We start from the raw sequence: 187,880 nt of genomic DNA, 5'->3' as shown, positions 1-187,880 counted from the left end.
TTCCATTCTCGGCACCGTTTCCATTCAGGCTGGCATTTCGAGCATTGGTTGCGGCGGCGAAGGCTGCGGCTGCCGCGTTGGCATTCGGTCCGCCAGCGTGCTCGTCTGAAGTCCCCTCAGAAGCGGTGTTCGCCACAGAGTTTCCGAGCCCCTGATTGCCATTCGACCGGTCTTGCGCGGCTTCGACGCCAGCTTCGACAGGCTCAAGCAGGTTTTCCGAGGCTTCTGCGTAATCGATTGGAGGTACATTCAAGCCTTCAACACCGTTGGATGCGTCCTTCGGACCACGCACGGTGATTTCGTCAGGCGCACTGCGAACGATGGACGCCGTTTCGCCGGGGTGTACGTCTACAGAGTTACCTGCGCCTTGCGAGCGCACTTCTACCAAGCCATTTGACACGTGTACCCTACCGGCTTCCGGGCTGGCTGAAACCGTGAAGACCGTACCCTTCACCACAGCTGCGATGAGCGCAGTGTCAACGCGAAAGTGTTTCGACTTGCGGCGATCGACCTCATATGCGGCCGAACCTGCATCCTGACGGATACGGGTCATTGCGTCGGAGTTTTCCGACAGGACCAGCCGGCTCTCGGAGGCGATATTGATGCGCTGGTCATCTCGTACGAGTGTGGCCGTGCCTGTCTTGCCGGTCGTGACCAATGTTCCGGTGGGAAGCTCCATGCCCGGCCGTGCCTTGGCGATAGCCGTTCCAGGCACCATGACGCGAACGACACCATGACTTTCCGCGAGTTGCCAGGAGTCTGAATCCGCAGACGCGAACTGAAAACTTGCCGCTAGGCACGCGCTGAGAATACTGGCAATCAGAAATCGAAACATCTTATATAAACCCCATATATATCAGGGTATTATTAGACATCACGGCTCTAAATGCCGAGTTAATATGAAACGCAGGTATTTAAGATGGCATTCACAAATTCCGAATAGGAACGAGTCTCATACTCTAATAAATGGAATACGGTCTTGCGAGCTGCGCGCACGGAAAATCTTCGCCTTCGCCTGCTCGCGGCTGCGTCGATGATAACGGTGTCATCTGCAATGGCCAGTCCAGCACACGCATTGTCGAGCTTGCTGCGGGGGCGTCTCGAAAGTCCTGAAAAAGTTGCGCCATCATGTCAGCTTGGCGACGAAGGATGCTTCACTCTTCTGGGTGTATCGGTCGTCGGTGCAGTAACGATTTCGCCTGAGCAACTGTCATTTTCTTACGACAAGCAGTTGGCCAAGCCGACTCAAATGTCAGATCTGGTGATCATCGCGGATCGTATTACTCAGGCCTACCGGGACGAAGGCTACTTCCTGTCGCAAGCGGTGGTTGACCGGCAGGCGCTCGAGTCGGGCATCGCCACGATCACGGTCATTGAAGGTCACATCTCACAGGTTGAGTTCGATGGCACACGTACTGACCTGGCGTCGCCCATCATGAAGGGCTTCACCGACGCACCGATTGCGCATCTCCCAGACCTTGACCGTCGACTGGCCCGGATCAAGGCGATCCGAGGCATGTCTGTCACCTCGCGTATCCGGCCCGACCCGGAGGATCCTTCCCGCCACGAATTGGTGCTGACGACAGATTTCGATCCGGTGGAAGGCTATGCAGGGCTGAGCAATCGGGGGTCTGAACGCGTTGGCCCATTGCAGGCATATGGAGGAGTGGCGTTCAACTCCGTCCTCGCAGATCGCGACCAGTTCCGGCTGAACGTGTTCACAACGCCCGTTGACCCGGGCGAGTATGCCAGGGTGAGCGCCAATTATCGCTACTCGTTCCAGCCGGGCGACAGCCTGCTTTTTGGGGCCGCAACTGCTTTGTCGCAGGACGGGCACAATCCGAACAGTCCCGAAATTGGCGGAGAGTCCCTGTCACTCTGGATGAAGTATGAGCGTCCCCTCATTCAGCGGCGGACGCACCGTTTGTATGCGAGCGTGCAATTCGACGCGGCACATTTGGAGAATGACTGGACGTCAGGGGGCGGGTATCGAGACGAATTGCGAGTTACACGTGTGGCGCTTCGCGGTCTCCAGACGGATGATGGATCAAAAACCTACTTTTTCGTCGAACTCTCATCCGGGTTGGACATTCTCGGCGCGTCTGGCGAGTCCGTTGAGTTCCGATCCCGCTACGATGCAGATGCGAGTTTTACCAAGCTCTACGCAAAGACATCCTACTATCACGACATTGGGAAGTATTTTGGCATCTACGCTTTGCTGTCGGGGCAGGTTTCCGATGGGCCATTGTTGTCCGCAGAGGAATTCTCTGTGGGCGGACCGGTAATGGGACGCGGGTACGGCTATGGTGAAATATCCGGTGATGAGGGCATCGCTGGCCTGTTGGAATTGCGCGCAGGCTTTTCGCCTGAGAGCGATCTGATCTCGTTTGCGCAAGGCTATGTTTCATACGACGCTGCGATGGTCTGGAATGACACGCCGACCGGGGTCCGACAGAAGGACATGGAGTCAGCTGCGCTGGGATTGCGGATCAACATTCTTGACCGACTGTCGGCAGGAATCGAACTTGCCAAGCCTCTCACCCGTACGCCGTATGATGAAAACAACCGCGACTGGCAGCAGTTCTTCCAGATGTCGGTGACCTATTAGGCCAGCTGCCGGTCAACCCAGCACATAGTCGGCCTCAGCCACATAGCGGCTGGGTCCATCGCCCAAATGGCTCGAGTACAGATGGAAGCCCTCGGCCCAGAACACAGTGCTGCGATAGGCATGATGGCGTTCGACCCATGCCGCGGCTTCGTCGAGCAGAGTACCGTGCAGGTAGGCGAGGGTAACGTGCGGCGTGAACGGACGCCGGTCCGGCGCAAGGCCCAGGCGACGGGCGGCCCGTTCGCATTGCGCGGACAGCGCACGCAAGGCATCGCTCTCGCGCACTCGTGCCCAGACGGCGGAAGGTTCCCGCCGGCCGAACCATCCCATGCCTTCCAATGACACCTCGAACGGCGCACAGGATATCTCGGCAAGCAATTCGTCGAGGTCGCGAGCGTCGGCGTGTGAGACGTCTCCAAAGAAACGTAATGTAATATGAAAATTCCGGGGCGGTCGCCAATGGGCACCGGACAGGCCAGTTTGCGTCTGGATCAGCCCCGGATGAATTTCTTCCGGAACAGGGAGGGCGGCAAACAAGCGATACATGGACCGGTTGAACAGGTTTCCGAAGCAAAAGAAAACCCGGTACAGCGACCGGGTTTTCAGAAACTTTTGCTTTTCGCCCAGTTCAGCTGGCGAGCGCGTCCAGCTTACCGAAGTGTTCTGCCAGCAAATAGTAGAACGTCACACGTGACTTTGAGCCACCTTCGGCGCTCATCTGGTCGCAAACTGCCTTGATGGCTGCGTCCAGCTCGCCTTGAGTGTGCGGCAGACCCAGCTTGCCGCGGCACCACTTCTCGCGAATGCGATCAAGTTCAACAGAATCGCTGCAGGCGACAATGGAACTGTCCCGATTGCGCAAGGCAATCCCCAGTCGTCCCACGATCTTTTCTGCTGCGGCCTGATTGTAGCCTTTCGCATATTTCTTGATGTTTTCGGCATATTCAGATGCGTCTGCCATTTTTGTCCCCTTCATTCTTGGCGTCCCCACTGTTGGAATTACGCCAGAACACGAAAATTAACCTTGGGTAATTTCAAGTCAATCCATAAGACCTGTCTGATTGCAGCAGGAAAGGGCCTGATCCTTCTCCCAAATGAGCTTTCAGGACAACACATCGCGCCGGAGGTCAGGATTCATGGCAGGTTCTGCCAATTCGACCTAGGCTCAGATGCCTGATCGCCTGCGGGCATTGCGAACGGTGGCGGTCGCATTTACCGCCGGTTTAACTTGCTAAACTTAACTGTCAGCACCATATTCGAGATCAGTTTGGCGGGTGATAAATCCCCGCCTTTCAACCAGAAAGGGTATTGCACCTATGAATGACTTCAATCGTGCCTATTCGCCGGGGCCCTCTGGCCAGACGATGGACATGTCGGTCAATGAAGGTCTGCGCAGCTTCATGCTGGGCGTCTACAACAAGATGGCGCTTGGCCTGCTGCTGACCGCAGCATTGGCTTATGCCTTTGGCGCGCTGGTGCCGGAAAGCGTCACACTGACCCTCCTGACCGGACCAATCGGTCTGGTCATCATGTTTGCTCCATTGGCGATCCTGCTTCTGTCAGGCTTCGTCATGAAGAACCCGTCGCCCACAGCGGCGAACCTTGTTTATTGGTCCGTCGTCTCCCTGATCGGTGTCGGCATGGGCGCCATCGTGTATGTCTATGCCCGCCAGCCGGACGGCATGCTGATCGTGTCGAAGGCCTTCCTGACAACGGCCATCGCGTTCGGTGGCCTGTCGCTCTACGGGTATACCACAAAGCGCGACATGTCCGGTTGGGGCGTTTTCCTGATCATGGGCGTCGTTGGCATCATCGTCGCGTCAATCCTGAACATGCTGATCTTCCAGTCGAGCATGATGCACATGGTGATCTCGGTGGTCGGCCTTCTGGTGTTTGCTGGCCTGACCGCATATGACACCCAGCGCCTGAAGAACATGTATTTCCAGATTGCCGGCAATGCCCGGGCCATGGCGGTTGCCACAACCTTTGGTGCGCTCAGCCTTTACCTGGACTTCGTGAACATGTTCCAGTTCCTGCTGGCCATCATGTCGGGTCGCGACTAGCGTCGCTGGTTTGATAAGAGTAGACAAAGCCCCGCTCGCAAGGCGGGGCTTTTTTGTGTGCGGTAGGCGGGGGATGTCATCATGGCCATAGGTCCGACAATCGAGACCGAACGATTACTCCTGCGTCCGCCTCGCGCAGAAGACATCCCCGCGTGGAACGCCTTTCATGCCGATGAAGACGTGATGCGCCATCTCGGCGGCGTTCAGGGGCCGGAGCTGACTTGGCGATCAATATGCACGATGACCGGTGCGTGGACGATTGAGGGCTTCTCCATGTTTTCTGTGATCGAGAAATCTACTGGAGAATGGGTGGGTCGGCTCGGCCCTTGGAGACCAAACGGCTGGCCGGGTACGGAGATCGGCTGGGGACTCGTGCGGTCGTCCTGGGGCAGGGGATACGCGACCGAAGGCGCGACGGCGGCGATGGACTATGCGGTGGATATTCTGGGCTGGAGTGAGGTGATCCATACGATCCTGCCAGAGAACGCAGCCTCTGTTCGCGTAGCCGAGCGTCTGGGTAGCCGCTTCATGAGAAAACGGGAAACGCCGCCGCCGTTTGAGGGCATGATGTGGGATGTCTACGGCCAGACGGCCGATGAATGGCGGGCCCGCCGCAACTGATAACGACCGATCAAGCCTGTGTGAGGTGTGCCGTTTACGCCTCGCCACTGATCCTGCATGCGGGTAAGGCTGGTGCACAGACTTCAGAGGAGACGCCCCATGATCCGTACGCTTACTCTTGCCTCCGTGCTTGCCATGCTGCCAGCGGCGGCGAACGCTCAGGATGCGGCCGATACAATCACAGCCTCCCCGGATACGGCCACCGAGATGCAAACACCTCAGATTGGTCTGGCGCTTGGTCAATCTGCGCCTTCGGTCAATCTGGTGAGACACACTGGAGATGCGACGAGCCTGTCTGAACTCATGGGAGAGAAGGGGATTGCGGTCGCCTTCGTGCGTTCAGCGGACTGGTGCCCTTACTGCCAAAAACAGCTTAAGCAGATTGATGATATCTCGGCCAACCTCAACGACTTGGGCTGGCCCCTTGTCGCAATTTCGTATGACGATCCCGAGATTCTGTCGAAGTTTGTCCGCAAGAACAGTCTTGGATTTGAACTCCTGTCCGATCCCGGTTCGGAAGCTATTTCGGCGTTTAATTTGCTGAATGAAGAGATGAAGCCTGGCTCGCGCTATTTCGGCATTCCCCACCCTGCAATCATGTTTATCGGCACGGATGAGACGGTCCGGGCAGTATTGCGCGAGGAAGGTTACAAGGACCGCCCATCGCTCGACCTTATCCTGCAGATTGCTGAACAACTTTAGGCAACGGGGCTATTCACTCTGCTCGAAGGACATGTAGTCTTGCGCTGCATAGATCATTGAGAGGCACAGCGGATGAGACAGATCAGGCATATTGCGGGAATATTGGCTGGCATGGCCATATTGGTCGGTGCGCCGTCCTTCGCGCAGGATGCCGATCTGTCGCCGGAAATCGCGGCAACGACGGATCAACTGATCGCGGATGCTCTGCTGGATGAGGTTGGCCTGCAATTTGTCGAAGACCTGACGACAGAAGTCGGGGCCCGCCTTGGCGGCTCGCCGGATGAGGCGCGGGCGCGTGTTTGGGCGATGAACGCGCTCAAGGAGCTGAATTTTGACCGCACGCGCGTTGAGGATTTCACGATCCCGTATTGGGCGCGGACCCGTGAATCGGCCCGCGTGATTGGCGCGAATGCGCAAGATCTCGTGATCACGGCGCTCGGCGGCAGTCGTGCGACGCCTGAAGGTGGACTGGAGGCTGATATCGTCCGGTTTGAAACCCTTTCCGACCTAAAGGCGGCTGATGCTGGCAGCCTTGCCGGAAAAATCGCGTTCATTGATGAGCGCATGTACAAGACCCAAGATGGTTCGGGCTACGGGCTTGCCGTACGCAAGCGCGGCGGGTGTGCCAATGCAGCCGCAGAGAAGGGGGCGGTTGCCTGCCTGATCCGCTCTGTCGGTACACAGCCCCACCGCATGCCACACACAGGCGGCATGTTTCGGGAAGGGGCGCTCGGCGCGCTCCCCGCAGCGGCCTTGTCGGGCCCTGATGCAGATCAGCTCACACGATTGCTAGACAGGGGCCCGGTCCGCGTGAATCTCGACATCGGCGTTGAGTATGCCGATGCCGCGCCGTCCGGAAATGTGATCGCTGAAATCGAGGGATCTGATCTGGAAGACGAAATCATCCTGATCGGATGCCATCTCGACAGTTGGGATCTTGGTACCGGCGCACTGGATGATGGAGCGGGCTGCGGAATCGTCGTGGGGGCTGCCAAGCTGATTGCGGACTTGCCGGGAAAACCTCGCAGAACGATCCGTGTCGTTCTCTACGGCTCTGAGGAGGTCGGCTTGTTTGGGGCGAATGCTTACGCCCGGCAACATGGGGATGATCTCGACAAGCATATGCTTGCGGCTGAGAGCGATTTTGGCGCCGGCCGCATCTGGCGTTTTCAGACCAATTTTGGTGAGGCTGCAATACCCTATGCAGATGTCATGAAACGGGTATTGACCCCTCTGGGTGTCTCAGAAGGCGACAATGCAGCCGGCGGTGGGCCTGACATCGGCGTCCTCCGCAGGGCAGGAGTGCCTGTCGTAACGCCCGCGCAGGATGGCCGGGACTATTTTGACTACCATCACACCCCAGACGATACATTCGACAAGATTGATCCGGAGGCATTCCGTCAGAATGTTGCGGTGTACGCGGCGTTCACATACATTGCGGCCCAGACAGGATGGGATTTCCGGAAGTCGGAGCCGACATCGATGGGTTCGGACTGACGTCCTCGTATGTCGGCGGCTGAAAAAGTGGGGCCAGCCCTCGCGGCCGCGCTCGAGGGGCTGAAACTGGCCCACCGGGAACTGGATCATGTGGATCAGGATCCCGAACGTTGGCGCTGGGTTGCAGTTGGTCTCGTCACGGCGATTAATTGCGCGATCATTGCTGCCCTCTCCGGATATGAGACCGCTTTGGAGGAAGATACAGCTGATCTGAAAATGCCTGGAAGAGTTGCACCTTTGAAATTGTTGCTGCGACGCGCGCGGTCAGATCGATATCTCTTGCCTCCGGAGCAGCTTCCTGCAACGTCGGGGCAGGTCGACGCCGTCCTTCGGCTTGCTGAATACCGGAACGAGGTCGTGCACGGCGTTCTTGCCGGGCGGCCGAGCACGATTATTCGAGACGGGCAGATCGTCGTGGAGATGGTCACGCATCTGGTTTGCCTTGCTCCGGCCTTTGATCGGTCAAATCATGCCGTCTATTGCGCACTGATTTCCGATCAGGTTTCTGCGATCAGAGAGCGACTTGCCGTGCTTGGTTAATATTGAAGTCATGACCGACTGCAATAAGGGAGAGATGAGCGCATTCTGGCGACCCCTGACAGTATCGATTGCGGCGTTTGTCTTGACGGCGGCAGCGCCGGATACGTTTTCCCGGGAAGAGTTGCAGGCACTCGAAGCTGAGCGGCAGGCCGCCGAGCAAAAGCTTGAAGCGCTGCAGGCCGCCGGCGAAAATACGCTGAGCGATTTAAAGAATATCGACAGCCAGTTGATTTCGGCGGCTATGGAGTCCCAGCGCCGTGAAGAACAGGCTTCGAACGCCGAGAAATCCCTGATCGATCTTGGTGCGCGTCGAGTATCGGCGCAGATGAGCCTGCTCGAGAACCGCCAGGCTCTGGAAGACCTGCTTGCAGCGCTTGCCGCATCCAATCGCCGGAAGCCGCCTGCCTTGATCGTGTCCCCGAGCAAAGCGAACACGGCTGTGCGCCGGGCCATCCTGATGAGCGAGACAACTCCGCGCCTTGCGACGGAATCGGAAGAATTGTCGCGGGAAATCGATACGCTGAACGAGCTTGAGCGCCGTATCCGCGGCGAAAAAGCCAAACTCGACGCTGCCGAAGCGACACTAGCTTTGAAACAGGTCGAGATTGAGCGGCTCGCCGCTGCCAAGCGTGGGAATTTCGAGGATTTGTCCGGCGATATCGCGTTGTTGAAGGCACACGCGGCAGAGATTGGTGCCAGGGAAGAAGATTTGAGATCATTGCTGGCATCGCTCGAGGCTCAGGCGCCGTCTGCGCCCGGCGCCAAACCGGACCTCAGACCGCGCCTTGTGTCCAATTCGCCTTCGTCGAAACCATCAGCCACGTCCGCTGTTGCGCGTACACCAGCTTCGCGACCACTGGGGCGTGCTGTCATCGGGGCGCTGAAGCCCCCCGTTGCAGGTTCGCTTGCGCGGGCCTTTGGCGAAAAGTTGCCCACTGGTGGCAAGTCGGAATGGGTCGCCTTTGCCACGCGGGCAAATGCCCAAGTGGTCGCACCGGTTGACGGTACGGTTGAGTATGCGCGGCCATTTCGAACGTATGGATCAATGTTAATTTTGCGGACGAGTGACGGTTACCATGTTATTCTTACAGGCATGAGCCGGATCTATGTCACTGAAGGCCAAGGCGTTTCTGTGGGCGAGCCTGTTGGACGCATGCCTGATCGAGCCGAGCCGGTTCCCGAGCTGAATATGGAATTAAGGCTTGGCGACAAGGTTATGAATCCGGCAGACTGGCTGTCAGGCCGGAGCTAAGGTCAAAAGGATTATGGAGGACTGGAATATGCGTTCACTACTGACAGGGGCTGCCCTTGGTGTCGTTCTGGGTGGCGCGGCTGTCGGATTTTCCGCCTTCGCCTCTCCTGAGGACCGGGCTGAAGATCCGCGCATGGTCACCTACCAGCAGTTGGACCTGTTCGCAGAAATCCTCGCCCGCGCCCGCCAGGATTATGTAACGGAAGTCGACGAAAAGGCCGCCATGAAAGCCGCCATCAACGGCATGCTTACCTCACTCGACCCGCATTCCAGCTATCTCGATCCGGATGATTTTCGTTCGATGCAGGTTCAGACCAGCGGAGAATATGGTGGTCTCGGGATTGAAGTCACAATGGAAGATGGTTTCGTCAAAGTCATCTCTCCGATGGATGATACACCTGCGAGCCGTGCAGGTATCCAGCCGGGTGACCTGATCACATCCATCAATGGGAAGCCGATCATCGGCCAGACACTGAACGAAGCCGTCAAGGAAATGCGCGGCGAAAAGGGCACCGATATCGATGTCACGATCCTGCGCGAAGGCGAGGATCCCTTTGACGTCACTTTGACCCGGGAAGTAATTCAGCAGAAATCCGTTACCTGGAAAATGCAGGAAAGCGATATTGGATATATCCGTATTTCAACCTTCAACGAGCGCACGACTCTGCTGCTTGAAGAGGCAGTCGAAGGCATCGCCAAAGAAACCGGCTCGCGTCCACGCGGCTTGATTGTGGACTTGCGCAACAATGGCGGCGGTTTGCTGGATCAGGCTGTTTCGGTCTCCGACATGTTTCTTTCTGGCGGTGAGGTTGTGTCGACGCAGGGCCGACGCATTTCCGACATGGAGCGCTATAACGCCCGTTCCGGGGAAGTCTTTAAGGGCGTCCCGATGATCGTGCTGATCAATGGCGGCTCAGCCTCGGCTTCCGAGATTGTCGCTGGCGCTTTGCAGGATCGGCATCGGGCCACCGTTTTGGGTACGACCAGCTTTGGCAAGGGGTCGGTGCAAACCGTCATTCCACTTGGCGCAGATCGCGGCGCAGTCCGCCTGACGACGGCGCGCTATTACACGCCAGCGGGTCGCTCCATTCAGGCGCTCGGCATCGACCCGGACATCGAGATCACCCAGGCACGCCTGTCTGAAGAAGAGCTTGCCCAGATCAAGCGCTGGTCCGAGGCCGACCTGCCGCACGCGTTGGCCAATGAAGACGGTGAAGCGCGCAAAGATGTTTCCTTACCTGATGAGCAGCCGCCTGAAGATTGGGATGGTGAGGATTTTCAGCTCAAGAGAGCGATTGAAATGCTCAAGGAAGGCACTGTCACGGCCAGTGCAATGAGGCGCGCAGGTTAACCGGATGTTTGCAACCTGTTAACCAGTTGGATGCAATTCTGATTGTTCAGAATTCTTTTAAACTGGTTTGACGAGGTCCATCGATGGCTAGCCGCAGGGATGCCGACCCATCTCCTTTGCGCACGGGTCTGACCCATGCTGCTATGAGCCTGCTTGTATTTGGTGGAGTGGGTGCCAGTCTTGGTGCCGCGATCCATTATTCCGGCAATCCCGCAGATTCCGGACCGAGCGAAGTGCTGGCCTTGTTTGAGACCAGCCAAGGGTCTACCGCCGCACTCAAATCCCGGCTGAAGGCGGAGACGCCCCAGGATCTGGGCGCGCGTGTTGTTTTGGCAAAAGATGATGCGGTTTCTGATCAGCCAAGCCTGGGCGTGGAATATGCTGAGGCTTCTGCGCCCCGTCCGTCGGAAGTCCCGACCGGGCAGGGGGATGAAGAGTCCTCAGTTGAGGGCATTCGGATCAATGGAAAGCTGGTGCGTCCCGGCGAGTCCTATGGCGAGGTCACGCGTGTAGCGTCGCTCGATACAGCGCCTGTTCCGGGCCTGACGGAGCGGATCAACGGACTGTCCCTGCCGCGCATTTCTGCTGACGGCCAGGCACCGTCCGATGTGTATGCTCGCCCCTTCGCCAATCCCGGAAACCAGCCGATCGTGGCGGTCGTCATTGGCGGACTTGGCATCAATGCGACCCATACCAAGGCAGCAATCGAAGAGTTGCCGCCTGAAGTGACCCTGTCCTTCGCGCCAGACGCGGGCAATCTACAGTACTGGGTCAACAAGGCGCGCGAAAAAGGACACGAAGTCCTGATCGAAGTGCCAATGGAATCCTTCGAGTATGGTCGCATGAAGATGCATCCGCAAACCCTGTTGGCCGGCGACACCGGTGAACGCAATTTGCCGCGTCTCGAAAAGCTGCTCAGCCGGGCAAGCGGATATTTTGGGATCATCAATTATCAGGGTGCCAAATTCGCCGAAGATCCCGGCGCTGTCGGCCCCGTCCTTCAAGCCCTGCATGATCGCGGCATCGCCCTCGTCGAGGATGGCAGCTTCCAGACGGGCGCCTTCGACCGCGCCGCCGGACGCACACAAATGAAATTTGCACGCGCCGCAGCCACAATTGACGCAAAGCTGACCGCAGATGACATCCGGACCGAGTTGCTGGGCCTCGAAACGCTCGCGAAGGAAAACGGCGCGTCCATGGGAACTGGATATGCCTTCCCGCTGACAATCGAGATCGCCAAGGACTGGACGAAGGACATGCAGAAACGTGGGGTCGTTCTGGCACCGGCGTCTGCCCTGATTTCGGTGTCTGCAAAAACTTCCCAACCGAAGCGCGTCCAGACTGGAAGCTTGTCTCAGGCTCCGGTAAACCCGGAAGGGTGACGATACACGCGCCCGATCCCGACCTCTACAGACCCAATGTCGGTCTCGCCCTGTTTTCAAAAGCAGGCTATGTTTTTATTGGGCGGCGCATCAATGGCCGGGGAGCGTTCCAATGGCAGATGCCGCAGGGTGGCATCGACAAGGGCGAGACGCCCTTGGTCGGCGCACTCCGCGAACTCGAAGAAGAAGTCGGCGTACCGGAAAAACTGGTGGATGTTCTCGAGGAGACGTCGGACTGGTTGTTCTACGATTTCCCACCTGATTTGAAGAAGCGTTTGCCCGGGCCTTATATTGGTCAGCGGCAGAAATGGTTCGCTTTCCGGTTCAAGGGGGCCGATAGCGATGTTCGCCTCGACCGGCATACGCCGGAATTCGATGCTTGGCGTTGGGCGCGGCTCGAGGAAGTTCCTTCGCTCGTCGTGCCGTTCAAGCGCATGGTGTATTCTGAAGTTTCCCAGCGGTTCACCAGTTGGGCCGAACCGGTCCCCGGCCACAAGGAAGTTCAGGGTTGAAACCCTCCAAGCAATAGAGGCGTAAACCGATGACAAAATCCTTGCTGATGATCCATGGGATCGGGTGTGGCGGTGAGGTCTGGGATCGGATGCGCGTGGGGTTCGAGGCGGCAGGCTGGAACTGCGACGCTCCAACACTGTTTCCGGACCAGCGGGTGCCTGACTCTCCTCCAGCTTCGCTGTCTGATCTCGGCCTGGATGACTATGTGAAATCCATGGCGGATACGGTTCGCCGGATTGAGAGTGAAACTGGCAGCCCGCCTGCCCTGATTGGCCATTCGATGGGGGGCTTGATTGCCCAATGCCTGGTCGAGCAGGGGCTCGTGAGTCAGGCGGTCTTCCTGACGCCGGCTCAGCCCAAGGATTGCAGCGCGGTGACCCTGTCGGTCGCCTATACATTTCTCAACATCCTTATCAGCCGGAATCGTTCGAAAGCTTACAAAGTTTGGGAGTCAGGATTTCGTTATGGCGTGCTCAACAAGGTGCCGTTGCGTCGTCATGCAGAGATCTACGCTGATGCGCTGTACGACTCCGGGAAGGTTTACGGCGACATCGCAGATGGAATCGAGATCGACGAGACCTTGTTTACAATTCCAACACTGACGATCGCTGCTGGTGCAGACCGTGCGACGCCTGCCAAGGCCGTCCGCAAGGTGGGGCAAAAATACGCAAAAAGCCCAGTAGCGGGTGACTTTCTGGAATATCCGAACAATGCCCATTGGATCGTGGATGAGCCGGGCACTGACAAGGTGGTTTCGGACATTGTTGCCTGGCTTGCAAAGACGAAACCTGCTGCTTGAGGCGGTCATGAAAAGAGACACCCGCCGATTGGCGAATGCCTCTAAACCCGTTCAGTCCTTCCAGCCGATCAGTCGGCAGCTGTGATCGTTGCCGTGCCGGATTGGCCCGCAGTATTGGTAAAGCCAGTCGAGAAGCCGACGTCTTCGCCCAGTTCGTCGAAGGTTGCACAAATATCACCTTCGGGTGTCTGACCACAGATTGTCTTGGATTCTTCATCCATCGTGTACGGAATGGGATCGCCTCCATCCATGGAGGCCGTGCCGTTTTCATAGAATACAACAAGCGCGGTTGTGCCATCGCTGCTTGCGAATTCGACCGTGGTGGATTGTGCCATCGCAGGCAGGGCGAACAGCGTAATTGCCGCACTCGCCGCTAAAAAGAGTTTCATGGAAGTCTCCTCCGTCTTTCGGGATTGTTCTTTTGCACTCTACCTCGGTTTCGAGGCTATCAATGCTGGGGACGGAGTCCATAAAAAAACCCCGGCATTGAGGGCCGGGGTTGATCAATTCTGAGAGAAAGTCGGCTCAACCCTTGCCGGCCATACGCAGGAAGCGATTGCGCAAATCGGCATCCGATTTGAACACGCCAGTAAACTGCGTGGTGATCGTGCTGACATCCTTGTGGTGGACGCCCCGTGTCGACATGCATTCATGTACGGCATCGATCAGGACCGCCGTGCCCATCGGGGCAAGGCTGTCGGTAATCGCGTCACAGATTTGCGCGGTCATGGTTTCCTGCGTTTGCAGGCGCTTCGAGAAGATCTCTACGACGCGTGCCAGCTTGGAAATACCAACAACGGCTGCCGACGGCATGTAGGCGACATAGGCCTTGCCAAGGAAGGGCGCCATGTGGTGCTCGCAATGGCTCTCCACGTCGATGTTGCGCAGCATGACGATGTCATCATAGCCCTGCACGTCCTCAAAGGTACGCGACAGGTATTTGACGGGATCTTCCTCATAGCCGGAAAACCATTCCTTGTAGGCGTTGACGACGCGCTTTGGCGTGTCGAGCAGGCCTTCGCGACGCGGATCGTCGCCAGCCCACGCGATGAGCGTGCGCACGGCTTCTTCGGCCTCTTGAACGGTAGGGCGCTTGATGGGCTCTGCGCGTGCCTTGTCTTTATTGGGAGTGATGGCGTCCATGGCCATGATTGAAGTTTCCTTCGACTGAGGGACGAGGGTCGAGCCGAGGCTTGGTCTGGGAAAGCGTAAAAATGCTCCCCTGCCCGGACTTAACGCCCGCCCGGAGTTGATACCCTCAGGGCGATATGAGGAACATAAGGGTGCGATGGCCTTGTTTCCAGCCCTTTCTACGCTGACGTCGCGCGACTGGATGACTCCATTCTTGGCTTTTCTGCGCGCCGATGATATCGCCGTCGACATGGAACGTGTTCGATTTTGTTGTCGTCCTGCCTGCCGGTGTTGCTGTTAACGCATCAACACGCCATTAGGGCTGGCCAGCTACCCGTAGCGCCAGCGATACGTCCAGACTTCCGAAATCGAGCCCAAAAACCATGACAATCCGCATCTACGACACCGCCGCGCGCAAAAAGCGCGTTTTCCATCCGCAGGATCCGGCGCGCGTGACGATGTATGTCTGCGGCCCGACTGTCTACAATTACGCCCATATCGGCAATGCGCGTCCGCCCATTGTGTTCGATGTGCTGCGGCGCCTGCTGATGAGGGTGTATGGTGAGGATGCGGTGATCTACGCGCGCAACATCACCGACATTGAAGACAAGATCATCAAGGCCAGCGTCGAGACCGGCGAACCGATTGAGACGATTACGAAGAAATTCGCCCAAATCTACAATGCCGACACGGCTGCACTGAACGTGCTCGCGCCCGGCATTGAGCCTTGGGCGACCGATCATGTCGGCGAAATGATCGAGATGATCGAGAAGCTCGTCCGCAAGCGCTATGCCTATGTCGGCAAGGAAGGCGTCTGGTTTTCGGTCAATTCCATGCCGGATTATGGAAAGCTGTCTGGTCGCAAGCTCGAAGACAATGAAGCCGGCGCACGCGTTGCTGTCGACGAAGACAAACGCGACCCCGCCGACTTCGCGCTCTGGAAATTCGCCAAGGAAGGTGAACCAGAAGATGCGATCTGGGACAGCCCGTGGGGCAGGGGACGTCCCGGCTGGCATATCGAATGCTCGGCCATGGCCGCAAAGCATCTCGGCAAGACGATCGACATTCATGGTGGCGGGATTGATCTTCAGTTTCCGCATCATGAAAACGAAATTGCCCAGTCCGAATGCGCGCATGGCGAGATCATGGCGAACTATTGGATGCACAATGGCTTCCTGGATATGGGCGGCGAGAAGATGTCGAAATCGCTCGGCAATGTCGTTCTGGTGCACGAGCTATTGAAGCAATGGCACGGTGAAGTGCTGCGCTTTGCCATGCTGAGCGGGCATTACCGCGCGCCGCTCGACTGGACGGAAGACTTGCTGAAACAGGCCAAGACAACGCTCGACCGGATTTATGGCGCGTTGCGCCGTGTGTGGGACGCTGAAGGCGGTGAAGTCGATGACCGGGGCGTCTTCGACGCACTTTGTGATGATCTGAACACACCCGAAGCGCTCGCTTCGCTCTCGCGCATTGCCGGCGAAGCGAACATGGCGGCGGACAAGGGAGATACGGATGCTATGGCGACGGCCCGCGCAAATTTGCTCGATGCCGGCGAAATGCTTGGGCTTTTGACCCTGACTCCCAAAGCCTGGGAACAGGGCGGGGATGATGATGGCAATGACCGTATCAATGGACTTGTTCAGGCGCGTATCGATGCGCGCGCAGCCAAGGACTGGGCTGAAGCTGACCGAATTCGTGATCAACTTGCTGCCGAAGGTATTGAGATCATGGATGGGGCCGGTGGCTCGACTTGGCGACGTATTTGATTTTTCAGGCCGACTGCAATTGCCCCGATGACGGAAGCTTTAATTGACCTTAACAGGCCGCTCCTGTGTGTTCGGGCCACGGCCTGAGCGCCCCGTTTTCAATGCACGACACGCCTTTGCCGCCTGCCTCGCGTTCGCGCCTGAGTCAGGCGGCATTTTTTGTCACCGTGCCTCAGCCTTGCGCCGTGCGCCTGCGAAGGCCATGTTTCAGGCGATGAGCGAACTGTACCATAATCGTGTTCTCGAACTCGCAGCAGACATCCAGCATGTGGGTGATCTGACAGATCCTGACGGGTCTGTCCTGAAGGTATCGCGTGTGTGCGGTTCGACCGTGAAGGTTGATCTGAAATTGGACGAAGCGGGCGCACGCATCATGGCCATCGCAGTGGATCCAAAGGCTTGCGCTCTCGGGCAGGCGGCTACCTCGATCCTTACAGAACACGCTATCGGTGCAACGATCGAAGAGGTGATCGCGGCGCGAGACGCTTTGAAAGACATGCTGAAAGACAATGGACCTCCGCCGGAAGGCCGCTTCTGGGAGCTGCGCCATCTGGAACCCGTGGCCGATTATCCCCCTCGCCATACGTCCACGCTGCTGGCTTTTGAGGCGGCGGTTGCTGCCATCGAGGAGGCATTGGCAAGCCGCGGTCTCGCCCGCCAGACGGCAGGCTGAGATGGCCGGTTTGCGGCGTCGATCAGCGAATGGTCTGCTTTGGGTCTACAAGCATGGCCCAAGCCAGGTGTTCTACGCGTTCGGTGCGCGCTGCCAGCATACGCCAACCTGCAGTGAGTATGGCGCTGAATGTGTTGCGCGGTTTGGATGGTGGCCGGGCATATGGATGGCGCTGGCGCGTTTCATCCGGTGCCGACCGGGCGGCAGTCTCGGCAAGGACCCGGTGCCGGAAACCCTGCCTGATGTGCCGGTCTGGCAGCCTTGGCGGTATGGCGAATGGTCGGCGCGCAAGGCCATGGAACGAATTGAAAACCGCTCGTCGTCATGCCATATGAAACCCGATGAGTGATATTCGTTGCCTTCTTGGCCCTGTTGGCCTGACCACACGAACTCGCCGGGGTGCCTGACGCGCCCCTTGGCTGCGCCTTTGTGCGCGCCCGCTTCATGTACCCATAAACAGCCCAAAAGAAGCCCGCATAGGGTCCGAAAACCCCGCCACTGCGCGAGAAATGCGTATGGGGTGGGAAATCTGGTGAAGTCGCGTTAAGCAGACGCCGGATAAAGGGCCCGACCGGAACCGAATTTGCCGCGCTGTACAGAGCGCAAGAATGCACGAAAAGATTAGACCATGATCAAAGTATCCCTGCCAGACGGCTCCGTCCGCGAATATGAAGAGGGCGCGTCGCCCTTTGACGTCGCCAAATCGATTTCCAATTCCCTCGCCAAGAAGGCGCTCGCCGCCCGGGTTGACGGCGAGCTGAGAGATTTGATGCGCCCGCTCGACGGTGACGCAAAGGTCGAACTTGTTACGGCGAATGATGCCGAAGGCCTCGAACTGATCCGCCATGATGCGGCCCACGTGCTGGCGCAGGCAGTGCAGGAACTCTATCCCGACGCGCAGGTCACGATTGGCCCAGTCATCGATGATGGCTTCTATTACGACTTTGCCCGAGAAGAGCCGTTCTCGACGGAAGATTTCGAGAAGATCGAAAAGAAAATGCGCGAGATTGTCGACGCGGACTATCCGATTGTCCGCGAGGTCTGGGACAAGGACCAGGCCATCGAGACGTTCAAGAAGATCGGCGAAGACTACAAGGCGCGGATCATCGACGACATCATCCCTCCGGGCGAAGCGATCACGGTTTACAAGCAAGGCGACTGGTTCGACCTTTGCCGCGGCCCGCACCTGCCCAGCACGGGCAAGTTGCCGAAGGCCTTCAAGCTGATGAAGCTGGCGGGCGCCTATTGGCGTGGCGACTCCAAGAACGAAATGCTTCAGCGCATGTACGGCACGGCTTGGGCCAATGAGAAAGACCTCAAGGCGCATCTGCTGCGCCTCGAAGAGGCCGAAAAGCGTGACCATCGCAAACTCGCGACGCAGCTCGACCTGTTCCATCTCGACGGCCTGGCGGCGGCCGGGTCCATCTTCTGGCACCCGAAAGGCTACCAGATCTGGTTGCAGATCGAATCCTATATGCGCCGGCGTCTCGATGCGGCCGGCTATGAAGAGATCAAGACGCCGCAATTGATGGATTCGGTTCAGTGGGAGAAATCCGGTCACTGGGGCAAGTATCGCGAGAACATGTTCATCGTGCCGGACTTCATTCCTGAAGGTGATGAAGGCGTGGACATTTCGGTGCCTGACGATGCCAAACTTATGGCGTTGAAACCCATGAACTGTCCGGCGCATGTCGAAGTCTTCAAACAGGGCCAGAAATCCTATCGCGACCTGCCGCTGCGCTTGGCGGAATTCGGGTGTTGCCACCGCAACGAGCCGCATGGCGCGCTGCATGGCATCATGCGGGTCCGTCAATTCACGCAGGACGATGCGCACATCTTCTGCCGTGAAGACCAGATCGTCGAAGAGTCTATCCGCTTCTGTCGCCTGCTCGAAAAGGTGTACCGGGATTTCGGCTTTGAGAATATCGCCGTGAAACTCTCCACACGTCCGGATGTCCGGGCCGGGGATGACGCAACCTGGGAACGGGCCGAGAAAGGCCTGCAGGACGCCGTTGATGCAGCGGGCCTGCCCTGTGAGATCATGCCCGGGGAAGGGGCCTTCTACGGACCCAAGCTTGAATTCCAACTCACGGACGCGATCGGCCGGGTTTGGCAATGTGGTACGTTGCAGCTGGACTATGTTCTGCCAGAGCGTCTCGGCGCTGAATATACGGCGTCGGACGGTTCAAAGCAGCGCCCGGTCATGTTGCACCGCGCCATCCTGGGCTCGATGGAGCGCTTTATCGGTATCTTGATCGAGGAGTTTTCCGGCGCTTTCCCTATGTGGCTGTCACCGGTGCAAGTTGTCGTTGCGGCGATCACAGACGCAGCGAACGAGTACGCTGAGGAAGCAGCGGCTGCTCTGCGCAAGGCCGGACTGCGCGTCGAGACCGATCTTCGCAATGAGAAGATTAACTACAAGGTTCGCGAGCATTCGGTTCAGAAAGTGCCAATCATTGCGGTGGTTGGTGGTCGTGAGGCTGAGGACCGTACACTGGCGTTGCGTCGGCTTGGCAGCAATGGTCAGCAAATGATCTCGCTGGAGGATGCCTGCCGCGATCTCGCCCAAGAAGCCCTCGCACCAGACCTGAAGTCCGACTAGTCCGGATCAACAGGTGACAGGTACTGCGGAACACGAAAAGATGCGCGGCATGAGCTACGCACCTTTTCTCGCCGCGGCCTTCCTGTTGTGGCCTTTGACCTCCATGGCAGGGACGCAAGGTAACGTCCTGTTGCTCGCGCTGGCTGCGATTCCTGCATTATTTGTTGCACGGCCCGGTATCCGTCCCGCCCACTACCTGCTGGCGGGCATGGCCTTTCTGGTCTGGGCCGTTGCGAGTGAGTCCTGGTCTCCGGTCTCGCGGGGAATCATCAATGGGACATTGATGGGCGGCGACTTTGCCATTCGGTCCGCCGGGCTGCGCATCATATTGACGCTTTTCTTCACCACGCTCTTGATAGCCGGTGCATTGCGAACTGCGCCCGGGCGCGCACAGATCTCGTCCCGCCTGATATTGGGAAGCCTCTCCATACATGGTCTGCTGATCCTGCTCAGCCCGGTCTTCGAGACTTCAGTGATGCCCGTCTTCTACGGGGATGATCCGCTCAATCATTCTTCGGGCTTTCAGAACCTTGATCGGGGTGCGAACGCTTTTGCGCTCGTACTGCCTATACTTGTAGCATATGTCGGGGCCCGGCCAGGCTTGGCATGGAAGGGGCTCGCACTGATGATTGCGCTGGCCAGCCTTGTCAGCTTCGGCGTTCTCGGATCATCAGCCGCCATGTTTGGCGCGGCTTTGATGCTCGTCGCTTTCGTTATTGTTCGGGTCTTCCCAAAGTATGGCCTGAGCGGCCTATTCACGGCTGTCGCTGCCTATATTGCGCTAGCGCCGATCTTGATGAGTGGGCTGCTCTACATGCTGGAGCGAAGTGGTGTGAACTTGCCGGGGTCTTTCCAGTCTCGCGCCTGGTCGTGGGAAGTCGTGATCGGGAAGATTCAGGAGGCACCGCTGATGGGGCATGGTATCGAAGCATCAAAATCCTGGCAGGACACGTATGCAGCCTATCCGGAATGGATGGCGCAGTTGCCGGATTTCTGGGCGCGATATCCGGTCGTTCCGGGGCATCCGCACAATATGGCCTTGCAGATATGGGCTGAGACGGGCGCAGTTGGTGCATTTGTTGCGGCACTCGCCGTTCTGCTGATCGGATGGCGACTGCCAATTGGGCACAATTTACGCGCGGATATTCGCTACGCGATTGGCGGCATGCTGGCGGCGGCGTTCTGCCTGTTCAGTTTTTCCTATAGTGTCTGGAATGAAGCTTTCTGGTCTACCTTGGCGCTCGCTGTCGTTGCGCTGATTGTTCTGTCTCGCCGTGTGAGAGGATCGCTTGGATGACTCTCCCGACAATTACGGCGATCGTTGTGACCTATCATACCGGCCCTCGCTTGCATGAATGTCTCTATGCCCTGAAGTCCGATCCGGACATTTCTGAAATTATCATTGTCGACAACGGAAATCGGCCAGAGGAACAGTCCTGGATCGATGAGTTCGAGGCAAATTCAGATAAAGTCCACATCGTCCGTGATGGCACGAATCCCGGTTTTGGGGCCGGGGTGAACAAGGGTGCGGCGGGGGCGCTCGGCAAGCTGCTTCTCGTCATTAATCCGGATGCGGTTCTGCGCCGCGGTTCGCTTGCAAGACTGGTGGCGGCAATGGACAAGCGCGCGGAACCCGTCCTGGTCGGCGGCAAAATTTTTGATATCCACGGACGTGAGGAGCGAGGCGCGCGGCGCAACACGCTGACGCTCTTGCGAGCGATGGGGTTCGGTAAGTGGACGCTGGAAAATGACCCGCCGCCCCGCAACTCCATCGAAGTCGGTGCAGTGTCAGGTGCCTTTTTCATGATGGATCGTCAGGCGTTTCGCAAGATGGGAGGGTTCGACGAGGGCTATTTTCTGCACGTCGAAGATGTCGACCTTTGTCGCCGGGTCCTGAAGTCTGGCGGTAGCGTAATCTATCAACCTCATGCGGGCGCGTTGCATTATGGGTCGACGTCGGACGTTCCCTCTGAGGCTGTGGTCGAGCACAAGGCGCGCAGCCTTGTGAAGTATTTCAGGAAATTTGCGAACGGCCCGCTGGAACGTCTGATGGTGACGTTGATTTCACCAGTCATGGTGCGCGCCTTGAAGGCCCGTCGCTAGACGGTTGGACGCCAATCATCGGGGGCCATTTCAAACCCGCTAAATTCGAAGCCCGGGGCAACAATACAACTGACCAGTGTCCATGCGCCCAGCGTTTCCGCTGTCTGCCAGTGCTGCGATGAGACGACAAGTTGCGGGCGATGCCCAGACCGCAGATCAGGACCGAGCGTCACCGCACTTGCCCCTTGGCCGTCGGGTGGCGATAGCGTGAGGGAAAGAGGGCCGCCCGCATGCCATAGCCAGAATTCGTCAGCATCTACCCTATGCCATGCCGAGACTTCGTCAGCTTGCAGCAGATAGTAGATCATCGTGGAATTGGCGCGGTTGTCGTCCGATGTCGGCGCGCGATACGTTTCCCGGAAGTGTCCTCCCTCTGGGTGAGGGGTCAGATCCAACATGCGGATGATCTCTCGGGCGCCGAGATCTCCGGAAATACCCCGCATCAGAAGCGGTCCTTGCGTCCACGTATTTCGGCGAAGGTTTCGACGGTGTTGCCGGGATGACCCATCGCCGCCTGGAGTACAGGATCGTCGGCACGCAAGAATGGGTTCGTGGCAAGTTCTTTGTCCAACCGCGTTGGAACAGTTGGAAGGCCCTCTGCACGACGCTCGTCAATCCAGAGCGCGTAATCCGTCAGTGCTTTATTCTGCGGGTCGACCGTGACGGCAAACCTTGCGTTGGCCTGTGTATATTCATGCGCGCAGTAGAGCTGGGTTTCTGGCGGCAGAGCTTTCAGCTTGGACAGGCTGTTCCACATCATCTCCATCGTGCCTTCAAAAACACGGCCGCAACCAAGTGCAAAGACAGCGTCTCCGACAAATGCGACGTCTTGATCTGAGAAATGATAGGCGATGTGGCCTAGCGTATGCCCGGGCACATCCATCACGCGCGCGTTCGTACGCCCAAATTCGACGATATCGCCTTCGGATAGTTTCACATCAATGCCGGGAATTTTTTCCGCTTCACCGGCTGGTCCGTAAATGGTGCATCCCGTGACTTCCTTGATCCGCAAGTTCCCGCCCGCATGGTCGGGGTGCCAGTGCGTGTTCAGGATGTGCGTAACCGTCCAGCCTTTACGATCGGCCTCGGCAAGGTATTTTTCGGCATCCGGCGTATCGATTGCCGCAGTCTTTCCTGAGACAGGTTCATGAACCAGATAGCCGTAATTATCGTTCAGGCAGGGAAATTTGTGTATGTCGAGGGTGATTTTCGTCATTAGCGTCTCCTGCAGACCAGACTAGCACAGGCCACTTCATGCGTCAGGATGCCGTCACCTTGCAACGTTTCTATGCCTCGCCTTTGGGGCAGGCAGCGACGCGCATCCTGTCTGGCAAGCTGACGGATCTCTGGGGAGATGCGCGCGGCCTCTCTCTGCTGGGTCTGGGATACGCCATTCCGGTGCTCGAGGCCTTTGGTGCTGCGCCGGGGCGCAGCGTGGCAGGTATCCCGCTCGATCATGGACCCGTCTCATGGGACCCGTTCCGTCGCGGCAATGCGGCGGTCGCCATAGGCGATGTTCGACTGCCCTTTCCGGACGGCATGTTTGATCGTGTTATCGTGCTGCATGGGATCGAGGAATCGGGCAATCCGCGAGCCTATTTGCGGGAAATCTGGCGGATAACGGCTCCAGAGGGTCGTATTGTATTGGCGGCGTCCAACCGGTCCGGCTTGTGGTCGCGCGCGACCAAGACGCCGTTTGGCCAAGGCCGCCCCTGGACACGCGCGCAGCTCATGAATCTGCTCTCGATCGGGCTGTTTCAGGTTACAGCGTCCAGTAGTGCGCTTTACATGCCGCCAATGGCGACACCTTTGGTGAGTTCGGCGGCCGAAGGCTGGGAAGTGATGGGCCGAATGCTCGCGCCGGGGCTCGGTGGCGTGGTGTTGGTGGAGGCAGTGAAACGCCTTTATGCTTCTCCTGGAGGCGGCGCTACAGCACCAGTGACCGAAAAAGTGCGTCTGGCGCGGCCTGCGACAAGCAATGGTCGCGAAAGCCATTGACGCCGCTACGCGCGCCTCGGTAGTTTAGAAACTCCTAATTCGCATTACAGATCAAAGGATTGCGTGCCATGAAACTCGTAACAGCCATCTTCAAGCCGAGCCGATTGGATGCGGTGATTGACGCGCTGTCCGAAGCTGGCGCGACAGGACTGACCGTATCGGAAGTGCGCGGCTATGGTCGCCAGCTTGGCAAAACCGAAGTTTATCGCGGCGCGGAATACGAAGTGCGCCTCCTGCCCAAGGTCAAAGTGGAAGTCGCCTGCCCTGATGCCTCGGCCGAGCGCTACGCCGAGGCCATAACGCAGGCCGCCAATACGGGCACAATCGGTGACGGCAAGATCTTCATCTACGATCTCGACAGCATTATCCGGATTCGCACCGGTGAGCGCGACGAACAGGCTGTGTCCGGCTAGTTCTGGTCTTCCGACTTGAAGCTTGCCTGTTCAGCGCCATGGTGGAGCTGAAGGTTCAGCAACACGCCTTTTGCAACCGGTAACAACCACAAGCACAGTCCAATCACGGCCGCACATAGCGCGATGAAGGCAATGACCATCGGCACCAGGGGCAGCGGACTCATCGGCAACAGGAACAGAAACGGCGCCAGCAATAGCAGCACACCGAAACCTACGAAAAAGGCCGGGCCGTCTGCTGTATCGGCCGCCGTCATGTCCCGCCCGCAAACGGGGCAGGATTCGTTGAGCTTCAGGTAGGAGCTGTACAATTTGCCTTCGCCGCACTGGCCGCATCGCTGACGGATACCGGAAATGATGGGGTAGGGGTGGCTCATGATTCTGGACCTCTTTGAGCCGGATGCTTGGTCAGACCTTTACCGGCACTTTCCATACCTATGTAAGGACCGCTTGGTTGGTGTCATCTGCGGTAGATGGTTGCAGGGGCATGAAGGCCTTGACGTTGGTCGCCGTATTCCGCACCAGAACGGGCGAAATCTGACTGCAGGAACACCATGACCAAACCCGTCTTCGACAAGATTGCCATCATTGGCGCCGGCCTCATCGGCGCGTCCATCGCGAGGGCGGCTGTGGAGTACGGCGCGGCTGGGACTGTGAGCCTTTATGATTCCAGCGAAGATGTGCGCCAGCGCGCCGCTGGAATTGCGTTGGGGGATGTCGCGGACAATCTTGCCACTGCTGTGGCAGAGGCAGATTGCGTGTTCCTCTGTGTCCCCGTTGGTGCCTTGCAGGCCGTTGCTGCGGACGCTGTGCCGCTGATGAAGGCAGGAGCCGTCCTGACCGATGTGGGCTCAGTGAAAGGCCAAGCCACCGAAGCGCTTGCGGCCGCCGCCGATGGCCGCGTGCACATTATCCCGGGCCACCCCATTGCCGGTACGGAGCAATCCGGTCCGGAGGCGGGCTTTCCGACCCTGTTCCAGAATGCCTGGCACATTCTGACACCCCTGGCAGACGGGGACGACAGTTACGGCGCTGCTTTATCGATGCTGGAGGCGTTCTGGACGCAACTTGGCGCAACGGTTGAAACGATGGACGCAGCGCGACACGACCGGGTCCTCGCGATCACCTCGCACCTGCCACACCTGATTGCGTTCAATATTGTTGCAACCGCGTTCGACATGGAGACCGTCGAGCAGGGCGAAGTCGTGAAGTATTCTGCTGGTGGTTTCAGGGATTTCACCCGTATCGCCGCCTCCGACCCTGTCATGTGGCGCGATGTTTTCCTGAACAACAAGGACGCCGTACTTGAGTGCCTTGGCCGGTTTTCCGAGGATCTTGCCGCGCTGCAACGCGCCATCCGTTGGGGCGACGGAGAAACGCTTTTCAACGAGTTCAATCGCGCCCGTTCAATCCGCAAGGCCATCATTGATGCGGGCCAGGATTCTGGGGCAGTTAACTTCGGGCGGAACCTGCCCAAGGGAGATGAGGATGAAGGCGCTTGAACTGACCGAGGAGCGTCGCGCGACGTTGCGTGGCCATTTGCAAACTCTGTTTGCAACCGAATTTGACGAGCGCCTCAGCGATTTTCGGGCAGATGACATCGTCGACCTGATGCTGAAGACGCTCGGCCCGGCCGTTTACAATCAGGCTGTCGCAGATGTCCGCGCTCACCTGCAGGGCAAGCTGGAGGACCTCGACGGTGAAGTCTGGGTCGAGGAAGCTGGCTGACATGATGCTCACGCGCTTGTGTGTCGTGCGGGACTGAACCTTTCGGTATGGTCCGCGTATGAACCGCATGACCCACACGATTTCCCGACGCTCGCTGCTACTGTCCGGCGCCGCTTCACTGGGCCTTGCCGCCTGTTCCATCAATTCGACATCGGAAGCAGCAGACGCTGAAAACGCCGATAATGAGGAGCAATATGCTGATTCCGAATGGCGCCAGCTCACCGATGATGACTGGCGTGCGCGCCTGAGCGCGGTCGCCTACGGCGTTATGCGGGAAGAGGGTACCGAGCGTCCCTTTACATCGGACCTGAACAAGGAGGCCCGCACAGGTACCTATCATTGCGCCGGGTGTGACCTCGCCCTGTTTTCATCGGACACCAAATTCGATTCCGGCACGGGCTGGCCGAGCTTCTATGATGTCTTGCCGGGCGCCATGGGAACCAAACCTGATCGCAAGCTGATTTATGTGCGCACGGAATACCACTGCGCCCAATGCCTGGGCCATCAGGGGCATGTATTCGAGGATGGGCCGGAACCCACCGGCTTGCGGTATTGCAACAATGGCGTTGCGCTGACCTTCAAGCCGGCCTGATTCCGGATCACTCGATGATTTCCATGCCCTCGGGGATTACGAATGGCGTGGTAGCGACGCCGACATTTCCGGCTTCAACTACCTCACCAGGACCGCCTTCCCGACGCTCATAAGCCTGAGCCAGCGAGAGATATGGCGGGACGTGAACCCAGCCCGCACCACCATCATTTTGTGTGATTTCGAAATGAAGGTGAAACGTTGTGGGCGTGCCGCCGAAATCATTCGAGACATACCCAATATGCTGGCCGGCCTCGACTGGGTCCCCCGCCTTTACCTGCAGCTTGTCCATGTTCATGTGCATGTATTTGAAGATACGTCCGCCTGCGCGCAGATTCACGCTGTAAGTGCCAACGTGTGAGATGACACCATCAGACACAGCGACAACCTTGTGCAGGGTGCGGTCACTGGCAGCTGTCCTGCGCAGTGTATTGCATTCCTGTGGTGTGCCGACCCGAATGTCCTGCCCCTGGTGGACCTTGGGTTGGGGGCAGTAAGGAGAGGTCCGATTGGCGCTGCGTACTTCGCAGAAATTGTCCCGCCATGGATAGGCGTAGTTGCGGGAATCGCACTGGTCGCCCCCCGCGACACCCCCGCCAAAGCTGAACACTTGGGACTGTAGGTAAGTTGGTGCATCCGCGATAGGAAATACAAGATCAGGTGCGTATGCAATCTGCTCCGGTGCACCTTGGCCTGAGCCAGGCAGAAGCGCTCCGGCTTCAAAATAGCTGAAGGTTGGTTCGACCGGCTCAACAGGGTCGGGCAGGCTGGCAGCGTCGTTGCCATCATCATCACTGATATCTTCAGCCGGAATGTCCGTGTCATCAAGCGTGTCGCCCGGTGTTTCGGTATCCGTGTCCGTATCGGTGTTAGCATCCGTTTCAGGGTTGGTGTCCTGGTCCGAAGCGTCATCATCTTCAGGAGTTGTCGCGGGATCAGTATCTGGTGTGTCGACGTCGGGAATGTCGTCGGTGGGGGTGTCGACATCAATCGGATCGGTAGCGGGGTTGTCGGCGTCTACTGGATCAGGTCCGTCCCCGAGATCATCCGTATCAGGCGAGTTGGCTGTATCTTCCGCATCATCCGCAGGGTCCGTTGGCGTGTCCTCACCGTCTGCCCCATAGGGATTGTCGACCGGCGCAGACGGCGGCGGAGGTCCGGGCGCTCCGGGCGGTACAGCAGGCCCCGCATCCGGCGTTGTCGGACTTGGTCCGCCATCTCCCGGAAATCTGACAAAGTCGCAGGCGGACAGCATGAGGGCTGCGCTCGCCAGCAGCAGCAATCGTGTTGGTTTCATCAACGCGTCCCCGCAATTACTAGCTTGTTGGTCACATCGAGAGCTTCTTGCTCCGTGATGCAGTCGGCTTCACCTCCCTTGATGGATTTGCATTCAAATTCCACGAGGTAGTCTGCGCCGTAACGAGAGAACGAGACTTGTGCTCCACTCATCGTTGGCGTGTAGGTCAGGACGGGCGTATCGTCTTGGGCATTGGTGGTATCAACTCCAATGACTTCATTCGTGCCATTGACGACAATGTCATAGTCTATGCCGGGATAGGCAGCGAAATAGCCGTCCGACATGGGTTGAAAGCGGATGCCACTCTCGGCGCCCTGTGGCACGACGATGCCGGTTGGAAGCAAGACCGGTACGGGCGGCGCGGTGCCGCCGGATTCCACCTGGAAACTCGTCTCGCGCTGCTCGCTGGGTGTGGCAGCAAGATCTGCTCGTGCAGCGTCCCAGTCGATTGTTGCAGTGCTGGCGACCATCACCGGACCGTCAGGTTGATCTGGAACGAGCGTAGCTTCTTCTGCAGGAGCAATTTCCGGCTCTTGGGTTTCAACCGGTGCTGGTTCGTCGCGGTCTCTCGCAATCAAGAAGTCGCATGCGGTAAGCGAGAGCGCGCACCCACCGACAATCAGGATGGTACGGATAGATGTCATTTGCGTTTGTCCTCTCCGGGATGAGCTACGAAGTCAGGGTCTGCATAGGCGACGCCATCAATTGACAATATCTGTTGGCGGATTTCTTCAATTCGCCCGCGTGTCGCCTCGACACCGGCGGGCAGTTGGTACACCAGATTGATTTCGCCGGAATAGCTGGCGCCCACGAGACGGAAATCCTTCAGGATGGGGATGTCTTCTACGAGATCCGAATATGCCGCATCAGCGGTCTCGCGATCGCGTTTGAAATTGCGCGCAATCGTATCAACTTCAGACCGCCCCTTGAGGCGGACGATAAAGGTGACTTCCGCACCGCTCGAACTGGACGAGCTGCTGCCACTGACGGCAGCAGGCTTGACCTGTTCTACACCCACGGTGCCGATTGGCGGACGTGGGTCGGTCGCCGCCTGTGTGGCGGGGCTGTCCTGTTCAGGCCGTGATTGGGAGCTATTGCGGTCATCACTCCCCACGATAACCAACCCCACCGCGCTGGCCAGCAGGGTGACCCCTGCAAGGCCAAGCGGCCCGCCGAGATGGACGGGAGAAGGGCGCCGTTTTGGCATCAGTCTCCGCCACCGCCGGTCGGCCGTTCCGGCACCATGGCGAGGTCGAGCAAGCCTTGACCGCATGGACGTGTGCACATGTCGGGGCTTCCCTCAATCGGAGTGGTGCCCGGGTAGAGTGCACATGAGCCAGAGCATTGCATCGCAGATCGCGGGCTGGATGCAGCGAGCAGGGTGGCTTTCAGCTCTTCCGGCGTGGCGTCAGGATCGCGTGCCTTGAGGAGGGCAAGTGCTGCTGAGACATGCGGCGCTGCCATCGATGTGCCCTGTTCGAAAGCGTAGAAGCAGTCTTCGACGGCTTCACCCGTGACCGGGTCATAGCAATTCGTTGCAGCCTTGGTGGACAGGACGCCATCTGGACGACCGTCCCCATTGTCGTCCCGTGTCAGGTCTCCACCAGGGGCGAGGAGATCTACTTCCGGTCCGAAATTGGAATAGGGGGCTATATGTCCCCGGGCATCGCCGGCGGCGACTGTGATCACATTCGCGCAGCCACCCGGCGCATAATACTGCGTCGCAACGCGGGCATTGCCGGCTGCCGAGACGACCAGCACACCACGCTCAGTGACCGAATCAATCGCATCCTGCAGCGATGCAGGACAGTATTCGAACAGCCCGATGGAGAGGTTGATTACGTCAGCCGGATTGTCGTTCCAGATCTCGTTGCCTTCCGCATCCTCGGCCGGGATCAGGCCGCCTGCCCACCGGATGGCATCATTGATGTCGGAGAGACGTCCACCACATTTGCCGAGCGCGCGCACTGGAACGATTTTGACGTTCCACGCCCCGCCCGCGACCCCTGAGGCATTGTTGGTCGCGGCTGCGCCAATCGTTCCCGCCACATGTGTGCCGTGAAATGTGTCTTCTGCAAATGGGACCGACGGATCACAGAGATCGCCCGGATCGTTCGGATCGCCGTCACGGCCGTCGCCATCATTTCCCATACGTGGATCGGAGACCATATCCCAACCCGGTGCGATGTTGGGGGAATCCTTGATGTCGGGGTGTTCCAGTTGCAGGCCGGTGTCTACAACAGCCACGACAACATCTGCTGATCCATCTGTGCCCTGACGGGTCCAGAATTTCTGGAAGCTTGAGCCCCCTACGGACTCGCCTTCGCCTGTACCATTGTTCTGGAAATGCCATTGAAGTTCCCAAAGCGGGTCATTCGGGGTGATGGTTGTGTCGGTGATGACGTCCGGGGTCACATCGGTTCCGGTGGCCGGTGTGTCGGGGCGTGGTTTACGAGCGAACTGGTTTTCGAAAATATAGTCTTTCTCGACATATTCGAACTGACCAGACGCTTTCAGGTCTTTCACGATACATTCTGTCGCGAGCACCGGGCTCGACTGAACGGTGACCATATCAGGATTGTCTGGGCATTCGAGTTTCGCATCGACGGCGAGGAAATTCTGCATCGTGTTGCGAGGGGATCCGGCTGGCGTGAACCGAGTGGGGCTGCCACCATCCTCGCCGATTTGTATGACCATCTGCCCCTCGCGAGACAGGGCCACTTCGCCGCCCATTCCATACTTCGACAATGTGTCCAGCATTACGGAATTGGCATCGCGTTGCGCTGTAATGGCATCACGACTGATAACAGAACGACGCGCAAGCTTGCGCGCTGCGACTTTTTCCTGAACCGGTGCAGATTCCAGGGAACGGGGATTGAGGGACCGGGTGCGCGCCGTTGGCGATGGTTCTTTCGCGGCGGTCTGTTCCAGTTGCCTGGATGCCTTGTCAATTTCCTGCAGAGTTTTTTCTCGTGCTTTTGGGTCGAGCTTCACCTTGGGCATGACGCGTGCAGGCTGAACCGACAGGCTGCGTGACGGGGCAGGCGCAGAAGTGATCGGTGCGGTGGCATCGGACTCTGCAGCAGGGGCGCTTTCAGCCTCGACCGGATCGTCGGAAAATTCGTCAAAGGCTTCCGGATCTTCCAGGAAGACTTCATCGTCTTCCACGACCGCCATGGCTTCAGCAGGGGGGATGTCTCGTGGCTTGGCAATGATCGATCCGACCGCAAACATCGGGCTCGCGCTTGCCGTTTCGAAATTCATGTCATTGCGCAGCGTACCGGCAATGGCTCGGTCCATGACGTCAGCTGCTTCCAGCGGTTTCGGAGCGTCCGGTTCAACAATGGTCCGACCGCTCAACTGGTCCATAGTCGCCTCGGCGAGATCACGAGCGCGTTCGAGCCTTGTGTCTTGCTGGTCGCATGAGGACAGCACGAGCAGGCTGGCCAAAGCAGTTCCGAGCGCGAGGCGGCCCGGCGTCGATATCAGTTTCCGCAGCATGTGAGATATCCCCGTGTGTTTCCCAAGATACTCCCAGCTCCTTAGATTAACCCTTTAGCAAGATTATGACGAGGGTGGGGCATTGTCCAATGCAAACGCTTTTCAACCTGACACTTGTTGACGTGAAATCGGAAGCCCGGCTGTCCTTACGGCACCATTTTCTTGTTGCTGGACATTTTCAGAAGACCGGCCGATGACATGAGAATGAGCGAGGGACAGACGATTCCACCAGACGTGTCCAGACCGGACCGGCGCAACGCTTTCTTCCTGTTGTTCTTCTCATTGATGGCGATCGGGGCTGGCAATACGATGTTGATTGCCGCCGTATTGCCGCCACTGACGCGAGAGATTGGTCTTCCGGACTGGATGGCCGGGGCTATCTTTGGATTGTCGGCGCTGTGCTGGTCGTTGATGTCGCCGTTTTGGGGTGGTCGGTCCAACCGCTGGGGAAGGCGGCCTGTCGCCACCTTGGGACTTGCGGGATATGGCATCTCCATGCTCCTGCTGTTCCTGACCGGCTGGCTTACCATGACTGGCGTACTGACCGGCACGTTCATGATGTTTGCCTGCCTTGCCATGTCGCGTTCGATTTTTGGGTTGCTGGGCTCTGGCACGAACCCGGCTGCGCAAGCCTATGTTGCTGATCGCACCAGTCAGGCCGAGCGACAGTCCGAAATCGCGTTCATCACATCGGGTTTCAGCGTTGGCACGGTGATTGGCCCCGCTTTTGCCGCGGCGCTGGTGGCAACGCTTGGCCTGCTGAGCCCCTTGCTACTGACGGCGGTTATTGCCTTTACCATGTCGGCCTTGATTTGGTTCCGCCTCCCGGAAGAGCGCGAGCCGGTAACGGATGCGACCCAGTTTGAAGAAATTCCCGGTGCGCGGGGTCTTTGGCGATCCGGGCCGGTATTGCCCTTCCTTGTGTTCGCCGTGTGCCTGTCGCTGACGACCGGTGTATTGACGCAGGTTTTTGTCTTTTCAGTAATGGACAAACTGGGCGTTTCCGGAAAGGAAGCGGCGCAATTTACCGGGCCGGCCTTTACCGTTGGCGCACTCGCCGTACTGCTGGCCCAGCTTGTGTTGATCCCTCGCCTCAAGCTCAAGAACAAGACACTCATGTGGGGAGGCTGCCTGCCTTTGCTGGCTGGGGCGTTGCTGATGGTCTTCGCAAATGACTATGCAAACTTGATCCTGGCGCAGTTCTGCATTGGCCTCGGGCAGGGGCTCGCGCGGCCGGGATTTTCAAGCGGGGCATCACTGGCCGTCTCACCTCAGCTTCAAGGCAACGTCGCAGGTCTTGTAATCTCGGCGAATGGAATGGGTTTCATCATCACGCCCTTCTTCGGCTTGTTCATCTATGAGTATGTGAACCCGCATCTTCCGTTCATATTCTGCGCGGGCTTGCTGAGTTTCATGATCCTGTATGCCCGGTTCGGGTTGAAGGATGGCGTCGGCGAACCGGATGAGGAAGCCGACGCAGTTTGATCAATTTGTACCGGACGGGCTGGATGCGACACCAACATTCGCTTCGCCAGTGACCAATGCCAGGGCCTGCTTTGTCGGGTAGCCGTCCGCAACGAGGCCCCTGGATTTTTGGAATCCTTGCAACGCGCCCTTGGTCTTGCGACCGGGAATGCCGTCCACGCCGCCAGCGTCAAAACCCTGGGCGTTGAGCGCTGCCTGAAGGATCTTGATCTCGCTAACGGTGAGAGGTGTCAGATGTGTTGGCCAAGACGCGATGGGCCCATTCTGGCCTCCCATCGCATCGCCGGACAGGCCCACGGCGAACGCGTAGGAATCGGCATTGTTGTAGGTCTTGAACGCCTTGAAATTGTTGAACAGCAAGTATTTCGGGCCTTCCGCACCGGCTGGCAGCCAGAGTTCAGCATAATTGGCTCCGCCTGTTTCGAAAGTGCCGCCGCGTGCAGGTACCAGGCCTTCAGTTGCCCATGTTTCGATCCGGCGTTCATTGCCATCTGCCAGTCCGAAATCGAACCCGGTGCGGGCCAGCACTTCAATTCCCCAAGGCTGATTCAGTGTGTAGCCGGAATTTGCCAGATAATTGGCGGTCGAGGCGAGGGCATCAGCCTCACTCTCCCAGACATCCTTCTTGCCGTCGCCGTCAAAATCTTCGGCAAAGGCGATGAAGGTCGATGGCATGAATTGGGTATGGCCCATCGCGCCGGCCCACCCGGCGATCAGGTCGTCGCGCTCTGCATCGCCTTGTTCGAGAATTTTGATCAGGGAGAGCAGTTCACGCTCAGCGAGGCTCTTGCGTCGACCTTCCACAGCCATGTTGGCCAGGACGTTTGGCGCGTCGAAATTGCCTTTCACGGCACCAAAGCTCGTTTCCATGCCCCAGATCGCGACGATGGCTTCGCGGTCTACGCCATAGGCGGCTTCAAGAGAGTCGAAAAGTGCCGGGTTTTCAGCAAGGCGCGAAGCACCTGTGCTTATGCGGCTATTGCTCATCGGCACGCGCAGATAATCCCAGATCGGCTTGGCGAATTCGGCTTGGTCTTCGATCCCTGTCTTAGCGGGTTGGAAAGACGATCCCAGCCAGAGTTCTAGCGGAGATATGCCGGTAAGGACAGATTTGACGACCTCGCGATCATGACCAGCGGCGAGTGCTTTTTCAGAGAAAGCTACGCGCCAAATGTCCATTCCGGCATGGCCGGAGGAGGCGTAGGTGATCGCGCCTGTCTCGGGAGCGGGTACTGGCGCGGCGATCGGTGGAGGCGCAGCCTGGCCCGGACTATGGGCACAGGAGGCAACCAGCGCGGTCATCGCCGCAGCCGCGATGATATGTGAGCGCCGCAGCGCAATCTGTGCCATTCTTCCAGCTCCTGAAACCGCACGTTCATGACAGCGTGCAACCTTGACTCTTCTTACCGGATTCATTACCCGCTCCGCTTTCCAATTCCTTATGATCCACAGGCTAGGCCCATGAAAGTCCGCTCGTCTCTCAAATCGCTCAAGTCGCGCCACCGCGACTGTAAGATCGTGCGCCGCAAGGGCCGCGTTTACGTCATCAATAAAACTGACCCCCGCTTCAAAGCAAAGCAGGGCTGACGTGAACATGAACAGGCAATAAGGCGGCACTATGGCTGCTGAAATTGCCCTGTTCGACCTTGGGCATGTGGTCCTCGACTGGGACCCTGCACGACTTTACGCGAAGATCATCGATACGCCGCAGGAACGTCAAATGTTCCTGGCGGATATCTGTAACATGGCGTGGCATACACGGCATGATGCTGGTGCAAGCTTTGCCGAGAATGCCGTTGATCTGATCCGGCAATATCCTCAGTACGAAACTGAAATCCTCGCCTGGGGTCGGCGATGGATGGAAATGTTCGATGGCTATGTGGAAGGTACCGCCGAACTGATCCGGCGCCTGGATGCCCGCCAGGTGCCGCTCTATGCCCTGACGAACATGCCAGCCGATCCTTGGGAAGAAATGCTCCAGGAGTTCGAGATCCTGCGACGGTTCCGCGATGTGATCGTGTCTGGCCGGATCGGCCTGATCAAGCCCGGCGCCGAAATCTATCATGTTGCCCTGGAGGTCATGGACCATCCGGAGCCAGCAAACGTGCTGTTTATTGACAACAGCCTGCCCAATGTTGAAGCGGCTGACACGCTTGGCTTCCGGACACATCATTTCAAGCATGCAGAGGGCCTAGAGTCCGCTTTGTTGTGTGAAGGCCTGCTGTGACAGCAAGTTGTGGTTGCCCCGCCCGGCGCGCGGCATAATATCGGACTGATGATAAGAGCGCTCCTTCTGGCCGTCCTGTTCCTCGTGGGCGCGGCGCATGCGGAACCATCCGATGAGATGTTCGAGAAGCTGCGGACTGCGCCCAGTGACAGCGAAGCCAATGATGTGGCCATGGATATCTGGGCCTCCTGGATGGAATCCGGCTCACCGACGGTGGATGTCATTATGGAGCGGGGCGTCGATGCGCAGACTGCGGGAGATTTCGAGACGGCGCGCGCCTTCTTTGATCGGGCCATCCTGATCAAGCCAGACTATCCCGAGGCGTGGAACCGGCGAGCTGCCCTGTTCCTGATGGATGAAAATTACACCGAGGCATTGCGCGACCTGAACGAGACCTTGCAACTCGAGCCGCGCCATTTCGGCGCGTGGTCCGGGTTGGGCATGATGTTCGAAAGCATGGGATCTCCCAAGCATGCGCTCGAAGCCTATCGCGAGGCCATTGAAATCTATCCGCGCATGCAGCAGGCACTGGCTGCAGAAAAGCGGTTGTCCAAGCTTGCTGAGGGCCAGGGTCTTTGAGGGGCGTGATTACGGCAACAGCCCTCGGCATATGCGTGCTCGGTACGGGGGCTTGCGTGACCAGTGCAGCCTACAAGAACAAGGTCGAAGCCACCCACCCACCAATTGGCCGGTCCGTATCGGTAGGAACTGAGACTGTGCATGTCATTCAGCGTGGAGAGGCAGGCCCACCTGTCCTGATGATTCATGGTGCCAGTGCCAATGCTCGTGAGTTCACATGGACGCTCGCGCCTCGGCTGGAGGGCGCTTACCGCGTTCTGATGGCAGATCGGCCCGGGCACGGTTATTCCAGCCGCCCGGAAGACGCTCAGGATCTTGGCGTGCAAGCGACACAAATGGCGGGCGTGTTGGACCAACTCGCACCGGACGAAAAAGCCATTTTGGTCGGCCATTCCTTTGGTGGAGCCGTTGCCCTGCGCGTGGCGCTGGACCGGCCTGATCTTGTAAAAGGGCTCGTCCTGCTCGCGCCGGTGACCCATGATTGGGGCGGAGGCGGTCAGGCATGGTACAACTCGTTCGCTGCTCCGCCAGTCGTTGGTCCTGTGTTCAGCCAGCTCTTGCCATTGGTTGGCCCTGGCCAACTTGGCAAAGGGATTGACGGCGTCTTCGAGCCGGCACCTGTGCCGGACAATTATTCTGAAAATTCCGCCATCGGACTTCTGTTTCGCCCGCCAAACTTCCGGGCCAATGCCCGTGATGTGAAGGCGCTGGAAGATCAGCTGGCCGCGCAGTCCAGACGCTATGGTGAACTGGAAGTGCCAATCACGGTGTTCTCTGGCAGCGGCGATACCGTGATTTCCCCAAAACTTCATGTGGGTGAATTGAAGAAACAGGTGCCAGTGGATCTCGTGATCCTGCCGCATGAGGGGCACATGCCACACCATGGCGAAGGTGCAGCTGTTGCTGATGCCATTCGCCGTCTGGCCAGCGAGTGAAACTCCCGCTAAGACGCGCCTTCTTTTCCGATCCCGATTACCAAGGAGCCTCTCATGGACGACGAAGCCTCGATCACCCATCTCACCGAAGCGACCCGCGAGAAACTCCGCCAGACCGTCGCCAAGATCGAGCGTCTGGAAGAGGAGAAGAAGGAAGTTGCCGAGCAGATCAAGGAAATCTACGCTGAGGCGAAGGCTTTCGGTTTTGATACCAAGGCACTGCGTCAGGTGATCAAGCTGCGCAAGGTCGACCGGGCCGAGCGCGAAGAGCAGGAAATGGTGCTCGACACCTACCTGCTGGCACTTGGCGAAGCCTGACCTGGTTTGCCTCCGGCACAATAATCACCATATTCTCTGCCAATGGGCCGAGATGTCGATGAACGCAAGAAACGTGCAGCGCTCCGTAAACTACGGAAGGCGGCGGCATTGGCTGAGCAGGGGCTTGGTCCGCCCTTGTCTGACTGGGAAAAACAATTCCTCGAAGAGGTCGAGGAGCGCATCGAGACCTATGGGTCTGCGTTTGCAGATCCTTTGAAAGGGAGCGACGGCGAAGCCCTTTCCAGCCTGCAGCAGATGAAGTTGAAGGAAATTGACAAGAAAGCTCGTGGAAAGGCCAAGACTGGCTTCGGCGCAAAGAAGAAGCCCGGTGGCTTCAACAAGCGGCCGACGCCGCGAGTGCGCCAGTTGGATGATGATCTGACGGAAGATCCGGCCCCTCGACATTCTGAGCCGTCCACCCGGAGCTTGCCGAAATTGGTCCGTGCGTCGGAGTTGACGCCTGTGGAGTCCACCTCTCCTGTCCCGGGATCTCCCGAAGATGAACCGCCGAAGAAACGTCCCGCCTTCCGGGTCATTGAAGGTGGAAAGCAGACCGAGTAAACCCGAACACGAGTTTGATGCGTATAGTTTCCATATTCCCCGAATTGGAAGGACGACCCGCATGAAGACCGTTGTAATCACAGGTGCATCGACCGGTATTGGCGAAGCGACCGCGCTCTACCTCGCAAAGCATGGGTGGCGCGTCTATGCCGGGGTCAGAAAGCAGTCCGATGCCGATGCGCTATCCGCGAGCTCCGAAGGGGATATTCGCCCGCTTATTCTGGATGTGACGAGGCAGGAGCATTTGGAGACCGCTGTGCGGACTGTGTCCGAAACCCTGAAGGGCGAGACGCTCACGGGTTTGGTCAACAATGCGGGTATCGCAAATATGGGGCCGCTCGCGATTCAACCGCTTGATGATTTCAAGGCCCATTTCGAGGTCAATGTGTTCGGCCTGTTGCGCGCATCTCAAGCCTTCGCGCCACTGCTTGGGATGGACAAGACTCGCACCGGTGCTCCCGGTCGGATTGTCAACATCACCAGCGTGGGTGGTCGCATTTCGGCACCTTTCCTCGGGGCCTACACAGCCACAAAGCACGCCGTCGAAGCGATGACAGACACGTTGCGCCGGGAACTGGTGATCTTCGGCATTGATGCCATTGCCGTGGGGCCGGGATCGGTGAAAACGCCGATATGGGATAAGGCAGAGGAAGCCAATTCAGATGGCCCCTATGCTGGAAGTGCCTGGTCTGAGGCATTGAAGCAGTTTGAGCAGGTGATGCTGAAGGGGGGGCGCGACGGCTTGCCACCCGAACATATTGCAAAGGTCATTGAAATTGCGTTGGAGGACGCCACTCCCAGGGCGCGTTATTCCCCTGTGCCGAACAAGCTGACGAATTGGTACATTCCGACGCTGCTGCCCAAGCGTGTTCTGGATGGGGTCTTCCGCAAGCGATTCGGCATGACGAAGCCCGGCAAGTAAATTTTCCTGCGGGCATTGACGAACCGCGGGGAAGGCGCGCGCATTCTCCTGAAAACAGAACGGGAGGAATAACCACATGGCCAATCTTGACGGCAAAGTCGCCATCATCACGGGCGGCGCCAGCGGCATAGGGCTTGCGGGCGTCGAGACATTCGTCGCAGCGGGCGCGAAAGTCGTTGCTGGAGACATTCAGGACGAGAAGGGCATGGCACTTCAGACGCGCTTTGGCGACGACAAGGTCCTGTTTGTCCATTGCGACGTGACGGACATGGCCGAACTGGAAGGTATCATGGGCAAGGCCGTCGACCATTTCGGACGGTTGGACATTCTCTGGAATAATGCGGGGCATGGTGGCACGCCGGATTCGGTGGAGGAACTGGATCTTGATGCCTATGACCAAACCATGTCTCTCCTTCTGAAACAGGTCTTTGCCGGAACCAAGTTTGCTGTTCCACACATGAAGGAAAATGGCGGCGCTATTATCAACACGTCTTCAATCAGCGCCGTATGCGCCGGATATGCGCCAATCACCTACTCTGTTGCCAAGAAGGGGGTGGCACATTTCTCCAAATTGGCGGCTGCAGAGCTCTCCAAGTATGGCATTCGCGTGAATGCGGTCCTGCCGGGCTTTATCGCGACCTCGATCTTCGGCGCGTCGCTCGGCTTGCCGCGCGAGCAGGCAGACCAGATGGCGGCCATGCTGGTCGAAGCAGGTGGCAGCATGCAGCCAGCTGGCCGGGTTGGCAAAGGTGAAGACATTGCCGAAATGGCAGCCTTTCTAGCCTCGGATGCCGCAAGCTTCATTACGGGCGGCGAGTTCCTCGTGGATGGCGGCATGACGGTCGGTCCACGTCATTCTTGGGACGAGACCGCCGGCGGTCCACTCCTGGATGCGCTTGGCATCACGCCGGAACAAGCCGAACAGATGCGGGAACAGATGAACAGCTAGGTCGTTGGTGAGGCGCTACGGGTCTTCCGTCAGCGCCTCAAGGCCTGGGATCAGCTTCACTTTTTGGAGCAAGGCAGGGAGTGTTTTTGCACGAGCGACCGGACGACCTCGCTCGTCGGCTATAACAAAGCCGGTTTTTGACTTAGTGAGCGGGAACCGGCGCCAATGTGCGCGGGTCCTGAATATCCAGACTTGGTCAGGTTCGCTTCCTGAAGCGGCCCAGCCGGTCCACATGTGACCGGCCGGCAGTTCCCGCCACAGGCGATCAATCTCGTCAATTTCGGAAGGCGTAAAGCAGCCCATGGATTCTCGCCCCGATCAGACTCAGCAGACAGACCTAGAGGTGGGGCCCGCACCGCGCAATATTGAAGGCGCGCTCTGGATGCTGGCCTCCGGGGCCACCTTCACCGTGTTCCTCACGCTTTCCAAGGTCCAGTCTGCAACCTTCGATCCAGGCTTCCTTGCCTTCTGGCGCTCTGGCGTTGCGTTGATCGTCGTCATTCCGGTTATCCTGCAACAGGGCTGGAGTGTGATGAAAATTCACCAGCCGGGTCTTATCTTGCTGCGCAGCCTGTTCGGGACGCTTGGCTTTGCCCTCGGCTTCTATGCCGTGTCGGACGCGGTTGGCCTGCCGCTCTCCGAATTCAATGCGATCAGTTTTTCCCGGGCCATGTTCGTCACCTTTCTCGCGGCCTTCATCCTGAAGGAACGGGTCGGTGTGCATCGTTGGGGCGCCACAATCGCCGGATGTGTCGGGGTCATGATCATGATGCAGCCCCAACTCGGTATTAGTCTGGGCATGGTCCTCGCCGTATCGGCGGCGTTCTGCCTGGCTGGGGCGATCACACTCGTGAAATCTCTGACGCGCCTGCACAGGCCGGTGACCCTGTTAATCTGGGCAAACCTTCTGTCGTCGATCCTGTTATTGCCGCTCGCCATCCTGACGTGGCCGGACGTGGCGCCCTCTGTCATCGACTGGTCCTGGATCGGCCTGATGGGCGTATGCGGTGTGACCGGCCAGTACTTCTACATTCGCGGCATGAGCGTTGGCGATGCATCTTTCCTGTCGCCGATCGACTATATGCGTCTGCCGATGGCAGCACTGGTCGATTGGGGTCTGTTCCACATGCTGCCGGGTTTCTGGACCTGGGTGGGCACTGCAATCATCATTGGAGCCACCCTGTACATCACAATCCGGGAACAGCGCCTGCGCCGGCTGTCCGCGCCGCCGCTCTAGGTCAGGCGGCTTCGGGTGAATGAACGGCGCCGCGGAACGTCGCGCCTGCCGCGATGAAGCTGAACAGCGCCATGATGGCAGAGACCACGCCGTTCCAGCCCGCCATGGAAAGGCCGAGAATGTAGAAAGGCGCATCCGTGCAGGACGGCACATGCATCGGCTTGCTGAAATCCTGAATCGCCATTGGATCGATCACCCCTTCACCGGAACAACCATCTGGTGGCGGCAGCAGGCCCCACTCGACACCGGAATGGTAGAAGGCAACCACGACACCGACGACAAAGACCAGTCCGATCATCATGTTGAGTGCGACCAGGAACCGGCGTTTCGGGATCCATCGCCAGAGCACAAGGCCCGTCAGCGTCATCGCGATCAGCGCCCAATAGACTTCCCGCTGCCGCAGGCAGAGTGGGCAGGGAGGCAGGCCGCCAAAAGTCTCAAACGCGTGGGCGGCTGCCAACATGAAGGCGGACACCGCCACGGCCACCGCGGGCCACTTCCAGTCTTTCAGAACAGATCGCATAAAATCCATGCTTCAGCTAAAACCGGACTGCGTCATGACCACAATGCGGCGCAAGGTCACTTTGCCGTTATTTATCATCCAAACAGGCTGACCGCACCGAGCATCACGGCGCCTATCAGACCGCTGACCCAGGCTGTTCCTATGATCAGGCCGCCAATCACCATCAAGCCGTCTTTCTGCATGAGACCAAAAGACGCTATGGCCACGGCAAAGCCCGGCACCGTGTTGGTCATCGGCAACGGCACGAGGATTGACGCGCAGAATATGCATAGAAACAGGCCAATGACGGGTTCCGACCGCTTGCCGGTAATTACGGTCAGGCGCGGGCGTACAATGTGCTCGATCCAGCCGAGCCATTTGCGGCCGCCAGACGCCATCTGGGTAAGGCCCTTGCGATCAATGTGGCGATTGGCGAGCTTGTCCGGCATCCAGGGCTGCTCGCGGCCCATCGCCATTTGGGCCGCTAGGGCCATCATGGGCAAGGATACGACCTGCGGCACCCCATAAAGAAACGGAATGCAACAAGGAAGGGCAAGCAGGAACAGGCCAGCGCCAAATGCACTTTCATCCAGCTGATCAAAGATTTCCCGCAGCGAGAACCCGTTCTCGGGCGCACCTGCGGCAAGCGCTTCGATGGTCTGTAACAGGGTTTTTTCGGTCGGAATCTCGGTGGAAGACATGCCTAAGCTGTTAGATGTCTTTGATCGCTACGTCGAGTAGATTGACAGGAGGCCCAGCTATGCGGCAGGAGAAGCGCTCCCTGCAAAGGGCCTCTGTGGCGGAACTGGTAGACGCGACGGATTCAAAATCCGTTTCTGGTGACAGAGTGCCGGTTCGAGTCCGGCCAGAGGTACCAATTGCATAGGACGCGCGCTTATCCTTTTATGGGTAACTGGTCTGGCTTGCGAACATCACATTTTGACAGCGATCCTAAAATTTCTCTGTGAACGAAATTCGCTTGGTTCCAACGCAAGATGACGGGTGCTCACTCGACTGAGGGCGGTCCATCGCAAACCGTAGTAAATTCTACAGCATGCGGTCCTGATCCGGTGTTCGGCGCTTTGCTGAAACGATCGGATTCTGGGGCAATCAAAACATGAGCAACCTCGTCCCGCGCGAATGCCGATCTCTCGCCAGACCGCCTGATTAACCTGACGATCATCTGTTTTTGCAATCAATTGCAGACGCTGGATTAAACCTGAATCCAGCGTGGAGGACATGCGATCATGAAACTTGGAACGCTATTCTTGCGGCTCACGCTGGAGCGCCGCGCGTGCGCCGCGACGTGCGAGCAAGCCGGCCTGAGAGTCGTGATACTTTCATGATCGAACTGGTGCTTCTCGACCAAGCGATTCCTGCCATGCCGTCGCCTGTTCAGACGGACCTTCGCAGCCTGTATGCGCAGGGCGTGGAAGCGAGGTTCGCCGGACGTTTCGAAGAGGCTCTTGGAGTGTTCGAAGCGTTGCTTGCCACAAATCCTGAAGACGTAGACTCCCGTTTGAACGCGGCACTCTGCCTGATCGCACTGGAACGCCTTGATGAGGCCGAAAGCGAACTCGAACACGTCATTGATCAAGCTCCCGACTATGTGGATGCCTATACCGCGCTGGCGCGCGTGCGCAGAATGAAGGGAGACGCACAAGGTTCCCATGAGTTTATCGACGCTGCAGAAACCTTGTCGTCCGATCATGCCGACTACGCTGCCATGCGCGAACAGGCATCCCGGCAGGATCGCAATCGTATTACGACGAATTTGACAGCAAGCCGCAGCAGTTTGACGAAGGACTTGCCGGACTGGACCAGCCTGTCCCCGGCAGTGGCAGTCCGAGTATCAGATACGCTTACACTCAGTGCCTCCGCGCTATACGCCGAGCGCTTCGACCGCTCGAACACGAATGTGCACATCGGCGCCGCAAAGCGTACGGGGTTCGGGCATGTCCGAATGGAAATCGGGGGAGGGACCAACACGACCTTCCTGCCCAACACCACAGTTCTCGTTGGCGCAGGTGTTGCCACGCACTATCCGGGCCTGGAACTCCTGTCGGACATCAGAACTTCAGAATACCAGAGCGGCCGGGTGACGTCCTTTCTTCCGGGCGCCCAGTACACTTTCGCTGGCGAGGCTGCGGAGATTGAAGTGCGGTACATCAACGTGCGAGACGAGAACGACCAGCATCGCTCAGGCTATCGTATGCGCTCGACTTTCAGGCCGGCAGGACCTTGGGCGGTGCATCTCTATTACGCCGACGCACCGGAAAGTTCTGATGGCGCAACAGTGGAAGTGCAGTCCTATGCGGCGGGACTGGAAATGCGCTTCGGTCGAACCACCGCGCTACGCCTGACGGCCGGCAAGGAACTTCGCACTGCCTACGATCGCACAGATATCTCCCTTTCGCTTGCGCGGAGTTTTTGAGGGTGAGTTATCTCATCCTGATATGGCAGATTGCATGCGTATTGGTGCTTGCGTCCCTACTGTGGATGATCACGCTGATACTTCTTCGGATTATCCGTACGCACAGGCAGTCACTCTACACAAAGCAACGCCAACAGATTCTGGAGGCAATGGCGCAAATCCTGTGGGATGAAAAGGGTGAGGCCGCGATTCCCGACGAGACTCTCTGGAAATCCCCCATGGTGCCGGAAGTCTTTCTTGAATTCGTTGCGCTGGTTCGAGGCGAAGAGCGCGACCGTCTCATCGCGCGGATGGTCCGGTACCGGGTGGACGATGAATTCCGCCGCCTCTTGCGACATCGGTTCAGATTTGTCCGGCACGCTGCCGTTGAGGCACTGGCCTATTTTCCCGGCCTGCCAACGGCCAAAGCTGTGGACTCGCTGGTGGAGCGGTCAGCAAACCGTGACCTTCGCATCGCTGGAATACGAACGCTGGTTGCCGTTGGTGCCTATCCAACAGTGCCGGATGTCATGCGTGAATTCTCGAAACTGAACGGTAGCACGCGTAGCCTGCAATCGGTTCTGTCGAAACTGGCGCTGCACCGTTCAAGGGACATCCTGGAATACCTCGGACGGCCCGGAGTTCCGGACCTCGAACGCGCGGCCTTGTTGTCCGCCCTGGGCGGCAGTGCGGATTACTCAGTCCTTAATATTCTCGAAGCGGCGCTCTCCAGCGATGTGCCCCTGATCCGTGTCGCGGCACTCGACGGACTTGCAAGTCTGGAACACCCGGACGCTGCTCCGGCCATTGCCAGTTGCCTGAAGGATACCGACTGGAGTGTGCGCGCTGGCGCGGTGAAGGCACTTTGTGAGATATCCTATGATACGTACGCGGCCCAGGTCGCAGACTTGCTTTCCGATCCCGTGTGGCTGGTCCAGTTTGAAGCGGCGCAAGCTCTGGCCGACATGGGGGCGTCGGGTCGAGAGCTGCTGGAAGTGTCGGCTATAACAAAGGGCAATGAAAGTGCGAACCGTACCGCAGCCCTGGCGCTTGCGGAGCTGAGTGCGATGGAGGCTGTCCAGTGATGGAATCCGTTTTCATCGTAGCGAAGTATGTGGGGCTGGTGGTTATCTTTGCCGGTGTTGTCCAGTACACAAATTATTTCATCCAATTGCTGTTAGCTGCGTTCCAGCTGGCCAAATCGGGGCGTGCCGCGAAGGCTGACGCCCTCTGGCGCCGCTACTCGGATTCGGCGCCGCCCATCGCGATTCTCGTACCAGCCTACAACGAAGAGAAAACTATTGTTGAAAGCCTTTCATCGCTGATGGCTATTCAGTATCCGAATTATGAGGTCATCATCATAAATGACGGAAGTTCGGATGCCACGCTGGAGGTTCTGAAAGATGCGTTCGATCTTGTAGAAACTTCGCGCCTTTACTCCCCTTTGGCGCCGCACCAACCCATCAAGACGATTTACCGGTCGCAACATCAAAAGCGTCTTGTCGTGATCGACAAGGCAAATGGTGGAAAAGCCGATGCGCTGAACGCAGGTATCAACGTGTCCCGAGCACCTTTGTTTTGCTGCGTTGATGCAGATTCCGTTTTGGAGCCGGATGCGTTGTTGCGCACCGTGAAGCCGTTCATGGAAGACCCAGAGCGGACGATTGCGGTGGGGGGGACTGTCCGGATCGCCAATGGCAGTGTCATCCGGAACGGTCAGATACTGAAGGTGCAGTTGCCCAAGAAGATGCTCCCGCTCCTGCAGACGGTCGAATACCTGCGCGCCTTTCTGATGACCCGAATCGCTTGGAGCCGACTGAATACGGTGCTCATCATTTCAGGGGCCTTTGGCTTGTTCCGGCGCGACGCCGTCCTGAAGGTTGGCGGTTATAGTCTCGGGACGGTCGGTGAAGACATGGAGTTGGTGGTCAAACTGCACAGAGCCCTCATAGAGCAAAAACAGGATTATCGTATCCGGTTCATCCCGGAGCCGGTCTGCTGGACCGAGGCGCCCGAGACTCTAAGCGTTCTGCGCAATCAACGGGCCCGTTGGCAGCGTGGTACACTGGAAACATTCGAGCGTCACGGCATGATGGCGCTCAATCCACGCTATGGATTGGTGGGTGTCCTGGGTTTCGGAAATGTGCTGATCACAGACGTAATTGGACCAATCGTGGATGCTATCGGGTTCATCCTGTTTCCGATATTGGCATTTACGGGCTCGCTTCCACTCGACTACTTCCTCGCCTATATCGCAGTGACGTCAGGCTTTGGATTGGCCATTTCCGTGGGTTCTCTTGCACTGGAAGAAGCGCAGCTGCGCCGTGTGCCCAAGGCATCTGACCTGGCGCTCTTGACGGCAATCTGTGTGTTGGAAAATCTTGGATACCGCCAGCTGAACAGCTTGTGGCGCGTTCAGGGGTGGGTTCAGTATCTCAAGAGAAGCGGCTCCTGGGGCGTGATGACCCGGAAGGGGTTCACGGCAAGTTGATCGCTTGGGGGAGGTCGCACCTGCAAGAGCTGCAAAATGACCCGAGATAGATCAAATTCAATATAGTTCGTTTGACGGATGTTTATCGTAATTTGGCACACTGAGCTGAGTAAAAACCTCGCTTGCAGAAGGACTCTTGCAAATGTCCAATAAAATTCTAGTCGCAGATGATGATCGCTTGTTGCGCGGACTGCTCGAGCACAAGCTCGCGGTTGCCGGATTTGAAGTCGATATCGCGGAAGACGGCGGTGCAGCCCTCGAACTCGCGCGCACCATGAAGTATGACCTGATGGTGCTTGATGCGATGATGCCCGTGATGGATGGGTTTGAAGTCCTGCGTCGACTGAAGAATGATCCCGATACGGCCAGCTTGCCGGTGGTGATGCTAACAGCTCGTCGCGGCGAGCATGATGTTCTGGATGCACTGGAGCGGGGTGCCGCTGAGTACCTGACCAAGCCTTTCATTCCGGACGAACTGGTTCTGCGTATCCGCAAGCGTATCAAGGACGAGCGCGCCCGTTCGGACGCGTCTGATCTCCAGCAGGAAGTTCCGACGGAACGCTTCGCGTAGGTCCGACGAACCGTCCCGAGCGAACGCTTATCGGTCCGTTGAAGGCATGTTCATCGTAATTGAGAGTTCTGTGCCAGCTGCAGCAATGTAGACGGACCCCGGTGAAAAGCTGACGCCATCAGGGAGCGGGGATTGGGGTATCCAGTCCATATCCAGATCCAGGCGAAGACCCTGTATGGGCAATTCGCTGTCCACCGTGATAACCATCTCGTCTTCAAAGATACGGGCGTCGACCGATACGCCATCGCGCATGGTCCACCAATCGCCAAATTGCTGCAGTGTCCCGAACCAGGCGAAACGCTTCAGTTCAGGAACCACGGCGTTGAGGAATTCGATTTTTTCTTTCGTGACGTTGGGATGGATCAGCACGACATAGCAGCCCCCATATTCGGCGAGCCGCTTGGCGAGGTCCACGGCCGGTTCCTCCCGCAAGTTCATGTGCGGTGGAATTTCGTCTTCGATGGCGATGGGGAACTGGAAAACGTCTGTTGCGCTGTCGTAGCCCCTGCTGAAATTCATGCGGTAGGGCAAATGCGTCAGAACATTTCCCGATGTGGCACTGGAGGCGTATTTGTACCCGCTCGCGTCCAAGGCTTCAGGAAGGCGCGCCGGTGTGGCGAGGTAGCCTGGACGAAACGATACCACTTCTGTTTCCGTGACCTGTTCCAGCAGATACTTGCTCACGCGCAGTTCGCCCAGAATTGAAGCATTCCAGGTTCTGCCTTCATTCAATACGCGGGGCTGGTAGTCAGGAAAGCGCTCGGATCCCTCGCCAAGCGGCATGTCCGAAAAAGTCTTTGCATGGGTCACCGAATGGCTGGCGACCTCCATTCCGGACTCGTTTAGATGCTGTACAATGGGCAGCGTAAAATCATTGAAGAACGCCTTGTCGTTGTAGTCGTCGAAATACTTCGTCTGAATGAAGAAGGTTCCCGGAATTCCGAGCTCTGACAGGAGGTCGCTGAATGCCCTCGTATTGGTCATGGAGTTCGAATAATCGATGTCGAAGGATATGACGACGGCGAGATCTCGCCCTTCCGGCGCGGAGTGAAGCGTGATCGCGGCCGGTTCACTTTGAGTGTAGACGGATTTTATCCATCGCAACCATGTGTCGACAGATGGCTCATAGGCGTTCGCGTAATTTCTCGACACGCCACCATTGCGCCCGTTCGCGGACTTCAGGATGAAGAAGCCTAGATCAAAGCCGATAGCATAAGCTTGTCCACCCTGTTTGGAGGCGTGCGCCACCATAGCTGCGGATCCATCATCGTAGGTGGCCAGAATATTTGTCGCGCCAACGAACGCTTGGGTGCCGATGCGGTGTAGGTCCGTATCAGGGTTTCCAATCCTGACGGTCCTTTCTGCTGGCCGGTCGATAAAGGACAAGGTGGGGTGAGATCCGGAAAAGCGAATCTCCGAATGGTCACGGGATTCTTCGATGCGGTCGAAGCCAAACACGCCTTGCAATCCTCCGCCAAGGATTTGCGTCGCGATCAACGTGCCGCCGGATTCCACGTGCTGGGCGAGGGTCTCCAAGTCTTCGGCATCCAGCAGGCGACCTGAAATTGCTGGGTACGCGAGCACGACCTTGTGTTGGACAGCCGCTTTGGTGTTTCGCGTGATCAAGAAGGGGACACCGATGCTTTTCAACCCTTCAGCCAGTCCGAGCCAGGAGGAATCTTCATCGGTCAGCAGGATGGCGAGTCGCGATTCCGATCCATCGGCGTGAACTGACCAACTGGACGATTGACCATCCGCAATGATGCTATCTGCGGTGGGACCATTCAGACCTGCAAGTCCCTCGAGCGATGGGCGCCGCACATATGTGACGATGCTTATGGTGATCGCCGCAATTATCAGGGCAGAAATCAGGACTGCGACGCGTTTGTTCCAGAACATCCATTTGTGCCTGTTGAGAGGGTTTCATCCCCAGAAACCGTGAAACCACCTATATTTCGTGAACGCGTTGAATAGTGAGTCCTAATACTCGTATTTCTCGATGTGAGTCAGCTTGAGCGTATAGGCGGCGTCCGCCAGTTCGCTCTCCTGCGTCTCGGCGGTTAGGATGCCTTCAACCCAGACGGCCTGCGCCAGATCTTTCAACAGGATGGGCTCGTCCGTCGTTACGAATACGGTTTGATTTGGTGGCGGGGGTGGGGCGTGGATGCAGGCGCCGAAATAGGGGACCATAAGGAATTCGGTCACTTCGGCTTTTGAGCCATATTCAAACGGCACGGTATAGCCCGGCAACCTGATCGATTTGCCGTTGAGTTCCTTGACGGTGTTGAACGTGCCGATCTGCACCATGGCGTCCGCAGCCGATCCTTCTGCTACGCCTCCGCCACCATAGAGCATCGACATCTGGCTCTGGTACATCTGGGCGAGACGTTCTTCTTCGCCTTCCGGCATCAAGTCTTCCCAGCCGATCTCGGTCACGCCGCGCGCTTCGGCCTCGGATTTTTTGCGGGCCTGATCTGCGGCGCGCGCGGCAATCGTTGCTTCGCGTTTGGCTTTGCGCTCAGCTTCGCTTTCGCCAATCTTGTCGCCAACTTGTGGGGCCGTGGCATCTGGTCTGGCTTCAGCAGGTGCGGGTTCGGCTGGCGTATCTGCTTCACTGCAGGCTGCCAGTAAGCCCGTCATGAGGGCGGCGGTCAGGAGGGGAGAGAGTTTTTTCATGATGCCAATCTAGGATGTGCGGGGTGACCCCGCCAGTGGGTGTGAGCGGTTAGAGCCGAAGGGATAATCCATCGGCCAGCGACCTGCGGAACGCCATCCAGGCGGGTATCGCCCCGGCGACCAGGGCGGCGCCCGTGACCGCCAGCAGTGTATACAGGTCGATCAGGCTGGGCCCGGTGCCAATTAGGGATATGCCGTAATGCGCTGAAACAAGCGGACCGATCACTGCCAGCAGCCCATGGATGAGAAGAATGCCTAGCAATGCGCCAAGGAGGCCCACCAACCCTGCTTCAAGCACCAACAGCGTGAAGATGTGACCGGGTCGAGCACCGACCGCACGAAGGATCGACATTTCGCGTCGCCGCTCGTTGAGGCTGGTGAGGATGGAGATCAAAATCGAAACCACGCCCACCGCGATTACGAATATCGAGACGGCCAGCAATGCCCGTTCGGCAATTGCGGTCACACTCCATAGTTCCGCGAGCGCCTGTGATGGAATGATCGCCATCAATGGCTCGCCCTTGTTGGTGTTGATCTCGCGGCGTGTGGTCAAGATGGTGCCTTTACGTTTCAGGCCGAGATAGATCGCCGTGACAGTCTTGGGTGTGAGATCGAAGGACCGCACGGTCTCTTCGGAAATACTGTCGGCTAGCGGATTCTTTGCGCCGGTTTCCCAGCCGACATGGATGGCGGTGATGGCTTCCAGTGAGACATGTACCGTCTGGTCCACCGGCGTACCAGTCGGGGCAAGAATGCCAACAACCCGGAACGGGCGGTTTTCATGACTTGAGCCGAAGTCGGCTTGGCCCAGCCCATGCGACAGGACCATGGGGCTATTGATCGAATACCCCAGTTCGCGAGCCACATCGGCGCCGATGACCGCATCGAACAGATCGTCAAACGGTTCGCCCTGCGCGATCACCAGGTCCTGATTGCGGCCAAACTTGTAGCGGTCAAAATATTCGGGCGTTGTGCCCATGACGCGGAATCCGCGATGGCTGTCTCCGAGGGAGATGGGAACAGCCCAGTCTATATCCGGCCGCGTGGCGATCTCCTGATAGGTCGGCCACGAAATTTCTGCTGTCGCGCTGCCCATTCGAAAGACCGAATAAAGCAGCAAGTTCACGCTGCCGGTAGGTGCGCCGACAATCAGTTCGGTGCCAGAGATAGTGTTACCGAAGCCTTCGCGGGCGCCTGTGCGGGCTTTGTCTACGCCCAGAAAAAGTGCCACCGACAAGGCAACTGCCAACAGGGTGAGCAAAACAGATCCCTTGCGGTTCATGAGGCTCTGCCAGGCGAGAGACAGGATCGCGCTCATGCTGACACTCCCGCGCGATTTATCTCGCCGAGGTCTACCGCCCGGTCGAAATGTGTGGCGAGCCCGGCATCGTGGCTGACGAAGAGAAGTGCTGCGCCTGTGCGCCGCGCTTCCTCGCTCAGCAGATCAATGAATTGATCACGGGCATCCGCATCAAGCGCTGAGGTCGGTTCGTCAGCGATCACGATTTCGGGGCCGCCGATCAGGGCTCGTGCGGCAGCGACACGTTGCTGCTGACCGACAGAAAGGTCAGAGACGCGGCGTGCCAGTAGAGTCTCGTCCGTCAGGCCCAGCCGCGAAAGCAACCGTCGGGCTTCATCGTCTTCGTTACCGTTGATTGCTGCGCGGCGCTTGGGAGAGAAACGTAGAGGCAGCGTGACATTCCCGATGACGGAGAGATAAGGCACGAGATTGAACATCTGGAAAATCACACCGAGATGGTCCGCCCTCAGGCGGTCCCGCGCTGCGGGTTCCAAGGTCGCCAGATCCTGTCCGAGAACGATGACCTCACCAGAGCCCGCCTCCAGCACACCAGCGATGATGCCGAGAAGGGTGGATTTTCCAGAGCCGGATGCTCCGCGCAGAAACAAGCGCTCGCCCGCCTTCAATTGGAAGTCTGAAATGTCGAGGACCTCATTGCCTGGCGTCCAGGCAAAGGAAAGATTCGAAATAGAGACAATCGGTTCTGCCATGTCAGGATCCGAAGGGCAGGAAAGGGCTGTCCGGTGTGAGTGACGCAGAATTGGATTCCCCTTCTTCACCAAGATAGATGGCGTCGACGTCCTCAAAGGCGGGATAGTGTTCAAAGCCGGTGAACATGAGGCCATCCAGCTGGCTGGGGCGCTTGCAATCCCAGACTATGGACAGGGTGAGTGCAGCATGATCGCCCGATCGGCGCACTTCTGCAGAGCGCTCGACAAGGTCGCAGCGCGCATTGCCCATGAGTTCTGTCAGGCCCTCGGCATACTTTTCAAGCTCGGTGGATTTCTTCTTCGTATTTTCCGATAGGCCGTAATTTACGAGCGGGGCGTCAACGGTGATCGTGACGAAACTGGTGTCGAGCGCAACGGCCAACTCTGCAGCGCCGTGTACATGGGCTTCGCCGCCAGCATATTCACCATGGTCCTCGTCATGACTATCATCGTCACGGTGCTCTGCCGTATGAGCCGAGTACTCCATATCTGACGCAGGAGGAGTGGATTCGACCGTCGGTGGAGGCTCCACTGCAGCCGGTTCAGGTTCGTATGGCACTTCTGCGCTACAGGCGACGCACAGCGTCAAACCGGCACCCGCCAGAAGCATTTTTGCGCCACGGCCCCATGATCGGTCTATCATATCGCTCCCATTGCCCCGATTGGGGAATTCAGTGTTTTCGGAAAATCTGCTCGCAAGCTGAATAATGATACCATATAACACTTCTTCGCAAGGCCGCAGGACGCGGTTATAGACCGCACCTGACTGTTAACGGACCGGCTTACCGCTTTCCATGTTTGAATCCATGCAGGCCCCTTTGTTTTTCGGCTTGATCGCGGCCTTTGTGACCACGGTCGGCCTCATCGCTGTGGCGATGCGGGGCGATTGGAGTGCGCGGTTCTCTGCCGTCATGGGCCTCGCGGCGGCGGGCATGCTCGTCACGCTCAGCCTGTTGCACATTGCGCCGGAAGCCTTTGCCGAAAGTTCTCAGGCGCCATACTTCATGCTGGGCGGATTCCTTGGCGGGCTGATACTTAATTACGGCCTCAACACATTCTTCCCGGAAAGCGTGAATGGCGGCCGGATGGCGGCTGTCACCCCCATAATCGCGATTGCCATCCATTCCTTTATCGACGGCGTCATCTATTCGGTGACCTTTGCCGCGAGCTTTTCCGCAGGTGTCTATGCGGCGGTCTCGCTGATCCTGCATGAGTTTCCGGAAGGTGTGATCGCGTTCGCGATCCTGCGCAGGCACAATTTTTCGAACCGGCAATCCTTCCTGTGGGCCTTCCTGGCTGCGTCCGCCACGACCCCGCTGGGCGTGATTATGTCGTCGCCCTTCATGTATTTCCTTGGCAGCGAGGCGGTTGGCGCTCTGTTCGCGGCCTCTGCCGGCCTGCTCCTCTACGTTGCGACCGGCCCCTTGATGGCTCCGATGAAGGAGGAGCCGCCGCTGCGCAGCCTGTTGGCACTGTCGGCCGGTGTCGCCATAGCGCTCGTGCTGTCCTTCCTGCCGGTACATGACCATGATGATGACCATCACGAGGCCATCCGTATGGAAGCGCCGCATCCGCTGCCGGACGAGATTTGATGCGGCATCGGCTCATCGCCTTTCTGGCATGCTGTCTGATAGCCTGCCTTGCTGTCACATCTGCGCCGCAAGTGGCGTTCGCCCACCCGGAAGATGAGCTTTGCCTGCCGGGGGGAGGGATGGACCCCGCTTTGTGCCGGGAGCTTCAGGAACTGGACAGGGCTGGCGACGCAACTGAAACAGGAGACGACGTTCCGGGCAGCGAGGTTGAACTCCACAGATCCTGGATCGAGACGGCGATCTTCTATGTTCGGATCGGCTTCGAGCACATCCTGCCAATGGGGGTGGACCATATCCTGTTCGTCCTGGCGCTTTTCCTGTCCAGTCGGCGGATAAAGCCGCTGCTCTGGCAAATCTCTGCCTTCACGCTGGCGCACACATCCACGCTCGGCCTTGCTGCTGCCGGGGTGATCGCGCCTCCGGCAAGTATCGTCGAGCCACTGATTGCGCTGACAATCGCCTGGGCCGCGCTTGAGAACATCCTGTTCAAGGAACCAAGCGCCTGGCGTCCGGCACTCGTATTCGGCTTTGGCCTGATCCACGGCATGGGTTTCGCCGGTGCGTTTGGGGGTCTTGGCCTGCCACCGGGGATCTTCTGGCCAGCTTTGATCGGATTCAATGTCGGCGTTGAGATCGGCCAGCTCGCCGTTATCGGCATGGCGCTTGCAGTGGCCGTTGTCATCAGGGGCGCCCTGAAGCAGGCCGGCCGGCCAGACCTCTACCGGCCAGTTCTGGTATGGCCGGTATCGGCGGCCATCGGAGCAATTGGGCTCTGGTGGGCAATCGAGCGGACCTTCCTTAACTCTTAGCCTGGCAAAGTGCGCTTCGACTCGGAACGGAACGCGCTCAATGGCCTCTCGCGACTGGATCAGACATCTCAGCTCGGCTCTGCTGGCTTCGGCACTGACGGGTTGGATTGGTTTTGCAGAATACGCATCGGCGTATGTGCCCCCTCCAGCGACCGTTGAAACGACCTCGCCGCGCTCACTTCTGAAGGAGCCTGGCCTTGCCCTGAGGCAGGTCTATGCTGAGGCAGCCGCATGGCGCGGTGCCGAAGCAAAGCAGGCGCGCAATGCCATGATCGCTGCCTGGCTTGGTGGACTGAACGATGCTGGTTTGGCGGACTATTCAGTACGCCATCTGGACAAGGGCTTGATCTATGCAATCCGTTTCCGAAACCCTGTTGTCGAGGATGACATCCATGCGCTTTGGGTTGCGGTGCCGGATGGTCCGGATCTGCCGTCGTCGGTCCTGCTACGCACACCTCATCGCGGCGCGGCTGACCTGACCATTCTGGAACTGCAGTCGTGTACCTCTCGTCGGACACTGCAAGTATCCGATGACACCTTACTGACGGAGCAGGCTGAGGCCCGTGCAGTTTCTCAGCTTAGCGCCTATCTCGACACACCTGATCCGATGCCCATCACGGTATTGAGCGAAGCACGAGACATTTGTCGTCAGATTGCGCGAGTCTTGCCCACACCTGAGAAATAGTCCCAAAAGCTCAAGCCTGTTCAAGACGTTTTTCTGAGTCGCTCCGTGGCGGCTTCGTCGGCATCCCGCATCGTGAAGCGCTTCGTGAATTCAGTTACGCGCGGAGCGATCTCGGTCTGAAAGCGTCTGCCATTGAATACGCCGTAATGGCCAACGCCCGGCTGGATATAGTCGGTCTGCATGTCTTCCGGCAACTTCACACATAGGTCGTGTGCAGCCTGTGTTTGACCGATGCCGGAAATATCATCCTTCTCGCCTTCAACCGTCATCAGCGCGACATCGCGGATCAGTTCCGGTTTGACGAGATGTGTTCCGCGATAGCGATACATGCCGCGGGCCAGCTGGTGCTCCTGAAACACGCGTACGATTGTTTGCAGGTAGAATTCTTCCGTCAGGTCGAGCACCGACAGGTATTCATCGTAGAATTCCCGATGCTTGCCGACATTGTCGCCATCCCCTTCAACCAGATGATTGAAAAAGTTCCAGTGCGCATCGACATGGCGCGACCAGTTCATGTTCATGAAGGAAGCGAGCTGGACAAAGCCTGGATAGACTCTCCGGAACATGCCCGGGTAGGGGCCCGGCACAGTGTGGATCATGTTCTCTTCAAACCACGATAGCGGTTTTTCCTCGGCCAGCACGTTCGGAACGGTCGGGCTAAGCCGTGTGTCGATCGGTGACCNNGTGACCCCATGAACGTCATGGAAGCGGGCCGGGCCGGGTCATCATCCTCGGCCATCATGGCGACCGCAGCAAGCACAGGAGGGCCTGGCTGACAGACGCCAAGTACATGTGCACCCGCGCCCAGATGAGTCAGCATCGAGCGTATGTGATCAATATAATCGTCCAGATCGAACCGCCCTAACCAGACAGGTGCCATGCGAGAGTCTTGCCAGTCAGTGATGTAGACATCATGGGTCGGCAGGAACGCCTCAACTGTCCCGCGCAGCAGAGTGGCATAATGGCCAGAGAGCGGGGCAGCTATCAGAAGACGGGGCTGAGGGCCGAGCTTTTCTGTATTCCGGGCGGCGGCAAGCGCTTCTGGATCCTTCTTGAAGTGGATCATGTTGCACCAAGGCGAGCGCCACGCCACAACAGGGGTCACATCAATGGGCGCGCTATTGATCCGCACCGTATCGATCCGCCATTCCGGTTTACCGTAATAGCGTGTTGCGCTTTCAAATACGTCCGCCATGGCGGACAGCGAGCGACCATAGTCGGTCTGCCCCATCAGGTTCAGCGGCGAACTCAGCGCTGCGCGACTGGCGCGCGCGGCAACCCGCATGGGTGCCATTGCCGCCCGGTTCATTTCGACAAGTGAGTACAGCATCAGCTACACACCTTTCATGTTGCGGTGCAGCATAGATGGCAATCCCTATCAGGGCAAACATATTCGCCAGATAGGCGTGTGTCGGGACGGGAACTTCATGGTTTCATTTTTCTGCAAAATTGATTGAATTCAGCAAGCTTCAGCTTAACCGGGACAAGGTAAATTGTCCCCGAAATGGAGTGATTGCCATGTTCCTCAAATGCCAACCCAATCCCCATCGTGGCGGTCGCATGACCCGGGCCATCATCTATGAGCAGGCTCCAGGCCAGCATTTTGCGATTGATGCGGAAACTCTGCACAAACAGCCGGAATTGCTCAATGATTTCGGCAGCTACATGCACACGCGCTTTCGTGTTCTGGACGCGTTGGCCTATTTCATCTGCCTTGCGGGTGTATTGGCATCTCTGGCCTTTGTCTGGTGGATGTTCCTGCCGGGCATTGCAATTTGCACCATGATGCTGGCTGTCAATCGAAAGGCCGCTGGCGAGATTGCGCTGCGAGCTGCCCGGAAATCGGCAGACAATTTCAGAAAATTGCACGAAATGGGCTGTCTCTGGCTCGTATTCGCCTGATTTCCGCTAGATGCGGATCATGCCGAGCACGGCGGACACAATCGCCACCAATGTAAACATCAGGGATAGGCTGACCGAAATGGCGCGCTGACCCTTGCGGCTCGTGCGTTCGCCCTTTTGCTTCTTCCCGGGTGTCAGCATCCAGCGATTGGAGAAGAATCCGAAAGCTGCGAGCAAGGCGGTGACGGCGGCTGCCCAGCTTGAGGCCAGCAGGAAGAACGCGCCGGAAGCGAGCATCATGCCGGCGATCGGCGTAGACGTCTGGAGCAGCAATTCCCGGACGTGTCGATCGGCGCGCGATCCGTCCAGCTTGTCGAAGCTGCAATTGGGCGACGCAATGGCCGCGACCCAGGACGCGCCCACGGCCATCGCGCCAGCGAGCAGACCAAGATGCGTGGCGGTGGTGGAGATTCCTTCGAACATGCGCTGCAATATGCGCCGGATTCGCGGGCTGGCCTAGAGAAAGCTTCGAGAGACGACGGCAGCAACCATCTTTTCATCGTCGGGCAGCTGGCCATCCAGTATCAGCATCGACAGTCCATGCACGATCGACCAGGCCTGAAGGCGTTTGACCATCTGCAATTCGGGCGGGGTATCCTTCGGCAACACTTCACCCAATGTGTTGGACAGCATGGCAAACGCGCCCACCTCTTTCTCCTGATCGGGCTGAAGAACTTCGGGGCGAGGCGCTTTGGTCATCATCAGGCGGAACAGAGACGGATTGTCTATCGCAAATCGGACATAGGCTCGTCCCATGACTTCGAACGCATCGATGCCCGCGGGAGTGTCGGAGAGGGCCCCCCTGAACGTATCAGACAGTTTCACGCTCCCGACTTCGCACAAAGCGCCAAGGAGTGCGGCCTTATTGGGAAAGTGTCGATAAACTGCCGTCGCTGAAACACCGACATTCCGAGCAATTTGTCGGAGGCTCACTTTCTCGGCTCGGCTGTTGCTAATCTGCGCCAATCCTTCTTCGATCAGGGCGGCCCTCAAGTCACCATGGTGGTAGCTGCCCCCCTGAGCGTTCATGTTGACACTGTTATCATTCATCGGCATGTTATCAGTGTAAACATTGTGGCGCAGACAACAAGCCGCGAGGATGATCTCCATGCCCAGCCCTGTGGAAACAGCCATTCGGGGCGTCGTGACAAAAGGCGTCATGGCGGTGGCCGGATTCAACCGCAGTCGACGCAAGGCAACACAACCCAACATTTTTCTTGAAGGCGTTCACACCCCGCTGACGGATGAGATCACCGAAATTGATCCAAAGGTGACGGGGGCGATTCCCGCTGGTCTGAATGGCCTTTACGTCCGCAATGGCCCCAACCCCGTATCGCCGGTCAATCCAGCTGCACATCACTGGTTTGTCGGCGATGGCATGTTGCATGGCGTCCGCCTGCAGGATGGCAAGGCGCTTTGGTACCGCAATCGCTGGGTTCGCTCCAACAGCGTGAGCGATGCCCTTGGCGAGCCGCGTGCGCCCGGTCCGCGTCACCCCAGAATTGATGTGGCAAACACGAACATTGTCGGTCACGCAGGAAAGATCTGGGCGATTGTCGAAGCTGGCGGATATCCCGTCGAAGTGTCCGAGGATCTGGAGACTCGTACGCATTCGGACTTTGACGGGACATTGGGTCAGTCCTTTTCCGCACATCCGCATTATGACCCCGACACAGGCGAGATGCACGCCATCTGTTACGAGTCGCAGCAAACCAATCTGCTTTGGCACAAGGTGCTCGGGGCTGATGGCCGCGTGCGCCGGGATGAGCCAATCCCTGTCCAGCATGGCCCAATGGTTCATGACTGCATGATCACCCCAAAATATGTGATCGTGATGGACCTTCCGGTGACGTTCTCCATGAGCGCTATCATCAGTGGCATGAGCTTTCCGTATCGGTGGAATGAGAACCACAAGGCGCGTATCGGTCTGTTGCCGCGAGAGGGGAGTGCAGATGATATCATCTGGTGTGATGTTGATCCCTGTTACATCTTCCATCCTGCGAACGCCTACGAAACCGAGGACGGAAAAGTCGTGATGGACGCATGTGTTTATGACCACATGTTTGCCCCGGACAATACAGGCCCGGACGGTGTGCCGAAATTTGAATCCCTGACGATCGATCCGGCAACGCAAACCGTGTCACGGCGTGTGATAGATGAACGCGCTCATGAGTTTCCGCGCTATGATGAGCGGCTGACCGGAAAGCCCTATCGCTATGTTTACACAACGGCTGTCGCGGCAGACGGCTTCCTCACCGAAACACGCATCTTCAAGCATGACCTGACCAATGGCAGCTGCGAAGTTCGCGATTTTGGGTCAGGACGGGTGCCAGGCGAGTTCATTTTCATTCCCGCCAGCGAAACGGCCTCAGAGGATGAGGGCTGGCTGATGGGCTATGTAGTCGACACGAACACGGGCCTATCCGAATTGGTCGTTCTCGATGCCGCAAATTTCACCGCACCGGCGGTTGCAACCGTGCACATTCCGCAACGCATTCCGCAGGGATTCCACGGTAATTTCATTCCAGTTGGCTGAGTGGGGGGACGAGGGGGCCGTCGATGACGGCCCCCTTCCACGTATCCTTAAAGGGCGGCCTCGTAGACCTTTGCATAATCATCCGCACTCATAGGCTTTGGATTGCCGAAATGGGCGAGGTCTTTAAGTGCATACTCAACCACGCCGGGGGCGTCGTCTGCCGACAATCCGATGGCGGACAGGGTGGCTGGGATGCCGATATCGGCATTCATCTCTGCAATTGCGTCGCCAAGATCCGCGCCGGGTTTCAGACCCATGGCCTGGCGAAGACGCACATATTTCTCATCGGCTGAACCCTCATGGAAGCGCAGGATATGCGGCAGGAAGATCGCGTTCAGCGTGCCGTGGTGCAGTCGCTTGTCATGCAGACGACCCGCCGCGTGTGACAGGGCGTGGACCCCGCCAAGGCCTTTCACGAATGCCAGAGCGCCTTCATAACTTGCCATCATCATGTGCCAGCGGGCGTCCGCGTCCGAGCCATCCTTGACCGCCTTCTTCAGCCAGCCATTCCCGACGGCGCGGAACACGCCCTCATACGCAATGCCTTCGGCAGGCGGATTCACGGTTGGGGACAGGACTGACTCAATGCAGTGCGTGACGGCGTCCATCCCAGTGGCGGCCGTCAGTCCGGCAGGTAGGCCAAGGGTCAGGTCCGGATCGCAAATGGCTGTGGCAGGGATCAGGTTTGGAGAGACGATGGTCTCCTTGCGGCCGTTCTCCAGTACAAGGACCAAACCGACTGAGACTTCTGAACCCGTACCGGATGTGGTCGGGATGGCGATCAGCGGCGGGATCTTGCCGATCTTCTTGGCACCGCCGGTGATGGCGGCATAATTTTCGAGCGGTTCATCATGACTGACCAGCAGGCCGATTCCCTTGGCATGGTCCATGGACGAGCCGCCGCCGAGTGCGATCAGGCCGTCGGCGCCGCACGCCTTGTAGGCGGCTGCCGCTTCCTTGGTCTGCTTCTCGGTCGGGTTTGGTACGGTCTCCGCGAACACGCCTGCCGGTGCAACGCCCAACGCATCTTCGACCTTCGCCAGAATGCCTGCGGCCTTGATGCCGGGGTCCGTCACAATGAAAGGGCGGGTCATGCCGAGCTTCTTCGCCGTACCGGCGAGCTGCTTCAAGGCACCTGAATCAAAGATGCAAGTGGTGAGATAATTTATGACGGGCATGGTGCGGTCCTCATTGGGATTGTTTCCTCACCCTCCATGTGCCCCAGCGGAAGCGCACAGTTCAAGCCTGACCGTGGGAGAACCGGGATGGGACGCCGCAGCAGGCGGATGAATATAGCTCGGACGGAAGCGCACCGAACCAAGATCTCAGGAAGTGCTCACCGGCGCAATTGGGAAGAATACCTAGTCGCGATGCCATGACGCGCGACACGCGCCCGCGCGTCAAAACGGGCAATTATCCTCATCAAATCATCGGAGTAGGCGTTTGGCATCCGGCGCGGATTGGTGCGCCAAATCAGGAGTTAAATGACATGAAACAGCTTCTCCTTGCTACTCTGGTTGCCGGGGCAACTTGGGTCGGGACAGCACCTGCTGCCTCGGCAGACGAGAATCCCTGGATGGTCCGCGGACGCGTCATCGGGGTCCTGCCGGATGAGTCCGGCGATCTCTCTGTCGCAGGTGCGCGCCTTGCCGGGGATGTGGACATTTCAGACCAGTACGTGCCCGAATTGGACATCACCTATTTCTTCACGAAGAATATCGCTGCCGAGCTGATCCTTGGCGTGACGCCACATGACGTGAAAGCCACGGGCGTGACCGTTCCGGGCGCACTCGATAATGCAACGATCGATCTGGGCGATGTCACGCTGCTACCACCCACTCTGACGGTGCAATACCACTTCGTGAATGACAGCCAGTGGAAGCCCTATGTCGGTGCCGGCATCAATGCGACCTTCTTCTTCAACGAGGATGACGGCCCTGTCGCAGACGGCATAGATTACGACACCAGTGTCGGTCTCGCGCTTCAGGCGGGCGTAGATTACGATCTTGATGGCGAGCCAGGTGGCTGGGCTGTCAACGCAGACATCAAGAAGATCTGGATAAATCCGGATGTGACTGTGGATTTCACCGCGGCGCTGGGCGCAACAGTGGATGCTGACGTGGACATCAATCCACTCGTGGTGGGACTGGGGCTCGGGTATAAATTCTGAGCGCTATATCATGAGGGCAGGGCTTTGACCCATTGCGCCCTGTCCTCACTCTCTCTTGGGCCGTGCTATTTCCCGACAGCGCGGCCTTTTTTCCGCTTTCTGCAGAGCGGTCGTTGCACGCCCCGCCCGCGCGTATACAGAATGCCAGCATGGCTATTCTTTCTGTCAAAGATCTTCGTGTTTCCTTCGACACACCTGACGGTGTGGTTGAGGCTGTCAAAGGTATAAGTTTCGACGTCGCCAAGGGCGAATGCCTCGGCATTGTCGGCGAAAGCGGCTCCGGGAAGAGCCAGTCTGCGCTCTCGGCTCTGGGTCTGTTGGCAGGCAATGGCACTGCAACCGGCCGGATTGATTTCGATGGCACCAATATGCTGGAGGCTTCGGACGCAACACTTCGCAATATCCGTGGCGCCCGGATGTCGATGATTTTTCAGGACCCGCTGACCAGTTTGACGCCGCACATGACAGTCGGCGCGCAGATGCGCGAAGTGTTGGCGCTCCATAAGGGCCTCAAGGGCGAAGAAGCGGATCGCATATGCGTCGACTGGCTGGAGAATGTGCGCATTCCGGAAGCAGCTCGGCGCATGAACCAGTTTCCGCATGAGCTTTCCGGTGGCATGCGTCAGCGCGTCATGATTGCCATCGCCATGCTTTGCAATCCTGAACTGTTGCTCGCGGATGAGCCCACCACAGCGCTGGATGTGACCGTGCAGGCGCAGGTTCTGGAACTGATGGACGAACTGAAACGCGAGACGGGTACCGGCATCGCCCTGATCACTCACAATATGGGTGTGGTCGCCCGCATGTGCGACCGCGTCATCGTCATGCGTCATGGCGAGATCGTCGAGCAGGGGAGCGTCGACGATATCTTCTACAAGCCTCAGGCCGACTATACGAAGATGCTGCTCAATGCTGTTCCGCGCATCGACGAACCAGATCGCCCCGGTCGACCCGTCCTGTCGGCGCCGCCGGCGCCTGAAACTGAGCCGGTTCTCAAGGTAGAGGACATGAAAATCCATTTCCCGATTGCGGTGAAGGGCGGTCTGTTTGGCAAGACGAAGCCGTTGAAAGCGGTGGATGGTGTTTCGTTCGATTTGAAACCGGGCGAGACGTTGGGAGTTGTCGGAGAATCCGGGTGTGGCAAGTCCACGCTCGCGCGCGGCGTGTTGAACCTCATCCCTCCAACCGATGGCACGGTTGCCTGGCTGGGGCGCGACATATCCAAGGCGAGCCGCAAGGAAATGAACGGCCTGCGCGACGATCTCCAGATCGTGTTCCAGGACCCGCTCGCCAGCCTTGACCCCCGCATGACCATCGGCGCTTCCATTGCCGAACCGTTGCAAGTTCACCAACCGCGCCTGTCGCGCGCGGATCGGGAAGCGAAAGTACGCGAAATCCTGCCGCGGGTCGGGCTCGACCCGAATTTGATCAACCGGTACCCGCACGAATTGTCTGGTGGCCAGAACCAGCGGGTTGGCATTGCCCGTGCCATGATCCTTCAGCCGAAACTGGTGATCTGTGATGAAGCGGTTTCCGCGCTTGATGTGTCTGTCCAGGCGCAAGTCGTGGATTTGCTGATCGAGCTGCAGAAAGAGTTCGGCCTCGCCATGATCTTCATCAGCCACGATCTCGCCGTCGTGCGGCAGATCAGCCACCGGGTAATGGTGTTGTATCTTGGCCGCGTAGTGGAACTTGCCGGTCGCAATGCCATCTACACCGAAGCACGCCACCCCTACACGAAAGCGCTGATTGCGGCTGTGCCAAACGCCGATCCGACCGGGGAGCGCACGCGGGAACGCTTGCGCCTGACGGGCGATCTTCCGAGTCCGCTCGACAGCCGTGCATCGCTCCGCTTCATGAAGTCCAAACTCATTGATGATGGGGACGCGGAACAGTACCAACCAAAACTGGTCGAGATTGCTCCAGGCCACCTTGTGGCAGAGCATGACCCCGTGATGGGCGGCGCAGGATTGCGAGCCAGTTAAGCGCTGCAGGCAGGGCAGGGTGCGCGCTGTAAGCTTGGCTTAAGACGAATGTGTCATGGTGCAGGCTGAGTTAATGCCGGAGCCCGCGCGTCTTGCCCCAATTGATTGGTCTTGTCCTTGTGGTCGTCCTCGTGATGGGCGGCCTCGTCCTCACGGGCGGACACGGTGCCATGCAGGCGCTGCCGTTCGAACTGGCCCTGATTGGTGGTGCCGCGGTCGGCACCATTCTGATCGGTAATTCGCCGAAAGTCGCCAAGGAGGCTTTGGGTGGGTTCGTTCGCTCGTTTCAGGGCAGCCGTTGGCAGCGTGCCCAACACCGCGAATTGCTGGTTCTGCTGTCCAACTTGATGCGCAAGGTGCGCCAGGGCGGGTTTGTCGCGATTGAATCGGATATCGAAGACCCGGATTCGTCGCCCTTGTTTGCTTTGTCCCCTGCGGTGCTTTCCGATCCTGCTGCGCGTGACATGATCTGCGATTCCTTTCGCCTGATGGCGCTCGACCTGTCAGACCCGGCACGGGCTGAGGCGCATATGGAGCAGTCTGTGGCCCTGCATGTCGACCAGCGCATGAAAGCAGTGAATGCACTCAATACTGTAGCCGATGCCTTGCCAGCGCTCGGTATCGTGGCGGCTGTGCTGGGCATCATCAAGACCATGGGGTCGATTGATCAGTCGCCTGCAGTGCTAGGAATGATGATCGGGTCAGCTCTGCTGGGCACCTTTCTCGGTGTATTTTTGGCTTATGGCGTAGTTGGGCCTGTCGCCGCTCGCTTCGGACAGATTGTCGAAGATGAGGCCCAGCCTCTCGATGTGATCCGCACGGTGTTGTCTGCATTTGGCGGCGGGGTTCAGCCAGGCATTGCCGTAGAACTTGGCCGCACGGCCATTCCCGTAGATCAGCGCCCCGACGCGGAATCGGTTGAACGGGCCCAGACGAGCGCCCGTTTTGCTGAACGCGCCGTCGCCTGAGACAGCCGCCATTCTGCGTTGACCCCGCAGGCATGAGGCCGCATCACCGATGAATGCCTGATATTCGTTTGGCCACGTTCAATTGCGAAAACCTGATGATGCGCTGCGATTTCGCGCGCTCGGGTCTCGCCAATGCGCGTCGCAAGCTGACCGATGTCGACGACGCCCTGGTCGCCGAACAGGTGGATGCGGTTTTCGATGTCCTGTCGGAGGATGACCGCACCCTGACCGCGCAGGCTCTGGTCGCGACCAAGGCCGAAGTGTGCGCACTGCAGGAGGTCGAAAACCTCGTCACCTTGACCGCTTTTGACAATCGCTATGTCGGGCGCTGGGCCGGAAAGCCGTTTGGCGAACGTGTGCTGCACGAGGGGAACGACAGCCGCGGGATTGATGTGGGTCTGTTGTCGTCGCTTACGGTTGCATTCCAGCGCAGCCATGCGCGGGCGACCTTCGGACGGTTGGGCATTCACCCCCCCAAAGGGGCTTCCATTAATGACTACGTCTTTCGCCGGGATTGTCTGGAAGTGGATGTGGAAAAAGACGGACGCCTTTTGACACTTTTTGTCTGCCACTTCAAATCCATGCATGGTGGACGCAAGAGGACGGTTGCCATGCGTGAGGCTGAAGCTCAGGCTGTGCGCCGGATTGTAAGCCAGCGATTTGATGACCCGGCTAGGGCGGAATGGGTTATTTTGGGTGATTTCAATGATTATTGGGAAGTAGATGGTCGTCCGGCCCGGCCGCATGGTCTGGGCGCGCTGGTAGGCGACGGGTTCGCCATCGATCTGGCTAGCCGCGCCATTGCAGACCCATATGACCGCTGGACTCACCATTACAGCGGCGACGACACCTATGGCGCGCTGGATCACATCTTCCTGTCACCCAAACTCGCGGCCCTGAATCCTGCTGCCACAGTTGAGATTGTACGGGCAGGATCGCCATATAGAGCCGCCAGATATGATGGGGCTCGCTTTCCCGGCGTCGGCTGGATTACGCCCAAAGCTTCTGATCATTGTCCGATGGTGGCGACTTTAAAATTTGAAGGTCGCCCTGCGGCACCCTAATTTATGTTGGCTTTGGTAATGAAGGGGGCCGTCAGGCTGTGTCACGTTTTGATAATCTGATCGAGACTGTGGAGGCCTATCAGGCCCTCGCTGCTGAAAATTACGACCGAATCCGCACACTGGCGGAAGAAATCCGCAGCGGGTTTTGCGAATTCCTTGGCTCAACCGATGGCGTTTGTGTCCACCTCGTCCCGCCGGCCGGGGCCTACAAACCAAAGGCACATGGGGATGCAGCCTTTTCGATCCCGCCGCGAGGCTTCCGGCTCCTGGGGCCAATATCGTTCGGCCTTGCTGTGCGCGTCACGCGCGATACGGACTGGCTGAGGCTGGTGATGCAGTGCCGCAAGATCGGCGACAAGTTCAAGATTCAGATTGAGGACGGTTCGGTATACGAATTCAGCCTGCCGCTGAAAGATGCTGACCCTGAACCATTCTATGAACATCTTTACCAGCACATCTTGCTCTGGTTCTCCGACCATATCGAACGCTACAAAGAAGGCGATTATGGTACCCGCGAGATCGGATTTGACTTTGCTGATGACATAAACGCGGCTCAAGCCTAGTTTTCTGATCGCCCGACGGGCAGAATGCACCACGAAACGGGGCTTTTATGGACCAATTCAACTTTGCACTGGCATCCGCCGGATCCAGCGAGCTGATCTTCGCCTGCGCCCTGATCGGGGCGCTGGGAATTGGTGCGCAATGGGTCGCTTGGCGTATACAGGCACCCGCCATTGTGCTGATGGCGTTGGCAGGTTTGGCGGTCGGTCCGTTGTGGACTGTGGTTTTCGGCGAGCCTCTGCTCAATCCTGAGAAGGTGTTCAACAGCGGCAGCAGCGAATTGTTGCGTCCCATCGTGTCGCTGGCCGTTGCCGTGATCCTGTTCGAGGGCGGGCTCGTCCTGAAATTCGAGAACCTGCGTGATGCCGGTGCAGCTGTTCGGCGCATGGTATTCCTTGGTGGCCCGCTGGCTTGGGCGCTGGGCACTTTCGCAGCCCATTATGCCGCCGGTCTCGATTGGGGTAGTTCTGTTGTGTTTGCGGGCGTGCTGGTGGTTACCGGGCCTACCGTTATCATGCCATTGCTGCGTCAGTCCAAACTCGGCGGCCGAACCGGTCAGTTCCTGAAATGGGAAGGCATCGTCAACGATCCGGTTGGCGCCTTGTTTGCCGTGGCTGCTTTCGAAATCATTCGCGTGGCCGCCACGGGGGAGTCGATCCTGGGTAAGGGCGCCATGATCATCGTGGCCGCTGCACTGGGTGTCGGGCTGGGCTTCGCCTTCGGTTGGGCCATCGTGCGCGCCTTCCGTCAGGGGTGGACTCCGGAATACCTCAAGGCGCCGATCATCTTCGCGTCCATCATTCTCTGTTATGCGCTGGCAGAAATGATCGAAAAGGAAATCGGCCTCGTTGCCGTCACGGCCTATGGCATGACGCTGGCCAATTCGCGCCTTGCCGGGCTCGCGGAACTCCGAAAATTCAAGGAGGATATCGCCGTCTTGCTCGTTTCGGGCGTGTTTGTCATCCTGACGGCGAACCTCACGCCAGATGTCATTCGCCGCGCACTGACCTGGAATACGCTCGCCTTCCTGTTGGCGATGCTGTTCATCGTGCGGCCGCTTTCGGTGTGGATCGCCACATTCGGGACGTTGAAACGCAATGAAGCAATCCTGCTTGGCTGGATTGCGCCCCGCGGGATCGTGGCGGTTGCCGTTTCCAGCCTTTTTGCAACCCTGCTGGAGGATCTCGGGCGGCGCGGAGATTCCCGGTTCTATTTCTCTGGTGCAGAACAGATCACCCCGCTCGCCTTTGCCATGGTGTTCGTGACTGTGGTCCTCCACGGCTTTACGATCGGGCCAATGGCCCGGCGATTGGGACTCGCCCGCAAGGAGCGACCCGGCGTCTTGCTGGTAGGTGTGAACCCCTGGAGTATCGATCTGGCCAAAGTGCTGAAGGATGTCGGTATCGAACCGATCCTTGCAGACAATAACTGGAGGCGCTTGCGACCTGCACGCGAGGCCGGGCTCAACACCTTCTTCGGCGAAGTCCTGTCAGAGGAAGCGGAGGTTCGGCTGGATCATGCCGCCTTCGACCAGGTTGTTGGCTTGTCTGCCAATGAGCCGTACAACGCGCTAGTTTCCGGACATTTTGCCCCTGAACTCGGCCGCCACAAGGTCTATCAATTGTCGGCACAGGACACCGAGGAAGAAGATCCCCGGGCCATCGGAATGGGTACCCGCGGGCGAACGCTGATCCGTCGGGGCAGGGGCTATGACAGCCTGATCCGCGACCACTATCGCGGTTGGACCTTTGGCAAGACGAAGCTGACGGACGAATACGACCTTGAAGACTATCGCAAGGATCGACCGAAAGTGGACCTGATCGCTGAAATTCGTGCCGACGGCACGCTGATCTTCCTCGGGCCAAATCGTGAGGCCAAGGGGGGCGAAGGGGTTACATTGATCAGCTTTGGTCCGGCCCGCGATGTTGAAGTCGCAACTGAACCTGAAGAGGTTGCTGCCAGCTAGGCCGGATTATTCGCCGGCTGCCTGAAGGCCAGCGCCATGCTCCCGCAGCCATGAGCGCTGTCGCTTCCAGTCGCTGCAACAGGCTGCAACATGCGCCCAGAACCGCGGGGAGTGGTTCATTTCCAGCAAATGTGCGCATTCATGGGCCGCTACGTAGTCGAGCACTTCAGAGGGCGCCATGATCAGGCGCCACGAGAAAGACAATTTGCCATCGGCCGTGCACGAGCCCCAACGCGAGCGAGTGTCTTTCACCGAGATGCCATTGTAGGAGACGCCCAGCGTCGCGGCATGACGGTTTACGGCGCGGGTGATATCTGCACGCGCCTGTTTCTTCAGGTAGCGGGTGACTCGCAAATGCAGTGTTTCCGGGTCACCCGGCGCGCAAAGTGTGTTCGGTTGACCGACGATCATGCGGGCCACGCGGCCAGAGCCTTCTGCGGTCAGTCGGCAGGGGGCACCCCGATACGAAATCAGGTTGTTTTCCTCAAAACGAACGACTTCTGGAAGGTGACGGAGTCGCGTTGAAATCCAGTCGATACGTTCGGCTGCGAAGGCGGCGGCGTCCTTGATCTGCCGCCGCGATGGCGCGATCGCGACCGCTTCCCGGCGGCGTTCATCCAATCTCAAAATCAACCGGCGTGCCTTCGAATTCACTTCAAGGCGAACACGAATTTCGTCCCCGTCGGGGCCATTGAATGTCACGGTCTGGCCATTGTTGTATGCCATGTTAATAATCTCACTCTAGGTGACGGGCGCAAATGAAACGCTGGCATCAATCATTAAAGGGACCAAACATGAAATATCTGCTCACAGGCGTTGCCGCCATCGCCATGCTTACGGCTTGCGGAGACAAAGACAAGCCGGTTGATGGCGCTGGCTCTGAATACGCCACAGATGCCGCAAAGGACGTCAAGGCCCGCAAAGGTGATCCAGCAACCGCGCCACAGGCGCTTGCGGCTTTTGCTTTGGATGAAGCCGACGACAGCCGCATTTCCTTCGGCAGCAGCACGCTGAACGGGGACAAGGCCGTATTCACTGACGTGACGCTTCTGGCAGGCGACGATGACGGGTCCGACGACGATGAAGACGGCACGCACCTGGATGGTGCTGATGTAAAAGCGAAAAAGCTGGAATTCGACGGTCTTGCCATGATTGACGGCAAAGCAAGCTTCTCGCGCATGGTCATGTCCGACATTTCGCTGGTTCCGACTGATCCCGAAGAAGCAGAAGATGGCAGCGCGTCCATTGGCTCCATCGAACTGGTCAATCCTTCACCTGCGCTGGCAGCATGGGTCGCGAGCGTGTTTGCGGACGCAGAACCTGCTGACATGCCTACAGGGGAGGCGCTCTCTTTCGATCTGTGGACCATGAACGACATGAACATGCAGATCGATGAAGACGATGGCGAAAGTGGTACCTTCCTCGTGGACACGATTTCGGTCTCTGGGATGAAGAATCAGAAGGCTGCTCAGATGATGCTGAAGGGCCTGAAGTTCGACATGTTCGATCCTGAAGACGACATGACCGTCAAGGCCAATCTCAGCAATGTGGATATTCGCGGGTTTGACTGGTCGGTGTTTGCACCAGCTGAGGGCGACTCTCTGGAAGACAGCTTTGAGTCTGGCTTCATGGCCGGCATGAACCCGAAAGATCCGGCCAATCCCGGTTACAAGTCGATCAATCTGAAAAATCTGAACTTCGATGTTTCAGGCGTCAATTTCGACATGCCTTCGCTTGTATCCAATGTCAGCCATGACAAGCAGGGCCGTGCCGTAAAAGTGATCACTGAGCCTGTCAAAATGGTTCTGAACGCTGGTGATGGTGAACTTGGCCAGCAGTTGGGCACCCAGCTTGCGACGCTCGGATACGAAAAGCTTGAGCTGACCATGGCCAGTGAACAGGCTTACGATCCTGATGCAGACGTGGTGACGCTGGAAAAAGGCAAGAATTACTGGGAGCTGAAAGATGGCTTCCGCCTGAATTTCGGCGCGAAGTATGAAGGTGCCAGCGCGATGGCGGCGGCTCAGGCTGAACAGGATATGGACTCTGCAGATCCATCGGCAATGCTCGGCGAAGTCATGGAGAAGCTTACGCTGCACTCCATCGACCTGTCCTTGGATGATGATGGCATCGTAGACCGTGCGTTCAATGCCTACGCTGCGCAGAGCGGTGAAGACCCGCAGCAGCTGCGCAACCAAACGGCTGGTCTGCTGGCCATGGCCCCTATGATGGCGTCAGGATCGGGGATCGACATGGAGTTGGCAACTGAGGCTTCCACGGCCCTGTCCAGCTTCATCACGGATCCGAAGACGCTGACCATTTCGTTGAACCCTGCAACACCGATCAAGATGTCGACATTTGCAGAGATGGAAGACCCGTCTACGCTGACCAAGTCGTCGCTCGGCTTCTCGGCTAGCAACGAATAGAGTCTACTGGAATCCACTCTAAGCGCGCGCGTGCCGACTGGGCGCGCGCGCTTTTCTTTGTTCTCAGGCCGGGGCATAGACTTTCCGCCATGAAAATTGCCTTTTTTGGAGATGTGGTCGGAAAGCCTGGCCGACAGGCTGTCCTGGACCATTTGCCGGGCCTGAAGGCGCGCATGCGTCTGGATTTTGCTGTAGTAAACGCTGAGAATTCGGCGGGGGGCTTCGGCCTGACAAGCGTCATTGCGGAGGAATTCTTTGCCGCAGGTGCTGATTGCCTGACTCTCGGTGATCATGCCTGGGATCAACGCGAGGCTCTGACATATATCGAACGCGAACCCCGTTTGTTGCGCCCCATAAATTACCCGTCGGCTGCCGACGCACCTGGCAAGGGAGCCAATCTGTTTAGCTTGCCGGATGGGCGTCGTGTCGGGGTCGTCCAAGTGCAGGGGAATGTGTTCATGCGCCAGACGCTGCCGTGTCCCTTTGCGGCCGTGGATGCGGCATTGGATTCCATGCCGCTTGGCGCTGTGGCGGATGCCATCATTGTGGACATGCATTGTGAAGCGACCAGTGAGAAAATGGCTATGGGCCATCATTGCGATGGACGGGCAAGTCTCGTGGTTGGAAGTCACACCCATGTCCCCACAGCCGACACGATGATCCTTGAGGGCGGCACGGCTTATCAGACGGATGCCGGAATGTGCGGTGACTATGACAGCGTCATCGGCATGCAGAAGCAGATTTCCCTGTATCGTTTCCAGACACAATTGCCTGGAGAGCGTTATCAGCCCGCTTTGGGGGAGGGGACCTTGTGCGGAACCTATATTGAAACCGATGACGCCACAGGACTTGCCACAAGAATTGAAGCTATCCGCATTGGCGGCCGTTTGAGCGATTCTGTTCCGACCTGAGCGCTGCGCGGACGCACAGAGAGATTTCATTGATGAAAATTGTGGGCACGGTCAGGCAGGATTTGCGCTTAAGAACCGCTGACCATCATGCGCGCGTGGACGAATTCATCAGCCGCCATGACCTCACTCGGCCGGAAGGGCTTGCCGCCTTTCTCGCAATCAATCATCTCGCCTATACGACGGTTGAGCGTCATTTGCGACCGCATGGCGGGTTCACATTGCCACACTTGCCCCTTGAAGAAATAGAGGCTGATCTTGCCTCACTCGGCGCTGGAATACCGACCTGGCAGGCAGAGCCCAGTATGGAGGCGGCGCATCCAGTTGGAATAATTTATGTTATCGCGGGTAGCCGCCTCGGTGGTACGGTTCTGCACAAACGATGGCAGCAGGCCGATGATTCGAATGTCCGGCTTGCAGGTCGCTTTTTGAGCCAGATGACAGACCGTTCTTGCTGGACAGATTTTCTTGTCCAGGTTTCAAACGCGCAAATTAGCCAATCGGAATTTATTGATATAGTAGAATCTGCGAAGGGCTGTTTCTCGATTTTTGAGGCGGCTTGCCAGGACGTGACCAGAAAGTTTGCCTATGATCCGCCACAGCCCCGAAACTGACGGGCCCGCGAGCGATGTTGACCTGACGAATTGCGACCGTGAACCCATTCACGTCATCGGGCGTGTACAGTCCTTTGGTGGCCTGATCTCCATGTCGTCAGACTGGATCGTGAACCATGCTTCGGTAAACGTCAAAGAGTTCATCGGAGCCGCAGCGGAAGAGCTGATAGGCAAGCCCCTGAGAGACTGTTTCTCGGAACAGGCCTTGCTGTTGATTCGATCTCGCATGCCTATGTTGGCGTCGCCGGATGCTGTTGAGCGCGTATTCGGTGTGGCATTGACCGGGGATGAGCGCTTGTTCGACCTCTCCATGCACCTGTCGGGGCGCTCGATCGTGATGGAGTTCGAGCCTCGGGACAATGCGCGCGATACCAACTATGTGAACTATGTTCGTCCCATGGTGGAGCGTATATCTCGCGCCGATTCTTCGCAACAATTGTGCGATGAGGCGGCGCGCCAGTTGCGCAACCTGATTGGGTTTGATCGGATCATGGTTTACCGCTTTGAAGAGGATGATTCCGGAGTTGTCGTATCTGAATCCGTCAAGCCGGGAATGGATAGTTTCAAGGGTTTACATTATCCGGCGTCTGACATTCCAAGGCAAGCGCGAGCACTCTACAAGCGTAACCTTCTGCGTATCATCGCGGATGTATCGGATTCGGGCGCGGAGATCATTCCTGCCATCAATCCTGAGGGTGTGCCGCTCGACTTGTCTATGAGTGGTTTGCGGTCCGTCTCGCCCATTCATCTGGAGTATCTGGCAAATATGGGCGTTCAGGCATCGCTCTCCATTTCCATCCTGAAGCGGGGCAAGCTCTGGGGGCTTTTCGCCTGCCATCATGAGAGCCCGCGAGTGCTTGGCTATGAAGTTCGTACGGCCGCGGAACTGTTTGGGCAGCTTTTCTCATTTGTGTTGGAACAGAAAGAATCTGACGAGGGCAGGGATGAGCAGGAGCGCGCCCAGTCCCTGCATGACCAACTCATGGCTCAGCTTGCCGAAGATGCGTCGATATCTGACAATTTTGATACCATCATCAGCGGTATCGCCTCGGTCATTCCTTACGACGGAGCCGTTGGGTGGGTTAACGGAGAATTCGAATCGATCGGATATACGCCGAGCAAGGAGGCATTTCTTGGCTTGGTGAGTTTCCTGAATACGACGGCCGCCAGCCGGATTTATCACACGGACAGTGTTGTTAAAGCCTATCCCGCTGCTGCTGAGTTTGTGGATCGCGCTGCCGGTATGCTCGTCTTGCCCGTGTCGCGGGCGCCGAGAGACTATATTGTGCTGTTCCGCAGGGAGCTTGCAAAATCTGTCACATGGGCCGGGAATCCGGATAAGCCCGTCGTTTCTGGTCCGAATGGCGACCGTCTCACCCCGCGTAAGAGTTTTGAGGCATGGCAGCAGATTGTGCGGAATACATCTGCCCCCTGGCAACCCGCCGAAGTGCGCGCCGCTGAAGCACTGCGGCTGACATTGCTCGAAGTCATTTTGCGTATGTCGGACGTAACATTGCGCGAACGGGCTAAAGCGCAGGAGCATCAGGAACTTCTGATTTCCGAGCTTAATCACCGAGTGCGGAATATCTTGAGCTTGATTGGTGGGCTTGTTGAACAGAGCGGATCCGAGGCGCGCTCCCTCTCTGAGTTTACGCATGTTGTGGGTGGTCGGATCCATGCACTCAGTCGTGCCCATGACTTGATCACGCGGCAGCAATGGGAGCCTGCTTCAGCACGAGAGCTGATACGCATCGAGGTAGAGGCCTATCTTGGGGCAAACGCCGAGAAGGTGAAGATTCTGGGGCCGGACGTCCACTTGCGACCAAAAGCCTTCACGGCTGTGTCACTGGTCGTGCATGAATTGCTGACCAACTCGGCCAAATACGGGGCGCTTAGCAAAACAAATGGCGTCGTGCAGATTGGCTTCGCGCGGCTCTCGGACGGGGCCTTGTCAATATCGTGGTTGGAGACCGGTGGCCCGCCCATCCAGTCGCCTCCTGTACGCCGGGGCTTCGGGTCGACCATCATTGAGCGATCGATTCCGTATGAGCTGGGTGGTCGAGCCGAGATTAGGTTTGAGGTCACCGGTGTCTCAGCGGATTTCGAAATTCCCCCAGCACATGTCGATGGATTTTCCGATGCCTTGCGCACAGAGACCGTAAACAAGATGGATGAACGCAAGCAGGCCAGCCTGTCTGGGCATGCGCTGGTACTGGAAGACAATTTGATCATTGCGATGGATGCGGAGGACATGCTTCGGTCGCTAGGTGCAACGGAAGTGTTCGTCGCGTCAAACGTGAAGGAAGCCCTCGATTTCATCGAGAGCGAGACCCTCCAATTCGCCTTGTTGGATGTCAACCTCGGATCAGAGACCAGTGAACCGGTCGCCGAACAATTGCACGCACAAAGCATTTCCTTTGCATTTGCGACGGGATATGGAGATTCCATCGATTTGGCGAAGCGTTACTCATCCGCGCCAGTGGTCAAGAAACCATACGATATCGACTCGATCAAAGCAGCTTTACCAAATTGAATTGGCTTCCAGTGCCTTCCGTGCGCTGATGGCGCGGAAGGTCAGGAGGAAATCTATTTTTCCGGCTGAGGAGTATAGCGCAAATATGGCTTCACCGCCTTGTAGCCTTTCGGAAAGAGCCTGGCGATTTCGTCCGGGTCAGTCAGAGAAGGCACGATGATCACATCATCGCCGTCATTCCAGTTCACTGGCGTCGCCACTTTGTGGCCGTCCGTAAGTTGAAGGCTGTCAATCAGGCGGAGGATCTCATCAAAGTTCCGACCTGCGCTTGGGGGATAGATGATGGAAGCGCGAATTTTCTTGTTGGGGTCGACGACATAAACTGCCCGAACCGTGACTTTGGCGTCCGCATTTGGGTGGATCATGTTGTAAAGCGTTGCCACGCTGCGATCAGGATCGGCAATGATCGGAAATTGAACACTGGTATTCTGGGTTTCCTCGATATCAGCGATCCACTTCTTGTGGTCTTCGAGGCTGTCGACTGAAATGACGAGGGCTTTTGCGCCACGCTTGGCGAATTCATCCTTCAGTTTCGCTGTATAGCCAAGTTCAGTGGTGCAAACCGGTGTGAAATCTGCCGGGTGGGAGAAGAACACGACCCAGTCATCGCCAGCCCATTCGTGGAAGCGAATGCGGCCTTCTGTTGTCTCGGCTTCAAAATCTGGGGCGACGTCGCCAATCAGAAGGCTCATATTACCATACTCCTGTCTCTTGATTTCTGACCAGAAAATGGTGCCTAAGAAGAAGCAATCCAATGCGCGGCACCTGAAGCTGTCGATAAGTTTTTCTAATGCCCGATCCGGGAAGAAGGAATTGGAATGAAGCGCCTGATCCTGATGCGACACGCCAAGACGGAGCCTTGGGGCGAAGGGGTAGACGATTTCAGCCGCGCTCTGACGGCAAGAGGCAAGGAGGACGCGCAGCGCATGGCCGAAGAACTGGTCGCGATGGGATGGTGCCCGGAGCGGATTTTGGTATCCAGCGCCCGCCGCGCCCGCGAAACCTGTTCTGAAGTTGCCAGGGTTGTGGAGGGCGAGAAAGTACGCCCGATGGAGTCTCTCTATTTGTCGGGTGTGCGCGGCTTGACCGAAGCTGTGCGGCATAATGATGGTGCCGGTACGCTCATGATCATCGGTCACAATCCGGGCCTGCATGACTTCTCGATGGAAATTCTTCGCGAAGCCGGTAGCCAGGACCATCAGGAATCGATCCGGTTAATAGAAAAATTCCCAACCAGTTGCTGTGCCTTGTTCGAGAGTGATGAGGATGAAGCGTTTGTGCCTGCTCATTTCCGACTTGCGCAGGTCCTGCGGGCAAAGGACTTCCGGGAAGCCGACGCGAATTCCTGACAAGAAAATGCCCTGCTGGTGAGAGCAGGGCAAGGATCCGGACCGGGCGGGCGTGTGTTTGGAGAGGCAGGAGGCCCGCCAGAGCCGAAGAAGATTAGTTGGATGCGTAGTGAACCTTGGTGAAGGTCGCGTCATCCACGAAGGCGACGACCTTTTTCATCATCGAGCGTTCGCACTTTTCGACCACATAGTCCTTCGCGAAGCGAAAAGTGTCATGTTCGGCGGCGCAGCGCTCATGAACATCCTGTCGAATGCGCTTGTATTCTTGGATTGCGCCTTCTTGCGTCTCAAGTTGCGTGCGGTTCAGATCGATTTCCATCTGGAAATTGTCGGACGCGGCGAAAGCGGGCGCGGTGGCGATGGAAGCGGCAATGGCGATGGCTGTGATTGAGCGGATCATGGTGAGATTATCCTTCTGGGCTTGTGAGTGTGGGGGCGGGGGGAGGCCGGCGCCACGATCGGCAGGGGAACCGATTGTCGCGGCGCCGGCAGGCGGGCTTAGTGCGCTTCGCGGCGGGCGAAGCGGCGGCGGCGGCGAACCAGAAGATTCTGACGATCCTCCGCTTTGACATCATTGGCCGGCCGGGTCCGGTGAGTTGCCTCTCCGGTCATGATGGAGAGGGCCATCACGTCATTCTGGGCGGGAGCGGCGATGTCGGTATGACGAGCGCGGGGGATCATGATTTTCAATTCCTTCTAGCTGTTTTCTGAATGTCCTTGGCGAGACCATCCCGCCGCCGACACAAACAATCTAGGTTGGAAATTATCGAAAATCAATAAGTTTTTATCGAAAAAAGATAAATACGAGCAATTTCAAGGCTCTGTTATTTGTTGAATATCGATATGGGTCGGCCAATTGCAAGTCAAGCCGAAGAAAAAATCTGAAGCAGAATTAATGCAAAGGATTGTATTGTGCTGCCCACCAATCAGGCTTGGCTCTGCAAATCAAAGCTGAGCTGGATTGGGCTATGGCCTGAGCGCTTTGCTGCCATGTTGCGGCCGATAGTTGACCTTCTGATGCCCAGCGGCTTTCGGGCAATAGAATGAAAGGGCAGTGGGCGAGACGCCCCGTCAGGGGAAAGCCTGCGTTTTGCTTCTCGGGCGGCTGCGACATGGTCCACCAGCGGCATAGGGTAGGATTGTCCGAGAATGATGCCGTGCGCGGACAGGGCCGACTTGGGAGCTTCCCAGGGTGCATGGAGATACTGGTCGGGTAGTTCGGCGATCTCGGGAATCCATTTGCGGATGAACGCGCCGTCTGGGTCACGAGACAGGGATTGCCTGACGGGGTTGGGGATATATGGCGGAGCTTCTCTGGAGAGGCCGATGACTTGGCTGGCACTTACGTAGTACATCGCCGGAGCAAAATCGGTGCAGAGTTGCGCCAGGACTTGAGCCGGGCGAACCGGTCCCAGCCAGAGATGACATGTTGCAAAGGAAAGAAGCAGGCTCCTGAGGCTCGATTCCAAATGCCCGGTGGCCTGAAGACACCGCATACTCGCATCCAATAGCGGAAACCCCGTTTTTCCATTTGTCCAAGCAGACAAACGAGGATCAGCCAAACTGGCTTCTTCTCGGTTATGAATGTCGACCGGGAGCAGGGACGTGTCGGTCAGACTGACCCGGGCAGATGCCTGAACACGTCGAGATCGCTTGGCGAGCTTTTCGGTGAAGCGGTGAAGTGCCGTGGCAAAGGTCTCGTCCCCATCGGTAACCAGTGCCGCCTGGGCTTTCATGGCGGCTTGCCAGACTTCGCGTTCTGACACTGAGCCCATCGTCAAATGAGCGGACAGTCGCGATGCGGTCGCCTCACATGCCGTTATGGACAAGTTTGCCTTCCCAGCATTGCGACCACCGCCCGACAGGAACCACCGCAATTGAAGGATCGCATTGGTCCGCCCGCCCGTTTGTCGGTCTGGACACCCGTCTAATTCCAGACCGAAATCAGAAGCGATCGGCCAGCCTTCCGATGGAATTGACAGCGGAGGAAGAGCTGCGGGCGCCGCGATACGAGGCTTTCTCATATGTCTGCGCCACGCCGTATCCCAATCAGAATGCGGCGAAATTGAATGTTGTATCCCGGTATGCTCTCTCAGGGGAATCCCAACCTTGAGCGCCCAGGTGCGAACCTGCCGGTCCTGTTCCGCCTCTGCAGGCGTATTGCCGAGAGAGTGGAAATGAAGGGAAGCGATGCCATGCTGGGCATGCAGGCGTGAGAGAACTTCCGTCACCACGCCGGATCTGAGGCAAAGCTGACTACCGCGTTGGCGCAGGGCGCGATCAAGATCAGCAAGAGATTCCACTGCAAACTCAAATTGGCGTCCCGACGTGTCGGCCCGTTGCCAATAATTCGGCTCGAATATGAAAAGCGGCACAATCTGTCCGCCCGCTGCGCAGGCAGAAGCGAGTGCGGCATGATCGTGAACCCGAAGGTCCCGTCGAAACCAGATGATGTTGAGCTCAGTCATAGAACAAATATAGAACAAACTTTGCGAGAGTCTATATATTTCTATCAATTGGGCCATTCGTTACGATCTTGAAACGAATTCAACTTGTGGTTTCTTGAGCTTCGTCCTCTTTACTCATCAATGCATTTCATGGGTGGTGATGGGGCGTCCGCGCGGGAGAGATTTCCGCAGCATTTGTTTGATGACCTTGCTGAGCCTCCGCCGGACGTGCGTCTGGCGGAAAGGGCAGCGGAGGCGTTCCCTTCCCGATTCCAGGGCATGTCTGCAAAGACAGGACTTGACGAGGCACAGTCTCGTTTCGTCGGTCGGAGCGCGGCCACACTTGGTATTTTGGGATTGTTTGCGCCCGGGTTGATCCTGACTGGGCTTGGGACGCTCAGCCTGGTCATCTTCGTTCTCATCATTGCGTATAGACTCGCATTGGCGATCTTTGGGGACAGTCGCGCCTACCTTCTGACCGATCCAGCCTCCCTCTCCTTGTTACTGCCGGTATATACGATCCTGATAGCGCTCAAGGACGAGGCCGCCTGCATGCCCCAGCTATCAGACAGCCTGATGTCGCTCGAATATCCGCGGCATTTGCTTGATGTGAAACTGTTGTTGGAAGCCGGAGACGACGCAACGAAGGATGCGATCCATGCTCAAATATGGCCGGAAGGAACCGAAGTTCTGGTCCTGCCCCCCGGCAAGCCACAGACCAAGCCCCGCGCGTTGAATTATGGCCTCGGACGGGCCCGTGGGGCATTTGTGACCGTCTATGATGCCGAGGACCGGCCCAATCCGGGCCAGCTCATGGAGGCGGCACGCCGGTTTGCGTGGGATCCGGACCTGGCTTGTGTACAGGCTCCCCTGTCTGGGAATGTGCGCTTCGGTAGTTGGCTGTCCCGACACTGGGCACTGGAGTATGCAATTCAGTTTCATCGGCTCATGCCAGCGCTGGCTCGGCTCGGCATGCCCATACCGCTCGGCGGAACAAGCAATCATTTCCGCCGCAGGGCGCTACTTGCGTCGGGCGGGTGGGACGCTTGGAATGTGACTGAAGATGCGGACCTGGGTCTGCGGTTCGCACGTCTTGGCAAGAAGATTGACGTCATCGCCCCATCAACTGTTGAGCTACCGCCACAGCATCTGAATGTCTGGCTTGGTCAGCGGTCGCGATGGTTGAAGGGCTTCGTGCAGACTTGGTTGGTGCTGATGCGCGAACCCGTCACTGCAGCACGTGAAATGGGGGCGCTGCGCTTTGTCTCAATGCAGCTGACGCTTGGCGCCTCCATTCTGTCTGCGCTCTTTCACCTTCCTTGGCTGGTCTGGTGCGTGGTCTGTATCGTGTCTCCGGATGCCAACTTAAGCCGCATCAGCTGGGCGATGCTCACCGTTTCTTATGCGGTTGGTGCTGTGACCGCCCTCACAGTGCCGTCGGCTTCCTTCGCAATACGTATGCGAGACCTTATCACATTGCCATTTTATTGGCCGCTGCAGTTCTTCGCGATGGCGAGAGCCCTCTACAGCTTGGCGCGCAGACCACATTATTGGGTCAAAACGCCTCGAGAGGGCGTGCCTGGCGCGGGAGGCGCGCACCAATTCTAACGCTAGGTCAGTGCTTGGCGGTGCTATCTGATGGGCATATGGTTGGGCAAAGTTCTGTTGCCCCTTCAGGAGTCCGATATGGCGTATGATGAATCTGTCGATTTAGAGCAATTCCGTGCAGAAACGCGGGAATGGCTTGAGGAGAATTGTCCGCCGTCTATGCGCACGCCCATGAAGGATGACGAGATCGTCTGGGGCGGTAAGCGCGAAAAGTTCAAGAATCCCGAAGCAAAGCTCTGGTTGGAGCGTATGGGCGAGAAGGGGTGGACCTCTCCTGAATGGCCAGCGAAATATGGGGGTGGCGGACTTAGCCGCGCGCAGAATCGTGTGCTTCAGGAAGAGCTACGCCGCATCAAGGCGCGCCCGGCGCTGTTCTCCTTTGGCCTTTGGATGTTTGGCCCGGCCTTGCTTGAGTTTGGCAACGAGGAGCAGAAACTTCGTTTCATCCCGGACATCGTGAAAGGCAAGACGCGCTGGTGTCAGGGATATTCAGAGCCCGGCGCGGGGTCTGACCTTGCCGACCTTCAGACGCGTTGTGAAGACAAGGGCGATCACTACCTGATCAACGGACAGAAGGTATGGACATCTTACGCCGACAAGGCCGATTGGATCTTCTGTCTCGTTCGCACTGACACGAGCGTGAAGCATGAAGGCATCAGCTTCATTCTGTTCGACATGGAGAGCCCGGGCGTTGAGGCGCGTCCGATCCAGTTGATTTCGGGTGAAAGCCCATTCTGCGAAACCTTCTTTTCCGACGTCAAGGTGCCGAAGGATCAATTGGTCGGCGACGTGAATGGGGGCTGGCAGATCGCCAAGCGGCTGCTTCAGTTCGAGCGCTCTTCAATCTCTGCTGGCGGATTTGGCGGCACGGGAGGCTCCGGCATTCTTGGGCCTGAAGAATATGCGAAGATGCATATCGGTACCGACAATGAGGGACGTCTCATCGATGGCGATCTACGCGGACGGATCACGGACCACAAGATGTATGCGAAGGCGTTCAATCTAACCGTCCAGCGCCAGGCCGAACAAGCCAAGGCTGGCCAGCAGGTGGGCCACACAGCTTCCATCCTGAAATATGGTGCTGCCAAGATGAATCAGGATCGTCACGAACTACTCGTCGAGGCGCTTGGAACTGAGGCGCTTGGCTGGGAAGGGGAGGGCTTTGACCCGTCTGCCAAAAAGGTTACGCGCCAATGGCTTCGCTCGAAAGGCAACTCAATCGAGGGCGGCACGAGCGAGATCAATCTCAACGTGATCTCGAAACGCGTACTGGGTCTCAAGGACCACAAATAAGCATGTCGTCCACGCAGATCATCATTCTATTTCTTGGCACACCGTTCATGGCCGGAGTCCTGGCTCCGTTTTTCCGTGGGCGCTGGCTTACGCAGGTGGCTGTGTGGACACTTGCGCTGTTGTCGACCCTTGTCGTTGTCTACGTATGGGCAGGCATGGAGGCAGCGCGCCTCGAATTGACAAACATCCGGCTGGTTCTCGCTGCCAGCGCCCTTTGGAGTACGGCCGGTTTGGCCGGTCTGCTCGTGGGGCGCGAAGCGGAAAATGTCCGCCGTGATGCAATAAACACCAGGGAAAAACGCAAGGCTTCGGAGATATTCAGATGACGTTCCTTTTGACGGAAGACCAGGAAATGCTGCGCGACACCGCTATGGCGTTCGCGCGTGACGAAATGCCAGTGACTCGCCTGCGCCAACTGCGCGACAGTGGAGCAAATGGCGTAGACGCAGAGACACGACAGAAACTCGCCGAACTCGGCTTCTTTGGTGTGATCATTCCGGATGAGCCAGGTGGTGAACACTTCGGCCTGGTCGGACTTGGCCAGGTTCTGGAAGCGCAAGGCCGTACACTGGCGCCAACACCGGTTCTCCAGACAGCCCTGATCGCGGCCAGCGCCTTGCAGCTGGGCGGCAGCGCAGAACAGCAGGCGGAATGGTTGCCCAAGATTGCCGGGGGCGCAACCAGTTTTGCCTTGGCGCTCGACGAAACTGCGCATTTCAATCCGCTGGGCGTCGCCACCGAGGCGGAGAGCAATGGGCAAGGCTACACGTTGAACGGCATGAAGCGGTTTGTGCCGGACGCTCATCATGCCGAGATGCTGATTGTTGTGGCGCGTACCTTTGGCGAAGCAGGTGACCGTCACGGCCTTACGCTGTTCATGGTTCCGGCGGATGCAAAGGGCGTGTCTATCCAAGCGCTGAACTCCGTCGACTCTCACGGCGCGGCTCATGTCGTGCTGGAAGATGTGATGGTTCCGGCAACAGCTGTCATCGGCGCAGTGGACAAAGGCGCAGACGTATTGGAGCCGGTTCTGGACCGGGCGGCGATCGGCCAGGCGGCGGAAATGCTGGGAAGTGCAGATGCGGCGTTTGAGATGACATTGGAGTACCTCAACAACCGGAAACAGTTCGGCCAACTGATTGGATCGTTCCAATCATTGCAGCATCGTGCCGCAAAGATGTTTACTGAGCTGGAGCTGACGCGTTCCTGCATTGCGGCTGCGCTGGCGGCCGTTGATGACGGCAAGCCAAATATTGCGGAACTGGCAAGTCTGGCCAAGGCGCGCGCCGGCGAATTGATTCATCTCGTATCAAACGAGTGCGTGCAGATGCATGGGGGTATTGGCATGACGGATGATGCAGACCCTGGCCTCTACATGAAGCGGGCTCGCGTACAGGAAGCGCTCTATGGTTCTGCCAGCTGGCACAGGGATCGCTACGCGCGCCTTGCTGGATACTGATCCAGCATTCAACGCAAAAAAAGCCGGGAAGGTTACAACCTTCCCGGCTTTCTTTTTCTCCCGTGAGGGAAGCAGTGCTTAACCCTTGAGGACCGAGCCCTTCTTGAGCGCCTTCGCGATCAGGTAATACATTACCGGACGATGCTTTGCGCGAACGGACTTTCCGTACTTTGCAACAGCATCCGCAATCGCGGCATCTGCTTTTGCGTCGTCAGTAACGCCAAGCTTCTTTGCGATAAAGCCCTTCTTGATGCGACCCAGCTCTTCCTTGTCGGAGGCAGCAACGGTTGCGGAATCGGCCTTGTAGATCGTCGGCCCACAGGCTTTGACGGCTGCATCCAGAAGCGCCATGTCAGAGCGTGTCTCACCAACCTTGTCTTTCAGGTCAGTGATGTACTTCTCCATCAGGACTTCCTTCGGTGAAGGTGCCTTGGCTGGTTTCGTTGTCTTGGGTGCAGCAGCTTTTTTTGGCGCCGCAGCTTTCTTGGCTTTGGTTGCTTTTGCCATGGGAGTGTCTCCTCAATGGGCCCGACGGACGGGCGTGTTTAAATTTACGCAGCTCACAACACGAATCAGTTTGAAACGCTGTTTGAACACTGACCCGTTTTTCCACAGCCTGCCAACCCCTTTTCGGTAGTGCAACAATATCACGAAGTAGTGCGAGCACGGATTGAATGACCAATAGGCCGTCTTGGGCGCTTCGCTGGAAGCGTATGGATACGATTGATTGACCTCTCTATGCGAGGAGTTCACACCCAATGGCGATACTGGCCGTGAAGTGAGGATAAAATGTTTCGTTACCTGCCTTGGCTCGCAACTGTTCTGCTGTTGGCGCTATGCCTTGTGTTTTGGCGACAGCACAGCTGGTTGATCTACCTCGCTGTCGCCTTGATCCCTTTGGCCCTCACAGGTCTGTATGATGTGCTTCAGCGTCGACACAGTCTTTGGCGAAACTTTCCGCTTTTCGCGCGCATTCGATGGGTCGCGGAAGAGTTGCGGCCTTTCCTGCGTGCCTACATTGTCGAAAGTGAAACGGAGGGGCGTCCCTTCAATCATGAAGAGCGCACATTGGTGTATCGGCGTGCAAAGGATGTTTCGTCCGTTGAGCCGTTCGGCAGCCATCTTGATATCGACAAACCGCCTTATGAATGGCTGGCGCATTCCATAGCGGCGAAACATCCGGAAGAGGCAAACCCGCGTGTGCTGGTTGGCGCGCCGGAAACATCGCAGCCTTACTCGGCAAGCGTTTTCAATATCTCTGCAATGAGTTTTGGCTCACTCGGCGCGCACGCAATTGAAGCCTTGTCACAAGGCGCATCCCTGGGTGGCTTCTATCACGACACAGGAGAGGGTGGCGTGTCACGTTACCACCGTCAGGGCGGCGGCGATCTTGTCTGGGAACTGGGCTCTGGATATTTCGGGTGCCGCGCAGCTGACGGATCTTTTGATGCGGCCAAGTTCGCGGACACGGCCTCTGACCCACAGATCAAGATGATTGAAGTAAAGCTGAGCCAAGGCGCAAAGCCGGGGCATGGCGGCGTGTTGCCGGGAGAAAAGGTAACACATGAGATCGCCGAGGCGCGCGGGATCGCAGTTGGACAAACATGCGTTTCGCCGCCCGCGCATTCCTCCTTCTCGACGCCAATCGAGATGCTGGAATTTGTTGCGCGCCTGCGCGAGCTGTCAGGTGGCAAACCGGTCGGGATCAAGTTTGCTGTCGGCAATCGTTGGGAAACATTGGCCATCTGCAAAGCCATGTTGGAAACTGGGCTGCGGGTTGACTTCATGGTGGTCGATGGTGGGGAAGGGGGCACTGGCGCAGCGCCTGCTGAGTTTCTTGACCATGTCGGTGCACCCTTGAGACAGGCCCTGGTGCTAGCTCGCAACGCACTTGTGGGGACGGGTTTGAAGGGTGATGTGCGGCTTGCCTGTTCCGGTAAACAGATCAGCGCTTTCTCCCTTGCATCTTCCATGGCGCTGGGAGCTGACTGGGTGAATACGGCGCGTGGCTTCATGTTCTCGCTCGGCTGCATTCAGTCGCTGAACTGCCACAACAATACATGCCCGACCGGCATTGCGACATCCGACAAAGCGCGCCAGCGCGGATTGGTCGTGGCCGACAAGGCGATCCGCGTCAGGAACTACCAACGAAATACGGTCAAGGCATTGATGGAGGTTGTTGGTGCCGCAGGATGTGAACATCCGTCCGAGCTGACCCCGCGCCACGTGATGCATCGCGTGACCGAGGACATCGCCTACACCGCGGAACGCGCCTACCAGCTTGTGCAGGCCGGACAATTGTTGAATGCCCCGGATGAAACCCAACTTGCGCAAGAATGGCGCATGGCACAGGCCAACAGTTTCCTGCCAGTAAGCTAGTTCTGTGATTTGGCGGGAACCATCTCCGCGCTACTCAGATTTATGGTAGTGCTCACAAAGCGAGCAGGGTGGGGGTTTCTGCACTCAGGTACAGCGCTATGCCTTTGGCAGTGATGCGTCACGCGTTAGACGGGGTGAGACAGGATGGGCAATGACAGAACATAAAGTTTCAAAAGGCTCACGACTGATCGCAGTCTCAAACCGTACCGCGGCTGGACAGGAAAGCCGAGCCGGAGGGCTCGCAGTTGCGCTTTGGGATACGCTCGCCGACACACAGGGCCTCTGGATTGGCTGGAGCGGCCGTATTCTCGACTTTCCCAGCAACCGCGCGAAGCGGTCTGCAGAGGACGGCGTTGAGTTCGCCCTGACTGACTATTCCCGCGACCAGTTTGACGGTTTCTATCTCGGTTATTCAAACAGTGTGCTCTGGCCAGTCATGCACAACCGGATTGATCTGGCCGTGTTCGATTCCGCATATTATCGGTTCTATGTCGAGATCAATGAGAAGTTTGCGGAAATCGTACGGCACCAGGCCGATGAAGCCGACATTGTCTGGGTCCATGATTATCACTTCCTGCTGCTAGGCGACATCTTGCGGGAAGAGGGGTGGCAGGGAAAATGTGGATTCTTCCTGCATATTCCCTTTCCCGCACCAGAAGTGTTCCGTGCCATTCCGGAACACCGCAAGTTGGCAAAGGGACTTTGTGCCTATGACGTGGTCGGCCTTCAGTGCCGCAAGGACCTCGCCAATCTCGCGCAATACCTCGAAGAAGAATTCGGGGCCGAGGAACAGCCGGATGGGAAGTTCAAAGTAGAGGGCCGCATTGTCCATCTGCTGCACTGTCCTATTGGCATTGATAGTGAGGGCTTTGCTGCGGCGGCGACCAAGGAGCCAGCAGACCGGGCGGCGACCCGCCTGTCACGTTTTCTAGGTGAACGCGACCTCGTCATCGGGGTTGACCGGATGGACTATTCGAAGGGTCTGCCGCAGCGATTTGAAGGTATGGCCGACTTGTTCGACCGGTATCCGGAATTACACGGCAAGATTTCGTTCACTCAGATCGCACCGCCCTCACGGTCTGTCGTCGAGGAATACGCCCAGCTCCGTGAACAGCTTGATGCGCTGTCCGGACGGATCAATGGCGACTATGGCGACCTCGACTGGATGCCGATCAGATATCTGGCGCGCGGGTACGACCGCGAAGAAATCGCCGGGCTCTACCGTCTCGCAAAGGCCTGCTTGGTGACCCCCTTGCAGGACGGCATGAATCTTGTTGCGAAGGAGTTTGTCGCCGCGCAAGACCCTCAGGACCCAGGTGTTCTGATCCTGTCGCAATTTGCCGGTGCGGCAGAGCAGATGAAGGAGGCGATCATCATCAATCCATATGACAGCTCGGCCATCGCGGAAGCCGTTAAGCAGGCCATAGAGATGCCGCTCTACGAGCGGCAGGACCGTTGGCAGACGCTCTTCGACAATATTGCCCAGCAGGACATCAACTGGTGGCGCCACCGCTTCATGACGGCGTTTGAGGGCGTTCCTGCATGAGTAATTCCTCTGTCATGCCGCCGGCGCTTGACCAGGGTGTCGCCTTGTTCCTGGATTTTGATGGAACGCTGTCTCCGCTTCAGGATGATCCAGATGCCGTGTTTCTGGCGTCAGGTCTGGATTCGGTTCTCATGCGCGTCTCTCAAAAGCTCGATGGTGCATTGGCAATTCTCTCTGGCCGTGACCTGACAGATTTGTCGAAACGTGTGCCTGATACGCTTTGGAGGTTCGGCAATCATGGCCTGAGATCAGCCGCGCCCGGCGCGGCAATGACCGAAGGTGTGCCGTCCGCGCCCAAGTCTCTGCTCTCCGGCATCTCATCCGTCGTGGACGTGCATGATGGTGTACGCTTGGAAGAGAAAGGGCCGGTTCTCGCAATCCACTATCGTGCGGCACCTGAAAAGAGTGAGCAACTCACTCACGAAATCAGTAGCGTAATTTCTCAGCACAAAGATTACTCTTTGCAGTCGGGAAAGATGGTGCTTGAGGCAAAGCCGAGTGGGGCCAATAAGGGCGTTTGCCTGCAAGCTGCCATGGAGACTGCGCCGTTCGCTGGGCGCCTGCCGGTGATGATTGGCGACGACAAGACAGATGAAGACGCCTTCCTTGTAGCCAATAAGCTCGGTGGCTGGTCGATCAAGGTCGGGGAAGGCGAGAGCGCGGCAAACTATCGGCTGGCGTCTCATCGCGACGTCGCTACCTATCTGGAACAAGTGTTGGGAGAAGTATGAGTCTCGATCTGGGAATTGTTGGCAACGGAACCATTGCGGGCCTGATCAATGCGCGCGGTGACTATGAGTGGTTCTGCCTGCCACGCTTTGACGGGGAGCCCGTCTTCAACAAGCTTTTGGGCGGTGGCGGTTCATTCAGTGTGTGGATGGAGGGCCTGTCCGAGCGTACGCAGTCCTACGACCGGAACACTGCCATCCTGCGCACGCGTATGGAGTCTGAAGATGGTGCCATCCTGGAGATCGTCGACTTTGCTCCGAGGTTTGAACGCAAGGGTCGCACGTTCCGGCCCGTCAGTCTGGTGCGACGGTTTGAAGTTATCGCGGGCACGCCACAGCTGAAAATCTCCCTGACGCCGGAAACGGACTGGGGAGGGCGTCGGCTCAAGCCCATACGCGGTGTCAATCATGTGCGGTTCGTCGATGAAGAGTTTTCATTCCGAGTCACGACTGACGCGCCGGTTTCCTATATTCTCACCGAAACAAGCTTCGTCCTGGACAAGGATGTGACGTTTATTCTTGGGGCAGACGAATCGCTGACAGATTCCCCGAGTGTCATCGCACGCGACTGGGAGGAGCGCACGCGTCAGTATTGGGCGAAATGGGCGCGGAGCCTTGCCGTTCCGTTCGAGTGGCAGGATGAGGTTATCCGCGCGGCCATAACACTTAAACTGTGCGTGTTCGAAGAGACTGGCGGCATTGTGGCGGCGCTAACCACGTCCATTCCGGAACATGAAGGTTCTTCACGCAACTGGGATTATCGATTTTGCTGGATCCGGGATGCCTATTTCACTGTGACAGCGCTGAATCGGCTCTCAGGCATGGGGACGCTGGAACACTATATGAGGTGGGTGCGGAATATTGTGGCCCATTCCAAAGGCGGTCACATCCAGCCTGTGTACGGGATCGGACTCGAGGCTGACTTGACCGAAGACCTTGCACCGAACTTGCCGGGCTTCCGCGATTCAGGACCGGTGCGTCGGGGTAATCAGGCCGCCGAACATGTACAGCACGATGTTTACGGCCAGGTCGTGCTCGGCGTCGCGCAATCCTTTTTCGATCACCGGCTGCTTGCGCAGCCCGGCATCGCCGAGTTTGAACAACTTGAGCCCGTGGGCGAGCGCGCATTCGCGGTCTATGACACACCGGATGCAGGCATCTGGGAGTTCCGGACCATCGCGCATGTCCACACATCGTCGGCGATCATGTGCTGGGCAGCATGCGATCGCCTGTCGCGTATTGCCGTGCGGCTCGAACTCGACAATCGCGCAGCCTACTGGCGTGAGCGGGCGGACATTATTCACGCCACCATTCTGGAGAAGGCCTGGAGTGCAGACGTCGGCGCGTTTACAGCGGCCTTTGGTGGCACCGACCTTGATGCCTCTGTCCTGCTGATGGCAGAGATCGGCTTTCTCCCGGCAAGCGATCCGCGTTATGTCGCAACCGTTGAGGCTGTCGACCGCGACCTTCGAATGGGAAACCATGTCTATCGCTACAAGGTCGAGGACGATTTCGGAAAACCGAAGACTGCCTTCACGGCGTGTACTTTCTGGTTCATTGATGCGCTCTACCGGGTGGGGCGCGTCGAGGAGGCGCGCGAAATCTTTGAAAGCGTGCTTGCCAGCCGCAATCATGTTGGATTGCTGTCGGAGGATGTTGATCCAGAGACCGGCGAGCTTTGGGGGAACTTTCCTCAAACCTACTGCATGGTCGGGATAATCAATTCTGCGGCCCTGCTGAGCAAGCCTTGGGCAGCGGTTACCTGATATTGCGCAGTTTATACGAACGCAGGCAGTTGATCATCATGAGCGCTGACTGAGTTTGTTGAAACTATCCAGCGTTTGTGCGTTGCTGGGTTTATGGCTGATGGTGAGGACGTATTCGACGAGATGCATGGATTTGGCGAAGGCGTGCGCGCGCCTTATGCCGGATACAATGGCTGGTTTGACAACACGACCCCTTCGGCTCTGCTGAAGAAATCACGGGATGCGCAAACCTTCTTTCGGCGAACCGGTATCACCTTCAACGTTTATGGAAAATCTGAAGCTGACGAGCGGCTGATCCCGTTCGATCTGGTGCCGCGCATTATCGGCGCCAGCGAGTGGGCCTTGCTGGTTCGCGGCATCGAGCAACGGGTCAAGGCGATCAACGCTTTCCTGTACGATATCTATCACCGACAGGAGATCGTCCGCGCCGGTCGCCTGCCGGAACACCTTATCCGCGAGAATGACGCCTTTCTTCCGAAAATGATCGGCTTCGATCCACCGGGAGGGATTTACACGCATATTGTCGGGATTGATCTGGTGCGCACCGGCCCCAACGAATTCTTTGTGCTGGAGGACAATGCCCGCACGCCCTCTGGCGTGTCCTATATGCTGGAAAACCGGGAGACCATGCTGAAGATGTTCCCGGAACTGTTTGCGCAGATGTCGGTGCAGCGTGTTTCGGGGTATCCGATGGCGCTGCGGCGTTCGCTCGAACGGTCTGCACCGGCACAGGCCTCGGGCCGACCCACGGTGGCGATCCTTACACCTGGCATCCATAATTCAGCCTATTTCGAGCATGCCTTCCTGGCGGACCAGATGGGCGTTGAGCTTGTCGAAGGTCATGACTTGCGCGTCGTCGACGGACGGGTCGCAATGCGAACCACGCAAGGCTACGAAACCATTGATGTGCTGTATCGACGAGTTGATGATGACTATCTCGATCCACTGAATTTCCGCTCGGAATCCATGCTGGGCGTGGCGGGCATCTTTGATGTTTACCGGGCTGGGGGCATTACAATTGCCAATGCTCCGGGCACCGGCATTGCCGACGACAAGGCGATCTACTCGTACATGCCCGACATCGTCGAATTCTATACGGGGCAAGCCCCGCTGCTGAAGAATGTGCCGACTTGGCGCTGTGCGGAGAAAGACTCCCTGTCCTATGTGCTGGAGAATCTGGAAGAACTCGTCGTCAAGGAAGTTCACGGCTCCGGAGGCTATGGCATGCTGGTCGGGCCCGCAGCGAGCAAGAAGGAAATCGCTGCCTTCCGAAAGAAGCTTCAAGCCAAGCCATCCAATTATATAGCCCAGCCTACATTGGCCCTTTCGACGGTGCCTGTGCTGACGAAAGCTGGCCTGTCACCTCGCCATGTCGACTTGCGCCCATTCGTACTTGTTTCATCTGATGGTGTTGAGGTGACGCCCGGCGGATTGACCCGCGTTGCCATGAAAAAGGGATCGCTTGTTGTGAACTCCAGCCAGGGCGGGGGCACCAAGGATACTTGGGTCCTGAAGGAGGGCTAAGTCATGCTGGGCAGGACTGCATCGGGTCTGTTCTGGATGGCCCGGCTTCTGGAAAGAGCCGAAAATACCAGCCGCCTTGTCGAGGCGGGCTTCCGCATGGCGCTCACCCGGACCCAACCGGGCGAGGAGGAGTGGCGATCTGTGCTCGTCACTGCCGGCTGTTGTGATGCCTATCTGGCGCGTCATGACACAATCACGGGCGACAAGGTTGCCGATTTCGCTCTGCGAGATCGCAGCAATCCGTCCAGCGTGATGTCAACGCTGCATGCGGCGCGAGAAAATGCCCGCATGACCCGCACCGCGCTGACGCGGGAAATGTGGGAAGCGATCAATGACTTCTGGATGGCCGTGCGCGATGCGTTGAAGCGTGCGCCATCCGAGACGGACCTGCCAGAAATCCTGACCATGATCCGCCAGCAGGGCGCGCAGGTAAGAGGCGCGACCACAGGCACTATGCTCCGCAATGACATCTATAATTTTATCTTGCTGGGCATCATGTTTGAGCGCGCTGATAATACGGCGCGCATTCTCGATACAAAATACTACGTCCTGCTACCGTCCAGCGCCTCGGTCGGCTCGTCGCTCGACAATGTGCAATGGGAGATGATCCTGAGGTCGGCTTCGGCAGAGCGGTCTTTTCACTGGCTGAATGGTGGCAACATCACGCCGCGAGCGATAGCCGATTTCCTGATCTTCGACACACGTATGCCGCGCTCGCTGGCCTACTGCTACGACACGATCACCCACCAGTTGGATTGTTTGTTCCGGCAATATTGCCAACGGCTGGGGACCCATGATCTTGCCGAATCTCTTGAGGCGAGCTTGACGGCCACGACGATTGAGCGCGTGTTTGAAGACGGGTTGCACGAATTCCTGTCGGACTTCCTGAGGCGGAATGCATCCCTCTCGGCACAGATCGAAACAGATTTCAGGTTCGCGGAGTGATGATATGCGACTGACCGTAGATCATTCATCGACCTACACATACGAACATGGCGTGTCCTATGCGCTCCAGCAGGTTCGCAAACGGCCGATCAGCCTTCCGTCGCAATCAATCCTGTCTTGGGACGTGTCGATTGAAGGGGCGCACTGGGAAACAAGCTATACCGACCATCATGGAAATCTGGTGGATCTGATCCAGTTGGAGCCGAACGTCATGGGCGTGTCGGTCAGTGTAAAAGGTGAGGTCGAGACGCATGACACGTCCGGTGTCATGGGGGGGCACAGTCAGCTTGTACCCCTCTGGCTTTACCAGCGCCCGACCGAGCTCACCATGCCGGCGAAAGGACTGCGGGCGTTGGCTGGCAAGTTCAGTCGAAGCCCGTCACAAGATATTGGCGTCCTGCATGAGTTGATGGTGGAAATTGCGGACAAGGTTGCCTACCGGACCAATGAGACAGACTCGCGCACCACTGCAGAAGATGCGCTGCAGCAGGGGCAGGGGGTCTGTCAGGACCATGCGCACATATTCATCACGGTCGCGCGCCTGCTTGGCTATCCTGCGCGTTATGTCAGCGGATACCTGATGATGACGGACAGGGTGGACCAGGACGCCGGCCATGCCTGGGCGGAGGCTTGGGTCGATGGCCTTGGATGGACGGGGTTTGATGTTTCCAATGGTATTAGCCCGGATGCGCGCTACATACAGGTAGCGACTGGCTTGGATTACAGCGACGCGGCCCCCATCAGAGGTTTGGTCTATGGCGCGGGTGCGGAAAATCTCGTGGTTTCCATTCAAGTCCAGCAGTAAAGTTAGTCGAGATATTGATCGGAGAATCATCAAGTGACGTATTGCGTTGCGCTTCGGCTTGACCGGGGGCTCATCTTTATGTCGGACACTCGCACCAATGCGGGCATCGACAACATTTCGAAGTTCCAGAAGATGTTCACATGGGAGGTGCCCGGCGAGCGGGTCATCACCATTTTGACTGCGGGAAACCTCGCAACCACGCAGGCCGTGATCAGCCTGTTGGATGAGCGCCTGAAGGCACCGGAAGAACGAAACCCCAGTATCATGGCAGCTGATACAATGTTTCAGGTTGCCAGATTGGTCGGAGACACGGTGAAGGAGGTCATCCGCACGCAGGGCGATGGAGGGCCGGAATCAGAGGCGGCTTTCGGCGCGACGCTCATCGTGGGGGGACAGATCTCCGGGATGGAGCCGCGTCTGTTCCTAGTCTATCCCGAAGGCAACTTCATTGAGGCCAGCGACGAAACGCCTTTCTTCCAGATTGGCGAGACCAAATATGGCAGACCGATCCTGCTGAGAGCCTTCAGCCCGGACATGACGTTCGAAGAAGCGGTAAAACTGCTCTACGTCTCATTTGACTCAACACTCAAGGCAAACCTCTCGGTGGGGATGCCGCTTGATCTGCAGACGATCGAAAAAGACATTTACAAAGTCACTGAGAAGCGACGCGTCGAAGAGAATGATCCCTATTTCACGGCGATCTCTTCGCGTTGGGGAGACGCGCTGAAACTGGCTTTCAACTCGCTGCCCGACTATGAATTCTGACTTGGCCTAAAAGGTCGGTTCCGGGACATGGTTGCGGTAGAGCCTCTTGGCGAGCTCGACACGGGCCAGTGCATCCAGGCCCTCAATGTCTGCCTTCAGAGTCGCGTTCAACAGGGGGCGAATGCCGATCCGGTTGGCGACCTGAATCGCCAGGCCGGGACGGGCATTGAGCTCCAGCAGGAGCGGCCCCTTGGTCTTGTCCAGTACGATGTCGGCGCCGAGATAGCCGAGCCCGGTTACATCATAGGCCTTTGCTGCCATTTCGAGCATTGTGTCCCAGTGTGGCACCGAGAAATTCCGCAGCGGGTTTGCCGTGTCAGGATGGATGTCAGTGGTTTTGCCATTCTGCATGCCGCTGAGTGTCTTGCCGGTCACAAGATCCAATCCGACACCAACGCCGCCCTTATGGAGGTTTGCCTTACCGTCAGATTCTGCGGTCGGCAGACGCACCATGGCCACGGCAGGAATGCCCCGCACGACAATGATCCGAATATCCGGTACGCCGCCGAATGAGATCGGATTGAAGATTTCGTCGAACTTCACCCGGTACTCAAACATCGCCACATCCGGTTGGCCGCTTAGGCTGTACATGCCCGACAGGATGTTATTGACATGGAAACGGATGTCTTCGAGCAGGGCGCGCTGCCCATTGGAACGGCGCCAGCCGCCACGCATTGGCTCCATCAGCACTTGAATCCCATTTCCCTGAGAGCCATTGGCGGGCTTGATGACCACGCCATCCGGCTTGTCGAGATAGGATTCCAGATGGCGCATGTGGAACGGGTTGGCGATCACACCATAGAGTTCCGGTGTGGGAATATTGGCTGCGTTCGCAAGTCGCTTCGTCTCGCGCTTGTCATCAACCAGCCGGATCAGTCGCCTCGGATTGAGCTCATTGACGAGCCGGACATTCCGCTCGTTGATTCCGAGCAGTCCGGCACGTCGCAATGCCCGGTAGCGTCCGATCATTTCCGGTCATCCAGTTCACGGAAACGGATCAACTCGCTGAGGCGCAAGCCGGTATATTTCCCCATCAGCAGGCAGATCGCCATGATCACCAAGAGGAGTTCAGGGAAATTGAACATCAGATATTCGACATGCGTGTTGGTCATCACCAGATACGATGCTGCCGCCACCATGAGACTGCCAATGCCTTGCTTGATGGCCTCTGTAGCCGAGTATTCTTCCCATGCGATCGACATACGCTCGATCGTCATCGTCAGAATGACCATGGGGAACAGCGAGATCGATAGACCGATGCGCTGACCGTTATTCGCCATGATCTGTGCGATCACAGCCATACAGATAACAATGAACACAACCACCGTCGCCAATCGCGGCACCAGCAACAGCTTCAATTTCTCTAGATAGAAGCGCACAGCGAGGCCCAGCGCGATCAGTGCGGTGAACAGGATCACGCCATTCACAAGAGCGGTTTCACGGAACGCAATTCCGATCAGGACGGGCATGAACGTGCCGAGTGTCTGGAGCCCGATGAACTGACGCAGGAAGACCAGCATCAGAATGCCAACCGGGATGGTGACGAGCACCTGATAGACCAGCTGAGTGGTAATGGGCAGTCGGTTGAAGGAGAACCATTGCATGGCCGAGCCTTCTGCCTTGGCGACGCGCTGCATGACATCCGCCACGTCTGCGTTTACCGGCTGCAGGCTGACTTGCAGGTCCAGGTCCGAAATGCCTTCCGCGCGAATGAAATCATTCGTGCCGTGCCAGATCGTGAAAAATTCTTCGGGGTCCGGGCCGGGGAAGTAGCGTCGATCGGCTCCATCGGCATGGTATTCAAGCCAGTGACGGATTTCGGCCCGTCGGCGTGCCTGATCCATGTAAACACCATTAGCAACCCGCGCTGGAATTCCCTGACTTGTCAGCACATCACGTGCGAGCGCAAGGCGGGCGATCTGACGGGTGAGTGTGGGAGACAAGAGCGCTTCCACCTCATCGACATCGCCGTCCACGAATATCTCCTCCAACACCAGATCGGCGAGAGATTCATCGTCAGCGGATCGCCGGCGCAGATCTGTCGACCAGACCAGGAAGGCTTGCCGTTCAAGGTCATTCTCGGCTTCAGGCGCGGCGCGGCGCAGCTTGCGCTGCATGCTTTCCGGCAAGGGGCTAGCGAGCGTTTCGCCGAGCAGGCGCGCGCGGTAGCGGAGCACTTTCCGGTCATTCGGATAGCGGTAAGTCCAGATCGCGGTCCGGCCATCACCCTCGCGCGCATTCAGGCGCAGACCAAAGGCGCCGTTGTAGAATTGCTCCTGAGACACCCTGCGGTTTTCACTGTTCGACGGAATATAGGTTTCCAGTCGGACGGGTTGGTTGCTCGTGTCGAAATCGAGGTAGATTTCGAAATCCCATGTGGTCGTCCGTTCGCCGGGCGTCAGGGGATAGTCCAATTGCAGAACTTTGGTTGCGAATATGCCGAGACCGATGGCGGCCAGAACCAGCGCAAGTAGTCGGGTATGTGTAAAACTATTCACTGTCGTCTTTTTCGCAGCTGCCTTCGGCGATGAATGTCGAAGAGGAATCAACAAGCACGCGGGATGCCATGAACTCGCGGCCTACCAGGAAGTCGTACTCGAAATCCTCGCGGTCAGCCAAATTGACTTCAGCGAGTCCACTGACGCCGCCGATGCAGAGCGGCAAGTGGATGACGGGACGCCGGATGGTTCCGCCGGTTTTCAGCTTGATCAGCGCGAAGCGACGGACATTCTGGTCATATCGCACTGTGCGACCATTCTTGCCGACCAGACGAAACCGGACCCAGTCATCCTTGCCAGATTTATTGTAGATATGGACGTCACGGGCAAAAACAGAGCTTGAATCAGCGCCGGTATCCAGCTTGCCCTTCATCTCCAGGCCGAGCTTGCCGACATAAACATTCTCGACATAGCCCATCACTGCCGGTTCGCTTGAGCGGTCGCGACTGTCCGCAATGGCGGAAACTATGGGCAGTGAAAGAACGGCCGTTGCGGCCAAGACGTGTCTCAGATACTTCACGAGAATTCGTTCCTCTTGCCTCAGGATCGGCATTTTTCGTCACCTAACATGCAAGGCATGCGGGCGATAGCTATCCGATCACTAGGTGGTCCCAAAACGGGACGCAAGGATGATTGAATAGTTCCCTTAACAGCCCGATTCCGCCTGAAAAACCTGATTTCGTGGCATTTCTATGGTGAATGCTGGGATCGTCTGTGGCCTTGCCTTTGCACCCAAATAGAATGGCGCTTGGCAGGTGTGCCATATCCCGACAAAAATTAACCAAGAATAGAATTTGAAAAAATATCTATTTCAGGTTGCGTTCATTGGCTGCTGCTTTACAGTAGTTTCTGGAGGGAGAGAGCTGAGTCTGTCTCACGGAACACAGTAGAAGGTTTTGACACGTCTTAGGAGGTGCGTTTCCTTTATCTGTGTTCAAATGTACGAGTCACGTCCGTCCTCGAAGAAATCGGGGTCAGCAAGCAGGAAGGCTTTATGAGTCTGTCGGTGGATCAGGTTCTGGACCGTGTTCGTGAGAATGTCGGGCTATTCGTTCGCGACGGTTCCCTGCGAGCGGAAGAGCAGGGCGCTCGTTCTGTCACACTTCCTGCAATTTATCCTGAATGGTTGGGGGATGCAGCCTTTGCGCAAGCGCATGGCGCGCGCTTCAACTATGTCGTCGGCGAAATGGCCCGCGGGATTGCGACGCCGAAGATGGTGATAGAAGCCGTTCGCGCGGGATGCGTTGGCTTCTACGGCAGCGCGGGGCTGAATCCTGAAACCATTGAAGAAGGCGTGCGCGAGATCAAGGCTGGTATCGCACCGGGGCAAACTGCTTGGGGCGCGAACCTGATCCACTCTCCGCAACAGCCGGGCTATGAAGCGCGCGTCGTCGATCTGTTTCTGGCAATGGGAGTCCGGCGGGTGTCGGCTTCAGCCTATATGAGGCTTTCGCCAGACATCGTCCGTTATACAGCGCTCGGTCTTACACGCAGCGCGGACGGCAAGGTCCAGCGCGCCAACCACGTATTTGCCAAGGTCTCTCGCGCGGAAGTTGCCACCCAGTTCATGCAGCCTGCGCCCGACAAAATACTGAAAACGTTGGTTTCTGAAGGGAGCATTTCTGCCGAGCAGGCCGAACTTGCTTCGAGAGTACCAGTAGCGCTGGATATCACCGCCGAAGCTGACAGTGGCGGTCACACAGACAATCGTTCTGCCGCTCCGCTCTTTTCCTCGTTGTCCCTGGCGCGAGACCGTGTCGCTGCAGAAACAGGCATAGACGCAAATGCGATCCGTATCGGCCTGGGCGGGGGTATAGCGACGCCACATGGCGTGGCCGCAGCATTTCAGATGGGCGCAGCATATGTGTTGACTGGCTCCATCAATCAGGCCGCCGTAGAATCCGGCTTGTCTGAACCTGCGCGACAATTGCTGGCCAAGGCAGGGCCGGCTGATATCGGCATGGCTCCTGCGGCCGACATGTTTGAGCAAGGCGTCGAAGTGCAGGTGCTGAAGCGCGGTACGCTCTTCGCGATGCGGGCACGCAAGCTGCACGCGCTCTACAAGTCTGGTATGTCTTTTGAAACCATGGACCAGAAAGATCGCGACTGGCTGGAAGGCGTGCTCGGGGAATCCTTCCAGAGCGCTTGGGAGCAGACGTGGACCTTCATCACGGAGTCGAATCCAAAGGAGGCGGCCCGCGCCGAAACCGATGGCAACAAGCGGCTCGCGCTCGTTGCGCGTCGCTATTTGTTCATGGGGGCTCAATGGGCGCGTGATGGTGCTCCTGACCGCGTTTCCGATTACCAGATCTGGTGCGGCCCGGCGCAGGGTGCGTTCAATGAATGGGTCGCTGGCACATTTCTGGAGCCCATCGAGAACCGCACAATCCGCCAGATCGCCCTGAACCTGATGGAGGGCGCGACGCGTCTGACACGCGCCGGACAGATGCGCGCCTGTGGGATTGGCGTGCCACCCTCAGCGTTCTCCTTCACGCCTCGAAAGTTTCTCTGATACGATGAATGACAAGGCCAGCAGATCATGAGCTCAAAAGCTGCCACTCCGATTGCCATTGTGGGCATGGGCGCAATCTTCCCGGGCCGGGGAGACGTGACCGGCTTTTGGCGCGATATTTTCGAAGGGCGGGATTTGTTGTCCGACGTGCCATCAAGCCATTGGCTCGTGGATGACTATTATGACTCCGACCCGCTGGCGAAGGACAAGACGTACGGTCGGCGCGGTGGGTTCATTGATCCAGTTGCCTTCGACCCCCTGACATTCGGCATCCCGCCCAAAACGATGGAAGGGACCGACACTGCGCAATTGCTGGCATTGATCGCGGCCTATGCGACCTTACAGGATATCGAGCGGGACAGTGAAGGCCGGATCGACAAATCCCGCACCAGCGTGATCCTCGGCGTGGCGTCCGCAACTGAATTGACCGCTCATATGGCAGGCCGTCTGCAGCGCCCGGTCTGGGTCAATGCGATGCGCGAGGCGGGCATGCCAGAAAGCGAGGTTGTCGCACTCGCTGAGCGGATCGAGAACCATTATGTCGAATGGCAGGAGGCAACATTCCCTGGCTTGCTTGGAAACGTCGTGGCCGGGCGGATCGCCAACCGCTTTGACCTGGGCGGCAGCAACATGGTCACCGATGCCGCCTGCGCCTCCAGCCTGTCAGCCCTCAGCATCGCCCTGCACGAACTTCGCGCCGGAGACAGCGATACGGTCCTGACCGGAGGTGTCGACGCACTGAACGATATCCTGATGTATATGTGCTTCTCGAAAACACCGGCCCTGTCGTCGACGGGCGACTGCCGACCGTTTTCGAATAGTGCCGATGGTACCATGCTGGGGGAAGGTATTGGCATGCTGGCGCTGCGCCGGTTGGACGATGCCGAGCGCGACGGCAACACGATACATGCGGTAATTCGTGGATTGGGTGGCGGCTCGGACGGGAAGGGGACGGCGATCTATGCACCGGTTCCTGAGGGACAGGCCCGCGCGCTTAAACGTGCCTATGTTCAGGCCGGATATGGTCCGGAAGCTGTCGACTTGATGGAGGGGCATGGCACAGGCACCAAGGCTGGTGACAAGGCAGAACTGGACGGCCTGCATCTCGTGTTCGGTGAAGTCAAATCAGACGAACCATGGTGCGCGCTCGGATCCGTAAAATCACAAATGGGACATTCCAAGGCGGCTGCTGGCGTTGCGAGTCTCGTCAAGACCGTCAACGCGCTCAGTCGTAAAGTCCTTCCGCCCACGATCAAGGTTGAGGAGCCTGCGGATGTCATCAAGGAAAGCAGTGCTTTTTACCTGAACACCGAACCCCGTCCCTGGATCACGACAAAGAAGCGACCGCGCCGGGCATCAGTCAGCTCATTCGGGTTTGGTGGAAGCAATTACCATGTGACCCTGGAAGAATATGTCGGCAAAACCGCAATACGACCGTACCGGGTCTTTCCGGCGGAACTTTTCCTGTTCAGCGCAGAAACGCCCGATGCCCTTGCGACAGCAATCGAGGCCAGCGCATTCGGCGTGGATGACGCATCGCTGGCGTACGCCGCTTCACAAACACATGCGGGCTTCGAATCGAAAGCTCCAGCACGAGCCGCGATCATTGCTGAAACCGCAGACGATCTCAAAACCAAGTCGGAGAGTCTCGCAAGCCAGATTCGGGCAGGGGAGGTAGGTATTCGTCCGTTCAAGGCCGATTGCTTTGCCTCATTCGATGCGCCTGTGGATGGCAAGATCGCCTTCATGTTCTCCGGTCAGGGCAGCCAATATGTCGGAATGGGCTCTGATCTGGCCATGGCGTTCCCGGAGGCTCGGGCAGTATGGGATCAGGCAGCCAGCCACAAGCGCACGGGCAAGCTGAGGCTCGACAAATTGTCCTTCCCGCCAGCGGCTTTCGATCAGGTTGATTTCGGCGCGCAGACCCAGACACTGACGGAAATGCAGCATGCTCAGCCAGCCATCGCAGCGGTGGCCTTGTCGCAGCTGGGCCTTCTGTCACAGCTCGGCTTGCAGGCAGACATGGCCGCAGGCCACAGCTTCGGTGAGATCATGGCTCTGCATCTGGCTGGCGTGATGGATTTCGACACGGCCCTCACGGTGGCTGCGGAGCGTGGTGCGCTCATGGCCAGGGCGGCGGGTAACACCAAGGGCGCCATGTTGGCAGTCCAGACAGATTCCGCGACAATAGCACCGGTATTGAAGAAGATCGGCCAAGGCCTCGTACTTGCCAATGACAATGGGCCGGACCAGGTCGTTCTGTCGGGTGCGCAAGACATTGTTGAAAAGGCAAGACTGGAGTGCGAAGCGCTTGGCCTGAAGGCTCGCATGCTGCCGGTGGCGACAGCCTTCCATTCGGAGATTGTTGCCGAAGCCGTGCCGCCTTTTGCCAAAGTGCTTGCAAAACAGAAACTGCGCACGCCGAAGCTTGATGTCTTTGCGAATGCTACGGCGCAGAAATATGACGCCAAGGTCGCAGATCTTCCGGACTTCATATCCGATCAGCTAATCCAGCCGGTTCGTTTCCGTGAACAGGTTGAGGCGATGCATGCGGCCGGAGCCCGCGTGTTCGTGGAAGTCGGCCCTGGCGGTGTAGTCACGGGGTTGGTCGGCCATATTCTGGCTGGCAAACCCCATCTTGCGATCTCATTGGATCACAAACGCCGCAATGGCGTGAACCAGTTCCTCCTTGCCATCGCAACGCTCGGCGCCTCAGGCATCGACCTCGACTATGCCGGCCTGTTTGCAGAGCTTCCGGCCCAGCCGCCAAAGCCCGCGCCCTCCAGGCACGCCGTGAAGATTTCCGGCGGCAATTACAACAAGCCTTACCCTCCGGCGAATGGTGCGGCAGGCCGCGCTCCATCAAATCCGGAAAGGCCAGCAGTGCTGGAGAACCCAGCCGCGCAATTCCCATCCACCAGCAATCCCGTTCAGGCGCAGTCTTCCCCACGCCCCGAGCACAAAGTCCTTCCAGAACAGACAGGCAGTCCCATGACCCAAGACGCATCCTCAAAAGGCCCTGAATACGCCGTGCAGCCCCGTTCCTCCGCTGCGCCCGCTGCAACAGTCTCTGAGCGGATCATGCATGAAGTTTCCCTGCGCCATGCAGACTACATGTCTGCCATGTCGACAGCGCATTCGGCTTTCCTGAATATGGCCGCCCAGATGGCGGGCCAGGCACCCCTCGAACCCGCACGTATTCACGCGCCCGTTGCCTTGCCAGCTCCTGCTCCAGCGCCAGCGGCGCCGGTCCAACCACAGCCTTCGGTCAGTGATGTGAAGCCAAATGGCGCCTATCGTGAAGTAGAGTCTGCAGCCGCTCCCGCGCCGATGGCGGTCCCTGTACCCGCGGCCCAGCCACAAGCCTCCGTTCAGCCTGCTCCAGTGGTGGCTCCGGCTCCAGCACCCTCTGCATCAGGGGGAGATTCCATCAGCCTGGTCCGCGGCATCATCGCCGAGAAGACCGGCTATCCCGAAGACATGCTCGAGCCCGACATGGACCTCGAAGGGGAACTCGGCGTCGACTCGATCAAGCAGGTCGAGATCCTGTCGACCCTGCGCGAACGCATGCCAAGCCTGCCAGAGATTGATCCGGAACAGCTCGTGGAGTTGCGCACGATTGCCGCGATTGCGGGCATGATCGACGCGTCGGGTGTCGCCTCGGCGCCTGCACCAGCAATGAGTGCGGCTCCGGCGGCTGTGACGGCCTCGTCCAATGGCGGCGTTACGGCCGACACGGTCCGGGCCCTGATCGCGGAGAAGACCGGCTATCCGGAAGACATGCTCGAAGATGACATGGACCTCGAAGGAGAACTTGGGGTCGACTCGATCAAGCAGGTCGAAATCCTGTCGGCCCTGCGTGACCAGCATCCGGAATTGCCGGAAGTCGATCCCGAAGTGCTGGCGGACCTTCGCACCATCCGGGCCATCGCAGATTTTTTTGCGTAAGGGGCGGCGGGGCGCCCGCTGCGCTCTCCCGTCCCGGCCCGCCGGCCGGTCCGGTTCCCACCTATGAGAGTTTCGTTCGGGTAGTCTCGCCCGGGTCTGCGCAGCCCTGGGTGGCCGCTCAGGATCTTTCGGCATGGGGGCCGTTTGCCGTATCGGCTGGGGCATTGGAGATCGCAACCGAACTGGTTCAGGCGCTCACCGGACGAGGTGCGCAGGCGGGCCTTCTCGGCGAGAGCGTTCAGGGTGTTCAAACGGTGATCGTAACCGAAGGCCTTTCGCATTTGCCGGTAACGGAACGACACTGGCAGGTTCTGAACATTTGCAAGCGGCTATATGCGAGCGGTGCCCGGATTGTGATTCTGGAGCATGCGGGCGCTGGCGGTTTTGCGCAGCTTTGCGGTCTGAAAGGCCTCTCGCGTACACTCCGTCAGGAATGGCCTGATCGGTCCATAGTAACGTGGTCACTTCCTGCTGGCGTGTCGCTGAACGCCCGGACTGAACTGGTACTTGGCGCGGTCGCTTCCAATGCTCCCGAGGCAGATCTTGATGCGGCGGGTACATCGGTGATGGAGATCGGCGCCGCACCTGGGCTGGTGCAGGCCGCTCCAACAGATACAAACGTCTGGTTTGTGCCGGGCGGTGCGCGCGGTGTGACCGCAGCCTGCGTATCCGAACTGGCGCGTCGACAAGCGGGATCGACCTTTATTTTGGCAGGCCGGTCCGGCATCACGCCCTGGCCAGAAGGATTGCAGCCATCAAACGACGTGAAACTTGTCCGGGGTGCGCTGATCTCCGCAGCCAAGGCGCGCGGCGAAAAGCCTGCCTTGCCTTCCATTGATCGTCAGGCGCGCGCGCTGCTGGCAGGACAGGAAATTCGTCACACGCTGGACGTCATCGCGGCGGCAGGGGCGGGGGCTGTCTATTTGCAGGTAGACATGTCGAATCGCGACAGCGTTCTCGCCGCCGTTCAGAAGATTACGGCTGAGTGCGGGCCGATTACTGGCCTCGTGCATGGGGCAGGGGTGCTGGCAGATGGGCTTGCCCTGAAGAAGACGCGAGAAGATGTGGAATATGTCTTCGGGCCGAAGGTCGAAGGCTTGGCAAACCTGATCGCCGCTATCGACCTTTCGCAGCTGCGCCATGTCGGCCTGTTTTCGTCCGCATCCGCCATATTCGGCAATACGGGGCAGAGCGACTATGCGATGGCCAATGCCTGGCTTGGCGCCGTCGCGCGGAAGCTCGCAACGCAACTGCCCGCCGCGATCGTCAAGAGTTTCTGTTGGGGCCCTTGGGATGGCGGCATGGTCGACGCAACACTGGCGGGACATTTCGCGACACGCGGCATTTCGTTGATTGGCCTTCAGGATGGCGCGCGCATCTTTGCTGACCAGATTCTTCAGGGAGACAGGCAAGAAATCGAACTATTGATCGGGGATGAGTGGGCAGGATGACGGGTGATTGCCGATTTGAGCCGATTGCTATTGTCGGCCAAGGCTGCGTGCTGCCGGGGGCCATGAGCCCGGCGGAGCTTGGCGATCTCGTCTTTGACAAGCGCGTGGTCTACGGCCCGGTGCCTTCTGAGCGGCTTGGGCTTTCGGAAGCAGGTGCAGCTTCCCGAAACTATGTATCCGGAACGGTGCAAGGATTCGAGGATATCTTCGATGAGGATCGTATTCCGGAAGCGTGGCGCGCAGCTGCCAGGATCGACCCGGTTTGCGCCTGGTCCGTTCATGCCGCGTTGGATGCGTGGAGCAACGCACGTCGTCCGAAGGTCCGAAAGGGCCGCGCAGGTGTCTTTGTGGCCAATCTTTCCTACCCAAGCGCGGCGCATGCAGACTATGCCGCACGCCATTGGGCGGGGCAGGCGCTTTCGGAACCGCTTGCGACGTTCAATGCTTCTCTTCCGCCCCAACTGATCGCTCAGACGCTCGGCCTGTCCGGTCCAGCATTCTCGCTTGATGCGGCGTGCGCCTCATCGCTCTATGCGCTGGAGATCGCCTGTCGACGGCTTCAATCGCAGGCGATTGATTGCGCCGTCGTTGTTGGCGTCAACGCGGCCGACAATCTGATCCTCCATATCGGGTTCGAGGCGTTGAAGGCACTCAGCCCGACCGGCCAGTCACGACCCTTCGTGAAGGGCGCAGACGGATTAGTGCCATCTGAAGGAGCGGTCTCGGTTGTCCTGAAACGTCTGTCTGATGTGAAGAAGAAGGATGTCGTTCACGGCGTTATCCGGGGCATCGGCCTCTCGAATGATGGTCGGCGCAAGGGTTTGCTCGCCCCGTCCGGGGAGGGCCAGACTGAAGCCATGACGTGCGCATACACAATGGCGGGCGTGGATCCGAAGAGCGTGTCCTATCTGGAATGCCATGCGACCGGCACGCCGACTGGTGACGGTGTCGAGGTGCAGGCGTCGGCGGACATGTTCGCGGGCAACAAAAATCTCGCCATCGGATCCCTGAAGGCCAATACAGGGCATCTCATCACGGCTGCGGGCCTGGCCAGCCTGCTCAAGCTGACCGAAGCGTTCAAGCGCGAAGCCCTGCCGCCTACACCGATTACAGGTAACCTGATCGAAGTTGCTAGCCGGAACGGTATGAAAGTTCTGGGGGAGGCCGCATCGTGGGAGCCGCGTAACGGAATTCGCCGCGCAGCTATCAGCAATTTCGGTTTCGGCGGCAACAATGCGCATCTGATCCTCGACCAGTATGATCCGGAATCGGATTTGGTTGAGGCGCGGGAGGCCAAGCTGTCCGAGCAGGACATCGTGATCTGCGGGACAGGCCTGCTGGCGGGTTCTGACCGCGGGGCGGACGCCGTCACGCGCCGCATCATGAACCAGCCGATAAAGCCTGCCACAGCCTGCCGAAAGGTGGGCGCAGATCCGAAGACTGCGCGAACTCCGCCAACGGATTTGCTTGAGGCGGAACCTCAGCAACTCGCCATTGTCGATGTGGTGGAAGAAGCGCTGCAATCGGTAAAGCCTGTCGCATCCGATCGGGTGGGCATTTTTACCGGCATGGGCTGTGCGTCAGATTCGGCGCGTTGGCTGTTAAGAGAACGCTTGGCAAATCTGGCAGGATTACCCCGGAACTCCGAGGAGCTTGCCACTGCGCAGGCCCTCATTGCGCCACCGCTTCATGCAGCCACCGTTCTAGGTGCCATGGCGAACATGACCGCCAATCGCGTGACCTATGCGCATGATTTCCAGGGCATGGGGTTCTCGGTGTCTGCCGAGGCGGCTTCCGGCCTTGCCGCGCTGGACCTCGCCGTCGAAGCGCTGCGCTTGGGTCAGCTGGATATGGCCATCGTGGCCGCAGCAGACTTTGCGACCGAACCGGTTCGTACCGCTGCGCTCGCAGATATCGGCATTACAGTGCGACCTGGCGACCAAGCTGCGGCCATCGTCCTGAAGCGAAAAGACGAGGCTGAAGCCGCATCGGATCGGAATTTCGGGTCTCTCCATGACGTCAACTGGTCTAAGGGCCGAGCGTCCGAAACAGGCGTTATAAATCGCGTATTCGGCAAGGCTCCTTGCGCGTCGGTCGTATTCGAACTGGCCCTGCAAGCGCAGCTCTGCGCACGGGGACAGGTGCTTACGGCGGAAGGCGCGGTGCCGGACATCCGGGAAACGTCTCTTCCGGTCGACATCTCGGTTGCAGCAACGCAGCTCAACACCGTTGGCTCCGTCACATTCGATCCTGCAGATGCGGTGCCCATACCAGATGCGCTGCGGCCGACACCCTTCCTGTTCTGGGCCTCGGCAAAAGACAAAGCGACGCTCGCCGCGCGCATGGCATCCGGCAAGACCGGGGGCAGGGGTAAATGCCGTATTGCGATAGTGGCGCCCACTGAGGAAGCGCTCGCGGAACAGTTGGATTCTGCGCAGCTGATGCTGGAGCAGGGCAAAGCCCCTGTCGGCGACGGCGTCCACTATGGCGAAGGCAAGCCTGAGGGCGAACTCGCCTTCATGTTCACTGGATCTGCGGCCGTTTATCCCCGCATGGGACGTGGTCTGCTCTCGGCCTTCCCGGAATTGCGCCAGCGACTCGCCAAACTCGACAAGGCGGATGAGATCGCGCCACTGCTCGCCAAGGCCAGCCTGACGGAATTTGAACAATTGTGCGCTGGCACGCTGATGAGCCAGGCACACGCAATCCTGTTGCTGGACCTTCTCGGTCTCAAGCCGGATGCGGCGCTCGGCCTGTCGCTTGGCGAGAGCAACGCGCTGTTCGCTTTCGGCTTCTGGCGTGATCCCGGCGCTCTGCTGGACGAGATTTCCGATGCCGCCATGTATGAGCGCCATATCGGCGGCGAGTTCGAAACGGCAAAAGAGGCGTGGGGCCCGAACGTCCCGGCGGACTGGACCAATTGGCGTGTCCAGGCGCCGGTTGATGCCGTGAAGCGTGAAGTCGCCAAACATACCGGCGTCGAGATCACGATCATCTATTCGCGAACAGACTGCATGATCGGTGGCCCGGCTGAGGCCTGTCGCAAGATCTGCGAATCTCTTGGGCCCGGCAGCGGCGCAAAGATGCACCAGCATCTGATTGTGCATGCCAAGGCCATGCAACCCTTCGCGGAGACGTGGCGCAAGCTGCATACACGCAAGATGCATGATGGGGGCGGGGTGCGTCTCTACGCCAATGCCGTCAATGCCGCCTATGAGCCGACCAGCGAAACCTCGGCAGATATGCTAACCCGGCAGGCCATCGATACAGTAGATTTTCCGCCTACGGTCGAACAGGCATGGAAAGATGGCGTGCGCACCTTTGTGGAGCTTGGCCCGCGCGACACGCTGACCGCAGCACTTGGCAATATCCTTGAAGGCAAGGACTACAAGGCGGTCGCCACCGACCGCATTGAAACAGCGGACTTGGGACAGGTCGCCGACCTCGCCGCCTTCCTGTTCGCGGACGGGCGCGCTCCCAAGATGAAGCTCATTGCAGGAACGCTGGAGGACGGGAGGCGCAACAGGAGCGTGCGGCCTGCGCCCTGGGCGCTGACACGCGATGTCCCTTACGCCAGGCCTATTGTTCCGGCCCTAATCCCAACAAGCCGGATGCCGGTTGCGCCGATTTTGGCCGCCGTGAACTATCCTGCGCCATGCGATTCCAAAGTCAGCACCACGCAGGTGCCATTCCCCGCGCCGCCGGCAGACCGACCGCTGCCCGCGCCGCGCAAGGTGACTGCTGGAACAGAGCCACTTCTGCCGCGATCACCCGCAGGACCGCACTGGAACTATCCCGAGATCGAGAAATCCGCGCGTGAGAAGATGTCTGACTTCTTCGGCGCCGCATTCAAACCGCAGGACCAATATGCTCGTCAGGTGCGCCTGCCAGCGCCCCCTTTACTGCTCATCGACCGGATCACCGGAATCGATGCAGAGGCCGGAGTCGAGAGTACCGGCATCATCTGGACCGAAACCGATTTGAAGCCGGATCAATGGTTCATCCATGATGGCCGGATCCGGCCCGGTCCGCTGATCGAAAGCGGGCAAGCTGACCTGACCTTGATCGGCTGGATGGGGGCGGACTTCAAGAACCAGGATGACCGGGTCTATCGCCTTCTGGGGTGCGAAATCACATTCCATGAGGGCGGCCTGCCAGAGCCCGGTGAGACGCTACACTTCCAGATCGAGATCACCGGGCACGCGACACTCGCCGGTGTCCGCATGTTTTTCTTCCAGTATGATTGTATGGCGGGCGACCGCCGCGTCTTCTCCGTGCGAAACGGTCAGGCCGGCTTCTTCAGCGATGAGGAACTTGCCTCCGGAAAGGGCGTCATGTGGGACCCCGCCAAGGATGCACCGCCTACCGCAGACCCCGCGCCATTTGCCGCCGAGGGCGCGAGCCGGAAGCGAGCTTTCAGTGCCAAGGATCTGGACGCTTACCGGGTCGGTAATGCCTGGGCATGCTTTGGCGACGGGTTCGAACTGGCGGCCGCGCAGTCACGTCCGATCCGTCTGCCGGACGACAGGCTGGCTCTCTTCGATGATGTCGAAGCCTTTGACCCCCATGGCGGGCCGTGGGGCAGGGGATATTTGAAAGCCCGCGCGCATGTGCCGGTCGATGCCTGGTTCTATGAGGGTCATTTCCACAATGACCCCTGCATGCCGGGGACGCTGATGGCTGAGGCCGCCGTACAGACACTGGAGTTCTATGCAGCGGCCGCGGGCCTGCTGACCGAACGTGACGGGTATGTCTTCGAACCGATGCCGGGCCATATGGCGCAATTCGTCTGCCGGGGGCAGGTCATTCCGGATACGGACCACGACGTGACCTATGAGGTCTTCATCGATGAGATCATTGATGGAGAAACCCCGGAAGTTTACGCGTCCCTTCTGGCAAGCAGTGACGGCAAGAAGGTGTTCTATTGCCCGCGCTTCGGCCTGCGCCTGCGCCGTGATTGGCCAGCACCACGCGTCGCCGAAGCACCGATCCGAACCGGGCCGATGGGGGAGAGTCGGGGTGACCATGATGCGCTGCTAGATTGCGCCAATGGTGCGCCATCGGCGGCCTTTGGCGAAATGTATGATCGGTTCGATTCCGAAGGCATCGTACCCAGACTGCCGCAAGAGCCATATCACATGATGACGCGGGTCATCGACGTGTCCACACGGCCGGGCGTGCAGGAAGTTGGCGCAAAAGTTCGCGCCGAATACGACATTCCTACGGATGCCTGGTATTTCGAGGACAACAGGAATGGGGCCATGCCCTTCGCCGTCCTGTCGGAGATCGCGCTGCAGCCGTGTGGGTGGCTCGCCAGCCATTGCGGTTTTGCCTTGTCCGGTAATCTGAAATTCCGAAATCTCGAAGGCGATGGAGTCCTGCATCGCGAGCTCAGCCCAGACGATGGGACTATGGTCGTTGAGAGCGAGTTGACGGCCTTCTCCCGTGTCGGACCGATGACCATTGTGACCTTCAGCGTTGTGGTCACGCTAGCCTCAGGCGAACCTGTCCTGGACCTGACGACCCAGTTCGGATTCTTTCCAACTGCCGCGCTCGTGCGCCAGGCCGGCCTGTCGGCCAAGCCGCATTTCTCTGCTGCGTTCGACCTGCCGGGCGAAAAAGTGAAGACGCGCATGATTGAAAAGCGCCTTGCAGGCGGCAAGATGCGCATGCTGGACGCGGTCGACTATTTCAACCCGACCGGCGGAGAGGCCGGGCTTGGTCTGATCCGGGGCCGCCAAGCAGTTGATCCGAATGCGTGGTACTTCAAGGCGCACTTCTATCAGGATCCGGTCCAGCCGGGGTCGCTCGGCCTTGATGCGCTCGCACAATTGCTGGCGCGCGCCATTCTGCTCAAGGGACTGGATGAGGGCATGAGCGACCCGCACTTTGAAACCATTGCGACCGGCGCACCGTTCAAATGGAGCTATCGCGGACAGGTGACGCCGGACAAGAAGGAAGTCGTTACCGTGATGGAGATTGTTTCCATAGAGAAACGCGACAAGGGCTGGTTGGTCACTGCACGAGGAAGCCTGTGGCGGGATGGCCTGCGTGTTTACGAAGTCGGTCCCTACAGCCTTGCGCTGGTGGACGAAGGCTAGGCGCACTCGCTCGCAACGCAAGTGACAATGTCTCCGTGCAGGAAGCACGAAATGTCGAATATGCGATCCGTATGCGATACTTGTCCCTGGGAAGTCTCACCAAGGATGAGGCTTGCGGATAGATTGATCGTCGGTGCCCCCATGCGGAATCCCTGACCGGCGGCTTTCATGATGGCCTCCTTGATCGTCCACAGCCTGTAGAATGGGAGGAGATCGTCGTCAGCGATACCGCTGAATATCTTTCGCTCCGAAGCCGAACACATCATCGGCAGCATCTGTCGCCAATCGATGTCGCGAACCTTTTCGATATCAATTCCGACCGCTTTGTCATGAGAGGTGGCGAAGGCAGACCAGCCCCCGGTGCGAGAAATCGACAGATACAGTTCCCGCATATTTCGCAGGGAAGGCGCCCCGAGCGTATCATGTTCGAGAACTATATCCGCCTTCGCTTGGCCGAGATGATTTGAAAGGCCGGTTCGCACAGCTGCGAATGAGCGTTCCAGATCAAGACGTATGTCTGGATCGAACAACTTTCCAAGGCGCGCGTACTCGGTATTTGTGAGGACCGATGACTGCGTCTGTACCTCCGAATGATCCAGAATATACGCCGAGATGCTCGGCTGCTCCGGCGTGCGGGTCTGAGATGAGGGAATGTCGAGTTGGATCATATCAGTCAGGCTGCAAGTGATATACCGGATCAGCGCGGGAAATGATCCAATTACAGCCAAGAATATACACACACCGCTTGTTTCCGCTAGAAGTCGGAATGAGCCCGTATATGCACTTCCGGACCTGACATTGACGATGCCAACCAGCCTTTCCTACAAGTTTTCGATCGCGCCCATGATGGACTGGACGGACCGGCACTGCCGCATGTTCCATCGGAGCCTGTCGAAACATGCGCTGCTCTGGTCTGAAATGGTGACGGCTGATGCCGTCATCCATGGAGACAGCGGCCGCTTGATTGGCTTCTCCGAAGCCGAGCATCCCGTCGTCCTGCAACTGGGTGGCAATGAACCTGCAAAACTGGCGGAGGCTGCAGCCATCGCCGAGCAATTCGGCTATGACGAAGTCAACATCAATTGTGGCTGTCCGTCTGACCGAGTTCAATCAGGCGCGTTCGGAGCTTGCCTGATGGCGCGGCCGGACGAAGTAGCCGCGTGCGTTGACGCCATGAAAGCCCGCGTGTCCATCCCGGTCACGGTAAAGTGCCGCATCGCCATTGATGATTTGCCAGCGGAAGAAACCCTGTTCGATTTTGTCGAGAAAGTCAGCGCGGCAGGTTGCGAGGTTTTCACCGTTCACGCGCGCAAGGCTTGGCTTAAAGGCCTGAGCCCGAAGGAAAACCGCTATATTCCGCCGCTTGATTATGACCTTGTGGCGCGCCTGAAGGCCGTGCGGCCTGACCTGACCATTATCCTGAATGGCGGCATCACCACAATCGAGGCTTGCCGCGACCACCTCGATACTTTTGATGGCGTCATGCTGGGGCGTGCCGCTTATCAATCCCCAGCCCTGCTGGGCGCGGTGGATTCCGCATTGTTCGGGGTCGGCGAGCCTGTCTCACCAGAGGTAGCCCTCGACGCGTACCGGCCTTATATGGCAGCGCGTCTGGAAGAGGGCGTCGGGTTGCATGCGATGACCCGTCATATGCTGGGCCTCTTTAACGGACAGCCCGGCGCGCGCCTCTGGCGGCGAACACTCTCTGAGAAAGCCGTGCGTAAGGGCGCCGGTCTGGAAGTGTTGGATGAAGCGCTTAGCGCGGTCATGCTCGACGCCTGATATAAAGCAGGTTCAACTTTTCGGAATTTTGTTCTTTCTTTGTTCGCAATATTCTGTTAACCATTTGCCCCATGCTGACAGGGGTTGGAGATGGTTTGCAGGGTTACGACGTTTGCATTTGAGGGCGTAGACGCCCAGCCCGTGGACGTGCAGGTCCAGATGACCGGCGGCCAGCCAGCGTTTCATATTGTCGGCTTGCCGGACAAGGCGGTTGGCGAGAGCCGTGAACGTGTCCGGGCCGCTTTTGCCTCCCTTGGGCTCGCACTCCCGCCGAAACGGGTCATCGTGAACCTCGCCCCCGCTGATCTTCCCAAGGAAGGCAGCCATTATGATCTCGCCATCGCGCTTGCCCTGCTCGCCATGATGGGCGTGATCCCACCAGACCAGTTGGAGGCCTACGCGGCCATTGGAGAACTTTCGCTTGATGGCGCGCTGGGCGAAACGCTCGGGGTCCTGCCAGCCGCCATGGCCGCTGAAGGCATGGATTTACAACTCATTTGCCCACAGATTTGCGGCGCTGAAGCAGCCTGGGCAGGCGGCAGTGTTATTGGCGCAACAGGCCTGATTGCCCTGATCAATCACTTTACTGGCCGCGCTGTTATCAGCCCTCCCCAGCCGGGCGAACTGGCAACCCCGCCCGCCGGACCGGATCTGCGCGATGTGAAAGGTCAGGAAGGTGCCAAGCGCGCACTCGAAATTGCGGCCGCCGGGGGGCACAATCTCCTTTTTTGCGGCCCGCCTGGGTCGGGAAAGTCCATGCTGGCCCAGCGACTGGCCGGCATATTGCCGCCATTATCTGCACGGGAATTGCTGGAAGTTTCGCAAATTCAGTCGATTGCGGGCTTGTTGGAGCGCGGACGCCTCTCGCGGAGACGACCCTTTCGCGCGCCCCACCATTCGGCTTCAATGGCTGCTTTGGTCGGGGGCGGAATCAAGGCCAAGCCCGGGGAAGTCTCGCTCGCACATCATGGCGTGCTTTTTCTTGATGAATTGCCGGAATTCCCCGCAACGGTGCTCGACAGTTTGCGACAGCCGCTTGAGGCGGGCGAAGCCGTGGTGGCGCGGGCCAACCGGCATGTGCGGTATCCGGCGCGGTTTCAGCTGATCGCTGCCATGAATCCATGCCGGTGTGGGGGAGGGCCCGGCGCAGCCGCCTGTCGGCGGGGTCCCCGCTGTGCACAGCAATATCAGGCCCGCTTGTCCGGTCCGTTCCTGGACCGGATCGATCTCTACTACGACACGCCACCAGTAACCGCCGTTGATCTTGCGCTGCCGCCGCCCTCGGAAGGCTCTGAAGAAGTTCGCGTGCGCGTCGCCCGGGCGCGTGACATCCAGACAGAGCGGCTGGGGCATATGGCAAGTGACACGATCCGATCGGTTAACGCCGACACGCCTCTTTCCGAACTGGAAAAGTCGGCAGCGCCTGATGAGGCTGGTGCCGCTTTGCTGGCGGATGCCGCTTCGCGGCTGCAACTGACCGCGCGGGGCTACAGCCGGGTGCTCAAAGTGGCACGCACCATTGCAGATCTTGAGGGTTGTGACGGCGTGCGGCGGCTTCATGTCGCTGAGGCACTATCCTATCGGCATCGTCCGCCGGGCATGCCCGAAACAGCCGTATCTGCGGCGCGCGGCGCTGCAGCCGGGAGCATGGTCGGTTAAATGAATGCTAAAGGCTTTGCGATAAGTCTGCTGCCCGATGACAGACTCACAAAAGCCTCCCGCAAATCCCGCCAAGCCGGAAGACACCTTCCTGGCAACGGCGAGTCATGAAATTCGCACGCCCCTGAACGGTATTCTCGGCACAGTTTCCCTGTTGCTTGAGACCGAACTGGCCCCAGCGCAGCGCGAATATGCCGAGGCGATCAAGATGAGCGGCGGGCGCCTGCTCGATTTGCTTAATAATGTGCTGGATTATGCCCGGCTCGATGCGTCTGCAGTGGAACTGGAAGTCGAAAATTTTTGCCCGGTGCGTCTGGGCCGTGAAGTGATCGAACTGCTCAGCCCGCGTGCGCATGCGGCAGGGCTCGACCTTGCTGTTCGCGCGCAGCCTTTGCCGATGCCGACCTATTCCGGCGATGCAGGTCGTATACGACAGATCTTGTTCAATCTGGTGGGCAACGCCCTCAAGTTCACGCGCCAGGGTTCGGTCCTGCTGGATATCGCGGCTCGAACGGATGGGCTCGAATTCCGTGTCATCGACACCGGCCCCGGCATAGCTGAAGCGGATCGCGTGCAATTGTTCAGCGCGTTCAAACAATCGGCCACGCAGGATGCTTTCAATGATGGCGGAGTCGGGCTTGGCCTTGCCATCGTCAAGCGGCTGACCGAGCTGCTGGGTGGACGGGTAGACATTGATGGTGCTCCCGGCCTGGGCACCGCCTTCAAGATATTCCTGCCCCTGGCACGTGCAGACATGCCGTCCACGCATGACCTTCCGCAACTCGACATGACCGTTGGACTCGTCGGTCTTCCTGCCGCCACCACGCTTGCAGCCGCGTCTGCGCTTTCCGGGTCCAAGGCCAGGCCTTTTCTGATCGACCCAGTCGCGGGGCGTGTGCCCGGTCACGTCGATATATTGTTGATTGGCGCTGATTTACGCGAAAAGCTCGTCAGAGAATTTGCCTGCCAGCGTCCAACCCTGGTGGTCCTGCGTCCCGAAGACCGTGGCGCGATCGAGCGGTTTCGGAGTCTGGGCTGTGCAGGCTGGCTGGTACGACCGCTGCGCGCATCCTCGATTGCAGAACGTGTCTATGTCGTCCAATCAGGTGAGCAGGCGATAGACGAGCCGGAGCAGAAGACAGGGGCAGGACATGTGCTGATTGCCGATGACAATCCGGTAAATGCACTGATCGCAAGGCGCGCCTTGGAATCGGCCGGTTTTACCGTCACTGTAGCCTCCACCGGAAGCGAAGCTGTGGAGACTGCAACGCAAATGAACATCGCCCTTATCCTGATGGATTTGCGCATGCCTGTCATGGACGGCTTTGAAGCCATGCGCCGCATTCGCGACAACGGGTCGGACGTTCCGATGCTGGCTGTCTCTGCGGAAATGAATCCGAACATCGAGCGCCAGGCCCGCGCGGCTGGGGCAAACGGCGTGGCTGCCAAGCCTCTGGATGCCGAGGCACTCCGTCGCCTTGCGCTGCACTGGACGAGCGCGCCGGTTCGGCACGAAGGCGCTGCATGAGCGACACCTCAGCGCCAACGCCCCCTGAGATTCGCGAGCCATCGCGCGCTGTCCGCGCGCTGAAGGCCCTGAAGGATCGCCGCATGGCGGCTATGCTCATCCTGTCATTTGCTGCCAGCATACCATATGGCGCGGTGGTTGGTGTCTTGTCGGCCTGGCTCACTCAGGAAGGCGTCGACACAAACACGATCGGTGTGCTCGCGCTGGTCTCTCTGGGTTACTCGTTCAAATATCTCTGGGCGCCCATGTTTGGCCGCGCTCGAAACGTACCATTTCTGCGCATCGGGGGACGCCGATCCTGGCTGATCGTGTGCCAATCCGTGATCGCTTTGCTGCTGATCATCCTGGCCTTTAGCAATCCACCGGAAAATATTGGCCTCGTGGCGCTGATCTGTTTCGTGATCACGCTCATTGGACCGACCCATGATCTGATCCTTGATGCCTGGCGGATCGAAGTGGCGCGCTCTGAAGAGGACAAGGACCTCATGTCCGCCCTCTACCAGTTCGGCTACAAGTCCGGCGGTTTCATCTCCGGCTTTCTCGCCTTGCTGGTGGCCGCGCGTGTCGGATGGACCGTATCCTATGTGATGATGTCGGTGTTCATTGCGTTGACCGTGCTGGGCAGTTTGCTCGCGCCGGAACCGGAATCTTCTTCCCGCCCTGATACGAGCCGTATGAGTTTCCTGCCCTCGCTGCGCAGAAAAGTTACTCTTCCGGCCGTGATCGTCGTCGCACTCAGCTGGCTCATCGGCTTCACGATGATCGGCACTTTTGTCGTGCGCAAACTAGCCTTGGGCGCAGACATATCCTCGCGGGTGTTCGTTTCCGAACAGGGGCCCGTCATTGTCTTGCTGACCGTGGTCCTGCCAGCCGTCGTTGCCGCCTTGCTGGTGTTCACACAAAAGGCTGTTGCGACAGAGGCGCCCTTGCTGGTGGCGGGACAGAGCCGCGGCGACAAGCTGTTGGCCACCCTGTTTCGGGCGATCTTCGACCCATTGATGGAACTCATTTCCCGGCTCGGCTGGTGGACCATTCTCGTGCTCGCACTGGCACTGACCTACCGGTTCACCGATGCGGTGTGGGGCTCGTTTGCCTATCCTTTCTATTTGCGCGCAGACCTTGATGCGTTGGGACATACGCTCGACGATGTAGCCATCGCCTCGAAATTCTTTGGTGTTGTGGCGACCATTCTCGGCTCGCTCATCGGCGCGACGCTGATCGCGGTGCTCGGCCGGATGCCGGTCTTTTTTGTTGGTGGGATCGTCGCGGCTGCGACCAATTTGCTTTATGCGGACTTGGCGGCTGGCGCGGCGACGGTTGATGCTTTTCTGGCGTTCACCCATCTTGATGCGCCATTGATCACCTTTGCGGATTGGGCCGCAAAACTCCAGCCTGAGGAAGTGGCAATTGCCTCTGACCAGGGCCAGCGTATGGCGCGCCTGATGGTGACGATCTTTGCGGAGAACATTGCAGGCGGCTTCGCGCTCGTCGCAATGACGGCCTATCTTACATCAGTGGTCAATCCGCGTTTTGCCGCCGTTCAGTATGCTTTGCTGGCCTCGCTCACAATGCTGATCGGCACGCTGGGCCGGCCTTGGCTGGGCGAGATGATTGAACAGAACGGGTTCTATGACGTGTTCATCATTACCTTCTGGCTTGGGGGTGTTGCGGTCGTACTCAGTGCCATAGAGTGGGGCCGTCAAACCTATCTCAAGCGGTCGGTATCGGCCGGGTAAACCTCATTAATACTGGAGGAAGTCTCATGCGTTCAGCCCTGATTGCGTTCGTCATGCCCCTTGTCATATCGGCCTGCGGGACTGTTCCAGCCCAACCGACTGGGGCGAGCGTCGCGTGGGAAGTTCAGGAGGAGGCAGCCATCACGGCGATGCTTGAGGCGCAAGACGCAGCCTGGAATCGCGGTGATATACCCGCCTTCATGGACGGATATTGGAAGTCTCCCGACTTGCGCTTTGCGTCTGGCGGCAACATTGCGCGCGGGTGGGACGCAACGCTTCAACGCTATGAAACGCGCTACGACACGCCTGAAAAAATGGGCACGCTGGTGACGTCCGACTATGAGATTGAAATTCTGTCGCCCAATGCCGCCATCGCATATGGCCATTGGATGCTCGAAGTCGAAGGCGATAATCCGTCCGGATTGTACACGCTGGTCCTGCGCAAGATCGATGGCGGTTGGGTGATCATTTCCGACACAACCACGTCAGCGGACTAACGGGTTGCGATGACGCCGACATAAGCCATTCCAAGCCTTGGCAGTCGGCCCAGTTACGGGCAAAACGCCGTGTGGCCTCATGACCGAAGGGGAACCGGCACAGACCATGAAACGCGCAACACTCGACTTTGAAACCCATAATTTTGCGCTGGAGCGCGTGATCGAGCGGCCATGGTTCCGGCATCTAGTGATTGCCTTGATCATCGTGAACGCCGTGATTCTTGGCGTGCTGACCTATCGCGAGACACTGCCCGCGCGCCTTGTCGTGTCGCTCGACGCAGTTGACCAGACGATCACATATGTCTTTGCGGTCGAGATCCTGCTGAAACTGGTAGTCTATCGGTTGCAATTCTTCCGGCGGGGTTGGAACTGGTTTGACTTCATCGTCATTGGCGTTTCGCTGATACCAGGAACTCAGGCATTCGGCGTATTGCGTGCGCTCCGGGTCCTGCGGATTCTCCGATTGCTGCATATCGTTCCAATGATGCGCCGGATTACCGAGGCGCTGATGAAGGCCCTGCCGGGCATGGGCGCCATTTTCGCAGTGCTGGCGCTGATCACATATGTTGCCGCCGTAATGGCGACCAACATGTACGGCAATACCGAGAATGAAGAGGTCACCGAACTGTTCGGGGATCTGCCGCGTTCGGCCTATTCACTTTTCCAGGTCATGACGATGGATGGCTGGCGGTTCGAAGTTGTCCAGAAAGTGATTGATGATGGCAATCCCTATGCCTGGATGTTCTTCCTGATCTTCATCTTCATCGCCAGCTTCGCCATTCTCAACTTGTTCATCGCCCTGATTGTGGATTCGCTCGCGGCCGAACAACAGGCGATCATCGAGGAGGGACTCGACGAAATCGAAGGAGAATTGGAAGGTGAACTCATGACCGCCGAGAAGGAGCGCGCCGCCGTCCTTTCGGCAATACAGGAGATGCGATCAGAGATCGCCGCCTTGAGAGCCTCGGTTGAGGCGCAGTCAAAGTAGAGAAGGCCCGCCCCCGATATGTGGGCAGGCCTTCAGCATCGCTTCGCTTTGCAGATCACCTTAGCCTTTAGGCAGAAGGACCTGGTCGATCACATGGATGACACCGTTGGAGGCCATGACATCGGCTTTCACGACGGTGGCGCCATTCACCGTTACGCCGTCGGTGCCATCGATTGCTACGTCGCCATTCAACGTGCTTGCGGTCAGTGTCTTTCCGGCGAGCTGGTCAGAGGTCACCTTGCTGTCAGCGATCACGTGCAGTTTGAGAATGTCGGCAAGTTGGTGCTTGTTCTCCGGCATCAACAGGGTTTCGACCGTACCCTCGGGAAGGGCGGCGAAGGCAGCATCGGTTGGCGCAAACACGGTAAGCGGTCCTTCGCCCTTCAGGGCATCGACCAGACCAGCTGAAGTCGCGGCAGCCAGTAGCGTGTTGAACTGGCCAGCTTCGGCGGCGGTGTCGACGATATCCATCTTGGACCATTCGCCTTTGACGAGCTCGGCCTCGACATGGCTAGCCATGCGATCCTTGGAATACTGACAGGTCTCTGCGAGGGCCGGGGCGGCCAGGAAGGCGAAAGCAGCGGTGAGCGTGAGAAGACGTTTCATGATTAGGGGTGTCCCAATTCAGAAATTTTCCGATGGAACCATATCCATCGATGCCACCCTTTACGGGTCGTCCGTCCCGGAGGATCAGAATCTAAAAAAGAATTCATCTTTGCAAGTGTGAGCAGGACTTCACGCAACTGTCAGCATGCCGCGCTCCCAAAATTGCCAAAATAGGGTATAGAATTTCCCGAGATGTCTTTGTGGACCCGAGTGCTTGAGGGCGGACGGCGCCTGTTCGATCCTGACAACTCTGACGGCATGCTTGCCGACGGGGCTGATTTTGCGTGCGCGCCAGATCCGAATGATGTCGGGTTTACTGCGGCGGTCGTGGGGCTCGGTGCAAAGCTTGCCGTAGCTGACGGCACCGTATCGGATCAGGAAATCATGGTGTTTTCGCGCGTCTTCCGCGCCGCGCCTGAAGATGCCGACAGTGTTCGCCGTGTCTTCAATATCGCCCGCCAGACTGTGCGCGGCTATGAAGGCTACGCTCGCAAGATCGGCCGGAAATACCGAGATCGCCCTTGCTTGCTGGAAGGCGTGCTGGACGGCCTGTTCCAAATCGCGGGTGCGGATGGCGTCGTGACAGCGGATGAGATGGACTATTTGCGCACCGTATCCGATGCCTTCGGCTTTGATGAGCTGACATTCCGCCGGATCAAGGCCAGCCATTTGGGCCCGGATAGCGACGACCCATACCACATTCTCGGCGTCTCCCATGATGCAGAGTTTTCCGATATTCGTGCCGCCTATCGTCAGTTGATGTCTGATCACCATCCGGACCGTGTGGTGCAAATGGGCGCACCACGCGAATTCGAGGATGCCGCGCATGCCAAGGCGGCATCGATTACAGCCGCCTATGCGCAAATTCGGACCGAACGCGGTCTGCTGATCCGGTCGGATTGAGGCATTTCCGCGAATTCACATAGTATCGGCATGCCATTCCATTGACGGAGCGCAGCACTGGCGCCATGTTTGCACTGTAAACGAGAGATTCATGACCCAAGCAGCTTCCAGTTCCGGCCGTTTCAATATTGCAGACGCATTTTCGAGTGCGGTCAGCCTTGTGGCGCAGCTATGTATTGGGCTCTTGCTGGTGCTGTTTGCCGGATTGCTAGCCGTGATGACCGCTATCGCGGGCGTCTTGCTGGCGTCGGCGGCCTTGTTCATGCGGTATGCGGGCCGGAAGGGCATCCGCCCGCAAGCGCGCGACACGGCTGAAGAGCCGATCATTCTTGACGCCCGCCGCACGCCGCGCGGCTGGACTGTCGAATAACAACTCCGAATTATCTGGAATTTTGAAACGGATGGGGAGCCTGAAGCCCCCAAAAGGACTCGCTTGACACTGGATCGCTACAACTGTAGCGTACATGTGACTTTGATAGCGAGATTTGCATGTCCCAGCCCAATCCTTCCGAACTCAGCGTGTTGAAGCATCTCTGGTCACATGGCCGGCAAAGCGCACGTGAGGTGCATGATGCCATCGGTCCGGGGCAGGGGTGGAAGCCGTCGACGACCCGCACCGTCATTGCCAGGATGGAAGAGAAGGGCTGGGTCAGCCGTCAGGACATGCATGGCATCGCAGTGTATGCCGCCGCTATAGACCGGACCGCCACATTGGGCGGATTGGTCCGTCATCTCGCCCGCCAGGTTCTGGATATGGACGGGCCGTTGCCTGCGGCCCTGTTTGCGGAAAGTCCACACCTCTCCGATGCCGAACTTGACGAACTCGACGCCATCATCAACGCGGCGGCGGCCGATACGGAGGGCAAGGCATGAGCTTGTTCGGACTGATCGCACTCGCCTTTGGTTGGAGCGCGGCGCTCTGGCTGCTCGCCACCGCGCTTTGCACGCTCAAACCCTCACCCAGGATGGCTCAGGCCATATGGCGCGGCGCAGCAGCTTTGATGTTCGCACCATTCCTGGCATCTGCTTTCATGCCGGGCCTGACGCAAGTTGCCGCACAGGCCTTGCCGGACTTGCCGGTCATGGATGCGCTGACGGTCCAGTCTGATGCCGTCTTTGTTGAAGAATCTACCACAGAATTCCGTATACCGCCGGTTGCGAAACTGGTGCTGTCGGCGCTTGTTGCCGGGTGGTTCGTGCGCGCGGTTTGTTGGGCTGTGGGGCAGGCCAGACTTCAGCGCCTGAAGCAGACATCCCGTCCGGTCATCCGCCCGGTTCGCCACTGGGCCGACGCGATTGGATTGCGGCGCGTGCCGGATGTGCGGGTTATCCCCCGGGGTGCGCCCTTCCTTGCCGGTATCGTGCGCCCGGTCGTCTTCATACCGGCAGCGCTCATCTCGAAACAACACACACCACAAATCATCGTACACGAACTGGTTCACCTGAAGCGGGGTGACCTGCTGACCCGCCCATTTGAACGTATGGTCGCAGATGTATTCTGGTTCTCTCCTTTTGCCTGGGCCATGCGCGAGCGCCTTGATTATTGGCGCGAGGCGATCGTCGATGAAGAGACCGCCGAGCTGACGGGTGACCGGATCGCCTATGCCCGCGCCCTGACCCAGGTGGCGCGTCTTGCCCGGCCTGCGCTCATCCTGCCGGTTGCAGCATTCACGCTCAAGAAAGAAGGAACCCTCAAAATGCGCTTGACCCAACTCCTGAGTGAGACCCACCACCGGCCGAAACGTCTTGGCTTGGCAGTCGCGGCAGCGCTGGCGCTCGCGACCCCGCTCGCCTTGGCGCAGGGATCACTGATCCGGGGCGCCGCCGCGCTGCCGACCGACGCGGTTACATACAGTCATGCCGTGCTGGACAAGGCGAAGCTGACCAGCGCCTTTGGCGTGCGTAAACACCCTGTCTCAGGCGAATTGAAACAACATCAGGGCGTCGACTTGGCAGAGGAAGAGGGCAAGCCGATCTATGCGCCGACTTCAGCAATCGTGACCCGCGCAGAAATGACACGCGGATACGGGAATCTCGTCGAAATCGCTGCGGGTGAGACTGTGCTCCGCTTCGGGCAGTTGAAAGATATCAAAGTGTCACTGGGGGAATCCGTCTCCGCAGGTACTGTGATCGGCTCGCTGGGCCAGTCCGGCCAAGCCACCGGGCCACACCTGCACCTTGAAGTCTGGCGCGCAGGCCAGGCGGTCGATCCGATGGCAGAGCCCGGGCTCATCCTGGCGGACTCCCTGTTCATCATGGCAAATTCCGGCGCGAAGGTTCCACAGCCCCCCGCGGCTCCTGTGCCGGATGCCGCGCCCAAGCCTGCCTCCATCCCGGCTGCACCGCTGGCACCAATCAAGCGCGATGTGGCTTTTGAGGAGATCCGAGGTGAAGTTGGCGGTTGCGAGGTCATCGCAAACTGGGCCGACACGCGCGAAAAGTCTGCCGTCTGGTTGGCAAGGCTGGATGCATCCAAGGCCGAGAACAAGCTTGCTGGCCTGTCGCTAAACGCAAACTGGACGCCTGAGGCTGTGAATTATCCAAGGCCATCCTATCCTGCCGACGCGGCCAAGAAACGACTCAGTGGTGGCTGCATGGTCCTGTTCGATCTTGGTGCTGATGGCGTTCCACAGAATACACTTGCAGAATGCACCGATCCGGTCTTCGAATCTTCGGCGGCAGCACTGAAGGGCGCGACGTTCAAACCGCTTACCAATAAGGCAGGCAAGCCTGTCGACGTCAAAGGCATCACATATCCGATGGAATTCTGTATCGCTTAGCGCGGACTGGATGACGATGCTTGGAACTTTCTGATCCGCCGACGCGTCTAGTAGCAGGCGCGTCGGCTGTCAGGAGGATTCTCGATCATGGCAAACCCCAAACCGGTCGGGAAATCCACTCCAATCATTGGAGGTGTACTGACATTTGCTCTGTTTGGAATCCACCGTCTGTTCGTCGGTCAGATATATTCCCGATCCGAGGCGGTGAGCCTTGTGGAGGCGCTGTCGGATTCGTCCCTCTATTTCGGATCGGCTATCGCCAGCGCGTCGGCCACGATCCTTGCCCTTATGCTCACCATGCTCGGGATGATGCACAACAGCAGTGCCGACATCGGCATCTGGTTGTTCAAGCGCGTGCGCATGATTGCTTGGTTCGCCACGATCAGCCTGTGCAGCGCTGTGGCGCTTTTGACATTCTCATCCATTCCAATCGGGGAATTCGAAGATATCCCGACGAACTGGTATGTGATGTCGTATTACGCCATTGCCACGCTGATGGCTGTGCTGGCGGGTTTGCTGGTGACGAGCATCCTGTTGATCCTCGGCGCGGTCCGGTATTTGGTGAATCGGCTGGCGCCTGAAGTCGACTAGTGAGTCCTAGCGATCGAACAGTTTCGAAACGCTTTCCTCGTTCGCGATACGGCGAATGGCTTCGCCCAATAGCGGGGAAATGGGCAGGATGCGGATAGATTCCGATTTGATCGCATCTTCGGACGGCTGAATCGAGTCGGTCATCACCAATTCGTCCAGCACCGATTTCTCGATCCTCTGAACGGCATTGTTTGAAAGCACGCCATGCGTGACATAGGCAGAAACCGATTTGGCACCATGCTCTTTCAGGGCGGCGGCGGCGTTTGCCAGCGTGCCCCCGGAATCACACATATCGTCCAGCATGATGCAGCGCTTGCCGGACACATCGCCGATAATGTTCATGACTTCTGACTTGCCAGCTTCGGGGCGGCGTTTGTCGACGATGGCAAGGTCGGCCTCCAGTCGCTTGGCCAGCGAGCGGGCGCGCACCACGCCGCCAACATCCGGGGAGACCACCATGAGATCCTTGTTCCCGTAGCGCTCCTTGATGTCATCGACCATGACGGGGCTGCCGAACAGGTTGTCTGTTGGAATATCGAAGAACCCCTGGATCTGGCCGGCATGCAGATCGACGGTCAATACGCGGTCGGCGCCCGCGCTGCAGATCAGGTTTGCCACCAGCTTGGCGGAGATGGGCGTACGACCATCCGTTTTACGATCCTGCCGGGCATAGCCGAAGTAGGGGATGACGGCGGTGATGCGACGGGCCGAGGCGCGCTTCAGCGCGTCCATGCAGATCAGCAATTGCATCAGATTGTCATTGGCGGGGTAGGACGTGGACTGGATCACGAAGACATCTTCGCCGCGGACATTCTCGTCGATGCGGACAAATATTTCCTGATCCGAGAAGGTCTTCACCTCAGACCGCGTCAGGCGCGTGTCAAGATAATCGGCGATGGCTTCCGCCAATGGCCGGTTTGCGTTGCAGGAAAGCAGTTTCATGATGGAGCGCCCGTGCTGCCCAATTGGTGTCGCTTTTGTAACATAGGGCGGCGAGTCGCAACCGGACTCTTACGACTTTTTCAGAAAATTACAGCGCAAGCATGATGACTGAGGCATTTCGGCCATAGTCTGGCTCGCCCCGCTGATTGCGCCGCCGGTTGGAAAAGTAGGAGTCTTTCAGCGCGCATGTGTCCAGCCCGGTATCGTGAACGCTGTGGACGCAAAGCCCATCCAGCCTTTGTCGACAATAGCCCGGCAGGTCGAACTGAAACCGGTCTCCCTTGCCGGGCAAGAACAAGGCCGCGTTATGGGGGGAGGCGTCCAGAAAAGTGTTTCGGAATTCGGGGCCGACTTCATAACTTGCCTGCTGGATCGTGGGCCCAATGGCCGCGTGAATCCGGCCAGCTTCGGCGCCAAGTTCAATCATCGCCGCAACAGTGGTGTCGAGCACACCTCCGATGGCGCCTTTCCAGCCCGCATGCGCCGCACCAATCACGCCCGCTTCGGCATCGGCAAACAGAACCGGCGTGCAGTCGGCCGTCAGGATGCACAGGGCGATTCCCGGAATTTTCGTCACCATCGCATCGGCCTCCGGGCGCACGCTCCACGGTTCGGTGACATGTGCCACATCGGCTGAATGAATCTGGTAGCAGGAGAGCAGCGCGCGCGCGGACATGGCGGTGCGGATTCGCTCGCGATTGGTCGCGACGGCGCCCGGCACATCCCCTGAGCCTTCCCCGGCATTCAAACTGGTATAGAGACCACCCGAAACACCGCCCTTTCGGCCAAAGAATCCATGGCGGATCTCCGGCAGGCCTGAAAGATTATCACTCGTTTCAAAGGGGGGCGTATCGGTCATTGCTCTAGCCGTGGTTTGCTGCGGCGCGCCTGTCAAGCGCGCCGCCGCGATACCATTCAGAAGTGATAGGCGGACTCACCATGAGTGGCTGAGTCGAGGCCGTTCTCCTCATCCTCGGTAGAAACGCGCAAAGGAATGAACAGCTTGATGACGAACAGGATCGCTCCGGTCATGATGGCCGAATAAACGGCGACGACTGCTACACCGAGCAGTTGCACACCAAACTGCGCACCGGTGGACATCTCCAGTCCCGGCGCCAGCGGACCTGCGGCTGCGAGGAATGGGATCAACAAACTGCCGAGAATACCGCCAACGCCATGCACGGCGAACACGTCGAGGCTGTCATCGATCTTCAGACGTTGCCGGATCAAGCCAACGGCTGCGTAGCAGACGCCTGCGGCCAGGATGCCGATAATGATGGCACCGACCGGGCCGACGGATCCCGCCGCCGGGGTGATCGTCGCGAGGCCTGCGACCATGCCGGTTGCGATGCCGACGAGTGTGGGTTTGCGAAAGCTGACCCATTCGATCAGCATCCAGACAAGTGATGCTGTGGCGGCCGAGATGTGTGTGACCAACATGGCCTGCGCCGCGCCATCATTGGCACCGAGGGCCGAGCCAGCATTGAAGCCGAACCAGCCGACCCAGAGCATGGCCGCGCCAAGCATCACGAATCCCGGACTGTGGGGCGGACGCATATCCTTTGGAAAATGGCTACGACGTCCCAGCATCAGTGCGAAGACGAGTGCGGAGATGCCGGCTGTCGTGTGCACCACGATACCCCCTGCGAAATCGATCACGCCTTGCTGGGCCAGCCAGCCTCCACCCCAGACCCAATGGGCAACAGGCGCGTAGCAGAGCACGAGCCAGAGCGCGGAAAAGATCAGTACAGCCGCAAAATTCACGCGCTCCACGAACGCGCCGACAATCAGCGCCGGGGTGATGATGGCAAAGGTCATCTGGAACATGAAGAACAAGGGTTCGGGAATGGTCTGCCCGTCGAGTGGCGCGCCGGTGACGTTTGCAAGCATGCTCTTCGCGAACCCGCCGAGATAGCCCGTCGCGCCCGGACCGAAAGCGATGGAGTATCCACACACCAGCCAGACCAGACTGACCAGGCAGGCAATGGCAAAGCACTGCATGAAAATTGAAAGCAAATTCTTCGCCTGTACGAGCCCGCCATAGAACAGGGCAAGTCCCGGCAGGGTCATGAACAGGACCAGCGCCGTGGCGGTCAGGATCCAGGCTGTGTCTCCGGTATCGGCATGGGCGGGCAGGGCGAGTGCCCCGATGGCGGCCACAACTAAGCCTGCGCGTGCAGCGCCTTTTATTGATTTCAGCATTTCACTCCCCGTTTTTTCGTCATTTCTGACGAAGCTCGAACGGTTCGTCAATCAACGAGCACCTGTCTCGCAGGGACAGGGAGTGTGCAGATATCCACGCGCTTTGGAGGTGTAACCACAAAGGCATCATAGATGCTGTAATCGCGTTTGGAGGTCTTCAGGTCTTCCCATTCTGCGCCGGGCGTTGCCATGACTTCCCAGCGTGGGCGCAGACTTTCGGGCATGTCAGCTGCGAGCCCGACAGACAGGATCTCATTGGCGGAGAGGGCCTGCGCGCGCGCCGCAAATGCTTTTTCGGATGCGTCCGGATTCTGGAAGGATTCTATCTTGTCCTCGGGCGTAGGCTCCACGCGTTCCAGTCGGTTGATATGGGCCATGCCCGAAATGACCCGGCCAAATATCGTATAGTTCCGATCAAGATACCGGCGCTGACCGATGGGAACAAAGAATTCGGTCGAGCCGGTCTCCGGCGGGGAATTGCGCGCCATGCCAAGGGCGCCGGGACAATGCAGCAACCATTCCTGTCCGCTCTCTCGGCCAACTGCGAAGCCATTCCGGTGGCCCACCTGACCGGCGAACAGGTCCTCATTGCCCAGGGGCACGAAGCCGTCTGCGTCCACGGCCCGCTCGGCTTCCAGCGGTAGCTCGGCCCAATCTTCCAGAAGGTGTTCGAATTCGAGTCCTGCCTGCGCCACATGGCCATCGATCACGCGATAGAAATATTCGCCATTATAGAGATTGCTCCGTATCGCCTCGCGAAATTGCGCGACATGCTGCGGCGCGACTTCAGGGGCGAGTTCGATCATGACATCCCCTGTCACCGTTTTCAGGACCACAAGATTTTCAGGGGCCACCTCACGCCATGGCGCCACAGGGGCCGGAGCGTCTACCATCTCGGAGGCTGGGGCAGGGCTCGGATCGGGCGCTGTTTCGCAAGCGCCCAATAAGGAGATGCCGATGGCAACTGCCATGAGAGATATCCGCACCATCTTTGTGTCCTTCCCAAGAAATCATCCGCCTGCTAAGCGCCGCTCATGTATCAGATAAGTGCAAAAGGCGCGCGGGCGCCAGTTGAAACGGCGTGGGACGCGCTGGCCTGGGCCGATCCGTCGCCAGCGGGCGCGGTTGATGCCAAGGAGGACAGCCGGACCAGTTGGCGGCTCGATGCGTTCGCGGAAACGCTCGAAGACGCCGAAGCCTGCGTTGTCATTATCGAAGAAGCCGCGCCGGATCTTGTCGCGCGGATCGAACAGGTGATCGAGCAGGACTGGGTGACGCTGTCACTCGAAGGCTTGCCACCGGTCAAGGCCGGACCGTTCGTTGTAGCGGGCAGCCACGCCCTTGCGCGCCAGTCACCGGGAAAGATTTCCGTGCTGATCGAGGCCGGCCCTGCGTTTGGAACGGGCCATCATGGCACGACGCTCGGATGCTTGCTGGCGCTGGATGATGTGCGCCGCCGCCGGTCCATCGGCAAGGTGCTTGACCTTGGCACGGGCTCCGGCGTTCTGGCGATTGCTGCCCTGAAGGCGGGGGCATCCTCGGCGATCGGTACGGATATCGATCTCGATAGCGTGCGTGTGGCGAATGAGAATGCCCGCAAGAATCATGTCAACGGCTTCACCGCCTTGCATGTCACCGGTGCGAACACGCCGCGCATTCGTCAGGGCGGGCCGTATGACACCGTGTTTGCGAACATCCTGATGCGGCCCCTGATCGGGCTCGCACCGGATATTGCGTCTCTCACGGCGCCGGGCGGCACAATTATCCTGTCAGGACTGTTGCACCACCAAGCGCCGCCAGTCCGAAATGCCTTTGCGTCCCGTGGGCTCGACTTCCAGACACGTATTCGCGAAGACGGGTGGTCGACGCTGGTGTTCCGGAAGCCGGGTTAAGCCCTGCAGGATCAGAAAGCGGCGCGGCGCGCCCAGCGCGCAGAACGGCGTGCCAGGATTTGCGGACGCTGGCTTTCGGCGCTCTGCAGCGCGTTCACGAAGGCTGGCTCAGCCATCTCGTTGACCATCAGCGAACGGCCCTGGCCGTTGAGGATTGCCATTTCTGGCGCAGTAATTGTGTTTTGACGTCTCATAGTGCGTCCCTCTTTTTGTATTGTGCGGCGCACAATTTTTTGTATGGGCGCTATGTAGCGTAAAAGCATAAACAAAAAAGCATAGAAAAGCGGAAATTTGCATGAATAAATGCATAGCTACGATGCGGCTTTCTATGGTCAAAACCACGCTTTCGCACTAAGTAGGGGACATGAGACAGACATTTGATATCAAGGGCGGTCCGCAGGACGGCCGGGCGCATCTGCCCCTCGTTCGCGAACAGCTTTCCGCGCAGGGCCTCGACGGCCTTTATGTTCCGCATGATGATGAATACCAGAACGAATACCTGCCTGACGCCAATGAGCGCCTGGCTTGGGTGAGCGGGTTTACCGGTTCGTTCGGTTCTGCATTCGTCTTCACAGACCGCGCGGTGATCTTCGCCGATGGCCGCTACACGCTGCAGGTCGCCGACCAGACCGATCCGGATCTCTGGGAAGTTCAGGCTGTGCCGGAGCCCGGCCCGTTCGGCTGGCTCAAATCGCAGGACATGACCGGCAAGCGCATCGGCTATGACCCGAAACTGATGAGCCCGAACGATGTCGCGGCCATGGGCACGGCCGCCAAGGCGGCTGGCGCTGAACTGGTCAGCGTCGTGAACAACCCTATCGACCTCGCCTGGGCCGACCGGCCAGACCAGCCCGCCGCGCTCGTCGTGCCGCATGAGGTAAAATTTGCAGGCGTCGCGCACGACGAAAAGCGTGTGCAGATTGGCCACGATCTCAAAGCCGAAAAGCTCGACGCGGCTGTGATCACGTCTCCCGCATCCATCGCCTGGGCGTTCAACATTCGCGGCGGTGATGTCAGCTGCACGCCGCTGCCGCTCGGCCGCGCCATTCTGTTCGCAGACGGGTCAGCTGACCTCTTCCTTGATGAAGTGAAAGTATCCGACGCGCTCCGCCAGCATCTTGGCAACAGTGTCACGTTGCGCCCGCTGTCCGATCTCGAAAAGGGCCTTGCAGACCTGAAAGGCAAGACGGTCAGCGTTGATCCGGATGTGGCCTCAGCCTGGTTTTTTGACCAGCTCGAACAGGCTGGTGCAACGCCTGTACGCCAACGCGACCCGGTCGCTCTGCCCAAGGCTTGCAAGAATGACGAGGAACTCGCAGGCTCGGCCGCCGCCCATCTTCGTGATGGCGTGGCCCTGACCCGCTTCCTGCACTGGCTTGATACGGACGCGCAGAGCGGCGAGATCACCGAGATCGACGCCGCCATCAAGCTGGAGGAATTCCGCGAAAACCTTGGCGGCCTGAACGATTTGTCCTTCCCGACAATTTCCGGTGCCGGGCCGAATGGCGCGCTGCCGCATTACCGCGTTTCGACAGCCTCGAACCGCAAGCTGGAACGTGGCAGCCTCTATCTTGTCGACAGTGGCGGACAGTATCTGGACGGCACGACAGATGTGACGCGTACGGTTCCCATCGGTGATCCGAGCGCGGACATGCGGCGTCACTACACGCTGGTCCTGAAGGGGCATATCTCGCTGGCCATGGTGCGCTTTCCGAAAGGCACGACCGGAACCCATCTCGACATTCTCGCGCGCCATGCGCTCTGGCAGGCCGGGCTCGACTACCAGCACGGCACCGGCCATGGGGTCGGCGTCTATCTCGGCGTCCATGAAGGCCCGCAGCGCATTGCCAAGGCGTGGAATTCCGTGCCGCTGGAAACCGGCATGATCGTTTCGAACGAGCCGGGCTATTACCGCGCCGGACAGTACGGCATCCGGATCGAGAACCTTCAATATGTCACGCCACCGGCGGCCATCGAAGGTGGCGAGCTCGACATGTATGGCTTTGAATGCCTGACCTTTGCGCCCCTGGCGCGGGACCTGATCGATCTGGCTCATCTGACAAAGGACGAGCGGGACTGGGTCGATGCCTATCACGCGCAAGTCTACGAATTGCTGGCCGACCGTCTGGACGGGCCGGTAAAGGACTGGTTGCGCGCAACCTGCATGCCACTTTAGGCAGCCTGTGAAAATCGGGCTTGTTCCGGTTTTGTTCTAATGATAAATCATGGCCAGTAGACTCTTTGGAGACTGGCCATGATCCTTTCATTGTCGATACGTGATTTCGTCCTGATTGACCGCCTGGACATCGAACCGGGCGCCGGGTTTACGGCGCTGACCGGGGAGACCGGGGCGGGCAAGTCCATCATTCTCGATGCCCTGTCGCTTGCGATGGGGCACGGGTCCGACCGCGCGATGATCCGGGCGGGGCAGGACCAGTCGAGTGTGGCGGTTGAGTTTTCGCCTCCGGTCAGCCATCCAGTCTGGTCTGCACTGGCCGAAGCAGGCATTGACGCTTCGCCGGACGAGACCCTGACCATGAAACGCGTGATCCGCCGCAACGGCCCCGCGCGCGCCTTTCTCAATGACCAGCCGGTCAGCGCGGCGCTCCTGTCGGAGATCGGGGACCTCTTGGTCGAGATTCACGGCCAGCACGCGGCCTCCACCCTGCTGAAGCCATCATCTCACCGCCGTTTGCTCGACCAGTTTGCAGGCAATGAAAAGCTTTTGGACATGTGCGAGACCACTCATGCTGCGATGGCGGAGGCCAACGCCCGGCGTCAGGAACTTGAAGACGCGCATGCCGAAGCCATCGAACATCGCGAATGGCTGGCCGAGGCTGTGGCCGAGCTCTCCAGCTTGAATCCGCAGGAAGGCGAAGCGGCCATCCTGACAGAGCGCCGGACCCTGTTGATGCAGTCGGAACGCGTCACCGAGGCCGTGCGTGAAGCCGAAAATGTGTTGGAAAAGTCCGGCGTGGAAAATGCCTTGTCCAAGGCGGCGCGTGCCACCGAACGGATTTGCCGCTTGCCGGGATTTGAATCCTCTCAGGACACGCTGCCGGTTGCCGCACGTGCCGCCGCCGAAGCAGTCGAGCGGGCCTTGATTGAAGCGCGCGAAGCAGCAGGCGCGATCAGCCAGCTCGAACGGCTTGTCGATCATGATTCTGCTGAACTGGACGGCGCCGAGGCGCGGCTGTTCGCCTTGCGGGCAGCGGGCCGGAAGCATGGCTGCGATCCCGATCTCCTGCCAGACATGCTCACTTCATTGAGTGATCGGCTCGACCTGGTTGAAGCGGGCGAAGACGCGCTGATTGCTGCCCGCAAGGCTGAAGCATCTGCCCGGGCCGACTGGCATCAGGCGGCGGGCAAACTGAGCGCCGCCCGGCAGGCGGCCGCGTCGCAATTGGAAAAAGCCATCGCGCGCGAGCTGAAGCCACTGAAACTTGGTCGCTCGGTCATCCGCGTTGCAATCACTCCTTTGGCAGAGGGGGAGGGCGGCCCGAACGGAATCGACTGGGTCGAATTCGACGCCGAGACCAATCCGGGCGCGGGCTTTGGCCCCCTTCGGAAGATTGCATCCGGCGGCGAACTTGCCCGCGTCTCGCTCGCCCTGAAATGCGCCCTCGCCGAAGCAGGCTCTGCGCTGACGCTGATCTTTGACGAGGCGGATCAGGGCGTCGGCGGTGCGGTGGCGGCGGCCATTGGCGAACGCCTGATCTCGCTGGGCCAGGCCCGGCAGGTCTTCGCCATCACGCACAGCCCGCAAGTGGCCGCGTCCGCCTCAGCCCAGTGGCTTGTGGAGAAGGAGCAGGATGGGGCTGGCGGCTCACGCATACGCGGGCTAGATGACAGCAGCAGGCAGGAAGAAATTGCCCGAATGCTGTCAGGCGCCGAAGTTACCGCTGAGGCCCGCGCAGCCGCCGGGAGGTTGTTGGAGGGTGCATGAGCGAGGCAACACCGGTCGAGGATCTGACGCCGGACGAGGCGGCCGCTGAACTCGCGCGCCTTGCGGCCATTATCGCTGAAGCTGACGCCGCCTATTATCAGGAAGATGCGCCGGTCCTGACCGATGCCGAATATGATGTCGCCCGCCAACGCAACCTCGCCATTGAAGCCCGCTTCCCTGAGCTGAAACGCGAAGACAGCCCGTCCGACCGGGTCGGCGCCGTGGCGCAGGACGGTTTTGCCAAGGCAACCCATGCCGCACCCATGCTGTCGCTCGACAATGCGTTTTCAGACGAAGACGTCACCGAGTTTGCCGGGCGCATCCGGCGCTTCCTCGGACTGGACGAGTCCGAGACACTGGAACTCACCGCCGAGCCGAAAATTGACGGACTGTCGCTCAGCCTGACCTATGAAAAGGGCAAATTGAAACGTGCTGCAACACGCGGAAACGGGCTGGTCGGCGAAGACGTCACCGCGAACGCACTGACACTGGATGACATCCCGACGAAACTGGCTGGCAAGGATTGGCCCGATTTCATAGAGATCCGCGGCGAAGTCTATATGAGCCATGCCGACTTTGCGGCTCTCAATGCGCGCGAAGACCAGGCGGGCCGCAAGACTTTCGCCAATCCGCGCAACGCAGCCGCCGGCAGCCTGCGCCAACTTGATACCGAGATCACCAAATCCCGGCCGCTGAATTTCTTTGCCTATGCCTGGGCGGCTGAAAGTGCGCCCTTCGCGGAAACGCAAAGTGAAGCGGTCGCCAAGTTTGCAGAATGGGGATTTCAGACCAATCCCCTGATGGCCACCGCTGCGACCGTGGACGACCTGATCGCAACCTACCGCAACATCGAGCAGCAGCGTGCCACGCTCGGCTACGACATTGACGGTGTGGTCTACAAGGTGAACCGGCTCGACTGGCAACAGCGCCTTGGCTTTGTCAGCCGGGCACCGCGCTGGGCCATTGCTCACAAATTCCCGGCCGAGAAAGCCACCACGACGCTGGAAGAGATTGACATCCAGGTCGGCCGCACCGGCTCCCTCACGCCGGTTGCGCGCCTCACGCCCGTTACGGTTGGCGGCGTTGTGGTCTCGAATGCAACGCTTCACAATGAAGACGAAATCGCGCGGCTTGGCGTAAAACCCGGTGACACGGTCGAAATCCAGAGGGCAGGGGACGTCATCCCGCAGGTCCTGCGTGTGGTGCAGGATGGCGGCGGCAAGGTCTGGGCGATGCCGGATACATGCCCGGTCTGTGGATCGGCCGCTGTGCGCGAGATCGACGACAAGGGCGAGGCCGATGTGCGCCGTCGCTGCACGGGCGGGCTCGTCTGCCCGGCGCAGGCGGTCGAGCGGTTGAAGCATTTCGTCTCCCGCAAGGCGCTCGACATTGATGGCATCGGCGCGAAACAGGTCCAGCTCTTTCAGGAGAAGGGCGTGGTGAAGGCGCCGCAGGACATTTTCCGATTGGCCGCGCGCATTGAGGCGGAAGGCCTGCCGCCACTTGAAGAATGGGAAGGCTTCGGAAAAGCCTCAGCGAAGAAATTGTTCGACGCGATCGATGCGCGCCGGACTGTGCCATTTGCGCGCTTTCTCAACGGGCTCGGCATCCGCCATGTCGGCCAGACCACGTCCCAGCTCTATGCCCGGCATTTCCTGAATTGGGCGCCTTTCTGGGAAACGGTCGTGCGCGCAGCCGAAGGCGGACAGGAATCCGAAGCCTTTGCGGAACTCACTGGCATTGATGGCGTCGGCAAGGCGGCGGCGGGCGCGCTCGTCGATTTCGAGGCGGAGCCCCACAATCGCGACATGCTGAGCGCGTTGCTTGAAGAAATCAGCGTCGAAGCCGAAGAAGCTGCCTCATCGGACAGCCCTGTCGCCGGCAAGACGATTGTCTTCACGGGCACACTGGAGCGGGTGACGCGCGACGAAGCCAAGGCGCGAGCCAATGCGCTGGGCGCAAAAGTGTCGGGGTCTGTTTCAGCGAAGACGGACATCCTCGTCGCCGGTCCGGGCGCGGGCTCAAAGCTGAAAAAAGCCGAAAGCCTCGGCGTTCAGACGCTGACGGAAGACGAATGGTTTGAACTGATCGGCGGCTGATCCGACGGGCGGTTATTTGCCGCCGGGAATAATCCGCTGCAACAGGGTGCGGCGGGTCTCGGCGTCCAGCGCTTCAGGGTCCAGCCCTTCATTGGTCAGCAAGCGATAGCTCATCTTGTACCAATCGCTATTGGGATAATTGTAGCCAAGCGTCGATCCGACCGCGAGCGCCTGATCCCGCAGGCCAAGCGTCAGATAGGCTTCGACCAGACGGTGCAATGCCTCGGGGGCGTGAGAGGTCGTTTCATAGGTCTTCACGACCGTGCGGAAGCGATTGACCGCAGACAGGGTCTGATTGTTACGCAAATACCAGCGGCCAACCGTCATTTCCTTGCCAGCCAGCTGGTCGCGAACCATGTCGAGCTTCACGCTGGCATCACGGGCATACTGGCTGTCTGGGAATCGGCGGACCACGTCCACCAAGGCATCACGCGCGCGTTCCGTTGTTGCCTGATCTCGACCGACATCCGTGATCTGGTCGAAGTAGCTCGCCGCAATCAGGTAATACGCATACTCGGCCTCGGAGCCGCCAGGATGAAGCGCAAGATAGCGCTGGGCACCACTGATCGCTTCGTCATAATTGCGGGATTGATAATGGGCGAAAGCCGTCATGACCATCGAGCGGCGGGCCCATTCAGAATAAGGGTGCTGGCGCTCGACTTCGTTGAATAGCAGGACCGCCTGATCAAAGTCGCGTTTGTCGAGTTCGGTAGCCGCCTGATTGTAGAGCGCCTCCACGGGGCGTTCGACATAGGCCAGTTCTTGACGGCGCTTGTCGCGCGACTGGCACGCCGTCAGCGTGAGGGCTGCAGTGGCAATGAGGAGGATCGGGAACTTGGAGGACAGTCGCATGGCAGGGCAGGCGCTTTCTGCTGTGATGATCTGGCTACCTGCTTAGCGCGAACCAGCGGGGTTTTCCAAGCAGGTTTCTCAGGGATCGGCGGGGCAACGCCTCAGACGGCGGCCGACCGGCGCGTGTCTATGCGGGTTGCGTCTGCTGTATCGGTTTCCCAGCACCAGGCTGAAGGCGTATCGAGCAGCTTGCGGACCAACAGATTGTTGATCGAGTGACCGGGTTGAACCGCTTCATAAATCCCGGCAATCGGTGCACCCGCCAGCATCATGTCGCCAACGGCATCAAGCATCTTGTGACGCACGAATTCGTCCTCTGAGCGCAAGCCCTCAGGATTCATGACTTCACCATTGTCCACAACGACCGCATTTTCCAGCGACCCGCCCCGGGCAAGGCCCATGGAGCGCAGCATATCCACATCGCGCGCAAACCCGTAGGTGCGGGCAAAGGCCAGGTCGCGGGCAAACATGCCTGGTGCGAGTTTAAGCGCCATCTCCTGCACGCCGATCAACGAGTCGTCATATTCAATGCGCGCATTGAGCGTCAGAAACTTGTCGTCGGAAGGCGACAGGCGTGCCCGCTTCGGGCCGTCTTCAATCTCGATCGCTTCCAGGATGCGAATGCGGCGTCGCGGCGCGGACTGGCGTTGCAGGCCAGCCTGCATCAACAGTTCGCAATAAACTGCCGAGGAGCCGTCCATGATCGGCACTTCCGGCCCGTCGATTTCGATGAGGAGATTGTCGATGCCCATGCCCGCGAGTGCGGCCATCAAATGCTCGACCACTGCCACAGAGACACCATCATCATTGGTCAGCGTGGTGCCGAGTTGGGTGTCGGAGACGTATTCGGCATTGGCCTGAATGGCGGTATCACCGTTTTTCACGTCGGTCCGGCGGAAAACGACACCTGCGCCAGCAGGGGCAGGCTTCAGGACGAGCTTCGCCTTCTTGCCGCTATGCACACCAACACCTGCACATACTGCAGGCCGCGCGATCGTTTGTTGAAATTCTACACTACCGGACAACACACCAACCTCCAGTTTCGGAGCTTAGTTTGGGGTGTATGTCTTCAGAATACAAAACACGGGTTGTTTCGGCGTATTACAAAGCGGGCGAAGACACCCGCCTCCGCCCTGTAATCATTGGTGATTTATTGTAACAATTCGCGTTCGCCGAGACTGCAATTGAATGCGAAATCAGTGATTGGCCGACCGGCGCAGGAAGGCCGGTATTTCGAGGTCTGCATCATCGAACGGGGCGGGTTCGGGGTGATCGTCCGGGGAGGATACGATTTGTGAGCCGGATTCCGCAGACGGAGCGTGATCATTCTCGCCCTGAGCGCCGCGGCGCCAGCCGAAAAGGTTCGAGAAGCCGGACGGACTCGGGCGGCCGTCTTCCTCGACCGGAGCTTCGGTCTGCTTGCTGAAAACGGCGTCGGCCTGGATCTGGTCTTCGCCTTCACTGCCTTCAAAATGTTCTGCGGGCAGGGACTGTCCCGTGAAGTCGTCCCGCGGATCGACATCGCCTGAACGGAGCGGGGAGGCATGGTGCAGGATCACTTTCGGGCGCTCGTCTTCTTCTGCAGTCATTTCCACTTCGGTCTCCGATTCAACTTCGGCGACGGGCTCCACATGCTCTTCCTCAATCGGCTCTGCGATGGGCTGGCGCACAGTCTCTGCGACCGGCGCATCCTGCTTCAGAGATGGCATCACGGCATCGACGCCTGCGGCGACGACGGAGACGCGGATCTTGCCTTCAAGTTCGGTATCGAAGGCAGACCCCAGAATGATATTCGCATCCGGGTCGACCTCGCGGCGCACCTCATTGGCGGCCTCGTCGAGTTCAAACAGCGTCATGTCATAGCCGCCGGTAATGTTGATCAGCACGCCCTTGGCGCCGCGCATCGAAATATCGTCGAGCAGCGGGTTGTCGATGGCCAGCTTGGCAGCTTCGAGAGCGCGGTTTTCGCCTTCGGCTTCGCCCATGCCCATCATGGCTGCGCCCATGCCGCGCATGATCGAGCTGACATCGGCGAAATCGAGATTGATCAGGCCGGGCATGACCATCAGATCGGTAATGCCACGGACACCGGAATACAGCACATCATCTGCCATGCGGAAGGCTTCGGCGAAGGTCGTACGGTCATTCGCGATGCGGAAAAGGTTCTGGTTCGGCACGACGATCATCGTGTCGACGTATTTCTGGATGCCAGCGAGGCCTTCTTCCGCAAAGGTCATGCGGCGCGTGCCTTCAAAACTGAACGGCTTGGTGACCACGGCGACGGTCAGAATGTTCATTTCCTGCGCGGCCCGCGCAATCACCGGGGCTGCGCCGGTTCCGGTTCCGCCGCCCATGCCAGCGGCGATGAAGACCATGTGGGCGCCTTCGAGGCGCTCGCGGATCTCATCCATGGATTCTTCGGCGGCTTTCGCGCCAATGTCCGGGCGGGCGCCTGCGCCAAGGCCAGAGGTCGTTTCCGGGCCGAGCTGGATGCGGTTTTCCGTTTTGGAACGGGAAAGGGCCTGAGCGTCAGTGTTGGCAACGATAAACTCGACACCTTGCAGGTTTGCCTCGATCATGTTGTCGACGGCATTGCCTCCGGCACCGCCAACACCAAAGACCAGGATCCTGGGCTTGAGTTCATGTGTCATTCGTCGTCCTCACCTTACCGCCATAAGCCATGCTGAAGCGCTAAAATGACGCATTGCAGCTAAGAAGCGGTTAAGTGATTCGCGATTGGCATCAGAAATTTTCTTTCAACCAATGGAACGCCTTGTTCACGGCTCCGCTTCGGGCTTCTGCTCCGTATTCCTTTGACGCAATGCCAGCCCGTACTGCGTCTGCGAACCCCAACTCGGGATACAGTAGCAGACCTGAAGCTGTAGAAAAAGCTGGTGTTCCCAGTGTTTCGCCAAGGAACTCAGCATTTGTCGGACGGCCAAGCCGCACCTGCGCTTCAAGGATGCGCGTGGCGACGTCGCGAACGCCCGGCAACTGACTCGCGCCGCCGGTCAGCACCACGCGGCGCGGCAGTACTTTGCGTACACCACTGCCTTGCAGGGTTTGCTGAACATATTCGAAGATTTCCTCGACGCGCGGCGCGATGATTTCAGCGAGCTTGCCCCGTTCCATCCGGGTGGCTTGCAGACGGCCATCATCACCCAGGCGAGGGGCCTCAATCCGTTCTGCCAGGCCCGGGCCTTCGAGATTGGCGGTGCCATAGACACTTTTGAGGCGCTCGGCGGCGGCGAATGTCGTGCCGATGCCCTGCGCGATATCGGAGGTCACATGTGTGCCACCAGCCGGGATAAGGCCAAGCCATGCGGGCGAGCCGTTCAGATAGACCGAGACCGCCGTGACGCCGGCGCCCATGTCGATGCAGATGGCACCATTCTCGATTTCGTCGTCGATCAGCGTGCCTGCACCGCTGGCGATGGAGGAGGGGATCAGGGCATCGACGCTGAGATGCGCGCGGCCGACGCATTCGACCAGATTCCGGACGATGGACTTGGGCGCGGTGACCACAGACAGCATCAGGCCGAGTGTGTCTGCGTACATCCCTGCGGGCTCACGCACGCCTTCCTGCGCATCCACGCGATAGGCAACCGGCCAGGCGGCAAGCACATCGGAGCCCTTGGTTGAGATCTGCGCCATGGCCTGAGCCTGAACCCGGCGGATGTCCTTGGGGGTCACCTCGCGGGCGCCGATCTCGGTGGTCGCGGTGACCAGTTGGCAATTCAGTTTCGGCCCAGTTATGCCCAGCATGACCTGATTGATCTGCTCGCCCGCTTCGCGCTCGGCATCTTCGACGGCCAGACGGATCGAGCGTTCGAGACCCTGCATGTCGGTAATCGTGCCGCCACTGAAACCGCGAGATTGTTGGCGCCCTGCGCCAAGGATCTGGAAATTGCGGGGGCCGGTGCCGTCATTTCGGCCTATCAGGCACGTGATTTTCGAACAACCGATGTCCAGCACCGCAACGGGGCTGGACGTGCGCGACCCCACAAGAGGCTTACGCCGGGCCTGAACGTTTGCCATCAGCTCCGGGCCGCCTCTTTGCGTGCTGTGAAGTCAGGATCGTTCACCGGGTCCAGATAGACCCGGCCTTTATTGCGCAGGTCGATGGTCTCTAGCGGACGCTGCATCAGCGCTGTGCGCACCTGCAGGGTCGACAGGCTGTCCAGCGCAGCCACCATCTGGTGATCTTCCGGCATGCGGACCGTTGCGCCGGAGACAAGACGCATGTCCCAGCGGCGATCATTGATGCGGGTAGCGATCGCGATGCGCGGCGCGACGTCCGGCTCAGCTTTGAGGGCAGTTACGAGGGCCGGGGCGGCCTTGGCGGCGCCGCGACCCGCCAGACGGATGAGGTCCTTGTGGTCATCGGCGCGGGCATCCGGAATGACGCGACCCAGACCGTCAACGACGGTCCATGCCTTGCCGTCATGCCACAGCGCAACCGGCTCGGCGGCGTCCGCGATGATTACGACCTGGTCGGGCCAGAGCCGGTGTACGCGCACATTCAGCACCTTGTGGGTGCCTTCGACCCGGCGACGGATGACATGCGGGTCTGCGCGAAACATGTTCTCGCCGGGCTCGATCATGGCGGCGGCGCGAATATCCTGTGCGAGGGCCGGATCCTGTTCCAGTCCGATAATGGACACGTCATTGACGGAAATGCCGACCGTGCGCGCCGTGTCGTCCATGAAGCTGGCAAAGCGGTTCTCGACCTGGGATATGGAGCCGCCCATCCAGGCAGCGGTTGCCACGACAATCGCCACAAGCATGACAAAACCAAAGACGACGGACGAAACGCGAACCTCTTCACCCGTCACTTCATCTATGATGACAGCAGGGCGGCGGCTCGCCTTCTTCTTGGACTTTGGCACAGTCTGATTGCGGGTTACCTTTGGCATGAAGCATCCTCGATCATCCAGGCGACCAGCTGTTCGAAGGACATACCAACGAAAGCGGCCTGTTCGGGGACAAGCGAGGTGGGCGTCATGCCGGGTTGTGTATTTGTTTCCAGGATCACGAGCCGGTCTCTCTTGTCGTCATAGCGAAAGTCGGACCGCGTCGCGCCCCGGCAACCGAGCGCCTGGTGTGCCTTCAGCGCAAATTCCATTGCGGCTTGGGTCACAGGGGCAGGCAGGTCTGCCGGGATCACATGCTGCGATCCACCAGCTTCATATTTTGCATCAAAATCGTAATAGTCTCTTAAGGTCGTGATCTCTGTGACAGCCAGTGCTCGGTCGCCCAGCACGGCCACGGTCAACTCACGGCCGGGGATGAATTCCTCGGCCATCAGATGGTCGCCATAATGCCAGTTCGGCCCGGTCAGCTCCTTGGCCGGCCCATTGGCACCCTCGCGTACGATCAGCACGCCAAAACTCGATCCTTCCGCGACCGGCTTGATCACATAGGGGGGCTTGAGGGGATGCGCGGCAGCCGCTTCTGCGCGGGTGACCTGCTTGTCTTCCGCAATCGGAATGCCCGCCTGCCGGAAGACCGCTTTCGACTTCAGCTTGTCCATGGCGAGCGCCGAGGACAATACGCCCGAATGGGAATAGGGCAGGCCCAGCACTTCCAGTACGCCCTGCACACACCCATCCTCGCCCCAAGGTCCGTGCAGGCCATTCAGCACCGCGTCCGGTTTCGCATCGGTCAGTTGCGCAGCGAGGTCACGTCCGGCATCAATTTCAACAACATCATACCCGGCCGTGCGCGCCGCACTCGCCATCTGCTTGCCCGAGGTGAGCGACACGTCCCGCTCGGACGACCAGCCTCCATAGATCACGGCAACACGTTTCATGAGATTTTCCTGCAAGCTGGCGTTCTGACTATACATCGCGTCTGCAGGGTTAAAGCGGCCTTAGCGTGGCAGCTACAAAACCTTTTCTCGGCAGGATGACAAAAAATATAGGTTTGGGCCTGTTGCCATATTTAGACTACGTATGTAGTCAATATCGATATTCGACATAGACGCGGTGGTGAGACACCGGATTTTTTCCAGACATCTGCGGGGAGGATACGCAGCGTGATCCCTTTCACACGGCTTGCCGCCAGTGCATGCTTCAGCTTGGCCACATCATTCATCGCCCTGTCGGCTGTGGCGGATATGGCACCGGAAACCACACCCGGTGCAACCATCTACACGATGGACGATTTCAGTCAGTATGCACCGCGCACGGCGCTCGAAATGATTTCGCGCATTCCGGGATTTTCGATCCAGGGCGATGATGACGGCTCTCGCGGATTTGGTCAGGCCAGTGGGAATGTGCTGATCAATGGTCAGCGCGTATCTGGAAAGTCCAATGGGGCGACCGAGTCGCTGGACCGGATATCCGCCTCCAGCGTTGTGCGGCTCGAACTGGTCGATGCGTCAGCCTTTGAAATTGCCGGCCTGTCCGGGCATGTCGTGAATGTCATCACCAATGGAGATGGGGCGGTCTCAGGCACTTGGCGCTGGCGTGCCCGGTTCCGCGACAACCTCCCGCCGTTCTACAACGGCCTCAATCTCACACTATCCGGCGGGCAGGGGGATATCAGCTGGTCATTCGAGGCTGAGAGCAGCCCGGAGCGCGGCGCCTCCAACGGTCCTGAATTTGTCACCGACGGCATCGGCGACCTGATACAGCGCCGTGAGGAAGACTTCACCTATGCCGCCGAATATGTCTCCGTATCCGGATCGGTTGGCTGGACGCCAGCCTCGGGGGCTATCGGAAATCTCAACGCAAAGACCACACTGTTCCAGCCAGACAGGAAAGAAACCTCGAAACTCTTTCCGGTTAACGGGCCAGAGGGGCGGCGCCTGTATGAGGGCGCTGAGGATGAAGTGTTCGTGGAAGTCGGTGGCGATTATGAATTTGGCTTTGGGCCGGGCCGGCTAAAGGCAATCGGCCTGGTTCGCCGAGAGGACAGCCCCATCATTGACCGCGTATTCCGCGGTAATGTTGATGGGACGGATATTTCCGAAAGCCTGTTCACGCGCGATATTGAAGAGGGCGAATATATTCTCCGGACGGAGTATGGTCTTGCATTTGATAATGGAAACGACTGGCAATTCGCGCTGGAGGGAGCCTTCAACTATCTGGACCAGCAATCTTCTCTTGCCAGTTCCGATGGTGGAAGTCCGCTGGAGCTGCAGACTCTGCCGAACGCAAATTCACGAGTTGAGGAACAGCGCGGAGAAGTCTCCGTGACGCATGGTCGTCGGCTTTCCCCCTCAGTGACCGGGCAAGTTTCCATGGGCGCTGAAATATCGGAACTTTCCCAGTCCGGCGATGCGTCCAATGTGCGGACCTTCACCCGACCCAAAGGCTTCGCCAGCCTGTCCTGGCAGGTGGATCCGTCATTGAAACTGGTCACACGCCTTGAGCGGGAAGTGGGGCAGCTGGACTTTTTCGATTTTGTCTCATCGGTCAATCTGAGTGCCGGGAACGGCGAGAATGGCAATCCTGAAATCGTTCCTGAGCAGAGCTGGCGACTGAGCGCCCAGGCCGAGAAGAATTATGGCGGCTGGGGCGCCGCGACGCTCGAAGTCTTCTATTCCGATATCGAGGACATTGTTGACCGTGTACCCATCGGGACGGGCGACGGTCCCGGAAATCTCGACTCGGCCTGGCGGGTCGGAGCGGAGTGGGACGCCACGTTGAAATTCGACAAAGTCGGTTTTGCCGGCGCGGAATTGTCCTTTGAAGGCGAGTATTTCGAGTCGGAAGTGAGCGACCCGCTCACCGGAAAGGTGAGGCCGATCAACGACAGTTCGAAATACTGGATGCTCGCCGAGATGCGCCAGGATGTTCCGAGAACGGATTGGGCCTGGGGTGTCGGGTTCGAGCGCTGGGAACGCAATCCGTATTACCGCCTGTCCGAGACAGGGCAGGAAGGGGCGCGCCCAGGATTTGGGTTCGCCTATGTCGAGCACAAGGATCTTTGGGGCATGACCGGTCAGGCCATGATCGGGAACTTCGCGAACCAGAATGATACGTTCCGCCGGCAATTGTACGACACAAATCGCCTTGGCAATGTCGTGCGCGTTGAAGACCGCGCGCGGGATTTCGGCCCGATCTTCACAGTCCAGCTGGAAGGCAAGTTCTAGGTTCGCGGTGCCCGATCAGGGGAGGGGAGGCTTGATGCGGCCGATGCGGCGCACTTCCCAGCGCAGCTTTACGCCCTGAGAGTCCCATACTTGCGCGCGAACAAGCTCGCCCAGCGCTTCGAGGTCTGCGGCTGTGGCATCGCCGGTATTGATCAGGAAGTTGCAGTGCTTTGGCGAAACCTGTGCGCCGCCGACCTTCAGGCCGCGGCAGCCCGCAGCGTCAATCAGTTTCCATGCGGACCGCTGGTTTGGCGTGCCGGGCGGGTCGGGGTTCGCAAACGTGGATCCGGATGTCTTGTCCTTGATCGGCTGCGTCTCGGCCCGGCGGGCCTGTAGGGCTTCGATTTCTGCAAGGATCGCGTCTGGTGCGCCTGTGCCGCTGCCTTCCAGGGTCAGCTTGGTGACGACCAGGTCATTGGGCAGGTCGCTGTGTCGATAGGAAAACTGCGCTTCCGGCAGGTTGCCGGCCCGGCCCGGCCCGCGATAGGCGATATGGGTGCCATCGCGCAGGTAGCCTTCAAGGCCGACCAGCACGTCCCGCAATTCCTGACCATAGCACCCGGCATTGGTGCGGGTCGCTCCGCCGAGCGATCCCGGAATGCCGGACAGGAATTCCAGCCCCCTGATGCCGTGCCGGGCGGCAGTCTTGGCGACGGACAGGTCCAGTGCACCCGGCCGCGCTGTCAGGGTCAAATCGTCCCCGGCTTCCACACTCCCCCAGTATTTTCCCATCAGGCGGATGACCACGCCCTCGATGCCGCCATCGCGCACGATCACATTCGAGCCAACGCCGAGTACGGTCACCGGAATGGCCGGGTCGAGCGTCTTCAGGAAGCCGGCAAGGTCGGCTTCGTCTTCGGGCAGGAACAGCCAGTCGGCCGGCCCGCCCACCCGGAACCAGGTATAGGGCGCGAGGTTCGCGTCCTTCAGCAGCTTGCCGCGAACAGGGGGAAGTGTCGTCATCATAGGGCCTAGGCGTTCGGGCACTTCCCCCTCCATGTCAAGCAGCGGGGGCGGAGGTCCGCTCACCATACCAGTCAATGTTGCGGGTCATGTACATGGTCAGTGCGATGGCCGCGAAACTTGCCAGAGCGCCCGCCAGCAAGGCATGGCTTTCGGCCCGCATCAGCACATAGATCAGCGTGTAGATGCCGGACAGGATGGCCAGCGCGCGCAGGCCATAGAGCCGTGAGCGGAATACGCTGGCCGCATAGGCGGCGGTCAGCAGCACGGTCATGCTTGCGGCGATCAGGAAGGCTCCGTCAAAGCCGATACGCTCCGACATGGCGAGCAGCAGGATGTAGAAGATCGTCTGTGCCAGTCCGACCAGGACATATTGCGCGGGGTGGGCGCGTGCGGCGCTGGTCACTTCGAACAGGAAGTAGGCGAGGAAAACGAAGCCGACAAACATGACGGCATATTTCAACGCGCGCTCGACGCTCTGATAGGGATTGCCTTCCTTCATGAACCGGACAGCCATGTCGCGACGGTTCCATTCGGTCAGTTCGCCAAGGTCGAGATTGGCCCCTGCGCCGGCAATGCCGCGGGCCAGATAGGGCACGCGCCAATGCGCCTCGAAGCCTTCCGACTGGCCGTCGCCTGCCGTATGGCGCTCGGGCAGTACGCCGCCCTGGAAGCTGGGATCATTCCAATTGCTCACAAGGTCGACCCGCGTATCCTTTGCAAATGGCGCGATGGATAGGCGTTCGGCCCCGGACAGGCGCATGTTGGAGGTCAAAGCGATCGGTGATGTGGCAGTTTCGAGACCAGCAATATGGCCGCCCGCAAGGGTCACACCGGAGGGCGGCACAGGTTGGTACTTGCCGGCATTGGACGCGTAATAGGGCGTTGGTTCGATGGCCAAGTCCGTGCCATTCGCTGTGACGGTGATCGCATCCCGGATGCCGCGCGTGTCCGAGACCCCGAGATAGACCCTGGCATCCGACCAGATCGGGGTGGCGTCGTCGGGCAAGGCGGCGCGCAAGGCCGCCGGATCGAATACAGCGTCCATGCTGATCGTGGCATCGAAGACAGGGATGGCGTGAATGCCGCGGGTACGCATCTGAACATCCACATCGGCCGAGGCGGTGCCGGTATCGGCATAAGCGACCACATAGCCGTAAACCAGTTCATTGTGCCTTGGGCCGAGGGTGCGTGAATAGGGTACGGACAAGACCGGTCCCAGCACGGATTGTTGGCCTCCGACCATTTCACTGACGTCGGCAAGCGCGCGATCCGCGCCCATGCGGCGATCCTGGACCACGGAATGTATGAAGAGGGCGGGAATGGCCATCAGGAGGGCAAGTCCGCAGACGAGCAGCAATTTCAGGCCGACGGACCGTTGCGGCACAAGGCTCGCGAACGGCGATGGAGGTTGAGACGTATCGGTCATGTTTGGGGTCCCCAAAAAAAGATTGGAGACACGGTTTATGACCCGCTGGTCGCGGCGGAGGTGGGGCGCAGCCGGGGCCAGTCCAAGGTTACATTGCGGTCATCTTGTGACGTGGTTACCGGTTGGGCGATCCATCCTGATCCAGCTCGTCGGAAATCTCGTCGGCCGCATCAGACACTTCATTCGCAAATTCGGATGTTTCCTCGGGCAGATCTTCCAGCGTCGCGTCCATGCGCGCGCCAGCGCCTTCGAATGAGCCTTCCTGCAGATAGAACCAGCCGAGTGCGATCACGAATGCGACGCAGAGGAAAGCGATGATGGCGGTGAGCGTGCGGCCCATGATGAGTCTCCTTGAGAGTATTCATCATGGTCAACGCAGCGTTTACTACGAGGTTCCGATTTAGCGCTTTACCCGATCTATTTTACGAGGTGGAAAAGATCATCCACACAGTCTGCAATCGGTCGGCCAGCCGTATCGACTGTTCCTGAAATCTGGGGGTTCGGCTCCCAGATACGCTCGCGGCGTTCTTGAAGACTGGTAGGCAGCAAGCCGTCGATGCCCGTCTCACGAGTGCGCAGCCTCATGGCGGCTTCGTCTTCATTCGTACACACAATTTCGATCTCGATGACGCGCGTGCCTGTTTCCTGAGCGATGGCTCTCCAGCCCTCGCGTGCCGGTTCCACCGCATTAACGGCGTCGGCGATTACGTCTTTGCCTTCCAGAAGATGGCGCCGGGCATGGTCGTAGCCAATTTGGTATCCTTGCGCGCCGACATCAAAATCGCTGCTATTGACGTTGCGCAAATCCTGCTCGAATACGTCGACCCTGAGAAGGATAGCGCCTGAGAGATCACTCAGGCCTTTCGCAAGCGTAGATTTTCCGGAGCCCGGCAAGCCCGACAGCACGATGAGCCGGGCCAAAGGACTAGGCCTTCTGCGTGGTCAGGGCGCCGTGGCAATGCTTGTACTTCTTGCCGGAGCCGCATGGGCAGGGGGAGTTGCGGGGCGTGCTGGCCCAGCTTTCCTCTGCTTGATGCAGGGCTGGTCCGGGCGGCGGCGTGTCGTCGCTCGACATCTCATTATGGCCCGTATCCGGATCAAGATGGGTTTCGCGCATTGGCGGAACAGGCGCCGGCGCTTGCGGCACAGGGCGTCGCTGTTGCGCTTGCTGTTTTTCTTCCGGTGTCTGAACCCGGATATGCATCAGTGAGCGGGTCACGGTCGCGCGCAACTCGTTCAGCAAATTGTAGAATAAGTTGAAGGCTTCTTCCTTGAACTCGTTCAGCGGGTCGCGCTGGCCGTAGGAGCGCAGATGGATCACTGACCGCAATTGGTCGATCATCTGGAGATGCTCGCGCCAACGCATGTCGAGGACCTGAAGCAGGATTTGTTTTTCAATCCGCTGCATCTGTTCAAGACCGACTTGCTCTGTGATCGCCTCATAGACTTTGGCGATTCCATTGTGAACGCGCTCAGCCACTTCCTGGTTGGCAACGCCTTCTTCGGCGGCCCAATCCTTCACAGGCATGTCCACGGCAAAATCATTGCGCAGGGCTTCGGCCAGCCCATCCATGTCCCACTGCTCGGCATAGGCCTTCTCGGGCATGGTGCGGGCGATCAGGCCGTTGATCACGTCTTCGCGCATATCAATGATCGTGTCGGAGACATTCTCGGCGCGCATAAATTCCATGCGCTGCTCAAAGATGGCCTTACGCTGATCATTGATCACGTCATCATATTTGAGGACGTTCTTCCGAATCTCGAAATTGCGCTGTTCAATCTTCTTCTGCGACGTTTCCATCGCCTTGTTCATCCAGGGATGGGTGATGCCCTCATCTTCCTTGATGCCAAGGCGACGCATAACATTGTCCATCCGCTCTGCCGCAAAAATGCGCATGAGGTCGTCTTCGATGGAAATGTAGAATTTGGACTTGCCCGGATCACCCTGACGGCCTGTTCGGCCGCGCAACTGGTTGTCGATCCGGCGGCTCTCGTGACGCTCGGTACCCAGAACGTAGAGGCCACCGGCGTCGAGCGCACGCTTTTTCTTGACCTCAATATCGGCCTTGATCTGGCTGGTCAGCAGGGACAATTCGCCTTCGGTCAGTTCGCGGCCAAGCTTGGCTTCCTGTTCGGCTTTTTCCTGTTCGACGCGCATTTCGAAATTGCCGCCGAGTTGAATGTCGGTACCGCGACCGGCCATATTGGTAGCAACGGTGATGGCGCCCGGCACACCGGCATTGGCCACGATCTGGGCTTCCTGCTCATGGTGGCGCGCATTCAGCACTTTGTGTGGAATTTTGGCGGTTGTCAGCAGGTTCGACAGGACTTCAGATTTTTCGATCGACGCCGTGCCGAGCAGGACCGGCTGACCCTTGGCATGACACTCGCGGACATCCTTGACGATCTCCGCATATTTCGCGCTCGCGGTGCGGTAGACGACATCGTCTTCGTCAATCCGCTGGATCGGCTTGTTCGTTGGTAGGTCGATGACACCGAGATTGTAGATATCGGCAAATTCGTCGGCCTCGGTCAGCGCGGTGCCCGTCATGCCGGCCAGTTTGCTGTAGAGGCGGAAATAGTTCTGGAACGTAATCGACGCCAGGGTCTGGTTTTCCGGCTTGATGTCGACCTTTTCCTTGGCCTCGATGGCTTGGTGCAGGCCTTCTGACAGGCGGCGGCCTTCCATCATGCGACCCGTGAATTCGTCAATCAGCATAACCTGACTGTCTTTGACGATGTAATCCTTGTCGCGCGCATACAGTTTGTGAGCGCGTAATGCCTGATTGGCATGGTGGACGATGGAGATGTTCGCCGGCTCCCACATGGAGCCTTCCAGCGTGCCGGCCTCGGTCAACCAGCCTTCGATCTTTTCCGTGCCGGTTTCGGTATACGTGACCGAGCGTTGTTTTTCGTCGAGTTCGTAATCCTCATCCGTCAGGCGCGGCATCAGGGCATCAAGCGCCATATAGAGTTCTGACCGATCATCGGTCGGGCCGGAGATGATCAGCGGCGTGCGCGCTTCGTCGATCAGGATGGAGTCGACTTCGTCGACGATGGCAAAATGGTGTTCGCGCTGGGCCATTTGGTCCAGCGAGTATTTCATATTGTCGCGCAGATAGTCGAATCCGAACTCGTTGTTCGTGCCGTAGGTAATGTCAGACGCGTAGGCCTTGCGGCGCTCCTCGTCGGAAATGCCATGAACAATGATGCCGGTCGACATGCCAAGGAAGCCATAGACCTGGCTCATCCACTCAGCATCGCGCTTGGCGAGATAGTCGTTGACCGTGATGACGTGAACGCCCTTGCCTTCAAGTGCGTTCAGGTAAACCGCCAGCGTCGCGACCAGCGTTTTGCCCTCACCCGTGCGCATCTCGGCGATATTGCCGGAGTGCAGCACCATGCCGCCCATCAACTGAACGTCGAAATGGCGCATGCCGAGCGAGCGTCGCGCGCCTTCGCGGACAACCGCAAAGGCTTCTTCAAGCAAGCTGTCGAGTGTGGCGCCATCGGCGAGGCGTTTGCGGAATTCGTCCGTCTTGCCGCGTAGGGCTTCGTCGGAGAGCGCCTCCATCATCGGCTCGAGCGCGTTGATCCGGTTGACGCGCGCGTGCAGCGGCTTCAGCTTGCGATCATTAACTGAACCGAAAATCTTGCGGGCAACAGAAAGCATATCAGGTAGCACCAATTGATCTGGGGCGACAAAACTCTAATCCTGACAGCGGAACCGGCAGAATATTTGTGGGTTCTCCCACAGCACACTCGCTGGCTGAAACCCCTCGACCAGCGTTCGGGTCAGACTTAAGAACGCCGCATTGGGGTGTCAATGCAGCGCCCTCAGCCTAAAGGAGACTTTACCGTGCTGCTTATGAAGCCCTTTTCCCGCGCTTTGCCTGCACTGCTTGCCGCTTCCGCGCTTTTGTTGGTCCCTGCCTGTAACCGGCCAGTCGAAGAAGAACCCGTCATTCAGGTCGAGGCCGCAGCCGCCGTCACGGTGAATGGCGATCCGATTTATGTCAGCGAAGTTGAGCTGGAGGCCGTTGCGCGCGGCCTGATTTCACCGGGCGACGCGTTCGGCCCCGGCGATGAAAACTATGATCTCGTCCTCGACCAGCTGATCGACCAGAAATTGATGGCACAAGAGGCGCTGAACCGCCGGCTCGACAAGGGCGCCGCAGCAGAGCGCCGGCTTGAAGTTGCCCGCGAGCGTATTCTCGGAAATCTGCTCGTGGAGAGCCTGGTTGCGTCTGAAGTGAACGAGGACAGTATCGAGGCCATGTACAAGGAGCAGGTCGCCCTCCAGCAGGAGGACGACGAAGTCTCGATCGCGCATATCTTGATTGAAACCGAGGAAGAGGCCCGGGCACTTCATCAGCAAATTCAGGACGGCGCCACGTTTGAAAGCCTCGTCGTCTCCAACTCGCTCGATACCACCACGCGCATGGAAAATGGTGACCTGGGCTATGTCGCGCCAAATAATATGGCAGATCCGTTCCCGGTCGTGATCGCCAACACAAAGGTCGGCGAAGTCTCTGAACCCTTCCTGTCTGCCGATGGCTGGCACCTGTTGAAGGTGAAGGATCGCCGAACCAGCCCACCCAAGACCCGCGCCGAGATGCGGCCGGAGATCGTGACCTTCCTGACGCTCAACCAGGTCAGCAAGATCTTGCGACGCCTGCGCACCGAAGCGCAGATCGAAAAGGGCGAGAAATCGACAAAAATTGTCCCCGATGCTGCACTTTCGCTTGAAAGCGAGGGCGATCTCCTCAAAGAGCAGCCCGCATCTGATGAACAAGGACGTGAACTTTGAAACTGACCCCATCTCCCTTCGCCCCGGCTCGCTTTCCAGACCTGCCGGTCGTCAAGGGTGTGCGCGCGACCACCGGTTCGCGCGGCTTCTATGCGGCACGTGGCATGACGCGCGATGATGTGTTCCTCTTCAGCTTTGAGGAAGGCACCCACTGCGCCGGCGTGTACACGCTGTCTCATACCGCGTCGGCGGATGTCATCTGGTGTCGGGAGGCCTTGAAGTCAGGTGCCGGCAAGGCTCGCGCACTGATCGCCAATTCGGGCAACTCGAATGCCTTCACCGGTGCCAAGGGCGTGCTCAAGAACGAGGCCACCCTGAAGGCGTTGACCGAAACGCTCGGCGTGGAAAAGCAGGAATGTTTCCTCGCGGCGACTGGCGTGATTGGCGAACCCTTGCCAGACCCGAACTATGTCGGCGCATTCGTGCCCGATCTTGCGGGCAAGCTTTCGGCTCCTGACTGGGAAGCCGCAGCCCGCGCCTTCATGACGACTGATACATTTCCCAAGGGCGCAGGGCTTGCGACCAAGATCGACGGCGTGGACGTCAATCTGGCCGGTATCGCCAAGGGCTCGGGCATGATCGCGCCCAACATGGCGACCATGCTGGCCTATGTTTTCACCGACGCCGCCATCGCGCCAGACCTGCTGCAAGGTCTGTTGGAAGAGGTAACGAACCAGACCTTCAACAACATCACGGTGGATGGCGACACGTCGACGTCCGACACGCTGATGGTATTCGCCACCGGCGCCAACGGCATGGCCGAGATCGCCACACGGGACGATCCCCGTTTCGCCGAATTCGCCTCCGCCTTGAAGCAGGTCTGCCTCGACCTCTCCCACCTCATCGTCAAGGACGGGGAAGGGGCCAGCAAGTTCGTGACAATCACGGTCGAAGGCGCAGTGTCGGAAACCTCCGCAAAGGTGGTCGCCTGTTCGATTGCCAACTCGCCCCTCATAAAAACGGCCATGGCTGCCGGAGACGCCAATTGGGGACGGATCGTGATGGCCGTTGGCAAATCGCTTGAGCCGATAGACATGGACCAGCTCGCCATATGGTTTGATGATGTCCAGGTTGCCTCTGCGGGCGGGCGCATGCCGGACTATAGCGAAGCAGCCGCCGGCGGGGTATTTGCCCAGCCGGAATTCACCATCCGTGTCCACCTCGGCGTGGGCGAGGCGTCTGCCACGGTCTGGACCTGCGACCTGACGCATGGCTATGTCGACATCAACGGAGCCTATCGTACATGACGCGTAGAATGGTGCTTGTGGTCGCCGCTGCGCTCTATGATGCCGAAGGCCGTATCCTGCTGGCTCAACGCCCCGCTGGCAAACCGATGGCGGGACTCTGGGAGTTCCCGGGCGGAAAGGTCGAGACAGGTGAGACGCCAGAGCGGGCGCTGGTGCGGGAATTACAGGAAGAACTCTCCATCATGGTGGACGAGACCTCTCTGAAACCGATCACTTTTGCCAGTCATGCTTATCCAGATTTTCACCTTTTGATGCCACTTTTCTCAACGGAGAGTTGGGAAGGCGAGCTTTCGCCCAGGGAAGGACAGGCCTTGGCCTGGGTCAGATCATCGGACCTTCATCTCTATCCGGCGCCTGCGGCAGACATTCCCCTGTTTGCCGTGCTCTCGGGTAACTAGACAGACTCGGAGCGAACATGATGGCCTCGAACACAATGATACGCCGCTTCCTGCGTGACGATACGGGCGCAACCGCCGTGGAATACGGACTTCTGGTGGGACTGATCGCCGTTGCGATCATGGGCGGCCTCGTGGCCGTGGCCACATCCATCAACCAGACATTCACAACCGTTGAAACGGAAATGTCCTGATCGATCACTCGTCAGGTCTTGCGACCAGACGTCAGGAAGATTTGTGACTTCGTACAGCGTCGGCGAGGCTGACCCTGGCGCTTCCGGGTTTTAGCGGTTTGGGTTGGGAGTCTGCCGGGCTCCAGCCAGACATATGCACCACTTCAAATGTTGCGCGCACACGCCCGTCCGGATCGCTATAGTCATTTGCGTAGATTTCCATGGCACGCAACAGCACACGGCGCGGCAGGGGCCGAATTGTCCCGGCTGCGAATGCCGCCCGCTCGCCCATCCCTTTCAAATCGGCCAGCAAGCCCATCGGTGATCTGTACCGGACCACAACCTGATCGCGATCAACGACTGGCAGGGCGAAGCCGGCCCGTTGCATCAGGCTCGCCATATCGCGCAGGCCGGGCAGGGGGGAGACGCGTGCCGCAACGCCGCCGGTTAGTTCCGTTTCGGCCTCCATCAGGCTGGCTCGCAACTCACTCAGCGTGCCCGCACCGAATAGCGCGCCGAGAAACAGGCCGTCCGGTTTCAGCGCCTGACGAATCTGCACCAGCGCACCGGGCAAATCATTCACCCAATGAAGGGACAGGGCCGACACAATCAGGTCTAGGCTGGCCTGTGGGAAAGGCAGGCCCTCTTCATCGACCTGCTTCGCATTGAGACCGCCGGCCCGGCTGATCGCGACCATGCCGCTCGATATATCCCCGGCTTCGACAGACCCGACCTGGTCGCTGGCCTGAAGCAGTTTGGCGAGTTGGCCATCATGTGCGCCGAGATCAAAGGCGCGATCAAAGGAATGAGACGTATCCGCCAACCGGTCAGCGATATCGCTCGACACGCGCGCTTTCAGGAAGTCATATTCTTTGAAACTGGCTGCGGCCCGGCTGCGATTACGGGCCACCCGTTCGCGGTCGAACAGGCGGGGCGGCGCAGAATTCGGGGGGACCGGGGAAGGCATGAGCAGCGATATGGACCACCGGGCCCGCATGGCAAAGGGGCTAATGCGCGGCGCGGCTGAATTTCTCTGGCCCCAACGCTCCCTCGTCAGTGGCCAGCGCGGCGCAGGCAAGGGGCCGCTCTCGCCGTCCGAATTCGCCGCCATCGGATTCCTTTCCGATCCTGTCTGCGAAAGCTGTGGCCGGCCAATGGAGCTGGACCTTGGGCCAGGGGCGCAATGTGCGCCCTGTATTGCCCGCCCGCCGCGTTGGGACCGGGCCCGCGCCGCCTTGGTCTATGAGGCCGCCAGTCGCCGCATCGTGCTTGATCTCAAACGGTCTGGTCGCCGGGACGGGCTGCATGTCATGACCGGCTGGATGCACCGGGCCGGGGCGCAACTGGTCGCCGAAGCCGATCTGATCGTGCCCGTGCCGCTGCACTATACGCGCCTTGTCAGTCGAGGCTTCAACCAGTCGGCCTGGCTGGCACAGGGTATTGCCCGCCGTGCCGGCCTGTCCTGCCGCGTCGATGTCCTGAAACGCCGCCGCCGCACGCCCACTCAGGGTGGGCTCAGCGCGAAGGCCCGCCGGCGCAATGTGGCGGGGGCATTCAAAGTCTCCGACCGCGCTGCAACCCATGTGCACGACAAGCGTATCCTGCTGGTGGATGATGTCCTGACGACGGGCGCGACCCTGTCGGCCTGCACGCGTGCCCTGAAACAGGCAGGCGCGCGACAAGTCGACGTGCTGGTGCTTGCGCGCGTTGTGCGGGAAACGGATGTCACCATATAAAACCGGAAGAAACTATTCAGGAGCCCCTCAATGGCTGATGTCACAATCTATACGCGCCAGTTCTGTCCTTACTGCACGCGCGCTGTCTCCTTGCTGAAATCCAAGAACGTCAATTTCAATGAAATTGATGCCGGAATGGATGCGCAGAAAAAAGCCGAAATGGTCGAACGGTCTGGGGGCGGTCGCACCTTCCCGCAGATTTTTATCGGCGACAAACATGTCGGCGGCTGCGATGACATGATGGCACTTGAAAGGTCCGGGAAGCTGGATTCCCTGCTCGGCGCATAATCTGGGGCAGCCATGATCCGTTACGCGCTCATCTGTTCTGATTGCGACCATGACTTCGAGGCATGGTTTGCGTCGTCTTCGGCGTTCGACGACCAGTCCAGCCGGGGCCTTGTCAGCTGCGCGATGTGCGGAGGCGAGAATGTGGTCAAACAGATCATGGCGCCGTCTGTGCGCACATCCGACGGTCGCAAGGCCGCGCCGGATGAGGCGGCCATGGCGCGGGAAATTCTTGCGAAGGCACGCGACCATGTCTCGCGTAACTTCGACTATGTCGGCGACAGCTTCGCAGACGAGGCTCGTTCGATGTTCTATGGCGAGACCGACAACCGGCCGATCTGGGGCGAAACCTCTGCCGAAGAATCGGAAGCCCTGCGTGAAGAGGGCATCCCCGCAGCGCCTTTGCCACGGGCGATGACGCCCAAGCGGCCCAAATCGAACAAGCAACTAAACTGAACTGGAGCGCTTTGACGCGCTTGACCCTGCTTCGCCCTGATATATTACGCAGGTCACAAGGTTTTTGACGGGGAGTGCCCTAAATGGCTGCCAGTGAATATCATCGTGGAGACATGGACATCAGCGCCCAGAAGGCGACTTGGGGTGGTTTCATGGTGGGAAGCATCTGGGGCAGCCTGCTCATCATCCTGACCGTTGGCTATGCAACGCTCGCCGTTGCCATTGGCATGAACTGGATGATTGCCCTCGGCCTGATGACCGTATTCGGCATTGTCTCCGGCCTGGTCATGAATTTGGGTGGCCGCTGGATGGCCACTGTCGTGCTGATGGTGGTGCTGGCCTTGGTCGTCCAGCTGTTCATCGCACTGTTCGGACTCGTCCTTTAGAACACTCAGACCGACAGGTTTTCCGGTTCCTTGCAATCGGCGCATGTCGCGATGGCCGGATCAGCCTTGAGGCGTGTCAGCGGGATTCTGGCGTCACATCCTGTGCATAGGCCATAGCGCCCCGCTTCCATGCGGGCGAGGGCGGATTCGATCCGGGCCAACTGTTCTGCGTATTTCTCAAGGGAACCAGGCGGGCGCCGGATTCCGTCAGCACCTGCATCTTTCGTCAGGCGATCCAGTCCTGAAAGGGGAGGCATCGTCTTCATCTGGAATGATGCTGCGACTCCTTTAAGGGCTTGGCAAGGCGTTTCGGGCGATTGAGGGTAATCCATATCGACAAACACTAACGACCTGACGTCGATTGCCTACAAGGACGCCATGCCGATGCCCTCATCGCCCCTGATCATGACCTCTGTCACCAAGCGGTTCGGGACATTTACCGCCGTGGACAACCTGTCCCTTGAGGTGCCGGACGGCCAGATCATCGGCTTTCTCGGTCCGAACGGCGCTGGCAAATCGACCAGCTTGCGCATGGGACTCGGGATCATGGAGCCGGATTCAGGCGAGGTGGAACTGTTCGGTGCGCGCCCCAATGTCCGCGCGCTTCAGCAGGTCGGCTTCCTCCCGGAAGAGCGCGGCCTGTACAAGAAGATGACCGCGCGCGACACGATCAGCCATTTTGCACGCTTGAAGGGCCTGTCTGCGCATGATGCACGGACGCGCGCTGACGAACTGCTCAGCGCTGCGGGCCTTGAGGAATTCAGCCGCGCGCGCATCTCGAAATTGTCCAAGGGCATGGCCCAGAAGGTCCAGATCCTGTCCACGCTGGCGCACCGGCCCAAATTCCTGATCCTGGATGAGCCCTTTTCAGGCCTTGATCCGGTCAACCAGCAAGCCCTTGAAGATCTTGTCCGTGCCGAGCATGCACGCGGCGCGACCATCCTGTTCTCCACCCATGTCATGGAACATGCCGAACGCCTCTGCGACCGTATCGTGATGATGGCGCGGGGGCGCAAGGTTCTGGACGGTACGCTGAAGGAGGCCTTTGCCACGCTGGGGCAGGGGGCGCGGATTTCCGTCGAGAACGGGTTTGATCTGTCGAGCGCACTCGGCCCGAAAGGGTTCGAGGCGGTCCGCACGACAGATGCCGGACATGGCGAAACCTGGCGGATCGATCTGCCGCCGGGCCGGGAGGCGCAGGACGCCTTGCGCGCCGCAATTGAGGCCGGCGCACCGATTACCGGCTTTGCGCCCGAAGAGGCCCGCCTGCGCGACGTGTTCGTGTCGCTGGTGGGCGAGGCAGATGCAGCCGCTCTGGCCGCATCGCTTGCAGAAGATGAGGCCGCCTGATGCGCAACATATTGCTGATCTTTCGCCGTGACTATCTTGGCTATGTAAAGGCCTGGGGCTTCTGGCTGAGCCTGGCGGCTGTGCCGCTCTTCATGATCATCGGTGCGGCGCTCGCCAGTTTTGCGGCGCAATCCTCGCCGGTGCGCTACTATGCCGTCATCGAGCCGGGCGGCATCTATGCCGAGGCGATCGAAGCCGAGTTCCAGCGCCGGGAAATGGCCAATGCGGAACGTACAAGCGAACTTGCCGAACAGCTGGACCTGCCCGTCATGAGCGAGGATGAAGCCCGCGCCGCCGCCGAAGGAGCCAGCATTGCCAGCCGGAAATTCATCCCGGTGCCCGCGCCCGCAGATTCCATTGACGGATTGCGACCCTATCTGCTCGGTGAAAAACTGGTCTCCGGTCCGCTCGGCGACAAGCCGCTCTTTGCGGCCTTTGTGCTGGCAGAGGATGGGGGCGAACTCGAATACTGGAGCGATGACGTCAATGTCGACCAGCTGCGCTATCTCGCCCAGGATGCCATGCTGCGCCTTGCCCGCCGCGATGCGCTCAACGAAGCCGGGCTTGGCGAAGACTTCCTCCAGAACGTGGATGATGCGGCCTTTGACGTGCCGGCACGCCGTATCCGCACGATCGAGGAACAGGATGCCACAGGCGCCGAAGTGACGATGGCCGACCGCGCGCCCATGTTCGTCGCGGGCGGGCTCGCCTATTTCCTCTGGCTTATGGTGTTCTCGATCATCCAGTACTTGTTGATGGGCACGATTGAGGAGCGCTCGAACAAGATTTTCGACACGCTGCTGACCTCGGTAAAGCTGCCGGAATTGCTGGCGGGCAAGATGCTCGCCGTGTTCGCGGTCACCTCCACCATGATGCTGTCCTGGGGCCTGTTTGCCTTTGCGGGCGGCACATTGGTTGCGACACAGATTCCGGGTGTTGGCAGCATTATCGAGCCATTCCTGGCCACGCTTGCCAATCCGGCCATCATCGTGCCGGGCCTGATCAGCTTCATTCTCGGCTATATCATGTACGGCATGATCTTCATGGCGCTCGGCTCGCTCTGCGATACGATTCAGGAAGCGCAGACCCTGCTCAGCCCGATGATGATCCTGCTCATGCTACCCATGTTCGCGATCTTCATCGCCTTTCAGGACCCCGGCTCGCCATTGGTCGACATCGCCTCATGGATTCCGTTCTTCACGCCCTTCCTGCTGATCCTGCGCATGCCGCATGATCCGCCGCTCTGGGAAGTGCTCGCCCAGATGGGCCTGATGGCCGGGTTCGCGCTGCTGATCCTGTGGCTGTCCACCAAGGTCTACCGCGCAGGCGCCGTCCACGGCGCCGGCATCGGCGACATGGGCGGCATGCTCAAGCGGATGGTCGGCCTGAAAGGGAAGGCGGTTTAGGGCGAAGCATTGGTGCGGCAGGTTGCATGATGAGAGTTCAAGCCGCAGGACGAGTATTCACATCGCATCTCTATAGAGCGGTGACAGAGCGGATTGCTTTGCCAATGAAGTGGTCGGCAATCGGCAAAAGCATCAGACCACCCACCAGACCTATGCCAATCATATACCACCGATATGGCTTAAGACTGTCAAAAGTGAAGAACGTCAGAAACCCAATAGCCGCGACGACATAGGCCGCCAAATCGAGTAAGACAAATAAAAGAGCCGCCAACATCCAGAGAAGTACAGCCATGGTTCCCCCAAAACTTGTTGACCCGTTTCTCCTCGCTCGGAGAGAGTGGTTCCGGCAATTGCTGAGTACCTGAATAGAGTCTTTCGCGATTGAAGCAACCTGATCAGGGCGATTTCAATCACTCGCTAACGTACGGATTGGCACCGAAAACGGCTCTTCCAATAGAAAAAGCCCCGACTGCTTGAATCTCTGTTGCTGTCGGCGCAGCGCGCTTTAGCTTTTTACCGCAATCATCTCGACAGGTGCGATGAGGCCTGCGGCGATATTTGCCTCCATGTTTCCTACCTTCTCGGCTGTGCTGTGCTGCATCAATGTGTGAAGCCCGAGCGGTGGCGGACCGCCACGGGTCGCGTTGGCTTCCCGGATCTTGCGGAAGAAATCCAGTGCGAAAGCACCCCGGTTGTTCTCAGTCAGACACTCAAACCCGGCAGCCTCAAGCGCTTTCCTGTAGCCTTCCGGCCCGGTGAGCCAGCTCGTGTCGCGACCGCCGGCCCATGGCACTGGATAGGCCAGGTCGCCTTCGCCCGTTCGCATGATATCGTAAATGCCGAACCGCGCACCTGAGTCCAAGACACGGTGAACCTCGGCAAACAGGGCCTCCTTGGCGTCGATATTCATGCCGACATGCATCATGTAGGCACGCTGGAATTCGCGATCAGGAAAGGGCATGGACAATGCGCTGCCTTGCCTCAGAGACACCCGGTCGGACAGTCCCACCCAATCGCAGAGCACCTGACCCGTCTCCACATATTCCGGTGTGAGGTCAATGCCTGTGACCTGAGCCTCATAAGTGGCCGCCGCAAACCGCGCCCCACCGCCAAGGCCGCACCCGACATCCAGCACTGTCATGCCTGCATTGATATCAAGCTGGTCGAGAAAGTGCTTGCTGGCGATGCGGCCACCAATATGAAATTCGTCAACCGGTCCCAAATCGTCGACCGTGACCCTGTTCGGACCCAGTCCAAGATTCGACAGGCCGTCTTCGATTGCCTGCAGCAAATCGCCGTGGCGATAGTGCGCAGCAATCTGTTCATTGAGGGTCATGTGCGTGCCTGACTGTTAGCTTGCCGATGGTGATGATCTTGATCGCGACCACGCTCCAAATCAACTCCGAAAGCAAAAAGCCCCGCCAGCGCGAACTGGCAGGGCTTTTATGGAAACCGGTAATCCGGAGAGGCGTCTATACGATGCCTTCGCGCTGGGCGCGCTTGCGAGCCAGCTTGCGGGCGCGGCGAACCGCTTCAGCGCGCTGACGAGCTTTCTTCTCGGATGGCTTTTCGAAGTACTGACGGGCCTTCATTTCCCGGAACAGGCCTTCGCGCTGCATTTTCTTCTTCAGCGCGCGCAGAGCTTGCTCGACATTGTTATCGCGGACGACGATCTGTACGATTGTTCTTCTCCATTCGTTAGGGGCGTCGCCCCGATTCAATTCGGTTGAGGCCTACAGACCTCGGAAGCGGGGCCTATATCACGGCTCTGGCCGATTGGCCAAGCCCTTAAAGCCATCAGGTTCAGTTATGACACAAACACCGTCCGAAGTCCTCAGGTTCCGCTGGCTGGACGCAATGCTGCCGGATGTCCCCTTTGATGGCTGGACAGAGACCACAGCGGCCAGGGCCGCCAAACAGGCAGGCCTCAGCGAGGGCGAACAGGCGCTGGCGGCGCCAAATGGCGTACCCGACCTGATTGACGCTTTCTTTGACCGGGCGGGGCAGGCGGCTCGCGAGGCGCTTGCGGATCAGGATATCTCGGCCCTCAAGACGCCCGCGCGCGTAAAGGCGGGTGTTCTGGCATGGCTTGCTGCGCTGGAGCCGAACCGGGAAGCGGTCCGCCGCGCCGCCGTTCGGGGCCTGCTGCCCTGGGGCGCGGCCTCTGCGGTCCAGCGGACCTGGCGCATCGCAGACATGGTCTGGGACGAGGCGGGCGATACATCAGAGGATTACAATCGCTATTCCAAGCGGGGCCTGCTGGCGGCGGTGATCCCACCGATCATCATGTATTGGCTCGACCAGCCGTCGGATGAACAGCTCGATACCTATATCGACCGGCGTCTCAGCCTTGCCTCGGGCATCGGCCGGAATCTCGGGCGAATTGCCAAGCCATTGCTTGACGTATTGCCGGTCTCGCGGCCCAATGGGTCCACGAAGGCGTAGGTTCATTGTCAAGGAAGGGTAAGTTGTCGGACAGAAGCTGAACAAACGCCCCAGGGGGCTGGGGGGGCTGATGGGTCCGGGGTGTCTGCTGAACACCTCCGTCCGACAATTAGAAGATGATTGTCGTCGGGGGCGGACGCAAGGCGTAAACATGGCAAAACTGCCCCAATTACCCCCGTTTTGCATTAAATCGCGGTTAGGCGAGCTTACCAGCCACCTTTTCGCGTCTCAGGAGAAACCAGAAAGGGAAAAATGGCTGAAAACACGCACCGGATAACGCCCCCGGAACCGCGAATCGCTTTTCACAAGACCGAACTCCAACCGATTCTCGACGTCTATGGCCGATTGGTCATGGCCGGCAAGGCAAGGGACTATGCCATTGGCATGCACAAGGACGTCGCGATCTTTGCCATTTTCCGACGACACGCCGAAAACCCGACATGGCGGATCGAGAAACAGCCCCATCTCGCAAACATGCAGGGCCAGTATGTGGTTTATGGCCAGGCCGGTCAGGTGCTGCGCCGCGGCCGCGAACTGGCGCAAGTCCTGCGCGTTTTCGACCGCAGCCGTTTCCGCGTCATTGAGTGAAATTCGATCGAATGCATTAACACGCTGTTAACTAAAAAATTCTTGCGGAACGCTCTGGAACATTATAGGAACATGCTCATCAGAACGGAGCATGAACATGGGTATCGACGTAAGATTTCGGGGACGGTCAGGCAAAGCCTGGGATTTCAAACGCGTTCCATTGGATGCGCCTTGGGCGCGCACGGCAGGCGTGGCATTGTTTGCCGCTCCGGACACATATGGATGGCGCATCATCCGCACGATTGAATTGTCGGGTAAGCCAAACGACGTCCAGCCAATCTGGGCACTCGCCGATGCCGAACGCTACGGCGCGCGGGCGGTCTTCCTCGCCACGGAATTCGATGCGCGCACACGGCGCCTGATCGTGGACGATATCGAGGCCGGCTTCAGCCCGGTCTGCGTAACGGATCGCAGCCGGGCCGACGCCGCACCCATCGCGGCCTGATCTATTCGATTTCCTGACCCGGCCTGTTCAGGGCGGCCTGTGCTTCGGCCGTTTCTGCCAGCCGGGTCAGTTGTACGAATTCCGCGCGATAGCCGAATTCATCCGGGCCCTTGGCACCATTCGCCAGATTTCGGATTTCCTCCCAGCCGAAACCGGTGCCGAGGGCCTCTCCCCCTTTCAGCATCTCGCCGTAGCCTGCCACCGCCGTGGCAAAGCGCGCCCATTGCGGCGCGGCGGCTGTGCTGGCCACACGGTCGGAAAGGGTGACAGGACGCTCCAGCAGGATGGAGTCCTCCGCGCCGGGGGCCTTGTAGCGCAGTTTCACAAACGCATACTCCCCGGACGGATCGCTGGCCGACGTATCCGTGTCGCCATAGCGCAGCGGATCGATCTGCGCGGCGTCTGAGCCAACCGGCGTGATCTCATAGATCGCCGTGACGCTCGTGCCCGCGCCAATATCGCCGGCATCGACCTTGTCATTGTTGAAGTCTTCCCGGTCCAGCATACGGGTCTCGTAGCCGATCAGGCGATACTCGGCGACGCGCGCCGGATTGAACTCCACCTGGATCTTCACATCATCCGCAATGGGAAAGATATTGCCCGACAGGTCATCGGCCAGAATCTTGCGCGCTTCGCTCAGCGTATCGACATAGGCCGCCGTGCCGTTTCCGGTCTGGGCGATCTTCTGCATCATCGCATCATTGTAATTGCCGCGTCCGAAGCCGAGCACGGACAGGTAAATGCCGGTCTCGCGCTTGCGGGAGACGAAATCCTCCAGCCGTTCCGGATCGGAAATCCCGACATTGAAGTCGCCATCGGTCAGCAGCATGACGCGATTGACGGCATCGTCCTTCAGGCCCTGTTCGGCCAGCGAATAGGCAAGGCGCAGGCCTTCACCGCCCGCGGTAGAGCCACCGGCTTTCAATTCTTCCAGCGCCGCAACAATCTTGCGTTTGTCGCTGACCGGTGTCGGCTCCAGGATTTCCCCGGCGGCGCCCGCATAGACGACGATGGCGATCGTATCGGTTGGCTCCATCTCCTCCAGCATCAGCTTGATGGCCTGCTTGGCCAGCGGCAGCTTGTCGTCGGAGAACATTGATCCCGACACGTCCATCAGCAGGGTGAGATTGATGGGCGGGCGGGCATCGCGGTCAATGTCCCGGCCCTGAATGCCGATCTGCATCAGCTCGCGTCCCTCGGCAAAGGGCGACGGCATCACATTCACCTGGGTCGAGAAGGGGGCCTCGCCTTCGGCGGGCTGGGGATAGGTATAGTCGAAATAATTGATCAGCTCCTCGATGCGCACGGCATCCTTGGGCGGCAGGATGCCGTCTTCGAGAAAGCGCCGCACATTGGCATAGGAGGCCGTGTCGACATCAATCGAGAAGGTCGAGACCGGTTCTTCGCTGACCAGCTTGACCGGGTTCTGCTCGACATCCTCATACTGGTCCCGGAATTCGGGTGCGGGCGCCAGGATCACTGGTGCGGCCATTGCTTTGCCGAGCATGGCCCGGGATTCCATCACCATTTGCGGCGGTGGCGGAGCAGGGGGCGGTGGGGGCGGCGCGGATGAGTCCTGCTGGCTGCCCGTGACAGTTACCGTTTGCAACTCCGCGTCGCCTGCCTGACCGGTCTCACTCGTTTCACAAGCCGTCAGTATTGCGGCGGCGGCCACTCCGGCCAGAACCATTCCTCGCATGCGCATGATGTCCCTCCTCATTGCGTCCTTGAGGTGACAGAATGGTAAGCCGCGCATGGCGTCAATAAGGCGAAGCCCGGATAGTTTGTGGCAAAATGCCTAGTTCGACAGGTCGACTTTCGAAATGTACCAGCGCTCCACATCTCGTTCGAGCAGGGAGAGGGGGCGTGGTCCGCCGCCAAGAACAACGGCGTGGAATTCTGCCAGATCGAAATCGGGGCCGAGCACGCGTTGGGACCGTTCGCGCAGATCCAGTATGCGTTGCGCGCCCACCCAATAGGCCGCTGCCTGTCCGGGCCAGACGGCATAGCGGTCCACTTCCTGAGCCATGGCCTCGGGTGATTGCCCGGTCGTCTCAGCGAGGTAGTCGATTGCCTGCTGGCGGGTCCAGTGATCGCGATGCATGCCCGTGTCTGCCACGAGACGTGCAGCGCGGAACAACATGGATTGCAGGAATCCGATCCGGCCCAGCGGATCGTCCGTGTACAGGCCGCGATCATGCGCGAGGATTTCGCCATATACAGCCCAGCCTTCGCCATAGGCTACATTCCAGGTCATCTGACGGATCAAAGGCAGGTTGGCGGTCTCTGCGGTGAGAGCGCTTTCCAGATGGTGCCCCGGAATCGTCTCGTGGAAGACCAGCGTCGCCAGCATGAAGTCCGGCCAGTCCGTCATATCACTGAGATTGATCTCGAACTGGGCCGGGGCCGAGCCATTGGCCGGGGCCGCGCTGTAGAAGGCCGATGGGGCAGATGCTTGCAGAAAATCCGGCACGGCACGGATCGTCACGCCCGTCCGCGGCATGCCGGGCATGATTTCGGCCATGTTCGTCTCTGCGCGAACCATATGCGTCCGCATGCGTGCCAACAGGGCCTCGCGCCCTTCCGGCGTGTCTTCGTACAATTGGCCTTCGAGTAGTGACAGGGCCGCCAGCCGTTCGGTCAGCGTGCCTTCAACCAATTCCTGTGCCTCCAGCGCGGCCATCAATTCTTCGGTCAGTTGGGCCACTTCGGCCAAGCCCTGTGCGTGCAGGGCTTCGGCGGTGATCCCTTCATCCGTATAGGCTGTCAGGGCGGCGTCATAATAGACATCCCCGCCGGGCAGTTGCCAGACGCCGGGCTCTTCCGGCGCGTCGACCTTCAGCGCCTCCAGCGCGGCGGCGAACTCGGCATAGGCAGGCAGCACGTCATTGCGCACAAGCGCGTCGACGCGGGCGGCGAGTTCTGTTTGCTCCTGCAGGCTGAGGCCATCCGCGCCCGAGGCGAGATTGTCGAAGGTCGTGACCAGCAAATGTGCCTCGGCGGGCCCTGCGCCGATTGTTTCCGCCAGTGTTTGCATACGCTGCAGCACGAATACGGGCGGCACGATCCCGGCGCGGGCATCGGCCTGAAGGCGGCGGCGCTCGTCCTGCAGCGCGCCGGGCAATTGCGCCAGTCGGCTGACATAGTCGCGCGCATCTTGAGCGGTGCCAAACGGATGCGCGCCGGTCAGCAGGTCGGGCACATCAATATATGCCCCGCGCATATGGTCGGCGACATAGGGATAGGCGTGGCCAAGACCGGTCTGGCCATGACCAGCGACAAACAGGGATTCCGCGGTCTCATATGCCTGGATAACCGTGTCGAGGTGCCGGGCCTGTTGCCCGCCTTCGACCGGGCGCGGCGCGGCCAGCAAGGCTTCGAGAATTTCGAGCCGTTTGACGCGTGTCCGCTCAAACGCAGCCTGGGAGCGGTCAGTGAGATAGGCGTTGAAATCATACCCGGTGGCGTCCTCGGACAGGCCCAGCCGGGTCGCCATTTCCGGATTGTCAGCAAGTTCATTCGCGGCAATCGAGGCCATCAGATCATCAACCTGGCGCGCAATCCGGCGGGGTGTGCCCGCATCGTCCACAGCCGGCGTACAGGCAGCCGCCAGCGACAGGACAGCCAGTCCGCTGGAAGCGCCTTGGAAAACAGATCGCATTGAGGCTGGGAAGCGCAGTTTCATTGGAGAAATATGACCTTTTCCTGACTGTAGTTCCCACGCTTTGGGGTGTTGTGGGCTGTGGCTATTTCCGGTAACGATCCGGCAACAATTTCGGGAGTCTCCAACGTGAACACAACACCTGCAACCCCGCCAGCGGGCGGACAGCCGAACCTTTCCGGCACCGTGATGTTCTACAAGCAGCCTCAGCCGCTGTCTGCAGAAGCTCATGCTGGCCTTGGCGTCAAACAGATCGAACAACCTTTCGCGTTCCTGCGGGAGTCCCATGCTGTACCGGTAACGGTTTCCGAATTCGGAAGAGCGGCGAGTTTTTACCCGCTGATCTTCGTCGGCGAAGAACGCACACCAGTTGCCGTGATGGGCATCCGTCAGGGCCAGAACCTGTATGTCGACAATAACGGATTCGTTGCTGACGACCATTACGTGCCGGCCTTTGTGCGCCGCTATCCATTCGTCTTTGCGTCTGATGAAGGCTCAGACCGTCTGGTCCTGTGCGTCGACCGCGCCGCGCCGATGGTCAGCAACCAGCCGGAAGTGCCTTTCTTCGAAAACGGCCAGCCGAGCAAATTCACCAATGACGCCATTGAATTTTGTAAGGAATTCGAGCGCCAGCGTCAGGCCACCGTCGAATTCGGTCGCATCCTGAAGGATATGGATCTGCTGGAGCAGAAGACGGTTTCCTTCCAGCCGCGCGACAATCAGGGCAATCCGGTTGGCCAACAGCAGAAGATCGCTGACTATTGGGCTGTTTCCGAAGATAAGCTGAACGCGCTGCCAACCGAGAAATTCCTCGAACTGCGCAGCAATGGTGCCCTCGGCGCAATCTATGCGCACCTGATTTCGCTGATGAACTGGCAGGTCGTGATCCAGCGCGCGGTCCGCATTCAGGCGACCGAGGCGGTCGCAGCGCCCGTCAACTAGGCTTCACGCCCATCGAACAGGAAAAGCGGCTCCATCCGGAGCCGCTTTTTTCTTGCGCGCCATGCCATGGTCACTGTGTCATCACGTTTGAGCGAGGCCCTTCATTCTGCGACCAATCGCAGGCATACGGGCACACCAGTACATATGCCGCCTAAAGGACCTCTCATGATCAGAGCTCTCATCCTGCCGTTTCTCGCCGCCCTGATGGCGATGATGCCGGTTGCCTACGCCCAGCCCGTCGATGGGGGCCGGGCCATGGTCGAGCTGATTACCGAACGCGAACGCGTTGAGCCCGGTGAAACATTCTATGCCGCGATCAAGATGGACCTCGATGCGGGCTGGCATGTCTATTGGCGCAACGCCGGGGATGCTGGCCTGCCGCCGCAAGTCGATGTGCTGGACGGCAGTGACATTACCGAAGCCTCCATCGGCCCCTTTGTCTGGCCCATTCCTCATCTGCTGCCGGTCGTGGAAGGGGAGATCATGGATTATGGCTATGATGACCGCCTTGTCCTGCCATTTCCGCTGACCATTCCCGCCGATGCGATGGGCAGCGTGCAGCTCAATCTCCTCGCTGATTATCTGATCTGCGAAGAAATCTGCATTCCCGAAACCGCCGAAGTGAGCCTGACCTTGCCCGTCGGCCCCAGCGAGCCGCACATCGAAGATGGCATGCTGATCAGCAAATGGATCGCGAAAGCGCCGCGTGATTTTGATGGCGAAGCGCGTATCGACGCCAGCAGCAGCCTCTGGAAGCTGAGCCTGAAAACCGAAGGCGGCTTCGATCCCGGCTCCAACATCCGGTTCTACCCCTTTGGCCATGAAATCAGCCATCCGGCAGACCAGCCGCTCAGTTTTGGCAGCGATGGGGCCACGCTCAGCCTGACGCCTGCCGATGACAGCCTGGAAGCAGCACTTGAGGGCATTGTCGTCGTCGAGACCCCGGACGGAGACCGTGCCGGCTATACGATTGCCGCCGATCAGGGGAGTGTCTTCGAGAATACGGCGGGCATCGCCGCCCGGTCGGCATCGTCCGGCGCAGGTGGCCAAAGCCTGATCGCGCTCGCATTGGCGGCGGTGATTGGAGGCCTGATCCTGAATCTGATGCCCTGCGTCCTTCCGGTGCTCTCCATAAAGGCGATGGGCATGGTGCACGCGGTCGCGTCCGGCCATGAAAGCGAAGTGCGCAGCCACGGGCTCTGGTATACGGGCGGCGTCCTCCTTTCCTTTGCCGCGCTTGCTGCCGCCATCATCGCGATCCGCGAAGCTACCGGCACGGCCAATCTCGGCTTCCAGCTGCAGAACGGCCCAACCGTTGCCGTGCTGACGCTGATCATGTTTGTCATCGGCCTCTGGCTGCTTGGCATGTTCGAGCTTGGCACATCGATCCAGAATACCGGCAGCAGCCTCGCCTCGCGCAGTGGCTCGATGGGCGCCTTCTTTACCGGCGTGCTCGCCGCTGTGGTGGGTGCGCCCTGTATCGGGCCCTTCCTCGGCGCCGCGCTTGGGGCCGTGCTGGATCGTCCGGCGATCTCGGTCCTGATTGTCTTCCTCGCCATGGGGCTTGGCCTGGCATTGCCCTATCTGGTGCTCAGCTTCGTGCCGGGCCTGTCGCGCCTGCTGCCCAAGCCGGGGCGCTGGATGGAGACATTGAAGCAGTTCTTCGCCTTCCCGATGTTCCTGACTGCGGCGCTGCTGCTGTGGACGCTTGGTGCGGTCTCTGGCCCGGCGGCGGTTGCATGGACCGTGGCGGGCGGCACGCTGATCGCCTTCGGCATCTGGCTGGCCAGACGCGGCGGGGGCACGCTCGCCAAGGCAGTCGCTGCCATCGCCGTGATTGCGGGGCTTGTCTATCCCGCGCTGACGGCGAACTCGTCGGTGGCGGCAGGGGAGGGCAACGCCCAGTATGCGGAGAAATATGAAACTGAAGCCTGGAGCCCGCAGCGCGTTGCGGAACTCACCGCAAAGGGGCGTCCGGTCTTCGTGGACTTCACCGCAACCTGGTGCGCCACCTGCCAGCTCAACAAGGCGACGACGCTCAAGTCAAAAGCCGTCCAGAACGCTTTTGCCGCGCATGATGTGGCTTTTCTCGTGGCGGACTTTACCCGCAAGGACCCGGTCATTGCCGAGGAGTTGAAGCGGCGCCAGCGGGCGGGCGTACCGATGTATCTCTGGTATGCCGCCGGAGCGACCGAGCCGGAAATCCTGCCGGAAGTGCTGTCTCAAAAGCTTGTGATTGGACTTGTCACGTCTGAGTGAGCATGATGCGAACTCCACGACATATTGGAGGATCCCGCATCATGATGAGCCGACGCAACTTTTCCCTCGCTGCTGGCATGGCCACCGCTGTGGCACTCAGCGCTGGCGCCCTGATCGCCTCGACGGCCCAGGCCGCCCCCGATGCAAGCGAGCCCATGATCGCCCCGGACTTCACCGGCACGACCGCGACGGGTGAGACGGTCTCCCTGTCGGATTATGCCGGCAAGCGGGTCATCCTCGAATGGACCAATGATGGCTGCCCGTTCGTGCAGAAACATTATGCCGTGCCGCCTGCCAACATGCAGGGCCTCCAGACGGATGCGTCCGAGAGCGATGTCGTCTGGCTGTCCATCATCTCCTCGGCCCCCGGCAAGCAGGGCCACCGCACCGGCGCAGAAATCCTCGACATGAATGAAGGGCGCGGCGCCACGCCTGAGCATGTCATCATTGACGAGAGCGGCGATATTGGCCGCCTCTACAAGGCCAAGACCACGCCGCACATGTTCCTGATCACCGAAGACGGCATGGTGGCCTATCAGGGCGCAATTGACGACACGCCATCCGCGCGCGTCTCCGATATCGAAACCGCCACCAATTATGTATCGGCCGCCATGCAGAGCGTGGCTGCGGGCGAACCGGTCGAAGTCGCCAGTTCCAAACCCTATGGGTGTTCTGTGAAATACTGACGAGGGATACAGCGAACGCACTGCGTCCAAATCGGTGCAGGAAGAAACTGTTGCTTGAACCGGGTGGCAATGCGCCTTACACGCGCTCGCCATGCTCCAGATTGTGCCCGAAACCCCTGAACTCCATGCCGATGCGATCGAAGACCTCTTCGCGCGCACCTTCGGCTCGGGCCATTTTGCCAAGACAGCCGAGCGGTTGCGGGAATATTCCCATTCCCTGCCAGAGGTGAATCGCGTCGCGGTGCTGGATGGCAAGGTGATTGCCGTCTGCCGTGTCTGGCCACTCAAAGTCGGCCCCAGCCGGGATCGCGCCCTGTTCTATGGCCCCGTCGCCGTTGGCCCGTCGCACCGGGGCAGCCGCCTTGGCCTGACCGTCACGGGCGAGGCGCTGGAGGCCGGCAAGGCCGCTGGCTGGCCCGCCGCCATCCTGATCGGCGCGCCCGCCTATTTCGGCGAGATCGGCTTTACCGTCACGCCAAAGCACCAGCTTATCTTCCCCGGCCCTCAGGACCAGTCCCGCGTCATGGTGAAAAGCCTTGCGGGAGATGCCGGCCAGCTTTCCGGCCGCGTCACCGCCGCCTAGAGCAACTGCGCCACGGCAAACCAGATACAGGCCCCGGCGGTCGCCAATTGCATGAGCGCGGTCAGCAGTGTGCCCGCCGCGCGGCCAAAGCTGCCGCCTGAGGATCCGCCAAGGCCCACCGCATGCAGCACGCGCCCGACGAAAAACGTCGCGCCCAGCACATGGATCAGCCAGCCCGGCGCGGCCATCGCCCCCAGCACGACAAGGCCCAGCACGACCAGCGGCACGTCTTCCACCGCATTGCCCTGCACGCGGATGGCGCGCTGCATGGCTTCATTGCCGCCATCCCCGAAGCCGACCTTCTCTTGTGTCCGCACTTGGCCGACGCGGAACTTCAGCGCCAGCATCAACAGGCCGAACAGGCCCACATAAAGTGTTGCGATTGCCATCGATGTCATGTCTCAAACCCTCCCTTGGTTTGCGCGCACCCTAGCGGGGTTTGCAGCGGATTCATCAGGAAACTTGCCTGCCTCGTGCAAGTCCGCTTCTCTGACGCTGGGGCAGGGGCGCTAGCGTCCGGCCCAACAGAACGAACACAAGGGAGGCCCCGGCCATGAATTATGATGAGGTCGTCAAATCGCGCCGCAGCATTCGCGGATATCTCGACAAGCCCGTGCCGCAGGCGCTGATCCGCGAAATCCTCGAAATCGCCATGCGCGCGCCGACCTCGATGAACTCCCAGCCCTGGAATTTCTATGTCGTGGCCGGTGAGGTGCTGGACCGCATCCGCAAGGGCAATGTCGAGCGCAATGTCGCCGGCGTGCCCGACAGCCGCGAATTCCGCATGGGCCCGCCCTATGCGGGCGTCCACCGGGATCGTCAGGTCGAGATCGCCGTCCAGCTGTTCCAGGCGATGGGCATTGAGCGCGGCGACAAGGACAAGCGCATGGACTGGGTGCTGCGCGGCTTCCGCCAGTTCGACGCGCCGGTATCCATCGTCATCACTTATGACAAGGCGCTGGCAGGCGGCGACATCCCGCCCTTCGATTGCGGCGGCGTGGTCAATTGCATCGTCAACACGGCCTGGTCGCGCGGGCTCGGCTGCGTGATCAATTCCCAAGGCATCATGCAGAGCCCCGTGGTGCGCGAAGAGGCCGGCATCCCGGATGACCAGGTCATCCAGACCTGCGTCGCCATGGGCTGGCCAGACGAAACCTTCCCGGCAAATGCCGTCGTCTCAACACGGAAGTCCGTAGACGAAGCAGCGGTGTTTCGGGGGTTTTGATTACTCGGGATTGCGCCACAGAACATCCAAAGGGATATCAGCGCTATCCGGCTCCTTATCCGCAGGCAGTTTATCTACTTGGATCACCATTGGAATCTCGAAGGATGTGCCGGTTGCTATGCAGCTGCCTTGAGATAGGTGCGGAATAAGGCTGCGAGACATCGCATCCAATGACGAAATCGTGTTCTCGAGAAGGTAAAGGTCTCGGTCGTTTACTAGTCTGTGTAGAAAGTAATTGTGAATTTGTGAAACTATGGTTGGAGAAATATCTGCAGGTCGTTGACTAGCTATTGTCAAGAACATTCCAAACTTTCTTCCTTCTTTGATAATCTCTTCGAAAAGCTCGAGCCGATAATCTTTCCAAGCCTCATGCTCTCTGATCGACTGCTGCGACAAGATATTGTGAGCCTCATCAATAATCAAATGTAATGAGTTAGTCAGCGGAGATTCGGCTCTAGACCTTTGATAGTTATAATAATGCTTTGCTATCAAAAGAGGGAGTATTTTTTTTGCGTCCTGATTGCATTTACGAAGAGATACAACTGTCAGCACTGGGGCTGCATCTTCTACGGAGCCAATTGAAAGAATATTCCGGAATCCGATAACAGAAGACTCCATTCTTTTCAGCAAAGGCTGTATGTGGTCAAACTGCACAGCTCCGTACAGTAGGTCATTTATCAAGAGCAAATTCGCCCTAAGCAATAACTCGTCGAACGGCTTAATGTCTGACAAATCCAATGAGTCTACTATTTGCTTTAGGACCAAATCGTAAGTCTGTCCGTCGGTATTGAAGTACTTTTTTGTTTGATTGTGTACGATGTCAAAGCTGTCGTTGTTTCCGTTAAAGTCTACTTTATCCAGAGTCGCTACAAGCGCTTCAGATTGAAGCGTTCTGGACACGGATCTCAGTAAGTTTAAAGTATCGCCTCTCGCGGGTTCTGAGGTAAATGCCCGCTGGAATGTGGATGATACGTATCTGCTTAGGGAGTTTGGAGCGCTTTCATATCGCTTTTTTCCACTCACCATGCGATTCAAGAACGGCCTTTGCGTGTTGGTAGTGGCGTTGAATAATATGCTGAGAGTTTCCACATCCCAAAATACGTCAGTAGGGAGTGTAAATTTGTCCTCCGCTTCTCTAGTGTTGAGTTTGACGACGGATTTACTATCTGCAGGCAGGACTTGATTGTTTGTATATTCCCCATTGAAGTCCATAATGATGAAGTCGCTTTTTCCCTCTATACCAGACCTTCTCTCCTGAAATAAGAGGGTGTACAGCTTAGCCAGCGTGTTGGACTTTCCGCTCCCTGTGTTTCCGAATATCCCAATGTGACTGCTGAATAGTTTATGCCAGGGCAGTGATACTGGAATGTCTTCTTTCAAGAGTCGGCCAATTACAAAGTCCTTGCCGCTGTTGCGGTTGTAGACCATTTGAATTTGGTCTTCAGACAATAGATAGGCGGAATCTCGAATCATAGGCAAAAACTTGATGCCTCTGTTGAACTTTTGATTTTCTAAGTAGCCAATCGGTTTAGCTTCGACCTTTCTTATGAAGAGTCTATTTTCACCATCACCTTCGAATATCCGTTCGTCTAGATATTCACCTTCAATGACGCAAACGATATCTCTGAATCCGCGTCTTATGCAGATATGTTCGCGAACTGATACACCCTTATGCTTTCTTCCTTCGTAGAAGAGAGTCTCTTTATTCGAATTGTCGAAGGTGCGTATAGTGACCTTGGTTCCATGAACGCCGATAACTTCTCCAACTAAAATACTCATTCTGTTTCGCTGCCTGACTCGGAGCTAGATGGGCTGGTTTGGAGGCTGAAAATTTCTTCATTAAATTTGGAGAAGTTGAGGTTTTCGGACGTTCCTATGAGGGTAACGTTTTGGTTCTGTTTGAACAGTTCCGCCATCTTGATGTGCTCAGCGTTGTCAAAACAGCAAACATACAATTGTAAAGTTGGGTTACTAAGCGAGCGTTTTACGAGATTTAGTATGTGTTCATCCGCGAATGAAAATCCAAAAGTGATCAATACTGAGTCTGGCTTTTCTAGCTCGTAACTTAGTAGACGGAGCATTTGGTAGTAGTGCTCTTCAAATACCGTTTCATGAAACTTCCACTTGGTCGGGTTCACAATCGGCAGCACACCATATAAATCCCAAAATTGTGCTGCTGCTTGTTCGGATACATCGATCTCACTTAGCTGTTCGGTTGTGGCGCCTTCTTGCAGCAAGGTATTGGAGAAAGAAGTTAAATCAGGGATCAGGTTCTGCGGTAAGCAGCGATTATGTAAGAGATTAGTATCATAGGAGATCTCAATTTTCTGATCATTTCGATACCAATGAACTGATCCGTGCAGGTGGATCAAATTGAGCTGAGGAAGCTCAGTTTGATGCCTGCCAAATATTCCAGACCTATAGACTGTTTGATTGAAGTTTCTGGCTTCCAAGAATCTTCTGTGGAATCCATGGCCTCCGTCGTTGATGATGAAATCAGTCTCGCCTGATTGTAACAGTTCATCGGCAACTATAGTCAGACAATTGTCGTAGTTTGTGGTGAATAAGTTGCACCGCTTCTTTTGCTTCTTTGCGTTGAGGACGCTGATTAGGTTCTGTAGGAACTTCTTATAGTTGGTTCGTGCTGTGGACTTGGATTTTTCATCCGTTTCATCGTTAAATGACAGCAGAAACGCAGGCTCGATACAGTGCTTGTAATAGTGCATGAAAAGCAATGTATGTAGATTGGTCTTTTGTTGAAGCTCCAATTCGGTGGCAAGAGTCTCGATTGAGTGAGGCTCTTCACCTTCTTCGTTAATCTCAAGCGCAAGTGTGGGAAGTACACCGTAGGATGCACCTGAGCCGAGCAAGAAGTTCAAATTTTTGTCGTATACTTCGGATGGTTCTATTTTTGGCATAAGCATGTGTCGCTGAAAGTTTCGATAATCCCACCCTTAGATTGATTTTTTGATCAATGTAACACCATGATATTCGTAATTTGGGATTAGGTGTCTATTCTCTATCCGTCTGATAGTCCCCGCCCCTAGACTCTCCGGCATGAACAGGATGGGGGCATTCATCGAACAGGGGCTCAAGGCCGCGCAGGGCGCGGTGCTGGATGTGCGGGCGCAGGCCGGGCTGCATCTGGAGCCGGACTCGGTGTCGCGGCGCGTGCGCGCCAGGGTGCGCGGGCGGCTGAAGGCCATCGAGACGATTGTCCGGCGGCTGATCATCCTGATGGCGGCGGCGCTGGACCTGCCACCTCTTTCTCAAGCCAGCGCCGACCCGACCGGCGCGGCGGCCTCCGCCCCGCGACCGGCGCTTGCCGACAATGTGGAGGATGTTACGGACACTTTTGGGACCAGTTATGGACCAGTCCATCGCCTCAACCTGACCGGGCGGCGCACAGCCTGTCTCATGGACTGGCAGGACGCCTTCGCGGGGAAGGGGGCCNNGCGCTCGCCGCCGGGCCAGTTCCCGCCGCGCCGCTGGTCGCGCGCATCATCGCGCTGCAACGCCTGCTGAAAGATCCGGCGCCTGCCGCCAAACGGCTCGCCCGCCATCTGGCGCAGATGAAGGCAAGGCAAGAGCCGCGTCCCATCTGCCCGCCCAGCGCCGGCAATTTCCGCCTCGGCGCAGAGCTGGGCAGCGTGGCCAGCGCCCTGCCAGGCCTTGTCAGCCGCGCCGTCGCGGATTGGCCCGACACGTCCTGACCTGTCGTGAAATATGAACCCGTTTGCCGGGGCGCGGATCCGCGTCTCCGGCCGCTGGCGCTGGCGGCAAGCTCTGAAATCTCCTGATCAAGGGGGCGGTGCCAAATGCGTAATCCGCCACAAGGCGGCATCACCATGCCGCCTCCCGAGCCGCCGCGCCGTGGGCGGGTCACGCCGTGCAGGTCTCGGATTTCATTGCAGAAATTCACCCGCTTTACTTCTGAGGGGGCTGAGCCATCTTGCAAGTGAAAGTGACTATAATTCGCATAAGGAATATTCTTTCGTTGCCTTGCCTCGGCCGCCTTGTCCGCCCCGCCTGCTTGCGTCAGGACTGGGGAAAATGACGGAGGCCTGCCATGCTGAAACTGAACCTGCTTGCTGCGAGCGCTTGTGTCTTCGTGACCGAAAGCCTCGCGGAAACACGGCTCATCGGCGAGGCGGCCATTTCCAGCGGGCTCCATGATCGCGGCGAACAGATCGGCCCGCTGACACTGGAATCCGAACTCCTGCTGGAGACAACCGGCGCGCATGGCACGCTCTATGGCGGCCTCTATCGCTTGACCCCAATCGGCGCAGACCAGGCGGCCATTGCGGACGAGACCGACTATTTCATCGGCTACCAGTTCGACACCCAGGGCGGCGTCATGGACCTGACGGCAAGCTGGCTGACCTATCCGGGAACAGAGGATGAAGAAAGCCTGGAGCTTGCCGCAAGCTTTACGTCCGACTTGCCCTACAGCCCGGCGCTCGCCGTGTTTCACGATGCCACGCTGGGCGATTTCGGCGCCGAAGTCTCCGCCGGCCCTTCCTGGAAATCCGGCGCATGGGATACCTACGCCTTTGCCCGCGGGGGCTTTGTCGATGCCGGGGACGAGTCCGGCGACCGGTCCTATGCGGGCCTCGAACTTGGCGCGGCAAGGCCACTTGGCCAGCAGGCCGAAATCGGCTTCTACGCGCGCTACGACATATCCGATGCGGACAGTTTCGCCCGCGAGATAAAACAGGGCGTGGTGACCGAGTTTGCCAGTTCAGGCCTTGCCGTTGGTGCCGTGATCGGCGTGGCGATCCCCTAGATCACCGCCCTTCACGGCGCCAGGCGAGCAGCAGCAGGCCAATCAGCAACGCCGCCGCAATCACCCCCGGCAGCAGAGGATGGCTGCTAGACGACCGCACGGCATAAGCGCCGCGCTCGCGCAGGCCGAGCCAGTTGCCGCCCGTCGAATTTCCCCGCGCGCTGGTGCGCCGAATGTCCGGCAAATTCGTGCCGCTGGCATTCAGGCGGAAGACGCCGCCACTGGTCGCGTCGGCCAAAGGCTGCAATACTTCGGTCGTAGACTGAAGGTCTGCATATTCCTTCGGATTGGCTGGCCCATTCAGGGCGACCGCTTCCAGCCCGCCCGCTTCGGCGCGATAGAGGCCGAGTTGGTCAATCGGCGCCTCAGCCACGAACCGGCCCGGCCCGTCCTGGCGCCATTGCGGCTCGAGGAAGCTGCCTTCCGGCGTCTCGACCACGAGCGGCGGCGCCGAGTCCAGCAGCGTACGCAGTTCCACGCGCGCTGTATCGCCTTCGGCCACAAGATTCAGCTTGCGCTCTTCCAGTTCCGGCTCCTTCATCATCCAGTGGACAACGCGGCGCATCAGTTCGGCAAACGGTCCGCCGCCATCATGTCCGCGCGCCCATAGCCAGATCTGGTCGGTCATCAACATGCCGACCCGGCCATCGCCCACCCGGTCCACGATCAGCAAGGGTTTGCCGCGCGGCCCGCTCATCAGCACATCTCCGGCTTGGGCTTCGGCATCGATATAGCGCATCCAGCCGCCCCATTCGCGGCTGGCCAGCGGCATGGTCACGGCGTGGCGCTGGCCCGGCTCGGTCAGTTCTGGCGTGTACTCCCCGGTATAGATATCGCCCGTAGGGGAGGCAGGCAGCACTGAAGCCAGCGGCGAGCGCGCCAGGCTACCCGGCCCGGCAAACGGCTCGCCGGCGGCAATGAACAGCGCGCCGCCTTCGGTCACATAGCGAGACATATTGGCGAGGTAGGACTGGGTGATCACACCCCGGCGCTCATACTGATCAAAGATGATCAGGTCGAATTCTTCCAGCTTCTCCTCGAACAATTCCTCGGTCGGGAAGGCGATCAGGGCGAGCTCTTCGGTCGGCGTATAGTCCAGCTTGTAGGGCGGGCGCAGGATGGTGAAGTGGACAAGGTCCACGGATGGGTCGGATTTGAGCAGGTCGCGCCAGACCCGGCCCGCCTGGTTCGGCTTGCCGGTGACGAGCAGCACGCGCAGCCGGTCACGCACTCCAGAAAGGGTCGCCGCCGTGCGATTGTTGGCCAGTGTCAGCTCCTCGCGTCCCTCTGGCGTCTCGACCACGATGACATTTTCGCCGCGTCGTTCAATCTCGATCGGTACACTCGTATTCTCGCCGGGCGTCACATTCATCCGGCGCGGGGTGCCGCCATTGACAGACAGTTCAATCTCCACCTGCCGACCGTCTGGCAGGTCGGGATCATCCACCCGCACGACCAATTCAGCCATTTCGCCCACGATGCCAAAGTCCGGGGCATCGACAATCGACACGCGCCGATCACCCCGGTTGGGGTCGCCCACGATCAGCCCATGCAAGGGGCCGATATGGCGTTCGTCAGAGTCCGGTTCCGGCAAATCATGAACCTGTCCGTCAGTGATCAGGATGGCGCCTGCAATCCGGTCGCGGGGGACATCAGCCATCAGGCCTTCCAGCGCGCCATAGAGATTGGTGCCGTCCGCCCCCGGATCGCTCTCCAGGATGCGCACTTCCAGGGATGGGTCGGCTTCCAGTTCAGCATTCAGCGCGGCGAAAGCCGCTGAGGCCGTCGCTTTGCGTTCGCCGAACTCCATGCTTTCGGACCGGTCGAGAATGATCGCCGCCACCGAGGGCAGGGGCTCACGCTCTTCCTGTACGAGTGAGGGGTTCGATAATGCCGCAGCCAGCAAAGTCAGCGCCAGCCCTCGCGTTAGCCACGCTTTGCCGCGCAGAAACGCATAAGCGAGCCATGCCAGCGCAGCAAGCGCCGCGACTGCCCACAGGATCGGCCAGCCAAGAAAGGGCTCAAAGCCGAGGCGCGTTGCGTCAATCATTGCGGCCCTCCATCGGGAATGCGGGTCGGAAGGCGGACCGGGCTTTCATCCGGTGCTTCATCTGCGTCGCCATTGCCGAGACGTTCCAGCAGGGCCGGGATGTGCACCTGGTCGTCCTTATAGTTTCCAGTCAGCACATACATGACCAAATTCACGCCGAAGCGTCTCGCCATTTCACGCTGTTGCGCTCCGCCGTCCACGGAATAGAGGTCGCGGCCCTGTTCATCCACGGCCCAGGCCGAAGCCCAGTCGGCATCGCCGATAATGAGGCGTGAAACGCCGTCGCCGCGCGGTGCACTGGCATCGCCCGCCTGCTCGATCCAGAGATTGCGCTGCGCATAGCGCCCCGGAAAGTCGTCCAGCAAATAGAAGGTTCGCGTCAGAACATGGTTTTCGCCCACCGTCTGCAAGGGCGGTGCATCAAGCCCTTCCAGCAAGGTCTCCAGGCGAGTCACATCGGTCTGCGTTCCAATCGTTCCGCCTGCGCGCGTATCAATCACCAGCGCCCCACCAGAGCGCAGGTATGTATTGAGGTGGGCAATCGCTGTGTCCGACAGCGGCGGCATGGAGTCGGGTATGTTGAGATAGATCAGCGGGTACAGCTCCAGCGCGTCGGTCTCCAGATCGACACTATGGGGATCAGCCGGTTCGACGGACGTGCGCAGGCGCAGGATATTGGACAGGCCGAACAGGCCGGCGCGCGTACGCGCATTGAGTGAACGGTCAGGTGTTTCCACATAGGCCAGGCGCATCTCCAGCGCCGCGTCGATCTCCTTCTGGGTCGCGTTTCCGTTGGACGGCAGTCGGATCGTCTGCGGATTATTGTCCACCCGGCGATAGGTGCCGTCCGGCAACAATTCATACTGGAAGGGTTGGGCCGCCGCATCTGGTGTCGGCACCGAGACCAGCGCGCCACCAGCCACCACACATGCCATCGCGGCGCCCTTGCCAAACCGGCGCAGCCGTCCGGCCACGAACAGGGCGATGAAAAGGTCCAGCGCCAGCAATACGGCAGCAAGGGTCAGCAACGGCCCTGCAAGGCGCAACGACCGGGCCTCGGCATCGCCCAGCAGACGAGCCGAAATTGGCCAGTTCGCGATCAGCTCCGGCCGCTTGCCGGCACCCGCATTCAGGGCGCGCGATCCGGCTGGCCCACGATAGAGCCCCGGTGGGTGAGCTTCAGACGGTTCGGTCGTTGCAAAATCGGTGGCCTTCAAGGGCGCGGCATTGGCCCCCGCGGCCGACAGGCGCCCATAGCCGTCCAGGGTCAGGAAAGGGGCGTAAGCCCCCTCCGCATCGCCGACGGATTCGCCACGTCCGGCTGCAATCGACCGGCGCAGCATCTGCGAGAACGTGCCGGAATAGGCAAGGTCGGCCCAGTCCGGTCCGGCGGTTGTGTGGAACAGAATCAGCGTGCCATCGCCGCGCATGTCGGCGGTCACCAGCGGAGAGCCATCTGCCAGTCGCGCCCACGTCTTCGATGCGAGTTCCGGCCCCGGCCGCGCCAGCACTTGCTGCTTGATGCGCACGTCACCGGGAATGGGCAGGCCTGCAAAGGGGGAGGTCTCCGGGAACGCCGCCATGGCTTGCGGCTCATCCCAGGCCAGCGCTCCGCCGAGCGCGCGAGAAGACCGGCGCAGCGCAACCGGCAGCAGGTCATCGCCCTGCGCAGCGAGGCGCGGACCAGCAAACCGGATCAGCGCACCACCCTCCTCGACCCAGGCATGCAGCAATTCGGCATCCTGCGGCAGGATCTGCCCGATATCACTCAGGATGATTGCATCCGGGGACGCGGCAACAAGGTTCTCGATACTGCCTTCGGATATCGTCGCGAACGGTTCCAGCGCCTTGCGGATATAGTGCATGTCCGACAGCAGCGGCTGGGCCATGCTGCCCGCATCGACGAGGCCGACACGGCGCGACCGATCTGCCGAATCCCATAGCCAGACCGTACCTGCGCCTTGCTGGCCTGTGACGCTGAACCGGGCAACGCGGGCGAGTGCTGCGGCAGGGATGGTAAACTCGGCGGCCGCTTCGGTCTGCCCATCGGCAAATTCCAGGGGCGCAGTTGCGAGGGCTGAACCATCAATCGTCATGGCAGATACATATCCGGTTGCGATGCCGCGCGTGGAAGCGCGGCGGGCGGTCACGCTGACAGAATCTGTTTGCGACCGAATGCCGGAAATCACGATCGGGCCAGTCGGCGCTGCGGCATAGACGGTCAGCGGCGCGAGACTTGACAGCTCCGCGGCAAAGGCCTGGCCGCCCTTGCCCTGCAAGCCGTCGCTTGCCCAGAAGATGCGGTCAGGCTTGAAACCTGAGTCATTCAACCGCCGCAACGCATCGGAACGGTCAGGGGCCCAGGCCTGCGGCCTCAGCGAGGTCAGGCGCTTGCTCATGTCGGCGCGGGAAATACGCTCGGTCGGATCGGGATTGAATTGTTGCGGCGCGGTCAGCAACAGATGGACCGGCGCGTCGCGATTGCCCGTGTCCAGTGTGGCGGTCGCGGCATTGACGAGGTCCGGCCAGCGCGGGGCGGACGGCCAGCCATTGTCGACCACGATCAGCAGGCTGCCGGTGCCTTCCACGGTCTCGGTCTGCGCGCCCGGTGCATAGACGGGTTGGGACAGGCCGAGGATCGCGGCGGCAATCGCCAGCGTACGGATCAGCCAGACCCACCAGGGCGTGCGCGCGGGCGTCTCTTCCTGCGGCTCGATCCCGTCGAGCAATTGTAGCGACGGCAATTCCGCATGACGTGGGGCAGGGGGCGTTGCCCGCAGGATCCACCAGATGATTGGCAGCGCGGCCAAAGCGGCAAGCGCCAAAGGCGCGCCGAGCAGGAATGGGCCGAGCGAGGTCATGCCTTGGCCCCGAACGTCTCGACCTGCGCCTTCAGCCGGGCCGCGCCTTCAAGGCTGGACTGCCCGACTGTATGCGTCACCAGTCGCCAGCCCATTTGCGTGGCCAGTCTGCGCAAGCCGTCCCGTTGTTCTGCAAAGCGGCGCAGATAGGCCTCACGCATTGTCTCGGCCCGGCCAAGGATGCGATCGCCCTCCCCGCCGGGGCGGCTGAGCTTGGTACGGCCTTCAAACGGGAAGCTTTCCTCGATGGGGGCCGAGATTGCCAGCAGCACGCCTTCCGGGCATTTCGCGGCAAGCGGCGCAAGGCGGGCCTGCCACTCGGCGAGCGGCGCGTAAAAGTCAGATGCCAGAATAATCGTTGCCGCTGATTTCGGCGGGGAGGGGAATTGGCCATGTGTGCCGCGCTCAAGGTCTTCAGCGAGCCGCGCCACGGCCTTCTTGCCAAAGCTGGCCGTCCGGCCCGCGCCCAGCATGCCGATCCGTTCGCCATCCTTCGACATCATGATGCCGATGGCCAGCATCAGGAGCTGGGCTTCTTCGGCCTTGGTACGCAAGTCGCCCTTGCCCTTCCAGCGGAAACCCGGTGCATCATCGCTCCAGAACAGCACCGTGCGCGCGGTTTCCAGTTCTGTTTCGCGTACGAACAATTCCGTGCCCTTGGCGGAGCGGCGCCAGTCGACCCGGTCGGCCGCGTCTTCCTGCGCATAGCGCCGATACTGCCAGAAATGCTCGCCCGTGCCCGCGCGGCGTCGGCCAGCCGACCCGATATGCGCGGCTTCGCTCGCTTCGGCCTTGAAGTTCAGACCGGGCAATTGGCGGGCAAGGCTTTCAGCCTCAGAACGTAGATCGGCGGCGGGAGTCACAGCGGCAACTCGCAGGTTGCAGCATAGAATGCGTTAGCTACTGAATCGCTTCCAATTTGATCCATTTTATCGAACAGGGTCTGCACAAAATCCTTTGTTGAGAAGGATCCATTTGATTGGGCTTCCATCTCTTTCAGTGCATCGATGTAGCTCTCAATCTCGGCTTCGAGCCCAGGAAGACTTCGATTTCTGAGTTCACCATCCTCATCCAATCCCTCCTGAACGATCAATCGGTAGGTCACAATGGTGTTCAACTTGGCGACGGCACAGTCTTGAGCCCCCTGCGTTGTCAGGGGGGGTACCGCGCCTGAGCACGCGACCGCGGAAACGAGAATTGAACCAAAGCCCAATAGCCTACGCACTGATCACGAAACCTTCCGCGCAAGGTCATTGATCAGATCTGTCAGGCTCGGTGCCTCGCCGGTCGGGTCGTAGCGCATCGCCATCCGGTGGCCGAGGCAGGGTTCTGCGAGCGCTTCGACATCCTCGATGCTCGGCGCAAGACGGCCCCTCAAGAGCGCGCGGCTCCGTGCAGCCAGCATCAGCGCCTGACCGGCACGGGGCGAAGGCCCCCAATCCACCAGCCGCTTGACGCGCTCGTCGCTTGTCTGTTCCGGCCGGGCATCTCGCACCAGGCCGAGGATCGCCGAGACGATCTTCTCGCCCACCGGCATCCGACGCACGAGGCCTTGCAGCGCGATCAGCCGGTCGGCGTCCAGCGCCGGGCGCACCACGTCATCGTCGCCGGTCGTCGTCTCGATCAGGATGCGGCGCTCGGTGTCGAGGTCGGGATAGTTTACATCGACCTTCAGCAGGAAGCGATCCAGCTGGGCTTCGGGCAGGGGGTAGGTGCCTTCCTGCTCGATCGGGTTCTGCGTCGCCAGAACATGGAAGGGCGCGGGCAGATCATGGCGCACACCGGCCACGGTGACATGGCGCTCCTGCATCGACTGGAGCAGGGCAGACTGGGTACGAGGGCTGGCGCGGTTGATCTCGTCGGCCATCAGCAGCTGGGTGAAGATCGGCCCTTTCAGGAAGCGGAAGGTGCGCTGCCCGCTCGGGCTTTCATCCAGCACTTCAGAGCCGATAATGTCGGATGGCATCAGATCCGGCGTAAACTGGATGCGCTGGTTGGCGAGGCCGAGCGCGGTGCCCATCGCTTCGACGAGGCGTGTCTTGGCCAAGCCGGGCGCGCCGATCAGCAGGGCATGGCCCCCGGCCAGTACGGCGGCGAGCGCCAACTCGACCACGCGGTCCTGTCCGAATACCGCCTTCGCAATTTCGGCTTTCACCTGCGCCAGCGTTTCGGCGGCGGATTCGGCTTCTGCGATGATTGCATCACTTACCTGGTCAGTATCGGCCATCAAAAGGGCGCCTCCGGGTTTTCGATCTGAATAAACAAACCTATGTCTAAGGCCGGATCATGGCGGAGCAAAACGTGAATTCCAGTGCCACAACCACAATCAGTCTCGAAGAGACGCTTAAAGCGATCCTTCCCGATGGCAAGGTAGATGGCAAACTGCCGCCGGTTCATCTGTGGAATCCTGAGCGCTCCACTGACATCAACATGGAAATCCGCGCGGATGGCAGTTGGTGGCATGAAGGTGACCCAATTAATCGCGCGCGACTGGTGAAGCTGTTCTCGCGCATCCTGCGCAAGGATGAGGACGGCTCGATCTGGCTCGTCACGCCCTACGAAAAAGTGATCGTGCATGTGGCCGATGCGCCTTTCCTTGCTGTGCGCGTCGAGCGGGCGGGCGAGGCCGGACCGCAACAGACACTGGCCTTCGTCACAAATCTGGGCGATGTGACGCTGGCAGGGCCGGACGCGCCGCTGCGCGTCGAGACCGATCCCGAGACCGGAGAGCCTTCCCCCTATGTATTGGTGCGCGGACAGCTCGAAGCCAAACTTGTCCGGCCGGTCTTCTACGAACTGGCCAATATGGCAGAACCTGCACCCGACGGATCAGATATGCTGGGCGTGTGGAGCCAGGGTTTCTTCTTTCCTCTCGGACCGGCGGCCTGATCCGGCATGAGCTGGAACGGGCTGGACGATTTCCTGACGCGGGTCTCAGACCGGCTTGACCCGCCCCATGGCGAAGGGCGGCTGACCGAATATGGCGACCTCGACTTCCTGACGCCAGAAGAACTGGCGGTAATCCGCCCGGCGGCGGTGCTGTTTGGTGTCATCCCGCGCAAATCCGGTCCGACCGCGCTGCTCACCCTGCGCCCGGACACGATGGCCAATCATGCCGGACAGGTTGCCTTTCCGGGCGGCAAGATCGATCCGATCGACGTGGACGAAGTCGCCGCCGCCCTGCGCGAGGCTGAGGAAGAAGTCGGCGTGAACCCGGCAGAGGTGGAGGTGCTAGGTCGCGGCGCGCCCTATGTCACGGGCACCATGTTTCGCATCACGCCGGTCGTGGGGATTCTGCCCGCCGATTTCGAGCCCAAACCCGACCCGACCGAAGTCGCGGACGTGTTCGAAACGCCCATCGATTTCCTGATGAATATCGCCAACCATCAGGTCGGCCGAGCCGTCTACAAGGGCAAGGAACGGCAATTTTACGAGATGCCGCATGGCGGGTTTCGCATCTGGGGCGTGACCGCCGGGATTATACGGAAACTGTATCATACACTGTACGACGATTGATCCGGCCCGGTTTTAGGGGTTTGTTCAATCCATCCACGCCTTATCTAAGGTGAAACAATCGGAGGGAACGACACCTTGGCCGGACGCATCGTCTTTGAGCTATTCATCTTCTCGATCCCGTTCATCGTGTTCGGGCTCTACCTGCTGGCAACGTCGAATGCAGAACAGGAGGGCAAACGCAAATGGCCCATCAACATCCTGTTCCTGTGCGGCATTGGCCTTGCGACCGTGGCCTGGTTCGTTCTGATCCTGATGGAGCCGAAAGAACGCGACATCTGCCACGAGCCGGCCCGTATGGAGAATGGCAAGCTGATCCCGGCCCGCGACTATCCTTGCGAACATGATGTGACCAATGTCGGCGTTCCTCGCGAACGCGACAGCGTCCGTTCTGCGCGGGGCGCGACCGGTCCCGGCACGGATATCCATGATGCCGGCGAGATCCGCGCAACGGCCCCTGACACCGAAGATGCCGCGCGCCGGGAGGAAGAGCCGGTGATCCTGGCCCCGGACCCCGATGCCGACACACCGGAGATCGTGCGGCCGGACGATGACACGGACTGATCTGACGACCGCGCCCTGGCTGGACTGGCCGGGCACACGCGCCGTGATGGCTGCGCTGGAAGTGGCGCGTCCTGGTGGCGCGCGCTTCGTTGGCGGCTGTGTGCGCAACGAACTGCGCGGCGTGCCGGTCGATGACATAGACATCGCCACCCAGTTGAAACCCGATGAAACCCTCGCGGCGCTGGAAGCGGCCGGCATTCGCGCGATCCCGACCGGGCTGGAGCATGGCACCGTCACTGCCATCTATGACGGCCGCCCCTACGAGATCACCAGCCTGCGCCGCGATGTCGAGACCGATGGCCGCCGCGCCGTGGTCGCTTTCACCGAGGATTGGGCCGAGGATGCCGAGCGCCGTGATTTCCGGCTCAATGCCATCTACGCCGCCGCCGATGGCCGCCTGCATGAGATCGTGCCGAACTCGGTGCAGGATGCCATTAATGGCCGGGTGATCTTCATCGGCGACGCAGACCAGCGCCTGCGCGAGGACTATCTGCGCATCCTGCGCTTCTTCCGCTTCAATGCCTGGTATGGCGCGGGCATGGATGCGGAGGGTCTTGCTGCGTGTGAGCGGCAAAAGGATGGACTCGCAAAGATTGCTTCCGAGCGGATTTGGAAGGAATTGAAACGCCTGATGGAAGCGCCCGATCCGTCCGAAGCCATGCTGGCCATGGAAGAGACGGGCGTGCTGGGAGCTGTGTTGCCGGGCGCGAACGCATCGGAATTACCGTCTCTTGTTTCGGTGGAGCAGGGGGCAGGCCTTGCGCCAGATCCGTTGCAGCGCTTGATGGCCATGCTTCCCCGTCGCGCCCGCGATGTGACCAGTGTCACGGTGCATCTGCGGCTATCCAATGCCGAGGCCAGCCGACTGGCCGAGTGGGCCGACCCTGCGCTAACTCATGTTCTTGGCGTCCAGTCGGACGCGCTGCGCCGTCTGTTTTACCAGTTTGGCCCACGTGCTGTGCTGGACCGCGCCTTGATTGAAGCCGCGCAGGTTTCTGGAGCGGATGCCCTGACGACGATCAAGGCAGCGGCAGTCGACTGGCAGAAGCCGGACTTTCCGCTGGGCGGCGCAGATGCCCTTGCAGCAGGGCTTAGCGGTCCGGATGTCGGCGCAGTCCTGCGCGCATTGGAGCAGAGCTGGGTGGCGTCGGATTTCAGTCTGACTCGAGACGAATTGGTCGCGCGCCTCAATTCGTGAACAGGATGTACGCGTTGAGGTATCCGGCGAAACTGATCCAGACCAGATAGGGGATTTGTAGCAAGGCGGCGAGGTGCGAATAGCGCCAGAAGTCCTGCATCATGGCCACGATCAACAGCCAAAGCGCCACCAGAATGCCGAGCGCCAGCGCGACCTCGTTCATGCCAAAGAATGCAAGGCTCCAGCCCGCATTGAACACCAGCATCGAATAGTACAGCCCGAGCGGGCTGACGGCACGTTCAAATGAACCGGCCCGGTCCAGCACCAGCAGGGCGCCTGCCGCCATCAGTGCGAACAGAATTGGCCAGACAAGGGCAAACATGACGTCTGGTGGCGTGAGGAAAGGTTTGCTGAGCGCAGCGTACCAGGGGTCGGAATTGCCACCCGAAATCACTGCTCCTGCTGCGGCGGCTGTCACCGTCGCTAGCAGGAGCAGTATCCCTGCCCCCCAGGGAAAGGCTTTCGCACTGGTGACCATCGACCACGCTTATACCTTCGAATGAAGTTTTCGTCATTTCCGAAACGTTAATCCGAGCCACAATGCTCTGATCGTCATCGTTTTTTTCCGTCGGTGCCCAAAATCCGGACGAGATTTCGCGACTAGTCCTCGTCCCGGTCCAGTATATCGCCCGGCTTGCAGTCCAGCGCGGCGCAGATCTTGTCCAGCGTCTCGAACCGCACGCCTTTGACGTGTCCCTGTCTTAGCTGCGACAGGTTCTGCTCGGAAATGCCGATTGCCGCGGCCAGTTCTTTGGACTTCATCTTGCGCAAGGCAAGCATCACATCGAGGCGGACTATGATGGCCATCAGATGAACTGCTCGTTTTCATGGGCGATGTCGGTCGCCTGAGTCAGGATCTGACCGATTACCAGGATCACCGCGCCAATCATCAACAAGATCACGGTATTGGGATTGATTCCAAGTGTGAGTGCCCGGTTGCCCGGTCCATTGTCATAGGTCAGGCCGAGCACAATCAGCGTAGGCAGGATCAGTTGAACGGCAGCAAACAGGAAAATGGTCAGGCCCAGGAAGCGCACTGCCCGGACAGCGGCGGGCGCAAATACCACGCCTTTCTGGAACACGCTGAAGACACGCGCAGCGCCGATGACGATCAGGGTGAGGCTGAAATAGCCGATCGCTGCCAGGACATGCAGGAGCAGTTTCTTTCCCCCGGAATAAGAGACGTCCTCCCGGACATGCGGCTGAAGGCCCTCCCAGGCCGAATCCAGGATGGAGGTTGAAACATCCATCAGGAAATAGGCTGCCACCATCAGGACGAGGATGAGGAGTGCGAGCCATTTCAAGACGCGGCAGACGAGGCGTGTCCGGTCAGGCAGGAGTGTGGGAGCGTTCATTATTCGTCCTTGCCAATTAAAAATTCATGTTTTACGTGAATTAGTTATTGAAGGAAGGGTATCTGCATGTTCGCCATTATCGCAAGGATTTTCGTCATCGGCGCAGGTGTTTTTCTGCCCATTGCCTGCGCAAGCGTGCCGGTGACCAGCCTGCCGAAACTCGCTGCGCTGGATCCGACAACCATGGATGCCAGCCAGGTCGAGGTCGCTGTGCGCGCGCCGGATGACTACGACTTGCCTGAGGACGCAGCAACGCTCGTTTTGTCAGTCTGGCAGGAAGAGGGGAACAAGACCCGGGAAGAGCTGTTCCACCTTGTCCCCGTGCCGGACGCGCCAACCCGTTTCCTGAACAAGCGCGCAAAGGCAGGGTTCATGATCCATCGGCTGCATATCCACCCAAAGGACGCGCCGCGCATGGACGATTTCCGCGCGCATATGCTGAGCCTCAAGGAGGCACCCGGCCAGAAAAGCCTGTCCGTCAGCGTCACCACGCGGCCTTGCCTGAAGCATGGTGCCAATCCCTTCAAGGACCCCCGCATCGCCATCTATCTGCGCCCGGCACAGGATGAGGATTATTTCACCCTTGTGAAGGAGCGGAAAGTCTCGATTGAAATGCCGGATGGCGACGCGCGTTATTGCGCGACAGACTAGGGCCTCACGGCCACTTCACGACAGGGGGCATGGAGGAGAGGATGCTCGTCACATTGCCGCCGGTCTTCAGGCCGAAGGTCGTGCCGCGGTCGTAGAGCAGGTTGAACTCCACATAGCGGCCGCGCTGGATCAGCTGTTCCTCGCGTTGGGCTTCGCTCCAAGTCTGGTTCATGCGCCGGGCGACCAGTTTTGGGTAGATCTCCGCGAATTGCTTGCCGACTTCCTGTGTGAAGGCGAAATCGGCGTCCCAGTCGCCCGAATTGAAGCGGTCATAGAAAATGCCGCCCGTGCCGCGTGGCTCATCCCGGTGAGCGAGATGGAAATAGGTGTCGCAGGTCTCTTTCATCTGCGTGAAATCGGCGTCCGGATGCGTGTCGCAGGCGGATTTCATGGCGGCGTGGAAATCGACCGTGTCTTCGAAGTCTTGATCACGTTGATAATCGAGCAGGGGATTGAGATCTCCGCCGCCGCCGAACCAGGACTGGCTGGTCACCAGCATGCGGGTATTCATGTGCGCGGCAGGCACTTTCGGATTGCGTGGATGCGCGATGAGCGAAATGCCCGAGGCCCAGAATCGGCCATCTGACTTGTCCGCGCCGGGGATTTGGGCAGCGAAGGCTTCAGAGAATGTGCCGTGGACTTCGGAGAAGTGGACCCCGACTTTTTCGAACACCTTGCCGCGCATCAGGCCCATACGGCCGCCGCCCAGGTCTTCGCTGCCATCGCCGCGTTTCCACTCGGTCAGTTCGAACCGTCCCGGTTCGCCTGAATAAAGGGGGCGTTCCGCCGCATTTTCCAACGCTTCGAACCGCGCGCAGATGTCTTCCTGCAACACCCTGAACCAGTCGCGTGCGCGAGTCTTCTTCGTTTCGAGATCACCATCTGTCATGGCGCGACACATGGGGCGAGGACTGCGACACTTGCAAGCGCCCTGTTGTCACAGGCGCCAAGTCAGGATAACGCGCTGCCAATAGTAGTTTATGGGGAGGCACCCGCGCCCACTTGCCGCAATGTGCAAGGGGGCGGGCTCCTGTATGACGGGCCCAGATTTCTGCCTTCGCAAGGGACGGGATAAGCGTGACTGACACACCTGCACACGAACACGGCGAGATGATCGACGACGATCGCCGCAATTTCATTCACATCGCCACTGGAGCGGTCGCCTTTGGCGGCGCTGCCATGTTTGCCTGGGCCGCTGTTGACCAGTGGAACCCGGCCGCTGACACAAAGGCCGCTTCGGCGCTGGATGTCGATGTGTCCAAAATCCCTCTGGGCGGCGAAATCCGCGTCCTGATCGGCGGCAAGCCGTTCTTCGTGCGCCACCGCACAGCGGCTGAGATTGCTGCGGCCGATTCGGTGAATGTCGCGACATTGCGTGATCCCGAGACCGATGATGCGCGTCTGCGTCCCAAGGCTGACGGGTCGTTGAACCCGGCCATTCTGGTCACCTCGGGCTCTTGTACCCACCTTGGCTGTGTTC

General features: G+C 59.0%; 178 protein-coding genes, 1 tRNA gene and 1 pseudogene. 110 read left to right on the top strand and 70 right to left on the bottom strand.

What is annotated here, in order from left to right:
* A partial coding sequence (locus B2P82_RS13350) for a FecR domain-containing protein (protein ID WP_290497461.1) occupies nucleotides 1–835 on the bottom strand: 835 nt, incomplete at its 3' end.
* A gap of 219 nt (nucleotides 836–1,054) precedes the next feature.
* Between B2P82_RS13350 and B2P82_RS13345 the strand changes: the two genes are divergently transcribed.
* Entirely contained in the window at nucleotides 1,055–2,608 is a 1,554-nt protein-coding gene (locus B2P82_RS13345) for a ShlB/FhaC/HecB family hemolysin secretion/activation protein (RefSeq protein ID WP_290497459.1), read from the top strand.
* A 12-nt stretch (nucleotides 2,609–2,620) separates the two neighbouring features.
* Here the strand turns inward: B2P82_RS13345 and thpR are convergent, their stop codons facing one another.
* Both thpR and B2P82_RS13335 read right to left on the bottom strand, forming a co-directional pair.
* On the bottom strand, nucleotides 2,621–3,154 hold the full coding sequence (gene thpR / locus B2P82_RS13340; RefSeq protein ID WP_290497457.1) for an RNA 2',3'-cyclic phosphodiesterase: 534 nt from the start codon (nucleotides 3,152–3,154) through the stop codon (nucleotides 2,621–2,623).
* 82 nt (nucleotides 3,155–3,236) lie between these two features.
* A complete protein-coding gene (locus B2P82_RS13335; protein WP_206991514.1) occupies nucleotides 3,237–3,569 on the bottom strand; it encodes a DUF2853 family protein in 333 nt (110 codons plus the stop codon).
* A gap of 355 nt (nucleotides 3,570–3,924) precedes the next feature.
* On the opposite strand from B2P82_RS13335, the gene B2P82_RS13330 reads away from it, so the two are divergent.
* The 10 genes from B2P82_RS13330 to B2P82_RS13285 all read left to right on the top strand — a co-directional run bounded on the left by B2P82_RS13330 (nucleotide 3,925) and on the right by B2P82_RS13285 (nucleotide 13,328).
* Entirely contained in the window at nucleotides 3,925–4,671 is a 747-nt protein-coding gene (locus B2P82_RS13330) for a Bax inhibitor-1/YccA family protein (protein ID WP_206991513.1), read from the top strand.
* An 81-nt stretch (nucleotides 4,672–4,752) separates the two neighbouring features.
* Nucleotides 4,753–5,292, top strand: a complete 540-nt coding sequence (locus B2P82_RS13325) for a GNAT family N-acetyltransferase (RefSeq protein WP_290480089.1) — start codon at nucleotides 4,753–4,755, stop codon at nucleotides 5,290–5,292.
* A gap of 99 nt (nucleotides 5,293–5,391) precedes the next feature.
* Nucleotides 5,392–5,994, top strand: coding sequence for a peroxiredoxin family protein (locus tag B2P82_RS13320; protein ID WP_290497456.1), 603 nt, complete (start codon nucleotides 5,392–5,394; stop codon nucleotides 5,992–5,994).
* 72 nt (nucleotides 5,995–6,066) lie between these two features.
* Entirely contained in the window at nucleotides 6,067–7,491 is a 1,425-nt protein-coding gene (locus B2P82_RS13315) for a M28 family peptidase (RefSeq protein ID WP_290497455.1), read from the top strand.
* 9 nt (nucleotides 7,492–7,500) lie between these two features.
* Nucleotides 7,501–8,031 carry a hypothetical protein gene (locus B2P82_RS13310; protein ID WP_290497453.1) on the top strand — a complete coding sequence of 177 codons (531 nt, stop codon included), beginning with the start codon at nucleotides 7,501–7,503 and terminating at the stop codon, nucleotides 8,029–8,031.
* A gap of 34 nt (nucleotides 8,032–8,065) precedes the next feature.
* The gene (locus B2P82_RS13305; protein ID WP_290497451.1) at nucleotides 8,066–9,283 is read left to right on the top strand and encodes a murein hydrolase activator EnvC family protein; all 1,218 of its coding nucleotides are present in this window, start codon (nucleotides 8,066–8,068) and stop codon (nucleotides 9,281–9,283) included.
* Between the two features lie 28 nt (nucleotides 9,284–9,311).
* Nucleotides 9,312–10,634, top strand: coding sequence for a S41 family peptidase (locus tag B2P82_RS13300; RefSeq protein WP_206991507.1), 1,323 nt, complete (start codon nucleotides 9,312–9,314; stop codon nucleotides 10,632–10,634).
* An 83-nt stretch (nucleotides 10,635–10,717) separates the two neighbouring features.
* On the top strand, nucleotides 10,718–12,016 hold the full coding sequence (locus B2P82_RS13295; RefSeq protein WP_290497450.1) for a divergent polysaccharide deacetylase family protein: 1,299 nt from the start codon (nucleotides 10,718–10,720) through the stop codon (nucleotides 12,014–12,016).
* A gap of 2 nt (nucleotides 12,017–12,018) precedes the next feature.
* Complete coding sequence (locus tag B2P82_RS13290) at nucleotides 12,019–12,528, top strand: RNA pyrophosphohydrolase (RefSeq protein WP_206993284.1); 510 nt, start codon at nucleotides 12,019–12,021, stop codon at nucleotides 12,526–12,528.
* A 29-nt stretch (nucleotides 12,529–12,557) separates the two neighbouring features.
* The gene (locus tag B2P82_RS13285) at nucleotides 12,558–13,328 is read left to right on the top strand and encodes an alpha/beta hydrolase (RefSeq protein WP_290497448.1); all 771 of its coding nucleotides are present in this window, start codon (nucleotides 12,558–12,560) and stop codon (nucleotides 13,326–13,328) included.
* Nucleotides 13,329–13,396: 68 nt separating this feature from the next.
* Here the strand turns inward: B2P82_RS13285 and B2P82_RS13280 are convergent, their stop codons facing one another.
* Together B2P82_RS13280 and folE are read right to left on the bottom strand one after the other, a co-directional pair.
* Nucleotides 13,397–13,717: a hypothetical protein gene (locus tag B2P82_RS13280; RefSeq protein WP_206991504.1), complete on the bottom strand. Its 321-nt coding sequence runs from the start codon at nucleotides 13,715–13,717 to the stop codon at nucleotides 13,397–13,399.
* 136 nt (nucleotides 13,718–13,853) lie between these two features.
* Complete coding sequence (gene folE / locus B2P82_RS13275) at nucleotides 13,854–14,471, bottom strand: GTP cyclohydrolase I FolE (protein ID WP_034815219.1); 618 nt, start codon at nucleotides 14,469–14,471, stop codon at nucleotides 13,854–13,856.
* A 371-nt stretch (nucleotides 14,472–14,842) separates the two neighbouring features.
* On the opposite strand from folE, the gene cysS reads away from it, so the two are divergent.
* From cysS to B2P82_RS13245, 6 genes are all read left to right on the top strand, one after another.
* Entirely contained in the window at nucleotides 14,843–16,228 is a 1,386-nt protein-coding gene (gene cysS, locus B2P82_RS13270) for a cysteine--tRNA ligase (RefSeq protein ID WP_290480083.1), read from the top strand.
* Between the two features lie 214 nt (nucleotides 16,229–16,442).
* Nucleotides 16,443–16,901, top strand: coding sequence for an iron-sulfur cluster assembly scaffold protein (locus B2P82_RS13265; RefSeq protein ID WP_290480082.1), 459 nt, complete (start codon nucleotides 16,443–16,445; stop codon nucleotides 16,899–16,901).
* Between the two features lies 1 nt (nucleotide 16,902).
* Nucleotides 16,903–17,250, top strand: a complete 348-nt coding sequence (gene yidD, locus B2P82_RS13260; RefSeq protein ID WP_290497447.1) for a membrane protein insertion efficiency factor YidD — start codon at nucleotides 16,903–16,905, stop codon at nucleotides 17,248–17,250.
* A gap of 279 nt (nucleotides 17,251–17,529) precedes the next feature.
* Entirely contained in the window at nucleotides 17,530–19,503 is a 1,974-nt protein-coding gene (gene thrS, locus B2P82_RS13255; protein WP_290497445.1) for a threonine--tRNA ligase, read from the top strand.
* Between the two features lie 49 nt (nucleotides 19,504–19,552).
* The gene (locus B2P82_RS13250) at nucleotides 19,553–20,800 is read left to right on the top strand and encodes an O-antigen ligase family protein (RefSeq protein WP_290497444.1); all 1,248 of its coding nucleotides are present in this window, start codon (nucleotides 19,553–19,555) and stop codon (nucleotides 20,798–20,800) included.
* The gene (locus B2P82_RS13245) at nucleotides 20,797–21,606 is read left to right on the top strand and encodes a glycosyltransferase family 2 protein (protein WP_290497443.1); all 810 of its coding nucleotides are present in this window, start codon (nucleotides 20,797–20,799) and stop codon (nucleotides 21,604–21,606) included. The genes B2P82_RS13250 and B2P82_RS13245 overlap by 4 nt, the downstream gene beginning before the upstream one ends.
* Here the strand turns inward: B2P82_RS13245 and B2P82_RS13240 are convergent.
* Both B2P82_RS13240 and gloB read right to left on the bottom strand, forming a co-directional pair.
* Nucleotides 21,603–22,049, bottom strand: a complete 447-nt coding sequence (locus B2P82_RS13240) for a cupin domain-containing protein (protein ID WP_290497442.1) — start codon at nucleotides 22,047–22,049, stop codon at nucleotides 21,603–21,605. The genes B2P82_RS13245 and B2P82_RS13240 overlap by 4 nt on opposite strands.
* The gene (gene gloB, locus B2P82_RS13235) at nucleotides 22,049–22,822 is read right to left on the bottom strand and encodes a hydroxyacylglutathione hydrolase (RefSeq protein WP_290497440.1); all 774 of its coding nucleotides are present in this window, start codon (nucleotides 22,820–22,822) and stop codon (nucleotides 22,049–22,051) included. Before gloB ends, B2P82_RS13240 begins: the two co-directional genes overlap by 1 nt.
* 38 nt (nucleotides 22,823–22,860) lie before the next feature.
* On the opposite strand from gloB, the gene B2P82_RS13230 reads away from it, so the two are divergent.
* Together B2P82_RS13230 and B2P82_RS13225 are read left to right on the top strand one after the other, a co-directional pair.
* Complete coding sequence (locus B2P82_RS13230) at nucleotides 22,861–23,604, top strand: methyltransferase domain-containing protein (protein WP_290497438.1); 744 nt, start codon at nucleotides 22,861–22,863, stop codon at nucleotides 23,602–23,604.
* Nucleotides 23,605–23,672: 68 nt separating this feature from the next.
* Nucleotides 23,673–24,017, top strand: a complete 345-nt coding sequence (locus tag B2P82_RS13225) for a P-II family nitrogen regulator (protein ID WP_034814880.1) — start codon at nucleotides 23,673–23,675, stop codon at nucleotides 24,015–24,017.
* Here the strand turns inward: B2P82_RS13225 and B2P82_RS13220 are convergent.
* On the bottom strand, nucleotides 24,014–24,391 hold the full coding sequence (locus B2P82_RS13220; RefSeq protein ID WP_290497436.1) for a DUF983 domain-containing protein: 378 nt from the start codon (nucleotides 24,389–24,391) through the stop codon (nucleotides 24,014–24,016). The genes B2P82_RS13225 and B2P82_RS13220 overlap by 4 nt on opposite strands.
* A 177-nt stretch (nucleotides 24,392–24,568) precedes the next feature.
* Between B2P82_RS13220 and B2P82_RS13215 the strand changes: the two genes are divergently transcribed.
* From B2P82_RS13215 to msrB, 3 genes are read left to right on the top strand one after another with little or no spacing between them, the layout of a single operon-like run.
* Nucleotides 24,569–25,516: a prephenate/arogenate dehydrogenase family protein gene (locus B2P82_RS13215; RefSeq protein WP_290497434.1), complete on the top strand. Its 948-nt coding sequence runs from the start codon at nucleotides 24,569–24,571 to the stop codon at nucleotides 25,514–25,516.
* Nucleotides 25,503–25,742 (top strand): DUF2164 domain-containing protein, encoded by a 240-nt coding sequence (locus B2P82_RS13210; protein ID WP_290480075.1) that lies wholly within the window; start codon nucleotides 25,503–25,505, stop codon nucleotides 25,740–25,742. Before B2P82_RS13215 ends, B2P82_RS13210 begins: the two co-directional genes overlap by 14 nt.
* 58 nt (nucleotides 25,743–25,800) lie before the next feature.
* A complete protein-coding gene (msrB, locus tag B2P82_RS13205) occupies nucleotides 25,801–26,334 on the top strand; it encodes a peptide-methionine (R)-S-oxide reductase MsrB (protein ID WP_290497432.1) in 534 nt (177 codons plus the stop codon).
* 7 nt (nucleotides 26,335–26,341) lie between these two features.
* On the opposite strand, the gene B2P82_RS13200 is transcribed toward msrB, so the two are convergent.
* The 4 genes from B2P82_RS13200 to B2P82_RS13185 are packed head-to-tail and all read right to left on the bottom strand — an operon-like array spanning nucleotide 26,342 to nucleotide 31,129.
* Nucleotides 26,342–27,628, bottom strand: coding sequence for a M23 family metallopeptidase (locus B2P82_RS13200; RefSeq protein WP_290497430.1), 1,287 nt, complete (start codon nucleotides 27,626–27,628; stop codon nucleotides 26,342–26,344).
* Nucleotides 27,628–28,272 (bottom strand): hypothetical protein, encoded by a 645-nt coding sequence (locus B2P82_RS13195; RefSeq protein ID WP_051607814.1) that lies wholly within the window; start codon nucleotides 28,270–28,272, stop codon nucleotides 27,628–27,630. The genes B2P82_RS13200 and B2P82_RS13195 overlap by 1 nt, the downstream gene beginning before the upstream one ends.
* Nucleotides 28,269–28,835 carry a hypothetical protein gene (locus B2P82_RS13190; protein ID WP_206991489.1) on the bottom strand — a complete coding sequence of 189 codons (567 nt, stop codon included), beginning with the start codon at nucleotides 28,833–28,835 and terminating at the stop codon, nucleotides 28,269–28,271. The genes B2P82_RS13195 and B2P82_RS13190 overlap by 4 nt, the downstream gene beginning before the upstream one ends.
* On the bottom strand, nucleotides 28,835–31,129 hold the full coding sequence (locus B2P82_RS13185) for a S8 family peptidase (RefSeq protein ID WP_290497428.1): 2,295 nt from the start codon (nucleotides 31,127–31,129) through the stop codon (nucleotides 28,835–28,837). The genes B2P82_RS13190 and B2P82_RS13185 overlap by 1 nt, the downstream gene beginning before the upstream one ends.
* 204 nt (nucleotides 31,130–31,333) lie before the next feature.
* Here B2P82_RS13185 and B2P82_RS13180 point away from each other — a divergent pair, with 204 nt between their 5' ends.
* Nucleotides 31,334–32,614: an MFS transporter gene (locus B2P82_RS13180; RefSeq protein ID WP_290497427.1), complete on the top strand. Its 1,281-nt coding sequence runs from the start codon at nucleotides 31,334–31,336 to the stop codon at nucleotides 32,612–32,614.
* Here B2P82_RS13180 and B2P82_RS13175 read toward each other — a convergent pair whose 3' ends face one another.
* On the bottom strand, nucleotides 32,615–33,964 hold the full coding sequence (locus tag B2P82_RS13175) for a lytic murein transglycosylase (protein ID WP_290497426.1): 1,350 nt from the start codon (nucleotides 33,962–33,964) through the stop codon (nucleotides 32,615–32,617).
* A gap of 111 nt (nucleotides 33,965–34,075) precedes the next feature.
* Here B2P82_RS13175 and ykgO point away from each other — a divergent pair, with 111 nt between their 5' ends.
* From ykgO to B2P82_RS13130, 9 genes are all read left to right on the top strand, one after another.
* The gene (ykgO, locus tag B2P82_RS13170; RefSeq protein WP_011648318.1) at nucleotides 34,076–34,201 is read left to right on the top strand and encodes a type B 50S ribosomal protein L36; all 126 of its coding nucleotides are present in this window, start codon (nucleotides 34,076–34,078) and stop codon (nucleotides 34,199–34,201) included.
* A gap of 31 nt (nucleotides 34,202–34,232) precedes the next feature.
* Nucleotides 34,233–34,841, top strand: coding sequence for an HAD family hydrolase (locus B2P82_RS13165; protein ID WP_290497425.1), 609 nt, complete (start codon nucleotides 34,233–34,235; stop codon nucleotides 34,839–34,841).
* Between the two features lie 48 nt (nucleotides 34,842–34,889).
* A complete protein-coding gene (locus B2P82_RS13160) occupies nucleotides 34,890–35,420 on the top strand; it encodes a tetratricopeptide repeat protein (protein WP_206991485.1) in 531 nt (176 codons plus the stop codon).
* A 5-nt stretch (nucleotides 35,421–35,425) separates the two neighbouring features.
* On the top strand, nucleotides 35,426–36,355 hold the full coding sequence (locus tag B2P82_RS13155; RefSeq protein WP_290497423.1) for an alpha/beta fold hydrolase: 930 nt from the start codon (nucleotides 35,426–35,428) through the stop codon (nucleotides 36,353–36,355).
* Between the two features lie 54 nt (nucleotides 36,356–36,409).
* Complete coding sequence (locus B2P82_RS13150; RefSeq protein ID WP_034814889.1) at nucleotides 36,410–36,673, top strand: DUF2312 domain-containing protein; 264 nt, start codon at nucleotides 36,410–36,412, stop codon at nucleotides 36,671–36,673.
* 42 nt (nucleotides 36,674–36,715) lie between these two features.
* The gene (locus B2P82_RS13145) at nucleotides 36,716–37,234 is read left to right on the top strand and encodes a hypothetical protein (protein WP_290497421.1); all 519 of its coding nucleotides are present in this window, start codon (nucleotides 36,716–36,718) and stop codon (nucleotides 37,232–37,234) included.
* 61 nt (nucleotides 37,235–37,295) lie between these two features.
* The gene (locus B2P82_RS13140; protein WP_290497419.1) at nucleotides 37,296–38,156 is read left to right on the top strand and encodes an SDR family oxidoreductase; all 861 of its coding nucleotides are present in this window, start codon (nucleotides 37,296–37,298) and stop codon (nucleotides 38,154–38,156) included.
* A gap of 76 nt (nucleotides 38,157–38,232) precedes the next feature.
* Complete coding sequence (locus B2P82_RS13135) at nucleotides 38,233–39,105, top strand: SDR family NAD(P)-dependent oxidoreductase (protein ID WP_290497417.1); 873 nt, start codon at nucleotides 38,233–38,235, stop codon at nucleotides 39,103–39,105.
* Between the two features lie 301 nt (nucleotides 39,106–39,406).
* Nucleotides 39,407–40,342: a DMT family transporter gene (locus B2P82_RS13130; RefSeq protein WP_290497415.1), complete on the top strand. Its 936-nt coding sequence runs from the start codon at nucleotides 39,407–39,409 to the stop codon at nucleotides 40,340–40,342.
* 1 nt (nucleotide 40,343) lies between these two features.
* Here B2P82_RS13130 and B2P82_RS13125 read toward each other — a convergent pair whose 3' ends face one another.
* Nucleotides 40,344–40,865, bottom strand: coding sequence for a disulfide bond formation protein B (locus tag B2P82_RS13125; RefSeq protein WP_290497413.1), 522 nt, complete (start codon nucleotides 40,863–40,865; stop codon nucleotides 40,344–40,346).
* Nucleotides 40,866–40,939: 74 nt separating this feature from the next.
* Complete coding sequence (locus B2P82_RS13120) at nucleotides 40,940–41,545, bottom strand: exopolysaccharide biosynthesis protein (RefSeq protein ID WP_290497411.1); 606 nt, start codon at nucleotides 41,543–41,545, stop codon at nucleotides 40,940–40,942.
* A gap of 89 nt (nucleotides 41,546–41,634) precedes the next feature.
* Between B2P82_RS13120 and B2P82_RS13115 the strand changes: the two genes are divergently transcribed.
* From B2P82_RS13115 to B2P82_RS13095, 5 genes are all read left to right on the top strand, one after another.
* Nucleotides 41,635–41,721 (top strand) — tRNA-Leu (locus tag B2P82_RS13115).
* 465 nt (nucleotides 41,722–42,186) lie between these two features.
* Nucleotides 42,187–43,278, top strand: a complete 1,092-nt coding sequence (locus B2P82_RS13110; RefSeq protein WP_290497409.1) for a YaiO family outer membrane beta-barrel protein — start codon at nucleotides 42,187–42,189, stop codon at nucleotides 43,276–43,278.
* 2 nt (nucleotides 43,279–43,280) lie between these two features.
* Nucleotides 43,281–44,342 (top strand): HEAT repeat domain-containing protein, encoded by a 1,062-nt coding sequence (locus tag B2P82_RS13105; RefSeq protein ID WP_290497406.1) that lies wholly within the window; start codon nucleotides 43,281–43,283, stop codon nucleotides 44,340–44,342.
* Nucleotides 44,342–45,748, top strand: a complete 1,407-nt coding sequence (locus B2P82_RS13100) for a glycosyltransferase family 2 protein (RefSeq protein WP_290497465.1) — start codon at nucleotides 44,342–44,344, stop codon at nucleotides 45,746–45,748. The genes B2P82_RS13105 and B2P82_RS13100 overlap by 1 nt, the downstream gene beginning before the upstream one ends.
* A gap of 142 nt (nucleotides 45,749–45,890) precedes the next feature.
* On the top strand, nucleotides 45,891–46,319 hold the full coding sequence (locus B2P82_RS13095; protein WP_290497405.1) for a response regulator: 429 nt from the start codon (nucleotides 45,891–45,893) through the stop codon (nucleotides 46,317–46,319).
* Nucleotides 46,320–46,346: 27 nt separating this feature from the next.
* Here the strand turns inward: B2P82_RS13095 and B2P82_RS13090 are convergent, their stop codons facing one another.
* From B2P82_RS13090 to B2P82_RS13070, 5 genes are all read right to left on the bottom strand, one after another.
* A complete protein-coding gene (locus B2P82_RS13090) occupies nucleotides 46,347–48,218 on the bottom strand; it encodes a polysaccharide deacetylase family protein (RefSeq protein WP_290497404.1) in 1,872 nt (623 codons plus the stop codon).
* Between the two features lie 81 nt (nucleotides 48,219–48,299).
* Entirely contained in the window at nucleotides 48,300–48,995 is a 696-nt protein-coding gene (locus tag B2P82_RS13085; RefSeq protein WP_290480059.1) for a DUF3299 domain-containing protein, read from the bottom strand.
* A gap of 49 nt (nucleotides 48,996–49,044) precedes the next feature.
* A complete protein-coding gene (locus tag B2P82_RS13080; RefSeq protein ID WP_290497402.1) occupies nucleotides 49,045–50,313 on the bottom strand; it encodes an ABC transporter permease in 1,269 nt (422 codons plus the stop codon).
* Nucleotides 50,310–51,005 (bottom strand): ABC transporter ATP-binding protein, encoded by a 696-nt coding sequence (locus B2P82_RS13075; protein WP_206991470.1) that lies wholly within the window; start codon nucleotides 51,003–51,005, stop codon nucleotides 50,310–50,312. Before B2P82_RS13075 ends, B2P82_RS13080 begins: the two co-directional genes overlap by 4 nt.
* Nucleotide 51,006: 1 nt before the next feature.
* Nucleotides 51,007–51,648, bottom strand: coding sequence for a ZrgA family zinc uptake protein (locus B2P82_RS13070; protein WP_290497401.1), 642 nt, complete (start codon nucleotides 51,646–51,648; stop codon nucleotides 51,007–51,009).
* A gap of 151 nt (nucleotides 51,649–51,799) precedes the next feature.
* On the opposite strand from B2P82_RS13070, the gene B2P82_RS13065 reads away from it, so the two are divergent.
* The 3 genes from B2P82_RS13065 to B2P82_RS13055 are packed head-to-tail and all read left to right on the top strand — an operon-like array spanning nucleotide 51,800 to nucleotide 54,091.
* Complete coding sequence (locus tag B2P82_RS13065; protein ID WP_206991468.1) at nucleotides 51,800–52,597, top strand: ZIP family metal transporter; 798 nt, start codon at nucleotides 51,800–51,802, stop codon at nucleotides 52,595–52,597.
* Nucleotides 52,597–53,406 carry a HupE/UreJ family protein gene (locus tag B2P82_RS13060; RefSeq protein ID WP_290497400.1) on the top strand — a complete coding sequence of 270 codons (810 nt, stop codon included), beginning with the start codon at nucleotides 52,597–52,599 and terminating at the stop codon, nucleotides 53,404–53,406. The genes B2P82_RS13065 and B2P82_RS13060 overlap by 1 nt, the downstream gene beginning before the upstream one ends.
* Before the next feature lie 40 nt (nucleotides 53,407–53,446).
* Nucleotides 53,447–54,091, top strand: coding sequence for a hypothetical protein (locus tag B2P82_RS13055; RefSeq protein ID WP_290497398.1), 645 nt, complete (start codon nucleotides 53,447–53,449; stop codon nucleotides 54,089–54,091).
* Between the two features lie 20 nt (nucleotides 54,092–54,111).
* Here the strand turns inward: B2P82_RS13055 and B2P82_RS16985 are convergent.
* Nucleotides 54,112–55,421, bottom strand: a pseudogene (locus B2P82_RS16985) (polyhydroxyalkanoate depolymerase).
* Between the two features lie 188 nt (nucleotides 55,422–55,609).
* On the opposite strand from B2P82_RS16985, the gene B2P82_RS13045 reads away from it, so the two are divergent.
* Nucleotides 55,610–55,993: a hypothetical protein gene (locus tag B2P82_RS13045; protein ID WP_206991464.1), complete on the top strand. Its 384-nt coding sequence runs from the start codon at nucleotides 55,610–55,612 to the stop codon at nucleotides 55,991–55,993.
* Nucleotides 55,994–55,999: 6 nt separating this feature from the next.
* Here B2P82_RS13045 and B2P82_RS13040 read toward each other — a convergent pair whose 3' ends face one another.
* Both B2P82_RS13040 and B2P82_RS13035 read right to left on the bottom strand, forming a co-directional pair.
* Complete coding sequence (locus B2P82_RS13040; RefSeq protein WP_034814926.1) at nucleotides 56,000–56,416, bottom strand: hypothetical protein; 417 nt, start codon at nucleotides 56,414–56,416, stop codon at nucleotides 56,000–56,002.
* Nucleotides 56,417–56,449: 33 nt separating this feature from the next.
* A complete protein-coding gene (locus B2P82_RS13035; protein WP_290497394.1) occupies nucleotides 56,450–57,127 on the bottom strand; it encodes a TetR/AcrR family transcriptional regulator in 678 nt (225 codons plus the stop codon).
* On the opposite strand from B2P82_RS13035, the gene B2P82_RS13030 reads away from it, so the two are divergent.
* Nucleotides 57,102–58,529 carry an 8'-apo-carotenoid 13,14-cleaving dioxygenase gene (locus B2P82_RS13030; protein ID WP_290497393.1) on the top strand — a complete coding sequence of 476 codons (1,428 nt, stop codon included), beginning with the start codon at nucleotides 57,102–57,104 and terminating at the stop codon, nucleotides 58,527–58,529. The genes B2P82_RS13035 and B2P82_RS13030 overlap by 26 nt on opposite strands.
* Before the next feature lie 47 nt (nucleotides 58,530–58,576).
* Here the strand turns inward: B2P82_RS13030 and B2P82_RS13025 are convergent, their stop codons facing one another.
* Nucleotides 58,577–59,707 (bottom strand): iron-containing alcohol dehydrogenase, encoded by a 1,131-nt coding sequence (locus B2P82_RS13025; protein ID WP_290497392.1) that lies wholly within the window; start codon nucleotides 59,705–59,707, stop codon nucleotides 58,577–58,579.
* Nucleotides 59,708–60,018: 311 nt separating this feature from the next.
* Between B2P82_RS13025 and B2P82_RS13020 the strand changes: the two genes are divergently transcribed.
* From B2P82_RS13020 to B2P82_RS12995, 6 genes are all read left to right on the top strand, one after another.
* Nucleotides 60,019–60,699, top strand: a complete 681-nt coding sequence (locus B2P82_RS13020) for an OmpW/AlkL family protein (RefSeq protein WP_290497391.1) — start codon at nucleotides 60,019–60,021, stop codon at nucleotides 60,697–60,699.
* Nucleotides 60,700–60,848: 149 nt separating this feature from the next.
* A complete protein-coding gene (locus tag B2P82_RS13015) occupies nucleotides 60,849–62,684 on the top strand; it encodes an ABC transporter ATP-binding protein (RefSeq protein ID WP_034814933.1) in 1,836 nt (611 codons plus the stop codon).
* Between the two features lie 92 nt (nucleotides 62,685–62,776).
* On the top strand, nucleotides 62,777–63,652 hold the full coding sequence (gene motA, locus B2P82_RS13010; protein ID WP_290497390.1) for a flagellar motor stator protein MotA: 876 nt from the start codon (nucleotides 62,777–62,779) through the stop codon (nucleotides 63,650–63,652).
* A gap of 53 nt (nucleotides 63,653–63,705) precedes the next feature.
* Nucleotides 63,706–64,716, top strand: a complete 1,011-nt coding sequence (locus tag B2P82_RS13005; protein WP_290497388.1) for an endonuclease/exonuclease/phosphatase family protein — start codon at nucleotides 63,706–63,708, stop codon at nucleotides 64,714–64,716.
* A 38-nt stretch (nucleotides 64,717–64,754) separates the two neighbouring features.
* The gene (locus tag B2P82_RS13000) at nucleotides 64,755–65,279 is read left to right on the top strand and encodes a hypothetical protein (RefSeq protein ID WP_206991457.1); all 525 of its coding nucleotides are present in this window, start codon (nucleotides 64,755–64,757) and stop codon (nucleotides 65,277–65,279) included.
* 47 nt (nucleotides 65,280–65,326) lie between these two features.
* Nucleotides 65,327–67,243 carry a cation:proton antiporter gene (locus B2P82_RS12995; RefSeq protein WP_051607822.1) on the top strand — a complete coding sequence of 639 codons (1,917 nt, stop codon included), beginning with the start codon at nucleotides 65,327–65,329 and terminating at the stop codon, nucleotides 67,241–67,243.
* Nucleotides 67,244–67,249: 6 nt separating this feature from the next.
* Here B2P82_RS12995 and B2P82_RS12990 read toward each other — a convergent pair whose 3' ends face one another.
* Complete coding sequence (locus B2P82_RS12990; protein ID WP_034814951.1) at nucleotides 67,250–67,969, bottom strand: M48 family metallopeptidase; 720 nt, start codon at nucleotides 67,967–67,969, stop codon at nucleotides 67,250–67,252.
* 68 nt (nucleotides 67,970–68,037) lie between these two features.
* Here B2P82_RS12990 and B2P82_RS12985 point away from each other — a divergent pair, with 68 nt between their 5' ends.
* The 4 genes from B2P82_RS12985 to B2P82_RS12970 all read left to right on the top strand — a co-directional run bounded on the left by B2P82_RS12985 (nucleotide 68,038) and on the right by B2P82_RS12970 (nucleotide 73,724).
* Nucleotides 68,038–69,669: an aq_1923 C-terminal domain gene (locus B2P82_RS12985; RefSeq protein WP_034814954.1), complete on the top strand. Its 1,632-nt coding sequence runs from the start codon at nucleotides 68,038–68,040 to the stop codon at nucleotides 69,667–69,669.
* A gap of 89 nt (nucleotides 69,670–69,758) precedes the next feature.
* Nucleotides 69,759–70,580 (top strand): TIGR00282 family metallophosphoesterase, encoded by an 822-nt coding sequence (locus tag B2P82_RS12980; RefSeq protein ID WP_290497385.1) that lies wholly within the window; start codon nucleotides 69,759–69,761, stop codon nucleotides 70,578–70,580.
* 32 nt (nucleotides 70,581–70,612) lie between these two features.
* Nucleotides 70,613–71,191 (top strand): biliverdin-producing heme oxygenase, encoded by a 579-nt coding sequence (locus tag B2P82_RS12975; RefSeq protein WP_290497384.1) that lies wholly within the window; start codon nucleotides 70,613–70,615, stop codon nucleotides 71,189–71,191.
* Entirely contained in the window at nucleotides 71,166–73,724 is a 2,559-nt protein-coding gene (locus B2P82_RS12970) for an HWE histidine kinase domain-containing protein (protein WP_290497382.1), read from the top strand. The genes B2P82_RS12975 and B2P82_RS12970 overlap by 26 nt, the downstream gene beginning before the upstream one ends.
* A gap of 53 nt (nucleotides 73,725–73,777) precedes the next feature.
* On the opposite strand, the gene B2P82_RS12965 is transcribed toward B2P82_RS12970, so the two are convergent.
* Nucleotides 73,778–74,416 (bottom strand): peroxiredoxin, encoded by a 639-nt coding sequence (locus B2P82_RS12965; RefSeq protein ID WP_034814962.1) that lies wholly within the window; start codon nucleotides 74,414–74,416, stop codon nucleotides 73,778–73,780.
* A 126-nt stretch (nucleotides 74,417–74,542) separates the two neighbouring features.
* Between B2P82_RS12965 and B2P82_RS12960 the strand changes: the two genes are divergently transcribed.
* A complete protein-coding gene (locus tag B2P82_RS12960; RefSeq protein WP_206991449.1) occupies nucleotides 74,543–75,073 on the top strand; it encodes a SixA phosphatase family protein in 531 nt (176 codons plus the stop codon).
* A gap of 94 nt (nucleotides 75,074–75,167) precedes the next feature.
* Here B2P82_RS12960 and B2P82_RS12955 read toward each other — a convergent pair whose 3' ends face one another.
* The 3 genes from B2P82_RS12955 to B2P82_RS12945 all read right to left on the bottom strand — a co-directional run bounded on the left by B2P82_RS12955 (nucleotide 75,168) and on the right by B2P82_RS12945 (nucleotide 77,541).
* Nucleotides 75,168–75,473 carry a UrcA family protein gene (locus B2P82_RS12955; RefSeq protein WP_206991448.1) on the bottom strand — a complete coding sequence of 102 codons (306 nt, stop codon included), beginning with the start codon at nucleotides 75,471–75,473 and terminating at the stop codon, nucleotides 75,168–75,170.
* A gap of 98 nt (nucleotides 75,474–75,571) precedes the next feature.
* Entirely contained in the window at nucleotides 75,572–75,754 is a 183-nt protein-coding gene (locus tag B2P82_RS12950; protein ID WP_290497379.1) for a hypothetical protein, read from the bottom strand.
* Between the two features lie 245 nt (nucleotides 75,755–75,999).
* The gene (locus tag B2P82_RS12945; protein WP_290497377.1) at nucleotides 76,000–77,541 is read right to left on the bottom strand and encodes an FAD-binding domain-containing protein; all 1,542 of its coding nucleotides are present in this window, start codon (nucleotides 77,539–77,541) and stop codon (nucleotides 76,000–76,002) included.
* 258 nt (nucleotides 77,542–77,799) lie between these two features.
* Here B2P82_RS12945 and B2P82_RS12940 point away from each other — a divergent pair, with 258 nt between their 5' ends.
* From B2P82_RS12940 to B2P82_RS12925, 4 genes are all read left to right on the top strand, one after another.
* Nucleotides 77,800–79,128 (top strand): glycosyltransferase family 2 protein, encoded by a 1,329-nt coding sequence (locus B2P82_RS12940; protein ID WP_290497375.1) that lies wholly within the window; start codon nucleotides 77,800–77,802, stop codon nucleotides 79,126–79,128.
* Nucleotides 79,129–79,206: 78 nt separating this feature from the next.
* Complete coding sequence (locus tag B2P82_RS12935; protein WP_290497374.1) at nucleotides 79,207–80,421, top strand: acyl-CoA dehydrogenase family protein; 1,215 nt, start codon at nucleotides 79,207–79,209, stop codon at nucleotides 80,419–80,421.
* A 2-nt stretch (nucleotides 80,422–80,423) separates the two neighbouring features.
* Nucleotides 80,424–80,747, top strand: a complete 324-nt coding sequence (locus B2P82_RS12930) for a hypothetical protein (RefSeq protein ID WP_206991443.1) — start codon at nucleotides 80,424–80,426, stop codon at nucleotides 80,745–80,747.
* Nucleotides 80,744–81,880 (top strand): acyl-CoA dehydrogenase family protein, encoded by a 1,137-nt coding sequence (locus B2P82_RS12925; RefSeq protein ID WP_206991442.1) that lies wholly within the window; start codon nucleotides 80,744–80,746, stop codon nucleotides 81,878–81,880. The genes B2P82_RS12930 and B2P82_RS12925 overlap by 4 nt, the downstream gene beginning before the upstream one ends.
* A 78-nt stretch (nucleotides 81,881–81,958) precedes the next feature.
* On the opposite strand, the gene B2P82_RS12920 is transcribed toward B2P82_RS12925, so the two are convergent.
* Nucleotides 81,959–82,387, bottom strand: coding sequence for a DUF2853 family protein (locus B2P82_RS12920; RefSeq protein WP_084333332.1), 429 nt, complete (start codon nucleotides 82,385–82,387; stop codon nucleotides 81,959–81,961).
* 282 nt (nucleotides 82,388–82,669) lie between these two features.
* Here B2P82_RS12920 and B2P82_RS12915 point away from each other — a divergent pair, with 282 nt between their 5' ends.
* From B2P82_RS12915 to B2P82_RS12880, 8 genes are all read left to right on the top strand, one after another.
* The gene (locus B2P82_RS12915; protein ID WP_290497368.1) at nucleotides 82,670–84,259 is read left to right on the top strand and encodes an FMN-binding glutamate synthase family protein; all 1,590 of its coding nucleotides are present in this window, start codon (nucleotides 82,670–82,672) and stop codon (nucleotides 84,257–84,259) included.
* A 151-nt stretch (nucleotides 84,260–84,410) separates the two neighbouring features.
* Nucleotides 84,411–85,805 (top strand): alpha,alpha-trehalose-phosphate synthase (UDP-forming), encoded by a 1,395-nt coding sequence (locus B2P82_RS12910; RefSeq protein ID WP_290497367.1) that lies wholly within the window; start codon nucleotides 84,411–84,413, stop codon nucleotides 85,803–85,805.
* Nucleotides 85,802–86,536, top strand: coding sequence for a trehalose-phosphatase (otsB, locus tag B2P82_RS12905; RefSeq protein ID WP_034814977.1), 735 nt, complete (start codon nucleotides 85,802–85,804; stop codon nucleotides 86,534–86,536). The genes B2P82_RS12910 and otsB overlap by 4 nt, the downstream gene beginning before the upstream one ends.
* Nucleotides 86,533–88,299 (top strand): glycoside hydrolase family 15 protein, encoded by a 1,767-nt coding sequence (locus tag B2P82_RS12900; protein ID WP_290497366.1) that lies wholly within the window; start codon nucleotides 86,533–86,535, stop codon nucleotides 88,297–88,299. Before otsB ends, B2P82_RS12900 begins: the two co-directional genes overlap by 4 nt.
* Nucleotides 88,300–88,392: 93 nt before the next feature.
* Nucleotides 88,393–89,823 (top strand): circularly permuted type 2 ATP-grasp protein, encoded by a 1,431-nt coding sequence (locus B2P82_RS12895; protein ID WP_206991438.1) that lies wholly within the window; start codon nucleotides 88,393–88,395, stop codon nucleotides 89,821–89,823.
* Between the two features lie 3 nt (nucleotides 89,824–89,826).
* Nucleotides 89,827–90,768 carry an alpha-E domain-containing protein gene (locus B2P82_RS12890; RefSeq protein ID WP_290497364.1) on the top strand — a complete coding sequence of 314 codons (942 nt, stop codon included), beginning with the start codon at nucleotides 89,827–89,829 and terminating at the stop codon, nucleotides 90,766–90,768.
* 4 nt (nucleotides 90,769–90,772) lie between these two features.
* Nucleotides 90,773–91,573, top strand: coding sequence for a transglutaminase family protein (locus B2P82_RS12885; RefSeq protein ID WP_290497363.1), 801 nt, complete (start codon nucleotides 90,773–90,775; stop codon nucleotides 91,571–91,573).
* A gap of 33 nt (nucleotides 91,574–91,606) precedes the next feature.
* Nucleotides 91,607–92,338 (top strand): proteasome-type protease, encoded by a 732-nt coding sequence (locus B2P82_RS12880; RefSeq protein ID WP_206991435.1) that lies wholly within the window; start codon nucleotides 91,607–91,609, stop codon nucleotides 92,336–92,338.
* Between the two features lie 6 nt (nucleotides 92,339–92,344).
* On the opposite strand, the gene B2P82_RS12875 is transcribed toward B2P82_RS12880, so the two are convergent.
* The 3 genes from B2P82_RS12875 to B2P82_RS12865 are packed head-to-tail and all read right to left on the bottom strand — an operon-like array spanning nucleotide 92,345 to nucleotide 95,356.
* Entirely contained in the window at nucleotides 92,345–93,307 is a 963-nt protein-coding gene (locus B2P82_RS12875; RefSeq protein ID WP_206991434.1) for an alpha-L-glutamate ligase-like protein, read from the bottom strand.
* Nucleotides 93,304–94,836, bottom strand: coding sequence for a UUP1 family membrane protein (locus tag B2P82_RS12870; protein WP_206991433.1), 1,533 nt, complete (start codon nucleotides 94,834–94,836; stop codon nucleotides 93,304–93,306). Before B2P82_RS12870 ends, B2P82_RS12875 begins: the two co-directional genes overlap by 4 nt.
* Nucleotides 94,829–95,356, bottom strand: a complete 528-nt coding sequence (locus B2P82_RS12865) for an ATP-dependent zinc protease family protein (RefSeq protein WP_290483003.1) — start codon at nucleotides 95,354–95,356, stop codon at nucleotides 94,829–94,831. Before B2P82_RS12865 ends, B2P82_RS12870 begins: the two co-directional genes overlap by 8 nt.
* Nucleotides 95,357–95,830: 474 nt before the next feature.
* Between B2P82_RS12865 and B2P82_RS12860 the strand changes: the two genes are divergently transcribed.
* The 4 genes from B2P82_RS12860 (at nucleotide 95,831) to B2P82_RS12845 (ending at nucleotide 108,848) form a co-directional block, all read left to right on the top strand.
* Nucleotides 95,831–97,348 (top strand): PfaD family polyunsaturated fatty acid/polyketide biosynthesis protein, encoded by a 1,518-nt coding sequence (locus tag B2P82_RS12860; RefSeq protein ID WP_290497362.1) that lies wholly within the window; start codon nucleotides 95,831–95,833, stop codon nucleotides 97,346–97,348.
* 27 nt (nucleotides 97,349–97,375) lie between these two features.
* Nucleotides 97,376–101,296 (top strand): beta-ketoacyl synthase N-terminal-like domain-containing protein, encoded by a 3,921-nt coding sequence (locus tag B2P82_RS12855; protein ID WP_290497361.1) that lies wholly within the window; start codon nucleotides 97,376–97,378, stop codon nucleotides 101,294–101,296.
* Nucleotides 101,297–101,406: 110 nt separating this feature from the next.
* Entirely contained in the window at nucleotides 101,407–102,747 is a 1,341-nt protein-coding gene (locus B2P82_RS12850) for an SDR family NAD(P)-dependent oxidoreductase (protein ID WP_290497360.1), read from the top strand.
* Nucleotides 102,744–108,848 carry a beta-ketoacyl synthase N-terminal-like domain-containing protein gene (locus tag B2P82_RS12845; RefSeq protein ID WP_290497358.1) on the top strand — a complete coding sequence of 2,035 codons (6,105 nt, stop codon included), beginning with the start codon at nucleotides 102,744–102,746 and terminating at the stop codon, nucleotides 108,846–108,848. Before B2P82_RS12850 ends, B2P82_RS12845 begins: the two co-directional genes overlap by 4 nt.
* Here the strand turns inward: B2P82_RS12845 and B2P82_RS12840 are convergent.
* Entirely contained in the window at nucleotides 108,845–109,516 is a 672-nt protein-coding gene (locus tag B2P82_RS12840) for a 4'-phosphopantetheinyl transferase family protein (protein ID WP_290497356.1), read from the bottom strand. The genes B2P82_RS12845 and B2P82_RS12840 overlap by 4 nt on opposite strands.
* Before the next feature lie 136 nt (nucleotides 109,517–109,652).
* On the opposite strand from B2P82_RS12840, the gene dusA reads away from it, so the two are divergent.
* The 6 genes from dusA (at nucleotide 109,653) to B2P82_RS12810 (ending at nucleotide 117,038) form a co-directional block, all read left to right on the top strand.
* Entirely contained in the window at nucleotides 109,653–110,630 is a 978-nt protein-coding gene (gene dusA, locus B2P82_RS12835; RefSeq protein WP_290497464.1) for a tRNA dihydrouridine(20/20a) synthase DusA, read from the top strand.
* 90 nt (nucleotides 110,631–110,720) lie between these two features.
* Nucleotides 110,721–112,289: a YifB family Mg chelatase-like AAA ATPase gene (locus tag B2P82_RS12830; RefSeq protein ID WP_290497355.1), complete on the top strand. Its 1,569-nt coding sequence runs from the start codon at nucleotides 110,721–110,723 to the stop codon at nucleotides 112,287–112,289.
* 37 nt (nucleotides 112,290–112,326) lie between these two features.
* Entirely contained in the window at nucleotides 112,327–113,817 is a 1,491-nt protein-coding gene (locus B2P82_RS12825; RefSeq protein WP_290497354.1) for an ATP-binding protein, read from the top strand.
* Complete coding sequence (locus tag B2P82_RS12820) at nucleotides 113,814–115,553, top strand: MFS transporter (protein WP_290497353.1); 1,740 nt, start codon at nucleotides 113,814–113,816, stop codon at nucleotides 115,551–115,553. The genes B2P82_RS12825 and B2P82_RS12820 overlap by 4 nt, the downstream gene beginning before the upstream one ends.
* A gap of 26 nt (nucleotides 115,554–115,579) precedes the next feature.
* The gene (locus B2P82_RS12815) at nucleotides 115,580–116,050 is read left to right on the top strand and encodes a YybH family protein (RefSeq protein WP_290497352.1); all 471 of its coding nucleotides are present in this window, start codon (nucleotides 115,580–115,582) and stop codon (nucleotides 116,048–116,050) included.
* A gap of 106 nt (nucleotides 116,051–116,156) precedes the next feature.
* Nucleotides 116,157–117,038: an ion transporter gene (locus tag B2P82_RS12810; RefSeq protein ID WP_290497351.1), complete on the top strand. Its 882-nt coding sequence runs from the start codon at nucleotides 116,157–116,159 to the stop codon at nucleotides 117,036–117,038.
* A gap of 60 nt (nucleotides 117,039–117,098) precedes the next feature.
* Here the strand turns inward: B2P82_RS12810 and B2P82_RS12805 are convergent, their stop codons facing one another.
* Entirely contained in the window at nucleotides 117,099–117,644 is a 546-nt protein-coding gene (locus B2P82_RS12805) for a fasciclin domain-containing protein (RefSeq protein ID WP_290497349.1), read from the bottom strand.
* A 192-nt stretch (nucleotides 117,645–117,836) separates the two neighbouring features.
* Here B2P82_RS12805 and B2P82_RS12800 point away from each other — a divergent pair, with 192 nt between their 5' ends.
* The 5 genes from B2P82_RS12800 (at nucleotide 117,837) to B2P82_RS12780 (ending at nucleotide 121,918) form a co-directional block, all read left to right on the top strand.
* Nucleotides 117,837–118,547: a molecular chaperone DjiA gene (locus tag B2P82_RS12800; RefSeq protein WP_034815017.1), complete on the top strand. Its 711-nt coding sequence runs from the start codon at nucleotides 117,837–117,839 to the stop codon at nucleotides 118,545–118,547.
* A gap of 91 nt (nucleotides 118,548–118,638) precedes the next feature.
* A complete protein-coding gene (locus B2P82_RS12795) occupies nucleotides 118,639–118,917 on the top strand; it encodes a hypothetical protein (protein WP_290497346.1) in 279 nt (92 codons plus the stop codon).
* A gap of 119 nt (nucleotides 118,918–119,036) precedes the next feature.
* Complete coding sequence (locus B2P82_RS12790) at nucleotides 119,037–119,420, top strand: BlaI/MecI/CopY family transcriptional regulator (RefSeq protein WP_206991419.1); 384 nt, start codon at nucleotides 119,037–119,039, stop codon at nucleotides 119,418–119,420.
* A complete protein-coding gene (locus B2P82_RS12785) occupies nucleotides 119,417–121,327 on the top strand; it encodes a peptidoglycan DD-metalloendopeptidase family protein (protein ID WP_290497345.1) in 1,911 nt (636 codons plus the stop codon). Before B2P82_RS12790 ends, B2P82_RS12785 begins: the two co-directional genes overlap by 4 nt.
* A gap of 87 nt (nucleotides 121,328–121,414) precedes the next feature.
* Entirely contained in the window at nucleotides 121,415–121,918 is a 504-nt protein-coding gene (locus B2P82_RS12780; protein ID WP_206991417.1) for a hypothetical protein, read from the top strand.
* Between the two features lie 6 nt (nucleotides 121,919–121,924).
* Here B2P82_RS12780 and B2P82_RS12775 read toward each other — a convergent pair whose 3' ends face one another.
* From B2P82_RS12775 to B2P82_RS12760, 4 genes are all read right to left on the bottom strand, one after another.
* Nucleotides 121,925–122,860 (bottom strand): ribose-phosphate pyrophosphokinase, encoded by a 936-nt coding sequence (locus B2P82_RS12775; RefSeq protein ID WP_206991416.1) that lies wholly within the window; start codon nucleotides 122,858–122,860, stop codon nucleotides 121,925–121,927.
* Between the two features lie 88 nt (nucleotides 122,861–122,948).
* On the bottom strand, nucleotides 122,949–123,719 hold the full coding sequence (gene pgeF, locus B2P82_RS12770) for a peptidoglycan editing factor PgeF (RefSeq protein WP_290497344.1): 771 nt from the start codon (nucleotides 123,717–123,719) through the stop codon (nucleotides 122,949–122,951).
* Between the two features lie 56 nt (nucleotides 123,720–123,775).
* Nucleotides 123,776–125,062, bottom strand: a complete 1,287-nt coding sequence (locus B2P82_RS12765; RefSeq protein ID WP_206991414.1) for an ammonium transporter — start codon at nucleotides 125,060–125,062, stop codon at nucleotides 123,776–123,778.
* Between the two features lie 47 nt (nucleotides 125,063–125,109).
* The gene (locus tag B2P82_RS12760; protein WP_290497343.1) at nucleotides 125,110–126,033 is read right to left on the bottom strand and encodes a peptidylprolyl isomerase; all 924 of its coding nucleotides are present in this window, start codon (nucleotides 126,031–126,033) and stop codon (nucleotides 125,110–125,112) included.
* A gap of 63 nt (nucleotides 126,034–126,096) precedes the next feature.
* Here B2P82_RS12760 and B2P82_RS12755 point away from each other — a divergent pair, with 63 nt between their 5' ends.
* Nucleotides 126,097–126,954, top strand: a complete 858-nt coding sequence (locus tag B2P82_RS12755) for a 50S ribosomal protein L11 methyltransferase (protein ID WP_290497341.1) — start codon at nucleotides 126,097–126,099, stop codon at nucleotides 126,952–126,954.
* A gap of 11 nt (nucleotides 126,955–126,965) precedes the next feature.
* Here the strand turns inward: B2P82_RS12755 and B2P82_RS12750 are convergent, their stop codons facing one another.
* Complete coding sequence (locus B2P82_RS12750; RefSeq protein WP_290497339.1) at nucleotides 126,966–127,148, bottom strand: hypothetical protein; 183 nt, start codon at nucleotides 127,146–127,148, stop codon at nucleotides 126,966–126,968.
* A gap of 170 nt (nucleotides 127,149–127,318) precedes the next feature.
* On the opposite strand from B2P82_RS12750, the gene B2P82_RS12745 reads away from it, so the two are divergent.
* The 3 genes from B2P82_RS12745 to ligA all read left to right on the top strand — a co-directional run bounded on the left by B2P82_RS12745 (nucleotide 127,319) and on the right by ligA (nucleotide 132,999).
* Nucleotides 127,319–129,130 (top strand): aminopeptidase P family protein, encoded by a 1,812-nt coding sequence (locus tag B2P82_RS12745; protein WP_290497337.1) that lies wholly within the window; start codon nucleotides 127,319–127,321, stop codon nucleotides 129,128–129,130.
* Nucleotides 129,131–129,208: 78 nt separating this feature from the next.
* Nucleotides 129,209–130,900 carry a DNA repair protein RecN gene (gene recN, locus B2P82_RS12740; RefSeq protein WP_290497335.1) on the top strand — a complete coding sequence of 564 codons (1,692 nt, stop codon included), beginning with the start codon at nucleotides 129,209–129,211 and terminating at the stop codon, nucleotides 130,898–130,900.
* Nucleotides 130,897–132,999 (top strand): NAD-dependent DNA ligase LigA, encoded by a 2,103-nt coding sequence (gene ligA, locus B2P82_RS12735; protein ID WP_290497333.1) that lies wholly within the window; start codon nucleotides 130,897–130,899, stop codon nucleotides 132,997–132,999. The genes recN and ligA overlap by 4 nt, the downstream gene beginning before the upstream one ends.
* A 12-nt stretch (nucleotides 133,000–133,011) precedes the next feature.
* Here the strand turns inward: ligA and bamD are convergent, their stop codons facing one another.
* The 6 genes from bamD to B2P82_RS12705 form a co-directional block, all read right to left on the bottom strand.
* Nucleotides 133,012–133,851 carry an outer membrane protein assembly factor BamD gene (gene bamD, locus B2P82_RS12730; protein ID WP_290497332.1) on the bottom strand — a complete coding sequence of 280 codons (840 nt, stop codon included), beginning with the start codon at nucleotides 133,849–133,851 and terminating at the stop codon, nucleotides 133,012–133,014.
* 101 nt (nucleotides 133,852–133,952) lie between these two features.
* On the bottom strand, nucleotides 133,953–134,876 hold the full coding sequence (gene lpxC / locus B2P82_RS12725) for a UDP-3-O-acyl-N-acetylglucosamine deacetylase (RefSeq protein WP_290497331.1): 924 nt from the start codon (nucleotides 134,874–134,876) through the stop codon (nucleotides 133,953–133,955).
* 171 nt (nucleotides 134,877–135,047) lie between these two features.
* On the bottom strand, nucleotides 135,048–136,502 hold the full coding sequence (gene ftsZ / locus B2P82_RS12720; RefSeq protein ID WP_290497329.1) for a cell division protein FtsZ: 1,455 nt from the start codon (nucleotides 136,500–136,502) through the stop codon (nucleotides 135,048–135,050).
* Between the two features lie 91 nt (nucleotides 136,503–136,593).
* Nucleotides 136,594–137,889 carry a cell division protein FtsA gene (gene ftsA / locus B2P82_RS12715; protein ID WP_290497327.1) on the bottom strand — a complete coding sequence of 432 codons (1,296 nt, stop codon included), beginning with the start codon at nucleotides 137,887–137,889 and terminating at the stop codon, nucleotides 136,594–136,596.
* A complete protein-coding gene (locus tag B2P82_RS12710; protein WP_290497326.1) occupies nucleotides 137,889–138,767 on the bottom strand; it encodes a cell division protein FtsQ/DivIB in 879 nt (292 codons plus the stop codon). The genes ftsA and B2P82_RS12710 overlap by 1 nt, the downstream gene beginning before the upstream one ends.
* Nucleotides 138,755–139,663, bottom strand: coding sequence for a D-alanine--D-alanine ligase (locus B2P82_RS12705; protein WP_206991403.1), 909 nt, complete (start codon nucleotides 139,661–139,663; stop codon nucleotides 138,755–138,757). The genes B2P82_RS12710 and B2P82_RS12705 overlap by 13 nt, the downstream gene beginning before the upstream one ends.
* A gap of 225 nt (nucleotides 139,664–139,888) precedes the next feature.
* Between B2P82_RS12705 and B2P82_RS12700 the strand changes: the two genes are divergently transcribed.
* Nucleotides 139,889–141,952: a TonB-dependent receptor plug domain-containing protein gene (locus tag B2P82_RS12700; protein ID WP_290497323.1), complete on the top strand. Its 2,064-nt coding sequence runs from the start codon at nucleotides 139,889–139,891 to the stop codon at nucleotides 141,950–141,952.
* A gap of 15 nt (nucleotides 141,953–141,967) precedes the next feature.
* On the opposite strand, the gene murB is transcribed toward B2P82_RS12700, so the two are convergent.
* From murB to secA, 5 genes are all read right to left on the bottom strand, one after another.
* A complete protein-coding gene (gene murB / locus B2P82_RS12695; protein WP_290480009.1) occupies nucleotides 141,968–142,918 on the bottom strand; it encodes a UDP-N-acetylmuramate dehydrogenase in 951 nt (316 codons plus the stop codon).
* Between the two features lie 34 nt (nucleotides 142,919–142,952).
* The gene (gene creD / locus B2P82_RS12690; protein WP_290497321.1) at nucleotides 142,953–144,344 is read right to left on the bottom strand and encodes a cell envelope integrity protein CreD; all 1,392 of its coding nucleotides are present in this window, start codon (nucleotides 144,342–144,344) and stop codon (nucleotides 142,953–142,955) included.
* Nucleotides 144,345–144,459: 115 nt separating this feature from the next.
* Nucleotides 144,460–144,684, bottom strand: a complete 225-nt coding sequence (locus B2P82_RS12685; RefSeq protein ID WP_034815061.1) for a hypothetical protein — start codon at nucleotides 144,682–144,684, stop codon at nucleotides 144,460–144,462.
* A gap of 77 nt (nucleotides 144,685–144,761) precedes the next feature.
* Nucleotides 144,762–145,265, bottom strand: a complete 504-nt coding sequence (locus tag B2P82_RS12680; RefSeq protein WP_206991400.1) for a P-loop nucleotide/nucleoside kinase family protein — start codon at nucleotides 145,263–145,265, stop codon at nucleotides 144,762–144,764.
* Nucleotides 145,266–145,269: 4 nt separating this feature from the next.
* Nucleotides 145,270–148,017, bottom strand: a complete 2,748-nt coding sequence (gene secA / locus B2P82_RS12675; RefSeq protein WP_290480006.1) for a preprotein translocase subunit SecA — start codon at nucleotides 148,015–148,017, stop codon at nucleotides 145,270–145,272.
* Nucleotides 148,018–148,212: 195 nt separating this feature from the next.
* Here secA and B2P82_RS12670 point away from each other — a divergent pair, with 195 nt between their 5' ends.
* From B2P82_RS12670 to B2P82_RS12655, 4 genes are read left to right on the top strand one after another with little or no spacing between them, the layout of a single operon-like run.
* Nucleotides 148,213–149,154 carry a peptidylprolyl isomerase gene (locus B2P82_RS12670; protein WP_290497463.1) on the top strand — a complete coding sequence of 314 codons (942 nt, stop codon included), beginning with the start codon at nucleotides 148,213–148,215 and terminating at the stop codon, nucleotides 149,152–149,154.
* Nucleotides 149,151–150,401 carry a bifunctional glutamate N-acetyltransferase/amino-acid acetyltransferase ArgJ gene (gene argJ, locus B2P82_RS12665; RefSeq protein ID WP_290497319.1) on the top strand — a complete coding sequence of 417 codons (1,251 nt, stop codon included), beginning with the start codon at nucleotides 149,151–149,153 and terminating at the stop codon, nucleotides 150,399–150,401. Before B2P82_RS12670 ends, argJ begins: the two co-directional genes overlap by 4 nt.
* Nucleotides 150,398–150,799 (top strand): (deoxy)nucleoside triphosphate pyrophosphohydrolase, encoded by a 402-nt coding sequence (locus tag B2P82_RS12660; protein ID WP_290497318.1) that lies wholly within the window; start codon nucleotides 150,398–150,400, stop codon nucleotides 150,797–150,799. The genes argJ and B2P82_RS12660 overlap by 4 nt, the downstream gene beginning before the upstream one ends.
* Before the next feature lie 17 nt (nucleotides 150,800–150,816).
* Nucleotides 150,817–150,990, top strand: coding sequence for a Flp family type IVb pilin (locus tag B2P82_RS12655; protein WP_242517406.1), 174 nt, complete (start codon nucleotides 150,817–150,819; stop codon nucleotides 150,988–150,990).
* A gap of 31 nt (nucleotides 150,991–151,021) precedes the next feature.
* Here the strand turns inward: B2P82_RS12655 and B2P82_RS12650 are convergent, their stop codons facing one another.
* On the bottom strand, nucleotides 151,022–151,936 hold the full coding sequence (locus B2P82_RS12650; RefSeq protein WP_290497317.1) for a methyltransferase domain-containing protein: 915 nt from the start codon (nucleotides 151,934–151,936) through the stop codon (nucleotides 151,022–151,024).
* On the opposite strand from B2P82_RS12650, the gene B2P82_RS12645 reads away from it, so the two are divergent.
* The 4 genes from B2P82_RS12645 to B2P82_RS12630 all read left to right on the top strand — a co-directional run bounded on the left by B2P82_RS12645 (nucleotide 151,935) and on the right by B2P82_RS12630 (nucleotide 153,832).
* The gene (locus B2P82_RS12645; protein WP_290497316.1) at nucleotides 151,935–152,705 is read left to right on the top strand and encodes a ComF family protein; all 771 of its coding nucleotides are present in this window, start codon (nucleotides 151,935–151,937) and stop codon (nucleotides 152,703–152,705) included. The genes B2P82_RS12650 and B2P82_RS12645 overlap by 2 nt on opposite strands.
* Before the next feature lie 30 nt (nucleotides 152,706–152,735).
* On the top strand, nucleotides 152,736–152,993 hold the full coding sequence (gene grxC / locus B2P82_RS12640; RefSeq protein ID WP_206991395.1) for a glutaredoxin 3: 258 nt from the start codon (nucleotides 152,736–152,738) through the stop codon (nucleotides 152,991–152,993).
* A 12-nt stretch (nucleotides 152,994–153,005) separates the two neighbouring features.
* Nucleotides 153,006–153,446 carry a DUF1178 family protein gene (locus tag B2P82_RS12635; protein ID WP_290497315.1) on the top strand — a complete coding sequence of 147 codons (441 nt, stop codon included), beginning with the start codon at nucleotides 153,006–153,008 and terminating at the stop codon, nucleotides 153,444–153,446.
* A gap of 83 nt (nucleotides 153,447–153,529) precedes the next feature.
* Entirely contained in the window at nucleotides 153,530–153,832 is a 303-nt protein-coding gene (locus B2P82_RS12630; RefSeq protein WP_290497314.1) for an aa3-type cytochrome c oxidase subunit IV, read from the top strand.
* A gap of 5 nt (nucleotides 153,833–153,837) precedes the next feature.
* On the opposite strand, the gene B2P82_RS12625 is transcribed toward B2P82_RS12630, so the two are convergent.
* Entirely contained in the window at nucleotides 153,838–154,098 is a 261-nt protein-coding gene (locus B2P82_RS12625; protein WP_290485365.1) for a TraR/DksA family transcriptional regulator, read from the bottom strand.
* A 118-nt stretch (nucleotides 154,099–154,216) separates the two neighbouring features.
* Between B2P82_RS12625 and B2P82_RS12620 the strand changes: the two genes are divergently transcribed.
* Together B2P82_RS12620 and B2P82_RS12615 are read left to right on the top strand one after the other, a co-directional pair.
* Nucleotides 154,217–155,182 carry an ABC transporter ATP-binding protein gene (locus B2P82_RS12620; RefSeq protein ID WP_206993276.1) on the top strand — a complete coding sequence of 322 codons (966 nt, stop codon included), beginning with the start codon at nucleotides 154,217–154,219 and terminating at the stop codon, nucleotides 155,180–155,182.
* Entirely contained in the window at nucleotides 155,182–156,588 is a 1,407-nt protein-coding gene (locus B2P82_RS12615; RefSeq protein ID WP_206991392.1) for an ABC transporter permease, read from the top strand. Before B2P82_RS12620 ends, B2P82_RS12615 begins: the two co-directional genes overlap by 1 nt.
* 70 nt (nucleotides 156,589–156,658) lie before the next feature.
* On the opposite strand, the gene B2P82_RS12610 is transcribed toward B2P82_RS12615, so the two are convergent.
* The 3 genes from B2P82_RS12610 to rpsU all read right to left on the bottom strand — a co-directional run bounded on the left by B2P82_RS12610 (nucleotide 156,659) and on the right by rpsU (nucleotide 158,270).
* Complete coding sequence (locus tag B2P82_RS12610; protein ID WP_206991391.1) at nucleotides 156,659–156,880, bottom strand: hypothetical protein; 222 nt, start codon at nucleotides 156,878–156,880, stop codon at nucleotides 156,659–156,661.
* Between the two features lie 213 nt (nucleotides 156,881–157,093).
* Complete coding sequence (locus B2P82_RS12605) at nucleotides 157,094–157,924, bottom strand: class I SAM-dependent methyltransferase (protein WP_290497311.1); 831 nt, start codon at nucleotides 157,922–157,924, stop codon at nucleotides 157,094–157,096.
* Nucleotides 157,925–158,060: 136 nt separating this feature from the next.
* Nucleotides 158,061–158,270, bottom strand: coding sequence for a 30S ribosomal protein S21 (rpsU, locus tag B2P82_RS12600; protein WP_156947899.1), 210 nt, complete (start codon nucleotides 158,268–158,270; stop codon nucleotides 158,061–158,063).
* A gap of 127 nt (nucleotides 158,271–158,397) precedes the next feature.
* On the opposite strand from rpsU, the gene B2P82_RS12595 reads away from it, so the two are divergent.
* The 3 genes from B2P82_RS12595 (at nucleotide 158,398) to B2P82_RS12585 (ending at nucleotide 160,066) form a co-directional block, all read left to right on the top strand.
* On the top strand, nucleotides 158,398–159,033 hold the full coding sequence (locus B2P82_RS12595; RefSeq protein ID WP_290497309.1) for a COQ9 family protein: 636 nt from the start codon (nucleotides 158,398–158,400) through the stop codon (nucleotides 159,031–159,033).
* Between the two features lie 252 nt (nucleotides 159,034–159,285).
* A complete protein-coding gene (locus tag B2P82_RS12590; RefSeq protein WP_051607849.1) occupies nucleotides 159,286–159,621 on the top strand; it encodes a DUF2794 domain-containing protein in 336 nt (111 codons plus the stop codon).
* Nucleotides 159,622–159,718: 97 nt separating this feature from the next.
* Complete coding sequence (locus B2P82_RS12585; RefSeq protein ID WP_290497307.1) at nucleotides 159,719–160,066, top strand: hypothetical protein; 348 nt, start codon at nucleotides 159,719–159,721, stop codon at nucleotides 160,064–160,066.
* 1 nt (nucleotide 160,067) lies between these two features.
* On the opposite strand, the gene B2P82_RS12580 is transcribed toward B2P82_RS12585, so the two are convergent.
* Both B2P82_RS12580 and B2P82_RS12575 read right to left on the bottom strand, forming a co-directional pair.
* The gene (locus B2P82_RS12580; protein ID WP_290497305.1) at nucleotides 160,068–161,771 is read right to left on the bottom strand and encodes a vWA domain-containing protein; all 1,704 of its coding nucleotides are present in this window, start codon (nucleotides 161,769–161,771) and stop codon (nucleotides 160,068–160,070) included.
* 93 nt (nucleotides 161,772–161,864) lie between these two features.
* A complete protein-coding gene (locus B2P82_RS12575; protein WP_290497303.1) occupies nucleotides 161,865–163,751 on the bottom strand; it encodes a DUF885 domain-containing protein in 1,887 nt (628 codons plus the stop codon).
* Between the two features lie 105 nt (nucleotides 163,752–163,856).
* Between B2P82_RS12575 and B2P82_RS12570 the strand changes: the two genes are divergently transcribed.
* From B2P82_RS12570 to B2P82_RS12555, 4 genes are all read left to right on the top strand, one after another.
* Nucleotides 163,857–164,669, top strand: coding sequence for a SapC family protein (locus tag B2P82_RS12570; RefSeq protein ID WP_242517403.1), 813 nt, complete (start codon nucleotides 163,857–163,859; stop codon nucleotides 164,667–164,669).
* Between the two features lie 165 nt (nucleotides 164,670–164,834).
* A complete protein-coding gene (locus tag B2P82_RS12565) occupies nucleotides 164,835–166,928 on the top strand; it encodes a protein-disulfide reductase DsbD family protein (RefSeq protein WP_290497301.1) in 2,094 nt (697 codons plus the stop codon).
* Nucleotides 166,929–166,969: 41 nt separating this feature from the next.
* Complete coding sequence (locus B2P82_RS12560; RefSeq protein WP_233347757.1) at nucleotides 166,970–167,614, top strand: redoxin family protein; 645 nt, start codon at nucleotides 166,970–166,972, stop codon at nucleotides 167,612–167,614.
* A 91-nt stretch (nucleotides 167,615–167,705) separates the two neighbouring features.
* Nucleotides 167,706–168,197, top strand: a complete 492-nt coding sequence (locus B2P82_RS12555) for a GNAT family N-acetyltransferase (RefSeq protein WP_290497298.1) — start codon at nucleotides 167,706–167,708, stop codon at nucleotides 168,195–168,197.
* Here B2P82_RS12555 and B2P82_RS12550 read toward each other — a convergent pair.
* Nucleotides 168,194–168,595, bottom strand: coding sequence for an MAPEG family protein (locus tag B2P82_RS12550; RefSeq protein WP_290497296.1), 402 nt, complete (start codon nucleotides 168,593–168,595; stop codon nucleotides 168,194–168,196). The genes B2P82_RS12555 and B2P82_RS12550 overlap by 4 nt on opposite strands.
* 155 nt (nucleotides 168,596–168,750) lie before the next feature.
* Between B2P82_RS12550 and B2P82_RS12545 the strand changes: the two genes are divergently transcribed.
* Nucleotides 168,751–169,422: a nitroreductase gene (locus B2P82_RS12545; protein WP_290497294.1), complete on the top strand. Its 672-nt coding sequence runs from the start codon at nucleotides 168,751–168,753 to the stop codon at nucleotides 169,420–169,422.
* Here the strand turns inward: B2P82_RS12545 and B2P82_RS12540 are convergent, their stop codons facing one another.
* Entirely contained in the window at nucleotides 169,423–171,201 is a 1,779-nt protein-coding gene (locus B2P82_RS12540; RefSeq protein WP_290497293.1) for an ATP-binding protein, read from the bottom strand.
* Nucleotides 171,198–172,346 carry an SIR2 family protein gene (locus tag B2P82_RS12535; RefSeq protein WP_290497291.1) on the bottom strand — a complete coding sequence of 383 codons (1,149 nt, stop codon included), beginning with the start codon at nucleotides 172,344–172,346 and terminating at the stop codon, nucleotides 171,198–171,200. Before B2P82_RS12535 ends, B2P82_RS12540 begins: the two co-directional genes overlap by 4 nt.
* 1,145 nt (nucleotides 172,347–173,491) lie before the next feature.
* On the opposite strand from B2P82_RS12535, the gene B2P82_RS12530 reads away from it, so the two are divergent.
* Entirely contained in the window at nucleotides 173,492–174,208 is a 717-nt protein-coding gene (locus B2P82_RS12530; RefSeq protein WP_290497289.1) for a hypothetical protein, read from the top strand.
* A 1-nt stretch (nucleotide 174,209) separates the two neighbouring features.
* Here the strand turns inward: B2P82_RS12530 and B2P82_RS12525 are convergent, their stop codons facing one another.
* The 5 genes from B2P82_RS12525 to B2P82_RS12505 form a co-directional block, all read right to left on the bottom strand.
* Nucleotides 174,210–176,258: a hypothetical protein gene (locus tag B2P82_RS12525; RefSeq protein ID WP_290497287.1), complete on the bottom strand. Its 2,049-nt coding sequence runs from the start codon at nucleotides 176,256–176,258 to the stop codon at nucleotides 174,210–174,212.
* Nucleotides 176,255–179,119 carry a DUF4159 domain-containing protein gene (locus tag B2P82_RS12520; RefSeq protein ID WP_290497285.1) on the bottom strand — a complete coding sequence of 955 codons (2,865 nt, stop codon included), beginning with the start codon at nucleotides 179,117–179,119 and terminating at the stop codon, nucleotides 176,255–176,257. The genes B2P82_RS12525 and B2P82_RS12520 overlap by 4 nt, the downstream gene beginning before the upstream one ends.
* The gene (locus tag B2P82_RS12515; protein ID WP_290497284.1) at nucleotides 179,116–179,982 is read right to left on the bottom strand and encodes a DUF58 domain-containing protein; all 867 of its coding nucleotides are present in this window, start codon (nucleotides 179,980–179,982) and stop codon (nucleotides 179,116–179,118) included. Before B2P82_RS12515 ends, B2P82_RS12520 begins: the two co-directional genes overlap by 4 nt.
* Nucleotides 179,979–180,224, bottom strand: coding sequence for a hypothetical protein (locus tag B2P82_RS12510; protein WP_290481381.1), 246 nt, complete (start codon nucleotides 180,222–180,224; stop codon nucleotides 179,979–179,981). Before B2P82_RS12510 ends, B2P82_RS12515 begins: the two co-directional genes overlap by 4 nt.
* Nucleotides 180,225–180,347: 123 nt before the next feature.
* Nucleotides 180,348–181,346 (bottom strand): AAA family ATPase, encoded by a 999-nt coding sequence (locus tag B2P82_RS12505; protein ID WP_290497283.1) that lies wholly within the window; start codon nucleotides 181,344–181,346, stop codon nucleotides 180,348–180,350.
* 74 nt (nucleotides 181,347–181,420) lie between these two features.
* Between B2P82_RS12505 and B2P82_RS12500 the strand changes: the two genes are divergently transcribed.
* The 4 genes from B2P82_RS12500 (at nucleotide 181,421) to B2P82_RS12485 (ending at nucleotide 184,394) form a co-directional block, all read left to right on the top strand.
* Nucleotides 181,421–182,008, top strand: coding sequence for a DUF1285 domain-containing protein (locus tag B2P82_RS12500; protein ID WP_290497282.1), 588 nt, complete (start codon nucleotides 181,421–181,423; stop codon nucleotides 182,006–182,008).
* Between the two features lie 6 nt (nucleotides 182,009–182,014).
* Complete coding sequence (locus B2P82_RS12495; RefSeq protein ID WP_206991371.1) at nucleotides 182,015–182,635, top strand: CoA pyrophosphatase; 621 nt, start codon at nucleotides 182,015–182,017, stop codon at nucleotides 182,633–182,635.
* 75 nt (nucleotides 182,636–182,710) lie between these two features.
* Nucleotides 182,711–183,196, top strand: coding sequence for a DUF6111 family protein (locus B2P82_RS12490; protein WP_290497281.1), 486 nt, complete (start codon nucleotides 182,711–182,713; stop codon nucleotides 183,194–183,196).
* Nucleotides 183,183–184,394 (top strand): CCA tRNA nucleotidyltransferase, encoded by a 1,212-nt coding sequence (locus B2P82_RS12485; RefSeq protein ID WP_290497279.1) that lies wholly within the window; start codon nucleotides 183,183–183,185, stop codon nucleotides 184,392–184,394. The genes B2P82_RS12490 and B2P82_RS12485 overlap by 14 nt, the downstream gene beginning before the upstream one ends.
* On the opposite strand, the gene B2P82_RS12480 is transcribed toward B2P82_RS12485, so the two are convergent.
* The 3 genes from B2P82_RS12480 to B2P82_RS12470 all read right to left on the bottom strand — a co-directional run bounded on the left by B2P82_RS12480 (nucleotide 184,384) and on the right by B2P82_RS12470 (nucleotide 185,749).
* Nucleotides 184,384–184,872: a TspO/MBR family protein gene (locus tag B2P82_RS12480; protein ID WP_290497277.1), complete on the bottom strand. Its 489-nt coding sequence runs from the start codon at nucleotides 184,870–184,872 to the stop codon at nucleotides 184,384–184,386. The genes B2P82_RS12485 and B2P82_RS12480 overlap by 11 nt on opposite strands.
* Nucleotides 184,873–184,994: 122 nt before the next feature.
* Nucleotides 184,995–185,201 carry a helix-turn-helix domain-containing protein gene (locus tag B2P82_RS12475; RefSeq protein ID WP_290479978.1) on the bottom strand — a complete coding sequence of 69 codons (207 nt, stop codon included), beginning with the start codon at nucleotides 185,199–185,201 and terminating at the stop codon, nucleotides 184,995–184,997.
* The gene (locus B2P82_RS12470; RefSeq protein ID WP_290497274.1) at nucleotides 185,201–185,749 is read right to left on the bottom strand and encodes a DUF2975 domain-containing protein; all 549 of its coding nucleotides are present in this window, start codon (nucleotides 185,747–185,749) and stop codon (nucleotides 185,201–185,203) included. Before B2P82_RS12470 ends, B2P82_RS12475 begins: the two co-directional genes overlap by 1 nt.
* Nucleotides 185,750–185,815: 66 nt before the next feature.
* Between B2P82_RS12470 and B2P82_RS12465 the strand changes: the two genes are divergently transcribed.
* Nucleotides 185,816–186,400, top strand: a complete 585-nt coding sequence (locus B2P82_RS12465) for a hypothetical protein (RefSeq protein ID WP_290497272.1) — start codon at nucleotides 185,816–185,818, stop codon at nucleotides 186,398–186,400.
* Between the two features lie 4 nt (nucleotides 186,401–186,404).
* On the opposite strand, the gene hemF is transcribed toward B2P82_RS12465, so the two are convergent.
* Nucleotides 186,405–187,289, bottom strand: a complete 885-nt coding sequence (hemF, locus tag B2P82_RS12460; protein WP_290497270.1) for an oxygen-dependent coproporphyrinogen oxidase — start codon at nucleotides 187,287–187,289, stop codon at nucleotides 186,405–186,407.
* 221 nt (nucleotides 187,290–187,510) lie between these two features.
* Here hemF and petA point away from each other — a divergent pair.
* The coding region (gene petA / locus B2P82_RS12455) for a ubiquinol-cytochrome c reductase iron-sulfur subunit (protein ID WP_349679750.1) at nucleotides 187,511–187,880 on the top strand (370 nt) is incomplete at its 3' end.

This window comes from Hyphomonas sp. UBA4494 (genome assembly GCF_002388935.1).
GTDB lineage: Bacteria > Pseudomonadota > Alphaproteobacteria > Caulobacterales > Hyphomonadaceae > Hyphomonas.
Note: the sequence above shows the minus strand (reverse complement) of the source record. Positions and strands in the feature narration are given on the sequence as shown.

Bases quoted from the DNA above. Each gene is read 5' to 3' on its own strand.
- B2P82_RS12655 (WP_242517406.1), top strand. From the start codon at position 150,817: ATGATGGCCTCGAACACAATGATACGCCGCTTCCTGCGTGACGATACG.
- B2P82_RS12825 (WP_290497354.1), top strand. From the start codon at position 112,327: ATGACAGACTCACAAAAGCCTCCCGCAAATCCCGCCAAGCCGGAAGAC.
- B2P82_RS12480 (WP_290497277.1), bottom strand. From the start codon at position 184,872: ATGGTCACCAGTGCGAAAGCCTTTCCCTGGGGGGCAGGGATACTGCTC.
- B2P82_RS12620 (WP_206993276.1), top strand. From the start codon at position 154,217: ATGCCCTCATCGCCCCTGATCATGACCTCTGTCACCAAGCGGTTCGGG.
- B2P82_RS13280 (WP_206991504.1), bottom strand. From the start codon at position 13,717: ATGAAACTCTTTTTAGCGGCGAGTGCGGCAATTACGCTGTTCGCCCTG.
- B2P82_RS13045 (WP_206991464.1), top strand. From the start codon at position 55,610: ATGTTCCTCAAATGCCAACCCAATCCCCATCGTGGCGGTCGCATGACC.
- hemF (WP_290497270.1), bottom strand. From the start codon at position 187,289: ATGACAGATGGTGATCTCGAAACGAAGAAGACTCGCGCACGCGACTGG.
- yidD (WP_290497447.1), top strand. From the start codon at position 16,903: ATGGCCGGTTTGCGGCGTCGATCAGCGAATGGTCTGCTTTGGGTCTAC.
- B2P82_RS12815 (WP_290497352.1), top strand. From the start codon at position 115,580: ATGCGTTCAGCCCTGATTGCGTTCGTCATGCCCCTTGTCATATCGGCC.
- B2P82_RS12950 (WP_290497379.1), bottom strand. From the start codon at position 75,754: ATGATCCCCCGCGCTCGTCATACCGACATCGCCGCTCCCGCCCAGAAT.
- B2P82_RS13040 (WP_034814926.1), bottom strand. From the start codon at position 56,416: ATGTTCGAAGGAATCTCCACCACCGCCACGCATCTTGGTCTGCTCGCT.
- B2P82_RS12585 (WP_290497307.1), top strand. From the start codon at position 159,719: ATGGGTATCGACGTAAGATTTCGGGGACGGTCAGGCAAAGCCTGGGAT.
- B2P82_RS12885 (WP_290497363.1), top strand. From the start codon at position 90,773: ATGCGACTGACCGTAGATCATTCATCGACCTACACATACGAACATGGC.
- dusA (WP_290497464.1), top strand. From the start codon at position 109,653: ATGCCAACCAGCCTTTCCTACAAGTTTTCGATCGCGCCCATGATGGAC.
- B2P82_RS12745 (WP_290497337.1), top strand. From the start codon at position 127,319: ATGAGACAGACATTTGATATCAAGGGCGGTCCGCAGGACGGCCGGGCG.
- B2P82_RS13250 (WP_290497444.1), top strand. From the start codon at position 19,553: ATGAGCTACGCACCTTTTCTCGCCGCGGCCTTCCTGTTGTGGCCTTTG.
- B2P82_RS12555 (WP_290497298.1), top strand. From the start codon at position 167,706: ATGCTCCAGATTGTGCCCGAAACCCCTGAACTCCATGCCGATGCGATC.
- B2P82_RS12840 (WP_290497356.1), bottom strand. From the start codon at position 109,516: ATGATCCAACTCGACATTCCCTCATCTCAGACCCGCACGCCGGAGCAG.
- B2P82_RS13140 (WP_290497419.1), top strand. From the start codon at position 37,296: ATGAAGACCGTTGTAATCACAGGTGCATCGACCGGTATTGGCGAAGCG.
- B2P82_RS13200 (WP_290497430.1), bottom strand. From the start codon at position 27,628: ATGAAACCAACACGATTGCTGCTGCTGGCGAGCGCAGCCCTCATGCTG.
- B2P82_RS12540 (WP_290497293.1), bottom strand. From the start codon at position 171,201: ATGAGTATTTTAGTTGGAGAAGTTATCGGCGTTCATGGAACCAAGGTC.
- B2P82_RS13295 (WP_290497450.1), top strand. From the start codon at position 10,718: ATGGCTAGCCGCAGGGATGCCGACCCATCTCCTTTGCGCACGGGTCTG.
- creD (WP_290497321.1), bottom strand. From the start codon at position 144,344: ATGACCGATACGTCTCAACCTCCATCGCCGTTCGCGAGCCTTGTGCCG.
- B2P82_RS13195 (WP_051607814.1), bottom strand. From the start codon at position 28,272: ATGACATCTATCCGTACCATCCTGATTGTCGGTGGGTGCGCGCTCTCG.
- B2P82_RS12830 (WP_290497355.1), top strand. From the start codon at position 110,721: ATGGTTTGCAGGGTTACGACGTTTGCATTTGAGGGCGTAGACGCCCAG.
- B2P82_RS13180 (WP_290497427.1), top strand. From the start codon at position 31,334: ATGAGCGAGGGACAGACGATTCCACCAGACGTGTCCAGACCGGACCGG.
- thrS (WP_290497445.1), top strand. From the start codon at position 17,530: ATGATCAAAGTATCCCTGCCAGACGGCTCCGTCCGCGAATATGAAGAG.
- B2P82_RS12530 (WP_290497289.1), top strand. From the start codon at position 173,492: ATGCTGAAACTGAACCTGCTTGCTGCGAGCGCTTGTGTCTTCGTGACC.
- B2P82_RS12895 (WP_206991438.1), top strand. From the start codon at position 88,393: ATGGCTGATGGTGAGGACGTATTCGACGAGATGCATGGATTTGGCGAA.
- msrB (WP_290497432.1), top strand. From the start codon at position 25,801: ATGAACCGCATGACCCACACGATTTCCCGACGCTCGCTGCTACTGTCC.
- B2P82_RS12920 (WP_084333332.1), bottom strand. From the start codon at position 82,387: ATGGCAAAAGCAACCAAAGCCAAGAAAGCTGCGGCGCCAAAAAAAGCT.
- B2P82_RS13030 (WP_290497393.1), top strand. From the start codon at position 57,102: ATGCCCAGCCCTGTGGAAACAGCCATTCGGGGCGTCGTGACAAAAGGC.
- B2P82_RS13185 (WP_290497428.1), bottom strand. From the start codon at position 31,129: ATGCTGCGGAAACTGATATCGACGCCGGGCCGCCTCGCGCTCGGAACT.
- B2P82_RS12820 (WP_290497353.1), top strand. From the start codon at position 113,814: ATGAGCGACACCTCAGCGCCAACGCCCCCTGAGATTCGCGAGCCATCG.
- bamD (WP_290497332.1), bottom strand. From the start codon at position 133,851: ATGCGACTGTCCTCCAAGTTCCCGATCCTCCTCATTGCCACTGCAGCC.
- B2P82_RS13330 (WP_206991513.1), top strand. From the start codon at position 3,925: ATGAATGACTTCAATCGTGCCTATTCGCCGGGGCCCTCTGGCCAGACG.
- B2P82_RS12800 (WP_034815017.1), top strand. From the start codon at position 117,837: ATGTCTTTGTGGACCCGAGTGCTTGAGGGCGGACGGCGCCTGTTCGAT.
- pgeF (WP_290497344.1), bottom strand. From the start codon at position 123,719: ATGACCGATACGCCCCCCTTTGAAACGAGTGATAATCTTTCAGGCCTG.
- B2P82_RS12860 (WP_290497362.1), top strand. From the start codon at position 95,831: ATGAGTCTGTCGGTGGATCAGGTTCTGGACCGTGTTCGTGAGAATGTC.
- B2P82_RS12855 (WP_290497361.1), top strand. From the start codon at position 97,376: ATGAGCTCAAAAGCTGCCACTCCGATTGCCATTGTGGGCATGGGCGCA.
- B2P82_RS13165 (WP_290497425.1), top strand. From the start codon at position 34,233: ATGGCTGCTGAAATTGCCCTGTTCGACCTTGGGCATGTGGTCCTCGAC.
- B2P82_RS13020 (WP_290497391.1), top strand. From the start codon at position 60,019: ATGAAACAGCTTCTCCTTGCTACTCTGGTTGCCGGGGCAACTTGGGTC.
- B2P82_RS13005 (WP_290497388.1), top strand. From the start codon at position 63,706: ATGCCTGATATTCGTTTGGCCACGTTCAATTGCGAAAACCTGATGATG.
- ftsA (WP_290497327.1), bottom strand. From the start codon at position 137,889: ATGGCAAACGTTCAGGCCCGGCGTAAGCCTCTTGTGGGGTCGCGCACG.
- B2P82_RS13110 (WP_290497409.1), top strand. From the start codon at position 42,187: ATGATCGAACTGGTGCTTCTCGACCAAGCGATTCCTGCCATGCCGTCG.
- B2P82_RS13085 (WP_290480059.1), bottom strand. From the start codon at position 48,995: ATGAAAAAACTCTCTCCCCTCCTGACCGCCGCCCTCATGACGGGCTTA.
- B2P82_RS12475 (WP_290479978.1), bottom strand. From the start codon at position 185,201: ATGGCCATCATAGTCCGCCTCGATGTGATGCTTGCCTTGCGCAAGATG.
- B2P82_RS13135 (WP_290497417.1), top strand. From the start codon at position 38,233: ATGGCCAATCTTGACGGCAAAGTCGCCATCATCACGGGCGGCGCCAGC.
- B2P82_RS12560 (WP_233347757.1), top strand. From the start codon at position 166,970: ATGATGAGCCGACGCAACTTTTCCCTCGCTGCTGGCATGGCCACCGCT.
- B2P82_RS13210 (WP_290480075.1), top strand. From the start codon at position 25,503: ATGAAGGCGCTTGAACTGACCGAGGAGCGTCGCGCGACGTTGCGTGGC.
- cysS (WP_290480083.1), top strand. From the start codon at position 14,843: ATGACAATCCGCATCTACGACACCGCCGCGCGCAAAAAGCGCGTTTTC.
- B2P82_RS12980 (WP_290497385.1), top strand. From the start codon at position 69,759: ATGAAAATTGCCTTTTTTGGAGATGTGGTCGGAAAGCCTGGCCGACAG.
- B2P82_RS13240 (WP_290497442.1), bottom strand. From the start codon at position 22,049: ATGCGGGGTATTTCCGGAGATCTCGGCGCCCGAGAGATCATCCGCATG.
- B2P82_RS13070 (WP_290497401.1), bottom strand. From the start codon at position 51,648: ATGATAGACCGATCATGGGGCCGTGGCGCAAAAATGCTTCTGGCGGGT.
- B2P82_RS12890 (WP_290497364.1), top strand. From the start codon at position 89,827: ATGCTGGGCAGGACTGCATCGGGTCTGTTCTGGATGGCCCGGCTTCTG.
- B2P82_RS12955 (WP_206991448.1), bottom strand. From the start codon at position 75,473: ATGATCCGCTCAATCACAGCCATCGCCATTGCCGCTTCCATCGCCACC.
- B2P82_RS12660 (WP_290497318.1), top strand. From the start codon at position 150,398: ATGACGCGTAGAATGGTGCTTGTGGTCGCCGCTGCGCTCTATGATGCC.
- B2P82_RS13215 (WP_290497434.1), top strand. From the start codon at position 24,569: ATGACCAAACCCGTCTTCGACAAGATTGCCATCATTGGCGCCGGCCTC.
- B2P82_RS13220 (WP_290497436.1), bottom strand. From the start codon at position 24,391: ATGAGCCACCCCTACCCCATCATTTCCGGTATCCGTCAGCGATGCGGC.
- B2P82_RS12705 (WP_206991403.1), bottom strand. From the start codon at position 139,663: ATGAAACGTGTTGCCGTGATCTATGGAGGCTGGTCGTCCGAGCGGGAC.
- B2P82_RS12645 (WP_290497316.1), top strand. From the start codon at position 151,935: ATGAGCAGCGATATGGACCACCGGGCCCGCATGGCAAAGGGGCTAATG.
- B2P82_RS12790 (WP_206991419.1), top strand. From the start codon at position 119,037: ATGTCCCAGCCCAATCCTTCCGAACTCAGCGTGTTGAAGCATCTCTGG.
- B2P82_RS12900 (WP_290497366.1), top strand. From the start codon at position 86,533: ATGAGTCTCGATCTGGGAATTGTTGGCAACGGAACCATTGCGGGCCTG.
- B2P82_RS12910 (WP_290497367.1), top strand. From the start codon at position 84,411: ATGACAGAACATAAAGTTTCAAAAGGCTCACGACTGATCGCAGTCTCA.
- murB (WP_290480009.1), bottom strand. From the start codon at position 142,918: ATGATGACGACACTTCCCCCTGTTCGCGGCAAGCTGCTGAAGGACGCG.
- B2P82_RS12685 (WP_034815061.1), bottom strand. From the start codon at position 144,684: ATGGGCCGCACGCTCACCGCCATCATCGCTTTCCTCTGCGTCGCATTC.
- B2P82_RS12635 (WP_290497315.1), top strand. From the start codon at position 153,006: ATGATCCGTTACGCGCTCATCTGTTCTGATTGCGACCATGACTTCGAG.
- B2P82_RS13080 (WP_290497402.1), bottom strand. From the start codon at position 50,313: ATGAGCGCGATCCTGTCTCTCGCCTGGCAGAGCCTCATGAACCGCAAG.
- B2P82_RS12990 (WP_034814951.1), bottom strand. From the start codon at position 67,969: ATGGCATACAACAATGGCCAGACCGTGACATTCAATGGCCCCGACGGG.
- B2P82_RS12760 (WP_290497343.1), bottom strand. From the start codon at position 126,033: ATGGCAGTTGCCATCGGCATCTCCTTATTGGGCGCTTGCGAAACAGCG.
- B2P82_RS12550 (WP_290497296.1), bottom strand. From the start codon at position 168,595: ATGACATCGATGGCAATCGCAACACTTTATGTGGGCCTGTTCGGCCTG.
- B2P82_RS13245 (WP_290497443.1), top strand. From the start codon at position 20,797: ATGACTCTCCCGACAATTACGGCGATCGTTGTGACCTATCATACCGGC.
- B2P82_RS12810 (WP_290497351.1), top strand. From the start codon at position 116,157: ATGAAACGCGCAACACTCGACTTTGAAACCCATAATTTTGCGCTGGAG.
- B2P82_RS12710 (WP_290497326.1), bottom strand. From the start codon at position 138,767: ATGCCAAAGGTAACCCGCAATCAGACTGTGCCAAAGTCCAAGAAGAAG.
- B2P82_RS12945 (WP_290497377.1), bottom strand. From the start codon at position 77,541: ATGACTGAGCTCAACATCATCTGGTTTCGACGGGACCTTCGGGTTCAC.
- B2P82_RS13015 (WP_034814933.1), top strand. From the start codon at position 60,849: ATGGCTATTCTTTCTGTCAAAGATCTTCGTGTTTCCTTCGACACACCT.
- B2P82_RS12495 (WP_206991371.1), top strand. From the start codon at position 182,015: ATGAGCTGGAACGGGCTGGACGATTTCCTGACGCGGGTCTCAGACCGG.
- grxC (WP_206991395.1), top strand. From the start codon at position 152,736: ATGGCTGATGTCACAATCTATACGCGCCAGTTCTGTCCTTACTGCACG.
- B2P82_RS13300 (WP_206991507.1), top strand. From the start codon at position 9,312: ATGCGTTCACTACTGACAGGGGCTGCCCTTGGTGTCGTTCTGGGTGGC.
- B2P82_RS13325 (WP_290480089.1), top strand. From the start codon at position 4,753: ATGGCCATAGGTCCGACAATCGAGACCGAACGATTACTCCTGCGTCCG.
- B2P82_RS12615 (WP_206991392.1), top strand. From the start codon at position 155,182: ATGCGCAACATATTGCTGATCTTTCGCCGTGACTATCTTGGCTATGTA.
- B2P82_RS13160 (WP_206991485.1), top strand. From the start codon at position 34,890: ATGATAAGAGCGCTCCTTCTGGCCGTCCTGTTCCTCGTGGGCGCGGCG.
- B2P82_RS13320 (WP_290497456.1), top strand. From the start codon at position 5,392: ATGATCCGTACGCTTACTCTTGCCTCCGTGCTTGCCATGCTGCCAGCG.
- folE (WP_034815219.1), bottom strand. From the start codon at position 14,471: ATGGACGCCATCACTCCCAATAAAGACAAGGCACGCGCAGAGCCCATC.
- secA (WP_290480006.1), bottom strand. From the start codon at position 148,017: ATGCTTTCTGTTGCCCGCAAGATTTTCGGTTCAGTTAATGATCGCAAG.
- B2P82_RS13065 (WP_206991468.1), top strand. From the start codon at position 51,800: ATGTTTGAATCCATGCAGGCCCCTTTGTTTTTCGGCTTGATCGCGGCC.
- B2P82_RS12580 (WP_290497305.1), bottom strand. From the start codon at position 161,771: ATGCGCATGCGAGGAATGGTTCTGGCCGGAGTGGCCGCCGCCGCAATA.
- B2P82_RS13305 (WP_290497451.1), top strand. From the start codon at position 8,066: ATGAGCGCATTCTGGCGACCCCTGACAGTATCGATTGCGGCGTTTGTC.
- B2P82_RS13075 (WP_206991470.1), bottom strand. From the start codon at position 51,005: ATGGCAGAACCGATTGTCTCTATTTCGAATCTTTCCTTTGCCTGGACG.
- B2P82_RS13095 (WP_290497405.1), top strand. From the start codon at position 45,891: ATGTCCAATAAAATTCTAGTCGCAGATGATGATCGCTTGTTGCGCGGA.
- B2P82_RS13130 (WP_290497415.1), top strand. From the start codon at position 39,407: ATGGATTCTCGCCCCGATCAGACTCAGCAGACAGACCTAGAGGTGGGG.
- B2P82_RS12545 (WP_290497294.1), top strand. From the start codon at position 168,751: ATGAATTATGATGAGGTCGTCAAATCGCGCCGCAGCATTCGCGGATAT.
- B2P82_RS12925 (WP_206991442.1), top strand. From the start codon at position 80,744: ATGACGTTCCTTTTGACGGAAGACCAGGAAATGCTGCGCGACACCGCT.
- B2P82_RS13090 (WP_290497404.1), bottom strand. From the start codon at position 48,218: ATGTTCTGGAACAAACGCGTCGCAGTCCTGATTTCTGCCCTGATAATT.
- B2P82_RS12575 (WP_290497303.1), bottom strand. From the start codon at position 163,751: ATGAAACTGCGCTTCCCAGCCTCAATGCGATCTGTTTTCCAAGGCGCT.
- B2P82_RS12875 (WP_206991434.1), bottom strand. From the start codon at position 93,307: ATGATCGGACGCTACCGGGCATTGCGACGTGCCGGACTGCTCGGAATC.
- B2P82_RS12590 (WP_051607849.1), top strand. From the start codon at position 159,286: ATGGCTGAAAACACGCACCGGATAACGCCCCCGGAACCGCGAATCGCT.
- thpR (WP_290497457.1), bottom strand. From the start codon at position 3,154: ATGTATCGCTTGTTTGCCGCCCTCCCTGTTCCGGAAGAAATTCATCCG.
- B2P82_RS12520 (WP_290497285.1), bottom strand. From the start codon at position 179,119: ATGACCTCGCTCGGCCCATTCCTGCTCGGCGCGCCTTTGGCGCTTGCC.
- B2P82_RS12915 (WP_290497368.1), top strand. From the start codon at position 82,670: ATGTTTCGTTACCTGCCTTGGCTCGCAACTGTTCTGCTGTTGGCGCTA.
- B2P82_RS12765 (WP_206991414.1), bottom strand. From the start codon at position 125,062: ATGCTGAAATCAATAAAAGGCGCTGCACGCGCAGGCTTAGTTGTGGCC.
- B2P82_RS12785 (WP_290497345.1), top strand. From the start codon at position 119,417: ATGAGCTTGTTCGGACTGATCGCACTCGCCTTTGGTTGGAGCGCGGCG.
- B2P82_RS13100 (WP_290497465.1), top strand. From the start codon at position 44,342: ATGGAATCCGTTTTCATCGTAGCGAAGTATGTGGGGCTGGTGGTTATC.
- B2P82_RS13035 (WP_290497394.1), bottom strand. From the start codon at position 57,127: ATGGCTGTTTCCACAGGGCTGGGCATGGAGATCATCCTCGCGGCTTGT.
- B2P82_RS12960 (WP_206991449.1), top strand. From the start codon at position 74,543: ATGAAGCGCCTGATCCTGATGCGACACGCCAAGACGGAGCCTTGGGGC.
- B2P82_RS13150 (WP_034814889.1), top strand. From the start codon at position 36,410: ATGGACGACGAAGCCTCGATCACCCATCTCACCGAAGCGACCCGCGAG.
- B2P82_RS13265 (WP_290480082.1), top strand. From the start codon at position 16,443: ATGAGCGAACTGTACCATAATCGTGTTCTCGAACTCGCAGCAGACATC.
- B2P82_RS13225 (WP_034814880.1), top strand. From the start codon at position 23,673: ATGAAACTCGTAACAGCCATCTTCAAGCCGAGCCGATTGGATGCGGTG.
- B2P82_RS12985 (WP_034814954.1), top strand. From the start codon at position 68,038: ATGAAATATCTGCTCACAGGCGTTGCCGCCATCGCCATGCTTACGGCT.
- B2P82_RS13025 (WP_290497392.1), bottom strand. From the start codon at position 59,707: ATGCCCGTCATAAATTATCTCACCACTTGCATCTTTGATTCAGGTGCC.
- ykgO (WP_011648318.1), top strand. From the start codon at position 34,076: ATGAAAGTCCGCTCGTCTCTCAAATCGCTCAAGTCGCGCCACCGCGAC.
- B2P82_RS12465 (WP_290497272.1), top strand. From the start codon at position 185,816: ATGTTCGCCATTATCGCAAGGATTTTCGTCATCGGCGCAGGTGTTTTT.
- B2P82_RS12935 (WP_290497374.1), top strand. From the start codon at position 79,207: ATGGCGTATGATGAATCTGTCGATTTAGAGCAATTCCGTGCAGAAACG.
- B2P82_RS12995 (WP_051607822.1), top strand. From the start codon at position 65,327: ATGGACCAATTCAACTTTGCACTGGCATCCGCCGGATCCAGCGAGCTG.
- B2P82_RS12965 (WP_034814962.1), bottom strand. From the start codon at position 74,416: ATGAGCCTTCTGATTGGCGACGTCGCCCCAGATTTTGAAGCCGAGACA.
- B2P82_RS12505 (WP_290497283.1), bottom strand. From the start codon at position 181,346: ATGGCCGATACTGACCAGGTAAGTGATGCAATCATCGCAGAAGCCGAA.
- B2P82_RS12795 (WP_290497346.1), top strand. From the start codon at position 118,639: ATGACCCAAGCAGCTTCCAGTTCCGGCCGTTTCAATATTGCAGACGCA.
- B2P82_RS12565 (WP_290497301.1), top strand. From the start codon at position 164,835: ATGATCAGAGCTCTCATCCTGCCGTTTCTCGCCGCCCTGATGGCGATG.
- otsB (WP_034814977.1), top strand. From the start codon at position 85,802: ATGAGTAATTCCTCTGTCATGCCGCCGGCGCTTGACCAGGGTGTCGCC.
- ftsZ (WP_290497329.1), bottom strand. From the start codon at position 136,502: ATGACACATGAACTCAAGCCCAGGATCCTGGTCTTTGGTGTTGGCGGT.
- B2P82_RS13345 (WP_290497459.1), top strand. From the start codon at position 1,055: ATGGCCAGTCCAGCACACGCATTGTCGAGCTTGCTGCGGGGGCGTCTC.
- B2P82_RS13120 (WP_290497411.1), bottom strand. From the start codon at position 41,545: ATGTCTTCCACCGAGATTCCGACCGAAAAAACCCTGTTACAGACCATC.
- B2P82_RS12975 (WP_290497384.1), top strand. From the start codon at position 70,613: ATGAAAATTGTGGGCACGGTCAGGCAGGATTTGCGCTTAAGAACCGCT.
- B2P82_RS12595 (WP_290497309.1), top strand. From the start codon at position 158,398: ATGACACAAACACCGTCCGAAGTCCTCAGGTTCCGCTGGCTGGACGCA.
- B2P82_RS13175 (WP_290497426.1), bottom strand. From the start codon at position 33,964: ATGGCACAGATTGCGCTGCGGCGCTCACATATCATCGCGGCTGCGGCG.
- B2P82_RS12775 (WP_206991416.1), bottom strand. From the start codon at position 122,860: ATGAAACTGCTTTCCTGCAACGCAAACCGGCCATTGGCGGAAGCCATC.
- B2P82_RS12970 (WP_290497382.1), top strand. From the start codon at position 71,166: ATGATCCGCCACAGCCCCGAAACTGACGGGCCCGCGAGCGATGTTGAC.
- B2P82_RS13125 (WP_290497413.1), bottom strand. From the start codon at position 40,865: ATGCGATCTGTTCTGAAAGACTGGAAGTGGCCCGCGGTGGCCGTGGCG.
- B2P82_RS13060 (WP_290497400.1), top strand. From the start codon at position 52,597: ATGCGGCATCGGCTCATCGCCTTTCTGGCATGCTGTCTGATAGCCTGC.
- B2P82_RS12930 (WP_206991443.1), top strand. From the start codon at position 80,424: ATGTCGTCCACGCAGATCATCATTCTATTTCTTGGCACACCGTTCATG.
- B2P82_RS13315 (WP_290497455.1), top strand. From the start codon at position 6,067: ATGAGACAGATCAGGCATATTGCGGGAATATTGGCTGGCATGGCCATA.
- B2P82_RS13285 (WP_290497448.1), top strand. From the start codon at position 12,558: ATGACAAAATCCTTGCTGATGATCCATGGGATCGGGTGTGGCGGTGAG.
- B2P82_RS12485 (WP_290497279.1), top strand. From the start codon at position 183,183: ATGACACGGACTGATCTGACGACCGCGCCCTGGCTGGACTGGCCGGGC.
- B2P82_RS12750 (WP_290497339.1), bottom strand. From the start codon at position 127,148: ATGAGACGTCAAAACACAATTACTGCGCCAGAAATGGCAATCCTCAAC.
- B2P82_RS12625 (WP_290485365.1), bottom strand. From the start codon at position 154,098: ATGAAGACGATGCCTCCCCTTTCAGGACTGGATCGCCTGACGAAAGAT.
- B2P82_RS12670 (WP_290497463.1), top strand. From the start codon at position 148,213: ATGAAGCCCTTTTCCCGCGCTTTGCCTGCACTGCTTGCCGCTTCCGCG.
- B2P82_RS12525 (WP_290497287.1), bottom strand. From the start codon at position 176,258: ATGATTGACGCAACGCGCCTCGGCTTTGAGCCCTTTCTTGGCTGGCCG.
- B2P82_RS12605 (WP_290497311.1), bottom strand. From the start codon at position 157,924: ATGACCCTCAATGAACAGATTGCTGCGCACTATCGCCACGGCGATTTG.
- B2P82_RS12610 (WP_206991391.1), bottom strand. From the start codon at position 156,880: ATGGCTGTACTTCTCTGGATGTTGGCGGCTCTTTTATTTGTCTTACTC.
- B2P82_RS13335 (WP_206991514.1), bottom strand. From the start codon at position 3,569: ATGGCAGACGCATCTGAATATGCCGAAAACATCAAGAAATATGCGAAA.
- B2P82_RS13310 (WP_290497453.1), top strand. From the start codon at position 7,501: ATGTCGGCGGCTGAAAAAGTGGGGCCAGCCCTCGCGGCCGCGCTCGAG.
- B2P82_RS12535 (WP_290497291.1), bottom strand. From the start codon at position 172,346: ATGCTTATGCCAAAAATAGAACCATCCGAAGTATACGACAAAAATTTG.
- B2P82_RS13190 (WP_206991489.1), bottom strand. From the start codon at position 28,835: ATGCCAAAACGGCGCCCTTCTCCCGTCCATCTCGGCGGGCCGCTTGGC.
- B2P82_RS12805 (WP_290497349.1), bottom strand. From the start codon at position 117,644: ATGAAACGTCTTCTCACGCTCACCGCTGCTTTCGCCTTCCTGGCCGCC.
- B2P82_RS13230 (WP_290497438.1), top strand. From the start codon at position 22,861: ATGCGTCAGGATGCCGTCACCTTGCAACGTTTCTATGCCTCGCCTTTG.
- B2P82_RS12650 (WP_290497317.1), bottom strand. From the start codon at position 151,936: ATGCCTTCCCCGGTCCCCCCGAATTCTGCGCCGCCCCGCCTGTTCGAC.
- recN (WP_290497335.1), top strand. From the start codon at position 129,209: ATGATCCTTTCATTGTCGATACGTGATTTCGTCCTGATTGACCGCCTG.
- B2P82_RS12940 (WP_290497375.1), top strand. From the start codon at position 77,800: ATGTCTGCAAAGACAGGACTTGACGAGGCACAGTCTCGTTTCGTCGGT.
- B2P82_RS12755 (WP_290497341.1), top strand. From the start codon at position 126,097: ATGTATCAGATAAGTGCAAAAGGCGCGCGGGCGCCAGTTGAAACGGCG.
- B2P82_RS12470 (WP_290497274.1), bottom strand. From the start codon at position 185,749: ATGAACGCTCCCACACTCCTGCCTGACCGGACACGCCTCGTCTGCCGC.
- B2P82_RS13145 (WP_290497421.1), top strand. From the start codon at position 36,716: ATGGGCCGAGATGTCGATGAACGCAAGAAACGTGCAGCGCTCCGTAAA.
- B2P82_RS12845 (WP_290497358.1), top strand. From the start codon at position 102,744: ATGACGGGTGATTGCCGATTTGAGCCGATTGCTATTGTCGGCCAAGGC.
- B2P82_RS13055 (WP_290497398.1), top strand. From the start codon at position 53,447: ATGGCCTCTCGCGACTGGATCAGACATCTCAGCTCGGCTCTGCTGGCT.
- B2P82_RS12630 (WP_290497314.1), top strand. From the start codon at position 153,530: ATGGCTGCCAGTGAATATCATCGTGGAGACATGGACATCAGCGCCCAG.
- gloB (WP_290497440.1), bottom strand. From the start codon at position 22,822: ATGACGAAAATCACCCTCGACATACACAAATTTCCCTGCCTGAACGAT.
- B2P82_RS12780 (WP_206991417.1), top strand. From the start codon at position 121,415: ATGGCAAACCCCAAACCGGTCGGGAAATCCACTCCAATCATTGGAGGT.
- ligA (WP_290497333.1), top strand. From the start codon at position 130,897: ATGAGCGAGGCAACACCGGTCGAGGATCTGACGCCGGACGAGGCGGCC.